The sequence below is a fragment of the Streptomyces sp. NPDC094448 genome (genome assembly GCF_044763775.1).
In the GTDB taxonomy this organism is placed as follows: Bacteria; Actinomycetota; Actinomycetes; order Streptomycetales; family Streptomycetaceae; genus Streptomyces.
In genome coordinates this window covers 1-230686 of the sequence record NZ_JBIWGU010000012.1, presented here as the reverse complement: position 1 = coordinate 230686, position 230686 = coordinate 1, and the positions used below count along the sequence as shown (strand labels likewise).

Here is a 230686-nt window from a genome sequence, read left to right as displayed (position 1 = left end):
CGTCGCCGTACAGCCGGATGTGCTGCTGGTCGGAGGGCGCGGGGCGGTCCGTCGCGGAGAGTTCGACGGCCCGTGCGGCATTCGGGGCGATCAGCACGGAGAGGTCGACGTGGAGCTGATCGCCGGAGCGCGGCAGCAGCAGTCCGTGGTTGACCTCGGTGTCGAGCAGGACGCGTACCCGCTCCCGGAGATCGTCGAGGTCGACCCCGGCGAGACCGGAGCCCGGGTGGATGGGCACCTCCAGCGAGAGGGAGCGTACCCAGCGGCCGTCGTCGGCCCGGACGCGCCGTACCTCGGTGTCGACGGTGGTGGGCTGCTCGTGCCGCAGCGGCCCGCTTCCGTCGGTGTCCTGCGCCGCGGGTATCTCGGTCTGTACGACGGTGGCGGGCTCCGCGTCCTGCCGGGGCCGCCACTGCTCGGGCCGGACCGGGTCCCCGGCCGGCGACGGACGGGTTGCGGGCGGGGCGGCCGCGGTACCGTCCGGCGGCGGTGTCCCGTGCGGGAAGCCGTCCGGTGTCCGCTGAGGGGCGGAGCCGGTGCGCCGAGCGGTGTCCGGCGCCTCGCCGGTCGGCCGGGCGGAGCCGGAGCCGCCGCGGTCGGCGCCGGGAGCGGTCGACGGGCCGGTGACAGAAGCGGTCGACGGGCCGGTGGCGGGGACCGTGTGCGGCAGCGGAAGACCGGTACCGGGCCGATAAGTGGCGGGCGCCGGGGCGGCCGGACCGAGGACGGGCAGATCACCGGGGCCGACGACGTTCGTCGTGGTACCGACAGAGTCCCCGCCGGTGCCGGAGCCGGGCCCGGTGCCGGTGCCGGTGTACGGGGACTCCCCGCCCGGCAGCGGGCCGTCCACACGGAACGGACCGAGTCCGCCGCCGGGCAGCGGCGGCAACGGCGGGGTGTTGACCGGCACCGGGGTACCGGAGACGAGGGGCGGGACCACCACCGGCGGTACCACATGGTGCACCGGCACGGGCGGCGGCAGGGAACGGCCCGTGGTGGCCCCAGCCCCGGGACCGCCGGACGAGGACGTGGTGGTGGTGCCCGGCGCCGGTTCCGGGGTGTGGACGACGACCTTGCTGCCGCCACCGCCGGGGAGGGCACCGGGGCCGAACGGCGGGTTGAATGTGCCGAACACGTTCCGGCCGTCGAAGAACTTGCTGTTGAGACCCTTCGCGATATGGTCCAGTGCCCCGCTGAGGATCATCTCGGTGACGGCACTGATGCTGCCGCCCGCCATCGACATCAGATCGAACTTCCAGCGGTTGTCGAACAGCCCGTTGACCAGGAACTCCGCGAAGGCCTCGCTGGGACCCTCGGCGGCCGCGTTGCGGAAGACGTTCCCCCCGACGACACCCCACTTGTTGTCACCGAAGTTGCGGAACTGGTTCTTGAAGATGTCACCGAAGTACTTGGAGACGGCGGAGCCGAAGAACCCGGCGAGACCGCCGACCGCCAGAGCCTTCAGGATGTCCCGCCCGTCGATGCCGTCGGGGCGGCGTTTGCCGTCGTTGAGGCTGAGCATGGCCAGCCGTACCGCGAGCGTGGTCAGGGCCTCCTGGAGTGCCTCGCTGAGCGCGGGCAGCAGATGAGCCTGGTTCAGCAGACGCTGCATGATGGTGAGGACTGCCACCGTGGTCCGCGCCTTGGCGACGGCTGCCTGACTGAACGACAGACCACCGGTGAAGACCGAGAGCGTCGCGATGACCGCCAGTTCGGCCAGCAGGACCAGTGCCTCGGCGATGATCTCGAACTTGGACTCCATGATCTTCTGCGACTGCTTGACCCGGTTGTCCGAAACCTGACGTATCTGTCCCGCCAGATCACCGAGCAGATCCGGCCCGCCCGCACCGGTCAGCGGCGCCAGCGCCTCCTTGAAGCTCGCCGCGACCTGCGGGGGCAGTGCCCCGTCGACCCTGCCGAGCAGATCGGTGATCTCGTTCCGCAGATCGAGAACCTGTGCCGATGTGTCGTCGTAGGGCATGGAGCTGGAGAACGCCATGTCCGATGAGGCCTGCAACGGCAGCTCGCCGAGCAGGACGAACAGGATGTAGCGGGCCGGATCGGGGAACTCGATGCTGTCGGGGATCAACGGTCAGTGTTTTCCGTTGCTCGTGCCGCCGTCGCCCCCACCGACCGAATCGGTGCTGCCGCGCAGCCCGCCGATGTCGTCCAGGTTCTGCGACTGCGTGGACCGGATCTTCTGGAGCGCCAGGAAGTGGCCCTCGACGGAGTTCTCGAAACCCTCCGCGACCAGGTTCAGACCGTCCTGGACGTAGGTGAACTCGCGATCCGCCTGGGGCCCCATCTCCAGGGCGTAGTCGTCGTTCACGCCGTACCACATCGACGTCGGCCCCACGGCCGCCGGAAAGTCGTTCGCGACCTGCCGCAACCGCTTGGTCAGCGACCTGGCCTCGGAGATGAACGCCGCCAGCTTGGCGGGGTCCCCCTCGAAGTACGATCCGTATCCGTAGCTCATCACTGCCCCCTCGGTCGGCTCGTCCGGCTCGTCCGGCTCGTCCGGTCCTCGGCACGTGTCACGGGGGCGGGATCCTCGCCGTCCTCGGTGATCTCGTCGCGCAGCCGGTCGCTCGCCCCGCCGCGGCCCGCGGAACCCCGCTCGACGGTGTCCAGCAGCGGGCCGAACACATCGCCCCAGTCCACTCCGGAGCCCTCGATATGCGGCCTGCCGCCGACCGTTTCGGACAGCGGCCGGAAGGTGTCCAGTACCGTGCGCGCCATCTCCGCCTGCGCCTGCCGGGCCGCTTCCAGCACGGCCGCCGTGAGCTGCGGGGCACCCATCGTGCGATACCTGCCGTCGAGGAAGCGCACATCGACCAGCTGCCCCTGGGCGTTGACGGTGACCTCCACACTGCGGTCGCCCGACCGCACGGTGACGCCTGCTCCGCGCAGCCGCTCCTCGGCGGCGGCGACCGCCTGCCGGGTCCGCTCCAGCCCGGCCACCGCCTTGGCCAGCCGCTCCTGAATCGGTTCGTTCATCTCTTCCGTCCCCTGCCGGTACCGGTGCTCAGCGGCCGATGACGGCCGGCGCGCCGCCCTCGTCGGTGCCCCACACGTCCTCTTCCTCCTCCACCCAGGACATCCGCTCGCGGTCGCCGCTCTCCGTCTGCCGGTCCGCACCGCCCATCGGCGGCATGTACGGCATACCGCCGGATGCCGTGGCGAGGGAGCCGCGGCCCGCGGCCGAGAACTCCTCCCGGCCCTGTCCCGTCCCGGCGCGGCGGGTCGTGACGGGCCTGCCGTCGTCGACCGTGCCGCGGACGCGTTCACCCTCCGCGCCACCGGTGGACGTGCCGTTGAGCCGCGTGCCCATGGGGAGCATCGGCATGCCCATTCCGGCGCCGCTGCCGGCGCCCATGCCGTAGTCGGCACCGCCGGGGGAATCCAGGACCCGGTCGTACAGCTCCTCCTCCCCACCGGCACCGGAGTAGGCGGGGTAGCCCCCGGCAGCCGAGCCGCCCGGAAGAAGCGCGGTGGAACCGGAACCGGTACCGGTACTGCTGCCGGGCCCGGAGCCCTCGGGCAGGCGCAGACCGTCGGGAACCGCGGCGTCGGGCCTTCCCGGCCACGAAGAGCCGGCACCCGGGCCGAGGTCCCGCAGCTGCCGCTCGGCACGCTGCTCCGCCTCGCCCTGCCTCTGCTCGGCTCGGCGCTCCATCTCCTCCCGCCTGGCCTCGGCCTCCGCCTGCTTCTGCTCCTGTCCGGCTTCCGCTTCGGCCTGCTTCTGCTCCTGCTCCGCCCGGAGCCGTTCCTGCCGGGCTTCCTGCTCGGCTTCCTTCCGCTCCTGCTTCGCCTCGGCCTCCGCCTGCTTCTGCTCGGCCTCCTGCTCCTTCTCCTCCTGCCGGGCCCGGTACTCGGACTCGGTCTGAATCCGCTTCTGCTCCTGCTCGGCCTGCTTGGCCTCCTGCTCGGCTTCCTTCTCCGCCTGCTTGCGCTCCGCCTCGCCCTGCTTCTGCTCGGCTTCGCGTTCTTTCTGTTCCTGTTTGGCTTCCTGCTCGGCCTGTTTCTGTTCCTGTTCTGCCTGGAGTCGTTCCTGCCGAGCTTCCTGCTCGGCCTCCTTCTCCTCCTGTTTCGCCTCGGCCTCCGCCTGCTTGCGCTCCTGCTCCTTGCGCTGCTGCTCCCGGTCGAAGCGGGCCTGGTTCATCAGCAGGGTCTGACGCTCCTGCGCCTCCCGCTCCTTCTGCTCCTGCTTCGCTTCCTGCTCTGCCTGCTTCTGCTCGGCACGCTGCTCGGCCTCTGCCTGCTTCTGCTCGGCTTCGCGTTCTTTCTGTTCCTGTTTGGCTTCCTGCTCGGCCTGTTTCTGTTCCTGTTCTGCCTGGAGTCGTTCCTGCCGGGCCTCCTGCTCGGCTTCCTTCTCCGCCTGCCTGCGCTCGGCCTCTGCCTGCTTCTGCTCGGCCTCGCGCTCCTTCGCCTCCTGCTTGGCCTCGGCGTCCGCCCGTACCTTCGCGGCCCGCGCCTCCGCCTCCGCCTGGGCCCTCGCCGCCCGTTCCTCCGCCTCGCGCTGCCTCTGCTCGGCCCGCGCCTCGGCCTCGGCCTGCTTGCGCTCCGCCTCTTCCTTCAGCAGACGTGCCTTCTCCTCCGCCTCCAGCGCCTTGCGCTCGGCCTCCTCCTTCGCCAGCCGGAGCTTCTCCTCGGCCTCGGCCTTCGCCCTCGCCGCCTCCGCCCGGTCCCGGAAGGCCTGGTCCTTGGCGAGCAGATTCCCGAGATTGACCGAGACGGTGGTCACCTTCTCGGGGAACTTCTGGTCGTTGAAGGCGTTCTCCACGTCGATGAGGGCCTGCTTGCCCGCGGCGGACAGCACATCCTGGACGCTCTTCTGCCAGCGCCGGATGGCCTCTTCGCCGATCCTCTTCCAGGTGTCCTTCTGCTCCAGCATCCCGTAAGGGCTGACGGCACCCGAGAAATTCTCGTACTTGACGTAGTGGTAACCACCGGAGGCGTAGCCCCGCGGACTGTAGGTGTGCTGATAGCGCACCTTGGTGATGTTGTTGCGCCAGACGTGGTCGGTGACGTCCAGCAGCACATCGTGCAGCCAGCGCAGCGGATTCCCGGTCAGGAGCTGCCAGGTGTCCCAGGCGCCGTGGAGCTTCCGGGCGGCGTTGGTGACATCCGTACGGTAGCCCCGCAGGTCGTTCCCGTACGTGGAGTGGACCGTGCCGGACACCGGGAACTGTTCGCTGTACGACTCATAGGTGCGCACCAGGCCGTGAACGAGGTCCTTGAAGACCCCGGCGGCCTGCCCCTTCCACGACGCCTCCTGCTTCCCGAGGTCGAACTCCCAGTCCTTCAGTTCGCGGGTACGGGCCGCGAAGAACTGCGCCACCCGGTCGAAGGCCTGCGCGTTGTGGTCGAAGGACCCCAGATCCACCGCGTCCGCATCGTGCACCGGCAGGTCGTTCCAGGTGAAGTGCAGGGTGCTGCCGTTGTACAGCAGCTGCTCCAGGGCCTTGCCGCCGCCGTAGCTGTACTGGGCCAGCGCCTTGTTGCTCCAGACCGTGTCCTTGGCCTGTCCCTGGAAGTCCTTGCCGAGCCCGCTCTTGAACTCGCCGCCCAGCACCACGCCGCCCGCGGGCGGATCGGCGGTGCCCGAGGTGCCGAGGAGGGTGATCCGGGCCTTCTTCATCTTGACCCGGGTGTTCACCGGGGCCTCGGCGACCGGCCCGTCCTTGCCCGAGTAGAACGGCACCACGAAATCGGTGTTCTCCACCCGCCAGCCCGAGTTCTCCGTACGCCAGTTCATGTCGTTCACGGCGTCGACCACGGCGTTGGACGGCTCCCCGTCGTGGTCGGAGAACTCCACCCGCATCAGCGGAATCGAATCGTTGCCCACCAGCGAACCGAAGAGCAGCTCGCGTTTGGGCATCACATAGCCGGTGAGCACCTGGACGGCGGTGTGCCAGTAGTCGTCGACGGAGTCGGCGGGGTAAACGACGTTCTCGGCCACGAGGGAACTCTCCGGGCTTCGGGGCGGGAAGGCGGCGGCGGAAGACGGCGGTCACTCGTCCTTGTCGTTGCCCCCGCCGCTCTGGCCACCGTTCAGACGGGCCTCCACATCCTCGAAGACGTCCAGGAAATCCTGGCCGTCGATGCCGGTCAGATTGCCCGACTGGGCGCTGAACAGCGTTTCGACACTGGCTTCGAGGTTGTCGACGATGTCCTTGAACAGCCCGCTCTGCTCCTCGTAGATCTCGGTGAGCCGCTCGGCCGACTTGCCGATCGCCTGGTTGAGCGCGAGACCCTTGCCGTGCAGATGGTTCTCCTTGAGCATCGGCCCGAGCATCAGCGGCCGCGAGGCGCCGTAGGTCGCGAAGTCGCGTTCACCCGAGAGGTCGGCGTCCCCGATGAGCTTGGCCATGGAGGGGCCGGACAACGGATCGTCCAGGGCGATCTTGCGCAGTTCCTCCTGGAACGGCTCGACACGGTCGCGCTGGAAGGCCTGCAGGCCCGCCTTGTCCATGCTGAGCTTGCCGGTCTTCGCGTTGGGGTCTTCCGCCACGGCGCGTCTCCTCGGGGTCGGGGTGGTGCACGGCGGGCCGCCGGGCCGCGGCCCGCGGACCGGATCAGCGGCCGATCTTCACCGAGTCCCACATCTGGGTCAGCGACCGCTCGCTGTACTGGTAGTTCTCGGAGACGCTGGTCAGCAGCACGGAGTGCTTGGTCAGCAGCTGCTCCATCGCCTCGACCGCGCTGTTCCAGACCTGCTGCTTCTGGGCGTACACATCCTTGTCGTCACCGATCCACGCGTTCTTCAGCTCGTTCAGCTCCGCGTCCAGCTGGGTGAGAATGCTGTCGATCGCCTTGGTCTGGCTGATCAGATCGTCCGCGGCGTTGCTCATCTGCGAGTAGTCGACGTAGATATAGCCGTCGGAGAAGTCCGTCATGTCCTGTCCTCATCTTTGCGGCTCGTGCGGCTCGTGCGGCCGGTGCGCTACGGGGGATGGGCGCCCGGGGCCCGTACCACGGCCCCGGAGGGAAACGGCTGCCGGGATCAGCCGCGCAGCGCGTCGAAGACGGCGTCCGACTGGGCGTACTCCTGGTTGATCGAGTCGACCGCGGCGCCCTGCTGCTTGCCGTGCTCGACGAGGGTGTGGTTCAGCGTTTCGATCATGTCCTGGACGTTGACCATGATGACGTCGGCCTTCTCCTCCCACGCGGTCACGAGGTCCGCGAAGGCCTTGCCGTCGCTGCCCTTGTAGTGGGCCATCAAGTTGTTCTTGGTGGTCTCCACGTCCTGGCGGCATTTGGTGATGCCGGTGAAGGCCATCTCCAGCGCCTGAACGCCGTTCCGGGTCGCGGACTCCTCGGACTGCTGCATTCCGTTGGCGGCCATGCGTCGCCTCTCCATCGTTCGGCCGGGGCCCCGATGCTAGGACGACGGGATTGCCGTCCGGTCTTGCTTTCTTGCCGTCACCTTGTTTTTCCGTTGTCGCCCGCCGGGGAGCCCGGACGGTCCGCCGCCGCGGCTGCGCCGGAGGCCCGTGAGGGGCATCGCGGGGCGGTGACCGAGGCCCGGCCCGCACCGGCGGCCTCGGGGGTCAGATCGGGTCCTGAGGGCAGCATGGCCGCGAGCAGTGCGGGCATCTCACCGGGGACGACGTCCTGATAGCCGAGGGCCTGCACCGCCGCCGCGGTCGCCAGGCGGTACTTCACCCCGGTCTCGGTGACCAGGTAGAGCGTGCCGCCGAGCCGGCCTCCGCCCGCTCCCACCAGCCGCACCAGGGAGCCGCGCCCCGGCCGTACGGTGACCCGGTCGACCGGCAGGCAGGCCGGGGCCGCGACGCCCGAGGCATGCTGGGCGACCGGTCCGAGATCGGCGGCGGGGGCCAGGGCGACACCGAACCGGGGGCCCTCGGCGTCCGGGGTGACCAGCGCGCAGGGGGTACGGTCCCGGGGCACGCTCACCGACTTCGGCGGGGTCTCCGGCAGCCGGCCGGGGCGCGCGGTCCGCCCGGCGTCCGGAACCGGCCGGCCCTGTAGGGCGTCGGAGGTCAGCGCCGCGGGGACCGGCACGGCACCGCCGTACGCCTTGGTACGGATCCCGGGATCGGCGAGCAGCAGGGCGAGTTCGGTGGCGGTCACCGGGGCCAGACCGTCGGCACGCAGCACGTAATGGCGCTCCCCGGCCCCCGGCACGGCCAGGGTGAAGAGCTGTCCGACCTTGGTGGGGCGGCCGCCGAGCCTCGGGCCGGCGCTGCCCGCACCCGGGACGGCGGGGGCCGCGAGATCGGGCCCGGCGGGCAGCGCGTTGAGGAAGGCCGCAGAGACCGGTACGGGCCGTACCGAGGCGTACCCCAGGGCCTCACCGGCGGTGGAGTCACGGTCGATGCGCAGCCGGCTGCCCTGCCAGATCAGATAGTCGCTGCCGTCGGGGCCGGCCACCAGCAGCCCCTGGTCACGGCCCGGACGGTCGCCGTCGCCCTCCCGGCCGACGGCCAGTGTCGTCACCAGTGCGGTGCCGCCGTTCCTCGGGACCTCGGAAACGCACACCTGCCAGGGCGCCTGCGACAGATCGCCCTTGGCGGGCAGTTCGTCGGGGGCGCCTTCGATGCCGACGGGCGTGCCGCGCGGGGTGCCCTTGAGCGAAGCGGTGCTCACGGTGGTGGTGGCGAGCTTCGCGCCGCCCAGCAGCCTGGCGGAGGTGTAGTTGCGCACCGGGCGCAGCCGGCCGTCCAGATACAGATAGCGGGCGCCGGTGCCCTTGTCGACGATCAGCCGGCCGGAGGTCTGCCACGTATTCTGCCGGCCGGGGCTGACCAGGCCGACGCCGAAGGCCCCGACCGAGACCAGGACGGCGATGATGACGCCGATGGCGATCCCGCGGTTGGTACGGCCCTGGGGGCTCTCCGGAGCGTCCGGGTCGGAGCGGAGAATGCCCGAGGTGAGGCGGCTCATCAGGAACATATGGGCCTGGACCTGGTCGCGTTTGTTCTGCATGGGGTTGATCGGTCCTTCGAGTCGGCGGTCCTTCGGTGGTCCGGGTTCGGTCAGCCGTTCATGGCCCGCAGCCATCCGTAGACGCCGAGCACCCACAGCGACAGGGGGAGCAGGCTGACGGCCGTGGCGGAGTGCAGGATCTCGGCCGCCCGGCCCCAGTACGGCACCAGACGCCGGCCCGGCACGGTCCACGAGGTGACGGCGAGGGCGGCGGCGACCGCCACCAGCGCGGCGACCAGCAGCAGCCGCTGGGCCGGGGCGGCCTGCCCGGCCGCGCCGTGGACCAGCAGCGCCACGCCCCAGACACCGGCCGCGACCAGGGACAGCCGTTGCAGGACGTTACCGAGGGCGCGGCTGTGGAGGAGCAGCAGCAGCGCCAGGGCGAGGGCCATGAACACGGTCGGCAGGGTGAAGCGGTGCGCCAGACCGGAGAGGCAGACCGCGCAGACGGCGGCGGTGGCGGCGTACAGGCCGGTCATCCAGCCGTCGGCGACCACCGTCCGGGCGGCCACCGACGAGGGGAGGTGCGGTTCGATGCCCTCCTGGAGCTGCTCGGCGTTGGACGGCAGCGGAGGCATCCGCAGACCGGACAGCCGGAACGACATCGACGGTACGAACGCCCCGAACACCACCGCGGTCAGGGCGACCACCCCGGCCGCGTGGCCCGGCCCCAGGTCCATGGTCATCATCAGGGCCCCGGCGAGTACCGCCGCGGCCGACACCACCACCAGGGCCAGGAACAGTGCGGCGAACGCGGCGACGGCGGCGACGGCGAGCATCGCTCCGCCGGCCGCCGCGGCCCCCGCCGCCAGCAGCCGCGCCCCCAGCACCTCCCACTGTCCGGGTCCGCTGAGCGCACCGCCGGGCAGCAGCCAGCCGGCCAGGGCGAAGTACGGCGCGGCGGCGAGGCCGAGGGCGGCACCCGCCCCGGCGTCGCCCACCGCCCGGCCCGCGGACGCCGCCCCGCCGAGGAGCAGCAGCCCGGTGGCCGCGGCGGCCAGGGCCCGCAGCCCGCCGGGGGGACCCGGCACGGCGAGGACGGCCAGCCCGGCGGCCAGGGCGAGCACCAGCAGGGTCAGCAGCACCCGGCGGGCGGCCTGCGCCGTCCAGGCGAAGGGCTGGGTCTCCATGGTCGTGGCCACGCCCTCGACCAGATCGTCCAGGAGGACCTCGGGCAGGGCGTCGGTATGCGGCCGCAGATGCAGGGTCTCGCCGTCGAGGACACCGTGCGACTCCAGGCTGGCGTCCTCGTCGAGCGGACGGCCGCCGAGCCGCTGGAGCACCCAGCCGCCGTGCTCCAGGCCCTGCTCGGACAGCTCGTCACCGGCGTACCGGACCAGGGCGGGCAGCAGATCGGCGACCGGTACGTCGGCGGGGACCGCGAGGTCGATGGACTTGGCCGGAGCGCGTACGGTGACGCGGCACAGTGCGGACGTGGTGCTGTCGGTCATGGAGAGAACTCACGCTTCGTCGGGAGACCCCGCCAGGTCTCCGGCGGGACGGGGACGGGTCGAAGAGGGGACGTGTGCGCGGTCGGAGGCGCACTGCGCGACTGAACCGGTTCCTCCGCCTCGCGCAGGTCCGTACGAGTGAACCGTGAGATGGATCGTAGACTGCCCGTGGCCGGTGGGTCCCTCCCCACCGGGCCGGGCGCGGCGATGCGCGCATCTCGCGGCGGTCTGCCCAACTCGCCGGGCCCGTAAGCCCGATCGGCCGCTTCCCCGGCCCCGGAAGGCATCGCCCCCACCCGAATCCCGCCTGTGCCGTTCCCGCGGCGCCCGGAAGGAGAGCGCTCGTTGAGTACCGTCCTTTTCCGCCGGCCCGCCCGCAGACACGGACCCGATATGCCGGACGGCGAACTGAGCCTCCAGGAGCCACCCGTACTGCCGGAGGTCACCCCGGACAGCTCGGCCGTGTGGAACTACCTTCCGATGGCCCTGATGTCGGTGTCGATGGTCCTGATGTACATGCGGCCCGGCGGTTCCCGCAGCGGCGTGTTCATCTATCTGGCGCTCGGCATCATGGTGGTCTCCGCGGCAGCGATGATTCTCGGCCAGTACGTGCGCCGCAGCAGCGAGCGGAAGCAGCGCCTCAACGGCGACCGGCGGGACTATCTGCGCTACCTCCGCCAGATGCGGCGCAAAGCGCGCGCCGCCGTCGCGGAACAGCAGCGGGCACTGGCCTGGCGGCATCCCGAACCGAGCACGCTCTGGTCCCTGGTCGGCACCAGCCGGCTCTGGGAACGGCGCCCCGCCGACGAGGACTTCGGGGAGGTGCGGGTCGCGGTCGGTGACCAGAAACTCGGCCTGAAACTGGCCCCGCTCGCCACCAAACCGGTGGAGGACCTGGAACCGCTGAGCGCCCACGCGCTCCGCAGCTTCACCCGCGCCTACTCCACGGTCCCCCGGCAGCCCATCGCGGTCTACCTCCGCACCTGGGCGCGGATCCTGTTCCGCGGTGAACCCGAGCGGATCCGCACCCTGGCGCGGGCGATGCTGGCGCAGCTCGCCGTGGTCCACTCGCCCGACGACCTGTGGATCGCGGTCTGCGCCGCCGACGACCGCCGAGCCGACTGGGAGTGGGTGAAGTGGCTGCCGCACAACCTGCACCGGGCGGAGTCGGACGGCGCGGGCGCCGTGCGCATGGTGGTCACCTCCGTCGGCGAGCTGGACGAACTGCTCGGCCCCGAGTTCGAGGAACGGCCCCCGTTCGATCCCGAGGCCCGGGCCGGCCGGGAAGAGCCGTACATCGTGGTCGTACTCGACGGGGTGGCGCTCCCCGGCGGCCACCGGGCGGACGGCCCCGGCTTCCGCAACGCCGTACTGCTCGACCTGGACTCCGCCCTGACCTGGCGGCCGGGCCGGGCGACGCTCCGCCTCGACCTCACCGGGGAGACCCTGCAACTGGTCCGCACCGACCGGGAGCGCAAGGAACAACTGGTATCCCTGGGGCAGCCCGACACCCTGGGCACGGCATCCGCCGTCGCGCTCGCCAAACTGCTCGCCCCGTACCGGATGGGCGTCGGCCGCGAGGCGAGCGAACCCATGGCCGCCGACACCGAACTCACCACCCTCCTCGGCATCGCCGACCTCTACCGCCATGAACCGGCGTCACTCTGGCAGCGGCGCACCCGCTCCGAGCGACTGCGCGTGCCGATCGCCGTCGGCCCCGGCGGCACACCGGTGGAACTCGACATCAAGGAGTCCGCCCAAGGCGGTACCGGCCCCCACGGCATGCTCATCGGCGCCACCGGCTCGGGCAAGAGCGAACTGCTGCGGACCCTGGTCCTCGCCCTGGCACTCACCAACTCCTCGGAGACACTGAACTTCGTCCTGGTCGACTTCAAGGGCGGTGCCACCTTCCTGGGCCTGGACGAACTCCCGCACACCTCAGCGGTCATCACCAACCTGGCCGACGAAGTCGAACTGGTCGCCCGGATGCAGGACGCCCTGCACGGCGAACTGATTCGCCGTCAGGAACTGCTGCGGGCCGCGGGCAACTACACCTCCGCGCTGGAGTACGAGAAGGCGCGCGCCGCCGGAACCCCGCTGGACCCCCTGCCCAGCCTGTTCGTGGTCGTCGACGAGTTCAGCGAACTCCTGGCCGCGCATCGCGAGTTCATGGAGCTGTTTGTGATGATCGGACGGCTCGGGCGCAGCCTCGGCGTCCATCTGCTGCTGGCCTCGCAGCGCCTCGACGAGGGCCGTATGCACCAGCTCGAATCGCATCTGTCGTACCGGATCGGCCTGCGGACCTTCTCCGCCATGGAGAGCCGCGGAGTGCTGGGCGTACCCGACGCCTACGAACTGCCGCCGACACCGGGCAGCGGCTTCGTCAAAACGGGAGTGGAGGCCCTGACCCGGTTCCGCGCCGCCTATGTCTCCGGGCCCTACCGGCGGCGCAGCGGCTCGGCCCACCAGGCCCGGATCGCCAGCCAGGTGGTGCCCTGGACCTCGGACTGGGTGGTCCCCCGGCAGCTCCCCGCCCCACCGCCCGAAACCGGGCCCGAACAGCCCGAGGAGGAGAGCCGGTCACTGCTGGCGGTCGCCGCCGAACGGCTCCGGGACGCCGGACCACCCGCCCACCAGGTATGGCTGCCGCCGCTGGACGAGCCGTCGGCACTCGACGAGCTGCTGGCCCCGCTGACCCCGCATCCCGAGTACGGGCTGACCGCCACCGCACTGCGCGGACAGCTCAGGGCGCCGGTCGGCATCGTGGACCGCCCCTTCGACCAGCGGCGTGAGCCCCTCGTCGTGGACCTGTCGGCCGCCGGGGGCCATGCGGGCATCGCCGGTGGGCCGCAGAGCGGCAAATCGACCCTGCTGCGCACCCTGATCTGCGCGCTGGCCCTCACCCACACCCCGCGCGAAGTGCAGTTCTACTGCCTCGACTTCGGCGGCGGCACCCTCGCCGCACTGGCCGGGCTGCCGCATGTCGGCGGAGTCGCCGCACGTATGGACAAGGAACGCGTCGGCCGGGTGATGTCCGAGGTCACCACGGTGCTCGCGCACCGCGAGAAGTTCTTCCTGGAACACGGCATCGACTCCATGGCGGCCTACCGGCGGCGCCGGGCCGCCGGGGAGTTCCCCGACGAACCGTACGGCGACGTGTTTCTGGCGGTCGACGGCTGGTCCACGGTCCGCCAGGACTACGACCACTACCTCGCCACCTTCAACGCCCTCGCCGCGCGCGGCCTGAACTACGGCATCCACCTGCTGATCACCACCTCCCGCTGGGTCGAGCTGACCGCCGCGGTCCGCGACCAGACCGGGACCCGGCTGGAGCTGAGGATGGGCGACCCCATGGACTCCACGATCGACGTCCGCAAGGCGGCCGCGGTGCCGCGGTCACCCGGCCGGGGCCTGACCCGCGACGCGAAACTGCACTATCTGGCGGCGCTGCCCCGGGTGGACGGCCGCACCGGTGCCGCAGACCTCTCCGACGGCGTGGCCGGTCTGGTCGCCCGGGTGACCGAACACTGGCCGGGACCGCCCGCGCCGCAGGTACGGATGCTGCCCACACTCCTGCCCGCCGCCGCACTGCCCCCCGCCCAGGACGACGGGGTGCGGATCCCGCTCGGCGTCGAGGAGGAGACCATGGGTACCCTGTGGCACGACTTCTCGGCCAGCCCCCACCTGATCGTCGTCGGTGACGCCGAGAGCGGCAAGACCAATCTGCTGCGGCTGACCGCCAAGGCGATCATCGACCGCTACACCCCCGCCGAAGCACGGATCATGGTGATCGACTACCGGCGCGAGCTGGTCGAGGCCGTACCCGACGCCTACCGCCTCGGGCACGCGGTCTCGCTGGACGCCCTGAAGGAACTGGTCGACGGCGCGGCCCGGGCGGTCAGGACCCGGCTGCCGGGCGCGGACATCGCACCCTCCCGGATGCGGCTCTGCGACTGGTGGACCGGTCCACGGCTGTTCGTCCTGGTCGACGACTACGACATGGTGGGCGGCGGCGGACCCCTGAACCAGCCCTTCGCCCCGCTGATGGACCATCTGGCACTCGGCTACGAGGTGGGAATGCACCTGGTGGTGGCCCGCTCGGCGGCGGGCGCGGGACGCGGTCTGAACGATCCGCTGCTCCGCCGCATGCTGGAGGTCAACACCCCCGGCATCCTGCTGTCCTGCCCGCCGGCCGAAGGCTATGTGTTCGGCAACGTCAAGGGCCGTAACCTGATCCCCGGCCGCGGCACCAGGATCACCCGCCGCAAGAACGTCGACATCCAGACGGCGCTGGTCGACCAGGGGACCCCGTGACACCCCCGGCGCGCCCGATCCGGGGGCCCGCCGAAAGAGACGGCCTAGCCCGCGGGGCGCCAGCCGCGCGCTCTGCCGAGCGGGACGACGACCATCGCGGCACCCACCAGCAGCACCAGCACCAGGGAGCCGCCGCCGATCAGCAGCGCACGGCTCCGGGGGCCCGCCGAAGCGGAGGCCGGAACCACCGCCGGATCGGGGCTCTTCCCGGCCGGCGCCCGCTCCGCCGCGAGCAGCGCCGTCAGTCCCGCGTAGACGTCGAGCCGGGGCGTGTGCTCGGGATAGGCGGCCTCGGTCAGGCGGCGCGCGGTCGCGACGGCGTTGAGATCCGGGTGGTAGGCGCGCAGCAACGCCGCCGCCCCCGCGACATGCGCGGCGGCCAACGACGAACCGGAACCGATGAAATGGCCCGGTCCGCGCACACCGATGCCGACGACTGCGTCGCCGGGGGCGGACAGGTCGGGGGCGAGTGCCAGGGGCGCGTGCTCCGGCCGCCTGCCGTCGGGCCCGTGGTCGACCACCGAAAGCACCCGGGGCTGCGCGGCCGGCCAGTAGGGGCGGGCCCGGGTGTCCGGCCTGCCGCCGGCACCCCTGGGGGCGGTGTCCGGCACGGCGGGTGCGACGACGAGGACGTCCTTACCGGCCGCGTACGCCACCGCGGCGGTGAGTTCCGCGCTGCCCGCGCCGAGCGCCTGCCCCACATAGACGACCTGCACGCCCTCGTCCACGACGGTACGGATGCCCTGCGCGATCAGCCCGGCATCCGGCACACCGCGGGTATCGGTGCCGCGGACGGCGAGGATACGGGCCGCGGGAGCGACCCCGGTGATCTGACCGCGGCCGGTGGGCGCCCCGGCGATCAGCCCGGCGGCGAAACTCCCGTGCCCCACACAGTCCTCACCCGCCCCGCCCACGGCGGTCACCCGCCCGTCCAGCGCGGGCACCCGGGCACCGACCCCGGTGTCCACCACCCCCACCGTGACACCGGCGCCCCGGCTGAGCTGCCAGGAGCGGGAGAGCTGCAGCGCCCGATGGGTCCAGGGGCCCATCTCCGCGATCTTCGCCGAGGCGGTCGCACACGGTTCCTCGGCGGCCAGGCGTTGCCGGAGCGGCGGCAGGGTCACCGGATCGCCGCTGTCGGCACCCGCGGACGGAGCCAGCAACAGGGCGGGTATCGCGGTGACCGCCGCGAGAGTCATGACACGACGACAACGGTCCAACGGCATAAGGCACATGCTAGGCGACCAGAAGACACCACCGGACGGGCCCGGAGCGGGGCCGGCACACAGGAGGGGCGAGCGTGTCACGGCAAGTACTGACGGTCGGTCAGGAGCAGTCGGACGATTTCCGGACCATCGGCGAGGCACTGGCCGCGGCGCGAACGGGCGCCGTGATCCGGGTCAAACCCGGCCGGTACGCGGAGAACCTCACCGTACGCACCCGGGTCACCGTCGTGGGCGAAGGCGACCCCGGATCGGTGGAGATCCGGCCCCGCCGCGGCACCGCCGTCACCCTGATCGCCGACGCCGTCCTCCTCACCGACCTGGTGCTCCGCGGCGGCAGCGAGGACGTCGCCGTGGTGGACGCGCCACGCGGCCAGATCGCCCTGGACCGCTGTACCGTGTCCGGCGCCGGCTGGACGGCACTCCTCGCCCGGGAGACCGGGTCACTCGCCATCCGCGGCTGCCGCATCACCAACCGGGAAGGCGCCGGCATCGTCGACACCTCCACCAAGCCCAGCATCGTCGAGGACTGCGTCCTGGAGAACCTCGGCTCCTCCGCCGTCGTCCTCAGCGAACAGGCCGACTCCACCATCCGCGACTGCCGGGTCCGCGACGCCCGCGGCAACGGCGTCCTGGCCAACGGCGAAGCCCGCGGCACCGTGGAGTCCTGCGACTTCAGCGGCACCGGCAAACCCGCCCTGGCACTGGAGGGCGAGAGCACCACCCGCGTCCTGCACACCACCGTCCGGGACTGCGCCGTCGGCATCCATCTGAGCAGCGCCGCCCGTCCGGTCCTCGATGACGTCACCGTCTCCGGCACCACGGGCCCCGGCATCGCCCTGTCCGAAGGCGCCGACCCGCTGCTCCGCCGGTGCACCACCACCCGTACCCGAGGACCGGGCCTCCTCGTCGCCGAACGCTCCCGGGGCACCTTCGAGGACTGCGCCTTCGACACGGCCGCCGCCGCCGCGATCCGGGTCGCCGACTCGGCATCGCCCACCTTCCTCCGGACAACCGTCCAGGACTGCGCCGACCCGGAAGCGGCCGTACAGCTCACCGACCACTCCACCGCCGAATTCGACCGGCTGGAGATCCTCGCCCCGCACGGCAGCGGCGTCTCCGTCCGCTCGCACGCCCGGCCCCTGCTGCGCCGGACCCTGGTCTCCGGCGCCGGACGGCACGGTGTGGAAGCGGGCGACGACGGCCGTGGCCGGCTGGAGTTCTGCGTGGTGGAACGGGCCGCCCGGGCCGGGGTGCGCATCGCCGACGGGGCGCAGACCGAGTTCGACGACTGCGCTCTGCGCGACTGCGGCGATGCGGGGATCTCGGTCGGCCGGGACGGCGTGGCCACCGTCCGCGACACCGACGTGGAGGGCCCCGGCTCCGCCGGAGTGCTGGTGGAGGACGGCGGGGAGGCCGCCCTGACCCGGGTCCGGATCTCCGGGGCCGGGGCGCACGGAGTACTGCTCGCCGCGGAGCCCGCGCCGAACTGAGATCCTGTGAGATCTCCGGCAGCGTCGGTGACGGCGTCCGCGTGGACACCGCGGAGCCGGTGACGGTCCACGGCTGTACGGTGCGCGACAACCGGGCCGCCGGACTGAACGGGACCCGGGCCGGGGAACGGCTCGAAGTGCTGGAGCTGACCAGCGCCGACAACGGGGCCCCGGACCTCTGGGGCCTCGACGCCGCGACCGCGGGCCCGCCCGGCGCGCCGGCCCGCCCCGACGGCGGCCCCCGCGACCCCCTGGAGGAACTGGAGGCGCTGACCGGACTGGACGGCGTCAAACACCAGGTGCGGACACTGGTCAACCTCAACCAGCTCGCCCAGCGCCGCAAACGCCTCGGCATGCCGGTGCCGTCGATGAGCCGCCATCTGGTCTTCGCCGGGCCCCCCGGCACCGGCAAGACTACCGTGGCCCGTCTCTACGGCTCGGTCCTGGCCCGGCTCGGAGTCCTGCCGGAAGGCCATCTGGTGGAGGTCTCCCGAGCCGATCTGGTCGCCCAGGTGATCGGCGGGACGGCCATCAAGACGACGGAGGCGTTCCGGAGGGCCATCGGCGGTGTCCTCTTCATCGACGAGGCCTACACCCTCACCACGGGCGGCCCGTCCAACGACTTCGGCCGGGAAGCGGTCGACACCCTGCTGAAGCTGATGGAGGACCACCGCGAGGACGTCGCGGTCATCGCCGCCGGCTACTCCTCCGAGATGGAAGGCTTCCTCTCCTCCAACCCGGGCCTGGCCTCCCGCTTCACCCGCACCATCGAGTTCGGCAACTACTCCGTCGACGAACTGGTCACCATCACCGAGAGCATGTGCCGCTCCAACCTCTACGAGCTGGGCCCCGGTACGTCCCGGGCGCTCGCCGCGCACTACACGGCCATGGAACGCGGCGCCGCCTTCGGCAACGGCCGGGCCGCGCGGCGGGTGTTCGAGGAGATGGTCGACCGGCAGGCCGTCCGGCTCTCGACGATGGACGAACCGGCCGAACGCGATCTGGCGCTGCTGCTGCCCGAGGACGTCGCCGATGCCGCGACGGCCCCCCGCACCGAGGCGGAGGACCGGGCGGCCATGCTGGCGAAACTGGACGGCATGGTCGGGCTGCGCGCGGTGAAACGCGAGGTCACCGATCTGGTCAGCCTCCTGGCCACCGCCGAACAGCGCGCGGCCGCGGGACTGCCCGTGCACCGCGTCAGCCGCCATCTGGTGTTCTCCGGCTCTCCCGGCACCGGCAAGACCACGGTGGCCCGGCTCTACGCGGGCCTGCTGGCTTCGCTGGGCGTCCTGTCCCGCGGCCAACTGGTCGAGGTGGCCAGGGCCGATCTGGTCGGCCGGTACGTCGGCCATACCGCGCAGCTCACCAAAGAGGTGTTCCAGAGCGCGCTGGGCGGTGTCCTCTTCATCGACGAGGCCTACACCCTCACCCCCGGGGGCGCGGGCTCCGACTTCGGCCGGGAAGCGGTCGACACCCTGCTGAAGCTGATGGAGGACCACCGGGACGAGATCGTGGTGATCGTCGCGGGCTACACCGCGGAGATGCGCGGCTTCCTGGCCTCCAACCCGGGCCTGGCCTCCCGCTTCTCCCGGTATGTGGAATTCGAGGACTATTCCACCGACGAACTGCTCACCATCATGGGACACCAGGCCGGGGAGAGCGGCTACACCTGCCCCGCCCCCACCCTCGACGCGCTGCGCGCCAGGATCGACGCGACCCCGCGCGGCCGTGCCTTCGGCAACGCCCGGCTGGCCCGCCAACTCCTGGAGACCATGATCACCCAACAGGCCCGCCGTCTGACGGCCGTCGACCGCCCCGGCATCGACGAGCTGCGCACCCTGCTGCCCGACGACCTGCCGGCGGCTTCGGACCCGCACGCCTGACACCCCCCGGTGACCCGGCCGGAGCGGAAGGCGGCTCCGGCCGGCCCGGGGCGACGGCGGGCGGGACTACTCGCCCGAGGCGCAGGGGTCGCAGCAGGAGGGGGCAGGTTCGACGCAGACGGTGACGGAGTCGGTGTTGTCCGCGGGGCCGGGGTCCTTCTCCACGGCGGTGACCGCGGCGGTGTTCTCGACCGGTCCGGTCCTGGTGGCCTTGGCGCGGAGCACGAGGGTCGCCCGGGCGCCCTCGGCCAGCGTGCCCACGGCCCACTGCCCGGCGGCCGGGTCGTAGGTTCCCGTCGAAGCCTTGGCCGAGAGGAAGGCGAGACCCTCGGGGAGGCGGTCGGCGACGGTGACCCCGGTCGCCCCGTTCGGGCCGTGGTTCTGGACGGTGATCCGGTAGGTCACGGTCTGTCCGACGGTGACGGTGGTCGCGTCGGCAGCTTTGGTCACGGCCAGATCGGCGGCCGGTTTCACCTGGGTGAGCTGTTCGCCGGAGGTGGCGGTCAGCGGCTCCGGCTCGTTCCCCAACCGGTTCTCGTACGCCGCGGTGGCGGTGTTGGCGATCTGCTTGCCACCGGAGGCCCGGTCGATGACGACCCGGTACTCCACCGTCGTCCCGGCCGGGAGGGCGAGCGTATTGGGCAGACTGCCGCCCTGCGCCGCGGAGGCGCCGTTGCCGAGACGGAAGACGACTCTATTGGTCCCGGCGTCGTAGGAGCCCTGGTCGTCGCCCTGCGCATCGGTCTTGACGCCGGTGTTGGGCCCGGTCACGACACGCAGGGAACCCGGCAGATACGTCGTCCCGTCCGGGACGGTGTCGGTCAGCACGAGGTTCTCGGCGTCGCCGCCGCCCTCGTTCTTCGCGGTGATGCGGTAGGTGAGGGTGTCGCCCACCTCCAGTGGGCCCATGGGTACGGCGGACTTCTCCAGGACCAGATACGGCGCCGTCCCGAAGAAGATGCCGTCCAGGAAGTTGCCGATGCCCCGGTTGCCTCCGGCCGCCGAGATGGAACGGAAGGCGAAGCGTGTCAGGGTCTGGCCCGCCGGGACGGTGTACACGCCGTTGTAGCGTCCCCAGGCGGTGTTGCCGTCGGTGAAGCGCTGCTGTTCGACCGTGGCGCCCGGGGCACCGATGTCCAGTGCCATGGTGTCCCTGCCCTGCCGGCCGCGATGGTACAGCCGCCAGTACAGCTTGGTGCCCGGCGAGGTGGGCAGGTCCTGGTAGAGCGTGGAGACCTCGTTGGCGTTGAGTTCGGCGAACTGGGCACCGTCGGCCGACGGAACGCCCTGGAAACCCGAATGCCAGATTTCGATCATGTGGTCGGAGGCCGTGGTGAGCCAGCCCGGGACCCGCCCGGACACCTGGGTCTGCGAGGCGTCCGGCAGAAACGCCATATCGGTGACGACGGGACTCTCGAAGCTGCCGTTGACCAGGGCGACACGGAGCGGAGCGGAAGGTGTGGTCATGGTTCTCCCCCTTCGATTCGGCGCTGTCGGAAGGCACCGCCGGCGGACCGCACCAGGGGTGCGCCACAACGGAGCCGCAACGGTGAGTAGCGAAACGCACCCGCGCCGGTACGTAAAGTGACGAAGAGTTGGCTTTGGTCAACCTTGAGCCAGAGGTTTGCCCCGGGTGGCACCGGAGACTCCGCCCCGGCTCCGCCCTTCGGGCCGGGCCCCGATCGCCTCGCTCGCCCCACGGGTACCCCCGCGCGCAGCGGACCCTCCCCGTCCCGGCCGAAAGCTTTCGGCGCCCTTCCGTCTCTCACCCCCTCCAGGGGTGAATCGGATGCGAACAGGTTGACGCCGCAAGGGTGTCCGGCAGCCGTCCCGGCCGGTCCCGCGCTGCTCCGCGCACACGGTGGCCGGGTCCGGCGCCACCGGATCGGGACGGGTGTACGAGTGTTCCCCGATCCGGTGGCGGGAATCCGGCTGTGAACCGGCTGTGAACCGGCTGTGAACCGGCTGTGATCCGGTGGCGATCCCGCGGCGATCCCGTGGTGATCCGGCCGTGCGGGCCCGGCCCGAGCCACATGTTTCCCGATGCTCACCCCCGGAAGAATCCGCTTTTGCCGCCCCCGGCCAGGGCTGAGGATGAAAGAGAGTCCGATCATGGGGAGGAACCATGTCAACCGCCGTCTCCCCGGACCTGCTGCCGCTCACCGCGACGGACGGCCCCTCCGGGCTGGCCGTCGGAGGTGTACCGCTCGTCGAGCTGGGACGCAGGTTCGGGACGCCGTTGTTCGTGTACGACGAGGAGCATCTGCGCCGGCGGTGCCGGGAGGCGGTCGCCGCTTTCGGTGCCGGGAACGTCGCCTACGCCTCCAAAGCCTTTCTCTGCACGGCGATGGCCCGCCTCGCCCATGAAGAGGGGCTGCTGCTGGACGTCGCCTCCGGAGGAGAGCTGCGGGTCGCCCTGCACGCGGGCGTACCCGGCGACCGCATCGTGCTCCACGGCAACAACAAGGACGACCGCGAACTCCTCGCCGCGGCCGCCGCCGGCGTCCGGCACACCGTCGTCGACAGCTTCGACGAGATGGACCGCATCGAACGCCTCCACGCGACCGCCGGGCTCGCCCCCCTCCCGGTCGTACTGCGGATCGCCCCGGGCGTCGCCGCGGGCGGCCACCGGTCGATCCGCACCGGCGGTACCGACTCCAAGTTCGGGTTCGGACTCGCCGGAGGCACCGCGGCAGCCGCCGTCGACCGCGCCCGGAACTCCGCGGCGATGGTCCTGGAAGGCATCCACGCCCATGTGGGCTCCCAGGTGCTGGACGCGGCCGAGCTGGCCGACGGCGCCGCGGCCACCGCCCGGTTCGCCGCCGAGACCGGGGTCCGCGGACTCACCGTCGGCGGCGGACTCGGCGTCGCCTACGAGGCCGGACAGCGGGTACCGGAGTTCGCCGACTGGGCCGCCCGGGTACGCACCGCCGCCCGGGACGCGGGCTGGCGGGGCGAACTCACCGTCGAACCCGGCCGGTCCATCACCGCCCGCGCCGGACTCACCCTCTACCGCGTCGGCACGGTCAAACGGATCGAAGGCGTCCGGACCTATGTGAGCGTCGACGGCGGAATGAGCGACAACCTCCGCCCCGCCCTGTACTCCAGCCGCTACGAGGCCTTCCTGCCCCGCACCCCTTACGCTCCGCGCCCGCTCCGGGCCCGCTTGGTGGGCAAGCACTGCGAGAGCGGCGACGTGATCATCGACGATGCGGCGCTCCCCGCCGATCTGCGGGTCTCCGATCTGCTCGCCACACCGGTCACCGGCGCCTACGGCTACGCCATGGCCTCCAACTACAACAAACTGCCCCGCCCCGCCGTCGTCTTCGTCCGCGACGGCGAGGCCCGGCTGGTGGTGCGCCGCGAGACCGAGGACGACCTGCTGCGCCTGGACGTCACCGAACCGGCCGTCACCGAACCGGCGGCGGAGACCCGGCGGGCGGACCTGGTCACGGCCCGCCGCCCGGCCACCGCCTGAACCGGAAGAAAGGGCTTAACCTGGCGCGATGCTGAACAGTGGCCGTCTGCTCGTCCTTCTGGAGATCGCCCGCCGGGGCACCATCGTGGCGGCCGCCGAGGCACTGCACCTCAGTCCGTCGGCGGTCTCCCACCAGCTCGCCAAGCTGGAGCAGGAGGTGGGGGTCGCGCTCGTGGAACGCGCCCCGCAGAGCCTCAGGCTGACCTCCGCCGGACGGAGACTGGCCGAGCACGCCCAGGCCGTCGCCGATCTGATGGCCGTGGCCCAGGACGATCTGCGCGGCCACTCCCTCGGCGAGGCCGGGATCCTGCGGGTCGGCTTCTTCGCCTCCGCGGGCCTGGACCTGCTGCCCCGGGCCCTCTCCGGGTTCGCCGGCGGCCGCCCCCATGTGGAGCTGGAGCTGATCCTCGGCCAGCCGCACGAACTGGTGCCCGATCTGGAGGCCGGACGGCTGGACGCCGTGGTCGTTTTCGAACACCCCCTCGACCCGTGGTGCCGGCAGGCACCGGTCGACGTGGAGATGTTCTTCGACGAACCCCAGTTGATCGTGGTGCCGCTGCGGCACCGCCTCGGACGGCGGTCCGCCGTCCGGCTGGCGGCGCTGGAGGGCGAGAGCTGGATCGGCACCCGGGGCGGCCGCAGCGGCGAACCCGTACTGGAACGGGCCTGCGCCGTCGAGGGCTTTCTGCCGCGGGTCCGCTGCCGCAGCGACCACTACCAGGTGACCATCAACCTCGCGCGGGCCGGTATGGGCATCGCCCTGGTGCCCGCACTGGGCCTCGGCGACACGGCCGGTGTCCACGTCCTGCGCCTCGACCACCCCCAGTTGCACCGCCGGATCGGCGTGGCGACCCGGCGGACCAACGAGAACCCCCTGCTGCGGGCTTTCCTGACGGATCTGCGATCGGCCGCCGAGGAGGTCGGGGCGCTGTTGGGCGCGCAGTGGACCTGACCGTCCCCACCGGCCGCCGACCCCCGTACACACCACGGCAGCGGCGGCCGCGTCCGACGTGGAGAGAGGGCCCCGGACCATCGTCCGGGGCCCTCTGCAAAGGCCGGTACCGGGTCAGCGCCCGCCCGGGCCCGCGGCATAGTCCGCGAGGGTGCGGCCGACGTCCCGGATGGCGCGTACCGCGGCCCGCTCCGTACTGGCGCCCAGCGCCGTGTCCCAGTGCGCCACCACCGCGTACGCCACCCGGCGCTCCCCGATGAAGACGCCCGCGTCGCTGCGGACCCCTGGGTCTGTACCGGTCTTGTTGGCCAGCAGCAGCCCACCGGGCAGCGGATCGGGGAAGCAGGCCGCGTACGGGTCGTGGGAGACCAGCGCGGGGGCCAGGGTGTGGTCCGTGTTCGACCGCATCCAGCTCAGCAGCCGCCGGGACGCGCCGGGGGAGACCAGGCTGCCCCGGGCGGCGTGGGCGACGAGTTCGGCGAGCGCGCGGGCGGTGCCGGTGGCGAAGACCGGCGGATCACCGGGTCCGCGGATGTCACGGACCCGGTCGTGGACGGTCAGCGCCCCCAGGGACAGGCTCCGGGCCAGCCGGGCCGTCGACTCCGGCCCCACCAGCCCCAGCAGGGCGTTCGTCGCGGTGTTGTCGCTGACGGAGGCGGTCAGCCAGCACAGGTCCTCGACCGTCCAGTCGCGTCGGCTCAGCCGGACCAGCAGCCCGGTGCCGTGCACCACGTCGTCCTCCGTCACGGCGACGGTCGCCGCGGGGTCCTGTTCGCCGGAGTCCAGCCTGCGGGCCACCTCCGCGAGGAGCAGCAGTTTGGCGGCGGACGCGACGGGCAGGACGGCCGTGTCGTCGACACCGGTGCTGCTGCCGTCGTCCACGTCGATCGCGGCGACGGCGAGGACCAGCGGAAGCGCGGCGGCGCTGCGGGCTGCCGCGGCCACTCGGGCCAGCGTCACGGCACCCTCACCACCCTTCCGGCGCGCTCGTCGGTCGGACGGCCCTCGCGGACCGCGATCCGGCCGTCGACCACGACCGTACCGATGCCCTCGGGCGCCAGCAGCGGCCGGTCGAACGTCGCCCGGTCCCGTACCGCTTCCGGGTCGAGGACGACCAGGTCCGCACGGGCCCCGTCGGCGATCGTGCCGCGCCCGGTGAGCCCGAACCGGCGGGCGGGCAGGCCGGTCATCTTGTGGACGGCGGCCTCCGGTGAAAGGAGGCCCTCGTCCCGCGCGTAATGCCCGAGGACCCGGGTGAAGCTGCCGGCCCAGCGCGGATGCGGGCGGCCCGGTTTGGGCACCCCGTCCGAACCGATCATGGACAGGGGACTGGTGAGCACCCGGCGGACGTCGTCCTCCCGCATGGAGTGGCTGATGATGGTCACTTCCCCCTGCTCGGCGAGGAGCAGATCGCAGACGAACTCCACCGCGTCGACGCCGTTCGCGGTCGCCAGATCGGCGATCCGGTGGCCCTCGGCCGCCGGATGGCGCCGGGCGGCGGCGACGGTGATCAGATCCCAGCCGCCGTTGCCGACGGTGTTCTCCCAGCCGTCGACGCCCCGCGCGATGGAGGTACGGATCCGGTCGCGCACCTCGGGACGGGGCAGCCGGTCCAGCAGGGCCCCGATCCCGCCCTCGTTCGCCCACGGGGGCAGCAGGGCGTGGAGGACGGTGCTGCCCGCCGTATAGGGGTAGACGTCGCACAGCACGTCCACCCCCTCGGCGCGGGCCCGCTCCAGTACCGGCAGGGTCCGCACGGTGGCGCCCCAGGCATGGCGCCCCGCCGTCTTGTGGTGCGAGATCTGGAGCGGCGCGCCGGAGCGGCGGGCGATCTCCAGGGCCTCCTCCAGCGCGGTCTCCACCTGCGCCATCTCATCGCGCAGATGGGTGACGTACGGTTTGCGGTGCCGGGCGGCGACCTCGGCGAGTGCCACGAGTTCACCGGTGGAGGCATAACCGCCGGGCGGATAGATCAGCCCGCTGGAGAGCCCGGCCGCGCCCCGGGCGAGGGCCCGGTCGAGGAGCCGGCACATGGCGCCCAGTTCGTCGGCGCGGGCCGGCCGGTCCTCGAAGCCCATGACCCCGGCGCGCAGGGTGCCGTGTCCCACGAGGGACGCGATATGGGTACGGCGCAGCGCGGGGTCCTGTCCGGCGGCGAAACCGTCGAAGTCCTCGGCGGGCGGTACGGCTCCGAGGCCGAAGACGACCCGTACATGGTCGGCGAGCCCGGCCAGCCGCTCCGGGAGCGCCGGGAAGAGGCTGCTGCCGCAGTTCCCGGCGATCTCGGTGGTGACGCCCTGGAGGAGCGGCGCGAGGCGCAGCTCCTCCACCGCGTCGCCGTCCCGGCCGGCGTCGCCGCAGGCGGCCAGCGCGTCGGAGTGGGTGTGCACGTCGATGAATCCGGGGGCGACGATCCGCCCGCCGGCGTCGACGGTTTCGGCGGCGCGGTGGCGTCCGTCCGGCGGCAGTACGGTGATCCGCCCGCCGTCGACGGCGATATCGGCCCGCCGGCGCGGTGCGCCGGTCCCGTCGACCACGGTGCCGCCGCGGATCAGCAGTTCGTAGGAGTGCCGCCCGGCGGTCGCCGGGGCGGGGCGCTCTGCCGGTACGGCTCCGGGGCCGCCCATCACAGCACCGTCGACAGGAAGGCCCGGGTACGGTCCTGCTGCGGGTCGCCGAAGAACCGGTCGGGGCTGCCCTCCTCGACGGCCGCACCCTGGTCCAGGAAGAGGACCCGGTCGGCGACTTCCCGCGCGAAGCCCATCTCGTGGGTCACCACGATCATGGTCATTCCGCTGCGGGCCAGATCACGCATGACGCCCAGGACTTCGCCGACGAGTTCGGGGTCGAGCGCCGATGTGGGTTCGTCGAAGAGCATCAGGGTGGGCTCCATGGCGAGGGCGCGGGCGATGGCGACGCGCTGCTGCTGCCCGCCCGACAGCTGCGCCGGATAGTGGTCGGCGCGGTCCGCGAGCCCGACCCGGTCGAGCAGCTCCCGGGCCCGGCGCTCGGCCTCCGCCCGGGGGCTGCCCTTGACCACCAGCGGGCCCTCCATGACGTTCTGCACCGCCGTGCGGTGCGGGAAGAGGTGGAAGCGCTGGAAGACCATGCCGATCCGCTCCCGCTGCTGCCGGATCTCCCGCGGCCGCCGCTCGCGCAGCACCTCGGTGGAGGTGCCGTGCGGTTCGTAGCCGACGAGTTCGCCGTCGACCCAGATCCGGCCGGCGTCGATTTTCTCCAGATGGTTGAAGCAGCGCAGCAGGGTCGACTTGCCGGAGCCGGAGGGGCCGATGACACAGAGCACCTCACCGGTCGTGACATCGAGGTCGATGCCCTTCAGCACCTCGGTGTCGCCGAACCGCTTCCGTACGCCGCGGGCCTTGAGGACGATGTCGTTCACGCGGGGGCTCCCTTGCCGGTGCGGCCGGGCACGAGCTGGGTCAGGACCCTCCGGCGCAGCGGTGCGGCGCCGGGGTTGTAGCGCCGTTCGACGAAGTGCTGGGCGACGCTGGCGACCGTGGTGAGGACGAGGTACCAGATGGACGCCACCATCAGCAGGGCGATGACCTCGAAGTTCGCCAGATACAGATGCTGGGAGACGGTCATCAGATCGGAACCGGCGATCACCGAGACCAGGGAGGTGGTCTTGAGCATGGAGATGAACTGGTTGCCGAAGGGCGGGATGATCACGCGCATCGCCTGGGGGAGGACGACCCGGGTGAGGATCTGCCGGTTCGACATGCCGATCGACTCGCCGGCCTCCCGCTGACCCGGGTCGACGCTCTGGATCCCGGCCCGCACGATCTCCGCCATATAGGCGCCCTCGTTGATGGAGAGACCGAGGAGGGCCGCGACGAAGCCCGTGATGACCGCATTGGTCTGCCATTCCACGAGCTTCGGGCCGTCGAAGGGGATACCGATGCCGATGACCGGGAACAGCAGCGCCAGATTGAACCAGAAGATGAGCTGGACCAGCAGCGGGGTACCCCGGAAGAACCAGGTGTAGGCGCCCGCGACGGTCCGGAGCACCGGGCTCTCGGAGAGCTGCATCACGGCGATGAGCACCCCGATGGCGATACCGACCACCATCGAGATCAGTGTGAGCTGGACCGTCACCCACAGGCCCTTGAGGACACGGTCGTCGAACTGGTAGTCGACGACGACGTCCCAGTGGAGATGGGGGTTGACGATGACGGTGTACGCCAGCCACACCGCGAAGAACACGGTGGCGAGTACGGCCAGCCAGCGCGCGGGCCGGGGCCGCCGGGTCACCCGGAGGGCGAGGCCGCCGGAGGTGCCGGCCGGGGTGCCGGGGTCTTCCGGACGTGGTGCCAACGGTATTGAAGAATCGTTTTTTCCGAGCTGGGTCATATCCGGTTTCCCCGTCTCACGTACCGTCGTTGACGGTCGCCTTCGGTACGGCGCTGCCGCCGACCCCGTAGGAGTCGAGGACCTTCCGGTAACCGCCGTCGTCGATCAGGTCCTGGAGCGCCCGCTGCACGGCGTCGCGCAGACCGGAGCGGTCCTTGCCGACCGCGATGCCCCAGGGAGCCGTGCCGTACTGCTCCGGGAGCGCCTCGTACACCCCCTTCTCCTTCACGAACATCGCGGCGACGGGGTAGTCGACGATGGTGGCGACGGCCCGGCCGCTGTCGATCTGGAGCAGCCCCGTCGGGGCGTCCTCGCTCTGCGAGATCCGCATCTTCTTGCCGCAACGGGTGTTCTGCTCCTGGCCGATGGCGAGGTTGGAACTGCCCTTGGCGAGGACCACGGCCTTGCCGCAGAGGTCCTCCAGCGTGGTGATGCCCTCCGGATTGCCCTTCTTCGTCATGATGACGCCGCCGGTGCGGAAGTAGTCGACGAAGTCCACCGCCTTGCGGCGCTCGGGACTGTCGGTCATCGACGACATCACCAGGTCGAAGCGGCCCGACTTCAGCCCGGGGATCAGCCCGTCGAAGGCGGCGTTCGTCAGTTCCAGCCGCAGACCGAGACGGTCCGCGACGGCACGCGCCAGATCGGGGTCGACCCCGGTCAGCTCGGTGGTGCCCGGCTTGTACATCTCCATGGGCGGATAGCCGACGGCGGTGGCGACCCGCAGCACGCCCTTCTTCTTCACATCGGACGGCAGCAGTTCGGTGGCGCTCTTGCCCGCCGCGGCCGGTGCCGGCCCGTCCGAGGTCCCGCCCTGGTCCGAACGTCCGCAGGAGACGGTCACCAGGGCGGCGAGGGCCAGGGCGACGAAGGAACCGGCACGTCTCCGGAACGGTCGTACCGGCTGCTCCGGCTGCCCGGTCCGTGCTCTCCGCGCTGTCAGTGCTGTCTGTGCTGCCATCGGGGGTTTCTCCTGTTTGTGCGTGTTTCTTCCTGAGGTGATGACGTGCGCAGATGCTGACAGCCGGACGGCGGGGAGCGGAAGATGATGAAGCCATTCGCGGCTGAGCATCGGATTTGGTACGGCTCGCGACCGTGCCCCGCGCCCGTCCGGCCGGGCGCCCGTCCGGGCACGACCGGCCTCCCGTCCGGGTCCGGCCCGGTCGCTCCGCGGGGCGGGCCGCTCGCCCCGGACGCGCTTCAGTCGTGCTGAAGCACTGGCCAAGTGGGGTACCCGGTGGTATTCCTGCCCCGCCGGACCCCGACCAGCGAACGAGGTGAGCGATGACCGGCAGACTCCGTCGCACCGCCCGCGGCTGCCTCGTCCCGCTGCGCTTCGTCTACCGTGCGCTGTCGCTCTACGGGCGCATCTGGGCACCCGTACCCCCGGTCCTCCCGGAGCACCCGGCGGACGGGCCCGCCGAACCGAGCACCCCTCCGGGACACCCGGAACGCGTCTGCGACCCCGCCCCGTGCACCGCCGTCGAGGCCGCCATCGCCCGGCAGCTCGACGAGATCTTCCGGGGGTACGCCGACTGACCACCCCGCCCGCCGCCGACTGCCGCCCCCGCCGCCCGCCCGCGCCGCCGGACCGTACCGTACGGCCGCGGTGAACGCCGCCCCGATCCCCGCCCCGATCCCCGCCCCCCGGGATCATCACCGCGAGAAGAGGGCGACAGCGTTCCCGGCTCTCGGCGATCATCGGGTATGACCAGACCATCGGGCCCTTCCCGCCGTTCGCTGATAGCCGCAGTCGGCGCCGGAACGCTGCTCACAAGTGCCGGTGCCCGGACCGCCGTCGCCGTACCGGCCCCGCAATCCGCCGCCGCGCCCGTCGAGGACACGGTTGGCAGTTCCCGTACCTCCGTCGCCGTCGCCGCCCACGACCCCGCGGTCTACACCCGGGCCGCCCTCGGCCCGCTCACCGTCACCCCCCTGAGCGGGACGCCCGGCCGGACCGAGGTCGCCTTCGGGGACGAACCGCTCGCCGTCCTCACCCATGGCTGCCGCACGGTCGTGCTCACCGGCCCCGAGCGGACCTTCCGCGAGGACAAGCGGGCCTTCGACGACACCTTCCGGCGGACCGTCGCACCGGGCAACTGGGGCCTGTCGCCCGGCGGCGGCGCCTGGGACACCGCCAACGGCACCACGGGCGACTACGAGGTCGCGCCCGGGGCCGGGATCGTCCGTATCCCGGCGACCAGTTCCGTGAGCCGCCACGCCACGCTCAAGGACGAACAGGTCGCCGACCTCGACGCCGTCATCACCGGGCGTTTCGCCCAGGACCCCTCCGACGCGGCCCGCTCCTTCGCCCTCACCTTCGGTTACACGGGCCCGGCCGACCACTGCCGGGCCCGGCTCTCCTTCGCCGTCGGCGGCGCCGTCACCCTCCATCTGGAGAAGGCCGTCAGCGCCACCTCCGTGACCCAGCTTGCTCCCTCCGCGCCCGTTGCGACCGGCAATCCGGCGGGCTCCTCGTGGTGCATCCGGGTCAGCCGCACCGGCGGACGCGTCCAGGCCCGTGCCTGGCGGGCCGACCTCACCGAAGGCACCGCCTGGCAGACCACCGCCGAGAACCAGCCGCCCGCCCCGGGCCGGATCGGGGTCCGCGCCGCCGCCGACAGCACGGCCCTCGCCGCCGAACTGCGCATCTCCCGGGTCCGGATCCACACCGCCACCTGGGCCGTACCGGTCACCGTGGTCCACCGGTCCTGGGTCCGGGTGCTCCCCGAACCCTTCAACGGGACCTGGACCGCGGCGGTGGAGCAGTGGATCCGCGGCTGGCTGGGGTCGACCGCACCCGACGCCCTCTCCTACGGCTTCCAGTTCCTGCCCGGCGCGCCCCGGGTCGCCTCGTACCGCTCCGGACCACCGGAGCACGGCGCCCCCGTGCTCGGCGAATCCGACTACGGGCCGCCCCTCGCCGGCGGCGCGCGCCAGGAAGGCGCCGACTTCCACGAATACATGGGCGTCGACTGGACCTTCGCCCGGGTTCCGACGGGCTCCCTGACGAAGACGGCCGAACCCCGCTTCCTCGGCGCCCTGGACTGCTCCGGCTACATCCGGATGGTCTACGGCTACCATCTGGGCGTCCCGCTCGCCCACGAGAGCGACGACACGTCGCCCGGGCTGCTGCCCCGGACCGCGAAGAACCAGGCCGCCAGGGCCCCGGGCACCCGGATCGCCCACTCCGCCTCGGCACCCCCGCCGCTGACCGCGCTCCAGGTCGGCGATCTCGTGTTCTTCGACGCGGAGGGCGACCCGGCGGACGATATCGACCACGTCGGGATCCATCTGGGCCGCGACACCGCCGGTGTACCGAGGTTCCTCTCCAGTCGCAAGACGCCCAACGGGCCGACCGCGGCGGATCTCGGCGGCGATTCCACGCTGACCGGCACCGGCACCTACGCGACGACGCTCCGGACGGTGCACCGCCTCTGAACGCCCGCTCCACGGTATCCGCGGGCGGCGGCCCCGGTCCGGTCGCCGCCGCCCGCGGATACGGGGGAGCGGGCTGGAGCCGTACGCAACGCGCTGCCCGGCTCCGGCGCGGGAGCGCGGGTGTCAGTCCGGGACGACGCCGCTGTGCACGGCGAGGATCGCGAGCCTGATGCGATTGGACCGGCCCGTCTTCGCCATCAGGCTCGCCACATGCGTCTTCACGGTGGTCACGCCGAGATGCAGCCGGTCGGCGATCTCCTTGTTGGACAGCCCCGCCCCGATCAGCCCGAGCACCTCCCGCTCCCGCCCGGTGACTCCCGCGAGCGGCCGGGACGAGGCCGGACCGGAGGACACCGGGGCCCTCACCGCCCGGTCGACGAGCCGGGCCAGGGCGTCCCGGCTGAACGGGGCCTCCCCGCGCGCCGCCCGGCGCACGGCGTCCAGGATCTCGCCCGGCGGGGTGTCCTTGACCAGGAAACCGCAGGCACCGGCCGCCAGCGCCGGATACAGATGCTCGTCGTCGTCGAAGGTGGTGAGCGCCACGATCCGCGCACCCGGACGGTCCGCGAGAATCCGGCGGGTGGCGGTGATGCCGTCCGTACCCGGCATCCGCAGGTCCATCAGGATCACGTCGGGCGCGAGCCCGGCGGCCAGCCGCACCGCTTCCGCACCGCCCGGCGCCTCCCCCGACAGCTCGATGTCGGGGGACTGTTCGAACAGCATCCGCAGCCCCATCCGCACCAACTGCTGGTCGTCGGCGACCAGGACCCGGATCACGGCCGGGGCTCCGGCACCGGTGCCGCGACGGGCAGTACGGCGGTGAGCCGCCAGCCCCGGTCCGTCCCGGGCCCCGCGTCCAGCGTGCCGCCGAGCAGCGCCACCCGCTCCCGCATACCGATCAGACCGTGACCGCCGCCCGCACCGCCCGGGTCCGGGGCCGCCGGTTCCGGCCGGCCGTCTCCGCCGTCGTCCCGGAGCGTCAGCCGCACGGTTCCCCCGTCCACCCGTACCGCCAGCTCGGCCTGCGCCGAAGGGCCCGCGTGCCGCGCGACGTTCGCCAGCCCCTCCTGGACCAGCCGCAGCACGGCCAGGGCCCGGACCGCGTCCAGCCCCGCCACGGCGGGATCCACCGACGCCGTCACGGCGGGACCCGCCCGCCCGGTCCGGGCCACGACCGCCGCCAGCACCGCGGGCAGGGCCCCGTCCGAGACCAGCGAAGCCGTCCCCGGCTCCGCCCCGCCGGGGGCCCGCAACACGGCTACGAGCCTCCGCAGATCGGCCAGCGCCGCCCGGCCGGAGCTGTGCAGATCATCGAGTACGCCGCTGATCCGCGGGTCCGTGACCGCATCGCCGCCGGGGCCCGCCGCCGTGGCCGTGACGACATGCCGCGCCACCCCCACGCGGAGCACCATCGACGACACATGATGGGCCACGAGATCGTGCAGCTCCCGGGCGATGGCCGCGCGCTCCGCCGCCCGGGCGGCCGCGGTCTCCTGCTCCGCCCGCAGCGCCCGCCGTGCCGCCTGCTCCCGCGCGTGCGCCGCGGCCTCCCGGGACATCCGGACGTAGGACCCCAGGAAGAGCGGCAGTCCGGCGACCAACGCGGCCTTGAAGAGCACCGGCGCCAGACCGCCCGGCAGATCCCCGAACCGGTTCAGTACGACGGCGAGCGCCAGCGCCCCGCAGCCCACCGAGGGTGCCCGCCCCCGCCCGCGTACCGCCACCTCGAACAGGGTGACCACGGCCAGCACCTTCAGCGAGGGGACGATTCCCGAACCCGCCGAGTGCGCCGCCACCAGCAGCGCCGACTGCGCCACCAGCACGGTCAGGGCCCACCGCCACCCGGCCAGGCAGAGCAGCAGCCCCACCGCCGCCAGTGCCCGGTCACCGGCCTCCGCCGGCTGTCGCACCAGCACGAAGTCGGTGGCCGAAGCGGCCGTGTACACCAGGGCGCGCACACCACGGCGGCGGTCGTCGAACACCAGGTCGGTCCAGGGCCGGTTCACCGCTCCACGATAGGGCCGTGACCGGGCGCCGCGGCTCCTGCCGCGGGAGGAGGCCGGATCCTCCTTCCGGCCGCAGGATCCGCCCCGGGGCAGGATCCGCGGACCGCGCCGCACCGCGAGGGTGGGCACCATGGAGAAGCACAGCAGCGCACATCCCGGCCGCCGAACCCTGCTCGGCACGGCCGCCGCCCTCGGTATCGCAGGGGTCACCGCAACCGGTGCCCATGCGGCCGGACCGGACCCGAAGCCCGCCCCGGACCGGCGGTTCCGCGGCAGTTCGGTCCTCATCACCGGAGGCACCTCGGGCATTGGCCGCGCGACGGCGATCGCCTTCGCCGCCGCCGGGGCGTCCGTCGGATTCTGCGGCCGCCGCACCGACGCCGGCCGCCGGGTCGAACGCGAGATCACCGATGCCGGGGGAGAGGCCTTCTACGTCCGGGCCGACGTCCGCAGCGCCGAGGAGACACAGGACTTCACGGACCGGGTCGCCGCCCGCTACGGCGGCATCGACATCGCTTTCAACAACGCGGGGATCGGTGGCAGCCGACTCCTCCACGAGCTGACCGTCCAGGAGTGGGACGACCTCCAGGACACCAATGTGCGAGGGGTGTTCCTCGCCCTCAAATACCAGATACCGCACATGCTCCGGGCGGGCCGCGGTGTGATCGTCTGCACCTCGTCGGTGGCCGCCGAACGCGGCCGCCCCGACGGCGCCGCCTACGCCGCGAGCAAACGGGCCATCGAGAGCCTGGTGAAGTGCGCGGCCCTGGCGTACGGGCCGAAGGGCATCAGGATCAACGCCCTGCTGCCCGGCCCCACCGATACCGCCATGGTCCGTCCGCCGGGCATTCCCGACGCCGAGTGGGCCCGTCTGAAGGCGGCCTTCGGTCCGCTGAACGTGGAGGGACTCCAGCGGATGGCGGAGCCCGAGGAGATCGCCCGCTCCGTACTCGGGCTGGCCTCCCCGGACTTCCCCTATATGACGGGCGCCTCGGTCGCGGTGGACGGCGGCGTCAGCGCGGGCCGCAAGCTGATCATCCCCACCGGGCCCTGACCCCACCGGGCCCTGACCCCACCGGGCCCTGACCCCACCGGGCCCTGACCCCACCGGGCCCTGACCCCACCGGGCCCTGACACGACCGGGCCCTGACACGACCGGGGAGTGCCGCCTCGGCACGGATACCGGCCGGGCCGGACCGCCGGCCCGGACACCACCGGTGCCGACCGGACGGCCGCTGCCCCGCCACGGGGGACGGGACGGCGGCCGCCGTCGCTCAGCTCGCCTTCGTCAGCGCGTCCGCGGCGACCGGCCGGTCCGCCGGACGGCCCCGCCCGTCCGACGTCAGCGCCGCCAGCCCCACCAGATCGTCCGCCTGGGCGTCCGGGACGTCCCGGTCGAAGCCCGACAGCGCCCGGAACCGCAGCGACACCGCCCCGAGGAGCAGGATCCCGGCGGCGAGCAGCAGATACAGCAGCCCGATACCCCGCCCGTCGCCCGTGCCGAGCACCGCGCCCACCGTTCCGGCGAGCGCGCCGTCGTCCGCCATCAGCGGCTCCAGATACGCGGTCCCCAGCGGGGCGATCAGCAGGAAGCCCACCGGCAGCGTCGACCAGGCCACCAGCTGGTTCAGGGCCATCACCCGGCCGTGGAACCGCTGCGGGACCTTCACCTGAACAATCGTCAGATAGATGCCGTTGAGCAGCGACAGCGACGCCGACATGCCGAACACCCCGGCGCCCACCACGAGCAGATCGGGCCGCAGCCCCGTCAGCGCGGAGAACAGCGCCAGGACCGGGATCACCAGCAGCATGCCGCGCATCCTGCGGTGCCGCGGACCGCCCCAGACACCCATCGCCAGACCGCCGACGACCGCACCGACCCCGCCCGCCAGCGAGACCGTCGCCACCGAACCCAGGCTGGAGAAGCCGAGGACGAGCGGCGACACGAGCTGGAACAGCACCGGCAGGAAGAGGTTGAGGACGGCGAAGAAGACCAGCATCGCCCGGAACCCGCGCTGCCCGGTCACCAGCCGGAATCCGGCCACGATCTCCTGCCGGAGCGTTTCGCGCCGCCGCGCGCCCAGCGTCCGCGGGAACCGTACGGTACCCAGGACCAGTGCCGCGATCGCATAGCTGACGACGTCGAGCAGCAGCACCCCGCCGAGTCCGATCGCGGCCAGCAGACCGACCGCCGCCAGCGGGGCGACGACCTGCGCGATGCCGCCGGAGATCTGGACGACGCCGTTGGCATGGCCCAGATACCGCTTGGGCACGAGCTGCGGGATCGCGGACTGGAACGCCAGCCGCTGTCCCGTCAGGGAGACCGACAGCAGGGCCATCAGCACCCCGACGTGCCAGGCCCGCAACTCGCCCAGCGCATAGAGCAGGGCGAGCACCGCCTCCGTCGTACCGGAGACCGCCGTGCACACCAGCATCACCCGGCGCCGGTCGATCCGGTCCACCAGACTGCCCAGGACCGGCGCGGCCAGCAGTCCGGGCACGATCCCCAGCACCGCGAAGAGCCCGAACCAGGCCACCGAGTCCGTCGACAGGAAGATCCACAGCGGCAGTGCGAACTCCGTCAGAGCCGAACCCGTCTGCGACACCATCTGCGACGCCGCGACCGCGACGAACCGCCGGGTGTCCCGACGGGTCCGGGACACCGCCCCGGACTCCGGCTCCGGGCCGGGCTCCGCCTGTTCGCGGTGCACCCCGTCCAGCCACCAGGTGGCGCCATCCGGCCGGTCCTGCCTGCCGAGGCGCGCCGGCTCCTCACCGGCGACCGCGGGATGGACGGAGGTGACGATCTCGGCCAGCTCGGCCGCCCGGTGCTTGAGGAAGTAGTGACCGCCCTCGTCCAGGACGGCCACGGCCGTCGTCGTCCCGAGGAAGCCCCACTCCCGGAACCGCTCCCGGTGGAACTCGGTCCCCGGGTCGGCGGATCCGATCACCGACACCACCGGCGTCGGCAGTCCGTCGGCCGGGGCCGCCAGCCGCTCCGTGAAGTACGCCTCCGCCGCCCGCGAGTCCGCGCGGACGTTCGCCACGATCGTCGCCAGCTGCTCGGGCTCCAGACCCTCCAGATCGGCGCCCATGGAGCGCAGCCAGTTCAGATGGAGCCGGCCGCTGCGCCGCCGGTCCAGCCAGGAGGACCGGGACAGCAGACCGAGCAGCCCCTCCGTAGGCCGGGCGAACGGGAAGATCCCGCCCAGATAGACGGCCGCGGGTTCCCGTCCCGCGGCGGCCAGCAGCCGGGCCAGCTCCACGGCGAGGGCCGCGCCCACTCCGCAGTGCCCGTACACCGCGACCGGCCCCGGCACCCCGGCCAGCACCTCCTCCGCGCATTTCCGGGCCACCTCCTCCAGTGGCAGCGACTCCTCCGACATGCCCAGATCGTGGCCGGGGACAGCGACCGCGTGCAGGGCGACACCGGGCGGCAGGGCGTCCGCGAGCGGCTGGTACACGACGGCACTGCCACCGCCGTACGGCAGACACACCAGCGACAGGGTGACCGCGTCCGCGGACTGCCGGGGGGTCAGTTCGTGCAGCAGCCTGCGCGGCCCCCGCTCCTCGTCCGACCGGTCCGCCAGAGCGGCGAGAGCGGCGGGCGTACGCTCCTGGAAGACGTCCATCAGCGTGATCTGCGCCTCGCCGCCGAGCGCCCGCCGCAGCGCCGCCACCATCCGCATCGCCAGCAGGGAGTGGCCGCCGAGATCGAAGAAGTCGTCGTGGACCCCGACCCGTTCCAGGCCGAGCAGCTCGGCCCAGACGGCGGTCACTGCCTCCTCCGCCGGGGTGCGGGGCGCCGTGTACTCAGCGCCCTCACCCGCTCCCGGCGCCCCCGGTTCGGGCAGCGCCCGCCGGTCCACCTTGCCGTGGGCCTGCCGCGGCAGCTCCGGCAGGACGACGAAGCGCGACGGGATCAGATAGTCCGGCAGCCGCCGCGCCAGCAGCGCCCGCAGCTCCGCGACCGGCGGCGGCGCGGTGCCGTCGGCGGGCACCAGATAGCCCACGAGCACCGGCTCACCGGCGGGTCCCCGGGCCGCCGCCACGGCCTCCGCGGTTCCGGGGAGCTGCCGGAGATGGGCCTCCACCTCGCCGAGTTCGACCCGGTAGCCCCGGATCTTGACCTGGTCGTCGCCGCGGCCGAGGAATTCGACGGTGCCGTCGGGCCGGTGCCGGGCGAGGTCCCCGGTCCGGTACATCCGGGGTTCCTCCCGGGACCCGTCGGCGAAGGGGTCGGGCCGGAACCGTTCGGCGGTCAGCTCCGGCAGCCCGAGATAGCCCCGGGCCAGCCGGTCGCCGCCGATCCACAGCTCCCCGGTCACCCCGGGCGGCACCGGCTCGCCGCAGGAGTCCAGCAGATACACCCGGGCCCCCGGCATCGGGCGCCCGATCGGCGTGGTGGGGCCTTCGGCGGGCTGCTCGGGATCGACCAGCAGGGTGGTGACGCCGACGGTCGCCTCGGTGGGCCCGTAGTGGTTGACCACCCGGCAGCCGGTCCGCGCCGCCGTCGCGGCCAGCGCACGGCTCCACTCCCAGCCCGACGCCTCCCCGCCGAGGATCAGCAGCCGGCGCGGCAGCAGCAGCCCCGGATCGTCCACCTCGGCCGTGAGCGCCGCCAGATGGGACGGCGTCAGCTTCACACAGTCGATCCGCTCGGCGGCGAGATACCCGGCCAGCTCGGGACCCGGGGTGCGCGGCGCCAGCAGATGCAGGGCGCCGCCCGTGGTCAGCGACAGATAGAGCGTCGTCAGACCGAAGTCGAAGGCCAGCGACTGGAGCAGGGCGTAGCGTGCCCCGTCCCCGAGACCCGCCTCGGCGAACCGCTGCCGCACACCGGCCAGATAGGTCAGCACCTGACGGTGCTGGACCGCGACCCCCTTGGGCCGGCCCGTGGACCCGGAGGTGTAGATGACATACGCCAGATCGTCCGGACCGGCTCCTCCCTCGGGCGGACCGGCGGCCGCGGCCGCCTGTTCCGCCGCCAGTTCGTCCAGAAGGAGTACGGGGGCGTCCGCCCCGGCCAGCAGCTCCCGGTGGGCCGTGGTCGTCAGCAGGACGACGGGCGCCGAATCGGTCAGCATGTGCCCGAGGCGTTCGGCGGGCTGCTCCGGGTCCAGCGGCACGTACGCCGCCCCCGACTTCAGCACGGCCAGCAGCGCGACGGCCTGGTCGAGCCCCTGGTCGAGACAGACGCCGACCAGGGCGCCGGGCCGCGCCCCGGCGGCCCGCAGCACCTGCGCCAGCCGGTTCGCGCGCCCGTCGAGCGCGGCATAGTCCAGCGTCCGGCCCAAGTGCACCAGCGCGGTCGCCCCGGGGGTACGGGCGGCCTGCGCGGCGACGGCATCGGCGAGGGTCGCCGCGACCGGGACCGCGCTGCCGCTGTCGTTCCACTCGTACAGCACCCGGTGGCGCTCCTCGGGCGACAGCATGCCGAGCGTGCCCGCGGGGGCGGACGGATCGGCCGCGGCCCCGGACAGGATCCGCTGCCAGTGCCCCGCGAGCCGGGCGACGGTGTCCGCGTCCCACAGATCGGTGCGGTAGGTGAGGAACGCTTCGAGGCCCTCCTCGGTCTCGGTGCAGTACAGACCCAGGTCCAGATGGACACCGCTGCCCTCGAAGGGGAACGTCCGCCACTGGACGTCCCGCGGCCGGACGGTCTGCGCCCGGTGGTTCTGGAGCGCGAAGGACACCTGGTAGAGGGGCGGCCTGCTGACGTCCCGCGGCAGGTCGAGGGCCTCCACCAGCTTCTCGAACGGCGTGTCCTGGTGCTGCTGGGCCCCGAGGGCCGCACTCCGGACCCGGGACAGGACGGTCGCGAAGTCCGGCAGGGCGTCCGGCCCCTCGCCCGAGGAGGCACTGGTCGCTTCCGCCGTACCGCTGCCGCTCAGCTCGGCCCGCATCGGCAGGACCGTGCTGAACAGGCCGATCAGCCCCTCCGTCTCCGCCGCCGGACGGCCCGCGAACGGAGTGCCCACGGCGAAGTCCCGCTGCCCCGACCACCGTCCGAGGACGATCTGGAAGGCGGCGAGCAGCGTCATGTAGAGCGTCGCCCCCCGGTCCCGGGACAGGGCCCGCGCCGCCTCGTGGACCGCAGGGTCGACCCGGAAGGCGTAGGTCGCCCCCCGCGGACCCGGTACCGCCGGGCGCGGCCGGTCCGTGGGCAGCTCCAGAGGCGCCACCCCGGTCATCGCCTCGCACCAGTAGCGCAGCCCCGCGGCGGCCCCGGGCCGCTCCTGCCGCTCCCGCTGCCAGTGCGCGTAGTCGCCGTACCCGACGGGCAGCGGCGGCAGCACGGGCCGCTGACCGGACGTCAGTGCCTGGTAGCCGGAGAGGAGTTCGTCGAGGAGGATCCCCGCGGACCAGCCGTCGCCGGTGAGATGGTGCTGGCACACCACCAGCACATGGTCGTCGTCGGCGAGCCGCAGCAGCAGGGCCCGGACCAGCGGCCCCTCCTCGACGGCGAACGGCCGGTCGACCTCCGCCTCCACCGCCGCCCGGGCGGCGGACTCCCGTTCCCCGGACGGCAGACCGCTCAGGTCCCGGGTCTCCCAGGGCACGGCGAACTCCTCCGCCGGGACGGTCGCCACCCGCGGCGTCCCGTCCTCGTCCGCCGGATAGGCGCTCCGCAGCACCGGATGCCGTACGGTCACCAGCCGCAGCGCCTCGGCCAGCGCCCCCGGCTCCAGCGGGCCGGTCAGCCGCCCGGCGGTGGGCAGCACATAGGCGGCGGTCCCGGGTGTGAGCTGCTCCACGAACCAGAGCCGCTCCTGAGCGGGCGAGAGCGGTACGGGCACACCGGCCGGCAGCGGGGCGACGGCCGGGGGCCGATCGGCCGCCGCGGGCCGCTCGCGCAGCTTCCGGGCGAGCAGGGCGCGCTGCTCGGGGCTGAGGACCCGGCGCGGCCGGTCCACGGTCAGCGGGGCGTTGTTCTCGCGTTCCATCACTGCTCCCCCGCGAGGAGTTCGACGGTGACGGCGTCGGCGATCGCGGCGACCGTCGGCTCCTCGTAGAACACGTGGAGCGGCACCTCGGCGCCGATCCGGTCACGGATCCTGGCGGCCACCCGGGTGATGGTCAGCGAGTGCGCGCCGAGGTCGAAGACATCGTCGTCGAGTCCGATCGACGGCAGCCCGAGCACCTCGCACCAGACGGCGGCGACCTCGGTGGTGATCTCGTCCCAGGGTTCGTCGGACCCGGCTCCGGCCGCCCCGTCCCCGGGTGTTTCGCGGACGGGTTCGGGCAGGGCCCGCCGGTCGGTCTTCCCGTTGGGCGTCAGCGGCAGCGCGGGCAGCGCGTGTACGGCCCCGGGCAGCATGGCGTCCGGCAGGGTGAGGGCGAGGAAGGCCCGCAGCTCCGACGGGGTGGGAACGGGAACACCCGGCCGCCACACCGGGTAGACGGCGAGCACCTGCCCGCCCGGGTCGTCGGCGGCGCCGCGGACGGCAGCGGCGGCCGCGGCCACCGCCGGATGCTCCTGGACCCTGGTCTCGACCTCGCCCAGCTCGATACGGTGGCCGCGCAGTTTGACCTGGTCGTCGATCCGGCCCAGGCAGAGCAGGGTGCCGTCCGGCCGGATCCGGGCCAGATCGCCCGTGCGGTACAGCCGCAGACCGGTGACCGGATCGGTGACGAAACGCGCGGCGGTCAGCTCCGGACGGCCGCGATAGCCGCGGGCCAGCCCCGCCCCGCCGATCGCCAGTTCGCCGGTGGTCCCGTGCGGTACGGGGTGTCCGCCCGGCCCCAGCACCAGCACGGCCGTCCCGGCGATGGGCTTCCCCACCGTCACCGCGGTGGGCCCGGCGGGTACTTCGGCGGCGGTGGACCAGATGGTGGTCTCGGTCGGCCCGTACACGTTCCACAGCCGTCCGACCCGCTCGCGCAGCGCGCGGGCGAGAGGCAGCGGCAGGGCCTCGCCTCCGCTGAGCGCGGTGAGCCCCGGCGCGGTGAGTCCGGCGTCGAGCATCAGCCGCCAGCTCGACGGGGTGGCCTGGAGATGGGTGACCCCGTACTGCCCGGCCAGTCCGGTCAGCGCCCGGCCGTCGCGGGTCTGCTCCTCGCCGGCGACCACCACCCGGCCGCCGGTGATCAGCGGCAGCAGCAGCTCCAGCGCCGAGATGTCGAAGGAGAGAGAGGTGACGGCGAGCCAGACGTCACCGGGGGCCGAATCCAGCAGATCGCGGAAGGCCAGCAGCAGATGGGCCAGCGCGCCGTGCGGCACCTCGACGCCCTTGGGGCGGCCGGTGGAGCCCGAGGTGTAGATGAGATAGGCGAGGTCGGCGGGGGCCGGGGCGGCGACCGGGGAGACCTCGGCCGCAGGCGTGGTGAAGAGGTCGTCGAGCAGCAGGGTCCGGCCGTGTCCGGCGACCCGGTCCGCCGTCCGCCGCTGTGCCAGGGCGAGGGGAGCGCCGGCGTCCCCGAGCACGAAGGCCACCCGGTCCGCCGGATACGACGGGTCGACCGGAAGATGGGCGCCCCCGGCCCACTGGACGGCGAGTACGGCGGCCACCGCCTCGGCCGACCGTTCGGCGCAGACGGCCACCACCGTGCCCGGCCCCACCCCGGCTGCCGTCAGCCGGGCGGCGAGCCCGCCGACCGCCGCCGCCAGCTCCGCATAGGTGATGTCGCGGCCGTCGGCGGAGAGCGCGATCCGGTCCCGGTGCGCGGCGAAGGCGCCGGCCAGCAGCGCGGGCAGGGTGGCCCCGGCCGCGTCGGCGGCGGGCACGGGGCCGTGCAGCGGCGCCGATTCGGACTCGTCCAGGAACGGCAGATCGGCCAGCGGGGTTCCGGGCGCCGCCGCGACCGCGGCGAGCAGCCTCCGCAGATGGTCCGCGATCCGCTCGGCGGCGGCGGGGGACAGCAGGTCCGTACGGTGCATCAGGAGGACCCCGAAGCGGTCGGGACCGTCCAGCAGATGGAGCCGGAAGGCGCCCCGGGCCGTGCCGGGGAACAGCACCCAGTCGATGGTGCTGCGCACCCCGGCGAAGCCGACCGGTGCGATCCGGCGGCGGTAGGTGACGGTGACCGGTGCGGCCGTCACCGCGGGCCGCGCCGACCGGACCGCGCGGGCCAGGGGTACGGCCCGGTGCGGAGAGCAGGCCCGTACCTCGGCCCGTACCGTACGGGCGAACTCACCGAACGGGAGGGCCGGGTCCGGGGCGGTGACCACCGGCAGCTCGTTGGCGTACATCCCGATCCGGCCGGTGTCGTCCGGACCCCGGGTGCCCAGGCCGACGGCGGTGGCCGGGCGCTCGTTGCCGTACCGCAGCAGCAGGGTCTGGACGGCCGTCAGCAGCAGTTCGAAGAAGGTGACGCCGAGCTTCTCGGCGGTGACGGCCAGTTCGGCGCGGAGCTGCGGGTCGAGGTCGAAGGCGGCCGCCGCGCCCGGCCCGACCCCGTCCTGGGAGCCGTCGCGGGCCCCTTCGGCCAGTCCGGGCAGGGCGACGGCCGGAGCGGGCAGCGGCCGGTCCGACCAGTGGGCGGTCGCCGCGGCGAGCTGCGCCTCACCGAGGCCGGCGGGGGCGGCGGCGGGCGCGGGCAGCGGTTCGGGTACCGGACCGGCGCCGGTGCGGTGGGCGTAGGCGGCGGACAGATCGCCGAGGAGGAGGTCCGTGGAGGTGCCGTCGAAGACCAGGTGATGCGCCACCACCAGCAGGGTCGCGCTCCGGTCGCCGGTGCGCAGCAGCACGAACCGGGCCGGGGGACCGGCCTGGAGGTCGAACGGCGCCGCGCACTCCGCGGCCAGCTCGGCCGCCGTCCGCCCCGGATCGCACCGGCGGACGGCGAGTTCGGGTATCGGTCCGGGCACCAGGACGGGCACCCCGTCCTCGTCGCGAACGGTCTGCGACAGCGCCGGATGCCGGGCCGTGAGATCGGCTACGGCGGCGGCGAGCGCCGGAATGTCGAGGGAGCCTTCGAAGCGCACGGCGAACGGCATGTGGTGGATGGCGCCGAGGGGCGCCAGCCGCTCGTTGATCCAGAGGCCGTGCTGGGCGGGTCTGACGGGAATGCTGGTCACGGGGGGTCCTTGGACTGGTCGGGAGAATCGGTCGGTGGGGGACGGTGCCTGGGCGGGGCGGGAGAGGCCCCTCGGCGGTCGGAGCCCGGCGCAGGCCGGGAGGACGGTCGGGAAAGGGCGGTCCGGCAGCGCGGAAGCGGCCGTGGAGCAGTACGGAACCGGACGGGGGTGCGGGAACGGAGCCCGGCCTTCCCGGGCGGGGGCGCCGGCGGCTGCCGGCCGGGTGGGTCCGGTCACCGGCACGGCGTGCCGCGGCCGGGGCCCGGCGGCGGGTTCGGGAGGACGGGCCGGATCCGGCGCCACTGGCGGATCCGGGACGTCGTGCGGGAGGTGCGCGGTGGAACGGAGGTGCGGTGCTGCCGGATGGCGGCGGAGTGCGGTGGTACCGGGTGCGGGTGTGAAAGGGGGGGTTACGCGCCCGCGTCGGACAGCGCGGTCGTGAACTCCTCGGCCAGGGCGGCGATCACGGTCGTGTCGAAGGCGAGCGCGTTGTACTGGATCCAGCAGTGCAGCGCGCCGTCCGGCTGCTCCACCGCCGTCAGTTCGGGTACGCCGAGGTCGCCGCCGGGCAGCGGCCACGGCACGGTGGTGCCGCGCGGCAGCTCCCAGGGCTCGCAGAGCAGGCCCGGGAGATGGGCGTCGGCGGCCCAGTTCTCGTACCGCAGCCAGGCGGGGAAGGCCACCACCGACGGTTTGAACTCGGCGTACGGATACATCTGGTGGTCCAGCGCGCCGGTCGCCGCCCGCCGGACCCGCTCCGCCAGCTCGGCGAAGCCGGGGCCGCCGGAACAGTCCACCCGCAGCAGCAGCGACTGCACCAGACAGCCCACGGCCCGCTCCGCCTCCGGGCGGATCCGGCCCGGCACCGGGGTCATCAGCACCAGATCGGACTGCCCGCTGCGGTCCGCCAGCAGCCCGCTCCAGAGCGCGGCGACGGCCATGAACGGGGTCACGCCCAGCTCCCCGGCCCGTTTGCGCAGCCGGTCGGCCGGACCGGCGCCGACGGTGAACGGGCGGGCGACGGTGTGCACCTGGTCGACCGCGCGGCGGCCCGGGAACGGGTCGACGGCGGACGGGGCGCCGGCCAGGGCGGCGGCGAAGTGCCGCCGCCCGGCGGCCCAGCGGTCGTTCGCCCAGCGCACCAGTTCCCCGTACGGCAGGGGCTGCTCGGGGAGCCTCGGGGCGCGGCCGCGGCGCAGGGCGTCGTAGACGAGCCCCAGCTCGTGCAGGAGCACACCGACCGACCAGCCGTCGGCGACCATGTGGTGGACCGCCAGCAGGACGATGTGGTCGTCCGGGGCGCGGGTCACCACCAGCAGCCGGGCCGTCGGATCGGCCGCCAGATCGGTGAGCCGGTCCCGCTCGGCGATCAGCAGCCCGTTCACCTCGTCGTCGCTCGCGCCCGGGACCGGACGGAATGTGATCCGCGCGTTCGGCTCCCGGTCCAGGACGGTCCGCACCAGCCCGGGTACGGGGCCGGGGACGGGTACGAAGCGGGTGCGCAGCGCCGGATGGCGCCGGACGAGTTCGGTGAGGGACCGGCCGAGGGCTTCGGTGTCCAGCCGGTCGGTGACCCGGAAGAGCGCGGTGACGGCTCCCACGTCCCGGCCGGACTCCTCCGCCGTCCAGTCGAGGAAGTTCTCCTGCTGGCTGGTGAGCGGGATCTCGTGGGCCTGCTCCCGCAGCGCGCGGAGATAGGCCGGGATCGCCGGCCCTTGCGCTCCCTCGCCACCGGCTGCTGCGGCGGGGGCGCCGGGGGTTGCGGCCGTCTCGTCCAGCCACGCGGCCTGCGCCCGCAGCGAAGGCCGCCCGAAGACCAGCGCCGCACCCGCCTCCACCCCGAACCGTCCGGAGACGGCCGCGGCGAGCTGCACGGCACGGAAGGAGTCGCCGCCGAGGGCGAAGAACTCGTCGGCGACGGTCCGCACCGGGCGGCCCAGCACCTCGTGCCAGAGCCCGGCGAGCCGGATCTCGGTCTCCGTACGCGGCTCCGGTGCGGACGGCTCCGTGTCCCCGGGGGCGCCGGGCGTCGCGAACAGCTCCCGGAGCCGGTACTTGACGACCTTGCCCGTGGCGTTGCGCGGCAGATCGTCCGCGAGCAGGATCCTCACCGGAAGCTCCGTACGGGCCAGTCTGCCGCTCAGGAACAGCCGCAGCCCGTCGAGGTCGACACCGTCCGCCGCGGGCACCACCACGGCCACCGGCACGGAGCCCATCACCGGGTGCGGCACACCGAGCGCCGCCGCGTCGGCGACGCCCGGGTGTTCGTGCAGGGCGTCTTCGATCCGGAGCGTGGAGACCTTCAGCGCACCCGACTTGATGACGTCGCTCTCGCGGTCGACGAGATGCAGATAGCCATCCGCGTCCAGCCGGCCGAGGTCTCCCATCCGTACCCAGCCGTCCCGGAACACCCCGGCCGAAGCGGCGGCGTCACCGACGTAGCCGCGCTGCGGACCGGGCTGCCGCAGCCATACCTCGCCGGTCCCCCCGGCCGCTGCCTCGGCGCCGTCCGCATCGAGGATCCGCAGCTCGCCGGGGCTCGCGGGGCGGCCCACCGAACCCGCCCTGGCCGGGTCGACCACCATGGACACCTGGGCGGGCGAGGACTCGGCCGAGGTGTAGACATTGACCACCGTTGCCCCGGGCAGCTCTTCGGTCAGCCGCCGGGCGACGGGCGCGGGCAGTGCCGCGGCCGACGAGCTGAACAGCAGCACACCGGAGAAGTCACGGCGGCGGATCACCCCGGAGTTCAGCAGTTCGATCGCCATCGACGGAACGGCGAAGACGGTGCCGGCGCGCAGCTCCTCGACCGCGCGGCCGAACTCCTCGGCGTCGAAACGCGGCAGCGCCACGACGGACGGAGCCCCGGTGAGGGCGGTCATCACCATCATCTGGCCCGCGTTGGTGCCGATCGGGAAGGCGTGCAGGGCATGCCGGGAGTGGGCGTACGGACGGGGGCGCGGATTCAGGAGCTGACCGGCCGTCAGGCTCGCATGGGGGGCCATAACGCCCTTGGAGCGACCGGTCGTTCCGGAGGTGCCCACGACCTGGGCGGGATCCCCGGGTGCCGGGCGGTGCGGAGCCTCCCCGGCGGATCCGGCGGCCTCGGCCGCGTCCAGGGTGTGGTCCGTGACCCCGGGCAGGGCGGGCAGAACGGACCCCCGCAGTAACGCGACGGCTCCGCACAGGCCGGTGAGCCGCAGCGCCTCGGAGTCGGTCGCGTCGGCGCGGAGCGGCAGCCCGGCAGCGCCTGCGTAGTGGAGCGCGAGGAACGCGACCGCGTACCGCTCCCACTCGTCCTCGGTGAACCGCAGGGCCACCAGATCACCGGGCCGCACCCCGGCGTCCGCCAGCCCCCGGGCGGCCCGAACGGCCCGATCGCGCCAGGAGCCGTAGCTCAGGATGCCCCCGCCGACGACCTGGATCGCGATCGCGTCGGGCTGTTTCGCGGCCCGGGCGTCGAGCAGATCCGGGACGGTGAGCGGAGCGGGCGGTGCGTTGATGATGCCCTCCAAGTTCGTTGACCTGCGCGGGAGTTCACTCGGCAGGTGCGGTGACACGGAGACGGTCATGGGCATAGCGCGCGGTTGTCGCCTTGGGTATGGTCTGGACCATTGGCGGGGTACGGCGAAGGATAGCGCGCCACTGTCGTACTTGTGTCGCAATGATGGAGAGTTCGTGGACATCGGTGGGGATCGGGTGCGGAGGCGGTGATCCCGCAAGCCTCGGTCCCTGAGAAGAAATCCCTCGTCAGAGTGGGTGCACCAAGAGCACACGCAGCAAGCCGGAGCGGCTGAAGTTTCTCCGGCCGCACCGCTTCCGCGTACCTGTCCTTTTTCGGACACCGGAACGTTTCATCGGGTCCGCCGACCCCGACTGCGCCGGATGCCGTACGTCCCGTATGCCCCCGGTATCGGCGGCCGGTACGCCTCCGGTGGGGTCCGGCCGTATCCGCCCCCTTCCGTCCGGCCCGCCCGGACCCCCGACCGACCCGACCCGGGGCGCACCGCCGTTCCCGGGCCAGCCAGGAGGAAGTACAGATGCAGTACGCGGGAATCGCCTGGACCGCCGACGGCTACGAGGTCGAGATCGTCGACGACTCGGGGGAGCGGTCCCAGGCCCCCACGCGCTGGGGCGCCGAGCGGGTGGCCGGGCTGACGGACTGGCTGGAGCGGACCGGCCGGGAGGCGGGGGAGCCGCTCGCGGTCGTGGTCGAAAGCACCAACGGGCTGGTCGACGGGTTGTTCACGGCCGCCGGTCTCGACGTCCACCGTGCCGACCCCTGGGAACTGCCCGAGCGGCCCGACTTCGGCTCCGTACCCGCGCTGTCCCTGGCCGACCGGGCGAGACGCGGCCTGACCGGGCTCTCCCCGCTGACCGCCGAGGGCGGCGGGCAGACGGGCCGGGACGACGACTACCACGACGGCATCCGGCGCAGCGCCGGCGCCGAGGCCGAACTGACCCGGGCGGGGCGCTGCTTCCGGCACGGTCCGCGCGACCGCCGGGAGATCGCCCTCACCTTCGACGACGGCCCGGACCCCGCGCACACCCGGGAGGTCCTCGGCCTCCTCGCCCGCTACGGCGTCCACGCCACCTTCTTCTGCGTCGGTCTGCATGTGAACGCCCTCCCCGACGAGGTGCGGCGGATCGTCGACGCCGGCCACAGCCTCGGCAACCACACCTGGTCCCACCCCTTCCTGCCGGATCTCACCGCCCGGCAGTTCCGGCTCCAGATCGACCGGACCGCCGATGCCTTCGACCGGGCGGTGGGCACCGTACCCACGGTCTTCCGCCCGCCCTACGGCTGCCGCACCCCCGAGATGCTGAGCGAACTCCTGGCCGGCGGACCCGCGCTGGCGCTCTGGGACGTCGACTCGTGGGACTGGGCCCGGCCGGGCCCCGAGAAGATCACCCGGACCGTGCTCGACCATGTGCGGCCCGGTTCCATGATCCTGATGCACGACGGCGGCGGCGACCGCCGCCAGAGCGTCCGCGCCCTGCCCGCGGTACTCGAAGGGCTGCTGGAGCGGGACTACCGCTTCGTCTCCGCCGGCACCCTCGCACCCCGGGCCGCTACCCGCTGACGACACCGGCAACGCACACGGTGCCGATCCGGCAATGCGGCGGGGGCGCCCGGCTCCGACCGGGCGCCCCCGCCGCCCGCCCGTATCACTGCTGCGGTGCCCGATAGGTACGGCCGCCCCGCCGCGGCAACCCCGACGGTACGTCGTCCGGACCCGCCACCGTCTCGACAGCCAGGTGCAGTTGCGTCCGTACGGTCACCGACGCCGGGTCGAGGCGCAGAAGTTCACCGCATTCGGCCAGCCAGTTGCCCAGCGTCGTGCGGTGCACCCCGAGTTCGGCGGCGGCGGGAGCCGTACGGCCGTGGTGCCCCAGCCAGTGGCGCAGGGCGATCCGGAGCCGGGCGTCGAGCGGAGCCAGCAGGGCCGCGGCCCAGTCGCGGGCCTCCTCGGCGGTCAGCAGGGCGGCGGGGAGCGCGGGCACCGCCACCGGCCGCAGCGCCGCGGACGGGGCCGGGCCGGCGGACGCCCTTACCGCCAGCAGCAGTTGGGCCGCGATCGTGGGGTGCCCGAGATCGGCCCCGAGCAGCGGACCGATCTCGCGCAGCCTGGCGCGGACCGTGCCCTCCGACAGACCGACGGCCGGGGCGGCTGCCTGGGCCGATCCCGTACGCAGCCGGGCGGCGAGGATCCTGCGCCGCTCCCGGTCGAGGGGCCGGAGGACCGCCGCCGACCAGACGGCGAGCCGGCCGGCGGGCACGACCCGGAGCAGATCGTGCTCGCCCAGGCCCGTCGCCGCCGCCAGCCGGCCGCCCGCCGGGGCGGGATGCGCCCGGCCGGCCTCGGCCCAGGCCGCCGGGACCAGGTCCAGCGCCACCGGCGGCGCCGCGCCGCCCGCCAGCCGGTACTGCTCCGCGATCCGGGTGACCACAGCGTGCGCGGGATGCGGGTCACCGGGAGTTTCGTGGAGCGCGAGGACCGTCAGCTCGGTGTCCTCCGCGCAGACCAGGACCCGGGTGCGCTCGACGCCCGGCCGGAGCGCGCGCCACAGCGCCTGGTGCGCGGTGCGGGCGGTGGTCCCGGTGAGACGGTAGACCGTGGCATGGGTGGCGTCCGTACCGCCGAGGACGTCGAGAGCCGCCCGGTGCCGGCCGTCCCGCAGCAGCCGCAGCACCGCACGGTGCAGCCGCTGTTCGGCCGCCCGGGTCTCGTCCGCCCGCCGGGCCTGGACCCGCAGCAGATCCGTGACGGTCGCGGCGATCAGCTCCGTACGCTCGGCCGGGGTACCGCGGCCGGGGCAGACCACCAGCACCGCCCCGGCCACCGGGCGGACCGTCAGATGCGGATGGGCGCGGGGGTGCGCCGCGCCCCGGACCCCCGAGGGCGCCGCACTGCCGGGTGTGCTGTGCACCGCGCCCGCCAGGGGATCCACCAGCACGGCCCAGCCGCCGGTCAGCGCCGCGGCCTCGGCGATCAGCAGCGCCGAGGAATGGGCGGCCGCATGGATCAGCCGCCGTACCGCCGTACGCTCCTGCGGTCCCTCGGCCGGGACCGGAGGGACGGGCCCCGGCCGCCCCGCACCGCCTGCGGTCATGGGATGCGCGCCACGCCGCCCCAGCCGGCGCGCTCGGTCAGCCGGCCGGTGGTGGCATCGGGCCGCCAGTCGGGCCAGCAGACGAATCCGGGGTCGACGGGCTCCAGCCCGTCGAAGAAGGCCCGGGTGACCTCCGGTTCGCGGAAGATGTACGGGATCGCCCCGGAGCTGTTGTACGCGTCCTGCACCCGGCGGTGCTCCTCGTCCGACGCGGTCGAGTGGCTGAGCGACAGATAGCTTCCCGCGGGCAGCCGGTCCACCAGCCGGCGCACCAGCCCCAGGGCGTCGGGCCACTCCACGATATGACCCAGGACATCGTTGATCACCAGGGCGACGGGCCGGGACAGATCCAGCGTCCGGGCGGCGCCCGCCAGGACGGCGTCCGTATCGCGCATATCCGCCAGGACGTAGTCCATCGCCCCCTCGCTGGTGCTCCGGCCCATCGCGTGGACGTGCAGCAGCACCAGCGGATCGTGGTCGACGTAGACCACCCGGGAATCGGGCGCGATCCGCTGGGCCACCTCGTGGGTGTTGTTGGCGGTCGGCAGCCCGGCGCCGACGTCGAGGAACTGCCGGATCCCGGCCTCGCGGGCCAGCCAGGTGACCGTACGGACCAGGAAGCCCCGCGACTCCTGGGCGAAGGGTTCGATCAGCGGGTACTTCTCCCGATAGGCGTCGCCCGCCGCCTTGTCCGCGTCGAACCAGTCCTTTCCGCCCAGCCAGTAGTTCCACACCCGGGCGCTGTGGGCGACGGATGTGTCGATCCGCGGGGGCTGTTCGGTCGGTTCGCTCATACCAGTGCCTCTTTCGACGTGTCGGGATGGAGCGCGGTGGCGCAGGAGTAGTCGAGCAGCCGACGGTAGGTCACCACGGCCGGATCGGCCTTCCAGACGTCGGCGGTGCCGGGGAGCCCGCCCTCGCGGACCACATGGTCGGGGATCCCCGGCACCTCGACCCGGAAGAACGTCAGCGCGGGAATCCCGGTCAGGGCGTGCGGCGGCCGGTCGAGCGGATGGACCTGGAGCGTCACGTCCGGCTGGTCGGCGGCGACCCGCAGGGCCGCGAGCTGTTCGGCCATCACCCCGGTGCCGCCGACCTGCGTCCGGAGCGCGGCGGCCGTCATCAGCACCCAGACCCGGGTCCGCTGCTCCCGCAGCCTCTCCCGGCGCTCGACCAGCAGCTCGGCCCGCCGGTCCCGCTGGGCGGGGGAGAGATCGGGGCGCAGGACGTCGTCGACGGCGCGCGCGTACGCCGGAGTGCGCAGCAGGGCGGGCACCAGCGCCGGATCCCAGCTCCGGACGATCCGGGCCGCCGACTCCACACTCATCAGATCCAACTGCCAGGGGTCCATGACGGCTCTCCAGGGATGCCACCATCCGGGCCGGTTGGCGGCGGACAGCTGTCCGAGGATCTCCCGGGTCTCGGCCGGGGTCGCGCCGTAGGCCGTCAGCAGGGTGCGGACCTGCCCGTCGTCCAGGGAGGTCTGCGCCTGCTCGATCCGGCGGACCGTCGCGGAATGGGCCCCGAGGGCTCGGGCCGCCTGCTCCCGGGAGAGCCCCGCGGCCTCGCGCAGCACCGTGAGCCGGGTGGCCAGCACCAGGTGCGCCACGGTCCGGCCGGAACGCTCCCGGGCCATCCGCACCTCCTTGTCGACACTTCCCGCAATCTGCGGCCAGTGCATACCTTGTCGCTTGCAATCTACGCGCACAAGGCTTTGTATGGCCACGTTCACGCTGTCGGGAAACGGGCCGCAGGCCCGGCCGTGAGCAGGTGAGCGGAGCCGAGGGGCCCTACGGGGGTGGGTCCCTCGGCTTGTTCCGTACCCGGACCGGCGGCGAGACGGCTGCACGCTGCCGGGGCCGATGCGCTCCGTCGGGTACGCCGGCCCCGTGCCGCGGGGTGCGGGCCGCGAGACGGGCCCCGAACACCCCCTAGGGGCATTCCGGACATGTCGCTGAATATTCCTCATATCGCCTGGGCGTTTTGTTCTGGGACGTACATCACATACGACGACTCTTAGTGGTTTTCGGCCGCTGTGGTCTCCCTGTGTTTCCCCGCGGCTGCGATGCGGCGCCCGGCGCCGGGGGTTCCTCCACTATCCGGGTTAGCAGTGAGCGCGTTGCTAGCGCTCCCCGTCACCGCTAAGAATCTGCCCACGCCGCCACCGGAGCGCTCCGCTCCCGTCCCCGTGTGCGGCCTCCCCATCCGAAGGGCTCCCCGGTATGTCCGTACTCAGCACGCGCACCACCCGGCCCCGCCGCCGGGCCCGGGCCGGAGGGCTCGCCGCCGCCGGTGCCCTGGCCGTCACGCTCGCCCTCGCCGTTCCCGGCACCGCCTCCGCCGCCTCCGCCCCCGCGGCGGCACCGCAGGCCGCTCCCGCCGCCTATGCCGGCACCCTCAACGGCTGGATCATCGAGGCGCTCGACGTGATGCGCCTCAACAGCATCCCCGGTACCTACGAGGGGCTGCACCGCAACATCATGCGCGAGTCCAGCGGCAACCCGCTGGCCGTCAACAACTGGGACATCAACGCGGTCAACGGCACCCCGTCCAAGGGGCTGCTCCAGGTGATCGACCCGACGTTCCGCGCCTACTGGGTCCCGGGCACCCCGAACGACCCCTTCCACCCGGTCGCCAACATCGTCGCCGCCGCCAACTACGCGGCCGACCGCTACGGCTCCATCGACAACGTCTTCGGCCCCTACTGAGCCGGAGGCCCGGACCGGCCGCCGCCGGGGGTGCGCACCGATGCGCGCCCCCGGCGACGGCCCGTCCGGCCCCGGAAGGGCCACGGCTCCGGACCGCGCCGCTCATCCGGCGCTCCGGACGCCGCACCCGGCCGCATGCTGCGCGGTTCCCGGCGCCGGGCCCGCCGTCTCCCCGGCCCCGACGCGTCCCCGGGGGGTGCGGTGTCCACCCCCGGCGCACGGGCCGGGCACCCCGGCGGAGCCGACGGCGGAGGCGCCGTACGAAAACGCCATACGCCTGTAACACTCCGCCACCGGCGGCCCCTCGTACGCCTGTCTGCCTGCGCCGATCGTCCGCGCGGCGCAGGTCCCGGCGCGCTCTTCCCGTGTGGTGCCCGGGAGTTCGGGGCGGTCCCCTCTTGTGCAATCGCCGTCGTCGCGTCAGGGTGTGGTGCTGACGGCAGGAGTTGACATGTTCCTGACCGTCTCTGGGTGTGTGACACATCCGTGGAGCCGCACAACGATCCACCCGCACCACCCCCCACCAGCGCACCACCGATGAGGAGGATCCCTCTGATGGCAGTGACGCAGTATCACGGCCGACGTGACAGCGGCCGTTCCCGGCGGACTTTCTCCCCCCTCGGCGCCGCCCTCGCGGCCGCCCTGACCCTCGGTTTCGTGACCGCGCTCCCCGCAACCGCGGCACCCGAACCGCGTGAGGGCAGGATCGTCGACGCCGGAGCGCCCACCGCGGTCAAGGACAGCTACATCGTCACCCTCCGCGACAGCCAGGTCCGTTCGGGCTCCGCCGAGGGCCGTGCGCTCGCGAAGCAGTACGGCGCGGTCGTCAAGCGCACCTACACCAAGGCCATCAACGGTTACGCGGTCAACCTCTCCGAACGGCAGGCGAAGAGACTGGCCGCCGACCCCCGGGTGGCGTCCGTCGCCCAGGACCAGACCGTCAGCATCCAGGCCACCCAGATCAACCCGCCCTCATGGGGTCTCGACCGGATCGACCAGCCGAGGCTGCCGCTCGACCAGCGCTACACCTATCCGGACTCGGCCGGCGCGGGCGTCAGCGCCTACATCATCGACACCGGGGTCCGGATCTCGCACAGCGACTTCGGCGGCCGGGCCGTCAACGGCTACGACGCCGTGGACAACGACAACGTCGCCCAGGACGGCAACGGCCACGGCACGCATGTCGCCGGTACGGTCGCAGGCACCTCCTACGGTGTCGCCAAGCGCGCCCGGATCGTCGCCGTACGGGTGCTCAACAACGCCGGGTCCGGCACCATCGCGGGCGTCGTCGCAGGCGTCGACTGGGTCGCCCGCAACGCCGTCAGGCCCGCCGTGGCGAACCTGAGCCTCGGCGGCGGGGCGAACACCACCATCGACAACGCCGTCCGCGGAGCCATCAACGCCGGAGTGACCGTCGCAGTCGCCGCGGGCAACAGCAACCTCGACGCGATCAACTTCTCCCCGGCACGCGTCGGCGAGGCGCTGACGGTCGGCTCGACGACCAACACGGACGCCCGCTCCGGCTTCTCCAACTACGGCGCGATACTCGACCTCTTCGCGCCCGGCACCAACATCACCTCCGCCTGGAACACCAGTGACACGGCGGTCAACACCATCTCGGGCACGTCGATGGCCGCGCCGCATGTCGCGGGCGCCGCTGCGCTCCACCTCGGCAACAACCCGACCGCGCCGCCCGCGCAGGTCGGCTCCGCCCTGGTGGCGGCGGCCACTCCCGGTGTGGTCGTCAACCCGGGTCCGGGCTCGCCCAACCGGCTGCTGCGGGTGAACTGACCCGGCGCAACCCGCGGGTGAACCGGCCCGCGACCACGGCCGCCCGCCGGTCCTCCGGGACCCCGGCCGGCCACCGCCCCACCCGAACGCGACGGCCGGAGGCACCCGCCTCCGGCCGTCGCCGTCCGGGCCGGGCCATCACGGGATACCTGTTGCTCTGCTCCGGCCGTATCGGATGATCATGCACGGGAGGCCGGCCGGTCCGGCGCGCGCCGCCCGCACGGGCCCGCCCACGGCCGGCCCGCGCACCGCCGACACGGACCCGGAGGAGAACGACAGATGTCTCAGCACCAACGGATGGACCCCCGCGGCCGGGACAGCGGGCTCAGCCGCCGAGCGGCACTGCTCGCCGGGACCGCCGCCGCTGCCGTCCCTGCGGTCGCCCTGGGCACGGGCACCGCACACGCCGCGAACTCCGCCGGGACGGCCGGGGCCCCCGGCAGCGGGCGCGGCTGGATCGACGTGACCGAGGCACCGTACAACGCACTGGGCAACGATGCCGCCGACGACGGGCCCGCGCTCCAGGCGGCCTTCGACGCCGCGGAGGAGGGCGACACGGTCTATCTGCCGCGCGGGAAGTACAAGACGAAGCAGACCCTGGTCCTCTCCACGGCCAATGTCACCGTCCGCGGCGCCCACGCGGGCCGGTGGCCCTACGAAACCGCGGCGCCCTCCTGCATCAAGCCCTTCTCCGGCCAGTTCACCGGCGATGTCCTGATTCACATACCGGACAAGGAGAAGGGCGTCCCCGGCCGCACCGCGCTCACCGCCGACCCCGACGGCATCCGGCTGGTCGACCTGGCGTTCAACGGAGTCTCCGCGCCGGGAGTCGGCGGACTCCTCGCCGAAGGCGTCGTCCGCGACCTGCGGATCGACCGCTGCACCTTCTGGCAGTTCTACGGGCACGCCGTCCACACCAGGCCCCATGTCCGCGCCGACGGCAACACCTACTTCGCCAAGGGCTGGCGGCTCAACGAGGTCACCTGCTGGAATATCAAGGACGCCGACGCGGCCACCCCCAGCCACGGCTTCCACCTGGACAGCCTCACCGACGCGCAGCTGACCGACTGTCTGGCCGGCGAGTGCAACACGGGCTACTACCATGTCGCCCCCGGCGACACCACGTACACCAACTGCCGCAGCGTCTTCAATCGTCTCCACGGCTTCCGCCTCCAGCGCTACAGCGACGGCATCGTCTACAACGCCTGCTCCACCGACCGCAACGGCGGCGACGGCTGGCACCTGACCGCCAAGGGCGCCGCCAACCGGCCCGTGCTCTTCTCCGGCTGCTACGCCCGCCGCGACGGACGTCACGGCAGCACCGCCGACAAGGCCGCCGGTCTGCGGGTCCTGGGCGAGGCGACCGCCCCCCACCCGCCGGTGATCATCAGCGGCTTCGTCGCCGTCACCGGAAAGAACGACCGCGGCAGCAGCGGGACCGACCGGGTCTCCCCGGACTACGGCATCCGCATCGGCCACGCACCCGTCGTCACCGTCAGCGGCGGCTTCCTGGAAGGGACCGTGGCGGGGTTCGTCAACGACACCCCCGCCACCGCCAACCCGGTCGTGCTCGACCCCTCCGTCGTCGTCCGGCGAGCCCAGGCCTGAGCCGGGAGCCCGGGGCCCGGGCCGGGGTCGCGGCACGGGCCCGGACCCCGGGCCCGGCGGCACTGCCGCCGGGCCCGGGGCGGTTCAGACCGGCACCCCGGCCGCCGCGAGCGCCGCCTCCGGGGCCAGCCGGGCGCCGCGCGCGAACGCCGCCGCGAACACCGCGCCCCCCAGCGCGGGCCGTACGGCCGCCGTCACCCGGTCGACATCCCCCCGCTCGGCGGACGCCAGCGGCGCACCCGTCGCCGTCCGGGCCGCGTCCGCGCAGCCCAGCAGCAGGGCCGCGGGCTCGCCCCGGCCCGCAGCCGCCAACGCGTCCGCGAACCCCTCCAGGGCCAGCGCCACCGCCCGCGGATCGCGCGTCGACACCGCCGCCGCATACCCCTCCGACTGGAGCCGGAGCGCTTTCCCGGCGTCGCCCGCCCCTGCCGCCAGAAACCCCAGCTCGGCCAGGATCAGGGCATTGCCCCCCTCAAGACCCACCTCACGGTGCCAGTCCAGGACCTCCCGCAAATGGCGCTCCGCTGCCTCCGTATCCCCCTCGCGGCGGGCCCCGAGCCCCAGCCCGATCAGCGCGTTGATCTCGCCCGAGCGGAAGTCCAGCGCCGTCGAAGCCCGCAGGGCCCGCTCGTGGTGGTCCCGGGCCGCCGCGAAGTCACCGGCGAGCAGGGCGATCCGGCCCAGCCCCGACAGCAGCTCCGGGATCTGCGTCGAAAGACCGAACCGCTCCGCCGTGGCCAGCCCTTCCTCACGCAGCCGCCGGGCCGTCGCATAGTCCCCGTGGATCTCGGCGACCGCCGTGAGAGGGAAGACCACCCACAGTTTTCCGCACGCGTCGCCCTCCCCGTCGAAGAGTTCCGCGGCCCGCTGCGCGTCCGCACGGGCGTCCGCCAGCCCGCCCCGCAGGAGTCTCTGGGCCGCCCGGTCGGCCAGCGCCGCTGCCTCGCCCCACCGGTCGCCCAACCGCCGGAAGCCGTCGATGGCCGGTCCGGTGAGAGCCTCACCGGCCGCGACATCACCCGTACCGTGCAGCGCATGTCCGAGCAGCCAGCGCGCTCGGGTCAGCTCCGCGCCCGGCGCGGCTGCACCGTCCGCCGCGGGCCCCGGGTCCGGGCCGCGGTCCGCCACGGCAGCCGCGGCCTCGGTCTCCGCCAGCGCCGCGGCGATCAGCGCCGCCCGGTTCCCGCTGTCCCCGGCCATCACGGTCACCGCGACCCCGGCGACCAGCGCCCGCGCCCGCAGCTTTGGCGCCCCGCCCGGCAGCTCCCGGACCGCTGCCAGTGTTCTGCGGGCCTCCGCGAGCCGGCCCCGCAGCACCCAGTACCAGGTCAGCGCGGTGGCGATGCGCAGCGCCCGGTCGCTGTCGCCGCACGCCCCCGCGGTCTCGACGGCCCAGCGGAGATTGGCGTGCTCCGCATCCAGCGCGGTCAGCTGCTCCCACTGTCCGGAGCCGCGCAGCCGGGGCGCGGCCGATTCGGCGAGCCGGACGTCGTAGTCCAGATGCCGGGTCCGTACGGCGGCCAGCTCACCTGCGTCCCGGAGACGTTCCAGGCAGTACGCGGCCACCGACTCCAGCAGCCGGTAACGCTCACCGTCGCCCACCACCTGCACCAGCGACCTGTCCACCAGTCCGGCCAGCAGGTCGAGGACGTCCTCCGCGTCGATCCCGTCGCCCGTGCACACCGCCTCGGCGGCCTCCAGCGTGTATCCGTCCGCATGCGGGGACAGCCGCCGCAGTACCACCCGCTCCGGTCCGCTCAGCAGCCCCCAGCTCCAGTCGATCATCGCCCGGAGGGTCTGCTGCCGGGCCGGGGCGTCCCGGCGGCCCGCGCGCAGTACCCGGAAGCGGTCGTCGAGCAGCGCCGGAAGCCGGTGTACTCCCAGCGCTGTGACCCGGGCCGCCGCCAGCTCCAGCGCCAGCGGCAGCCCGTCCAGCCTGCGGGCCACGGCGGCCACCGCTGCCCGGTTGCCGTCGTCGAGCCGGAAACCGGGACTCCGGGCCGCGGCCCGTTCCACGAACAGCCGTACCGCCGCGTCCGGGTCCAGCGGAGGGACCGGCCACAGCGTCTCCGGGGCCAGCGCCAGCGGTTCCTGACTCGTCGTGAGGACCACCAGCCCCGGGGCGCGCCGCAGCAGCAGTTCGACCAGTGCCGCCGCCCGGTCCACCACATGCTCGCAGTTGTCGAGCAGCAGCAGCATCCGCCTGCCGCTCAGCGCGGCCGCCAGTCTCCCGGCGGCGGGCCCCGGGCTCCGTACCCCCCACACTCCGTCGTCGCGCAGCCCCAGCCCCGCCGCCACCGCCTCCGCGAGTTCGCCGCCTGCGCCCGCCAGCTCCACCAGCCGCACCCCGTCGGGGAACCGGTCCGCGAGCCGGTCCGCCACGGCCAGCGCGAGCCGGGTCTTGCCGACCCCGCCCGGACCGGTGAGCGTCACCAGCCGCCGGGACGCCAGCAGTCCGGCCACCTCCGCCACCGCGGCCTCCCGCCCGACCAACTGCCCGACCGGGGCGAGCGCCCGGCCCGGGCCGGTGGCCGCCGCCGGTTCCGTCCGTACCTCCGGCACCGCGGTCCGGGGGGCGTCGAGCGCCGGATCCTGCCGCAGCATCGCGGTGTGCAGCGCGACCAGCCCGGGGCCCGGATCGACCCCCAGTCGGTCCGCGAGCACCCGGCGCAGTGACGCATAGCCGTCCAGCGCCTCCGCCTGCCGCCCGCTCGCGTACAGGGCCCGCAGCCGGACCGCGTGCAGCCGCTCGCGCAGCGGGTGGGCGGCCACCGGCCCGGCCAGTTCCGCCGCCAGCGCCGCATGGTCCCCGAGCGCCAGCCGCGCTTCCGCCCGGTCCTCCACGACGACCAGCCGCTCCTCCTCCCAGCGGGCCGCCGTGGCGCGCGCGAACGGCTCTTCGGCGAAGTCCGCGAAGGCCGGTCCGCGCCATACCGCGAGCGCCCGGGCCAGGAGCCCGGCGCGTACCGCGGGGTCGGGGGTGCGGCGGGCACGGGCCGCCAGGGTCCGGAACACCGAGGCGTCCAGGGCGCCTTCACCCGGGACGAGTTGATAGCCGGGGGCCCGGGAGACCAGCAGGGCGCGTCCGCCGGGCACGGCTTCCTCCAGCACGCGGCGCAGTTGCGAGGCCTTCGCCTGGAGCGCCCGCTGAGGATTGCCCGGGGTTTCGTCGCCCCACAGATCGTCGATCAGCCGATGGGCCGCGACGGGCCGCCCCGGTTCGACGAGCAGTGCGGCGAGGAGGGTGCGGACCTTCAGCTCGGGCACCCGTACGGCCCCGTCCCGGGTCCATACGGTGACCGCGCCGAGGATCCCGAAGCCGATGCCCTCGAACGCGATGCCCTCGGGACCGTTGCCCTCGAACGCGATGCCCTCGGAGCCGACGCCCTCGGGACCGCCGTCGAACCCCGTACCACCGGACGCGAGGCCCGGGGACGCCACGGCCCCCGGTCCGCCCGCCGCTTCGCCGTCCCGGCCGCCTTCCCCGTACACCTGCCGTCACCTTCTCCCGTATCGCCCGGACCCCGGCCACCGCCGCTGCCCTCGGCACCCTGCCACACGCCCCGCCATCACGCCCGCCCCGAACCCCCGGACAACTCCGCCGCGAACCCCGCCCGAACAGCCCCCGAACACTTCCCGAGCCGGACCCGAACACCCGCGGCGCACTCTCGTCATCAGCAGCCGGCCGCACCGGGCGGACGGCCCGCAGAACCTCGGCGAACCTCAGGGAAGAGGACGACATCATGCAGCGTTTCCACGGAAAGACCGCGCTCGTCACCGGTTCCGGCCGGGGCATCGGCCGGGCCATCGCCCTGCGCCTGGCCTCCGAAGGCGCCCGGGTCGGCATCCACTACGCGGCCGACGAGGTCTCCGCCGCGAAGACCCTCGCCGACGTCGAGGCGGCGGGCGGCAGCGGCTTCACCCTCCGCACCGAACTCGGCGTCCCCGGCGACGCGGACGCCCTGTGGGCCGCCTTCGACGAGCACGCCGACGGCGCCGACATCCTCGTCAACAACGCGGGCATCGCCGGGGCGGGCACCATCGACCAGGTCACCGAGGCCGACTACGACCGGGTCTTCGCCGTCAACGCCAAGGCCCCGTTCTTCATCGTCCAGAAGGGCCTGAGCAGGCTCCGCGACGGCGGCCGGATCATCAACATCTCCTCCGGTGTCACCAAGGTCGCCTTCCCCGGAATGACGGCCTACGCCGCCGCCAAGGGCGCCGTCGAGGTGCTCACACTCACCCTGGCGCAGACCCTCGGCTCCCGCGGTATCACGGTCAACGCCGTTTCCCCGGGCACCATCGAGACCGATATCCACCCGTGGATGGCCGACGCCGGGGCCAAGGCCGCGGCCGCCGCCTTCTCCGTCTTCAACCGGGTGGGGCAGCCCGAGGACGTCGCGGACGCGGTGGCCTTCCTGGCCTCCTCCGACGGCCGCTGGGTCACCGGCCAGAACCTCGACGTGAGCGGAGGTTCGGGCCTTGGCATCTGACCGCGGGGCCGGCGCGCCCCGGCACACCCTCCTCGTCGTCGCCCACCCGCGGGCGGACTCCCTCACCGCGCGCACCGCCGCCCGGCTGCGGGACCGGCTCACCGGGAACGGCGCCACCGTCGACCTCCTCGACCTCCGCGAGGAGGGCTTCGACCCCCGGCTCACCCCCGCCGACGAACCCGACTGGGAGAACCGCGACAAACGGTACTCGCCCGAGGTGCGGGCCCATATGGACCGGATCGCCGCCGCCGACGACATCGTGGTCGTCTTCCCGGTCTGGTGGTACTCGGTACCGGCCGTCCTCAAAGGATGGATCGACCGGGTGTGGAACTACGGCTTCGCGTACGGCCGGTCCAGGCCCCGGCTCGCCGGAAAGCGGATGGTCTGGCTGGGGCTCGCCGGAGCCGGGGCGGCGGACTACGCCGACAGCGGCCTGGGCGCCGCCCTCGACCTCCAGTTGCGGGTCGGGATCTCCCGCTTCTGCGGTATCGAGGACGCCACCGTCCGCCTCGTCCACGGCACCGAACTCTCCGGAATCCCGGCACACCAGCGCCCCGCGCGCGTCCTCGCCCTCCTCGCGCAGGCGGAGGCGGCCGTGATCCCCCCGTCCGGCCCGTATCCCCGACCCCGTCCCGACCACCACGGAACGAAGGCCTCCGTATGAGCCCCGCAACCGTGCCCGCCGGGGGCGTCCGCCGCCCCTGGCTGGGCCTCGCCGTCCTGCTGCTGCCCGTCACCCTGATGACCGCCGACCTCGGCGTCCTCTGGCTGGCCACGCCCTTCCTCGCGGGCGACCTCCGGCCGACCGGCGGCGAACTCCTCTGGATCACCGATGTCTACGGCTTCCTCACCGCCGGAACCCTCGTTGTGATGGGCACCCTGGGCGACCGCATCGGCCGCCGCAGACTGCTCCTGTACGGCTCCGCGGGATTCGCCGCCGCCTCCCTGCTCGCCGCCTATGCCACCAGCCCCCTGATGCTGATCCTGGCCCGGGCCCTGCTGGGTGTCGCCGGTGCCGCGGTCCTCCCCTCCACCCTCGCCCTGATCAGTCATATGTTCACCGACGCCCGGCAGCGGGCCACGGCCATCGCCATGTGGGTGACCGCGCTGTCGGTGGGCCTGGCCGCCGGGCCGGTCATCGGCGGTGTGCTGCTCGACCACTGGTGGTGGGGGTCCGTCTTCCTCATCGGGATACCCGTGATGGTGCCGGTCCTGCTGCTGGCCCGGGTGCTGCTGCCCGAGTACCGCGACCCGGACGCCGGACGGCTCGACCTGGTGAGCGTGGCCCTGTTCCTTCTTGCCGTCCTCCCGCTGATCTATGCCGTCAAGGATGCTGCCGGGCAGGGACCCGGCGCCGGAACGGCGTTCGCGTCGGCCGTCGGGGCCGCCTTCGCGGTGGCGTTCGCCCGCCGCCAGAACCGGCTCGCCCGTCCGCTCCTGGAACTGCGGCTGTTCCGCGACCGCGCCTTCGCCGGTGCGCTGCTGGCGCTGCTGCTGGGGATGACCGCCCTGAACGGCGTCGAGTACCTGGTGCCGCAGTACCTCCAGTCCGTCGGGGGACTCTCACCGCTCGCCGCCGGGCTCTGGCTGATCCCCGGGGCGGCCGGGCTGGTCCTGGGCTCCCAGCTCACCCCCGTACTGGCCGCCCGGTTCCGCCCGGCCCTGGTCATCGTCGGCGGACTGGTGGTGGCCCTCGGCGGCTACACCGTCCTCGCCGTCGCCGAGGGGGTCCTCCCGGTCTCCCTCGGTCTCACCGTCGTCATGTTCGGGGTGGCCCCGATCAGCGTCCTCGGCACCGGACTCGCCGTGGGCGCGGCGCCCCCGGAGAAGGCGGGCGCGGCGGCCGCCACCGGCCAGACGGCGTACGACCTCGGTCTCGCCCTGGGCATCGCGGTCACCGGCAGCGTGGCGACGGCCGTCTACCGGGCCCGGATGCCCGGGGGCGCCCCCGACGAGGCCCGCGACACCCTCGGCGCCGCGCTGGCCCTGGCCGAGCGGATGCCCGGCGGCGATGCCCTGGCCGCCACCGCCAAGGCGGCGTTCACCAGCGGCCTCCAGGGGGCTTCGGTCCTCAGCGCCGGATTCGCCCTGGTCACCGCGGGACTGGTCGCGGTGCTGCTACGGCATGTCCCGCCGGTCAGCGCCGGACGGCCCGATCCCGCGGAACCACCGGCTCGAAAGGATCCGCCGCTCCCGTCCAGCGATGCAGCACCGCGCGTCCCTTCTGGAGTGTGACGCCGTCCGAGCTTGCCGCGCTTTTCGCGCTTTCCGTCCCCGTCTCGGCGACGTAGTGGGTCCCGTCGCCGACGGGGACGAGGCCGTACTGGCCGCCGCCCCGCCGACCGTGGATCCCGCTGGGGGGATGGAGCAGCCCCGTCGGCTCCAGCCGCAGCAGATTGCCCGGCCTGGGAACGGCCTGACCGCGGATCAGCCCCGGACGGGCGGGGACGGCGCCGTCGACGACGAAGAGGGTGTAGTTCGGGAAGGCCGGCTTCTTCCCCTGGTAGACCGCCAGCAGCCAGTTCCGGGTCGCCGGGTCCCAGGCCAGGTTCTGCACCCCGTACGTGGTATTGCCGGTATGGACGAAATAGCGGCCGCTGTACGAGGCCGGACCGCTGCGATGCGGCTCGGCTCCGCCCGGCGGCCGCTCGTAGCGGGCCCAGTCGGCGGTGTCGTACTGGAGCAGGATCTGGTGGTCGTTGTCCGACCGGGCCGTGTTGGAGTAGATCCCGTAGGCCACGGTCAGCCGCAGGCCGTCGCCCGGTCCGAGGGCGGGACCGAAGGCGACCCCGTCGATACCGCTCGTCCCGTACCGGTGGTCGGGCGTATTGCCGGTATTGCCGTCGAAGACCCCGTCGCCGTTCATATCGGCGGTGTAGTCGTCGGCGACCTGCTGGAGATGGACGGTCGTCATCACCCCGGAGGTCCGGGCGTCCATATCCATCCGGGTGATCCGGTCGGGATCGAAGACGGCGATGTAGAACGCGTTCCCCGCCTTGTGCTCCAGGGACCCGTACACCCGCCCGTCGCCGGGGTGGAGGTCGAGATCCCCCAGATGGCCGGGGACACCGGTGACCGACCCGATCGGCCGCCCCCGGAGATCCGTTCTCACCAGCCGGTCGGTGTACGAGAAGTACATCGAGCCGCGGGCCCGGTCCAGGGCCATCCCCTGGAGATGACCGGACCGCCAGGCACCGCCGTCGATCACCGCGGGCAGCGGCTGCGCCCGCCCGGCCGGGACGGCGGCCGGTCCCAGGTCTCCCGCCGTACCCCGGCCGGTCAGCAGCGCCGAGGTGAGGACGGTGACGGCCAGCAGGGCGGGGAGCCGCAAGCGTACGGACAGCCGCATGAATCCTCCGGAATCGTGGCTCGGCAGCCGGACGGACCGGCAGAGGGACGAGAGGGCGGACCAGGGCGGACGGACCGGACTGCCCGTGTGACGAGGGTCCGTCACGGCTCCGGAACCCGCACCGGGTACTGGGCCGGGCCGGTGATCAGCGCCTCGGGGGACCGCCTTCGCTCCAGCGGGCCCTGACCCGGGCGAGTTCGGTCCGGTAGCGGGCGTACCCCTCCTCGTACCGTGCGGTGTTCCCGGCGCCGGGATCGACGGTCCGGTGAGCCGACGGCGGCGCGCCGGCGAAGACCGGAGACGGTGAGGAAGCGTTCAGCGCGCTGCGCGCGACCGCCGCCACGCCCAGCGCACCGACCTGTTCGGCCAGCGGGATCCGGACCGGTCTGCCGAGCACATCCGCGATCAGCCGGGCCCACATCACCGAACGGGCGCCCCCGCCGCACAGCGCCAGGGTGCCGCTGAGCCCCGCGGTCTCCAGACAGTGCCGGGCGGCGTACGCGATCGCCTCGCACACCGCGCGGACGGCGTCCGCCGGGCCGGTGGCCAGGCTCAGCCCGTCGAGCCTGCCGTGCGCCGCGGGCTCCACGAACGGGGCCCGCTCGCCCGCCTCGGACAGGAACGGCAGGGCGCGGACCCCCCGCGCCCCGGGCGGACTCGCGGCGAGCAGCGTGTCCACCGCGTCCGTATCCGCCCCGACCAGCGCGAGCACCCACTCCAGTGCCGCGGTGCCGACCATCGCGGGCATGGCCCGCAGCCAGCGCCCGGGGGCCGGAGTGCAGAGCCACATCCCGGCGGGCTCCGCCGCCGGGTCGAGGTCGACCCGGTCCGTCAGCACCTGGCAGGCCAGGGTCGTACCGAGGATCAGCAGCCCGTCGCCCGGCTCCCGTACCCCGCTGCCCACGGCACAGGCCGGCAGATCGTACGGGCCGGCGACCACGGGCAGGCCCTCGGCGAGCCCGAGCAGCGCGGCGCCCCGGGCGTCGAGACCGAGGACCGTCCCCGGGGCGGCGGGCTCCGGCAGCAGCCCGGCCCGCTCCGCCAGCCCGCAGGCGGCCAGCGCGTCGGGGGCGTACGACCGGGTGCGGGGGTCGAGGAACGGGAGCGTGGCGTCGGAAGCGTCCAGACAGACCCGGCCCGTCAGCCGCTCCGCGACGGTGTCCACGCAGTACCCGGCGGTGGCGGCACGGGCGAGGCTCTCCGGCTCGTGCTCCTGGAGCCAGTGCAGCAGGGGCCCGTGGCAGCCCGGGAACATCCCCGATCCGGTGTACGCGTACGCCCGGCGGATCGTGCCGTCCGCCAGCCAACGGGTCACCAGCTCCGCGGCCCGCGCGTCCAGCCAGGAGATCGCGGGCCGCACCGGCCGCCCCGCCCCGTCCCGCAGCCACAGCCCGTCGCCCTGCCCGGTCAGGGCCAGCGCCTCCGGGGGGCGTCCGGCCGCCGACACCACCCGGCGCACCACCGACCGGACGCTCGCCACGACATCGTCGGGGTCCTGCTCCACCCGCCCGCCGGGCAGCCGGTCCAGCCGGGACGGCCGGGCCGCCGATGCCAGCGGCACGCCCTCCTCGTCGAAGAGGACGGCCTTGGTGACCGATGTGCCGATATCGACTCCCAGGACCGTACTCACGGCCGGCCCCCTTCCCCGCCCGGTCGCGCGGGAGCACGGAACCGTTCCGTCCGCGGCCCCCGGGGCGCGCCCGGTCCGGCGGCCCCGGTCATGACCGGTCCGCCACGAGAACCTCGGGGTTGGCAGGATGCGCCAGCGGCTCGCCGCGGACGAAGCGCCCCACCTCGGCCGCGGTGATCGCCGCCGCCCGGTGGGCCGTCTGCCGGGTGGCGCCCGCCAGATGAGGGGTGGTGATGACGTTCGGGGCGTTCCGCAGCGGCCAGTCGGCGGGCGGCGGCTCGACGTCGTACACATCGAGGGCGAGGGCGCCGAGCGCACCGCTGCGCAGCAGTTCCGGCAGCGGGGCGTGGTCGAGCAGCCCGCCGCGCGCCGAGTTGACCAGGACCGCGCCGCGCGGCAGCAGACCGAGCCGCCGGGCGTCGATCAGACCGCGGGTCTCCTCGGTGAGCCGGGCGTGCAGGCTCACCACCGAGCTGCGGCGCAGCAGCGCGTCCAGCTCGACCGGCTCCACGCCGTCGGCCGCCGCGGCGACCGGGTCCGTGTACGGGTCGGCGACCAGCACCCGGGCGCCGAAGGCCAGCAGGACCCGGGCGACGATCCGGCCGATGGCGCCGTAGCCGACCAGACCGGCCGTGGCACCGGCGAGTTCGCTGCCGCCCTCCTCGTACGCGTACAGATCGCCGCGCCACCGGCCGGCCTTCAGCTCGGCGTCCGCCGTGCCGATCCGGCGCATCGCGGCGAGCATCAGCCCCACGGCGAACTCGGCCGCCGCGGCGGCGTTGCGGCCCGGGGCGAAGCTGACCGCGACACCGTGCCGGGTTGCGGCGGCGAGGTCGACGTTGACCGGGCCGCCCCGGGAGACCGCGACCAGCCGGAGCGCGGGCGCCGCCGCGAGCACCCGCCCGGTGAACGGCGCCATCTGCGTGACACAGACCGACACCCCGGACAGGGCCCCGATCAGCTCCTCCTCCGTACCGCTCGCCTCCTGGACGCCACCGACGGAGCCGAAGGGCTCATAAGGCCAGGGCAGGGTCAGCTCGGTGACCTCCGGACTCTCGCCGCCGGTCCCCGGCAGCTCCCGGGCGAGGGCGGTACGGATCAGATCGGGGCGGACGAAATGGTCACCGGCGGCGAGGATACGCATGAACACCGTTCCTTCTGCGGGGCAGGCGGAGCAGAACGAGAGCGGAGCAGCCATGGCCCCGGCCCGGCCGGGGCCCTCTTGAGGAGCGGACCGGCTCCGTCCGAAGGACCCGGGCCTGTTTGAGAGATCGTCTGTTAAATTTAACAGCGGTGATGTGGAGCGGCAACGACCCTCCGCCCGCCGCTGCCCGTGGCGGTCGCCGCCTCCTTCCCGCTGCCGTGCGTTCCCCGGCGAGTCCTCAGGTCTGCCGGGTTCCTTTGTTCTTGTTGTTCTTGCCGTGGCCGCCCGGATCCGGCCGCCGGTCCGTCCCTGGGTAAGGAGCCCCGATGACCTCCCGTCTCCTCCTCGTTCGCCACGGCGAGACCGAGTGGCATGCGGAGAACCGCTATGCCGGAACCTCGGACGTCGCCCTCACTCCGAAGGGCCGGGCCCAGGGGGCCGCCCTCGGCCGCTGGGCGGTACGGGCCGGGGTGGACGCCGTCGCCGCCTCCCCGCTCGGCCGTGCCCGCCTCACCGCGGAGCCCGCCGCCGATGCCCTCGGGCTCCGGACCGAAATCGTCGGAGAGCTGCGGGAGATCGACTTCGGCTGGGGCGAGGGACGGACCATCGCAGAGATGGCCGCCGAGAATCCGGAGGCGGTACGGCGCTTCCGCGAGGACGCCGGAACGGGCGGCTTCCCCGGTTCGGAACCCCTGCCCGCCGCGGCCGCCCGCGCCACCGCCGCGCTGCGCGCCCTGACGGAGCGCCACTCCGACGGCACGGTCCTGGTCGTGGCCCACAGCACCCTGCTGAGGATCGCCCTCTGCGCCCTGCTGGGACTGCCCCTCGGGCAGTACCGGCAGCTCTTCCCCCGGCTCGACAACGGCGCCGTCACCGAGGTCCGGTTCGCCGCCGCCGGCGCCGCGCTCTACTCGCTCAACGTCCCCACCACACCCTGAACGTCCCCGCCTGCCGGGCCGTGACCGGCCCCGGCCCCGCCACGACGGAGACCACCCACCCATGACCGGGAGACCCATGACCGAGAGACCCGCGGCCGGCAACTCCGCCGAAGCACGCCGGCGGTTCATCGCCGCCCATGTGACGGAGCACGGCACCGCGACCGGCATCGACCTCGCCGCGCTGGCCGGGGTGAGCCTGATGACCGTCCACCGTGACCTCGACGCCCTGGAACGCCGCGGGCTGCTGAGGCGCGTGCGGGGCGGCGCGTCGGCCCGGCCGGCCACGGTCGTCGCGGCCGGTCTCGGCTACCGGCTCGGGATCAACACGGCCGAGAAGGAGGCCGTGGCCAGGGCCGCGGCCGCCCGCGTCGAGCCGGGCATGTCGGTGATGCTCGACGATTCGACCACGGTCCTCGCGATGGCCGGGCTGCTGGCCGGCCGCGTACCGCTCACGGTGGTCACCAACGCCCGCCGGGTGGTGGACGTCTTCACCGAGGCGGAGGGCGTCCGGCTGATCGCCCTGGGCGGCGAGTACTCCCGTACCCATGACGCCTTCCTCGGCATACCGTGCGTGGAGGCGATAGAAGCCCTCGCGGTGGATCTGGTCGCGGTCTCCGCCTCGGCGCTGGACGCCCGGATGGCCTACCACCAGGAACAGGATGTGGTGCTGGTCAAACGCGCCATGCTCAACTCGGCCGCCCGGAAGCTGATGCTCGTCGACCACACCAAGACGGCGCGTACCGCGCTCCACCGGGTCGGCCCGGTGGCCGGTCTCGACGAGCTGATCGTCGACGACGGGGTCGACGGCGAGCTGTTGGCCGGGCTGCGCGAGCACACCGAGGTGACGGTCGTTCCCGTCGCGGGCTGAACCGCCCCGGCGGCACCCCTGCGATGTTCGGCCGGGTGTGAATTCCACCCGGCCGGGAACATGTTCTGGTCCGGGCGGGTCGCGGCACCGGACCGGCATCGGACCAGGACCAAGTTCGGGACCAAGTTCTGGACCTGGACCTGGACCCGGACCTGGACCTGGTCCAGGCCCGGGACCCGAACCGAGCAGGGCGGAGCAGAGCAGAGCCGTGGAGGTGCCGCGTTCCGCCGTTCCGCCGTGCGCCGAAAGGACCCCCTCACCCATGAGCAGTTGCCCGGTCGTGATCGGCGTCGACGTGGCCACCGCGGCGGTCCGGGCGCTCTGCGCCGACGGACGCGGCCGGGTGCACGGCGAGGCCCGGGAACCACTGCCACCGCCGGTGCGCGGCCCCGGCGGCACCAGCGAACAGGACGCCCGTGCCTGGTGGCCCGCCGTCGAGGCCGCGCTCCGCCGCATCACGGACGGACTGCCCGCGCACGGCCGGGAAGTGGTGGCGGTCGCGGTCTCCGCCACCTCCGGCACGATCGTCCCGACCGGCGCGGGCGGACGGCTCCTCGGCCCCGCCCTGATGTACGACGACCGGCGCGCCGCCGGGACCAACGCCGAGGCACAGCGGCTCGGGGCCGCCCGCTGGGACGCCCTGGGCCTGGCCGTGGGGCCGACCGCCGCCCTCGGCCGGGCCGTCGGATGTCTGCACACCCACGGTCCGGCCCTGCGCCGGGTGCTGCACACACCCGAGGTCATCGGCCGTGCCCTGACCGGCGGCTCCGTCCCGGCGGACTGGAGCCACGCCCTCAAGACCGGCTACGACCCGCGCTCCGGGCAGTGGGCCGAGGAGGTCTTCGCCGCCCTCGGCTTCCCCGTCGCCCTGCTGCCCGATGTGGGTGCGCCGGGGACCGAGGCGGGGACGGTCGGCCGGGCCGCGGCCGCGGCCACCGGACTGCCCGTGGGCTGCTCCGTACGGCTCGGGATGACCGACGGCTGCGCGGGGCAGCTCGCCACCGGGGCCGTCGCACCGGGGCAGTTCGTCGGCGTTCTGGGGACGACGTACGTCCTCAAGGGGGTGACCACCACTTTGGTCCGCGATCCGGCCGGTGCCCTCTACAGCCACCGCCACCCCGACGGCTGGTGGCTGCCCGGCGGGGCGTCGAACACCGGCGGTGAAGCCCTCGCCCCGCTGCCCGCGCCGCGGATCGCGGCCCTGGACCGGGCGGCCCGGAAGCGGGGCCCGGCCTCGTACCTCCGCTATCCGCTCCGCCGGGAAGGGGAGCGGTTCCCCTTTGTCGCGCCCGGCGCGCGAGGCTTCGCGCTGGGTGCGCCCGAGGACGGGGCCGACGCCCACCGGGCCGCGCTGGAAGGCGTCGCCTTCCTCGAACGGCTGGCAGTCGAACGGGTGCGGAGCCTGGGCGTCCCGGTCTCCGGTCCGCTCTTCGCGGCGGGCGGCGGCAGCCGCAGCCCGGTGTGGAACGCGATCCGGGCCACCGTCCTCGACCGGCCGGTTCAGGTCGCCGAGCGGGCGGAGACGGCGTTCGGCGCCGCGCTCCTCGCCGCATCGGGCACCCTCCACACCTCCCTCGCCGCCTGCGCCGCCGCCATGACCGGCGGCCCCGGGGCGGCGTCGGCCGTGACCGAACCGGTCCCGGCCGAACGGGCTGCCCTGGAGGACGCCTACGGCCGGTTCGTCGCCGAACTGGGCCGCCGCGGCTGGCTGGACGGCGCCTGACCTCCGTCCCGGACGGCTGCCGGGCGCCTCGGCAGGCGCCCGGCAGCCCCGGGTTCCGGAACGGCCGGAGCGGTCGGAACGGCCGGAACGGTGGGAACGGTGGGAACGGTCAGAACTGGACGTCGGAGCAGGTGTAGAAGGCGTTTTCGGTATCGGCGACGGTCCACACGCCGACGATCAGATGACGGCCCGACTTCTGGGGGAGTACGCCGGAGTGCGTGACCGTGGCTCCGGGACGTGCGCCTCCGAAGGGCACCGTCAGGAACGGCTGCGGCTCCAGATCGGCCCGGGCCAGCTTCTTCGCGGGGTTGTAGCCGTCTTTGGTGACGAAGTACCGGAAGTCCGTGGTGGCATGTTTGGCGGTGATCCGCCAGACGAAAGTGTGCTCCCGGCCGGCCGTCAGCCGGGTGGTGGGCCAGGCGCCGCCGCGAGGATCGTCCAGTTCGGAGAAGCGCCCGTTGCCGCCGGCGCAGATCGTGCCGTCGGCGGGCCCGCGCTGCGGGAAGCCCTTGAGGCCTTCGACGCTCCACGGCTCCCATTCGATCTGGCCGCAGTCGAGCACCGTACCGTTACCGCACAACTGCTGGCGGCTGACGGGGGAGTCGACATAGCCGTGGCCCTGGGCGCTGCCCGAGGCGGTGAACAGGGTGACGCCCGCCAGTCCGACGGCGAGCAGCGACGCGGTGAATCTGTTGCGCATGCTGTGCTCCATGAGTGGGGGGATGGAGTGGGTGGGGTGCCGCATGCGGTCGGGTCGTCCTCCGCGGGCCTTGCCGGGTTCGGGTGCCTCCGGCGCCGCAGCGGACTCCCCGGGGCGATGCCGGGCGCGCTGCCAGGTATCCCGGTCCCGCCGGGAACAGTGCGCGGGGCGATCGCGGAGAGAACTAGGTCTAGACCAACTCGGAGCGTAGCGCGCCCCGTTGGGCGTGTCCACCGTAGGGCGCTCGTATACCGGACGGCGCCCCCGGCGGCCGGCGAGGCGCCGTTGACGGCCCCCGGCACCCATGTCACCGTGCGCGGCACAGCCAACCGTACGGAGTCCCGTCGACACGACGGGCAACAGGGAGGGTCCGTCATGAGCACTCGTATCCGCAGACCGGGAATCGTTGCGGCGGTTGCGCTCACCGTCTCCGGGGCGCTCCTCGCCGCCGGTGCCGTCGGCCAGGCACAGGCCGCACCGTCCGGCGCACCGGCACCACAGATCACCGCGCTCGCGGCGCAGAGCGACCCCACGCCGGAGGAGCAGGAGAAGCTGCGGGAGATCGCGGCCTCCATCTGGACCCCCGAGCTGGCCGCCGGGTGGAACATGAACGCCGACGTGGCCGATGTCCTCTCGCAGGCGACGGACCGCATCATCCAGTGTTCCGCCGCCTACGCCCTGGTGCCCAAGCCCCCCGGCTTCCGCCCCGGCCGCGGCTATCTGATCTCGTACTGGCAGAACATCCGGGACTACTTCCTGGCCGTGCGCGGCGACCGCCAGTACAAGGCCTGCGTGGTCTCGACCGCGGCCTACTACCGCTCCATCATCGAGATGGCGTCGGCGGGTATCTGACGCCGGGGGGCGTACGGCGGGCCGCTGTACGCCCCTCCCGCCCGCCGCCCCTCCCGCCCGCCGCCCTTTCCGTCCCCGCTCGGGTTGACCCGACCGGTCGACACCGGGCGCGGACCCGGCCGCGGCCCCGGCGCGGCGCACGGCAATCCCGTCCCGGATTCCTAGAGTGACAGCGGCACTTCCCGTCACCCCGTGGCCGCGCACCCGAGAGACGACCCCGGCTCCGCGCGCCCCCGTCCCGGAAGCACGAGGGCGCACCATGCCGAAGCAGCGCGACGCCGCGCAGGCACCCGGCAATCCGGGGCTGCGCCGGGACATCGGACTGATCGGTCTGATCTGGACGTCCGAAGGGTCCATCATCGGCTCCGGCTGGCTGTTCGGCGCCCTGTTCGCGGCCCAGGCCGCCGGGACCGCGGCGCTGCTGTCCTGGGTGCTCGGCGCCGTCGCGATCATCATCCTGGCCTTCGTCCATGCCGAACTCGGCGCCGCCTACCCCGTCGCGGGCGGTACCGCACGCTTTCCGCACTACGCCTTCGGCAGCGCAGCGGGTGCCTCCTTCGGCTGGTTCTCCTGGCTCCAGGCGGTGGCCACCGCCCCCATCGAGGTGATGGCGTCCCTCAACTATCTGAGCGTCCACGCCGACTGGGTGCAGAAGGGCGAGCACCAGCTCACCCCTGCGGGCTACGGTCTGGCGGTCGCCTTCATGGCGTTCTTCGTCGTCGTCAACTTCTTCGGCATCCGCTGGCTCGCCCATACCAACAGCGTGGCGACCTGGTGGAAAGTGGCCATTCCGGTACTGACGATCGTGGCGCTGGCGGCGACCGCCTTCCACGGCGAGAACTTCGGCCACGGAGGCTTCGCCCCCTTCGGCGCCCAGGGCGTCCTCTCCGCCATCAGCACCAGCGGCATCATCTTCGCGTTCCTCGGCTTCGAGCAGGCCGACCAGCTGGCGGGGGAGAGCCGCAATCCGGCCCGGGACATCCCGCTGGCGGTCATCGGCTCCATCTTCCTCGGCGTACTGATCTATCTGGCGCTCCAGGTGGTGTTCATCGGCGCGCTGCCGCCGGACGCCTTCGTCCACGGCTGGGGGGATCTGGCCTTCGCCGAGAAGGCGGGCCCCTTCGCCGGGCTCGCCGCCTCCGTCGGGCTGAGCTGGCTGGCCGCGCTGATCTACATCGACGCGGTGATCTCCCCGACCGGTACGGGCCTGATCTACACGACCGCCGCCTCCCGGGTCTCGTACGGACTCTCCCGCAACGGCTATGTCCCGGTCCTCTTCGAGCGCACGACCCGGCGCGGGGTGCCCTGGTTCAGCCTGCTGTTCGCCTTCATCGTCGGGCTGATCGTCTTTCTGCCCTTTCCCACCTGGCAGAAGCTGGTCGGCTTCGTCACCTCGGCGAGCGTGCTGATGTACGCGGGCGCGCCGCTGGCCCTGGGGTGTCTGCGCAGACAGGATCCGGACCGGCACCGCCCCTACCGGCTGCCCGCGGGGCACTTCTGGTCCCCGGTCGCCTTCATCGTCGCCAATCTGATCATCTACTGGTCGGGCTGGGACACGCTGTGGCGGCTCGGCGTGGCGATCGTCATCGGCTATGTCCTGCTCGGCGCGTCGGCCGCGCTCCGGCTCAACCCCCGCCGCCCGCATCCGGACTGGCGTCCTGCCCAGTGGCTGCCGGTCTATCTGCTCGGTCTGGGGGTGATCTCCTGGCAGGGCGGCTTCTGCAGTACGGGACCGGCCTCCACGGCCGTCTGCGGTGCCACCGGCGCGATTCCGCTCTGGTGGGACATCGCCGTCGTGGCCGCCTTCAGTCTGGTGATCTACTACTGGGCCCAGGCCGTCAGGCTGCCCCCGGAGGAGACCCAGGAGTACATCGGCTCGGTCGAGGTGGTCCCGGAGCCCTGACCGGGACACCGCAGCCCGCGGCGGCCGGGGAGTTCAGTCGCCGACGAGATCGTCCGGCGCCGAACGGGCCAGCCGGGCGAGGGTCGCCAGGGCCCGGGGCAGCACCCGAGCCGGGGGCGAGGCGAGCCCGATGCGCACCGCGTTCACCGCACAGTGCCCGGCGACCGCGAACGCCGAAGCCGGGACCACTCCGATGCCCTGCCGTGCCGCGGCGGCGACGAAGGAGTCCGACCGCCAGCTGCCCGGCAGCTCCCACCAGCAGTGGTAGGAGTGCGGTTCGGTACGGAGGGTGAAGCCCGCCAGCTCGCGGCGGGCGATCTCCTGCCGCTCCACGGCCTGCCGCTGCTTCGCCAGCACCAGCGCCCGTACCGTACCGTCCCGCTGCCAGCGGGAAGCCGCCTCCAGGGCGAACCCCATGGGCAGGCTGCCGCCCGAGCGCAGCGCGACCGCCACATCGGCCTGGAGCGCGGGGGGCACCACCGCGTACCCCAGGTTGAGGCCCGGCGCGATCCGCTTGGAGAGACTGTCGACCAGAACGGTCACCTCGGGCGCGAGCGCGGCCAGCGGCGGGACGTCGTCGCGGAGAAAGGCCCAGACGGTGTCCTCCAGCACCGGGATCCCCAGCCGGACCACCACCTCGGCGAGTGCGGCGCGGCGCTGCGGCGGCATGGTCAGACTGAGCGGATTGTGCAGCGTCGGCTGGGTGTAGACGGCGTGCAGCGGCCCACTCCGCCGGGCCTGTTCGACCGCCTCCGGCACCAGCCCGTCCCCGTCGACGGCGAGCGGGACGACGGTGGCGCCGACCCGGGCCGCCAGGGCCTTCACGGCGGGATACGTCACCTCCTCCACCCCCAGCCGGCCACCCGGTGGCACCAGCGCGGCCAGTACGGCGGCGATCGCCTGGCGCCCGTTGCCCGCGAACAGCACCCGTGCCGGATCGGGCCGCCAGCCGCCCCGGACCAGCAGATCGGCGGCGGCCTCCCGGGCGGAATCGGTCCCGGCCGCACCGCACGGCCGCAGCGCGGAGTCCAGCGCCCCTGGCCGGACCATCGTCCCCAGCCCGCGCGCCAGCAGATCCGACTGCTCCGGCACCACCGGATAGTTCAGCCCCATGTCGACCGGGCTGCGCCCGCCGTCGGCCGGCGCGGGGGAGGCCGTATCGGGCGCGGCGCGTACGAAGGTCCCGCGGCCCACCTCGCCCACCGTCAGCCCCCGCCGGGCCAGTTCCCGGTAGACGCGGCCCGCGGTGGAGGCGGCGATACCGCGCTGGAGGGCGAAGTCCCGCAGCGGAGGGAGCCGGTCGCCCGGCCGCAGCCCGCCCGTCCTGATCTCCTCGGTCACCGTGTCCGCAACGCTCTGATAGTCCGTCAACGCCCGTTCCCTTCCGTGCGATGCGCACCGGGCCGGACGGGCGCGGGCAAGATGGTCTTTGCCCGCATCCAATCATGCGATTGCACCGAGGGCAATGTCGGAGATTGCACCGAATGGCTGTGCGTCCTAGACTCGGCTCCGTCCGGTGTCCCGTACACGGGGCGGCGGGACCTGCGACCGTGCCGGGTGGGGACCCGGCTGCGGGGCGGGCGGCGTGCCATGAGGAAGGAACCCGTGGTTTCGATGAGCGCGATCCCCCTGACGCGGACGATCCCGGACTCCCTGCCCCTCCCGCGCTGCCACCGCTGCGATTTCGCCGACCGGCCCTTCGAGCGGGAGACCGCCGGGGCGGTGCTGCGGACGTACGCGGCCCGCTGGCAGCGCGCACTGGCCGACCCGCGGACGACGTCGCGTCCCGTCGGGGCGCTCGCCTGGTCCCCGCTGGAACACGCCTGCCACGTACGGGACATGTGCCTGCTCTTCCACCAGCGGCTCGACCTGACGCTCGGGACCGGCCCCGGACCGCTGCCGGATCCGGCGGCCCCGGCCGGACAGCTGCCGGGGCTCTACCGCGACGAGGACCCGCGGCGGGTCGCCGGCGAACTGGGGCGGGCCGCCCGCGCACTGGCCCTGAGGTTTGCCGCGCTCACCGCCGCCGACTGGGACCACGACGATCCGCGGTTCCCCGGCGAGCGGCTCACCGTGGACTTCTTCACCCGCCATCTGCTCCACGACATCGCCCACGACCTCGGAGAGGTGCTGCGCGCGGGCGCCGCTCGGGACGTCCCGGCGCGGTAGCGGCTCCGCTCCCGGGGCGTCTCCACCGGTGTCCGCGAAGAGCCCGGTCCGCCGCCGGGGCGTGGGCCCGCCCCGGCGGCAGTCACCGCCCCGCATCCCCGCACCGTGCCGTACGGGTACGGGGCCCGGCTGTCATGCCTTGCGGCCGACCCCGCCCAGCGCGATGACATCGCCGTCGGTGACCGCGTCCGGCTCCGGGCGCCACCGCGCCAGCGGTACGACGCCCGGCTCCAGCAGCTCCAGCTCCTCGAAGAACCCGGCCACCTCCGCCGGGCTCCGCAGGAAGTACGGAGCGGCCCCGCTGGCGTTGTACTGCCGGGTGGCCTCGGCATTGCCCGCGTGGGTGTTCACACTGTCGTTGAAGACCAGGTAGCTCCCCGACGGCAGGGCGTCCATCAGCGTCCCCACGATGGACCGGGCCTCCTCGTACGTGGAGACATGGCCGATCACCTGCATCAGCGTCAGCGCCACCGGACGGCTGAGGTCCAGAATGTCCCGGGCCTTGCCGAGGATGGCCACCGGATCGTGCAGATCGGCGTCGATATAGTCCGTGGCGCCCTCGGGGGTGCTCACCAGCAGCGCCCGGGCGTGCGCCAGGACCAGCGGGTCGTTGTCCACGTAGACGATCCGGGACGAGGGCGCGGCCCGCTGGGCTATCTGATGGGTGTTGTCGGCCGTCGGCAGACCGGTACCGATGTCGAGGAACTGACGGATCCCCACCTCGCGCGCGAGATAGGTCACCGTACGGGCGAGGAACGCCCGGGAGTCCCGCGCCAGGTCGACGATCCCGGGGAACGACTGCCGGAACTCCTCGCCGACCTCCTGGTCGACGGGGTAGTTGTCCTTGCCGCCCAGCCAGTAGTTCCAGACCCGGGCCGAATGCGGGGCCCCGGTGTCGAACTCCGGATGCCGCGACCTGCCCGTCCCGCTGTCCGGCGTATCGGCTGTCATAGAGGTGAACCTCCCGGCTCGTCGTGCGATCTCGTTCTGCGCGGTTCAACCTAGTGCCGCTCCGGCCGGCCGCCGACAGCGGGTGGCGGTACGGCCCCGGGCCCCGCCCGGACGGCCCCGCCGGGTGCCCGGCGGGCCGCCGCACCACAGGGCCGCCCCGCCCCCGCGCCCCGGCCGGATCCCCCGCGGGCCGTATCGCCCGTTCGGCCCCGGCGGCGCGCGGCCCGGCCGCCCCCGCGCTCGAATGGGCAGACGACCGCGTTCAGGAGGTGGACCGTGCCCGGGACATGGACCGCGCCCGGCGCCGCGCCGGACGACTGCCTCGCCCGCAACGACTGGATCTGCGGCGCCTATCTCTCCACCCGCCGCGAGATCCTCCAGGACGCCGTACTCCAGCACCTCCAGCTCACCACCGTCTCCGTGGCGCTGGCCGTCGTGGTCGCCGTACCGCTGGCCGTCGCCGCCCGCACCGCGCGCTGGGCCGCCGGACCGGTCCTCGCCCTCACCACGATCCTCTACACCATCCCGTCCCTCGCCATGTTCTCCCTGCTGCTCCCGGTGTACGGGCTCTCCGCCTCCCTGGTCATCGCCGGGCTGGTGCTGTACTCGCTGACGCTGCTGGTCCGGAACATCCTCGCCGGACTGCGCGCCGTCCCCGAGGAGACCCGGCAGGCCGCCCGGGGCCTGGGCTACGGACCGCTCAGACTCCTGATCACCGTCGAACTCCCGCTCGCGCTGCCCGCCGCCATGGCCGGCCTGCGGATCGCCACGGTCTCCGCGGTCTCCCTGGTCACCATCGGCGCGATCGTCGGCTACGGAGGCCTCGGCAACCTCATCTACGCCGGGATGAACACCTACTTCAAGGCCCAGGTCCTCACCGCGTCCGTACTCTGCGTCGTCATCGCCGTCGCCGCCGATCTGCTGCTCCTCCTCGTCCAGCGGCTCGCCACCCCCTGGGCCCGGCACCAGGGCGGGGCCGGGTGAACACCCTCTCCCAGGCCTGGTCCTGGCTGACCAGCGCCGACCACTGGTCCGGCGACGGCGGCATCACCCAGCGGCTGACCGAACACATCGTCCTCACCGCCGTCTGCCTCGTCCTGAGCTGTCTGATCGCCCTCCCGGTCGCCCTCGTCCTCGGCCACCTCGGGCGCGGCGGCGCGCTCGCCGTCAACATCGCCAACGCCGGCCGGGCCGTGCCCACCTTCGCCGTCCTCGTCCTGCTGCTGCTCAGCCCGGTCGGCAACTACGGCGAAGGGCCCACGGTCATCGCCCTCGTCCTCTTCGCCGTACCACCGCTGCTCACCAACGCCTACGTCGGTATGCGCGGCGTCGACCGGGATGTCGTCGCGGCGGCCCGCGGTATGGGCATGACGGGCAGCCAGCTGCTGCGCGGCGTCGAGCTGCCCCTCGCGCTTCCGCTGATCCTCACCGGCGTACGGATCGCCGCCGTCCAGCTCGTCGCCACCGCGACCATCGCCGCGCTCGCGGGCGGCGGCGGACTGGGCCGGATCATCACCGCGGGCTTCAATCTGGCCTCCACCCCCCAGGTCGTCGCGGGCGCCGTGCTGGTCGCCGCGCTCGCCCTCCTGGTGGAGGGCGTCTGCGTGCTCGCCGAACGGCTCGCCCCGGCCGGAGCGCGACAGGCGGAGCACCGATGAACCGCCGCCCCCTCGCCGCCGCCCTCCTCGTCCTGACGGTGCTCACCGGCTGCACCACCGGACCCGCGCTGGAACAGCGGGGAGACATCACCGCACCCCCCGGCAACAGCCGCGATCTGACCGTCGGATCGGCCGGCTTCACCGAGAGCGACCTGCTCGCCCAGATGTACGCACTGCTCCTGCGGCACTCCGGCTACCGGGCCACCATCCTCTCCGTCACCAACCGGGAGCTGTACGAACCGGCGCTGGAGAGCGGCCGGATCGACGTCGTACCCGAATACGCGGCCACCTTCGCCGACTGGCTGAACGCCAAGGCCAACGGACCCGACGCACCCACCGTCGGCTCACCCGACCTGACGAAGACCATGACCGCGCTGCGCCGGCTGGCCGCCCCCCGCGGACTGACCGTCCTCGACCCCGGCCGCGCCGTCGACCAGAACGCCTTCGCCGTCACCCGCGCCTACGCCGCCGAGCACCAGCTCAGAACCCTCAGCGACCTGGGCCGCTCCAAACTCCCGGTACGGCTCGCCGCGGGCGACGAATGCGTCCAGCGCCCCTACTGCGAACCCGGACTGCGCAAGACGTACGGTATCGACATCGTCGCCGTCGACCCCAAAGGCGTCGGCACCACCCAGGCCAAACAGGCCGTCCAGAGCGGGCACGACCAGATGGTCCTGACCACGACCACCGACGCCACGCTCGGCCAGTTCGGACTGGTCCTCCTCGCCGACGACCGGCACCTCCAGAACGCCGACTACATCGTGCCCGTCGTCAACCGCTCCCGCGCGGGCGGCCCCGGCGTCGTCCGGGCCCTCGACACCCTCAACACCGTCCTCACCACCGCCGATCTGGCGTCGATGAACGAACAGGTCGACAGCTGGCGCCGGCTCCCCGAAGCCGTGGCCCGCACCTATCTGCAGTCCAAAGGCCTGCTCTGAGCCCGGCCCGCGCGCTCAGCCCGCGACCGGGGGACTCGCATGCAGCTGTTCGAGCCGTCGCCTGAGCACCCGCAGCGCGCCCCGCTGACGGCCCGGCACCCGCTGCCGCAGGGCGACCAGCCGCGGTGCGGCGGCCCGAGCCCGCTCCGGGTCCGCGATCTGCTCCCACTGGTGGTGCGCCCGGTCGACCGCGCCCTCCACATCGGGATCGTCCGCCGTCTGCTGCCGGGTCAGCCTGGTATCGGCGGCCGCCATCCACAGTTCGCAGCTCAGCGCCGGATCGCCCGCGAGCCGGGCCAGATCGGCGCGGACCTCCAGCCAGTGGACCGCCTGGAGCGAACCGGGGCCGTACGCGCGCAGCTCACGCTGCTCCCAGGCTGCGGCGACGGCCGCCGCCTCGCCGTGCCGTCCCGCCTGCGCCGCAGCCAGGATCGCCGGATGCGGATCCTCCACCGGAGCAGGCGCCGGAGCGGCGGCCCCCTGCGGCGGTACGGCCGCTGGGACGGGCATCGCCGCGGCCGGGGCCAGGAACAGGGCACCCGCCGAGTCCGACTGGAGCGCCGCCTGCTCGTGCAGCGCGGTGGGATCCGGCCGCGCGCCGCTGCGCCAGATCGCGGCACATGCCGCCAGATACGACGGTACGACGGCCTCCCGGCGGTCCGGCGGCGGTGCCACCCGCCCGTAGAGCCGGATCGCGGAACCCAGTGCCAGCAGCCGGGGCCCCTCGTCGGCCAGCCGCCGCCAGACCTCCGGGGCGGTGACGAGGTCGACGACGACGGTCGTCGTCCCGGGGCGGCGGATCGTCAGTTCGGAGGCCAGCCAGTGCCACGGCAGCGCCGTGTAGCGCAGGGTGGTGGGCGTCGTCCGGGCGAGCGCCAGATGCGGCAGACGCTGCCTTCGGTCGAGCTGGAGCTGCCCCGCGACGTACAGGAACAGCGGACCCTCCGCGGTCGCGGCGGCCCGGATGCGCGTCAGTACCGTCTGCGGGTCCAGCGGGTCGGCCAGTTCGACGACCGTGGCCGCCGGTGTCCCCGTCAGCGCGCTCGGCGGCACCGCGGCCAGCGCGGGCAGCACCGCCCCGGCGTCCACCAGACGCCCCTTCCCGACCGGCGCCGCCGCGATCAGCAGCGCGGTCCCCGGCGCGGTCGTTTCCCCACCCGTGATCAGCACACCAGCACGGTAGCCCAATCCGGTGACGCCCTTGTCCCCGTCCGGCGCCACCGGTGTCACGCCGCGCCGGGAACGGCCCGGCCGGATGTCAGGCGTCCGCCACCGAGTCGAAGTCGACGTCCTCCCGCGCCACGCCCTTCGCCTCCGCGTCCACCGAACGGCGCAGCGCCTCGTGGAGCTTGGCCGGGGTCAGCACACCGGCGAAGAGGTCGCCGTCGAGGACCGCGACCCAGCCCGCGTCGTGCTGGAGCATCTCCCCGAATGCCTTCTTGAGCGGGGCACCCAGCGGAACCCAGGCCTCCATCCGCCGGGTCAGTTCGCCGACCGTACCGCCGTCCCCGGCGATGGCGAGGGCGTCCGCGGCGACCCAGCCGCGCAGTTCACCGCCGGGCCCGAGCACCACGGCCCAGCGCGCGCCCTCGGCACGCAGCCGGGCGGCGGCCGTGTCCGCCCGCTCGCCGAGCCGGGCCACCGGAGGTTCTTCGAGGTCACCGGCTTCGATCCGGGTGACCGAGAGCCGCTTCAGTCCCCGGTCCGCGCCGACGAACCGGGCCACCTCGTCGGTGGCGGGAGCGCCGAGCACCGCCGCCGGGGTGTCGTACTGGGCGATATGCCCCTGCCCGTAGACCGCGATCCGGTCCCCCATCCGGACCGCCTCCTCGATATCGTGCGTGACCAGGAGGACCGTCTTGCGCACCGTCGCCTGGAGCGACAGGAACTCGTTCTGGAGGCGTTCGCGGACCACCGGGTCGACCGCGCCGAACGGTTCGTCCATCAGCAGCACCGGGGGATCGGCGGCGAGCGCGCGGGCCACCCCGACCCGCTGGCGCTGACCGCCGGAGAGCTGGGCCGGATAGCGGGAGCCGTAGACCTCGGGGTCGAGGCCGACCAGGTCGAGCAGTTCCGCCGCCCGGGCCCGGGCCTTCGGCTTCTTCCAGCCGAGGAGCGCGGGGACGGTGGCGGTGTTGTCGAGGACCGTTCGGTGGGGGAAGAGCCCGGCCTGCTGGATGACGTAGCCGATCCGGCGGCGCAGCCGTACCGGGTCGACGGTCGAAATATCCTCGCCGTCGACGGTGATCCGGCCGGACGTGGGCTCGATGAGCCGGTTCACCATCATCATCGTGGTCGTCTTGCCGCAGCCCGACGGGCCCACCAGGGTCACGAGTTCGCCCTCGGCCACCTCGAACGAGAGGTCGTCGACGGCGGTCGTGCCGTCCGGGTACACCTTGCCGACCTGCTCGAACCGGATCATGCCCTCACGCTAGAAGGGGCGCCGGGAGGCCGCACACGGTCGGCGACCGTCCGGGGCGGCCGCCGGTGGACGCGTGTACGGCCGGGCACCCCGGGCCACCGGTACCTCCGGGGCGGAGCCGTCACCGTTTTTGTCATGACCCTTGTAAGTGTGGCGCGGTGCTGCTTCCATCCGAGTTAGGAAACTTTCCTAACCATCCCGGGATCCCCACGAACCCCCACGAAGCAGGAACACGGGAGACACCATGAAACCCTCGGGCCACTCCTGGCGCAGTTCGGCCGGTATCGGGGCGGTCGCCGCCGCCCTGCTTCTCGGCCTCGCGGCCGTTCCGTCGGGCACCGCCGGCGGACCCGGCACCGCGGCGGCGGCCGAGGCCGGGAACGCCTCCTCCGCCGACCGCCGGCCGGACGGCGCCGGTGTCCATCGGCCCGCGAGCACCGGGACGGTGAGCACCGGCCGGGCGAAGGCCGCCGACCCGCCCGCGGGCACCCCCGCCGCGGTCAACGGACAGCTCAGGGTCTGCGGCACCAAGCTCTGCAACGAACGCGGCAGGCCGGTCCAGCTGCGCGGTATGTCCACCCACGGACTCCAGTGGTACCCCCGGTGCGCCACCGGCGGAGCCCTCGACGCCCTGGCCCGGGACTGGAAGGCCGACGTCGTACGCCTCTCGCTGTATGTCCAGGAAGGCGGCTACGAGACCGACCCGCGCCGCTTCACCGACCTGGTCAGCGGGCTGATCGAGCAGGCGTCGGAGCGCGGGATGTACGCGGTCGTCGACTGGCACATGCTCACCCCCGGGGACCCCCACCACAACCTCACCCGCGCGAAGACCTTCTTCACCGAGATCGCCCGCCGCCACGGCCACCGCAAGAACCTGCTCTACGAGATCGCGAACGAGCCCAGCGGAGTCTCCTGGTCCCGTGTCAAGAGCTACGCCGAGCAGCTGATCCCGGTCATCCGGCGAGTGGACGCCGAGACCCCCGTCCTCGTCGGCACCCGCGCCTGGTCGTCCCTCGGCGTCTCCGACGGCTCCGACGAGTCCGAGGTCGTCGCCGACCCCGTGAAGGCCGCCAACATCATGTACACCTTCCACTTCTACGCCGCCTCGCACCGGGAGGAGTACTACGCGGCCCTGTCGCGCGCCGCGAACCGGATCCCCCTGTTCGTCACCGAGTTCGGCACCCAGAACTACGCGGGCGAGGGCGCCGACGACTTCGCCATGGCGGGGCGCTACCTCGACCTGCTGGCCGAGAAGAAGATCAGCTGGATCAACTGGAACTACTCCGACGACCACCGCTCCGGAGCCGTGTTCAAACAGGGCACCTGCGACCGCGGCGGACCCTGGGCCGGAACGTCGTCCCTCAAAGAGGCCGGGAAGTGGATCCGCAGCCGGATGAGGACCCCGGACGATTTCGGCACCTCCTGACCTCCTGGCGGGCCGCCCGGCCCGCCGCAGGGGCCGCGGGCCGCCGGTGCTCCGCCGCGGGTGACCCGTGCCCGCCCAGGGGAGACCCGTGTGATCCCATGGGCGGGCGTGACCCCGGAAGAACACACGGCAGGAGCCCCAGTGACCCGCTACCACCAGCCCGGCGCCGTCCTCACCGACCACCGGTTCCTCGTCCCCCTGGACCACACGGACCCGGACGGGACGCAACTGGAGCTGTTCGGCCGGGAGATCGTCGCCCCCGGACGCGCCGGTGACGAACTGCCCTGGCTGGTCTATCTCGAAGGCGGGCCCGGTTTCGGCGCCCGCCGCCTCTGGGGCCGCCAGGCCTGGCTGGGCCGGGCTCTGGAGGAGTACCGCGTCCTCCTTCTCGACCAGCGCGGTACCGGCGCCTCCACCCCGCAGAACCGCCAGTCGCTCGCCGCTGTCGGCTCGGCTTCGGCCCAGGCCGACCGCCTCGCCCTCTTCCGCGCCGACAGCATCGTCCGCGACTGCGAGACGGTACGCCGCCGGCTCACCGGCGGCGCCCCCTGGAGCGTCCTCGGCCAGAGCTTCGGCGGCTTCTGCGCCACCACCTACCTCGGCACCGCCCCGGAAGGCCTCCGGGAGGTGTTCATCACCGGCGGACTGCCCTCCCTCCACCACCATGTGGACGAGGTCTACCGGGCCGCCTATCCGCGCGTTCAGCGCAAGGCGGAAGCCCACTACGACCGCTACCCGATGGATGTGGACCGGGTCCGCCGGATCGCCGCCCATCTGGCCGAGCACCGCACCGTACTGCCCGGCGGCTACGTCCTGACCCCGGAGGCCTTCCAGTCCCTCGGGCTGATGCTCGGCACGTCCGACGGCAGCCACCGCCTGCACTATCTGCTGGAGGACGCCTTCATCCGGGCCGGTGACCGGCTCGAACTCTCCGACGCCTTCCAGGAGTCGGTGCTCGCCGCCCTCTCCTTCGCCGGCCACCCCCTCTACGCACTGCTCCACGAGGCCTGCTACGGGGGCCACGGCGGCCGTCCCACCGCCTGGGGCGCCGAACGGGTCCGGGCCGAGTTCCCGCAGTTCGACGCCCGGGCGGCCCTCGAAGGCGATACGCCCCTGCTCTTCACCGGCGAGACCATCCACCCCTGGCACTTCGAGACCGACCCCGCCCTGAGCCCCCTGCGCGAGGCCGCCGAACTGCTCGCCCACCGCACCGACTGGCCCGCGCTCTTCGACCCCGCCCGCCTCGCCGCCAACGAGGTCCCCGTCGCGGCCGTCGTCTACCACGACGACATGTACGTCGACACCGCCCACTCCCTGGAGACCGCGCGTGCCGTCCGCGGGCTGCGCACCTGGGTGACCGACGAGTACGAGCACGACGGCCTGCGGACCGGACCGGCCGTACTCGACCGGCTGATCGGCCTGGCCCGCGGCGAGATCTGAGCCCTGTCCGGGCCCGGTCGGGACGGCTCCGCCGGAGCCCGGCATTCCGCCGGAGTGCCGGGACCCGCGACGTATCCTGCGATCATGACCGACGCCACGGACCACCCCCCACAGCTCGCGCCGATGCCCGACGACTGGCAGCGGGCCCTGGCGGTCGTCGCCCACCCCGACGACCTCGAATACGGATGCGCCGCCGCGATCGCCGGATGGACCGACGGCGGCAAGGAGATCGCCTACCTCCTCGCCACCCGCGGGGAGGCCGGCATCGACACCCTGCCTCCCGCGGAAGCCGCCCCGCTGCGCGAACGCGAGCAGCGGGCGAGTGCCGCGGTCGTCGGGGTGACGGCCGTCGAGTTCCTCGGCCACCGCGACGGCGTCATCGAGTACGGCACCGCGCTGCGCCGCGATATCGCCGCCGCCATCCGCCGCCACCGGCCCGAACTGGTCATCACCCTCAACCACCGGGACACCTGGGGCGGCACGGTGTGGAACACCCCCGACCACCGGGCGGTCGGCCGGGCCACCCTCGACGCCGCGGCCGATGCGGGCAATCGGTGGATCTTCCCCGAACTCGTCGAGGAGCAGGGCCTCGAACCGTGGGACGGCGTCCGCTGGGTCGCCGTCGCCGGCTCCACCGGTCCCACGCACGCGGTGGACGCGGGACCCGGCCTCGAACGCTCCGTCGCCTCCCTGCTGGAGCACCGCACCTATATCGAGGGGCTCACCGACCGGAACCCGGAGGAGTACTGCCGCGGTTTCCTCACCGGGATCGCCGAGACCACGGCCGCCCGCTTCGGCGGCCGTCCGGCCGTCGCCTTCGAACTCTTCCCCCGCTGACCCGGGCGGCGGCCGGGAGCCGGCACCGGTCAGGCGACGGTCACCGGATGCCGGACCACGGCGTCGAAGAGATATCCCTGGGTGTTGTGGACCGTCCGGCCGGGCTGGGTGTTCCCGGCCCGGTCGGTGGTCCGCGCCAGCACCGCTCCCGGGCCCGTTCGCTCCGGCCGCCAGGGAAACGTCCAGCGCGTCAGACCGCCCCGGGCGGGTGGATCGCAGAGCCGCGCCACCGCCCAGCTGGCTCCGGAGTCGGTGCTCACCTCCACCCGGTGCACCGGGGCATGGGCCGACCAGGCCCGCCCGGTGATCCGGTGCCGCCGCCCCGCCTCCAGAACCGCCCCGGACTCCAGTTCCACCATGCTCTTCACGGTCTGCCGGGACAACGGCGGCGACCCCTCCACCGGATGGGCCGCCCCGAACAGACGGTAGAAGCGGGTGTCCCACGGGGAGGACTGCGGCACCTCGGCGACCTCGATGTCACCGACCCATTTCACCGAGGCGATCCCGATCCACGACGGCACGATCAGCCGCACCGGGAACCCGTGGTCCCGGGGGAGCGGCTCCCCGTTCATCTCGTATGCGAGGATCACGTCGTCGACGGCCTTCGCGATCGGCAGCGGGCGCCGCACCCGGCCCAGATCCACCCCGTCGACGGCGAACGGATCGTCGAGTCCGCGCGGCATCACCGATACCGCCGAAGGCGAGACCCCGGCCAGTTCCAGCACGTCCCGCAGCCGTGCCCCGCGCCAGCGCGCCGCTCCCACCGCGCCGAGCGTCCACGGCGTACCGCTCACCTGCTCGCCCTGCTGGGTGGCGAAGAAGCTGCGGCCGTTGCCCGCGCACTCCACCACGGCGGTCCTGGTCACGGAGGGCAGGGAACGCAGCCGCCCGTAGTCGAAGTCCACCGGCCGCCCGCCGCGCAGCCCACTGCCCCAGACCGTCAGCTTCCAGTCCCGTTCGTCGATGAGGGGCGTGGAGGTATGGTTGCGGACGAAGAAGCGGTCGGCGGGGGTGAGCGTCCCGGTGCCGCGTAAGGCCTCCTGACGGGTTTCGGCGTTCGTTCCCCGAAGCGTGAACACTTCGGGAGGCAAAGGTTTGACGATCCCCGGCGCGGCGGCCGCCGCACCGGCGGATCCCAGGGCCAGCGGCCCGGAGAGCGGTGCGGCGGCGAGCAGCCTGAGGAGATCACGGCGGTGGAGAGCAGGGGACACGGAGGCCTCCGGACGGCGTTGGACGGCAGGGGACGGCGAAGAGCGCACGAAGGACACCACGGAAACGGGGCGGGTGCGCGGGAAGCGGCGGAGCCGGCTCTCGTCAGCGGCGACAACAGAGCCGCGAGCGGCACAGGGTGGTGTCCTGGGCTCTGGGGGGCTCCGGCGCGATGACCATGCCCGGATCCTAGCGGCGTACCGGGGTCGGCAACGGCGGGTTGCAGCCATCCTCCGGTGGTGGAGCTGCAAGCGTGGCGCCACTCACCGCGAACTGCACGCCGAAAGCGAGCCCACCGGCCCCGGGGCCGGTCCGGTGGTCGTCGTTCTGCGGAGGACGGCACACTGAGCCCTTGGCGCTTGGTTGCCCGTCATGGGGTTGCAGCCTGCATGAATGGTCGACAAGTCGGGGGTGCGACTCGGTTCCAAGGCCGCACGCCTGCTGGCCCGGCTGGGGCGCGCCGAGATCCGTCCGGGGCTGACGGAGCAGGAGTTGGCCCGTGTCGAAGCGCGTTTCGGGTTTGCGTTCGCCGACGATCACCGCGCGTTCCTCTCGGTCGGGTTGCCCACCGGAGGGGGGTGGCCCGACTGGCGCCACGGCGATGCCGCCTTGCTCCGTTCCTGGCTCGGCAGGCCGGTCGAGGACGTACTGTTCGCGGTGGCGGAGGCGGATTTCTGGCATCCGGGTTGGGGCGCTCGCCCTGCCCGGCGGACGGACGCCATGGCCGGCGCGAGGGCGCACTTGGCGTCAGTGCCGCAGCTCGTTCCGGTCTACTCCCATCGCTACCTGCCGGCCGGCCGGGAATCATATGCGCACCCGGTGCTGTCGATCCGCGGCGCCGACATCATCCCCTACGGATACGACCTCATCGATTACGTGCAGGAGGAGTTCGGCGGCCCGCGGGAGGGAACCGGGGAGCGGCCGGTCGTCGACGCCACAGCAGCCTTCTGGGCGGACTTCCTGTTCTGGTCGAACCAGGGAGGGTGAAAGGATCACTCGGCCGACCCGCACGTTCTCGCCGCGGTGTACCCCTTTCGGCGTTCAGCGGAGCGCGTCCGGCGCCGTACGGTCCCCCATCGGGACCCCCGCCCCCCCGGACCGGTCTGCCGGATTGACAAACGGCCTTGCTGCTTCTGCAATGGACTCATGGCAGGTGGACAGCGACACGAGGACCGGCACCCGGCGGCGGACGGCGGTGGCGGGACGGACGGGATCGGTGCCGTACTCGACGAGGTGGGCCCGCGGCTGCGGCGGATCCGGCGGGAGCGCGGCGCCACCCTCGAAGCGCTCTCCGAGGCCACCGGGATCTCCGTCTCCACCCTCTCGCGGCTGGAGTCCGGGCAGCGCCGGCCGAGCCTGGAGCTTCTGCTGCCGCTCGCCCGGGCCCATAAGCTGCCGCTGGACGAACTGGTCGGGGCGCCGCCCGTCGGCGACCCCCGGGTGCGTACGCAGCCGATCGTCCGCGACGGCCGGACCATGCTGCCCCTGACCCGCAGGCCCGGCGGCCTCCAGGCGTACAAACTGATCCAGCAGCCGGGCCCCGGCGAACCGGATCCCCGGACCCATGAGGGCTACGAGTGGCTGTACGTCCTCTCCGGCCGGCTCCGGCTCGTCCTCGGCGACCACGACATCGAACTGGGCCCGGGGGAGGCGGCGGAGTTCGACACCCGCGTCCCCCACTGGTTCGGCACGGCGGGCGACAAGCCGGTGGAGTTCCTGAGCCTCTTCGGCCCCCAGGGCGAACGCATGCACGTCCGCGCCCGGCCCCGCCGGGGGGACTGACCGCGCCCCCGCCGGGCCGGTCAGCGCACGGCCGGGGGCAGCTTCAGATCGGTGCAGCCGTGCCGTGCGGCCGCGCGCTCCGCGAACGCCCGGAAAGCGGGCAGCCCGAAACGATCGCCGGTCGCCCGGCCGTCCGGCGCCGTCCGTGCCTCCGGCGGCAGGTATCCGGTGAACGGGCTCCGCGCCGCGTCCCCGGGACACCGGGCGCTGCCCCACAGCCATGAACCGTCCGCCCCGGCATCCCCGGAGTGGCCGGTGGATTCCCCGCCGCTCCGCTGCGCCGCGGCGAGACCGAAGCGGGCCCGGAAGACATAGGCGCCGTCGAAGTCCGCTGATTCGACCGTGCACTTCTCCACCAGGCCGCCCCTGCCCGGTGGGGTCTCGTGGACGGTGTCCAGCCGTCGGTCGCGGGCGAACGGCAGCCCGGCGCACGCTCCGTTCGCCTGCCCGACCGGTTCCGCGGCGAGTACGGGGGGAAGTGCGGTGAGCGCCTCACCCGCGCGTGGTTCGCAGTTCCACCGCCCGGCGGCCTCGACGGCTGTCGCGGTCGCGAACCGGGCCCGGAACAGATCGGAATCCACCCAGCCGCCGACCCGGTGCTCGTCCTTCTCCTCTCGGGACCGGTAGGAGTTCACGGAGACCGCGATCCGGTCCGCGCTGTTCCGGCAGCCGACCACGATCACCGTGAGATGACCGTCCGACGACCCCTGCCGGCCGCCGCCGACCGGAGCCGGTGACCGCTCGCCGCGGAACTCCGGAACGACTCGCGCGACACGCTCCTTCTCGCCTTCGCGCAGTCGTGCCACGACCACCTGCAGACTCGGGGACTGCAGTCCGCAGGCCCAGGCGTCCTGACGCAGCCGACGCTCGTTCTCCAGCATGGTGCCCACCGGCAGTCCCTCGAACAGTGGGCCCTCCCGGTGGGCAAGCAGTCCACCGCAGAACGAGTCCATCGCGTCCTCGAACCGCCAGCGGGCGCCGGTATCGCTCTCCCGCCACCAGATCCAGCCCGCCACGAGCACCGGCACCAGCACCGCCACGGTCCACGGAACCACCTTGCCCCAGACCACCCGTGGCACCAGTTTCGCCCTTGTCACCTGTCCACCCCCTGTCGTACCCGGCCGGACCCTCCGCCCGTGCCCGTCCCGGAGCAGGGCCCCCGCCCGGGACCGGGACCGGGTACGGGCCACCCGTACCGGGTCCGAGGCGGCGCACGCCGGGCCCGCGAACCATGGGTGTGGCCTCCGTCACAACTCTGCCGGAGGGGTGCCCGGGTTCAGGAGGCCCCGGTGCCTCGTGGCCTGTACATGCTGTTTAATTGCGAGGAATTCGCAATAACGGTTGATCTTCATTAGGGGTGTGGGTACCGTGTCCGCTCCATCGGCCCGCGTGGCCCGTCCCGGCCGCCGGATACACCGGGCGGCGGCCGTCGCCCTGGCTGCTGCGCTCACCGCGGGAGCCACCGCCTGCTCGAATCCGGGCAGCAGCTCCGCGGGCGGCGCCAAGGACTCGGCCGTCGTCGGCATCGCGACCGAGCCCGAGAGCCTCAGCCCCCTCCTCGGCTTCGGCAAGGACGGCAACTCCAAGATCTTCGACGGGCTGCTCGCCATGGGCCCCGACATGCAGCTGAAGCCCGCACTCGCCGCCGCCCTCCCGAAGGTCAGCCCCGACGGGCTGACGTACACCTACACCCTCCGCAAGGGCGTCACCTTCAGCGACGGCAAGCCGTTCACCGCCGAGGACGTCGTCTTCACCTACAAGACCGTCCTCGACCCGAAGACCAACAACGCCTCCCGGTCCGAGCTGGACGCCGTCAAGGACGTCACGGCCCCCGGCGGCGACACGGTCGTCTTCACCCTCAAGTACCCCTACGCGCCCTTCGCCCAGCGCACCGTCCACCCGATCGTGCCCCGGCACGCACTCGCCGGACAGGACGTGAACACCGGCCCCTTCACCACCAGGCCCGTGGGCACCGGCCCGTACCTCCTCAGCTCCTGGTCCAAGGGCGAGAAGCTCACCTTCAAGGCGAACCCCTCCTACTGGGGCGGCGCGCCCGCGGTGAAGAAGTTCACCATGGCGGTCATCAAGGACGACGACGTCCGGGCGACCCGGCTGCGCGCCGGCGACCTCGACGGCGCCATCCTCCCGCCCAACCTGGCCGAGGGCTTCAAGGGCGACAAGTCCCGGAAGACGCACGCGGCGACCACGTACGACTACCGCACCGTGACCCTGCCCACCGGCAACAAGGTCACCGGCGACCTCGCCGTCCGCCGGGCGCTCGATGTCGCCGTCGACCGCAAGGCCATGGTCGACAAGATCCTCGAAGGGGCCGGGAAACCCGCCTACGGCCCCGTCCCCACCGACAGCGAATGGTTCGCCAAGGGCACCGAACGCACCCAGGACCTGGACCGGGCGAAGCAGATTCTCGACGCGGCGGGCTGGAAGCCGGGCGGCGACGGGATCCGGGTGAAGGACGGCGTCCGCGCCGAGTTCCCGCTCTGGTACCCCTCGGGCGACAAGCTCCGCCAGGACCACGCCCTCGCCTACGCCTCCGACGCGAAGAAGGCCGGTATCTCCGTCAAGACCCAGGCCGGCACCTGGGAGGTCATCGAACCGCGGATGAAGCAGGACGCGGTCCTGGCCGGCGGCGGCGCGCCCGGGGACCCCGACTTCGACCAGTATCTGCTGCTCACCTCCTCCCTCGCGGGCGACGGCTTCAACAACATGGCCTGGTACGACAACCCGGCGGTGGACCAGGCCCTGGTCAAGGGGCGGCAGAGCGGCGACAAGGCCGTCCGCAAGGCCGCGTACGAAACCGTCCAGCGCGAGCTGGTGAAGAACCCCGGCTACACCTTCCTCACCCATATCGACCATCTGTACGTCGTCAATGACAAGTGGGACGGGCTGAGCACCCAGGTCGAGGCGCACGAGCACGGTCTGGCCTCCGGCCCCTGGTGGAACGTCGAGGACTGGACGCCGAAGAAGTGACCGGCGCCCTCACCGAGGGGACCGGGGAGAAGGCGGCGCCCCGCACCGGGCGCCGCCTGCCCTGGGGCCCGATGGCCCGTATGGCGGGCCGCCGGGCCCTTTTCGCGTTCCCGGTCCTCCTGATCGTCACCTTCGGCGTGTTCGCCGTCGCCGCGGCATCGCCCTTCGACCCGGTCAAGGCGTACACCGGCACCGCGGGAATGACCGCGGCCCAGGAGGACCTCGACCGCATCCGCGCCAATCTCGGCGTCGACGAACCACTCGTCAGCCGCTGGTGGAACTGGCTGACCGCGGCGCTCCAGGGCGATCTCGGGGAATCCAGCGTGCTGCGCCAGCCGGTCGCCGACGCCATCGGTGAACGCGTCGGCTGGTCCGTCCTCCTCGCCGTGACCGCCTTCGCCCTCGCCGTCGTCCTCGGTACGGTGCTCGGCGTGCTCGCGGCCCGCAGCCGTGGCGGCCTGCTCGACCGCACGGTCAGCTCAGCCGCCTACACCCTGGAAGCCGCGCCCGCGTTCTGGCTGGGCCTCCTCGTCATCTGGGTCTTCGCCCTCCGGCTCGGCGTCCTGCCCGCGGGCGGGCTCACCGACACCGGAAGCGACACCGTCACCTTCGGCCAGGTCGCCACGCATCTCGTGCTGCCTGCCACGGTTCTCGGTACCACCCAGATGCCGTGGTTCTTCCTCTACGTACGCCAGGGGGTCGGCGACGCCCTCGACGAGGACCCGGTCCGCGGCGCCCGCGCCCGGGGCATCGGTGAACGGACCGTACTGCTGCATCACGCCCTGCGCTCCGGAATGCTGCCCATGCTGACCCTGATCGGCTCCCGGGTGCCCGAACTGATCACCGGGGCGCTGCTGGTGGAGACCGTCTTCAGCTGGCCCGGGATCGCCGCCGCCACCGTCGAGGCGGCCACCTCCGTCGACTTCCCGCTGCTGGCCGCGCTCACCGTGCTGGCGACGGCGGCGGTGCTGATCGGCAATCTCCTCTCCGATCTGCTGTACGGACTGGCCGACCCGAGAGTGGGCTTCGATGGCTGACGTCGTCTGGCGTTCCCGTGGACGCACCCGCCGCTCCACCCGTACCGTCCGGGTCACCGTATCGGCGGTGATCGTCGCGGCCGTCGTCCTGGCGGTCCTGATCGTGCCGCCGGTCGTCCAGCTCGACGAACAGGCGGTCGACCTCTCGCAGAAGCTCCAGCCGCCGTCCCTCGCGCATCCCTTCGGCACCGACGACGTCGGCCGGGACCTGCTGCTGCGCTCGGTGTACGGCCTGAGGATCTCCCTGCTCGTCGGGCTCGTCGCCGCGCTGGTGGCCACGGTCGTCGGCACCCTGGTGGGCGCCGCGGCGGCCACCTTCGGCGGCTGGGTGGACCGGGTCGTGATGCGTCTGGTCGACACCTTCTCGGCCGTACCGCATCTGCTGCTCGGTATCTTCGTCGTCGCCATGTTCCGGCCCGGGGTCTGGCCGGTCATCGCCTCGGTGGCCGTCACGCACTGGTTGTCGACGGCGCGTATCGTCCGCTCGGAGGTGCTGTCGCTGCGCTCGCGCCCGTACATCGACGCGGCGATCTCCGGCGGAGCCTCCCGGTGGCGGGTCACCGGCCGCCATCTGGTGCCCGCGGTGCTCCCGCAGGCGGGTCTGGCGGCGGTGCTGATGGTGCCGCACGCGATGTGGCACGAGTCCGCGCTCTCCTTCCTGGGCCTCGGTCTGCCGAGCCACCAGGCCAGCCTCGGCAATCTGATCCAGACCGCGCGGGGTTCGCTGCTGGCGGGCGACTGGTGGCCGACGCTCTTCCCCGGCCTGTTCCTGATCATCCCGACGCTGGCCATCGCCGGCCTCGCCGGAGCCTGGCGGGAACGGATCAACCCGCGCCGCCGATCGGAGTTGATGCTGTGAGCGACGCACGCGCGGCCGCCCGGGTATCCGTGGCCGCCGCCCGTACCGGCGGTGAGAGCACGGCGGCCCCGGTGCTGTCCGTACGCGATCTCTCCGTGCGGTTCCGGATGCGCGGCGGCCGTCATATCGCCGCCGTCAGCGGTGCGAGCTTCGACCTGGCGGCGGGGGAGTGCCTGGCCCTGGTGGGCGAGAGCGGCTGCGGCAAGTCCGTGCTGGCGTCGGCGCTGCTGGGGCTGCTGCCGGGCAATGCGCAGACCGCCGGTACGGCGACCGTCGCCGGGACCGAGCTGCTCGGCGCCGACGAGCAGACCCTGGCGCGTACCGTACGGGGGCGCCTGGTCGGTCTCGTACCGCAGTCGCCGGCCGCGCACCTCACCCCCGTCCGGACCGTGGGATCCCAGATCGAAGAGACCCTGCGGGAGCTGACCGGTCTCTCCCGCAAGGCGGCCCGTTCGGCCGCCGTCGCGGCGGCCGAACGCGCCGCGTTCCCCGCGGACCATCTGGACCGCTATCCCCATGAACTGTCCGGTGGCCTCGCGCAGCGCGCCGCCACCGCGCTCGCCCTGATCGGTGACGCCCCTCTGCTGCTCGCGGACGAGCCGACCACCGGTCTCGACCGTGATCTGGTGAACCGGACCGCGGACGAACTGCGCCGCCACACCGACGACGGCCGGGCCCTGCTGATGATCACCCACGATCTGGCGGCCGCCGAGCGGATCGCCGACCGGGTCGCCGTGATGTACGCGGGCCGCATCGTCGAACTGACCGGTGCCCGTGGTTTCTTCGGCGGGTCCGGGCCCCGCCATCCGTACGCCCGCGGACTGCTGAACGCCCTGCCCGAGCGCGATTTCACCGCGGTCCCGGGGCTGCCGCCCGAACTGGGGGACCTGCCCGACGGCTGCGCCTTCGCCGCCCGCTGCGGCCGGGCCGGTGAACGCTGCACCGTCCGGCCCGTGTTCACGGACGGTCTCGCCTGCCACCACCCGGTGACGCCGGAGGCCGCCGGGGCCGCCTCGACGAAGGACGTACACCGTGCTTGAACTGGCCTCGGTCACCGCGGGGTACGAGCGGGGCGCCCCGGTCGTCCGTGACGCGTCGCTCAACCTCGCGTCCGGCGAGGCGGTCGGGCTGCTGGGCCCGAGCGGCTGCGGGAAGTCCACCCTCGCGCGGGTCGCCGCGCTGCTGCACCGGCCCTGGTCCGGCGGGGTCTCCGTCGACGGTGTGCCCGTCCGGGGCTGGCGCTACGGCGCTCCGCGCGAACTGCGCACCGCGATCGGTGTCGTGTTCCAGCAGCCCCGGCTCTCCGCCGATCCCCGGCTGACCCTCCGGGACCTGATCGCGGAGCCGCTGCGGGCGACCGGCCGCCGGGCCGAGGCGGCGGACCGCACCGGGGAACTGGCCGCCGCGGTGGGGCTGACGGACGATCTGCTGCGCCGCCGTCCGCACGAGGTGAGCGACGGACAGTTGCAGCGGGCTTGTCTGGCCCGTGCGCTGGTGCTCCGCCCCCGGTGGCTGGTCTGCGACGAGATGACCGCGATGCTCGACGCGTCGACCACCGCCGCGCTGGTGGCGGTGGTCGAGTCGTACCGCCGTACGACCGGCGCCGGGTTGCTGGCCGTCGGGCACGACAAGGTGCTGCTGGATCGCTGGTGCGACCGGACCGTGCACTGGGACGAGGTGGCTCCGACCGGTGCCGCTCGCGGTGCAGAGCGTGCGCCCGGCGCCTGAACCCGCCCGCGGCCGGCCGTCCGTGGCCGTTCGGGCCGGCGCTCCGGGCCGGGGAGCGGCAGGGTTTCACCACAGGCCGTCCGCCGGTGCCCGAGCGCCGACCGCGGACCCGGGCAGCCGGCGTTCTCCGGCGGTAGCCCGTCTCCGGCCGCCCAACCACCCGTCCGGCGGACACGCCGGAAGGCTGTACGGCCCCTCCACTACGCCAGACTGGCCGACGAAAGCCGCAAATTGGGCGCGGCGGAGGAGGTTGGTGATGGTCGTCTCGATGTCGGTGCTGCTGCTTCTGGTGATCCTGGCAGTGGTCTTCCTGCGCAACGGCGGGTTGAAGTTCTCCCACGCCATCGTCTGCGCCCTGCTCGGCTTCTTCCTCGCGGGCACCAGCATGGCGCCCACGATCCACGAGGGTGTCGCCGCTACCGCGGAGGTCGTGAGCGGTCTTCAGCCGTAAGCCGGCCGGCAGGGCCCGGACCGGGTCCCGGAGCGGCGCCGACTCCGCTCCGGGACTCCGGCCCGGTGACGGCGGCCGCCCGGAGGTGGTGGGCGGCCGCCGACTCGCACCATCCCCTGGCGCTGTCCGCCCGGAGCGGAACTGCGCCCGCCGGGGCCGTGTTCCCTCCCCGACAGGACCGACTGCCGGACGAGCGGCCAGTGAACCCACCGGGAGGTTGCGACGACGTTGCGTCCGGTCGCCCGCCCCGCCCGCCGTCGACTGCCGGCCGTTGGGCCGCCGGTCCGGGGAGAGCCGGACGCCCGCGCCCCACCGGATTCGACGCGACCGGACCTGACGTCACCCGACCCGATGCCGCCGGACCCGATGTCACCCGACCCGATGTCACACCGGACCCGATGTCACCGGATTCGGCGTGACCGGACCCGGCCCCCGCAGAATCCGGCGCACCGGATCCTGCCGTCGGTGAAGCCGCGCCCCCGCACAAGGAATGATTACGGCCATGCGCGGCCGGATCGGGAAGTAAGAGTTGCGCTGGTCGACGGGGAAGCGGTTATGATCACGGCATGATTACGGAGCGGCCCGCCGCGGATATGCCGCGGTCCTCGGAATTACGGGGACCGTGGCATCTGGTGTGGCTCGCTCTGCTTGTCCTCGGGCTGGTGTTCGCCCATGGGGTGAACCAGGAAAGCCCCTTCGCGCATATCGCCGGTGCGGCCGCCACGGCGGAAAGCCCCGGCCACTTCCCATCCGCGGCTACAGCGGAACGCGCCGCCGCGGTGCCCCCGGCCCCCCGGGCGGCCGCGGCCTTCTTCGGCACACACGCGGGGCTCTCCGCGCACTCCGACGGCTCGGCGCACCCCGCCGAGCAGTGCATGCCCGGCCAGCCGCAGCTCAACAGCGGTACGGCCGGGCCCGGTTCGAGCCAGCTGCCGCCCGGCGCCGCAGCCGACCGGACCATGCGAGCCGTCGCAGGCGACACCATCGACGCCCGCGCCGCCGCGCCCCGCTGCCCTCCCGTGACGGGCATCCTGAGGATTTAGAGGCCGCCCCGGGCCACCGCTGCCCCGGCCCACCCCCTTTCCTCCTTCTCATCGCGCAGCCGGCGGCCTTGCGCCACCCGCCTCCTTTCCCTTTCGACCGTGATGGTCCGGCCCTGCCCGGAATCACCGGCGAACGGCGGAAATTGCGCTGCCGCAGTATCGAGCGGCCGACTGCCGATAAACCCCGACTGTCAGTGGAAAAGGCTTCTCCCTTTTCCTCCGTGGTTCCCTCTTTCGGTTCCCCCTGACAGTTCCCTCTGCCGGAAAGCGCTGCCCATGGCGGCCGCCGCGCAGCCCGTCCGTTTCGCGCGCCCCCGGCCCGTCTCCGCCTGCCGCTCCCGTATGCCCCTCACCGGTTTCCGCAACACCGGTGAGCACGTATCCGCGGCCGCCGGCCCGCCGGGGTGCCCGCAGCGCCCGTAACCCCCGTGGTACGACGAACGAGAGCACACAACGATGACCACCTCCCCGCCCTTCGGCACCATCCACCCCGCCGGTGCCGCTGCACCCTCCGGCCCCGCCTCCCGTACCGCACTCTCCGGACTGGTCGGCAACACCCCCCTCCTGCGCGTCACCGAACCCTTCACCACCGGCGACCGCGGCTTCTGGGCCAAGCTGGAGGGCTTCAACCCCGGCGGCATCAAGGACCGGCCGGGGCTCTACATGGTCGAACGCGCACATGCCCGGGGCGAGCTGCGCCCCGGCGGCCGGATCATCGAGTCCACCAGCGGCACCCTCGGCCTCGGACTCGCCCTCGCCGGTCTGGTCCACGGCCATCCGGTCACCCTGGTGACCGACCCCGGTCTGGAACCGTCCATGACCCGGCTGCTGACCGCCTACGGAGCCGAGGTCGACACGGTTCGCGAGCCGCACCCGACCGGCGGCTGGCAGCAGGCCCGCCGCGACCGCGTCGCGGAGCTGACCGGGAAGCAGCCCGGCTCCTGGTGCCCGGACCAGTACAACAACCCCGACAACACCACCGCCTACACCCCCCTCGCCCTGGAGATCGCCGCCGAACTCGGCCAGGTCGACGTGCTGGTCTGCAGCGTCGGCACCGGCGGTCACTCGGCCGGGATCTCCCGGGTGCTGCGCCAGCTCTACCCGGGGCTGCGGCTGGTCGGTGTGGACACCGTCGGCTCCACCATCTTCGGACAGCAGGCCGGACCCCGGCTGATGCGCGGACTGGGCTCCAGCATCTACCCCCGCAACGTCGCCTACGAGAGCTTCTCCGAGGTCCACTGGGTGAATCCCGCCGAGGCGGTATGGGCCTGCCGCACCCTGGCCGCCTCCCACTACGCCACCGGCGGCTGGAGCGTCGGCGCGGTCGCCCTGGTCGCCGGATGGCTGGCCCGCACCCTGTCGCCCCACACCCGGATCGCCGCCGTCTTCCCCGACGGGCCCCAGCGCTATCTGGGCACCGTCTACGACGACGACTACTGCGCCGCGAACGGGCTGCTCGGCGGTCCGCCCGCCGCCGAACCCGACGTCGTGGCACGGCCCGACGAACCGGTCACCCGCTGGACCCGCTGCGGCACGGTCGTCGACCCGCTCACCCTCGGCGGCGGGAGCGCGGACCGGTGACGGGCACCCTCGCCGCCTTCCGGAGCCACGAACGCGGCGTCCGGCTGCTGATGGTCAACCAGTTCACCATCAACCTCGGCTTCTACATGCTGATGCCCTATCTGGCCGTCCACCTCTCCGGCTCCCTCGGGCTCGCGGGCTGGGTCGTCGGACTGGTCCTCGGCGTCCGCAACTTCAGCCAGCAGGGCATGTTCCTCGTCGGCGGCGCCCTCGCCGACCGCTACGGCTGCAAACCGCTGATCGTCGCCGGCTGTCTGCTGCGGACCGTGGGCTTCGCCGCCCTCGGGGTCGTCGACTCGCTGCCCGCGCTGCTCGCGGCCTCCGCCGCGACCGGACTCGCCGGCGCCCTGTTCAACCCTGCCGTACGGGCCTATGTCGCGGCGGACGCGGGCGAGCGCAGGGTGGAGGCCTTCGCCCTCTTCAACGTCTTCTACCAGGCGGGCATTCTGCTCGGGCCCTTGGTAGGGATGGTTCTGACGGGTGTCGACTTCCAGCTGACCTGTCTGGTGGCGGCAGGGGTGTTCGCCGTGCTGAGCGCGGTACAGATCCGGTCGCTGCCCGCCCGGCGGGGGGCCGCGGCCGAGCCCGCCGGCCAGGAGGATGCGGGCGGCGGATGGCGCGCGATGCTCACCAACCGGCCCTTCCTGCTCTTCTCGGCCGCCATGACCGGCTCCTACGTCCTGACCTTCCAGGTCTATCTGGCGCTACCGCTGGAGGTACGGCGCCTCGGCGGCGACGGCACCTCCGGAACGGTGTCGGTGGCACTCCTCTTCGCCGTCTCCGGGCTCTCGACGATCCTGTTCCAGCGCCGGGTCACCGACTGGTGCCGGGCGCGTACGGAGCCGGGCCGGGCGCTCGTCCTGGGGCTGCTCGTCATGGGCGCGGCCTTCGTCCCCCTGGCGGCGGCCACCGCACTGCCCCTGCCCGACGGCGGCCCGGGGCGGACCGCGCTCGCCGTCGTCCCGCCCGCGCTGGCCGCACTGCTGCTGGCCCTGGGCACGATGATCGCGTACCCCTTCGAAATGGACACCGTCGTCCGGCTCGGCGGGGAGCGGCGCGTCGCCACCCACTACGGGCTCTACAACACCGTCTGCGGAATCGGGATCACCCTCGGGAACCTGCTGACCGGTGCCGCCCTGGACACGGCGCGCGAAGCGGGGCTCCCGGCCCTGCCGTGGACGGTGCTGACCGCGCTCGGCCTGCTCTGTGCCCTGGCCCTGCACACCCTGCACCGTACGGGACGCCTCACCGCCCCCGTACCGGCCGCTGCCCCCGGCTGACCGGCCCGGCATCGGACCGTGCGCTGCCCGTCGAAGGCCCGCCGGCCGGGCCCTGTCCGGGCGATCTTGTCGGGCCCACGACGACAGGTACGGATCCTCGAAGATCGCCCGGACCGGACCTAACCGTCGATCCCGAAGGCCGGCGGGTAGTGGACGGTTCCGGCCGGAGCGGGGCGGTCCGGGTCGAGGGTCAGGGCCATCATCGCCTCGTCCGGCACCTCGAACGGGGCACGGATGCCGAGCGTGGAGGCCGGGACGAAACCGAACCGCGGATAGTACGAGGGGTGTCCGAGGACCACGACGGTGTTCTCGCCGAGGTCCCGGGCGGCGTCCAGCGCGGCCCGGACGGCGGCCGCCCCCGCGCCCTGCCGCTGGTACGCGGGGCTGACCGCGCAGGGCGCGAGGGCGAGAGCGGGTTCCGTCCCGATCCGGCAGCGGGTGAGCAGGGCATGCCCGGCGGCCCGGCCGTCCTCCGTCACGGACAGCAGGGAGAGACCGTCGATCCACGCCTCCGGATCGGCCCGCAGGGCCTCGACGAGATCGGCCTCCAAAGCGGTCGGGAACGCGGCGAGGTTGATCTCACGGACGGCCGCGATATCGTCGGCGGTCTCCGGGCGGGTGGTCCATGCGGTCATGTAGGGGTTCCGTTCTCGGAGCGGACGGGCGGACGGGCGGCGACCAGTCGGCAGGCATTGGAAGAACCGGGTGGATTCGGGGCGGACCGGGCCGTCGCGGGCGGAAGCGCCGCCACGCTAACACGCTGCGCCGTCCGGTCCCGGCGGGCACCCACCCGCCCCGCCCGCGGCCCGTACCGCACCCGGGCCCGGCGGGATCACCCGTATGGCAGACTCCCGCCCATGCAGCCGGATTTCGCGCTCCTCCGGGAGCTGGTCGCCACGGTCCCCGGCATCGCGGTCGAAGCGGGCAGGGGCAAGACGGCGGACGCGATCCGTGCCGCCGAGTCCGTCGTCGGACCGCTCTGCCCCGCCTACCGCTGGTGGCTCGCCGAGTACGGCGAGGGCAGTCTCCACCGGGCCGGGGTCGGGACCGTGGCGCCGCTCCACGGCATCGGGGCGATCGACGTCGTCGACGGCTGGGACGGCGGGGACCGGCTCTGGTTCCATCGGGCGGGCGACGGCGGCGACACCTACGGCTTCGCGCTGGGCTCCGGCGACGGCCCGGAGCTGCCGGTCGTCCGGCGCGACCACTTCACCGGTGAGGAGGAACGGTACGCCGACTCCTTCGCCGGGTTCCTGACGGTGTGGACGGCGCTCGCCCTCGGTCTGAAGGACGGGCCGAACCCCTCGGTCGCCCGGCTCTGGCGGACGACCCCCGGCGCCGTCCTGCCCGACGGAACCGTCGTCTACGGGCCCGGTCTCCTGAAGGACCGGAACGAGGCTTACGAGACACGGCGCCGGGCGCCGCACTGGGTCCTCGTCGGTGACGACGGCCGCGGTACGGGGCTGTTCATGCGCCGGCACGGCCGGGACCGCACATCGGTCTACCGGCTCCCGGCCGACGACGCCGCGAACGACATCGGGGAGCGCGGCGACTTCGTCACGGACGATCTGTACGGCTGGATCCGAGCCGCCCGGGAGCCTTCCCGGCTCCCCGCCGGGGAGATCCGGCCGACGCCCCCGGACGGATCTCCGCCCAGCCCGGAAAATCCGAACAAATCATCATAAGGTGGTCAGATGAGCCCTCGTGCCCCCGGCCACCGGCCCGCTCCGCGGCACCGCCCCGGCTATCTCGCCGCAGCCGCGGTCTTCGCCGTGGGCATGGCCGGGACAACGCTGCCCACCCCGCTCTACGGCCTGTACCGAGAGGAGATCGGCTTCTCCGAACTGACGGTCACACTCGTCTTCGCCACCTACGCGGCCGGTGTGATCCTCACCCTCCTCCTGGCGGGCAACCACTCCGACCGGGCGGGCCGGCGGCCGGTCCTGCTTATCGCCCTGCTGTGCGGTGCCGCCAGCGCGGTCTGCTTCCTCCTGGAGAGCGGGCTGCCGCTGCTCTACACGGGCCGGGTGCTCTCCGGGCTCTCGGCCGGACTGCTGAGCGGCGCTGCCACCGTCACCGTCATGGAACTGGCCGCCCCCGAGGACCGCTCCCGGGCCGGATTCGCGGCGACCGCGGCCAATATGGGCGGTCTCGGCTGCGGTCCCCTGATCGCCGGTCTCCTCGCCGAGTACGCGCCCGCGCCGCTGACCCTGCCGTTCGTCGTCCATCTCGTCCTGCTGGCGCTCGCGGGCGCGGTCGTCCTCGCCCTGCCCGAGACCGTGGCGGATCCGCGGCCGTGGTCCCGGCTCCGACCGCAGGGGCTGTACGTCCCCGCGGAAGTGCGGGCCGTGTTCGTCCCCGCAGCGGTCGCCGCCTTCGCGGGCTTCTCCCTCCTCGGGCTGTTCACCGCCGTAGCGCCCAGCTTCCTCACCGAAACCCTGGGGGAGCGCAACCTCGCCGTCATCGGAACCGTCGTGTTCGGCGTGTTCCTGGCGTCCACCGCCGGGCAGTCGGTCACCGGCCGGTTCCCGGCGAGCACCGCACTGCCGCTGGGCTGCGCCGTGCTGGTGGCCGGACTCCTGCTGGTGGGCGCCTCGCTGGCGGTGCGCTCCCTCGCCCTGCTCGTCGCCGGAGGGCTGTGCGGAGGGTTCGGGCAGGGTCTCGCATTCCGCGCGGGCCTCGCGGCCGTCAGCGCCGCGGCCCCCGCCGCCCATCGCGCGGCGACCGTCTCCTCCTTCTTCGTCGTCGCCTACACGGGCATCTCGCTGCCCGTCATCGGAGTCGGGGCGCTGGCGGTCGCCCTCGGGGTACGGGACGCGGGCCTGATCTTCGCGGTCTGCGCGACGGCCGTCGCCCTCGGCACCGGACTCTGGCTGTACCGCAGGCGCGCCGAGATCGCAGCGTCCTGACGGATCGCCCGTACCGGACACCGCGCCACCGCGGCAGCGGGACTGCCGGTACGGGGAGACGGACATACGGAGCGGATACGGGTACGGACCACCCGCCGCCCTGAGTATCCGCACTCAGGCCGCGGCCCCGGCACACCGCGCATGATCGGGGGACACACCGCTCCACCGAGGCCGGAGGCCCCCGCCATGCTCAGTCCGCTGTCAGGTGCTCTGCTGCCCGCCGTGGGCCGGCTCTCGGTCACCGCCGACCCGGCCGCCGTCCTGGCCCCCGGCAGCATCGTCGTCGCCAACCACACCTCCCTCGCCGACCCCGCCGTGGTGCTCGCCGCACTGCGCCGCCACGGCGCGCAGCCCGTGGTGATGGCCGCCGCCGGACTGTGGCGGATACCCGTCCTGGGCAACCTCCTCGCCCGCGGGGGACATATCCGCGTCCACCGGCACGACCGCCGTGCCGCCCTGGCGCTCGACGAAGCGGCCGCCGCACTGGAGCGCGGCCGACTGGTCCTCGTCTACCCCGAGGGCGGTATCGCGGCCCGCCCCGGTGCCGGGGAGGAGCCGCCGGGCGCCTTCCGCACCGGCCCCGCCCGGCTCGCCGCGCTGACCGGGGCCGCCGTCGTCCCCGTCGGCCAGGCGGGCGCCCGCCGTATCACCTCGGGATCCCCGGCCCGGCAACTCGCGGGCCTCGCCACCGCCCCGCTGCGGCGCCCCCGGCTGCACGTCCACATCGGGGCACCGTTCGTACCGGACGGGAACCCCGCCCGGGGTACGGCGCAGACCCGCGCGGCCGTCACCGCCGCCTGGCGTACGGCCGCCGCCCGCCTCGGTGAACCGGCCGCCCTCACGGCGGACGCCCCCACCCCCGCCGAAGTGCGCTGACGGTTCCGTAACCCGACGAGTTCCGCGCGGTGCCCGTCGGGGCCCGCGGCGGCCGGGGGCCGAGGCAGCCCAATGCAGTTGCCTTTCAGTTGCGGGGATCGTTTCCCCGCGTGTGACGGGGTGTGGTGCGGGCCAGCGGGTGCGGATCGGGATTCTGACGAAGGTGTTCACCGCCGAGCTGGTGGATGCGGCGATAGCCAAGCACGACCGTGCCGAGCGGCGGCGCCGCCTCCTTCCGGCGCGGCTGGTCGTGTACTTCGTCCTGGCCCTGTGCCTGTTCGCCAGGGAGTCGTACGACGAGGTGCTGCGGGTGCTGACCAGCGGAATCCCGGGCAGCCGGGCTCTCGCGCGGGTGAACCGGTCGTCGTTGTGCCGGGCCCGCGCCCGCCTTGGCGAGGACGTGCTGGAGACCGTGTTCCGCCAGGTGGCCGGTCCGCTCGCCACCAGGGACACGCCCGGCCCATGGTGGCGAGGTCTGTGGCTCCTCGCCCTGGACGGCACCCAGTTCGATCTCCCTGATTCGACGAGCAACGGCGACACCTTCGACGGCCCCTCCACCACCGGGGGCGTCCCCTTCGGATTCCCCCAGGTCAGGGCGGTGGTCCTCGCCGAGATCGGAACGCACGGAGTCCTTGATGCCCGCCTCGGCGGCTACCGCGACGGCGAACGCAGTCCCGCCTACCCTCTGGCCGGCTCCACCGGCCCCGGCGACCTGGTGATCGCCGACCGCGGCTTCTGGTCGGTCGAGTTCGCTCACGTCTTCACCACGGCGGGCGCGGATCTGCTGGTCAGACTTCAGTCCAACCATCTCGGCACCGTCCAGGAAGAACTTCCGGACGGTTCGTACCTGTCGATGGCGCGACCAGGAAGGGACGTCCGGCTCCGAGCCGCGAGGGAAGGCCGGATGCTGCCCCGTCACGTGATCTACCGGGTCATCACCTTCACCAAGGGCGACAAGGTCGCCTACCTGGGCACGACACTGCCGGACCCCGAGCAGTACCCGGCCGCCGAGCTCGTCGCGCTCTACCGGGAACGCTGGGAGATCGAGCTCGCCTTCGACGAGATCAAGAACCACCATGGGCCAGGCGGCCCGATCCGGTCGCGGACACCGGAGGGCGAACGCCAGGAACTGTGGGCCTACCTCGCCGTCCACCACGCCATCCGTCAGTTCGCCCACACAGCCGCCCTCGCCCGCCCGGCCGTGGACGCTGACCGCTTCTCCTACCTGAAGTGCGTCCGCATCATCCGCCGCAGCATCCCGTCTCAGCTCGGTGTGACCACTACCAAGCTCGCCCGCTCTTTTACGGAGGCCGGGCGGGAAGCACGCAGCCGCTTGCTTCCCGCCCGGTGCCGCCGGGACTGCCCACGCGCGATCAAGAAACCGAACCGCTGGCCCGTCCTGAGAACCCGTGCCAGACGAAACACTGTCAAGCCCGGCCGTTGGGCCCACAACCCAAGCTCGAAGGCGAAGAGCAGTCGCAGGGCCGGTCGGCCGGCGTTGAAGGGAACACAAGCCCAGGCAACATCCTCACCTCTCCTTATTTCCCTGAGACCGGGCAGCGACCGTCTCCTATGCTCTGGCCGTGGATGGAAATCAGGGCCTGACTGCATTGATCGAATCGGCCTGGGAGGAGCTGAACAGCTCCGATGCGGGCCGCCGGGACCTCTGCATCGACGTCATCAGCGATGTCCTGGAGACAGGCCGTCTGGCGCAGAACGACGTCGAGCGGGCCGTCGAGCGTCTCGCCACCGTCGCGCTCTCCGGCGAGAGCTACGAAGTGCGGGAGTCCGCGCTGCACGCAGTCTGCACGGCCTCTACGCACTACGAACTTCCCTACCGAGTGGTGGAGTCGCTCGCAGCCGGGGCAGACGACTTCGAACCCTTGCTCCTCGCCTACGTCCTGGCCGCCCTCGGCTGCACTCACGACCGGGCAGCGCTGCCGATGGTCGAGCGGTTCCTCCACCACCCCCACTCCGAGGTCCGCCGGGAGGCCTCGGAGGCGGTGACGGAACTCCACTGGCACCGAGAGTCAGCCCAGGACAAGACAGCGTAGTTCCTGCGGCTCAGCGGCTCAGTCGTTACTGACTTCGGTTAGTCAGGGTGACATTGGGGTGTCGAGGGTGTCGGGCCGGCCGGCACTGCAGGCGTTTAAGCCGATTGCGTACTACGGCTTCGAGTCGGTCGAGGGCCATGACGGCGAGATTGGCGAGACTGCGCTTGACATGTACCTAGCCCCACTCATTGCCCATGTGCGCGGCGTCCGCGTGCCCGGGCAGCCTGGCTCAGCCATCCTCGACATCTTCAGGCTCGAAGACGGAAAGATCGTCGAACGTTGGGACGCCATCCAGCCCGCCCCGGAACGCTCCGCAAACCCGAACGGCATGCTCTGAATGGCCCTCCGGGCAGCCGCTGCACCAACTAGGCACTCTGGCAGGGGAGTCAGAGCGGTGGCATACTCCCCCGCGCAGGGATACGACCGCGACCGCAGAGGGACTCGACCGAATCCATGACAACGGAATCCGCCAGCGACCGCACCTCGCCCGTTGTCAACTCCGACGGACTCCATATGCGGCCCCGGAGCTACGACCAGCGCATCTGGGTGGAGAGCAGACAGTACCTGGCGATGGCCCCCCGGCCGTCCGACGTCCTCCTCGATGTGGGCGCCAACATCGGCACCGTCACCCACCGCTTCCTGACCGCCGGGATCTCCCGCGTGATCGCCTTCGAACCCGAGGCGCAGAACCACCGGCTGCTCCTTCTCAACACCGGCCGGTTCGGAGACCGCGCTGTCCTGCGCCCCGAGGCGATCGCCGCCACCGCCGGACCGCGACGGCTGTGGACGCACAACGGGCGCAACCACGGCCTGCATTCACTCGTCGCCCACCCGCGCCGCCGGTGCATGGTCGTGCCGGCCGTCCCACTCGCTGAGGTCCTCGATGAGTACCGACCGACCCTGCTGAAGATCGACATCGAGGGAGGCGAGTACGAGCTGCTCCCCGATCTTCGCCAACTCCCGTCACAGGTGAGGGCGGTGGCCATCGAGCTGCACCTCTGGCAGGACGGCTGGCGCCGGGAGCACGGCCCGGACCTCGTCGCCGCGATCCGCGCCCAGGGCTTCCGGGACGTCCGGCCGCCCCACATCGGCCCCGGGAACCCGTGCTCCTTGGCGATCTGGGCCCGATGACCGGACCCAGCCGTGCATCGCCGCTTCAGGAAGTGGACAGATTACGGCAGACCTCGACCCTGACGTCCCTCATGTCGAGCCCGGTCACTCTCCCCTCCACCGCCACGAACCCCTTGTCTCCGGATCTGATCAGACCGGCCAGATGTGATTTCGGCCTGGCCTCGCTCAGGGCGTCGACGGCCATCGCCGTACCGAATGCGAGAATTCCGCAGAGTACGAAGCAGGGTGCCTGCTGTGAAGTCTTAGTGACAAAGAGAAAGCCGTGGTCCTGGATCAGCTCACCGGCCGGGGAGAGCCTCGTCTCGAAGGTCATACCGGCCCAGCGGGCCCGCCTGGCCTCCGGGTACTCGATGCCGAATTCCGGGAATCCCGCACCGATCACACCGGCGGAATACGGATTGACACTCGGCCCGCCGATCGAGAACGTCGGCACCCGGGGGTCCTGAGACCCCGGGGCCACCAGTTCGATGACCGCCTTGTGGTTCACCTTCCGGAGCAGATCGATCAGTTGTCCGATGGCCCGCCCCTCGGCCAATGGCAGGAACAGGACATTCTTTGGGTTGGCGTGGGTGTGCTGCTGACCGTCGCCGACGAAGCTGAACTCGGCCACTTCCACGCTGGAGGTGACGATCTGGACCCGGTTGTACGGCGCGAGCAGCCTCCGCAGGAAGCCATAGCGCAGCAGCAGCTGCGCACGGGGCATAAATCTCGCCGTAAGAAACCCAATCACGGCAGGAACAGATCCGATCAGAACCTGCAGAAGAATTTCCATGCCACCCCCTGGAAAGACTCAAACACGCACTGCGCGCCGTAGGATAACTCCCCTGCCGCACGGCTGGCGATACCCTCGGTGCTGCATCCCGGACAACTTCACCAAAGTGAACCCTGACAGGAAGATCGCGGCAGAAGGAGGCGGAGATTTGACCATTCCAGGACAAGGTCGGAAGGTCGCCCTGGTCACCGGGGCGAACACGGGAATCGGCCGCACGGTCGCCCTCGGCGTCGCAGCCGCCGGGTGGCAGGTCGTCGGTCACTGGTTCGAAGCACCCGCAAAGGCCGCGAGCCTCCAGCAGAAGATCGGCGACGACTGTCGGCTCGTCCATGCGGACCTGCGCGAGGAATCCGGCCTGCAGGCCGTCTACGCCGTCGTCGATGAACTCGACGGGCCGCTCGACCTGGTCGTCAACAACGCCGGCTTCACCGGCTGGACCCCGGACGTGCTCGCCGTCGGCACCGCCGAGTGGGACTCCGTCTTCGGCGTCAACGTACGTGCAACCTTCTTCAGTTGCATCGAGGCCTACCGGCGGATGAAGGACCACCAGCGCGGTAGCATTGTCAATATCTCCAGCAACATCGCCGCCCTCGCCATCCCTCAACTCGCCGCCTACGGCACCAGCAAGGCTGCCGTAAACGCGCTCACCCGCCAACTTGCTGTGGAATTCGCCCCGCACGGCGTCCGGGTCAACGCCGTCGCCCCCGGGCCCACCGTCGTTGAGCGCACCCTGCGGGACGACCCGGACTACGCGACGACCTGGGGCCGCATGGTCCCGCTCGGCCGCGCCGCCGACCCCGACGACGTCCTCGGCCCCCTGCTCTTCCTCGCCTCCGACGCCGCCCGCTACGTCACCGGTCACGTCCTCTACGCCGACGGCGGCTGGAGCCAGGCCGGCACCACCCCACCCCCCGAGCACCTCCGACCCGGCACCGCCCCCGACCGACACGCCCACCCGGCCAAGCCCTGACCACCTGACGGGGTACCAGTTCCGCCCCGAGCCCGTGTCAGAGGCGCGTTACTGACTTCGAGTCGTCAGGGTGACGTTGGGGTGTCGAGGGTCAGGCCGGTGCCAGCTATGAAACCGTCGAGGGTGTCGGGCCGGTACTGCAGGCGTTTGAGCCGATTGCGTACGACGGCTTCGAGTCGGTCGAGGGCCATGACGCGAGATTGGCGAGACTGCGCTTGACATGTGCCCAGACCCACTCCACGGGGTTGAGGGCGGGCGAATAGGCGGCAAATAGGCATACCGTCAGCCAAGCACGCTGGGCGATCAACTCGCGCATGGCGCGGGAAACGTGGGTGTTCAGGCGGTCCCAGACCAGCACGATCGGCGCCTTGACCAGCTGGTGGACGCTGTCGATCAGGGCGATGAAGTCTCGCTCGCCCATGCTGCGGCGCTTGCCTCTGCCTGCGGGGTGGGCGATCACGCGATGGCACAGCCGGGTGCGGGAGCCGGGTCGCATGGCGATCATCCCGGCCACGGACATGCGTCCCGAGCGCCGGCCGCTGACTGTCACGACCGGCGTGTGGCCGCGCCGGCCCCAGGTGCGTCCTCTGGGCGGACGGCGGGTGAATCCTGCCTCGTCCTCGAAGCAGATGTAGCCCCCCCCAGGCCGCCCGGGTGCTTTTACCTCCGTCCAGGTCGCCTCCTTCCATACGGTGACGGCCTGGGCGTCGCGCTCGGCGGCTCGCCGCGCGGGAACTTGAGGGCTGAAGCCGAGCCGGTGCATCAGCCTCGTGGCACCCGAGACGCTGTAGGAGACGTGGAACTTCCTACCGATCAACGTGGCCACCCGCGCTGCGGTCCACACCTGGTCCTCCACCCAGCCGTGTTCGGCCGGGCCTTGATCCAGGTGCGCGGCAAGTTTCTCCAAGCAGCGCGGCGACAGGCGGCACCGAGATCCACTCGGGCCGCGGGAAGCCAGAGCCTGCACACCGCCATCGCGCCACAACTGGTGCCACTGGTAAGCTGACTTCGGGCTCACCCGCAGTCGTCGCGCGACCTCCGGCGGCTTGACTCTCTGCTCGAACAGCTCGCCCGCAAGCATCCGCACCGACTCTCGGCGCTCACGTCCTGTGGCGGTCAGTCCGCCCCCATCCGCATATCTCACAGGCCAAGGCCTACAGCTGCCGCTTCAGACCCATCAGAAACTTCGCGAAAATTCACCCTGACGAGCCGAAGTCAGTAAGGCAACTGCATGGGCCGAGGCAGCCCCCTGCGGATGACGGGCGCAGCAGGCCCGCACCCGGCGCCGTACCGCTCGACCACCGACGGGTCCCCGGTGCCGAACTGCGCGGCCGGGTGTTCGACCACCGGCCACGGGACCGCGAGCGGTCCCTCCGGCAACAGTCCGCTGTACCGCTGTACCGCTGTGCGGCGAGGACGCTTCCGCGCAACCCGACCGGCGACGCGCGGTCGAACGGTTCGGCTCCCGGCGCACGCCCGTTCTACGCTGCGGTCATGACGCGCTACGGGGGAGCGGGACGTGTCGGCCGGATCCGGGATGCCGCGGTGCGCGCGGCCGCCGCGGCGAACGGTGTGGACGAGTTCTTCGACGGGGTGATGCGGGCCGTCCACCCCGTGCTCAGGTCCGACGTCTGGGCCGGGATCACCGTCGACCCGGTCACTCTGATGAACACCGGCGGCCACTACCGGCAGGCCGTCCCGCTCCGCTATCTCCCGCGCATGCTGGACATCGAGTACCGCGAAGGCGATGTCAACGGGCTGCCCCAACTGGCCCGGGGCGCCGTGCCGGTGGGCGTACTCGGAGAGGCCGTCGGCGGGGTCCGGGACCGCAGTCCCCGCTACCGCGACATCATCCGGCCCCTGGGCCTCACGGACGAGGTACGGATCCTGCTCAGCGACCGGTACGGCGTCTGGGGCGCCCTGATCCTCGGCACCGGCCGGGACACCCCGCCGTACGGCCCCGAAGCGGCCGCCGTGGCACGGGCGATCGCCCGGCCGCTCGGGGAGAGCCTGCGCAGACTCCATCTGGCCCGGCGCGCCGGTGCCGGAGACGGCGCGGACGGCCCGGACGGCGGCGTCCCGGCCCCGGCGCTCGTCCTCCTCGACGACGCGTACGAACCGGTCCAGCTCAGCCCCACCGCCGGGCTCTGGCTGGACGAGCTGCCCGCACCCGGCGAGCCCCCTTCCCCGGCCGGACGCGCCGGAGGGCGGGGCCCCGTGGGGCGGTGGACGGAGGGCGGTCTGCCACCCGCGCTGTACGGAGTCGCGGCGGCGGTACGCGCGCCCCGCTCATCCGGGTCCCTCGCCTCCTGGGCGCATACCCGGACCCGGGGCCGGGTCCGGCTGCATGCCTGGCGTCTGGAGGGTCAGGGCCCCGCCCGGGTCGCGGTCGCCGTCGAAGCGGCCGGTCCCGGAGAGCACATCGCGCTGATCACGGCGGCCCACGGGCTCACCGCCCGGGAGGCCGAGATCACGGCCCTGGTGCTCCAGGGCCATGCCACGGCGGACATCGGCCGGCTGACCCGGCTCTCCCCGTACACCGTGCAGGCACATCTGACCTCGGTCTTCGACAAGACCGGAGTGCGCAGCCGCCGCGATCTGGTGGCCACCCTCTTCGCCCGGCACAGCATTCCGCGGCTCCTCGACGCGGCGCCCGCCGCCGACCAGTGACGTACCGGACCGGCCCGTTCCGCTCCGGAAAACCGGGGCGGTACGACAGCGGGCACCCCGGCCGGGCGGTCCCGGCGTGGATGCCCGCTGACGCGAGGGGAACCCGGCGGCGTCAGGAGCGGGACGGGCCGTCCCCGCCCTCCTGCTCCTTGCGGCGGTCCTTCAGACGAACCGCCTCCTTGCGGACCTCGGCCTGGGTGGCGCGCTCGCGCACCAGCCACTCCGGGGACTCCTGCTTCAGCGCGTCGATCTCCTCGGTCGTGAGCGGGTCGGTGATGCCACCGCGGGCGAGCCCGGAGATGGAGATCCCGAGCCGGGCGGCGACGACCGGCCGCGGATGCGGACCGTCCCGGCGCAGGTCCCGCAGCCAGGCGGGCGGGTCGGCCTGGAGCGCGTTCAGCTGGTCGCGGGAAACGACCCCCTCCCGGAACTCGGCGGGGGTGGCTTCGAGGTACACACCCAGCTTCTTCGCCGCTGTGGCGGGCTTCATGGTCTGGGCGCTCTGGTGCGACGTCATGGGGCCCAGGATATCGAGTGCGGCCCGGGGTCCTGACCACGCACGGTAATCTGGCCATGTGACAGCCTCGGAGACGCCTTCTGCATCCTCTGCTCCCCCCGCGTTCCGGCTCGCCTGTGTTCCGGGGGCGACGCCCGCCAAATGGGTGCGGATCTGGCAGGAGCGGCTGCCGGACGTTCCGCTGGAACTCGTCCAGGTGCCGACGGCGCAGGCGGCCGCCCTGCTGCGCGACGGGGGAGCGGACGCGGGTCTGGTCCGGCTGCCGGTAGACCGCACCGTCTTCAGCGCCATCCCGCTCTACACCGAGACCACGGTGGTCGTCGTCCCGAAGGATCACCTGGTCGCGTCGGTGGACGAGGTGTCCGCCGGCGAGCTGGCCGAGGACATCGTGCTGCATCCGCTCGACGACGCGCTCGACTGGGAGACCCGGCCCGGCCGCCCCGCGCTCGAACGGCCGGAGACGACGGCGGACGCCGTCGAACTGGTGGCGGCGGGCGTGGGCCTGCTGGTGGTCCCGCAGTCGCTGGCCCGGCTGCACCACCGCCGGGACCTGACGTACCGGCCCGTCGTGGACGCCCCGCAGTCCTCCGTCGCCCTCTGCTGGCGCGAGGACGCCACCACCGATCTGGTCGAGGATCTGATCGGGATCGTCCGCGGGCGCACGGTCAACAGCAGCCGGGGCCGCCGCCCGGCCCCCGAAGAGAAGAAGGCGGCCGGGAAGCCCGCCGCGAACGACAAGGGCGGCAGGGGCGCCAGGACCGGCGGGAGCGGCAAGTCCGCGGGCGGCGGCCAGGCACGCCGACCGGGCAGGCCCACCGCGAAGTCCCCGCGCGGCGGCACCGGAGGCCGCCCCCGCCGCCGCGGCTGACCGGCGCCGGTCCCGGAGCCGTACCACCCGCCCGCCCGGCTTTCTGGTCCAGACCATTGACAGCGGTGCGGAGCCGGGACATTCTGCGGTGCCATGCCGAGATCCCGTGCACTGACCGCCGTGTTCGTCTCCCTGCTGGCCGCCGTGGGGCTGAGCACCCCGGCCCAAGCGGCCCCGGCCCCATGGCCGCCGCCCGCGCCGGTCGTCGACCGGGTGGAGACCCGGGACCCGGTCTTCTTCGTGACCATCGACGACGGCTGGTACCACGATCCCGCCGCCGCCCGGATCCTCCTGGACCGCCGGATCCCCGCCTCCCTGTTCCTGCTGCCCGACGCCACCTCGTACGACACCGGCTACTTCCGCAATCTCGTCGACAACGGCCCGTCCCGGATCGAGAACCACAGCCTGACCCACCCCGACCTCACCGGCCTCGACGAGGCCGGACAGCGGGCCGAACTGTGCGGAGCGCGCAGCCGTCACCTGGCCGCCTTCGGTCAGGAGCCCCGGCTGACCCGTCCCCCGTACGGCACCTTCGACGAGCGGACCCGCACCGCAGCGCGGGCCTGCGGCTCCAAGGCCGTGGTCACCTGGACCCATGACCAGACGACCTGGAGCACCCCGCCGGCGCCGCCCGCGCTGAAGGCCGGTGACATCGTGCTCCTCCACTTCACGCCGTCCCTCGCCGCCGATCTGGCGCGGGTGATGGCGGCGGCCGACAGCGCGGGGCTGCGGGCCGGGCGGCTGCGGGACTACATCCCCGACTGAGCCCCGTTCCGTGTCCTCTGCGTCTGCGCCCGGGGCCGGTGCCCGGCCGGCCCCGGGGCGTCCGCCGCCCGTCCGTGGACGGATTCGCGGCGGGGCAGGAGGCGGAGGTGCCAGGCCGCCCCGTACAGCAGCAGTCCGCCGCCGAGTCCGGTGCCCGCGCCCTTCGCCGCGTGCGTGAGGATCTTCTCGGTGGCCTCCGGCCATGGCACCTCCGCCGTCCGGGTCGGGTAGCTGATGCCGGTCCCGTTGTCGGTGACGACGGGACGGCTGTAGTCGGCCACCTCTTCCCGGAAGTACGAACCGGGGCTCCCGGTCTGTGCGACGGCACCCGCCCCGGCCGCCAGCGCGAGGGCGGCGGCCGCCCCCCGGCGGACGGCCGGCGACGGCCGCCTACGGACAGCGGGGCCCTCGGTGCCGGTGCGGCGCCTGCGGCGGACGAGATGGACGCCCACCGCCACCAGACCGGCCGCCGTACTCAGATGCTGGAGCACCCGGGCCACCGTCAGCCCGCCCGGCACCGGGTCACGGAGGAGGTCCACCCGGCTGACGGCATAGCCGTCGAAGTGGGTGAAGGAGTCCCACGCCACATGGGTGGCGATACCGATCAGCGCCGACAGGACGAGCCACGCTCCGGTGCGCAGCCGTTCCCCGGCGCCGGACGGCGGGCGCTCGGGAGGCGCGGGTGCGCAGCGGGCCGGAAGCAGTGCGGCGACCGGTGCGCGCAGCAGGTAGTAGACCGCGACCAGGGCGAGGGCCAGCGGCAGGGCCACGGTCGGGGCGTCGGTGAGGGAGTGCGTCGCCGTCGCGTTGAAGTACGGCTCGTACCAGACGCTGGTGGTCGGCCGGAAGGGCAGGCTCTGGATGAAGTAGGCGATATCGGGCGCCATCGCGCCCGCGACCAGGGCCGGGGGCACGAACGGGCGCCGCATCAGCGGGAGGACGGCGGCCGGATGGGACAGGGTGAACGGCACCGAGGGGTACCCCTTCGCTCGGACGGACCCGGTGCGTCCGGCGGGCACGGAGGGGCGCGGACCTGCGTCGGCCACGGCTGCCCGGACGCACCGAAGGACGGTACGCCATCGAGAGTATTCCGTTGAAGTGACTATGTCGAATGTGGGCGGGGCCCCTCCCTGCTCATGGGGGAGAAGCGGATTCCGGTGCGGACAACCGCCGCCACCGGCGCCGGTGACCGGTCAGGCGGTGGCGGGCGCTCCGCCCAGACCCAACCGCCGCCGGGCCTCCCGTACGGCGACGGCCAGCCGCTCGGTCTCCAGCGCCAGCCGCTCCCGGCCGTCCGTGGTGAGCCCGAAGACGCGGCGCGCCCGGCCGTCGACGATCTCCTCCTGCCGTACTTCGATCAGACCGTCGGTGACCAGCCGGTCCAGCGCCCCGTAGAGCGCGCCGGTCCGCGGTACCACCCGCCCGTCGGTGATGCCTTTGATCTCCCGGGCGATCGCATACCCGTGCCGGGGTTCGTCCGCCAGGGCCGTCAGCACCAGCAGCGCCAGTTCCTGCATCGCCCGTTCGCTCATGCACCCCAGGGTATTCCGTGCCCCGGACCGGTGGAGCCGCCCGCTGCCGGGGCGGGATCCGAGGGGGCGGCGGATCAGCGGCCGACGGCCGTCTCCCGTGCCAGCCGCGTCAGTTTCTCCGGGTTGCGTACCGCGTACAGTTCGCTGACCCGGCCCTCGTCCATCCGGACCGCCAGAACCATGTCCACCACTCCGCACCGCCGCGCGAGCAGGGCAGGCCCGCCGTTGACCCAGACGGCTTCGAGGGTCAGGCCCTTGACGAAGGCCGCGAAACCGCCGGCCAGCAGCCGGCCCACCCGGTCGGCGCCCGCCACGGGCTGCGGCGCGGCCGATACGAGTCCGCCGCCGTCGCTGAGGGCGACGACGTCCGGTGCCAGCAGGTCGAGCAGGCCCTGGAGTTCACCTGTCTCCACGGCGTGCTGGAAGGCCGCGAGCGCGGCCCGGGTCTCGGCGGCGGAGACCGTGGCGCGCGGGCGGCGGGCGGCGACCCGGGCCCTGGCCCGGTGGGCGATCTGGCGGGCCGCCGCCGGGGACTTCCCGACGGCCTCGGCGATCTCCCCGTACGGCACATCGAACACCTCGCGCAGGACGAACACGGCCCGCTCGGTGGGCGTGAGCATCTCCAGCACCAGCAGCATCGCCATCGAGACGCTCTCCGCCAGCGCGGCGTCCTCGGCCACATCGGGCGCGGTGAGCAGCGGCTCGGGCAGCCAGGGGCCGGTGTACGACTCCCGGCGGCGGCGCAGCGTCCGCAGTCTGCCCAGAGCCTGACGGGCCGTGATACGGACCAGATAGGCGCGCTGGTCGCGGACGGTGGCGAGGTCGACGTCCGACCAGCGCAGCCAGGTCTCCTGGAGGGCGTCCTCCGCGTCCGCCGCCGATCCGAGGATCTCGTACGCGACGGTGAAGAGCAGCTTGCGATGGGCGACGAAGACCTCGGTCGCGGGGCCCGGACGAACGTCCTGCGTCATTCGGCGTCTCCTGATTCTGTGCGCTCGACGGGGGCGTCACGCACACGACGGTCGGGACCGCCGGAATGTGACACCCCGTCGTGTGATATGCGACACGCCGAAGCAGGTGGACGGGTACGGACCCGGGCGGACGCCGGCCGGCGTCCGCCCGGGGGAGCGGGGCCGGGTCAGTCCGAGGCGTCCGGTGAGCCGTCCCCGGTGAGGGAGAGCAGCAGCTCGTTGAGCCGGGTGACGAACGCGGTCGGCTCCTCGATCCGGGCGCCGGCCGTCAGCACGGACTGGTCGAACAGGACGTGCGCCCAATCGGCCAGCCGGGGATCGTCCCGGTCCTCGTTGAGCCGCCGTACCAGCGGGTGTCCGGGGTTGATCTCCAGAATCGGCTGGTTCGGCAGCCCCGAACCCCGCAGCCGCTGCGCGGTGGTGAAATCGGTCTCCACCCCGTCGGCGACGATGCAGGCAGGGGAGGTGGTCAGCCGGCTGGTGACACGTACGTCGTACGCCTTGCCCGCCAGCTGCGCCTTGAGCAGGCCGAGCAGGTCCGCATAGTCGGAGTCCGCCCGGTCGGCGGCCTCCTTCTCGGCCTCGTCCTCCAGGCTGCCGAAGTCCGGCGGGCCCTGGGCGACGGACTGGAGCCGCTTGCCCCGGTACTCGTGGAGCGGGCCGGAGACGACGAAACCGTCCACGGCCTCGCTCAGCAGCAGCACCTCGATGTCCTTGGCCCGGTACGCCTCCAGATGCGGGCTCGCCGCGGCCGAGGACTGCCCCGGCGCCAGCAGGTAGTAGATCTTGTCCTGGCCGTCCTTCATCCGGTCGACGTACTCCGCGAGGGAGACGTCGGCGTCCTGGGTGCCCGAACGTGTGGAGGTGAACCGCAGCAGCTCCGTGAGGTCCTCACGGTGGGCGGGGTCGTCGGCGACGCCCTGCTTCAGGACACTGCCGAACTCCTTCCAGAACTCGGCGTACTTCCCGGGCTCGTCGGCCGCCAGCCCGGCGAGGAGCTTCAGCACCCGCTTGACCGCGCTGGACCTGATGTGATCGACGGCATGACTGCTCTGGAGGATCTCCCGGGAGACGTTCAGCGGCAGATCGGCGGAGTCGACGACCCCGCGCACGAACCGCAGATAGTCCGGAAGCAGTTGGCCGGTGTCCTCCAGGATGAAGACCCGCCGCACATGCAGCCGGAGCCCCCCGCGCGTCTGCGGCAGCCACAGATCGTGCGGCGCCCGGGACGGGATGTACAGCAGAAGGGTGTACTCGTAGCGCCCCTCCACCTTCGTATGCACATGGGCGAGCGGATCGGCGTAGTCGTGCGTGAGACTCCGGTAGTACGAGTGGTAGTCCTGCTCGCCGAGTTCGCTCCTGGGACGGGTCCAGAGCGCCGAAGCCTGGTTGACGGCCGTGTCGTCGTCCGACAGCACGATCGGCTGTGTGATGTGGTCCGAGTACCGCTGGACGATCGACCGCAGCCGGTACTCGCTCAGCAGCTCGTCCTCGGTCTCCCGCAGCTCCAGCACGATCGTGGTGCCGTGCTCGGCGCGCTCCACCGACTCCAGCGCGTACTCCCCCTTGCCGTCGGACGACCAGCGCACCCCCTCGGACGCGGGCAGCCCCGCCCGGCGCGTGGTCAGCACCACCCGGTCGGCGACGACGAAGGCCGAGTAGAAACCGACACCGAACTGGCCGATCAGCTCGGCGTCACGGCGCTGGTCCCCGGTGAGCGAACGGAGGAAATCGGCGGTGCCCGAGCGGGCGATGGTGCCGATGTTGTCGATCACCTCCTGCCGGCTCATCCCGATGCCGTTGTCGGCGATCGTGACCGTACCCGCGTCCTTGTCGAACGAGATCCGGATCCGCGGCGCATCGTCCGATGCGCCGTCGGCCGGCGCGGGATCGGCGTACCGCTCGAAACGGAGCCGGTCGATCGCGTCGGAGGCATTCGAGATCAGCTCACGGAGGAAAATCTCCTTGTTGCTGTACAGAGAATGGGCCATGAGGTCCAGAATCTGGGCCGCCTCGGCCTGGAAACTCCGCGTCTCCGTATCCGACTGTAATGTCATCGCTTTCCCCCTTATCGTCGGCCATTGAAGAGTTCGATCAACGATAGGAAGCGTTGCCCGGCAGGTCAACCGGCCCCCTCCGGACGGTGGTTCGACCACAGCCCCCCGCCCGCTCACCGCCGTCAGCGGCCCGGACCGCCCCCTTCCGCCGACGCCGCTTCCGGCTCCCGGCCCAGCCCGCGGACGGCGGGCACACAGAGCATGGCCGCCATGCACACCACACCCATCACGGAGGAGAAGAGCAGCACACGATCCGCCCCGAAAGCGTCGGCCGCCGGACCGGACAGCGCCCTGCCCAGCGGAATGACCATGATGGAACCGGCGACGTCATAGGCGTAGACCCGGCTCAGCACCGCCAGCGGAACATGGGACTGGACACTGGTCGCCCACATCACCCCCCAGAAGGCGAAACCGCAGCCGGCCAGCACACCGGTGAGCGCGGTCGCCGTGAAGTTCCAGCCGAGCGCGGGCGCCAGCGGATTGAGGGCGAAACAGAACATCGCGCAGGCCCCCGCGACCAGCGGCCGACGGGGCCGTACCCGCATACCGAGCAGCCCGCCGACGATCGTGCCCGCACCGTCGGCCGAGGCGATCCAGCCGTAGCCCGCTGACCCGTGCTGCTCGGTGATCAGCGCCGCGCCCAGCGGAATCGCCGGACCGAACACGAACAGACCGTAGACCGCCCAGATGGCGATGGTTCCCCACAGCCAGGGGCGGGAGCTGAACTCGTACCATCCGGTGCGCAACCGCTTCAGCAGCGGGTCGTCGCCCTCTTCCCGTACGGTCCGCAGTCCGCGCAGCGGCAGCAGCCCGACCGCGCTCAGCGCGTAGGCCGCGGCAATGACCAGATAGGAGCCCGCCACATCCCAGTAGGCCACCACCAGGCCGGCGAGCCCCGGGCCGATCAGCGCGCTCATCGCCTCCGAGATCCGCAGCAGCGCGTTGGCGCGCTGGATGTCCTCGGCGACCTGCGGCACCATACTCGCCAGACCGGGCTGGAACATGGCGGTCGCGGCACCGCTGACGGCCATCAGCATCATGATCTGCCAGAGCCGTACATCGCCCGCGACCAGCAGCCCCGCGAGGACGAGCATGGCGAGCATCCGCACCGCATCGGCGCCGATCATCATCACCTGTGGCGTGAACCGGTCGGCGAGTACTCCGCCGAACAGCACCAGCAGCGCGATCGGCGCCATCCACGCGGCCAGCGCGTAACCCACTCCGCCCGCCCCGTACCCCGCCCCGAGGACGGCGGTGGTCAGCGAGACCATGAGCATGCCGTCGGCCAGCAGCGAGGCACTGCGGGCGGTGAAGAAGAGCCGGAAGTTCACCGATCTCCACGGACTGGGCAGCGGCTGCCGCTTCTCCTGGAGAGGTACGTCGTCAATGGTCATTCGCTATCGGCCGGTTCCGGCCGTCCCCTTCCGAGAGAATCCGCCGCCCGAGCCGTGCACCGCCGCCCCCGGCCCGCGGCGGCGGGCCGTCGACGATCACATAGCGGTGGGGAGCCAGCAGCCCGGGGCGCCCGGGAAGGGTCTCCATCAGCGCCGCATGGGCCTGTTCCGGTGTCGGCGGGACGGCGCCCGCGGTGATCCAGGCCGTCAGGACCTCCCCGGAGCCGTCCGGGGTGTCCGGATCCGGATCCTCCACGGTGACCTGCACGGGTACGCCGCCGAGGACCCGGCTCAGGGATTCGGCCACGGCGGGCGGCGAGACCCAGCAGTTGTCCACCCGCAGCCATCCGCCGCCCCGCTCCACCGGCCGGACGCCCGTGACCGCAGTGAGCGCGGTGAGGTCGGCGAGCGGCACATCGTCCGCCGCGGCCGCCTCCAGAAGGCGCACGAGACCGGTGAGGAAGGTCTCCGCCTCGGCACCGGGGAACAGCGAGGGGTCGGCCCATACCGCCATGCGGAGCAGGGGGTCCGTCTCGTACACGAAGGTCAGGGCCCGGGTCGGCAGCAGCTGGTCCGGACCCCGGGTCAGCTCCAGCTCGGGACCGGCGGACCCGGCGGACCCGGCCGGTGCGGCCGGTGCCGCGGGGAGCGCGGAGACATCGTTGAAGACGACGTCACGCGCGAAGTTGCTGCCGCGTTCGAAAGTGACCCGCCCGATCATGTCCCACAGGGCCAGCGAGTCGAACCTGCTGTGCCGGTACGCGTTGAGCGCGGCCCCCCACGCCCGGCGCAGCAGCGTGTCGAAGGACGGCTGCCGGACGTCGAGACGGAGCAGTGAATCCTGCGACAGCGTGTTCACCGAGCGGGCCAGCAGCGGCCGGAACCGGTTGGCCGTCGGTACCGCGACCACACAGGCGTCGTGGCCGGTGCGATGGGCGATCAGGACGCACCAGGCGGTCAGCAGTACGGTGGACGGAATGGCGCCGGTACGCTGCGCCACCCGGGCCAGCGCCGCGGCCCCGCGCCGCGAGCGGAGGGTGAGCTGCGGCGTCCGGACCTCGGTGCCCGCGGCGCCCGGCTCGGCGAACATCGCCTGCGGAGCGGTGCGGATGATCTCCTCCCAGTACCGCAGGGACGCCTCCGACCTGCGCAGTCCGGCCGGGGTCGCCTCCTCTTCGGCGAGGTCGAGCGGGGTGAGCGTGGCCGGGGGCGGCAGGGAGTCCCCGGCGAGCAGGGCGAGCCACTCCTCCCGCAGAACGGCGAGCGCACTGCCGTCGGTGACGGCATGACTGGCCGCCAGCGCCACGAAGTGGGGCTCCCCACGGCGGGCGATGAGCGTGATCCGCAGCGGGAAGTCCCGGTCGAGCCGGAACCGGCCGGAACGGGCGTCGCGCGCCACCGTTTCGGCGTACACGGTGGCGTCCCCGGGCAGGTGTTCGTGGTCGAGGACGGTGACCGTGAACGCTCCCGAGGCCGAGACCCGCTGTTCGCGGGGCGGCCCGCCCGGGGTCCCGGGGAAGGTGGTCCGCAGTCCTTCGTGACGTACCACCAGGGCGCGCAGTGCCTCGATCACCGGTTCGGGCCCGGTCTTCGGGGGTACCGGCCACACGGCGTGGATATTGATGTGCGTCGGGTCGTCCCGCAGGATGCAGCGGATCATATTGGCCTGCCCCATGGTGACGGGGCCGTGGCGCTGTTCGCCGCCCGAGTAGCGGACGGTGACGGTCCGTTCCACGGCCGGCAGAACCGGCCGGGGTTCGCTCACTGTCTGTCGGCTCACCGTCATGAGGCCGGTACCGGCCTGCACCGGGGTGAGGTTCCGGGTAATGCGTTCATGTGATGCCTTTCGAGGGTTTCGGTGAGCTGTTGCGGGCGGCCGAGGGGCGGGGCCGGTCATCCATCCGCGCGGAATCCCTCGTTCCGGCAGGCGCGGACCAGGGGCTCCCAGGCGTCGATGAGGAGGGCGAAGTCCGCCGTGTCCGCGCGGGCCTCGTCCAGCAGTCCGTTCCGGCGGGCCGCGAGACCGTCCGCCACCGCGGAGTAGCGGCCGCCCAGCTTCCGATACGAGCGGTCGAGCACGTCCAGGACCTCCGTGAGGCCGAGGCGTTCCGCGTCGGCGTCCCGGTCCGGTCCGTAGCTGTCCCTGACGCACGCGGCGACGGTGGCCGCGAGGATCCGGCCCCCGTCGTCGAGCAGCCTGCCGCCCGTTGCCACCAGCCGCGCGTACACGTCGTCGAAGTACCGGGCCGCGAGCAGGAACTTCGCGAAACGTGTCTGGTAGGCGAGGAATCCGGCGCCGGTACGGCGCTCTTCGGTGTGGTAGTTGACGATATGGCGGTTGTGCAGCACCCCGGGCAGGGCGGCGTCGTGAACGAGGTGCACGAGGAAGTAGTCGCTGCCGATGGTGTCGGTCGCGGGCGGCAGCGGCACCCGGCCGTAGACGTCCCGGTGGAGACCGATGTTGCACATGTCCACCCGGGCCGGGGCGACGCGGGTGAGCGTGGTGAGGTCGCCGGTGAACGGATCGGTCCCGGCGCCGCGGAACGCCTCGTCGACGAGGTTCGCGCGCCAGATCTCCGGATAGCCCGCCGGTACGGAGAGCCCGACCACGTCCCGGTAGACCGCGGGGTCGAGCCGGTGGATCTCCGCGACGTCCACCGACATCTCACCCACGAAGGAGCCGCCGACCAGCGCGACCGTCCGCTCCCGCAGAGCGGGGTCGAGCCTGCTCCGGGTCACCAGCCCCGCCGCCTCGGCCGCGGGGCGCCCGAGGGCCGTCAGCTCGTGGACAAGGGGGAACACGGGCTCCCCGCCGAAGGTCTGGTAGCCGCTGTCGGAGTCCCGGCGGTGCACCGATGCGCAGTCCAGGGCCTCGGCGAGCAGGAAGGCGCGGTTGGTGCAGGCACCGTAGGAGACCCCGGACGGCAGCATCAGACGGAGGATCCGCTCCGGTTCCGCCGCACCGGACCGGACGATCACCTTCCGGAGAAAGTCCCGCTGTTGTTCCTCGTCGAGGTGGTGGACGACCACCCCGGGGGCCTCGGGCAGGGCGGCGATCGCCGCCCGGTGCGCGGCCCGCTCCGGGGCGCCGGACGAGTCCAGGACCAGCAGATGCACCTCGGCGCCGAACCGTCGGGCGCCGTGGGCGGCCTCCCCGGCGACCGCCGTGATGGCCGCTGCACAGGCCCGGTTGGTGGGAAGGGTCAGACAGACGCGGCGCACGACGGCTCCCCGCTCTGCCCGCCGGCCGGAACGGACTCGTCCGTGTCGTGCCAGGAGCCGAGTCCCAGCAGTCTGCTGCCGAGTTCGGTGAGGGAAGCGGTGGGATAGCGCTGGGACTCGTGGAGCACGGGATCGCCGACCAGGGTGCGGTTCCAGCGCGGGGTGCGCAGATGCCGCCAGGAGTCGACCCGGGACTGACGCAGCCTGGTGTGCTCTTCGAGCGCGGGCATCATCGACAGGTACTGCACGGCCCGCACTCCGCCCTCGGAGGCGTTGCGGGCCACGCCGTGGGCGAGGAGGCCGTTCCAGATCAGCAGATCGCCGGGGTGCAGTTCGGGCCGGACGACCGGGAGTTCGGCCCGGTCGATCGCGGGGCGCAGCGGGTCCCGGTCCGCGGGCTGGCGGACCTTCCACTCGTCGAACCGCCGGAACAGTTCGGGGCAGCACTGGAAGCCGCCCGTCTCCGGGCGGGTGTCGTTGAGCGCGATGATCCCCTGCACCCGTTGCGGCGGCACTCCGAGCGTGGTGTCGATGTCCCAGTGGAGTTCGATGTCGAAGCCGCGGTCCGTCGGTTCGATCAGGGCGCGGTCACGGTTTCCGATGTTCGGGGGGTTGAGATTGAGCCGGTCCAGGGTGACCCACAGCTCCTCGCAGTCCCAGACGTCGGCGAAGGCGTCGTACACCCGCCTGGACTGGCGGCTGTCCCAGAGCAACTGATGGTGGTAGGCCTCCACGAACCCGTAGACGTGGAGCTGCTGGTCCAGCTCGGAGCGGAACGGCCGGTCCTCGTACCAGCTCTCCGGCCGCTCCGGGTCCAGGCCCTGGAAGTCCCAGGTGAAGTCCAGCAGCCGCCGGGCCGATTCAGCCGGAATCGCCTCCCTGACGACGACATAGCCGTACGTCTGCCAGTGGGCGAAGTCCTCCTCGGACAGTACGCGCAGTGGACGGTCCTTCGTGAGTTCGCGTAACGCCGTCTGCGCCAGATACGACTCGCCGTCCGCGCTGAAGTACGGACGGCCGGAGGCCGCCCGGTGGAGTCGGGGGCGCCGGGTGCGGCCGGGTGCGGTCGTTGCCATCATGCGGTTTCTCCAAGTCGGCGATCAGGGGAAACGGTTCGGCGGACGGGCGTGGACCGCAGCGCCGGGACAGGTCGGGCGGACGTCCGGCGAGCCGTTCGGGGGGCGGCGGGGCGGACGCCGGAGGGCAGCGCGAACCGGCCGTCGGCAGAGGGGTCCCACCACGGTGGCCGGGGTGGGACGGCGCCTTCGCGGCGGTGTGTCCGGTGCCGCGCTGCCCAGCAGAATTGGTCCAGACCACTATCCTTGTCAAGGGCCGGGCCGAATTTGGATCCGGGCCGCGCGCGCCGCCCGAAATCTCCAACTGGTCGCGTTCGCTGGTTCGGTCACTTTGGTCTAGACAACTAGCGAATGGTTGCCCTAGGGTCCCGTCCCAGCGTCGCAGCTCCGGCCCGTTCCGGTGAGGGACCGGTCAGGCCCCTCCGCTGCGCCGCGGTCAACGGCGACCACGCTCGTGGGACGTCCGCGCCGACGAGGTCCTGCCGCGAAGTCTCCGGCCGGAACCCGCCGGCCCACGATCCCGAACGGTTCGCCCATGCGAGAGGGAACGGTTTTCCGATGAGTACAGCCAGTGTCACCGCGTTACCCGACGGCGGGCTGAAGAACCCCGGCGCGGGTCTGCTCACGCTCGACCCCGTCCACACCGCCCTGCTGCACGGTCTGGACGATCTCCTCACGGGCCTCGCGGAACGGCTCGCCGCCCCCGAAGTGGTGGGACCGCCGCTGCTGTCGGTCGCGGGCCTCGCCCGTCTCGACTTCTTCCGCAACTTCCCCCATCTCGGCGTCTCCGCCGGGCGCTTCGCCCCGGACGCCCTCGACGGCCTGGCGGCCGGAGAGCCGCCGGGCGAGCTCCCGCTCCGGCCGACCGGCCATCTGCTGCCCTCCGCCACCTGCTACGGACTGCTCCTCTCGCTGGAGGGGGCCGACGTCGGCGAAGACGGTCTGCGGCTCTCCGCGACCGGCCGCTGCTTCCGCAACGAGACCCACTACGACGGTCTGCGCCGCCTCTGGGGCTTCCATATGCGCGAGGTCCTCTACCTCGGCACCAAGGACGGCGCGGTCGACCACCTCGAACGCGGCTCCGGGTTCGTCCTGGAGACCGCGGGCCGGCTCGGCCTGGACCTCACCCGGGCCACGGCCGACGACCCGTTCTACGACCGGGGCGGCTCCCGCGCCAAGCTGATGGCCCTGGACCCCGTCAAGCACGAGTTCAGCGCCCCCGACGGCACGGCCATCGCCTCCGTCAACCGGCACCGCAACTTCTTCGGCGAGCGCCTCGGCATCCGCGCGGGTGCCCACGGACCCGCCTACAGCGCCTGTGCGGCGTTCGGCGTCGAACGCTGGGTGCACGCGATGATCCTCGCCCACGGCACCGCCGAGCGGGCCCTGGACCGGCTCCGCGCCGTCCGGACCTGACCGCACGGTCCCGCCGGAATCCGGCGCCCCGCGGCCGTCCGCCCCACGGCCGCCCCCGCGCGGTCCCCTCCGCCCGCAACCGTGTCTTCCCGTCGACTCCGGAACCGGCCCCGACCGTTCCGGAACACCCAAGGAGCGGAACCACCCCATGGAACGCATCGCCGCCTGGCTCCACGAGAAGAACCCCGGCCTCGACGGACCCGTCGACAAGGACGAGGACCTCATCGAGGCCCGGCTCATCGACTCCATGGACTTCGTGGAGTTCGTCGAGCTGCTGGAGGACATCTCCGGCACCAGCATCGACCTCCAGGAAGTCACCATCGACGACTTCCGCACCCTCGGCCGGGTGGAACAGCGCTTCCTGACCCCGTCGGGAACGGCCGCCGCCGCGGCCGCGGCCGGATGAGAGCCCGCCCATGAACGGCGTGGGGGCACCGGCCCCCGACGAAGCCCGGCCCGCCGTCGCCGCGGTGGCGACCACCGCGGAGGTCCTCGCCCACCCCGAACTCCACGAGGGCCTCCTCGAACCCTGGGAGCTGCGCAGGCTGGCGCCGATCAGACTGCCGGGCCGCCGCGACGACGTCGTGGCCGCCCGGCTGCTGCTCCGGCTGTGCGTGGCCCGGTTCACCGGACGGCCCCCGCACGAGGCGGCACCGGCGCAGTACTGCGCCGGATGCGGCCGCTCCGGGCACGGCCGTCCCTACCTTCCGGGACACCCCGGGATCGGGGTGAGCCTCAGCCATACCGACGGGCTCGTGGCCGCGGCCGCCGGGCCCGGCGCCGTCGGTATCGACGTGGAGCCCGCGGCGCGCCGTCCCGGGCCCGTGGCGATGCTGCGACGGCTGCTGCCCGCGGCCGAACTGCATGCGGCCACGGCCGAACCGGACCCCGGCCCGGCGCTGCTGAGGCTCTGGGTGCGCAGGGAGGCCCTGCTGAAAGCAGGCCGGGAAGGGCTGCGGCTGCTGGAGTGGACGGATCGCGAACGGGGCGCCGTGGTGAGCGTCGCCAGCAGTACCCCGGCGATGACCTTCTCGGCGGCCCGCCGGGCCCCGGCGGTCTCGGGCCGCTGAGCCACCTCCCGCAGAGCGGGTATCCGGCGCCGGACCCGGCGGCGTGGCGAACCGTGGCGCCGGTCCCGGGAGCCGTGACCGGCGGTCCGGGGTGACGGATTCTGCGGGGTGCGCGGGCAGCGCAGGCGCCACGGCACACCGGGGACGCACGAACCGCAGGCGGCGACTTCCGGTCCGGCGTGCCCGCCCCGTGCACCGGCCCGGTGTGCTGCCCGCCGGCGGCCCACCGCCGTGGGGGTGGGCCCGCGTACCGGGGCGAGGGCTGGAGCGGCCGCTCCGGGGTGGACCGGCGCACCTGGGACACGGCTCTACCCACGGCCGTGGGGTGGACCGGCACACCCCGGAAGGGCCCGACGGGCCGTCGGGGGCAGCCCGGCACACCCCGGAAAGGGCCTGACCGTCCTGACCGTCCGCCGTGGTCCGGGGCCGTGCACCGGGCGATGCCGGCCGCCGACCCGTCGGGGGATCACGACCGCTGCCACCGGTCGATCTCCCGGACCCGGGCGAGGGCGGCCGCCCGCCGGGAACCGTCGAGGACCGACGCCAGCGTCTGCCAGACCGGCAGATCGTCCTCGCCCCAGGGGCTGTAGGCCCAGTCACCGAGCAGCCCCGGGTCGGCCCGCGCGATCAGCGCCGCCCGGACCTGGTCCCCGAGCCGCCGCCGCAGCCGTACCACCGCCGGCGCCTGCGAACCGGGCAGCAACGGACCGGTGTACGCGCCGACCGCGCCGGTCAGCGAGCCCGAAGCCAGCCACCGTGCCACCGCGGAGAAGTCGGCGTCGACCCGGGCCGCGAAACGGTACGGGCGCGAGCGCAGCAGCTCGCCGCCGAGAAGTCCGCGGAGCCTGGAGAGTTCCGCCCGCAGCGTCACGGGCGTCACCGACTCGTCCTCGTACAGCTCCGTCAGCAGCTCCTCCCCGCCGATTCCGTCGGGGCGGCAGGCCAGCAGGACGGCGATCTCGCTGTGCCGCCGGGTCAGCCGCAGCGTGCGCCCGTCCACCACCAGCCGGGCTTCGTCCTGCCCCAGCGCCGACAGCCGGACGCTGCCCGCGGGCGGCGGCGGGGCCAACAGGGCGAGCTGGGTCTCGGCGGCCCGCGCCACCGCCGAGACGAACGCGAGACTGTGCGGATGCGCCAGCCGGTCGCCGCCCGTGATGTCGATCGCCCCCAGCACCCGCCCGGTGGCCGGATCGTGGACCGGCGCGGCGGCACAGGTCCACGGATGAACGGGCCGGCAGTAGTGTTCGGCCGCGAAGACCTGCACTGGACGCCCCACCGTGAGCGCCGTGCCCGGCGCGTTCGTTCCGGCAGCCGACTCCGCCCAGCGGGCACCGGGCACGAAGTTCATCTCCCGTGCCCGGCGCCGGGTGGCGGGCGGCCCCTCCACCCACAGCAGCTTCCCCGAGGCGTCGCAGACGGCCACCAGATGGTCCCCGTCCCAGGCATATCCCCCGGTCAACTCCCGTACCAGCGGCATCACCCGGGCGAGCGGATGGCTCTCGCGGTAGGCCACGAGGTCGTCGTCCGCCAGCTCCACCCCCACCGTGGACTCCGGACTGACCCGGGCCCGGGCCGAGCGCCGCCACGAGTCGGCGACCACCGGCCGGACCCTCCGCCCGACCCGGCCCGCCGTCAGGTACGCGTCGTGCGCCCTGCGCAGTTCGGCGATCCGTGCCACAGGATCGGCGCCCGGTTGCAGGGCCACCCATACATCGCTCAACTCGGCCTCCCAGGGGACATCGTGGCCGAGGCCGCGGGGCGCGACAAGGAGCCGAAAGGTCGACCGAATCCGCGGTACGGGACGGGTGCGACCGGGTGGAGCCGGGTTTCAGACGAGATGGGTGAGGTTGACGAGACGGATGTAGCGCACCCAGTCCCAGTGCGGTCCCGGGTCGGTATGGTCGGCGCCCGGGACCTGGTGGTGGCCGATGATGTGCTCCCGGTCCTTGGGGATGCCGTACCGGTCGCAGACCGCCGCGGTCAGCGCGGCCGACCGGGCGTACAGCGCATGCGTGAAGTACTCGGGCCGGTCCACCCAGCCCTCGTGTTCGATGCCGATACTGCGGGTGTTGTACGACCAGTTCCCCGCGTGCCAGCCGATGTCCCGCTCCCGGAGGCACTGGGCGAGCCGGCCGTCGGACGAACCGACGACGTAGTGCGCCGATACGCGCCGCGCCGGATCCTGGAAGATCCGGACGGTGTCCTCGAAGGTCTCCTGCGCGACATGGATCACGACCCGGTCGATCCGATAGGCCGAGGGGCGGTTCGACGCGGTGTAGTTGGCGCCGGCGGCGGGCCGCCAGACGGCGCCGGGCTCGTCCACCACCGGCGACGGCGCGGCGGCCGCGGGGAACGCCCGGGCGGTGCCGGCCGGCAGCAGAATGCCGGCGGCGGACAGCGCGGCGGCCGACCGGAGCAGTTCACGACGGTCCATGGGCTCTCCTGGGGGCGGAAGCGGATGGCCCTCCGGACGGCGCGCAAGCGGGGGCCGCCACGAGGATCTCGCGCCGTGGGCCGTTCCGCGCGGATGTCGCCGTCTTCGGGTGCCATCCGTCACGAACTCGGCGGAACGGCCCGCTCACCCGACGGGCCGATGAGCGGACTGGTCCCGGGCCGGTCCGGCGGGAGGCACGAGCCGGTCCCGGCCGGTCCGGCCCGAGCGGATCCACGGTACGTCCGGCCGGGCGAAGGCGGAAGACGGGCGGCAGCCCCGGTCCGGACACTTCGGTACGGGCGGTACGGGAGCGCCGCCCGGGGCGTCCGTGGCGCCGGGCACGCGCCGCCGTGAAGCGCCACCCGTCCCGGAACTCCGCACCCCGCTTACGCGGTTCGGCCGCCGATGACCCCGATCCACGCTCTGCCGACTGCCGACTGCCGACTGCCGACTGCCGGAGCGACGCCGTGACGGCCGCAACCGGAATCGGGGGGCGTACGCCTTGACGGGCGCGCCCGGCCGCGACCCGACACCACCCCGGGCGGGCCGTCGCGCCGCTCATGCGCCGTGCGTCAGCCCGTCTCACCACCCGCGCCCGCCAGAGCGGCCTCCGGATCCGAGTCCGCCGGACCCGCCGGAACCCACTGCGAGCGTTCCTTGCGGTACGGCCACCAGCGCCCGTCCGGGCCGTACCGCAACTGGACATCGGCGCCGACGACCGTCCAGCGGCCGGGTGCCGCGGAGCGCAGCTTCGGCCGCGCGGACGCCGCCTCCCAGGCACCCTCCAGCGCCGCGGCGGCCCGCACCAGCGCCTCCGCATCCGGGGACCAGGCGTCGTCGAGGACCCGCAGCGCCACCGGACCCCCCGTCCGCCACGCCCGTACGGCCAGGTCGAGCCCGGCCCGGGACCGGCCGGTGACGGCGGCGAGCCGCCCGGAGATCACCGGACCCGGCACGCCGGCCGCCAGCCGTACCGCATCCTCGTCGAATGCCGGAACAGGCTCGGCCGGCCGGTTGCCATGTCCCGGTGCCAGCGCCTCGACCAGCAGTTGGTGCGCCCTGGCGGCCGCATCCGCGGCGAGGAACTCCAGAGCGTCCGGCCCGGCGCCGGGCACCGGATCCGTCTCGGCGTCCAGACACGGCGGCGGACCGGGCTCACCGGGCACCGCGGGCGGCGCGGGCAGCGGCGGCAGGATGTCGCGGGCGGCGAAGGCCTCCGCCGCCGGCACCCCCGCCACCGCGCCCCCGGACGACTGCGGACCACCCGGATCGGCCGCGGAGACCGCGGCCCGCGCCGCACTGCGCTCCTGGAGCTCGTCCAGCAGCCGCCGCTCGCCCCGGCCGCGCATCAGCAGCAGCACGAACGGATCCTGGTCCAGCAGCCGTGCCACCGTGTAGCAGAGGGCCGCGGCATGCGGACACAGATCCCAGGACTCGCATCCGCACTCCGGCTCCAGATCGCCCATGCCCGGCAGCAGGTCGACCCCCGCCGTTGCCGCGTCCTCGACGAGATGCGGCGGCATCTCCCGGTCGAGCAGGGCCGCGATATGCCCCGCCCGGTCGACGGCCATGTCCAGGAAGCGGTTCCAGTCGCCGTCGTCCAGCTCGGGGATCAGCACATCGACCCGGTGCCGGGTGCCGTCCCGGTCCCGTACCACCGCGGTGATCCGGCCCGGACGCACCGACACCGCGCCCACGGCGCCCTCCCTGGCGTGCCGCCGGCCCTTCTTCAGCTGCTGGGAGTCGAGTGCCGTGTCCTCCAGCGCCTTGATCCAGGAGCGCCCCCACCAGCTCTGTGCGAACCCCCGGCCGGTCACCGGCGGCAGGGCCGCGAACGTTCGCTCGGCACTCGCGTCGGGGTCTGCGGAGCCCTCCTCGCCGTACTCCTCGTCCGTATCGTCTGTGCTGCTGGGGTGGTAGTACGGGTCGAACCCGTCCTCGTGATCGTGCCCGCCGTTCCTCGTCAACGGTCCGCCCCTTCTCGCAGCTCCACCAGGTTCGCCAGTTCGGTGTCCGTCAGTTCCGTCAGCGCGGCCTCGCCGGAGCCCAGGACCGCGTCCGCCAGCTCCCGCTTGCGCAGGAGCATGTCGGCGATCCGGTCCTCCACCGTTCCCTCCGCGATCAGCCGGTGGACCTGGACGGGCTGGGTCTGGCCGATCCGGTAGGCCCGGTCCGTGGCCTGGGCCTCGACCGCCGGATTCCACCAGCGGTCGTAGTGCACGACGTGTTCGGCCCGGGTCAGGTTCAGCCCGGTCCCGGCGGCCTTCAGCGACAGCAGGAACACCGGCACTTCACCGTCCTGGAAGCGGGCCACCATCGCCTCCCGCTCCGCGACCGGTGTACCGCCGTGGAGCAGTTGCGTCCGGATGCCCCGGGCCGTCAGATGGTGCTCCAGCAGCCGTGCCATCTGCACGTACTGGGTGAACACCAGCACGCTCGCGCCCTCGGACAGAATGGTGTCCAGCAGCTCGTCCAGCAGCTCCAGCTTCCCGGAGCGGCCCGGCACCACCGGCCGGTCCTCCTTCAGATACTGCGCAGGGTGGTTGCAGATCTGCTTGAGCCCGGTGAGCAGTTTCACCACCAGACCGCGCCGTTCCATACCGTCCGCGTCCGCGATCGCGGCGAGCGTCTCGCGCACCACCGCCTCGTACAGACCCGCCTGTTCCGGGGTGAGCGGCACCGCACGGTCCGTCTCGGTCTTCGGCGGCAGCTCCGGCGCGATCCCCGGATCCGACTTGCGGCGCCGCAGCAGGAACGGCCCGACGAGGGCCGCCAGCCGCTGTGCCGCCAGCGGATCGCCGCCCTCGACCGCCCGCGCGTAGCGGGTACGGAAGGTGCCGAGCCGGCCCAGCAGCCCCGGCGTGGTCCAGTCGAGTACGGCCCACAGCTCGGAGAGGTTGTTCTCCACAGGGGTGCCGGTGAGGGCGACCCTCGCCCGGGCGCCGATCGTCCGCAGACTCCGCGCGGTCGCCGAGTAGGGGTTCTTGACGTGCTGCGCCTCGTCGGCCACGACCATGCCCCAGGGGACTTCGGCCAGCCGCTCGGCGTCCAGGCGCATCGTGCCGTACGTCGTCAGGACGAACTCCCCGCCGCCGAGGGCGTCGAGGTCCCGCCGGGAGCCGTGGAAACGGCGTACCGGAATGCCGGGCGCGAACTTCCCGATCTCGCGCTGCCAGTTGCCCATCAGCGACGTGGGGCAGACGACCAGGGTCGGACCGGCGGCGGCCGGGTCGGTCTGCCGGTGCAGATGGAGTGCGATCAGGGTGATGGTCTTGCCGAGGCCCATATCGTCGGCGAGACAGCCGCCGAGGCCCAGCGACACCATCCGGTTCAGCCAGTTCAGCCCGCGGAGCTGGTAGTCGCGGAGCGTGGCGGTGAGGGCCTCGGGCGGGCCGATCTCCTGCTCGCCGCCCTCCGGGTCGGCGAGCCGGTCGCGCAGCCGGGCCACCCAGCCGGACGCGTCCACGTCGATCCGGCGGCCGTCGACCTCCGCGGAGCCGGTGAGGACGGCGGCGAGGGCGTCGACGGGGGTCACCTTGCGGTCCTGCCCGAGGCGGGCCCGCCGCAGCTCCTCGGGGTCGACGAGAACCCACTGGTCCCGCAGGCGTACGAGCGGCCGGTTGGCCTCGGCCAGCCGGTCCAGCTCCTCCCGGGTGAGCGGGTGACCGCCGAGGCTGAAGCGCCAGTTGAAGGCGAGCAGCGCATCGGCGGACAGGAACGACGGCAGACCCGTCTCCTCGTCCCGGCGATGCCCGGAAAGCGCGCTGCCGTCGTCCCCGTCGTCTCCGCCGTTCCCGCCGCCTCCGTCGTTCGGGGGGCCGACCACGGCGCGTGCAGTGAGGCGGTACGCCATCTCGCGGGGCCAGTGGACGCCGACCCCGCTGGCGGCCAGTGCCCGGGTCGCGTCGCCGAGCAGCTCGGCGACCTCCTCGTCGGCCAGTTCGATGGCGTCGGGGACGGCCGCGTGGAGCAGCGGGGTGAGCGGCGCCCAGGAGCGGGCGGCCCTGCGGAGCGCGAGCAGCGCGTCCATCCGGGCGCGCGGGCCGAAGGCGGCGGCCGTGTCCCGGGCCGCACCGCCCGCCGCACCGCTGGCCGCACCGCCCGCCCAGACACAGACCGCGTCGAGGACGACCGCCGGATCGCTGACGCTGTGCATCTGGAGTACGGCCCGGAACCCCGGCTCGGCCCCGGCGTCCGCGGCCGGCTCCGGTGAGGTCAGCTCGATGCGGAGCGACAGCCGCACCCCGGCGTCGTGCCCGGCGGCGATATCGGCGGCCCAGGCGCGGGCGCCCGGCAGACGGCGGGGTGCGTCCGCGGCGAAAGCCGGGGTACCGATGGCCGCCGCGGCGGCCGGGGTACGGGGGAGGGTGTCCGCGACGGCGTCGGCGAACGACCGCAGCAGCCGCTCCGGTTCGGGCAGCAGCAGAACGCCGCCGTCCTCCGGCGCCGGGGGCAGCGGGACCGCGTGCGCGGCCGGGGGCATCGACGCGGCAAGGGTCCGTACGGCCTCCGTATCGGCGGGGGTGAGCGGGCCGACCCGCCAGGCGTCGTGGTCCTCGGGGCTCAGTCCGGGCAGCAGCAGTCCCCGGGAGACCAGGTGGAGGGCGAGTACGGCGGCGCTGCCCCAGAAGGCGGCGGAGGCGGACGCCTCCGGGGCGCTCCGGGCACGGGTCAGCACCGGGAGGGCGTCCCGTACGGACAGCGTCGAGGCGGTGACCGTACGGGTGCGGACATCGTCGCCGACGACCGTCAGGGATTCGACGGAGCCCGAGAGGTGCGGGGGAGGGGCCTCGCCGTCGGGGTGCCAGAACGCGAACCGGCCGGTCCGGGCGGGGTCGGCCGGCACGAACGTGACCTGGCAGAGGGCCAGGGGGGCGAGGGGCTGAGCAGGGGGAGAGGAGGCGGCTGGGGACGGCGTCAGGCGGGATCCGTCGGCCGGTGAGGGTGGTGCCGCGGAGGGTCTGTGCACAGTGATGACCGAATTCCTCAAATTTGACTACCCGGAGGCATGGAGTCGTTGATTGTACTGGGGACCGCGCCAAGGGGAAGCCCCGCAGAGGTGATGCTGATCACGGTGGTGAGCCCCCGGCGGGGGTGTCGTCAGCACCACCTGCCCAGGGGGGTGGCCCCCGGCCCGGTCCGGGGGAAGGCGCCATGGTCCCCGGACGGCCCGCGAACCTAGATTTTCGGGTGTCGGCGCGGTGCGGTTCCGAGGCTCCTCCGCCTCCTCTGCTTCTCCCTCTTCCGCCACTTCGACCTGATTCCGTGCCCGGCCCGGTGGCCGTCCGTGAGCTTTGCCGCCCGGAACCGCCGGGCCGTCCGCCGCCGTCCGCCGGCCCTTTTGGGCACCCTCGCACACCACAGACCCGGAGATCCCCATGGACCAGGCCACCGCAGTCCCCATCCCGCGACCGGTGCCGGAGCCGACTGTTCCGGTGCTGGTGGCGGCCGGACCGGGCAGGGAGTCCGGGGGCCACGGGCCGGGCCGCCAGGCGGGCAGTGAGTTCGCTCCGCTGCTGCGGACCGTACGGGAGCAGGGACTCCTGGAGTACCGCACGGGCTGGTACATACGGTGCATCGCATCCCATCTGCTCGGCATCGCCGCCGTGGTCACCGGTACGGCCCTGGCGGGAGGCTCGTGGTGGGGGCTCCTGCTCGCCCCGCTGCTGTCGCTGTTCTCCGCCCGTGCCGCCTTCGTCGCCCACGACGCCGGGCACTCCCAGATCAGCGGCAGCCGCAGGGCGAGCCGGATCATCCAGTTGCTGCACGCCAATGTGCTGCTGGGCATGAGCCAGGAGTGGTGGAACGACAAGCACAACCGTCACCACGCCAACCCCAATCACATCGACAAGGATCCGGACGTCGTCGCGGACATCCTGGTCTTCACCCGGCGGCAGGCCGTGGGCCGCAGGGGATTCCGCGGTCTGCTCACCCGCCATCAGGCCTGGCTGTTCTTCCCTCTGACCACTCTGGAGGGGATTGCCCTCAAGGCCTACGGAATCAGGGGCGTCCTCGGGAAGGCCGGACCGTTCAGGACGGCCCGGGCGCGGTGGACGGAAGGCGCCCTGCTCCTGACGCACCTGGTCCTCTACGCGACGCTGCTGCTCTCGACGATGCCGCTCGGCCGCGCTCTGCTCTTCGCCCTGATCCACCAGATGGTTCTGGGCCTCCACCTCGGTCTGGCCTTCGCCCCCAATCACAAGGGGATGACGATGGTGGACGAGGAGACCGGCAAGGGCTGGGGCCATCTGCGCCGACAGGTCCTGACCTCCCGCAACGTCCGTGGGGGACGTCTCACGGACTGGCTGCTGGGCGGATTGAACTACCAGATCGAACACCATCTCTTCCCGAGCATGCCGCGCCCGCATCTGAGGCTTGCGCAGCCGCTGGTCAGGGCCTACTGCCGAAAGCTGGGGCTGTCGTACACCGAGACCGGCGCCGTCGACTCGTACCGGCAGGCGCTCGCCCATCTGCACGATGTCGGCATACCGCTGCGGACCGGTGAGCTGCCCGCCGGTGACCTGCCGGCGGCCGAAGAGAAGTAGCAGAGGGTGAGCGGCGGGGGAACCGTGCCGCGGGTCGAGCGTTGTTCCGGACAGGAGCGGCTCATGCCGCGCGAGGAGGCACCGAAAGAGATGTCGACACGTACCAAGATTGTTGTCGGCGGCGTGGCCGTGGGCCTGCTGCTGATCCCCTTCATCGGGTTCTGGTGGGCCCTGCTCGTCGTGCTCGGCGTACCTGCGGCCGCCTATCTGGCGCTCGACCCGAGCCAGCGCCGCCGGCTCCGCCGGATCTCCCGCAAGGAGATCGGCCGCTGACCCCCGCCGCTGCCGCAGGCCCTTGTGGCCCCCGTCCATGCGCTCCGCGGAATAGCTCATGATCATGGAAAGGCGGCGGGGGAGCGGCACGTAGCGGAAAGTGCAATCCCATCGCGGCCCGGGCGGCGAGGCCGGCCGGGGAAGACGGCGGGGAATTCACATGTTGCCGACCGGGGCGGAGAACCGGCGCCCACCCGGAATCGCGGCGGGAGCCTTCCGTCCGGCGCGGGCGGAAAATTCCGGCGGCGATACCGCAGGCGCTCCCCGCCCCGGCGGGGAACGGCTGCGAGGTTCCCCGGTCTGCCGGGTCGAGCGCCGGGGCGGCCCGGCGGGGGATCTCGCCGGCAGCTCGCGAACGGCACCTCCGCAGTACCGCTGAACAGGGCCGACCGCACGGGCAGTGATGGCCCCGTGCCGGGGGAGACGACAGCGGCCCGGCCGTACGAGGACCGGCCCCCGGTCCCCTTTTCACCCCTGCGGACGGCATTCTGCCGCAGCGCGGACAATTTCCCGCCAACACGCATTCCCCGGCTTCCGGTTCGGACCCGGGAAGGAGCGGTGGACACCCCCGCGGCACCACCGGGAAGCCGGTAAACCAGTGCACTTCCACCGTGGTGAATATGCCGCACGGATACACGGGCGGCGACACTCCGATTCGACCCTTCGGCAACACCTTGCCCTGTGCTCCGGTGTGCGAAAGGCTGGCGTTCGACACGGGGAACGCGTGCACGGGAGGGGAACATCCATGCCGCTGGACAAGGGACTTGACTGGCTGCTCGACGATTTGACCCAGCGGGTGGGACACATCAGACACGCTCTGGTGCTGTCCAATGACGGCCTGGTGACCGGAGCGAGTACCGGGCTCGCCCGCGAAGACGCGGAGCACCTCGCGGCGGTCTCCTCCGGCCTGCATTCGCTGGCCCGGGGTTCGGGCCGGCACTTCCGGGCGGGCCGGGCCCGCCAGACGATGGTCGAGTTCGACGAGGCACTGCTGTTCGTGACCGCGGCGGGCGACGGCAGTTGCCTGTGCGTGTTCAGCGATGCCGACGCCGATATCGGCCAAGTCGCCTATGAGATGACCCTGATGGTCAACAGGGTCGGCGAGCATCTGAGCGTGGCAGCCAGGCAGCCCGGTGGACAACGGTCCTGACCAGGGACGACAGCACGGCCACCGGAGTGCGGTGGCGAGGGTTCGCCAGGTTTTCCACAGGCCCCGGCGGGGTGCGCGGCACCGGGCTACGGTGATTACTCACCGTATTCGTACGTGCAGGGGGAGTTGATTGCCATGACGGCTGCAGAGAGCGCGCCGCTCCGATCCGGCCGGGACACGGCGGACCGGCGGGGCAGGCCGCCGACAGCGGTCGGCGGAGCCGGACTTCTCGCGGACCGCGCTCCGGGGGACCGGGCCCGGGGCGGGCCGGCGGAGCGCGGTCTGCCCCCGGGGGCCGCGGCCCGTGCGCTCGGCCTGCGGCCCGGAGAGTTCGACCTCGCCGTGCACCTGGGATGCGTCCGCACCCTGCCCGGCCCCGCCGCGGATCCGCCCAGGGTCGCCCGGGACGAGATCCTCCGGCTGCGGGGCACGGACGACCGGGCGGAGGCACTGCGGCGCCGGGTGCACACGGTCGGCACCAGGACCGGTGCCGAACTGATCTCGGTCAGCCCCCAGCGGTTCACCCGCCTGGCCCGGACCGGCCATCTCGTTCCGGTCCGCTTCCATCTGAACCGCTACCGGGCGGTGGTATGGCGCTATCTCGCGGACGACGTCGAGGAGTTCGCCCGCGCCCGCCCGGAGCTGCTCACCGGCCGTACGGATCCGCAGCTGCGCGCCCTGCTCGACGCCGGAGCGGACCGGCGCCCGCGGAACTGGCGCGGCAAACGACTCGGCCTGGCCCTGCGGATCACCTCCGACCCCTGGGAGCGGTCCGCCGCCGTCGCCGCCTTCCTCACCCCCTCGGCCCTTGCCGAGCTGGTCCCCGACCCCGTCGAACGCTCCCGGCTGGACGGGCTGCGCCCCCGCCTCGGATGCCCCCGCCCGGTCTCGGCCCCGGCCCGGGATCTGGTCGACCGGCTTGCGCGGGCCGCCGACCCCGACGAGATCGCGTGGTACGGGACGCTGTTGGCACAGCAACTGGACGAAGCCCGAGCCCAACACCCGGCACCCGCCCCGGGCTGCCGCGGTCCGGGCCACTGCCCGCCGCCCGGATCAACCGCCGCCCGGCTCCCCGGGGTCCGTCCCCCGATCCCGGTACGAGCGGGCGTCGCACGGCCCGACGTCGCCGCCTCGGGGCCGCCCGGTCGACCGCCCGTTCCCGAGCGGCCGCTGCGGGCTCCCCGCTCCCGGGGGCTGCGGCTCCTGGAGCGGCTGCGCCGGGGCAGCCGGAAGGCCCCGGCATGACCCGGGGGAGCCCGGCCGGGCTCAGGCCCGGCCCTGGCCGGTGCGGATCAGGGTGCGGGAGTGCCGCGGGAGCCGCTCACGGCCGACGGCACGGTGGCCCCACCACCCTCCTGTACGGCTTGGACCACCGCCTGGTGCAGCGCACGGCTGTCGTCCTCGGAAAGACAGGGCGTGGGGCTGCCCGACAGGGTGAACCAGTCGGACGCGCCGCTGTACTGCACGGCGACGCGCGCCTCACCACCGGCCCAGGTGGTGTGCACAGTGAGATCCCCGGTCAGAACGCCGACTTCGTCGGTCAGTACACCTCCACGCCCGGAGTAAACCCCGGTGGTCGTCCACGATGCCCAGCTCATCCTCCCAGGCTCGCACCACGGACCCGGATACGCGACCGGCGTGACGGCCCCGCGGCCGGATCCCGGCGTTCCCGCCCCGCCTCGGCGCAGGGCGCGGTCGGCCGGACACCCTCCGTGTAGCGCAACTGAGGGGCCGCTTAAGAAATCCTCGATGGACGCCCGGGGCCCCTGCTGGGCAGATTGGTCCCGGCCTCCCGGCCCTCTGACCGGCTCTGTCACCGTTTGCGGCCTCTGCCCCGGCTGCCGCAGCCTGTCACTGACCCGTGCCGTGCCCGCCCTCCGTACCAGCCTGGAGCCGCCCGATGAAGGCCCTCGTCAAACAGCACGCCGAGCCCGGACTCTGGCTGGTCGACGTGCCCGAGCCCGAGCCCGGCCCCGGCGATGTGCTCATCAGGGTGCTTCGCACCGGAATCTGCGGGACCGATCTGCACATCCGCTCCTGGGACACCTGGGCGCGGGGCGCCGTCAGCACCCCTCGTATCCTCGGCCACGAGTTCGTCGGCGAGGTCGCGGCCCTCGGCGGCGGCGTCGAGGACATCGCCGTCGGCGATCTGGTGAGCGGTGAGGGCCATCTCGTCTGCGGCCGCTGCCGCAACTGTCTGGCCGGCCGGCGTCACCTCTGCCGGAGCACCGTCGGACTCGGCGTCGGCCGGGACGGAGCCTTCGCGGAGTACGTCGTCCTGCCCGCCGGCAACGTATGGGTCCACCGGACCCCCGTCGATCTCGATATCGCGGCCATCTTCGACCCCTTCGGCAACGCCGTGCACACCGCACTCTCCTTCCCGCTGGTCGGCGAGGACGTCCTGATCACCGGAGCCGGACCGATCGGCATCATGGCCGCGGCCGTCGCCCGCCACGCGGGCGCCCGCCATGTGGCCATCACCGATGTGAGCGACGCCCGGCTGGAAATCGCCCGCAAGGCCGGGGCGGACCTCACCCTCAATGTCTCCGAACACCCCGTCGCCGAGGCCCAGCACCGCCTCGGGCTCAAAGAGGGCTTCGATATCGGCCTGGAGATGTCCGGCCGCCCCGAGGCCCTGCGGGAGATGATCGACAATATGACTCACGGCGGCCGTATCGCCCTGCTCGGCCTGCCCGCCGAGGAGTTCGCCGTCGACTGGTCCCGCATCGTCACCTCGATGATCACCATCAAGGGGATCTACGGCCGTGAGATGTTCGAGACCTGGTACGCGATGACCGTTCTGCTGGAGGCCGGACTGGACCTCGGCCCCGTCATCACCGGGACCTACGGCTACCGCGACCACGCGGCCGCCTTCGACGAGGCGGCCACCGCCCGCAGTGGAAAGATCATCCTGGACTGGACCGGCTGAACCCGGCCCCCGGACCGCCCTTCCGGCCCCGGGCCGCCGCGATCCCGCCCCGCCGGACCACCCCGCCCCGACGACCCCCGTCGCCTGCTCGTCCGCTCGTCCGTTCCGACGGTGCCCCGACCGGGGCATCCCACCCAGCGACTCCCAGGGAGCAGCTTCCATGTACGCGTCCGTGCGCGACGAACTCCGTGCCACCCTCGACGAGATCCGCGACGCCGGGCTCCACAAGCCCGAGCGGGTCATCGGCAGCCCGCAGGGCGCCAGTGTCTCCGTCGCCTCCGGCGGCGAGCCGCTGGAGGTCCTGAACTTCTGCGCCAACAACTACCTCGGCCTCGCCGACCATCCCGACGTCGTGGCCGCCGCCAAGGACGCCCTGGAGCGCTGGGGCTACGGAATGGCGTCCGTACGCTTCATCTGCGGTACCCAGGACGTCCACAAGGAACTGGAGGCACGGCTCTCCGCCTTCCTCGGGCAGGAGGACACGATCCTCTACTCCTCCTGCTTCGACGCCAACGGCGGAGTCTTCGAGACCCTCCTCGGGCCCGAGGACGCCGTGATCTCCGACGCCCTCAACCATGCCTCCATCATCGACGGCATCCGGCTCTCCAAGGCCTCCCGCCACCGCTACGCCAACCGCGACCTGGACGAACTGGAGCAGCGGCTCAAGGAGACGCAGGACTCCCGCCGCAGGCTGATCGTCACCGACGGCGTGTTCTCCATGGACGGCCATATCGCCCCCCTGGCCGAGATCTGCGACCTCGCCGACCGCTACGACGCCATGGTGATGGTGGACGACTCCCATGCAGTCGGCTTCATCGGCCCCGGCGGCCGCGGCACACCGGAACTCGCCGGAGTCATGGACCGGGTCGATATCATCACCGGAACCCTCGGCAAGGCCCTCGGCGGAGCCTCCGGCGGCTATGTGGCCGCCCGGGCCGAAATCGTCGCCCTGCTCCGCCAGCGTTCCCGCCCCTATCTCTTCTCCAACTCCCTCGCCCCCGTGATCGCCGCCGCCTCCCTCACCGTGCTCGACCTGCTGGAGAGCGCCGGGGAGCTGCGGCAGCGGCTCGCCGAGAACACACGGCTCTTCCGCCGCGGCATGACCGAGGCCGGTTTCACCATCCTCCCCGGCGACCACCCCATCGTCCCGGTCATGATCGGCGACGCCGCCGAGGCGGCCCGGACGGCCGAACTCCTCCTCGAACAGGGGATCTACGTCATCGGATTCTCCTACCCCGTCGTCCCGCTGGGACAGGCCCGGATCCGGGTCCAGCTGTCCGCCGCGCACTCCCCGGACGACGTACGCCGTGCCGTGGCCGCCTTCACCGCCGCCAGGAAGGCGCTGAGCACCGGCTGAGGGCTGGCAGGATGGCGGGGTGATCGACCCCCGACGGCTGCGCATCCTGCGGGCCGTGGCGGACCACCGTACGGTGACCGCCGCGGCCGCCGCGCTCTACCTCACCCCGTCCGCCGTATCCCAGCAGCTCAGCGCCTTGGAGCAGGAGACCGGCCACGCCTTGCTGATCCGCGGCGGCAAAGGCGTCCGCCTGACACCTGCGGGCGAGATCCTGCTCACCCACACCCATGCGGTCCTGGCCCAGCTGGAGCGCGCGGAGTCGGAGCTGGCGGCCTATGCGGACGGCGCCGCCGGCGCCGTCACGGTCGCGGCCTTCGCCACCGGTATCGCCGAGATCGTCGCACCCGCGCTGCGCGGTCTCGCCGCGCACCACCCCGCCGTCGCGGTCCGGGTCCGGGACGCCGAGGGCGACCAGAGCCTGCCGCTCGTCCTCGACGGGGAGGCCGATATCGCGGTCGCCGTCGAATACCGGGGTGCGCCCGGCGCCGACGACCCCCGGCTCTCCCGCGTCCCCCTGCACGCCGAACCCTTCGACGCCGTACTGCCCGACGACCACCCCCTGGGCGCCCGGGACACCATTGAACTGGCCGCGCTCGCCGACAGTGACTGGATCGGTCCCTATCCGGGCAATCCCTGCCACGACATGGTGATACGCGCCTGCGAGCGGGCCGGATTCACCCCACGGCTGGTCCACTCCTCCGACGACTTCCGCGCCAATGTCGCCCTCGCCGCCGCGGGCGCGGGCGTCGCCCTGGTCCCCCGCTCGGCCCTGCGCGGCACCGATCTCAAGGGCACGGCCGTCCGGCCCGTCTCCGGACCCGCGGCGACCCGCCGTGTGTTCGCGGCGGTCCGCCGGGGAGCCGAAACGCATCCCTTGCTCCGGCCGGTGCTGGACGCGCTGTCCGCCGCCGCGGCCGGCCTCGACCGGATCTGACGACGTCCCCGGCCCGGCCGCGCCTCACGGCGACGAGGTACGCCCGGCCCGGACCAGGGGGCGCGGACTCAGCACGGGGGCCCCAGTGCTGCCTTCAGCCCCGCGTCCAGACCGTAGGAAGCCCCTTCCTGATAGGCCCGCTCGTAGACGTCGTCCCCGACGCCCTCCCGCGCGACCCGCTCGCACGCCTCCCGGACGGCCCGAAGCTCCGGCGTACCCTGCTGGGGATGGCCGACCGTGCTCCAGAACGCCTGCCCGGTGCCGTACACCTGGCCCACCCGCTCGCCGTCGCCCGCCGCGGCGATCGCCGCCGCCAGCGCGTCCAGACCCAGGGCGATACCGAAGTTGTCCCCTATGCCGTGCTTCCCCTCCAGCATGGCGCGGGCATGCCCCGCCGCGTCCAGCGAGTCGCCCCGGAAGAGCGCGATCAGACTGAGCTGATAGTCCAGATAGGCACGGGTCCACGACTCGCCCCGCTCCACACACCCCGCCCGCAGGCTCAGCGCCAGTTCTCTGGCCTCGTCGAGCCGTTCCAGATTGGTCAGCGCGAAGACCTTCACCAGGGAGCAGCGGAGCCGGGCGGCCGAGTCGAAGGGCTGTCCGCCCGCCGCATGCAGGGTCTGGACCGAGGTGGCCTCCGCGTCCAGCGGACTTCCCGTCAGCAGGTCGATCAGCCCGGAGAGGTAGGCCGCCGCCAGAATCCCCTCGGTCTCCTGATCGGCTGCGGCCGAAGCGGTGCATTCGTCGCTCACCCGCCGGGCCGTCTCGTAGTCCCCCTGAAGGGTGGTCGTCACCCCCAGCGCCCACAGCCCCCGTGTCCGGTCCGGCCCCGGGCGCGCATCGGCGTCCAGGGTCTGCTGGAGGTACTCGCGGGCCTCGTGGAGGTGGCCGCAGCAGCTCCAGAAGAAGCCGACGAACCCGGCCAGCCGCAGCGCCCGCTCGGGGGAGTGGCGCAGGAAGTGGTCCAGAGCCGCGCACAGCTCGTTGTACGCCGCGCTGATCCGCCGGTACCAGCGGGCCTGCTCGGGACCGAGCCACTCGCGGTCGGCGCGCAGGGCGAACCGTAAGAAGTACTCGGCGTGCCGCTGAGCCAGGACCGTGTCCTCTTCCAGCGCGCTCAGCCACAGCTCCCCGTACTCCCGGATGGTGTCCAGCATCCGGTAGCGGATGCCGTCGCCGTCCGGTGCCTTGACGACCCGCAGTACGGACATGCTGACCAGCCGCTCCAGCAGCGGGACCATCGTCGTCGAGTCGAGGGGGCCGCCCGCGCACACGGCGAGTGCGGACGCCTCGTCGAAATCGCCCCGGAAGACCGTGAGCCGGGCCCACAGCAGCCGTTCGACCGGGGCGCACAGCTCGTGGCTCCACCCGATCGTGGTACGCATCGTCCGGTGCCGCTCCGGCCGGACCGGGAGCCCCTCATCCGCCTCCAGCACGTCGAAGCGGGACGTCAGCCGCTCGGCCACCTCCGCCACGCTGGTCCGCCCGGCGTGCGCCGCGGCCAGTTCCAGGGCCAGTGGAATGCCGTCGAGCCGTCGGCAGATCCACCGCGCGGCCCGGGCTCCGTCATCCGACCAGGGGACGGGCACGTCATCGGATCCGGTGCCGGTGCCGGTGCCGTCGGCCGTCGGCGGCGGTGCCGTCGGCTCGGTCTCGGGGGGCACGAAGCCGCCCGCTGCCAGGACCCGCTGGGTGAAGAGTTCCAGCGCGTCCGGCCCGTCGACCGGCAGCGGTTCGAGGTCGAGCAGCCGCTCGTCCTCCAGCCCGAGCGGCTGACGGCTGGTGGCCAGCACGGTCAGCCCCGGGACCGCGGTCAGCAGATCCCCGATCAGCACCCGGACCGGGTCGACCAGATGCTCACAGGAGTCGAGCACCAGCAGCAGCCGCTTTCTGGCGAGCCACTCGCAGAGCGCGTCGACCGGCATCCGGGGGGTGTGATCCGCCAGATCGCAGGCGTCGGAGACGCTGGCCAGCAGCAGTCGGTCCCCGTAGAGCGGGGACAGCTCGGCCCAGGCCACACCGTCGGAGAAGCCCTCGGCTACCTGATGGGCGGCGCGCAGCGCCAGCCGTGTTTTGCCGACGCCGCCGGGACCGACGAGGGTGACGATGCGGTGCTTCCTCAATGCCCGGTCCAGCCGGAACAGTTCCCAGTTCCGTCCGACGAAACTGGTCGATTCCTCGGGAAGGTTGCCCAACACGGGCCCATTGTTGCGCACCTTCGACCCCCTTGGCCCAGCCACGGAATCGCTGAATCGGGCAGGAGGGCCGAATGCGGCGGGAAATCGCCGCCGGACGGCCGGGTCGCGGCGCGATTCCGGCCCCCGCCCGCGACAGCGGGCGAACAGCCGATACATGTGCTTGCCGGCAGAGCGCGTCTGCACGGAACGTCCGCCGGGGGTGCGACCGGATCGGCTGCCGGACCGCCCCGCCGTGCGGCGGGGCGGTGGAGCGGTGGAGCGGTCAGGGCAGCGTCGGCAGCGGCGGGACCGTGACGACGGGCACGGTCACCGGGGGCACGGTGACCGGCGGGACCGTCACCACGGGTACGGCCGGGATCGTCACCGGCGGAATCGTGATCGGCGGAACGGTGACGGGCGGAATGGTCACCGGCGGAATCGTGACCGGTGGAACGGTCGGGACGGTGATCCCGGACAGGGCTGCGGTGAGGGCGTTGACCAGCGCGGTCACCAACTGCCCCACGGCGGTGACCGTGCTCGACACACCCGCCGTCGCCGCCGCCACCAGATCGTCTACGGCCGTCTGCAGCGCGGCCACCAGATCGTCCACGGCCCCGGCGCGCACCGCGGAACTCCCGTCCGCCCCGCTCCCGGCCTCCTCCTTCACCTGTACGAGCGCCGCATCGACCCGATCCAGGTGCTCGGCCGCCACCGCCGGCGGCAACTGTCCGCCCCGCGCGCGGAGGGCGTCTTCCAGCAGGGCGGCCACCGTGGCCGGTGCCGCCCCGGCCCGGTCCGGTGCGGCGGGCTCCGCCGGATTCGTGGCGGCCGGCGGCGCGGACCCCGGTGGGGAGGCGGCCGCCGGGCCGGCCGCCGTGAGGACGAAGGCGGCGCACAGTGCCGGGGGGACGAGTGCGCGCGTCACCGGTGCGAGACGCATAGGGGGTTCCTTCCGGAGATGGGACGGTCTCTCGCACTCACCGTGTGAATGTGGTTTACGCAGCGCAATCGGTACGGGCTCCGCCGAACGAGCGAACCCCTCCCGATGCGTACCACGTGACCTGCGCACTCTTCCCCGGCCAGGGATGCCACTCCGGTAGGGCTTCCGAGTGAATCCGCTCGGTGGACCGACCCGGGGGCGGGGGACTCCCTGCGGAAGTTCTTGCCCCCTTTCGCTGTGCATAAGGAACATATAAGGGCAAAATGGAAGTGTGTGGCGAAGGAGCCGCGCAGTTCGGTCGACGTACAGACGCACCGTCGAAGGAGGCGAGTCGTATGGCCGACGTCTCACACAGGGGAGATCTGGCAGATCATCCCGACGTCACGGAAATGCGGGACCGCTATGCCCGCGTGCTCGGCGGGCGTGATGTCGCGCTCGTCGACGGACCGCTGTTCCTGGTCGGTCTGGCCTGCGCGATCTCTCCGTGGATAGTCCATTTCTCGGGCAGCCAGCCCGCTCTCGCGACGCACAACCTCATCATGGGTGTCGCGATCGTGGTGCTCGCGCTCGGATTCACGGTCATGCCCCAGCGGATGTACGGCCTGAGCTGGGCCATGTGCGTCATGGGCGCATGGATGATCATCGCGCCGTGGGTCGTGGGCTCCAGCCCCGACAAGGGGGTCATCTGGACCAATGCCGTTCTCGGCGGTCTGACCTTCCTGCTCGGACTGGCGTGTACGGCGGCGGCCATGCGCAGCGGCCGGACACGGCATACCTGACGCTGCGTCCGTTCCCGGACGCCCGCGCGGGATGCCCGTGGGCGCACGGCCGGACGGAGCGGGCCGGGCCTCCGCCGGTGACGGAGGCCCGGCCCGGGTCCGTGCGCGGCGGGGCGTGAGGGCGCGCTGTGGGGGGATACCGCCTCGGGTGGACCCCGGCGGCCCGAGCGCCCGCCGCCCTTCTCGTCTCCGTACGGCCTCCGGTTCGGCACCGCACCCGCTGTCCGAGGTCTCAGGAGTCCCGCAGCGACCGTCCCCGGAACCGGCCGTGGGCGGTGTCCATCAGAGCGCGGATCCGCTCACCGGCCTGATCGGGATCCCGGACCGGCGAGGAGAATCCGAGCCGGACGTCCTCGTGGGCTTCGGCGTACTCCAGACGGAGCGTGATGCCGTAGCGGTCGATCGCCAGCGGCAGCGCCCGCCGGACCGCGTCGGCCCGCCGCCGCTCCGCCAGCCCCAACAGGACGTCCACCACATCTCCGTGGTCGTCGGTCATATGCGTGAGCATGCCCGCCTCGCACATGGCCAGCGGGTCGGTCTCCGCCTCCATCAGCTCCAGCAGACCGACGCTCGTCCGCTCACCCGCCCGTTCGAGTACCGCGTGTTCGAACTCCATGCAGCGGCTGCCGTCCGTGCCCCGGTGTTCCCCTTCCGGCAGCAGCCACCCCGTGAGCAGGACCCGGGCGCGGACCCGGTCCCGCACCGGCGTGGGGGCGATATCGGTGAACTCCAGTACCGCCCGGGTGATCCCGGGGCCGTACGGTCCCTGCCCCTCGGTGCCGTGGTCGGCGGGGTGCAGATGGATGTGCTCGGTCACGCCCGCGCCGCCGAGCCGGGAGACCTCCGCGCGCCCCTCGTCCGTCACCACCGTCATCGAGTCGGCCGCCGTCAGGATCGTCCTGATCCGCTCCGCGCTCGTGGGCCGGGCGAGGGGGGCGTTGAACCAGCGCATGCGGAATCTCCACACCTTGGGAAACTTAGGTTTGCCTAACCTAAGCCCGAATGGGGTGTGGGGCCAACCCCGCCTCCCGGCGGCCCCCGGCCGGAGCCGGGACAAGGCGACCGCGGCGCTCACCCGGGGGAGTGAGAGCGGTGGGCGGCGTACCGGATTCAGACGGCGAGCGGCCTTACGGTCACCGGCATTCCCGGAGCCTGGTGCCCGCCGCTGGCCAGCATCCGCACCTCGCCGCCCGGGGTGATCTCCGCCCGGACGATGCCCGTGTCGTCCTCGTACACCGGATGGCCGCCCGCTCCCGCGCGGTCGGTGCGGCGCACCACGACGACGTCGTCCTCTGCCGCGGACGCGCGGAAGACGAGCTCGTATACCTCTGCGTACTCCATGGGGGCCTCCCGGGGGCGCCTTCCTCCATGGTCGCGCGGCGGCGCACACCGCGCAGCGGACACGGCCGGTTCCGGAGGGGCGTACGCCCGCGCGAAGAAGGGTGGTCCGGCAGCCCTGCGCCGTGGCCGGGCCTGCCGCCGCGGACGCCGCGGCGGCACGCTCACCAGGCCTCGGAACCCTCGCCCCGCAGCGCGGCCCGGGGAGCTTTGCCGCGCCCGGCCCGCAGCCGCAGCGCCGACTGCGGAAAGAGCAGGACGGAGACCATGGCCGCCCCGACGAGCGCCGCGGACTCGCCCGGTGTGACGGTTCCCCGGTCGAGTCCGATGGTGGTGATGGCCACCACCAGCGGCAGACAGGTGGCACAGAACAGGCCCAGCGCCCGGCGGTCGCCGCGCCCGAGGTCCCGGGGTGCCAGCAGCACGGCCGGCGCTCCCCGTACCAGCAGGAACAGCACCAGGAACAGCGGCAGCAGCGCCAGTGCCCGTCCGCCGGACAGCAGTGACGCCAGGTCGAATTCGATCCCCGTGACCACGAAGAACAACGGCACCAGAAATCCGAATCCGATCGCCTCGATCCGGCCGACCACCTCCCCGGAGCTCTCCGGCGCCGCACGGTCGAGGACGATCCGGGTCAGCACGCCCGCGGCGAACGCCCCGAGCAGCGTGTCCAGACCGAACACCGCCGACAGCGCCAGCATCGACACCAGCAGCAGCATCACGAACCGGACGGCGAACTGACCGCTGCTGTGCAGGGTCTCCCGCACCACCCGCGAGAACCAGGGCGGACGCGGGCGCAGCGCCCACAGCACCGCCACCGCCGTCACCACGGCGAACCCCGCGAGCAGGGCGACGGACTCGGCCGGCCTGCGGCCGCTCAGCAGCAGCGCCATGGCGATGATCGGCCCGAACTCGCCGACCGCGCCGAACGCCAGCATCACGGTTCCGAACCGGCCCTTGAGATCGCCGGAGTCCCGCAGCACCGGAAGGACCGTCCCCAGCGCCGTACTGGTGAGCGCGGTACCGATGACCACGGCGGTCGCCGTGTCACCGGCCGTCAGCGCGAGGGCGGCACCCAGCCCGAGCGCCAGCGCGGCCAGCCAGGCCCACAGCGCCCGGCTGAGCGTGTCACCGCGGACGGCGCCCCAGTCGATCTCGTACCCGGCCAGGAAGATCAGCATCGCCAGGCCCAGGTGCGAGAGAGTGTCGACGACGGCGTCCGGCCGTGCCCAGCCGAGGACGTCCGGTCCGATGAGGATGCCCAGCACGATCTCGAAGACGACCAGGGGGACCCGGATCCACCGCCCCGCGGCATGGGCCAGCAACGGGGCGAGCACGGCTGCGGCCATGATCAGAATGAGCGTTTCCGGATGCATGGGCCGTATGTACCAAAACCGCCGGTCGGCGGAGGGGGTTCCGGAGTGCGCGTCGCGCACTCCGGACCGCCGGGAGTCAGGAGGCGGTGCCCTCCAGCCGCCGCAACCGCTCCGCATCGCCCGTCCGCGGGCACGTTCCGCAGGCCTCGTCGGGCCGGATCGCGTAGTAGAGGCAGCAGCCCATCCGGGTGCGGGTCGGGTACGTCCGCCCGTCACGGCCCGTCAGCCGCCGGAAGCCGGCGCCGCCGAGGAAGGGGCCGACGGGTCCCGGCAGGAGTTCCCCCGCCTCGTACACGGCGCGCTCCTCCTCGCCCAGCATCCGGCCCGTGTACCAGACGGCGGACACCAGATCGTCGCCGACCATGCCCCACAGCGCCCGCGGACCGCGCCGCAGCCCCGGTCCCATCGCGGCCAGCAGCGGCCGGACCTGGTCGGCCACCGACTCCCGCAGCCGGTGGCGGAGGGCCTCCTCGTCCGCGGCCGTCTCCACTCCGGGACGGCCGGCCGCCGGATCCCCGGGCAGCGCGACGAAACGGCCGGGAACGACCGCCAGGATGCCGGGCGTCCGGCCGAACCGTACGTCCTCCGGCCGCAGCAGGGGCACCCGGCGCTCCAGGTACCAGGGCCCGGCGATCAGCAGACAGACGGCCCACAGGCAGGAGTGCAGCGCCCGGGAGGCCACCACGTCGGGGCGTGCGGTCCGCCCGTGCAGTTCTTCGATCCGTTCGGACTCCGCCGCCAGGAAGGCCTCCAGCAGGGCGGGCTCCCGGGCCAGCTCGGCGCCGCAGGTCCAGCCGCGGCCGGCGGGGGTGCGCGGCGGCGCCACGTCGATCCGGGGCGTCGCACAGACCGCGGCGAGCCTGCGGAAGGTGGCGTTCAGCGGGTTGGAGCGGCGAAGGGCAGCTCCGGCAGGTGCGGGCGCCGGGGCCAGAGGCACGGGTACTCCTCTTGGAGCGGGATTCGTTCGCGGTGGACGGTCCGGACCTCGTGGAGGAACCGGCGGACACGGAACGGCGGAACGGAGGAGGCCCGGCCGTGGCCGGGACAGCGGTCGAACAGCGGTGGGGCAGTCGAACGGGCAGGTGGAGGGGCGGTGCAGGGCAACGCAGAGGCGGCGCGGGCAAGGCGGGAGGGGCAGATGCAGATAAAGACAAGGAGAAAGGCGGAAAGAGGCAGGCGCGGAAGGCACTGCCCGGGAAAGCGAAAGGTAAGGCTCACCTTAACCACATCGTCCTCACGCGTGCGAACTGAGCCTCCGGCCCGCCCAATTGGCATGTTTAGGGATGCCTAACCTAAGCTCCGGCGCATGATCCAGAGCGACCGGACCGCCTCCTGTCGGAACGAACCACGGGACGGGCCGCCGGTCGCCCCCCTGCCTGTCACCGGGACTGCCGCACCCGCCGCCGAGCGGGCCGCCCCCCGGCCCGCCACGGGCCGCGGTACCCGCGCCGCCGCCGGCCGGCACCCCCTGACGGCTGTCCCCCGTCCCCTGCCCACCGACCGGGCGCGCGGAAGTATTTCACCCATGCAGACCATGCAGACCACACCGTCCACCGACCGTACGGACCCCCCTGGGGAGTCCCCACGGCCCACCGGCACCACCATCCGTACCACCCCGGCACCGCGATCCCCGTCCGATGCCCCGTCCGCTGCCCCGACCGATGCGCCGGCCCCCCGGCCCGGCCCGGAGTCCGGCCCGGTCTCAGGGCGCCACCTCTACCTCCTCGCCCTCAACCCCACCGACGCCGTCTCCGAGGGCTATCTGCCCGCCGCGGCACAGCTCGGCCTCGACCTCACCCTCCTCACCGACCAGCCCGAAGCCCACCGCGCCCGCCACCCCGGCCTCACCGTCCTGCAGTGCGACGTCCGCGACCACCACGCGGTCATCAGCACCATCTCCGCGCACCGCGCCCCCGACGCCGTCTTCAGCAACAGCGACCACCTCCAGACCGTCACCGCCCTCGCCGCCGACTACTTCGGCCTGCCCGCCAAGGACTGGCGCGCCACCCTCCGTGCCAAGGACAAGGCCCAGATGCGCCGCGCCCTCGCGGCCACCGGCGAACACCGCGTCCACAGCGTGGAACTCGCCCCGGACCAAGATCCCGCCGCGCTCACCGGTGTTCCCTACCCCTGCGTACTCAAACCCCGCGAAGGCGTCGCCAGCGAGGACGTCGTCCATATCGGCGACGAAGCCGCGTTCCTCCGCCACTGCGCCGAGATCAGGGCCCGGCGCCCCGGCGCCGCCCTCGTCGCGGAGGAGTACCTCCCCGGCGAACTCGGCACCCTGGAGACCCTCGGCGACGGACACCGCCTCCATATCGTCGGCGGCTTCCGCACCGACCTGTCACCGCTGCCCTACTTCATCGAAGAACGGCTGACCTACGTCCCCGCCCACCCCGCCCCCGTCGTCGCCCAGGTCCTGGCCGCCCTCGACACCCTCGGCGTCGGCTTCGGCGTCTGCCACACCGAATTCGTGGTCCACCAGGGCCGCGCCCGGATCATCGAGGTCAACTACCGCTCCATCGGCGACCAGGGCGATCTGATACTCCAGCGCCTCCTCGGCATCCCGCTCTTCGCCCATGTCCTCCTGGTCCACCTCGGCCGGCGCCTCCCCGCCGACCTCGGCGCCCGCACCGGCGGCGCCGCCCGGCTGGAGTATCCCGTCGCCGACCGCGCGGGCACCCTCACCGCCGCCCCGGGACCGGCCGATCTGACCCTGGGCGACGTCACCCTGACATACCGTCCGGCCCGTGCCGTCGGCGAACGGCATCCGCTGTACCGCACCAACCGCGACTATCTGGGCACCGTCCGCGCCACCGGACCCGACCAGTCCGCCGTGGACCGGGCCGTGACCGGCTTCCTCGCCCGGCAGAGCTGGGAGATCACCCCGTGACGGACGCCCCCGTACTCCTCGACGTCCTCAGCACCCTCCTGCGCGAGGACGCCGTCGGACTGCGGAGCCGCACCACCCGCGTCGACCTGCCCGACGGCACCTGGCTGCGGCTGCCCGCACAGGACGACGCCCTGCTGCTGCCCGTACGCACCGCGGCCCCCGCGTTCCAGTACGGCACCGAGGCCCGGCTCCCGCTGCTGCGCCGCGAGTCCGACGGCACCGAACTGACCACCACCGAAGCCGTACTGCGCGCCCTCGGCGCCCTCGCCGACCCCCGCGACCGGCCCGGCTACGCCGACTTCGAGGACGAATGCCGGCAGGCGGAGACCACCGTACGGCTCCACCGCGCCACCGACGCCGCCGTCCGCGGCCGCCTCTGCGAGCGCTACGGTGCCGACCCCGCCCACTGGACGGGACCGGTCGCCGCGCTGGCCTTCGACACCCTCGCCGCCCGGCTCGACCACCCCGTCCACCCGGCGGGCCGGGGACGGCGCGGCCTCACGGCGGCCGACCTCCGGGCCTACGCACCCGAATTCCACCCCACCTTCCCCCTGCGGTGGCTCGCCGTACCCGCCGAATCCCTCACCGCAACCGGACCCCTCGACGGCCTCTGCCCCCCGCCGTCCGCCGTGGGCCTGCCCGCCCGGCTCGACGACAGCCACCGCACCCTCCCCGTCCACCCCCTCACCGCGGGCACCCCCCTGGCGGACGCCCTGGCCGCCGCCGGACTCACCGGCCGCGCCCACCTCGCCCCCGAGCCCCACCACGACGTCGTCCCCACGCTCTCCATGCGGACCGTCGCCCTCACCGGCGACCCTGCCGTCCACCTCAAAACCCCCCTGGCCACCGCCACCCTCGGCCGCCTCAACCGGCGCACCATCAAACCGGGCACCCTCGCCGACGGCGCCGCCGTCCAGCACATCCTGACCGCCGTGGCCGCCCGCGAACCCCGCTTCCGCACCACCGTCCTGCACGCCGACGAAACCGTCTGGGCCCAGGCCGGCCACGAACTCCTCGCCGTCCTCGTCCGCCGCCAGCCCCCCGGACTCGACACCACCACCGCCGTTCCGCTGGCCGCCCTGCTCGCCCCCGCCCCCGGCGGCGGCCTCGTCGCCGACCGGCTCGCCGAACGCTTCCACGGCGGCGACACCGTCGCCCTCGTCGACGCCGTCCTGACCCGCCTCATCGACTGGGCGACCACCCTGCTGGGTTACGGCATCGCCCTCGAATCCCACCAGCAGAACATCACCCTCCTCTACAACGACGGCACCGACGAAGCCACACCTGGACCCCGCCTCCTCTTCAAGGACAACGACGGCCCCCGTATCCACCCCGCCCGGCTGCGCGCGGCCCTCGGCGAAACCCCCGGACTCGACTTCAGCGACCCGCGCATCGTCACCCGCGACGACCGCGCCCTGCTCGACCTGTTCACCACCATCACCGTCCACCTCTGCGCGGGCGCCTACGCCTTCGGCCTCGCCCGCCACGGCCACGCCCCCCTCCACCACCTGCTCGGGCTGATACGCGACCGGATCGCCGAAGGCGCACAGCGCCTCGGCACCGGACCCGGAGACATGGGCGCCCTGCTGCGCACCCATGTACTGGACGCGGCCCGACTGCCCGTCAAGGCCATGGTCACGGCGGGCACCCTGCTGGCCAAGGAGAGATCAGGCGCATTGGACATCAACAAGCACTACACCACCGGACCCAACTACCTGCTGCGGGGGAGTGACCCTCGATGACCAGCACCACATCCGACCGCCCCACCCCCTTCGCCGGCCCGCCGGCCGGACTCCCCACCCCCGGGGACGCCGTCTCCCACACGCTCCTCAACTGCCTCCTGCGCGAGGTCTCAGGACCCGAACGGCAGACCGCGGTCAGCGGCGGACGGCTGCTGCTTCGCCTGCCCCGCGCCGGAGTACTGCTCCGCGTCGCCCTGCGCCGTACGTCCCTCCTCGGCGCCCACCGCTTCTCCGGACCCGTCAGCGAAGAACGCGACGGCACCTGGACCGCCGTCGGCTGGCGGCGCCTCGCCGAGCACACCCACGCCGAACTGTCCCTGCGCACCGGAGTGCCCAACGACGAGTTCCTCGCCCAGATCAGCGCCAGCCACCGAGGCGTCTCCGCCGCCCTGAGCGCCCTCCCGCACCGCCGCCGCGCCACCGCGGGCGACGACCGCAGACTCGACGACTACCTCGCCTCCGAACAGTCCCTCGTCCTCGGCCACCGCTTCCACCCCACCCCCAAGGCCCACGGCGGCGACCCCGCCGCCTGGTCCAGCTACGCCCCCGACGCCGGAGTCTCCTTCCCGCTGCGCATGCTCGCCGTCCGCCACCACCTCGTCGCCGAAGAACACGCCGACCCGGAGCCCCCGCACGGCACCGCACCGCTCGACCGGCTCGCCCCCGTACCGCCCGGATACCGGCTGCTCCCCGCACACCCCTGGCAGTACGCCGAACTCGGCCCCGCACTGCGCCCGCTGCTGGCCGCCGGGGACGTCCTCGACCTCGGCACGGGACGGCGGCCCTTCACCCCCACGGCGTCCGTCCGCACCCTCTACGACGGCGAGACGTTCCTCAAATTCAGCCTGAACGTCCGCATCACCAACTGCCTGCGCAAGAACTCCGCCTACGAACTCTCCGGCGCCGTCGCCCTGACCAGGCTCCTCGGCCCCGCCCTCGACGACCTCGCGGCCCGTTTCCCCGGCAGCGGCGTCCTGCGGGAGCCCGCCTACCGCAGCCTCGCCGTCCCCGGGCCCGGCGGACGGCCCGACACCGCCCTCCTCGAAGGGTTCGGCGTCATCGTCCGCGAGGGACTGAAGGAACGGCTGAGGCCCGGCGTCACCCCGCTGCTCGCCGCCTCCGTCGCCGACGAGTACCCCACCGGCCCCGGACACATCTCGGCCCTCGGGCCCGCCGGAAACCCCGCCGCCGCCCTCGCCTGGTGGCGCGCCTATCTCGCCCTCCTCGTCCCGCCCGTCCTGGCCGCCTACTTCGACCACGGACTGGTACTCGAACCCCACCTCCAGAACGTCGTCGTCGGCGTCGGCGACGACGGCCGCCCGGCGCAGATCCTCTTCCGCGATCTGGAGGGCACCAAACTGCTGCCGGAACACCACGCAGCGGCCCTCGCCGCCCTGCCCCCGGCGGTCGCGGCGCCCATGACCTACGACGCCCGGCGCGGCTGGGACCGGGTCGTGTACTGCCTGTTCGTCAACCATGTCGCGGAACTGCTCGCCGCCCTCGCGGACCTCCATCCGCAGACCGAGGCCGCACTCTGGTCCGAGGTCCGCCGCACCGTCCGGCGGTACGCCGACGAACACGGCTGCCCGCCGCAGCTGAGCGCCCTGCTGGCGGGCGTACCCCTGCCCGCGAAGGCCAACCTCCTCACCCGCTGGGAGAGGGCCGCCGACCGGCACGCCGGATACGTCCGGCTGCCCTCCCCGCTCGCCGAGGACGTCCTGCGCCAGGCGACCCGCAACGACGCCGAACGGAGCACCTCATGACCCCAGGACCCGCCCCGGTCACGGTCCCCCGACCCGTCGAACGGCTCATCCGCTCCCTGAGCCCGGGCGAGCTGCCCGCGTACGTCTACGACCTCGCCGCCCTGCGCGACCACGCGGCCGCGATCCGCGCCGCCCTCGGCACCTGTACCGAGCTGTACTACGCGGCCAAGGCCAATCCGGAAGCGGACGTCCTGCGCGTCCTGTCCCCGTACGTCGACGGCTACGAGGTCTCCTCGGGCGGCGAGCTGGCCCATGTGGCCGCCGCGGTACCCGGCCGCCCCCTCGCCTTCGGCGGGCCCGGCAAGACACCCGAGGAGACCTCGGCCGCCCTGCGGGCCGGCGCCGCTCGCTTCCACGTCGAGAGCGCCCGCGACCTGAGGCAGCTCGCCCGGCTCGCCCGGGAGGCCGGGGCCGGAAGCGGCGGCAGGCCCCCCGCCGGTGTGCTCCTCAGGGTCAACCTTCCGGTACCCGGCGGACTGCCCGCGGGCAGCGCCCTGACCATGGGCGGCAGCCCGTCGCCCTTCGGTATCGACCCGGCCGAGGCGGAGGATCTGCTGCGGGAACTCACCGGAGCATGCGGCCCGGCCCTGCGGTGGCACGGCGTCCACGCCCATCTCGCCAGCGGGCTCACCGCCCCCCAGCACCTGGCGCTCGCCCGCTCCGTCGTCACCTGGTCCGCGGCGCTCGCCGCCCGCCACGGCCTGCCGCTGCCCGAAGTCAACGTCGGCGGCGGAATGACCGTCGACTACACGCGGCCCGCCGACCGCTTCGACTGGACGGCCCTCGGCGCCGGACTCGACCGGCTGGCCGGCGAACACCCGGGAACCGTGCTCCGGATCGAACCCGGCCGGGCCCTGACCGCCTACTGCGGCTGGTACGCCACCGAGGTACTCGACGTGAAGCGGAGCCACGGCGACTACTTCGCCGTGCTCCGCGGCGGCACCCACCATCTGCGCACACCGGCCACCAAGGGCCACGACCAGCCGTGTGCCGTCCTGCCCGTACGCGACCGGCCCCAAGACCGGGATCCCCACGAGGCCCGGGTGCCCGGCCGGCCGGACGGCGACCGGTCCGGCGGCCCGGACGCCCCCGCGGAGTCCGGCGGCACGGTCACGCTCACCGGCCAGCTCTGCACCCCCAAGGACGTCCTCGCGCGCGGCGTCCCGGCGCCGGGGCTGCGGCCCGGCGACCGGGTGGCGTTCGCCCTGGCGGGCGCGTACGCCTGGAACATCTCGCACCACGACTTCCTGATGCACCCACGGCCCGGGTTCCACTTCCTCGGCGCGTCTGCGGGCGACGTCCCCGGGCGCCCGTAAGGTCGGACCCGCCGCGACGGCCCGGTGCGGGCGATCCAGCCGGGCCGGAGACCGCCCGGACAGGACCACAGCGCACGGTGAGTGCGGAGCCCGGAGGTGCAGTGAATCGTGAAACCACCGGCCGGATCCGCCCTCACCGCCGCCCTGGTCGTCCTCACCCTCACCACCGGGATCGTCGAGGCCGTCAGCTTCCTGGTACTCGGCCCCGTCTTCACGGCCGTCCAGACCGGGAACCTCCTGCTCCTCGGCTTCGCGGTGGCCGGGGAGGGCGGACTCTCCCCGGCGGCCTCCGCCGCCTCCCTCGGCGGCTTCGTCGCGGGTGCCGTGCTCGGGGCCCGCTTCGAATCCGGTCTCGGCCGTCGCGGCCGCCACTGGTTCGGCCCCGCCCTGCTCACCGAGGCGGCCCTGCTGACCGCCGCCGCAGCCGTCGCCTGGCACACCGGCGCGCACCCGGCCGGGCCGCAACCCGCGCTCACCGCCCTGGTCGCGGTTGCCATGGGGATACGGAACATCACCACGCTCCGCGCCCGGGTGCCCGACTTCACCACCACGGTCGCCACCCGCTCGCTGACCGCGCTCCTCGCCCCCCTCGGGGCCGACACCCGCATCGACTCCGGTGCCGGGCGCCAGGCCCGCCGCCTGGCTACTGTCGGCGCCATGTTCACGGGCGGGCTGATCGGCGCCCTCCTGCTGCGCGCCGGCGCCTCCCCGGCCGTGCTGCTGCTGGTGGTCGCCGGGTCGGTCGTCGCGGGCGCCGCCGTCTACGAGACCGCCCGGCGCCGGAGCGCCGGATGATCCCATGCCCCGGAGGCAGCCCCCGGGCTACCGTTCCCCCCTGCGGCACCGGCCCGGCGGAATCGACGAATCCGGCGGCTGCCGGGCCCTGGCGGCCTGGAACACCGAGGCCACCGCCCTCGGCCGTGTACCCCTCGGCTTCGGGGACCGCCACCGGACCGCCGAGACCGGCGGGGGAGAGCCGTGGTTCGTCACCGTCTCGGACCTCGCGGCGAAGTATTACTGCGTCATAGGGGCGGCCAGCCGGCCCGACCCCGGTGCCCTCGCCCCCTACCGGCTGCGCCGGAGCCCGGAGGACCCCGACGACTTCCTCGTCAGGTTCCGTTCCCCGCATACCGCCGAACCCGGCACGGAAGAGGCCTGGCAGGGATTCACGGACACCGTGAAAGATCCGGGGACACAGCGGCCCTGAGAGCGGAACGACGCCCCCTGCGCCGTCCATGGGCCCGTTTCGCCCGCGCCGTACGCATTCGCACTTCCCGGAACTCCGCCAAATGGCCGGGAACGCTCGGTGCCCACCGGAAGTTCCCCGATATCGGGGCCGGCATCAGTTGTTGTCCGGCGGCGCTCTCAACCGCCCTGGGGAACGTATCTGAAATGCGCTGTTTGCCGTCCCTGTGTGACGCGAGAGTGACGATCCCTGCGCGAACAGTGGCGCGTACCCGCGAAAAATGCCTATGCGTGTGCGAGCCTGGTAGCGGCACACCGTAGCCCGCAGCCGCGGGACCGCCGCTGGTACGAGGGGGCGCGGTCCGTTCGCGGACGACCCGCGCCGTCTGCCGGGCGACGGATCCGCGCTCCACCCTTTTCGTGGCCAAGGCATCAGGTACGGGCAGAACTCACGGAAGAGAAACGCGCCATCACGCTCTGTTTCATAACGACGGAGGTGCGTGTGTGAATTGCGGAGTGATCGTGGCAGGTGTGGCTGGTGGGTCGGATGGTGACGGAGGTCACTCCACTTTCCAGTGCACGAAATTGCCGGTTCAAGCGTCTCCTTGGTTGTCAGGAAAACTTCAACGGCCCGTCTGCGCGGTCATGTTCACTGTGGCATATGCGATCGCGGGGCCGGGCGGGTGTCGACTGGCAAGCTTTATCCGCAATATGACGGACCGTGATGAACTGGCTACATCGCGGCCCCGTATTGCTCCTTACGCGGCCACGCGGTGGCCCGAGAACAGTCCCGAGCGGGGCAGGGAGAAAAGCATGAAACCGTTCGCGTGGAACTACGCACGTCCGGCCGAGCTGTCGCCCGTCGTCGATCAGTACTCGTACGACGCCACCCTTCAGATGAACGTCCTGCCCGACGGTCGTCCCGCCATCCTGGACCGGGCCCTGCTGGCGGCGGTCGGCACCACCACTTCGACGGCGGGCTCCGCCACCCACTTCGACGACTGACGCTTCCCTGAAATGACGGTACTGATCCTTACCAGCGAGGAGGACGTGACCGCGGACATGGTGGTGGCACAGCTCCACAAACGCGGTGTCCCCCTCGTCCGGTTCGACCCCGCCGACCTCCCGGGAGACGGCACGCTCTCCGCCGAGTACGTACGGGGCGAATTCCGCGGTTATCTGTCCACCGGAGGGCGGGTCGTCAGCATGGACGGCCTGCGCTCCATCTGGGTGCGCCGGCCCGGTGAGCCCGCCGCCCGTGCCCCCGAGCCTTCCGCCTGGCTGACCGCCGAAAGCGGACAGGCTCTCTACGGCATGCTCCACAGCACCACCGCGCGCTGGATGAACGAGCCCGGCGCGGCCGCCAGGGCACGGCTGAAGCCGTGGCAGCTGCGCCTCGCCCACCGCAGCGGCTTTCCGGTGCCCGCGACGGTCGTCACCACCTATCCGCAGGTGGCCCGGCAGTTCGCGGACCAGTACCGGCACGTCGTGGTCAAGGCCGTGTCGGGCAAGCCGCCGCACGACCCCCCGATGGCGCTGCCCACCACGCTCGTACCGGCGGACGCCGACTTCTCCGATGTGGCGGCGGGACCCACGCTGCTCCAGCGCTACATCGCGAAGGAAGCCGACGTCCGGCTGACCTGTGTGGGCGAGGAACTCTTCGCCGCCCGTAAGACGGCCGCCCCCGGCCAGGTGGACGGCCGCTACGGGGAGACCGGGCACATGTGGGAGCCGGTCCCGGTACCGGACCGGGTCCGGCGCGCGGTCACCCGCTACACGGAACTGGCCGGTCTGGCCTACGGAGCCTTCGACTTCGCCGAGGACGCCGAGGGGACGTGGTGGTTCCTGGAGTGCAACCAGGGGGGCCAGTTCGGCTTCATCGAGCTGGAGACGGAGCAGCCGGTGGCCGATGCCGTGGCCCAGTGGCTGAGCGCCCCGGCGGACTGACACCACGGTCGGCGCCGGTACCCGCCGGAGCCGGCGGGCCCGGGAGATCCCCGGGCCCGCCGCCCCGCCCCGCCCGTCAGCAGCAGCGTGACTGCGGAGACTCCTCCAGCTTCCGGGCCCGCTGCCGCTGGAACTCCCGCCGGGTCGGCACCGGCTCGCCGGGCCGGGCCCGGAGCCGGTGCTCGCAGTAGCGGTCGTACGCAGTGTCCCCGCTGACCTCCCGCAGATACCGGTACACGGCACGCAGCCGGTTCCCCACCGCCGCGGCGGTCATTCGTGCACCCCTGCCTTCGCCTCCGGCGCCGGGACGTCCAGGGCGGACGCCACATAGGGCGTCTCGGTGGTCGGTGGCAGGGTGGGGGCGCGCAGGGCGCGGACGCAGACCACGGCCGCGTTGACGACGACCACCGTCACCAGCAGCACGAAGAGGATGATCAGCACCCCGTCCACGGTGGAGTTGAGCACGATGGTGTCCATATCGTCGGCGTTCTTGGCGGGGGCCAGCACCTTCCCCGCGTCGGCGGCGTCGGCGAACCGGTCGCGCTGTGCGAAGAAGCCGACCCGGGGGTCGGGCGAGAACACCTTCTGCCAGCTCGCGGTGAACGTCACCGCCACGGTGAACGCGAGCGGCACACCGGTCACCCAGGCCCAGCGGAACCGCCCCGACTTCACCAGCAGCGTCGTCGCCACGGTCAGCGCCACGGCCGCGAGGAGCTGGTTGGCGATACCGAAGAGCGGGAAGAGCTGGTTGATCCCGCCGAGCGGATCGGTGGCACCCGCGTACAGGAAGTACCCCCAGCCGCCGACGACCAGCGCACTCGCCAGCCAGATACCGGGCTTCCAGTTGACCCGGCCCATCGGCTTCCACACATTGCCCAGCATGTCCTGAAGCATGAAACGGCCCACCCGGGTCCCCGCGTCGACGGTCGTCAGGATGAACAGCGCCTCGAACATGATGGCGAAGTGGTACCAGAACGCCTTCATGCCCTCGCCGCCGATGACATCGGAGAAGATCTGCGCCATCCCGACGGCGAGGGTCGGCGCGCCACCGGTCCGGGCGACCAGGGTGGACTCCTCCACCGCCTTCGCCGCCGCGGCCAGTTCGTCCGGTGTGATGGTGAAGCCCAGATTCGCCACCGCCGCGGAAGCCGATTCGACGGTGTTGCCCAGCAGTCCGGCCGGGGCGTTCATGGCGTAGTAGAGGCCCGGGTCGAGGACCGCGGCGGCGATCAGCGCCATCACGGCGACGAACGACTCCATCAGCATCGCCCCGTAGCCGATCATCCGGACCTGGGACTCCTTGGCGATCAGCTTCGGCGTGGTGCCGGAGGAGACCAGGGAGTGGAAGCCGGACAGGGCACCGCAGGCGATGGTGATGAACAGGAACGGGAAGAGCGAACCGGCGAAGACCGGCCCGTCCCCCGAGGAGGCGAAGTCCGTCACGGCGTCCGCCTGAAGCTTCGGGGCCGCGAACACCACCCCGAGCGCGAGCAGCGCGATCGTACCGATCTTCATAAAGGTGGAGAGGTAGTCCCGGGGCGCCAGCAGCATCCACACCGGGAGCACCGAGGCCACGAACCCGTACCCGACCAGACAGAACACGAGCGTCGTCGGGCTGAGGGTGAAGGTGCCGGCGAGGGACGACTCCTGGATCCAGCCGCCTCCCACGATCGCCAGCAGAAGCAGCGCCACCCCGATCAGACTGGTCTCCAGCACCCGGCCGGGCCGCATGATGTGCAGATAGAAGCCCATGAACAGGGCGATCGGGATGGTCATCGCCACCGAGAAGGTGCCCCAGGGCGAATGCGCCAGCGCATTGACCACGACCAGCGCCAGCACGGCCAACAGGATGATCATGATGGCGAAGACGGCGATCAGTGCCGCAGTACCGCCGACTCGGCCGATCTCCTCACGGGCCATCTGTCCGAGGCTCTTGCCGTCCCGCCGCATCGACAGGAACAGCACCACCATGTCCTGCACCGCCCCGGCGAAGATCACACCGAACACGATCCAGATGGTGCCCGGCAGATACCCCATCTGCACCGCCAGTACAGGACCCACGAGCGGACCCGCGCCCGCGATGGCGGCGAAGTGATGGCCGAGCAGCACCCGTTTGTCGGTGGGCTGGTAGTCGACCCCGTCCTCCAGCCGCTCGGCGGGAGTGGCACGGGTGTCGTCCGGCTTCAGCACCCGGGTGACGACGAAGCGCGAGTAGAAGCGGTAGGCGATGGCGTACGAGCCGAGCGCGGCGGCCACCAGCCAGACGGCGGAGATCTCCTCACCGCGGGAGAGCGCCAGCACGCCCCAGCAGAGCGCGCCGACGACGGCGACCGCCGCCCAGATCATGATCTTCACGGGATTCGCCCGGGACAGGGGCGAGGGGGACGGCAACACGGGGGCTCCTCGACAGGACGGGGACAGCGGAAGGGGAAGAACGGAAACAGGGGTGCGGGCGGAACGGCGATACGGGAGAGCGGGGGAGCGGTGACGCGGGGACGGGCGCCCCCCGGCCGGTCCCGCTCAGGTCTCCGGCCGCCGCGGACGGGTGAGCAGATAGGCGGCCAGCAGCCCGAGGCCGCAGCCGGGCACCCAGGCCAACTGGTACCAGTAGAAGAACGGGATGCCCGCGAGGCGGGGTCCGCCCGTCGCGTACGAGGGCACCCAGAGCAGTGCCACCACGGGGGCCAGCAGTGCGACGGCGGCCGACGCGCGCCGGAGCCGGGACACCGGACGGTCCTCGTCCCGCTCCGTCCGCTGCTCGCTTACCACCACTCCGACCTCAGCTTTCTGCGGTTACTGCGGTTACTGCGGTTTCTGCGGGGGCGCCGGGCTTCTGCGCCAGTTGTCCACAGGTCCGCTCGGTGTTCCGGCCGGACTGTGCAAGAGTTGCCGGTCACCGCCGTTTGGTTGACAGGGGACGGCCGTCGGATCCGCCCGGCCGCGGGGCGGGGCGGCGAGCGGGGGACCGGCAGGTCCGGACAGACAGCACTGGGGGGTGACCGATGAGCGGATCCGCCGTCACCACGGCGTTCCTCGCCGTCATCGGCGCCGCGTCCCTGCTGGCCGCCGCGGCCCGCCGGTTCCGTACCACCGACGCCCTGCCGTCCCTCGACGGCTGGGCCCTCGCGGACCGGAAGCTCGGCCCCGGCTGGACCTGGCTGCTGCTCGGCGGCACGGTGTTCACCGCCTACACCTTCACCGCGGTCCCCGGACTGGCCTACGGCAACGGCGCCCTGGCCTTCTTCGCCGTCCCCTACACGGTCATCGTCTGCCCCCTGGCCTTCGTCCTGCTGCCCAGACTCTGGTCGGCGGCCCGCGCGCACGGCTGTGTCACCGTCGCCGACCTCGTCCGGGCCCGATACGGCTCCGCGCCGCTCGAACTGGCCGTCGCTCTCACCGGCATCCTCGCCACGATGCCCTACCTGGCGCTCCAGTTGCTCGGGATCCGCGCCGTACTCGACGCCGCCGGGCCCGCCCCGGCCACGGCCGATCCGGTGATGGTCGCCCTCTTCGCCGGACTGGCCGTCGCCACCTACCGGCACGGGCTGCGCGCCCCTGCCGTCATCTCCGGCTTCAAGGGCGTGGCCGTCCTCGGTTCCGTCGCCGCCCTGGTCTGGCTCGTCCTGGACCGCTTCGGGGGACCCGGCGGGGTGTTCGGCGCGGCCGCCGGGGAACTGGCCGCCCGTGACAGCGGGCCTTCCCTGCTGCTGACGGATGGTCAGCAGCCGGCGTTCGCCACCCTCGCGCTCGGCTCGGCGCTCGCCCTGCTGATGTATCCGCACGTCCTCACCGTCGGCTTCGCCGCCTCCGGCCCCCGCGCCCTGCGCAAGGCCACGGTCGCCCTGCCGGTCTGGACCGCCGTCCTCGCCCTCTTCGGCCTGCTGGGCATCGCGGCCGTCGCCGCCGGGGTGCGCACCCCGCCGGGCGGCGCCGAGTCCGCGGTCCCGCTGCTCGTCACCGAGCTGATGCCGGCCCCGCTCGCCGGACTCGTCCTCGGCGCGATCACCGTCGGCGCCCTGGTGCCCGCGGCCGTGATGTCCGTCGCCGCCGCGGCACTGTTCGTCCGCAATGTGTACGTCCCCTTCCTCCAGCCCACCGCCACCCCCAAACGCCAGGTGCGCGTCGCCCGAGCGGTCTCCCTCACGGCCAAGGCCGGTGCCGTCGCCTTCGTCTTCGGACTGCGGGACCAGGCCGCCGTCCACCTCCAGCTCCTCGGGGGTGTGTGGATCCTGCAGATCCTCCCCGCGGTCGCCCTCGGCCTCTACGTCCGCGGGCTGCGCCCCGGGGCGCTGCTGGCGGGCTGGGCCGCCGGGATGGCCTTCGGCACCGCCGCGGTCGTCCGGGAGGGCTTCTCCTCCGTGGTCCCCCTCGGCCCGGGTGGTTCGTCCCTCCAGGTGTACGCGGGACTGGCGGCGCTCCTGCTCAATCTCGCGGTCGCCGGGGCGGGTACGGTGCTCTCCCGGCGGCGCCGGGGCCCCGGGCACCCGGCTGCTGCCCGTACCGGGGAAAGAGGCACCCCATGAGACGTGCCCCACGTGCCCCACGCGCCCCACGTCCCCCGAGCACCCTGACCGCGCCGCCCCCGCCGGCCGGAGGCGGTGGCGCGGACACCGAACGGGAGACCGCTCTCGCCGGGCTCTTCGAGGCGCACTACACATCCATGCTCCGCCTCGCCACGCTCCTGGGCGCCGACGACCCGGAGAACATCGTCGCCGAGGCGTACTACGAGCTGTACCGCAAGTGGCGCAGACTGCGGCGGACGGAGAGCGCGGAGGCGTATCTGCGTTCCGTCGTCTGCAATCTGACCAGGATGCGGATACGTCATCTCCAGGTCGTACGCCGCCATGTCCAGGCCCCCGGCGCGGACCGCATCCCCGAATCCGTCGCCTCCGCCGAACACACGGCCCTCCTCCGCGACGACCAGCAGGCACTGATCGGTGCGCTGCGGCAACTGCCGCCCCGCCAGCGGGAGGCCCTCGTCCTCCGGCACTGGCTGGGGCTGAAGGAGGCCGAGATTGCCGAGGCCATGGGGATCTCGCCCGGTTCGGTGAAGACCCACACCGCGCGCGGTATCGCCGCACTGACCCAGGTCATGGAGAACCGCCGATGAACGCACGCCCCACCGGCTCCCCGAACGGACCGGGCGTCCCCGAGACCGAGACCCGGCTGCGGGAGGCCCTGGCAGCCGTGGCCGACCAGGTCCGGCCCGACCCCGGTGCCTACCGCGCCGCCAGCGCCGGCTGGCGGCGCCGCGAACGCCGCCGGCGCCTCACGCTCGCCCTGCTGACGGCCGTGGTGTTCGCCCTCGCCGTGGTCGCCGGAGTGAAGGTCCTCAACGCGGCCCCCTCCGGCTCCGGTTTCCACCACGGCCCGCCGGCCCCGACCGCACCCGCCCGCTCCCCGGGAGGCTGACCGGCCCGGCACCCCTGAACCCGGCCCCGGCACCCCTGAACGGAAACGGGGCCACGGTACGAGCGGGCTGTTCGAGGAGATCGTCTACTCCCAAGAGTGTTATCTACTTCAACTGTCCCCCCATGCCTACGCCGATGTCCGGAGGCGTCTCCGCAGTCGCCCCGGAGACGCCGTGGCCGCCGACGAAGCCGCGGAGAACATCCGAACCGCCGGGACTGCGGGTACGGGGACGGCCCTGCACCGGAGCGGCAAGGACCACCGTGGCCGTCACTGCCCGTACTCCCCGAGGCCTGTGAGCCGGTGTGCTGAACTCCTGCGGGCGAAAAGCTTTCTGACGGCTTGTCGTATGGGAATCGAACAGGGCTATGCTGCCTGCGGCCCGGGACCCGACGACCTTCCGGGTCCTGTCCGGGCGATCGCGTACCGCGGGACGGAACCCTGCCGCGACGGGTGTCCGGACGACCGCACACTCCCGGCTTCGGAGGCCAACGGTGACCACCCCGCGCTCAGACGTAGTCCCTGACCGAGAAGCCCAGGCCCCACCGCCCAAGTGCCCCGCACACAACCTCGGGCAGGACCTCGGTCCCGAGGGCCTCGTGAGGATCTACGGCCCCGCGGCCGAGGCCAACCCCCAGGCGATGTACGAAAGGCTGCGGCGCGAGTACGGGCCCGTGGCCCCCGTCCTCCTCCACGGCAACCTCCCGGCCTGGCTGGTGCTGGGCCACCGGGAGAACCTGGAGGTCATGCGGACCCCCTCCCTCTACTCCCGTGACTCGCGCATCTGGACGATGTTCAAGGAGGGGCGGGTGCCGGCGGACTCGCCGCTCGCCCCGACGCTCGCCTGGCAGCCGCTCTGCCTCTTCGTCGACGGGGAGGAGCACGCCCGGCTGCGCGGGGCCGTCAACGACGGCCTCGGACAGTTCAACCGGCACGGCATCCGGCGCTATGTAGTGCGCTACACCCGGCAACTGGTGGACGCCTTCGAACCGAGGGGCGAAGCGGACCTCGTCAAGGAGTACGCCGAGCAGCTCCCCATGCTGGTGATGACCCAGCTGCTCGGCATGCCCGAGGAGAACGGGCCCGAGCTGGTGGCAGCCGCCCTCGACTTGATCAAGGGCACCGAGTCGGCGCTGGCCAGCAACGAGTATGTGGTGCAGACCCTCCGCAGACTGGTCGAGCGCAAGAAGGAGGAACCCGGACGTGATCTGGCGACCACTCTCCTCCAGCACGAATCCGGCCTGACGGACGACGAGGTCGTCGAACACCTCCGGCTCATCCTGGTCATGGCCAACGAGACCACCATGAACCTGATCATCAACACCCTGCGTCTGGTCCTGACCGACGGTTCCTTCCGCGCCAGTCTGTCGGGCGGTCAGATGACCCTGCCGAACGCCCTGGACCAGGTGCTGTGGGACGCGCCCCCGATGTCGGTGATCCCGGGGCGCTGGGCGACCGGCGACACGGTCCTCGCCGGGCAGCAGATCAAAGCCGGTGATCTGATGATGCTGGGCCTGGCCGCGGGCAATATCGACCCCGCGATCAGGCCGGACCCGTCGGCGTCCATGTACGGCAACCGCTCGCATCTGGCCTTCGGCAACGGACCCCACGGCTGCCCGGGGCAGGATATCGGCCGGGCCATCGCCGACACCGGCATCGACGCGATGCTCGCCATGCTGCCCGGCCTCGAACTCGCCGTCATGGACTCCGAGCTGCCCGTCAGCAGCGCCTGGCTGAGCCGGCGCATCCAGTCGCTCCCGGTGCGGTTCACCCCGCGTCACGCCCTGCGGGCCGACGACTTCCACGTCAGTACGGAGGCTCCCAAGGCCCAGCCCCTCCCAGGGGTCGCCGTCGACGCGGTCGCCCCCGCACAGGCACCCGAGCCGCCCGCCCCGCCCTCCTGGTGGCGACGGCTCATCGGCCGGGCCCGGCGCCGGAACTGACGACCTCCGGACCGGTCCGCCGCCGGAGCTGACACGACTCCCCGCAGGCCGAGCCGACCGGGCGGCGCGACCCGCCCGGTCCCGGGGACGAAGTCCCCGGAACCGGTGCCCGTTCTCTTGGAGCGGCCCCGTGATCCGCGTACGATACGATCCGCCGATTCCACCCCTTCTCCGACTTTTGTCCGTTCCTTTCGGCCTGTCCAGGGGCCTCCTTCCGCCGCACGCCGCCCACCGGGGCCGCTGCGCGGCCGGCCGGCCCGGGGGCGTTCCGGCACAAGGAGTTGCTCCGTGGCGTCCAACCGCTTGCAGCACATACCCCGCGCCCCCGGCGCACTCCCGCTGATCGGCCACACCATCCGGCTCGGCCGTGACCCCCTCGGCTTCCTCCGGACCCTGCGCAAGAGCGGTGAACTCGTGCGCATCGACCTCGGCACCCTGCCGATCTACGTCGCCACCAGCGCCCGCGTCATCCACCAGGTCACGGTGGAACACTCCCGATCGTTCGAGAAGGGGCGTCTCTACGACCGGGTCCGCACCCTCTTCGGCAATGGACTCGCGACCGCCAACGGGGACGTCCACCGCACCCATCGCAGGCTGATCCAGCCGATGTTCCACCGCTCCCGGATCGAGGGGTACGCAGCGGTGATGAGCCGTCGCGCCGTCGCCCTCGCCGACAGCTGGACCGACGGACAGCAGGTCGACATCGGGCACGTGATGAGCGAATACACCATCGAGACGCTCGCCGAAACCATGTTCTCCACGGACATGGGCCGCCCCGCGGTGGACGCGGCCCTGCGCGATCTGCCCGTCATCCTGCGCACCATGCTGTTGAGGGCGGCGTCCCCGAAGGTCCTCGAACGACTGCCCATCCGCATCCACCGGGACTTCGACCGGGCGGGGGCCAATCTGCGGCGCATCATCGACGACGTGGTCGTCACCACCCGGCAGCACCGGGACGAAGGCGGTACGGACCTGGTGTCCCTGCTGCTCGACGCCCGTGACGAGGCCACCGGGCTCGGCCTGACCGACGAGGAGGTCCGGGACGAACTCGTCACCTTCCTGTTCGCCGGAACCGACACCACCGCCTGCGTCCTCGGCTGGGCCGTCTCCGAGATCGCCCGCCACCCCCGGGTCGAGCGGGATGTCCTCGCCGAGATCGACGAGGTGACCGGTGACCGGCCCGTCACCGTCGACGACATCCCCCGCCTCGGCACGATCCGCCGCGTGCTCGACGAGTCGGTCCGGCTGCACGGCGCCACCCTGCTGATGCGCCGCACCACGGAACCGGTCGAGCTGGCCGGGCACCCGCTTCCGGCCGGGGTGGAAGTCGCCTTCAGCCTCTACGCCATGCACCGGGACCCGGCCCTCTACCCCGACCCCGACCGCTTCGACCCGGACCGGTGGCTCCCGGAGCGACGGGCAGCGGTACCGCGGGAGGCCTTCGTCCCCTTCGGGGCCGGAAACCGCAAGTGCATCGGCGACACCTTCGCGTGGACCGAGGCCACCATCGCCCTGGCCACGCTCCTCGCCCGCTGGCGGCTGCGCCCCGTCCCCGGGAGCGCCGAACCCCGCGAGTCGGCCGCGGTGATGGCGTACCCCGACCGTGTCCCCATGATCGTGGAGGCGCGCCGCCCCTGAGACCGCGGCCGTGGCACCCTCACCGCCCCGGTGATAATCGGGCAAACGGCTGGGAGGCAGCCCTTAGTGTGGTTTCCGTGAAGGGACAACTGGGAGAGCTGGAAGACGCGGTGATGACCCGGGTGTGGCGGCTGGACCGGCCGGTCACGGTCCGCGAGGTGCTGCTCGAACTCCGGCGGGAACGGACCATCGCCTACACGACCGTGATGACCGTCATGGACAAGGTCCACCGCAAGGGACTGCTCCGCCGCGAACTCGACGGCCGGGCCTACCGCTACACCGCGGTCGCGACCCGCGCCGAGTACGCGGCGGCCCTGATGAACGAGGCCTGGGCGCACGGCGACTGCCCGACCCGTGCCCTGGTGGCGTTCGTCGGCACGATGTCGCCGGAGCAGCGTGCCGCGCTCGACGAGGCGTTACGCATCCTGGACGCCCGGGGCGGACCGCCCCAGGTGCCTACCTGAGCCGGTCCGGGGTGCGCAGCGCCCGTACCCGGCAGGGCCTGAGGGAGCCGTTTCCGTCAGCCGCCGGCGGGCGCCGTCACCGGGGCGTTCACGGTCACCGTCGCCGTCATCACCGGCCCCGGCGCCGAGATCGCGGTCAGGGCGACCCCGCTGTCGCCGCCCGCGTTCGTCAGCGAGCCCGGTTTGCTCTCGCCGGTGAGCGCCGTATTGCCCGAACTGCCGGGGAAGGGGTCCCCCGCGTCGCCGCGGTTCCGTGCGCCCTCCAGATCGCCCAGCGCGTCGGCCTGGACGAGCGCGACCCGGTACCGGCCGTCGTCGGTGTTGTCTTCGCGGCTCTCGTCGATATGCCACACCAGCAGTCCGCCCGCGGGCAACGAGGCGTCGTAGCCGGTGGGCTGCCGGTTCTCCACCAGGAAGTACTCGTCCCCGACCGCCCCGCCGGTCCAGAGCCGGTGCACCGTACGCGCGGACTTCACGTCCTCGAAGGCGACGGGTCCGTCGGAGTCGACCAGCGCCGCCTCGGCCCAGCCCTGCCGCAGCTTGCACCAGGCCGACGGATGGACCGGGACGTCACCGCCGCCGCCCCAGGCGCCGCCTGCCATCAGACACCAGTCGCCGACCCCCTCCGACGATCCGTCGGTGTCGTAGAGATCGGGGAACCCGAAGACGAGATGCCCGATCTCGTGTGCCGCGACCCCGATCCGGGCGTCCTCGGGGATCGTCAGATAGGCGTAGACCTTCGTGCCGTCGGCCTCGTACGCGGACGGCAGCAGCCACTTGTGGGACCAGAGGTCACCGGTGCTGCCGCTGGTCTCGCCCCCGGTACCCGCGTGCACCACGATGAACGCGTCCACGAAGCCGTTGCCGTCGTTGTCGTACGGGCCGAAGTCCATCAGCGGGTCGGCGGCACGGGCCGTGTCCTCGGCCATCACCCGGGCCCGGGGCTCCCCCTCCGGATTGCCGACGCCCGAGTTTCCGCCCGCGTACCAGGCCATCGTCTGCGGCAGCCGCAGCGGTCCGACGACCTCGCCGACGATATCGACGAGACCGCCCGTGACCTCCCGGAAGTACTCGCGGACACTGCCGTGCGGCAGCTTCCCCAGGGAGAAGAACAGGTCTTCGAAATGCTGCTTGCCCGTGGTCATCGGGCGGTCGGCGAAATCCGCGAGGACGACCGCGACCCGCACCGCGCCCCGCAGCGGGGGGCGTTCGGCCGCCGCCGACATCACCGTGACGGCCGGGGTGCCCGGCGGGTAGGCCTCCGGCGGCATGATGGTCCCGTCGTCGAACCCGGCCCGGGTTCCTGCCGTCGTACGCGGCAGCAGTCCGCCCGTCCCGTCGGCGGCCAGCCGCTCCCGCACCTGCGGGCTCGGCGGTACGGCGCAGAAGTCGGACCAGGCGGCGTAACCCCCGCGGGCGGGCGGCCGGCCGTGAGGACGGTCCCTGTGCGGACGCTGCTGGTCGTACGGACGGCTGTGCTGGGACATGCGAACCCCCGGGAGGCACCGGGCGGCGACCCGGGCCGGCCGGTGGTGTGACGGCGAACGAGACGGAGCGGAACGGCGGTGCGGGCGGCCCGAACACGACGACCCGACCGAAAGGCATCGTAGAGACCGGGGCGTGTGCGAGTCGATGCGTTCGGCCGGAGTGTCCGGCACCGGTGCCCGGAGTGCCCGATACGGTGCTGGATATGACGGTACGGCCTCCGGGACCGACGGGTCCCGGAGGCCGTACCGGCGTGGTCTCAGGAATCGCTGCCGCGGACCACCGCCACCGGGCAGTGCCCGTGGTGCAGCAGTGCCTGACTCACCGACCCCAGCAGCAGTCCGGTGAAGCCGCCGCGGCCCCGTGCCCCCACGACGATCAACTGGGCCTGTTCGGTCGCTTCGATCAGCGCCTGCCGGATCCGGTTCTCCACCAGCCGGTGGTGCACGGTCACCTCGGGATAGCGGTCCTGCCGGCCCGCGAGCGCCTCGGCCAGCAGCCCCTCCTCCGCCGACCGCATCCGGTCGATGCCGTCGACCAGGTTCTGCGGGTGGCCCGGGTCGTCGCCGCCGCGCTCGGTCCAGGTGTTCCACGCGTGTACGGCCACCAGGTCCACTCCGCGTGCCGATGCCTCGGCGAACGCGAACCCGATCGCCGCGTCACCCCGGGGCGAACCGTCGACGGCGACCACGACGGGCCCGGTCGCCGCGGCGTCACCGCGGACCACCAGCACCGGGCACCGGCCGTGGGCGGCCAGATGGACCGCGGTGGACCCGATCAGCAGCCCGATGAAGCCGCCCATGCCCCGGCTGCCGACGACCACCAGCGACGCCTCGCGCGAACGGGCCTCCAGCACCGTCAGCGGCTCACCGGTCACCAGATGCTCCGTGACCTTCACACCGGGCTCGGTCTCCCGGGCCCGTGCGACGGCCTCGGAGAGCAGCTTGTCGGCGGCGTTGCGCAGCCCTCCGTCGGCGGGGCCGACGGGGGAGGGGCCGAGGGAGACATGCAGGGAAGGCCAGATGAAGGCGTGCACGACCTGGAGCCCCACCCCGCGCAGCTCGGCCTCCCGGGCCGCGATCTCCACGGCGGCGAGCGCCGACGCCGAGCCGTCCACCCCGACCACGACCGGACCGTTCATCACAGCACTTCCGTTCTTCCGTGTGCGCAGAACCGGCGGATCTGCCCGAACCGCCGTCTCCAGTCTCGACCCGCGAGCCGCACCCCGCACGGGCCGAACGTCCATGACCGGCGGGACGAACAGCCCTGATGGCGGAGGGTGAGCAGGACTTTCCGGACGGCGAGGGATTTTCCCGGCCCAGCGGAAGGAAAGTGGACGAGTCCCACTCGGTTGTTCCGGTGGGAAACCACCCGATATCAGGCTCCGGACCCGGCGGGGTCCGGTCGGCGCACACGAGGACGAACAGAAAGGGCAGGAGCATCCGGCGGCGGACAGGGGCGACGATGCCGAGGGCGACGCGGCGACCGGGGGGATCGTCGGACGGTTCCGCCCGCCGGCTCGCCCCCGTACCCCCACCGGCTCAGGTGTTGGCGGGCGACTCGTCCGGGAAGATCTTCGTCACCACGTCACCGTCCTCGGTGAGATAGCCGTGGAGCATTCCCGGGCTGCTGTGGGGCGCGTCGAACACCCCCTCCCGGGTCAGCGCGATCACCCCGCCCTGACCGCCGAGCCGGGGCAGGCGTTCGACGACCACGTCGTACGCCGCCGGAGCCACCCCCAGCCCCTTGAACTCCATCAGATCGGAGATCGTCGAGGTCGCCGCGCCGCGGATGAAGAACTCGCCCGCTCCGGTGGCGCTCACCGCGAGCGTGGAGTTCTTCGCGTACGTCCCCGCTCCGATCAGCGGTGAGTCCCCGATCCGGCCCGGCAGTTTATTGGTCATCCCGCCCGTCGACGTCGCGGCGGCGACATCGCCCCGGCCGTCGACGGCGACCGCGCCGACCGTGCCCTGCGACGAGAGGTCGGCGAGCGCCCCGGGTGAGCGGGCCGCCGTCTTCGAACCGCGCTCGGCCTCCTTGGCCCGTATCAGCGCGTCCCACCGGGTCTGGGTCCAGTAGTAGTCCTGGGTGACCGTGGCCAGTCCGCCGCGCGCCCCGAAATCGTCCGCTCCTTCGCCCGCGATGAGCACGTGCTTCGACTTCTCCATCACCAGCCGCGCCCCCTCCACGGGATTGCGCAGGCTGCGCACCCCCGCCACGGCACCCGCCGCGAGATCGGAGCCACGCATGACGGAGGCGTCCAGCTCGTGCTCGGCGTCCGCGTTGAAGACCGCCCCCTTGCCCGCGTTGAACAGTGGATCGTCCTCCAGTTTCTTCACCGCCTCCGCCACGGCGTCCACGCTCGACCCGCCCCGGTCCAGCGCCCGCTGCCCGGCCCGCAGGGCGGTCGCGAGCCCGTCGCGGTACGCCTTCTCCCGCTGCGGTGACGTGGTCTCCCGGTTCAGTGCGGCGCCCGCCCCGCCGTGCACGGCGAGCACCACGTCACGGGCGTCGGGCCGGGCCTTCCCGCCCGGCGGGGCCTCGGGCGGACCGGTGTCGGGACGGGTCTGTTCGGCCCGTACCGCCCGGACGGGACGGTCCGTACCGCCCGGTTCGGCCACCGGCCGCGACTGCGGTACGGCGGCGATCGCGACGACCGCCGCGACGCCGAGCAGGACGGGCGGCAACCAGGCGACAGGGGCTCGGCGGGACATGGGCGCTCCTCGGCACGGGGTGCGCACCCCGCCTCTCCGGTGTGCGCACCGGCTCAGTGGACTCGCCGGGACTCTACTGACGTGTCCATGTCCACTGCCAGATGGCCGTCAGATCTCGACCATCACCTGGTCCAGCGTCTTGCGGACCAGATCCGGGACCTGGCAGTCCGGAGCCGGATAGCCCACGGGCACCACCGCGAAGGCCTTCTCGTTGGCGGGCCGGTCCAGCACCTCGGAGAGGAAGCGCATCGGGCTCGGTGTGTGCACCAGCGCGGCCAGCCCGGAGAGATGAAGGGCCGTCAGCAGCATGCCGACCGCGATCCCGACGGACTCGTCGACGTAGTAGTGCTTGCGCTTGGTGCCGTCCTCGCCGAGCCAGTAGCGCTGCTGGAAGACGACGATCAGGGCGGGCGCGTCGGTGAGATGGGTCTTGACCTCGTCCGTGCCCAGGGGGCGCAGCGCGGCCAGCCACTCCTCGCCGAGCCGGCCGTCGTACGAGACCCGTTCCTCCTCCTCGGCCGCCTCCCGGATCCGCCGCCGGATCTCGGGATCCTGCACCAGGACGAAGGTCCACGGCTGCTGATGGGCGCCGGACGGCGCGGTCGCGGCGCAGGCGACGGCGGACCGGACGGCGTCCAGCGGTACGGGATCGGGGGCGAACTGCCGTACCGTCCGCCGCTCCTCCATCCGGGTCCGCAACTGCGCCGCCCGGGTCAGGGACTCGGCGGCCGGGATCCGCTCGGGCCGGTAGGGGACCGGCCGGTAGGGGTCGCCGTGGGTGGGTATCCAGCGCCGGGCGGGCTCACCGGGCGCGAGGGGAGCGGACGGCTCGGGGGGTGCGAGCGGCTCTGGGGACATGGAGGACGCGGCAGACGCAGACATGGCGCAGAGTCTGCCCGCTCTCCGCCCTCCCGGGGAGAGGGCGGACGCGGATATCCGCTCAGCGGACGCCCGATGGGCGCCCGGGGGCCATACGGCGGCCGGGGTCAGCGGCGGAGTCCGCCCAGCAGCCGGTCCAGCGCCGCCTCGGTCGCGGCGAGCGCGCCGGGGCCGTCCGAGCGTGCCAGCCAGACCGCCGCCTCGTTCATCGCGCCCGACAGCAGCCGGGCCAGCGGCTCCACGGGCTGCTCGGGTACGATCCCCGCCGCGATCACGGACTCCAGGGCCTCGCCGAGATGCCGGGCCGACGCATCGTCGTCCATATCCCGCCACTCGTCCCAGCCGAGCACGGTCGGAGCGTCCAGCAGCACGATCCGGCGCACCGCCGGATCCGCCCCGGCCGCGAGGAAGGCGCGGCAGCCCGCGCGCAGTTGCTCCCAGGGGTCGGTGTGCGCATCGGCGGCCGCCGCCACCGCCTCGCCCAACTCCTGCTGCACCTCGGCCACCACGGCCCGGAACAGCCCCGCCTTGCTGGCGAAGTGGTGGTACGCGGCCCCCTTGGTCACGCCTGCCGCCTCGGCCACCTCCGCGAGCACCACATCGTGGTACCCGGCGGCGGCGAACCGCCGACGCCCTTCGGCGAGCAGCGCCCGCCGGGTCGCCGCCCGCTGTTCCGCCCGGCTCGTCATCGCTCTCCCCGACCGCCCTTCCCATTTCGCATACCCAGGGTATGTTAACGTTCGATTCGCATACCCAGGGTATGCGAATGTCGGCTCCCCTCCAGGACCCCTCCCTCGAAAGGCCCACCGCCATGACCGGCAAGCTCAACGGCTTCTACCCGGTGCTCGGCACCCGCGACATCGCCGTGGCCCGCGACTTCTACACCGGCCGGCTCGGATTCGAGATCACCTTCGAAGCCGACTGGTACATCAGCCTCCGCCGCCCCGACGCGCCCCACTACGAACTCGCCCTGCTCGACCCGGCCCACCCCACCGTGCCCGCAGGCCACCGCACCCCGCTCGCCGGCGGCCTGCTGCTGAACTTCGAAGTCGAGGACGTCGACGCCGAACACCGGCGCCTCGTCGACGAGGGCGGACTGGCCGAACTGCTGACCCTGCGCACCGAGGAGTTCGGCCAGCGCCACTTCATCGTCGAAGGCCCCGACGGGGTGATGATCGACATCATCACGGTCGTTCCCCCGACGGGCGTCTACGCGGAGCAGTACGCGGAGGGGCACGTACCCCAATAGCACAACGAGCGCGCCTCACCGCGAAGGCCACGGCGTCACCCCCCCCTGCCGTGCCGTCACCCGTCCGGCCGTGCGGGGGCCGCGTGGTTGCCGCCGTACGGCGCGGACGGCCGCCGTCCCCCACGGCCGTCCCCTCACCCGCCGGACGGCGAGGCGCCCCGGAACCCCTGCGTACCGGCCCCCAAACCCGATGAGCCGTCGCCCCCGCAGCTCCGGACGCCGCCCCGCGAGGGGACCCCGCCGCCCGCCGCCCACCCGTCCGCCGCAGAGCCCCGCGGACCCGGGGGCACCGGCCGCCGCCCCGGCCGGACGCACCCGGACGAGCGTAGGCACCAGGACCCGGCAGACCCGTCCGGGGGAGCCCCGCGCCCCTTCGCGCGCCGCCGCGCTCCGGTCGGCCCCCGGTCCCGAGGGGTGCCGCGCGGCGGGCGGTGCCCCGACCGGAGCCGTTGCGCGTCCCATGAACGATCAGCAAGCGTTAACGTGTTCCTTGACCTTTCGTTGACCTAATTGGTCAACCTTTGACGTGTGCGTAGGGAAACCCCAACGAGTGCCGGAGGGAGACGCCGCCGTGCCGCACGGGACACCACGGACCCTGATACCGCTGCTCGCGGCCGTACTGCTCGCCCTGCCGGCCCTCGGCCTCCCGGCGGCCTCTGCGACCCCCCACCCGCCCGGCTCCGGAACCATCACCTCCGCCATGGAGCCCGGCACCGAACTCCACGGCCGGGCCGGTGAACCCACCCCCGGCCCGGGCGGACCCCAGGACCCCGGGAACCGGTCCCGCCCCGGCGAGACCGAGCCCCGAGCGGTCCGCGCCCCCGGCGCCGCACGGGCGACCGGAGCCCTCCCGCCTTCGGACCGGCCGGCCGGACACCGCGGGCGGCAGCCGAGAACCCCGGCCGGGCTCCAGGTCTTCCGCTGCTGAGAGCAGAGTTCCGCCACCACGCTCGGTTTCGTCAGCCCGACGCGCCCCCACAGCGCGCCAGGAGGATTCACCGCACATGCGCACCCTCACCGCCACGCCCCGCGCCCCCGGGCGCCCCGACCCCCACCCGCTGCCCCCCGAGGTGCACACCGGCACCGTCCGGGCACACCACACGGGCGCCCGCGCCCGCACGGCCCGGTGAACGCCGCCGTGGCCAGGACGTCCTTCCCCGACCTGCGGCGGGACTTCGCCGCCTCCCTCGTCGTCTTCCTCGTCGCCCTGCCCCTGTGCGTGGGCGTGGCCGTCGCCTCCGGCGTCCCCGCCGAACTCGGCCTGGTCACCGGCATCGTCGGCGGACTCGTCACCGGCATGATGCGCGGCAGCAGCCTCCAGGTCTCCGGACCGGCCGCCGGACTGACCGTCCTCGTCCTCGAAGCCGTCACCACCTTCGGACTCTCCGTCCTCGGCGCCATCGTCCTCGCCGCCGGAGCCCTCCAGATCCTCCTCGGCCTCCTGCGCCTCGGCCGCTGCTTCCGCGCCGTATCGGTCTCCGTCGTCGAAGGCATGCTCGCCGGCATCGGACTCGTCCTCATCGCCGGACAGCTCTACGCCATGGCGGGCCTCGACGCACCCACCGCCGGCCTCGACAAGATCGCCGGACTGCCGGGGGCCCTGCTCCGCGCCGCCGGAGACACCGAAGCACTGCTGTCGCTCGCCCTCGGCGCCGGAACCGTCGCCGTCCTCGTCCTCTGGCGCCGACTGCCCGGCCGGGTCCGCGCGGTCCCCGCCCCCCTGGCGGCCGTCGGCCTGGCGACCCTCACCGTCCTGCTCACGAACCTGCCCGTCGCCACCGTCGAGGTCCGCGGACTCCTGGACTCCGTCCGGCCCCCGTCCGCCGAGGCCTTCGGCGAACTCGCCTCCCTCGCCGCCATCGGCACCGTCCTCGCCTTCACCCTGATCGCCTCCGCCGAATCCCTCTTCTGCGCGGCGGCCGTCGACCGGCTCCACGACGGGCCGCGCACCGACTACGACAAGGAACTCGTCGCCCAGGGAACCGGCAACGCGGTCTGCGGCGCCCTCGGCGCCCTCCCCATGACGGCCGTCATCGTGCGCAGCGCCGCCAATGTCCAGGCCGGAGCCCGGACCAAGGCATCCCGGGTGCTGCACGGCCTCTGGCTGCTCCTTTTCGCCGCCCTCTTCCCGTCCGCCCTCGCCTGTATCCCCGTCCCCGCCCTGGCCGCCGTCCTGGTCCACGCCGGTGTGAAGCTCGTGCCCGCCGCGGAACTCGCCCACCTCTGGCGCCGCCAGCGCGGCGAGGCGCTCGTCCTCGGCGTCACCGCCCTTGCGATCGTCGCCATCGGCATGTTCGAAGGCGTCGTCGCGGGCCTCGCTCTCGCCGTGGCCAAAACCGCCTGGGAGGCCTCCCACCTGCGGCTCGACATCGTCGACCACGGCACAGGACCGATCCGGGTCCGCCTCATCGGCAACGCCACCTTCCTGCGCCTGCCGAACCTCCTCGACAGCCTCGAAGCCCTGCCGCCCGACCGTCCCGTCGCCCTCGACCTCACCGAGGTCCACCACCTCGACCACGCCTGCCGCACCGCCCTCGACACCTGGTCCGAACGGCACCGCGGCACCGTCACCGGCCATACGAAGGCCCTCTCGACCTGACCCGCCACCGGGTACGGCACGCGCCCCTCGCGCCGTACCGCCACCCGCCCACCCGGGATCCGCGCGGCGCTGCCCGCGCACTTCCGCGCGCCGCCCGCTCCCCGCGCGGTACGGCACGCCCCGCGCCGTACCCCCGCCGCCCCGCCACACCGCGTAACCGGCACCCGCCGCCCGGCGTTGGCCCAACATGCACACCCGTCGTCCTCCGTCGGCCGGGACCGCCCGCGACGGAGCCCCCTCCATGCTGCGGCTCGCCTTCGCGACCCTCGCCGGCACCGCCATCGAGTTCTACGACTTCTTCGTCTACGGAACAGCCGCCGCGCTCGTCCTCGGCCCGCTCTTCTTCCCCTCCTTCTCCCCGCTCGCCGGGAGCCTCGCCGCCTTCGCCACCTTCGGCGCCGGATTCATCGCCCGGCCCCTCGGCTCCCTGCTCTTCGGCCATATCGGCGACCGCATCGGACGCCGCCCCGTCCTGTTCATCTCCCTCCTCACCACCGGGGTCGCCACCGTCCTGGTCGGCTGCCTGCCGACGTACGACTCCATCGGCGCCGCCGCCCCCGTCCTCCTGGTCGTCCTCCGCTTCGTCCAGGGCATCGGACTCGGCGGCGAATGGGGCGGCGCCGTCCTGCTGACCGCCGAACACGCCCCCGCCGACCGGCGCGCCCTGTGGGGCGCCTTCCCCCAGATGGGGCCTCCGCTCGGCTTCCTGCTCGCCAACGGTCTGACCCTCACCCTCTCCACCACCCTCTCCGACGACCAGTTCCTCGCCTGGGGCTGGCGGGTGCCCTTCTGGGCGGCCGGAATCCTCGCCGCGGGCGGACTCCTGCTCCGCGCCTCCCTCGCCGAAACCCCCGACTTCCACGAGCTGAGCCGCACCGGAGGGCAGGCGGACGCCCCGGCGGTGGAGGTCGTACGCCGCCACTGGCGCACCCTGCTGCTGACCGCCGGCGCCCTGTCCTGCGGTTACGCCGTCTTCTACACCGTCACCACCTGGGGTCTCGCCTACGGAACGGAGGAGGCGGGCATCAGCCGTACGGTGATGCTGGCTCTGGTCATGGGGGCCGTCGCCGTCATGGGCACGGTCACGCCGTTCGTCGCGGTCCTCGCCGACCGGGTCGGCCGCCGCCCCATGTGCCTGCTGGGCAGCGTCCTCTCCGCGCTCTGGATGTTCCCCTTCGCGGCCCTGCTGGGCACCGGGAAAACCGCCCTGGTCTTCCTGGCTTTCGTCGTCGCCCTGCTGGCCTTCGTCTCGGTGTTCGCCGTGACGGCCGCCTACCTGCCCGAGCTGTACGAACCACGGGTGCGCTGCACCGGGGCGGCCGTCGGCTACAACCTGGCCGGAGTGCTGGGCGGGGCCCTCACTCCGCTCGTGACGACGGCCCTCTCCGAAGACGGGGGGCCGCCGTGGGGCGTCGCGGCCTGGCTCACCGGGATCGCGCTGCTCAGCCTCTGCTGCTTCGCGGCCCTTCCCGAAACCCGCCCGGCCGCACTCGCCGCAGCCGGTACCGTGCCCGCCGTGCCCGGCCAGCCGGGTGCCGGCGACCGCCCGGGAGACCGGCGCACCCCGGCCTGAGCAGCCTCAACGGCACGGGGAGCCGGCCCTGTCGGGAGCCGGCCGGCCGGAGCACGGCTCCCCGTTCCGGTGCCCGGGCACTCAGACCGGGTTCCACACGGAACGCTTCCAGCCGGCGTCCACATGGTGCCGGGGCACCTTCCCGCACGGTGCGGAGACCCGCACCAGCATGTCCCCCGTCGCCCGGTACCAGATGACGTCCACCTGCTCGTCCGATGCGGGATCCCGGAAGCGGAACCCCATATCGCCGAAGATGCCGCCCTTGGCCGTCCAGCTCCGCCGCTCCAGCCGCTCCCGGATCCGGTCCTGCGCCGCGCGGGCGGCGCCGGTGTCGAGTCCGGGCACGGACCATTCCAGCCGGAGCTGCCAGACGTCCGGCCGACCGCTGTCGTCGAGGTGGGCGATACCGCGCAGCCCCCGGTACGCGCATTCGTCCTTCTGCACCCGGTCCGCCCGCGGTGGCCCGGAGAGCCCCGAGTCCGCGTACAACATACGGGCCCGATCCTCCAGTTCCGCCGCGACCAGATCAGGATCCGAAGAGGGATACGGTTCCCCGTTCCACAGCCGCACGCCCAGAAACCCCGCTCCGACGACCACCAGGACGAACACCGCCCACAGGATCCGGGCCCGGGTCAGCACGCGCCGCCCCCGCCGGACAGGGCACCCGGCACCGCAGACCCGTACCACCGTCGCATCTCGTTCATGCGGCGCAGCGTAGAAGACCGGCCCCCGCGGCCGCCTGGGCATCCCTACTCAGCCGCGCCTGAGTACTCCGGGGCCGCAGCCCGCCCTCGGCGGTCTGACGCCTGAGGGACACGGCGGAAGCCGGGGGAAGAGCAGCCGCCGCGGAATGCCGGTCCCGCACTCGTCCGCCACCAGGTCCAGCGTCTCGAACGCGAGGTCCCGGTCGGCGCCGCCACGGCATCGCGGGTGAACCGCCCGGTGATTCCCCGCCGGGATCACCGTCCGGCCGCGCCGCTCCGGCCGCGCGATGACCTCCCGGGTAAGCAATCCCGGCCGGGTGGAACTCGGCGGCGGCCGCGGACGTTTCCCGGATGACGTGTCTCCGACGCGTCACCGACAGATGTACGACAGCCCAGACCGAGGTGGCATTCAGTGGCGATGTGGGACCGGATCAAGGACCAGGCCAAGGCCCTCCAGCAGCAGAACCAGGGATCGGGCGGCTCCGCGGCCCGGAGCCACCACGCCCCGGCCGGTGGAACCGGAAGCGTCGCGGGCGGCCCGGGCGGCTCCAAGGCCCAGCTGGTGGGTCTGCTGAAGACGCAGCTCACCTCCCTCAAGACCGAGCTGAAGAGCGGCGCCTACCGCGATGCCAGCATGGCCGTATGCGCCCTGGTCGCCGCTGCCGACGGCCATGTCGACCACGCCGAGCGGCAGCACGTCGAATCGCTGATCCTCTCCAACGACGTACTGCAGAACTTCCCGGCCGATCAGCTCCGCACCCGGTTCAACAAGCATGTCGACCAGCTGATCTCCAACCCGATCCGGGGCCGGGCCGAGGCCTTCCAGGAAGTCGCCAAGGCGGCGAAGAAGCCGGCCGAGGCCAAGGCCGTCATCCAGACCGGCATCGTGGTGGCGGGCGCCGACGGCTATATCTCGCCCGCAGAGGAGCAGATCCTGCGGGAGGCCTGCACCACCCTCGGTCTCTCCTCCGCGGAGTTCGGCATCTGACACCCCGCCGAGGCGCCGCGGTCCGGCCGCGGCGCACGGCGGGGCGCCCGCCTCACCAGGTGTGGGCCACGTCCACGACGACCCGGTCACCGTACTGGAGCACCCGGAACGGCAGCTTCGCGCGCACGCCCACCGCCACCTGGGTCCGCCCTTCGTAACTGGCACCGTACTTGGTGTCCTGGAAGGTGCTGTATCCGGCGATGTCCACGCCCGGCAGCGGCTGCCCCGGGCGGCCCGGATAGACCACCGTGCCGGTGGAGGGCTGGTAGCTGGGGGCGTTGACGTGGATCTGCAGGACGGCACCGCCGGTGACGGGTATCCGCCGCCCGGTGCCGTCCTGGTGGAAGGCGCTGACATAGCCGACCTGGTAGCCGGTCTCCGCGGTGGCGCCCGTGATGTCGAAGACGATGCGGTCGTAGCACTCGTGCCGGCCGGTGCGGATGTTCTTCAGCGGTTCGCCGACGGACTCGGCCGAAACCTCGGTGCCGCTTCCCCACGGCGTGGAGCAGACGGCCGTTGCGACGGGATGGTCCACCTGGCCGCACGAGGCCCAGGCGGCCCCGGCCGAGCCCACAAGAGTGACGCCGGCCAGCGCCAGGGCGGCGGCGGCCTTTCCCACAGTTCTCATGACATGCCTCCAGTGAGGTGTTTCCGACGGTCGTAGGGACACATCGGCGGACACACGGTCCGGGACGGACCGCGGAAGCGGGACGGTGCGGTACGGAACCGGGGGACGGCCCAGGTCCCTTCTCCATCAGGACATCATCGGGACGAACGCCACCCGGTCGGCGGATTCCCCGCGGCGAGCAAACCCCACCGCGACGCGTGCCACCGGACCGGCGCGGTCCGCCGACGCCGCCTCGCGCGGCAACACCCCCCACTCCCCTCCCGGTCCAGCGACATCATGCGCCCCTCCCGCATTTCTCCGGATCCGTCCCTTTCCCCGCAGGGACGACGGCAGGGGCCCGCCCGGTTCTCGACCGGTGGAATCGGTCTCCGGAACGGCCACGCGGCCTTCACCGCCCGGTGCCGGCACAAGCACGGCCTCTCAGGGCAGCAGCTGCCGTACGAGAGCGTCCCCCGCCCACCGCTCCCAGCGGTCCGGGCTCCAGCCGCGCCGGACGACCAGCAGCTCGTACGTCTCAGGACCCAGCACGGTCATGGCCACATCAGCGGCCGAACCGGCATCGTGCCCGTCCCGCAGCGCCCCGCCCGTCTTGACCGTCAGCGCCTCGGCAAACCGGAGCTGGACCGTATGCCGTTGCTCCGTATTGGTACGCCACAGCCCGGCCAGCTCCGGATCGGAGGCGGCTGCCGAGCGGACGACCTCCAGCACCGGAGCCGCACGGTCCAGTATCCGCCGCGCACCTGCCGCCTGAAGGGCGAGCTGGACCGCGGGGTCCGGCTCGGCGAGTACCTCGTTCGCCCAGGACCGGTCGAGCGTGGCCACCGGATCCGTGTCCCCGGCGATCGCGATGTCCAGGACTTCCTTCAGCAGCGCCCGCTTGGTGCCGAAGGTGAAGTACACCGTCTGCACCCCGACTTCCGCGGTCCGCGCGATGTCCTCGACCGTCGTACGGGACCAGCCGCGCTCCGGGAAGAGACGGAGGGCGGCTTCCAGCATGCGCCGCCTTGTTCGGAGGGCCTTCTCGGCGCGGCTGACGGGCACGGTCCCGACCTCCCAAGATTGACTGTAGTGACACTACAGTGTATTTCACTGGAGTATGACTACAGCGAAATCGCGGGGCGGTGACCCGCCCGGGCGGGTACTCGTCGTCGGCGGCTACGGCGCCGTCGGGAGCGCCGTGACCGCGGCGCTGGACGCCTGGTTCCCCGACCGCGCGATCCCCGCGAGCCGTAACGCCGCGAAAGCCCACCGGCTCGACGGCGTCCGCACGGACATCGCCGACCCCGACGGCTTCGCCCGGACCCTCGACCGGCTGCCCGATGTGACCGTCGTCGTGTTCTGCGCCGAACCACCCGACACCACCGCCGCCGGACTCTGCCTGGAGCGCGGTATCCACATCGTCGACGTCGGCGCCACCGCACACCTCCTCGACGCCCTCACCGGCCTCGGCCCCCTCGCACGGCGGACCGGCGCCGCCGCCGTCCTCAGCACCGGCGTCGCACCCGGCCTCACCAACCTGCTGGCCCGCCGCGCCCATGAAGCCGTCGGCGGCGCCGAACGGATCGATCTCACCCTGCTCCTCGGCACCGGCGACCACCACGGCGCCGACGCGGTCCGCTGGACCCTCACCTCGCTCACCACCCCCGTGCCCGCCGCACCCCTGCGGATCGGCCTGCCCGGCTACGGGACCAGAACCGCCCACCCCTTCCCCTTCTCCGACCAGTACACCCTGCCCCGCACCCTCGGCGTCCCCCGCGTCACCACCCGCCTCTGCCTGGACTCCCGAGCCCTGACCGCCGCCCTGTTCGCCCTGCGCGACGGCCCGGCCCGGCTCGCGGAACGCCCCGCCGTACGGCGGCTGCTGACCGGCCTCCTGAACCGCGTCCACCTCGGCGGCGAAGGATTCGTGGTCCGCGCCGACGCCCACGGCCACGGCCGGCACACCGCGTACGCCCTCACCGGAGCCCGGCAGAGCCGTATCACCGGACTGGTCGCCGCCCACGCCGCCCGCGCGGTGCTCACCGGCGCCGTCACCCCCGGCGTCCACCACATCGAAGAGGTACCCGGACTGGCCCGGCTGCCGGAGAGCATCACCGGACACGGAATCGGACTGCTCCACCACACGGGAGGAACCACCCGATGAGGAACAACGACTGGCACGGCGGCAACTACACGGCCGCGGGTGACGCCTGGGCCCATGCCGCCGACGACGTCACCGCCGCCGCGCTGGCCGCACTGACCCCGCCCGCTCTGCCCGCAGTGGACAGGGAGACCAGGGCGGACGCCGACCGGACCACCGTCACCGCACGGCGTACCACCCGGGTACTCGACGTGGGCACCGGTTCCGGCCCCGCCGCCCTCGCGGCCGCCCGCGCCGGAGCCCGCGTCGTCGGCCTCGACCGGGAACCCGGCCTGCTGCGTACCGCCGCATCGCGGGCCCGCGGACTCGCCCCTGCCGGCGGCACGGTCCGGTTCGTCGCCGGAGACGCCCTGGCGCTCCCCTTCCCCGCCGGCACCTTCGACCTCGCCCTGTCCACCTTCGGCGTCATGTTCGCACCCGAACCGGCCAGGGTCTGCGCCGAACTGGTCCGCGTCACCCGCCCGGGAGGACTGATCGCGGTCGCGTCCTGGACCCCCTCCGGCATCATGGGCCGCATCGCCCCGACCGTATGCCGCCACCTCGGCCCCGAACCGGACGGAACCCCCGCACCCACCGACTGGGGCGACCCGGCCAGGGTGAACTCCTGGTTCGCCGGACTTCCGGTCACCCTCGACACCCGGGTGGAACGAGTCCGCGTACGGTACCCCTCCCTGTCCCACGCCGTCGCCGCGTTCGAGAACAAACCCGGACCCCTGCGCCGGCACCGCGCGGCCCTGGAAGCCGCCCGCCGCTGGCAGCACGCCCGCGCCGACCTCGCCGCCCTGTTCGCCCTCCACAACCGGGCCGATGACGACGCCCTCGCCTTCGACGCCCCCTACCTCCTGCTCCTGGCCCGCGTCGGCGCACCTTCGAGGACCCCGGCCGCCCCGCTCACCGGCCGGCCGGAGCCTGCGGGCCTCCCAGCCGTACGGGCACCCCGGGGGAGTACAGCACACTGACCGGAGCCTCCCGTGGGGCCGGGAGACCCGCCGCGGCCACCAGGCTCTCCTCGCAGTCGACCAGCTCGGCACGGAACAACGGCCAGCGGGGATGGTCGTTGGGCAGATACGACGCCGCCCGGAAGAACGTGTTGTGCATGCCCCACCGCGCGGTGAGGAAATGCTCCAGTTCCGTGGGCTCCGCCACCGGCTCGCCCCGGCGCACGACGATCCGGCTGTCCGCACCCCGCGGCCCCGGCCAGCGCCGGGAACTGGAGTACGTGACGGTATCGCCCGAGGCCCGTACCCCCATCCGGGACCAGAGGTAGGGCAGCCGGAACCCGGCCCGCCCGATCAGCACCGGGAGCAGCCGGGACGCGTCCATGGAGCGGAAGACCACACCACGCCGGCCGTGCCCGTCGACCGAGTACAGCCGGACGTTGGTCTCCGGGAACGACCCGAAATACGGCAGCCCCGGCAGCCGCAGCCAGCCCACCCGATGCATCCGGAACGCCACCAGCCCCACATAGGTGACCCCGTCGAACACATCCGGAGAAGTACCGCGCGGCAGAAGCGGAGCCACCGCCTCGGGCGGCACCGCCCAGTGGACGAAGCACAGGTCCAGCCAGTGCTGCGTCAGCAGCGGCGAGGCTATCGTGTGCGGGGCATCGGGAGTCACGGGCGCAGGTTCGTACACCGCGTCAGAATGCCAGACACCGCCCCCGCAGAGGAGGCCTCCCGGGATGTCTAGCATGGGCGGATGACCTTGAAAACCCTTCAGGTGGACGCCGTCTGGGTACGCCGCCTCGCCGCCCTCACGGAACACCCCTGGGACAGGCCGGGACTCGAAGAAACCATGCTGCGGTACGGCTGGGCCCGCCCCGGCCAGGACGGCCGTCCGGCCGTCGGGTGGGGCGGCGGCGCGGCCGAACCCCACCGTGCCGACGACTCCGCGGCGGAGGAGGACGGCGGGATCGGATGGCGTCTGGAGTTGGGGGATGCGCCGGGGGAGGGGGCCGTTGAGACGTTCGTCCGTCTGCCGTGCGCCCTGTACTGGCCGGCGTTCGGCGACGAACCGGACGAGGCCGAGGGCGGGGCCGACGACGACGAGGACGACGACGAGGACGACCTCGACGACGACTACGGGCCGGCGTGGATACGGCAGCCGGGCGCGACCCGCGCCGACCTTCACGCCGAGTACGAGCGCCTGGGCAGGCTGATCCGTACCGAACTCGGTGCACCGGACGAATCCGGATCCGGGGAACTGGACGAACGCCGGGAGGAGTGGAACCGGAGAGCGGGCCGGATCGTCCTGGAACTCACCGACGACATCAACTCCTACTCCCACTACGACGTGGTCGCCCTTCGGATCGAACTCTTCCCCGGGCAGGGCTGACCCGGGGCGCTCCGAACCAGCCGCGGCCTATCGCCCGTTGCGCAGCCGGAGGATGTACCCCGCCGTCAGCGCAACGGCGCGATCCTCGTCGTACGACAGATCCGTCAGGGCACGGGACGCCGTGGGCCCCGGCACCTCCGCGAGTGCCTGCGCCAGCCGGAGGCGCAGGGACGGTTCCGCTCCGCCGCGGGCGGGACCGCCGACCGGACCGTCGGTGAGCCCGTCGGTGAGCCCGGCGGCGATCCGTTCCGCCGATCCGGGATCACTCGCCAGCGCACTGAGCGCATCGGCCGCTTCGGTGTCGTTCACCCCTTCGACGACCATGCCGATGAGTACCGGGACCGCGTCGTCGACCCCCCGCTCCCCGAGCGCCAGCGCCGCATACCTGCGTACCACGATGTCGTCATGGGCGAGTGCGCTCCGGAGCGACGCGGTCGCCGCCCGGCCCGGGATCTCGGCCAGCGCCCGCACGGCCCGTTCCCGTACCGCGGCCTCCGCCGAGCCGAGCCCCGCCGCAAGAGGCGCCGCCCCGTCGCCCCCGGCATGGGTCAGAGCCCACCGCAGCGCCCCGGCAACATGGGGGTCCGCCTCGCCCAGCGCCGCCTCGACCAGGACCTCCACCGGAACCTCGTCGACCGCGGACAGGGCCGCCTGCTGTCGCTTCCCGGCACTCGTCGAGCCGAGACCCCGGAGGAGTGCCACGACCTGGAGGACATCGTCCCAGCCGGACGGCTCCGCCGCACCGATCCGCCGCAGCCTGGTGAGCAGCTCCGTCTCCTGGGCGATGCGCTCCCGGGTCCGCCGTGTCAGCTCTTCGACCAGCAGGGACGGTTCGAAACCGGGATCGTCCAGCGCCCGCCCCACTTCGTGCAGCGACAGCCCCAGCGACCGCAGGCTCTCGATATGGAAGATCCGCCGGATGTCCTCCTCCGAGTACTCCCGATAACCCGCCCCCGTCCGGGCCGCCGGCCGCACCAGGCCGAGGGACTCGTAATGGCGGAGCATCCGGGCGCTCACCCCGGCCTGCCGGGCCACCTCACCGATCAGCACGAGCCGTCGCCCTCCGGCGCAACGGAACCGAGTGCCACCACACGCTTCGCCTCCTCGACCGCGACCGCGAACCCGGCATCCGGGTCGCGCGACAAGTGTTCCGTGGCGATCGCATGCCGACGCACCCGCGGTACGGAATCCACCGCGGCGCCTCGCAACAGGGGGACAGCCGCCTCGCCGAGCGCGACCAGCGCCCGGCTGAGACTCCGCTGCATCTCATGCCCGCCTCGCCCCAGCTGCGACACCAGCACTCCGGCCAGCTCGGCCCCCTCATTTTCGGGGACGAGTACGACGGCGGCTCGCCAGGCGGTCCGCGCCACCTCCTCGTCGGGGTCGGTCAGCAGCCCCCGGGTGACGGCGGGCCACGCCCGCCGGTCCCCGATCTTGGAGAGCGTATGCAGGGCCTGGCTCCGTGCCTGCGGATTCTCCGAGCGCAGCTCGCCGACCAGCAGGGGAACCGTCACCTCTGCCGGATAGCGGGTCAGCGCCCAGGTCAGCGCCTCGCGGACGGAGAAGTCGGGCTCCCTCGCGCACCGCTCGACCAGGGTGGTGACGAACCGCTCGTCCGCCGCCGTGCCGACCGCCATCACCACCCGCAGCCGCACGGAGGAGCTGTCGCTCTCCAGCCCCTGGAGCACCCTTGTGGCGCTCGTCCCCTGCTCCGGTGTCGCCACGGCGACCACCTCCCTCTCTCGCCACCAGGGAAGCGCCTGCCACAGTGTCAAGGTCAAGAGGCTCGGGACCTTGGTGTGCATGGCGGTCAGTGGGGGAGTGGTGGTTGTGCGGGGCGGAAGGTGTGGGTGGGCCGGGGGTAGTGGTAGCCGGAGAGGATGCCCGAGCGGGTCTGCCCGGTCAGGGTTGCGGCAAGGAACTCCGTGCAGGTCATGGAGTGGGTCTCCCAGTACTCCCCGCCACCGTCGTTGATCATGGTTGCCCAGTTGTCGGGTGCCTGGCCCGGGCGGGCGAGCCAGAAGAGGTACTCGGCGTTGTCGGTGGCGCCCCATGCGATCAGCCTGCTGCCCGGTTCCTCCAGCTCCGGTGGACGGTCGGTGTACTGCCACAGTTCCTCATTGGCTTCGGTTCGCCGAGCGACGATGCGGATGAGGTCGTAGCCGGGATGTACGCACGACGGCTCGAGGACGGTGAGATATCCGTCGACCAGCCCGCCGCCGTAGACGGAGATGAATTCCTTGTAGTCCGTGGGCAGCGTCGTGCCCAGCGCCGACTCCACGGCGTCCCAGTCCTTGCCGGCGGGTGGTGCCGGAGGGAGCGGAAGGATTTCGGTGAGGCGTGCCAGATGATTGTTCACGCTGCCGGACCCTATCTCTCTGTGCGGGGCAGCCTCAGGGGACGTTGGGGAGAACGAAGCTGTTGACAGCCTGAGTGTGGCCGCGGGGTGTGAAGGCGAAACCGTTGCTTCCGTGGGCTTCGATCCTTACGGCGTACGGGATCACGCTGGTGTCGTCCTCGTAGAGGGGGGTGACCTGGTACTGGATGGTTTCGGTCCGGGCGGCGTTTCTGACCTGCATCTCGATCGACCGCATTTCCGGAGTGTTGGCGTATGCGTGCATGGTGACGAAGTTCCGCGGATCCTTGTTGGAGCCGCCGATCATGGCTGCCAGGAGATGGGCGCGGTTGTAACCCTGCCCGGAGACCCAGCCGGCCGGGTCGACGCCGGGGTTGGTCCGCCCGCCCAGCATGCCGGAGGTGATGGTCGCGGACATGGAGGTGGCCCGCCCGCCCGGTCCGAGCGGCCCGTACTGAACTCGGCCGCCCCAGGAGACGTCGCTCTCGTCGCAGGGAGTGAGGCCGAGCGGATCCGAGAGGGTGAGCGGATTGCCGACATAGGCGAGGGGATTGGGAGAGGGCGCCAGCCCGAGGGGGTCGGGGCTCACATAGCGCGCCGCCAGCGGGTCGTAGTGGCGGAAATAGTTGTGGTGGAGCCCGGTCTCGGGGTCGGCGTACTGGCCGGGGAACCGTAGCGGGGTGTACGCGGTTGCGGCACGGTTCCACACCGTGCCGCCCCACAGCACGGTCCGGGTATGCCAGGCGATGTGGCCCCTCTCGTCGACCAGTTCGGTGGGGGTGCCGATCTGGTCGGTGACGATGGCGAAGAACCGCTGGTCGATGACGTCCTGGGGGGCGCTGGCCAGAGACTTGGTCTCGATCTGGGTCAGCGGAACCGTTCCGCTGTGATCCCAGGTGAGGGTGATCTCGTGCGGATTACCGGTCGTGCGGGTGGTCTGCTCGGCGAGTGTGGTGCCGTCCCAGACGAAGCAGGTCTCCTCGGCGACGGTTTCACCGTCTTCGGCCAGGCGCTGTTTGGCGATACGCCGGCCCAGGGGGTCGTACAGATAGCACCAGCGCCGGCCGTCGGGTGTGACGACGCCCGTCATGCGGTCTTCGGCATCCCAGGTATAGCGCCACGTGTCGGGCTTGCGGGACAGCCTGGTCTGCTGCCGGAGCACCACCCGGCCCTGAGCGTCGTACTCGTACCGGACGTTGCCGGCACGTATGAGACGGGCGCCGTCGTACTGCCTCGCACCCCGTGCCTCGCCGCCCGGATAGGCTGCCGGCCAGTCGGCGAAGGTCTGGTTGCCCGACCGGTCGTAGGTGTAGTTCTCCTGCCGGCCCGGGGCGCTGACCGCGATGACGCGCCCGGAGGCGTCCAGGGTGAAGTCGCGATGGCCGTTGCGGCTGTCGGCAGCGGACGTCATGCGCCCGTCGGGCCGGTAGGCGTAGCTGCGCACGTGTTCGGCGAAGCCCGGTGCCGGAGAGCGGAGCGTCTGCCGTGAGAGCATGCCGTCGGTGCCCCAGCTCCGGGTCAGGGAGCAGATGCCGGCGAGATCGCGGTGGATCTCGCGGCCCATGGCATCCCGCTCGAAGACCACTCGCCGGTCCGCAGTGGTGAGTGCGGCCAGGTGCCCCGTGCCGTCGTACCCATAGGTGGTCACCGCACGCGCGGGAGTGACCCGCCGTGTCCGCTGTCCCGCCGCATCGAACTGCGTCACCACCGAACGGCCATTGACCCCCTCGGCGACCAGGCGCCCGGCCCGGTCGTAGGAACAGTCGAAGACGACGCCCTGCCCCGTCGCCCGTACGAGCCGTCCACCCAGGTCGTACTCGTAGACCAGCGGCGAGCCGTCGACGTCCTTCCGGATCAGATTACCGACGGCGTCGTACCGGTACCTGCAGGTCTGCCCCGCAGCGTTCGTCCGAGCGGCGAGCTGCCCGGCCGCGTCGTAGGAGTACGTGACGGTGTGGCCGTCATAGTCGGTCTCGGAGACGAGCCGTCCCGTCGCGTCGTAGCCGTAGTTCCACGACAGGCCCTGCGGATTGGTCACACGGGTCAGGCGCCGCTCGGTGTCGTGAACGAAGGAGTGACGGGTCCCATCGGGAGACACCATGGCGCAGAGAAGGTCGAAGTGGGTGTATTCGTGCGACGTCACCTGTCCCAGCGGATCTGCGTAGGAGACGCAGTTCCCCTCACCGTCGTAGTCCCACCGTTCCGTGTGGCCGCCGGTACTGGTGCGCTCCACCAGGCGCCCTTCCGGTGACCAGCTGAGACGCACAGAGTCGCCGAGAGCAGTAGTGATGGTGGTCGGCCGGCCGAAGGCGTCGTAGCCGTAGCGGGTCACCGCCCCCGCGGGGTCGGTGACCGTGAGAGGCAGGCCTGCGGCACTGCAGTCGGCCCGGGAAGTCCGGCCCAGGGCGTCGGTCACCGAGGCAAGCGCTCCCCGAGCGCTATAGGCGAAGGATGTTGTCGCACCCGCGGGATCGGTCACCGAAGTCCGGTTTCCCTGCCCGTCGTAGGCGTGCCGCCACACCGACCCGTCCGGTTCGGTCACCGTCTCGGACAGGCCGAGGTCGTTGTACATCACCGCAGCACGACGGCCGTCCGCCCGGATCATCCCCGTGAGGCGGCCCCTGGCGTCGTACTCGAACCGGGCCGTCCGGCCCAGCGAATCCGTCGTTGCCACCACCCGGTCGCCGCGATCGTGCTCGGTGACAGTGGTGCGGCCCAGAGAGTCCGTGACCGCAACGACCTGAAACAGATCGTTGACGCGATAGACCGTGGTGAACCCCTGCGAGTCGGTATAGCGGGTGACACCGCCGGCGATGTCAGCGCTCGTCTCGTACACGAACGCGGAGGACAGGAAGCCGTCGGGGCCGATGGTCCGTACGGTGCGGCCCGCGGTGTCGTAGACGTACCGGTAGGTGGAGTCGTTGCGGTCGGTCCAGGAGGTGATGCGGCCTTCGGTGTCGTAGGTGAAGCGGAGGGGGAGGTTCGAGGAGTTGGTGACGGCGTCGAGGTTGCCGTCGCCGTCGTAGCCGTACGTCATGACGGTGACGGGCCCGTCGGGGGTGCGCAGGGCGATGCGGTCGACGCGGGCGTCGCGGACGGTGACGGCGATGCGGTAGCCGCCGTTGTGGACAACCTCGGTGGGGGAGCCGTCGGGGCCGCGGTGGAAGGCGATGGTGTTGCCGTGCCGGTCTTCGATCTCGGTGAGCCAGAACGCGGACGAGGTCCGGTAGGGGCTGCCGGCGAAGGAACGTATCAGCCCCGTGTGCGGATCCATCACGGTGTACGTGGTGACGTCCTCGTCGGTACGGTCGAAGGTGAGCGGCAGCCGGTCGCCTTCGAGGGGCAGCACACCCTCGGTATCCCCCGGCGCGGGGAGGGCGGGGTAGACCAGGACGGTGCCGTCCTCGCGGGCCCACAGCGCGCCCAGCCCGCGGGCGTCGAACTCGATGCGCTCGTCGAGGGTGGAGGCCCAGCTCCGGCCGAACCAGTGTCCGTAGCGGTAGCCCGACAGATGGATCCGTCGCAGGACCAGTGGCAGGGTCCCGGGGAGGGCGAGATCGGTCTGCGGCAGCAGCATCTCACCCGTCGCCACATCGACGGGGTCGGTCGCGCAGGTGCGCTGCGCGGGCGAGATGCTGTTGGGCCGGGCGTTGAGCTGCGCACCGTTGAGGGAGTTGGGCTTGGTCCGGGTGTCGTCGGGGCTTTTGCGGGCGGGTCCGCCGGAGTCGCCGCGGCGCCCGCCGAGGCCGTCGGCGTCGCCGGATCCGCTGCTGTTGACCTTGTTGATGCTGTCGCGGGCGTCCTGGTCCTTGCCCCGGTGGATCTTCGACCCCTGGCCGATGGCGTCGGGCAGGTCCTTGCCCACATGCTTGCCGATGTGGTCGTGGCCCTTGGTGAGCTTTTCGAAGACGCCGTCGAGGACACCGTCGAGCGCGGCGGTGAGGGAGTCCCGGCCCTTGGCCCGGCCGTGGTGCCCCTTGGCCTTTCCGATCTTCCCGGCCGCCCGGGTCTGCATCGACACCTGGACGTTCGCGAGCTTGCCGCCCGTGTTGGAGTGGGCGTCGTGGTCGATGACCGGACCGCCGCCGGGCCCGGGGGCGGTGGGCCCGCCCGCCGCGTTGAGCCGCAGACCGTCCTGGCCCGCCTGCATCGCCCGGTCGGCGTCGATGCCGTCCTGCTGCCCGGTGACGTTCATCGTCGTCTGGATGACGAGATCGGTGACGATGCTCTCCAGGGCCGCGACCGCGGGCTGGGTCAGCACCGCGGTGATCTCCGCGACCGCCGCCTCCGCCATCTCCTTCATGATGGCCTTGAACGCCGCCCGGGTGATCGCGATCTTCCCGCCCGCCAGCAGCGTGGTCAGCCCGAAGGTCAAGGGCGCCGCGGCCAGCGCGATACCCACCGTCGCGCAGAGATCGGCCAGCTCCCCGACCGCCGCGATCTTCCGGGCCACGATGATGTCCGCGATCCGGTCCAGCGCACCGGCGATGATGCGCGCCGCCTGCGCCAGGTCCTTGTTCTTGCGGAGCACCTTCTGCCAGTGCTTCTCCAGCGCGGTCAGCGACTCGCTCGACCCCGACGACAGCAACTGCTGGATATGCCCGTGTGCCGCGTGTGCGTCGTCGTCCGCGTCCTCCGCGAACTCCCGCAGCTCCTTGGCCATGTCCCGGTAGGCGTCCTCGTCGACATTCGGCCACCCGACGCCCACCACGTCCAGCATGGTGTCGACACCTTCGGGAATCGTGTACCCCATAACACCAGCCCCCGCCGATTGAGCAAGAAATCAAAGAATCATCAGCATGCCACGCACCCTCCGAGCGGCCCACGCCGTTCCCGCCGCCGACGCCCTCCACCGCGCGCCGGACCGCCGGAACAACGGCGGCTCGGCAGGCTGACGGAAGCCCGCCGGGTGCGGCCGGGACGCCCAAGGGGCCGTACCCGCCACGAGTACCCGGCGGGTGCGGCCCCGGAGTGACCGGTGACCCGGTCCGGAACCAGTGGGTGGCGGCTCCGTAGACGACCACTGAGGCCGCACCGGTGACCAGCAGAAGGAGCCGTGCCGCGGCGGCCCGCCGGGCGAGCCCGCGCCGACGGTCCTTGAGAGTGATGGATGACCAGTTCAGGCGGGCTTCCGAATTCTTTGAACCAGCGACTGCGGGAACCTGTCCGGCCGACCGCTGCTGCATCAGCCGAGGAACAACCGCCGGCGGCGCGGTGAATTCCTGTGGTAGGAGTGGGGACATGGCCAGAAGTGCCCACCACATGCGCCGCAACGCTGCCCTGTCCGGACAGGAAGGTTCGCGTCCCTGGCGACCGTGGAGGTCCGTCCTGGTGCGCGACCTCCGCTACAGCTCCGCGCGCTTGCGCTCAGCCGCGCTGGAGGGGCGGCGACCGTCGCCGCAGGAGGTACGGCGGTCCGTTGCCGTGTACTACTTCGCCCGCAGTGATACGCGAGGAGGGGCGGTGGCCGCTCTCGCCGGCATTGAGGAGCGGCGCGCCCGTCAAATGATGCGACGTCAGCTGGGTCTGCTGCGAACGGGACTGGTGTCGGACATCGAGATCGAGCCCGGGCGCCACCGGCACAGCGCCCGTTGGCTTGCCTAGACTCCGGTTGACCGGCACGGCTGCCTTGGTCGGGTCATGGCCGGAGTTGCGCCTGTGACGGCGAGCCGGGACCGGTGGCCGAAGACCGAGCAGGACAACGGCACGTTCGGCCTCTGGTGGGTGCCGACGGGGCCTTCGGCGATCGCGGGCCGTATTTCGCGAGCCGTACGCGAACCCCGCCCCTACGATCAGCTGGTACGACTGCTGGAGGGGTGGGAATGCTTGACGACATCGAGGACGGGAAAGCGGCAGCAACTTCGAGTCCGTGGTCGCGGCGGCCACCCCGCTCGGCGCCCGGCTCACAGAGCAGGGCCACCTCGACGGCGGGAGGGGGTGGCGGTCAGGTGCTGGTGGGCTGGAAGTCGGTGTGGTGTTCGGCAAGGTAGGAGTGGAGGGTGCGAGGGGTGAGGCCGGTGAGTTTCTCGTAGTCGGAGGTGGCTTCTCCAACAGTCCCGGTGTTGATCTCCCGGAAAAGGGCCTGAATGTGGTCGGTGAGGAAGGTTGGCAGGCCACAGGCCTGCAGCGCGTGCTGTTCCTCTTCCTCGCTGCAGCGGGCGGCGATGATCCGGCGGCCGGTGGCGGTGGTGAGGAGCGCGGCGGTTTCGGCGGGGGTGAATGCCTGGGGGCCGGTGATCCGGTACCGGGTGTACTCGTGTCCGTCCTGGGTGAGGGCGGTGGCTGCCGCGGCGGCGAGGTCGCGGCTGTCGAGGAACGCGACGGGACCGGTCAGGGCCGTGGACAGGACCGAGTGGCGGCGGATGCCGGGGCCGTGGAGCAGGGCGATGTCGTACATGGCCAGGCTCGGGCGCAGAAAGCAGTAGGCGAGGCCACTGGCGGTGATGTATTCCTCGACGGCGGCGTGGACGCGGTCCACGCCGCCGGGGGACTCGGGGGCCGGGCTGAAGCCGGATACTTTCACGATCCTTGGTACGCGGGCCCGGACGGCGGCCTGGACGATGTTGCGTTCCCAGATGAACTGCTCGGGCGAGTTGCCCATCAGCAGGAAGAGCGCGTGGCTGCCGTCGAGCGTGGCCGTGATGCCCGCGGGGTCGGCGGTGTCGATCCGGCGGAGGTCGTGGTGGGTACCGAGCAGGTGTCCGGCGGCGGCGGTGTCGCGTACCAGCAGGCGTTGGGGGACCTGCCGGTTCTCCAGAAGCGATACCAGGGCCCTGCCCGTGTGCCCGGTCGCGCCGACGATGCTGATCATGTTTCTGATGCTCCCTGTGCGGTGGTCGGTGCGCGGGCACCACGGGTTCCTGGTGGCCGGCGGGTCCTCAGACCGTGAGCCGGACCATCTCATCGCATTCAGCGGTCGAGACGCGGGGCTCGCCGGACAGGCCCGCCGTGGCCAGGAGTTCGGTGCGGCCCGCGTGGTCGAGGAAGGTGAGGGGATGGTTCCTGCGGCCTTCCATGAGGCGGCGCAGGACCTGCTCGACGATCCCGGTGGTGCCGGCCTGGTGGGAGACCAGAACGCCGTCGGCGAGCCCGGCCTCCTCACGGGCTCGATGGGGTTTGAACAGGTACTTCGTGGTGAGTATGAAGTGCGAGGCGGAGACCCTGCTGTTCGTGTGCAGGAGGAAGTAGCAGGCGGCCACCGCGGGCACGGACCTCGGGTCGCTGCCGGCGTCGCGGGCAGCCCGCAGGATCCTGGACGGAAGGCTGGGCACTGCCTCCAGGGCCAGGAGGTCCTCGCGTTCCCGTGTCAGGAGTGCGGGAAACTGGCGGCGCACGCTCTCGAAGTAGCCGGGGAAGTCGATGCCCAGGATGAGGTCGCGTTTGAGGTACTCCACGTCCTGCGCTCCACTGGGCGGGATGTCCCCAGGAGCCCAGTGTGTGGCGAACTGCCGGAACACGTCCAGGAAATGGCCGGTGCGGAGCCCCTGGCCGGCGGGAAGCCCGGGGAAGTCCAGGTTCAGACGGTGCACCGCGGCCAGAAAGCGGCTCGCCGTGTTCAGCCGCTGAGCCGTCCGGTGCCCCAGGAGGTCGCAGTCCTCGTCCTCCAGTTCTCGCAGCACCGTGTTCGCCGCGAGTTCGAGGCACTCGGCCTTCTTCAGGAGCACCAGGAACGCAGCTTCTCCCGGCTCTCCGGTGTAGGTGCGGATGGCCCCGTCACCGAAGACCCCCTCCAGCCGGCACACCGTCTCCCCCTGCCGGCGCACGACAGCGGTCGGAGTGTTCCACCGCACCAGAGCGGCGTAGGAGTCGCGCTGAGGGTGGCCGATGTCCCGGCGGGCGGCCAGTTCTGCGAAGTAGTCCCGAAAGAGCCCGGCACCCGTGCCCACAGGGATCATCGAGAGGGGCAGCGCGAGATCCTCAGGCGGTGCCAGGCCCTGCTCCTGGTAGTGCCGCACGACCGAGGCGCCGCACAGACCCAGGTGAACCAGCATCTGCCGGGCCTGCACGGTGTTCCACTCCAGCGGACCCGGCAGATCTGCCAGCGCCTCCGCCATCTCCTTGGCCAGGGCTTCGGGCCGCCGGCCCCCTGCGAGAACCTCACGGTTCAGCTGCGGCAGCCGTTGCGTCGTCCACGCGTTCACACCCGCCGCGACCATGCCGAAGGGACCTGGCACCGGCAGCCTCCCAGACAGTGCAGTACGCCATCACGCACCGCAGACACCGAACGCTTCCTGCCACCGTGCACGATCCGTGCTGTGACCTGCGGCCGCCGACTGATCTTCCGTCTTCACACACTGATGATCACCGGTGACCGCACGATTTCCCGGGCAGGCCCCGGCAGGCAAGGTCAGGATCGCGCCGGTGGAATGCCGCCCGATCGAGCCGGTAGCAGCGGCCACCACTTCACGCGCGATGCCGAAGGACAGGCCGCCCGTCGGTCACCACACGCACCGCGTCCGCGGGTGCCCGCTCATACAGGAGCCACGCCTTGCGGGCTCCTTCTCCGGCTCCGAACCGAGTTCCCGGCCCGCCGGCCGCTCGCCGGTGGTGGCGCCTGCGCACCACGCCCGCAGCCGCGGCACCGCAGGCGCCCTCGGTGACCACCCCACCGGCTCCGACGGCGTACCCGCCGAACTGCATCACCTCCAGATCCGGCCCGCCCCCAGGCTCCGGAAACCTGCCACCGCTTCAACCGGCCACCAGCTCTCCGGCCTCGCTGAGCTTGCTGACTGCAGCCTCGGCGCAGAAGTACCGCTGTGATCCGTATCGGCCGTAGGTGTTCTACGGGTGGAAGCAGCCCGCGGCCGGAAGCGGCCCGCCCCGAACCCCGGCTCGTTCCTGTCGCGGCCGGGCCGGGGCCCGTCGGCCTCCGGCCCGGTCGCCCGGTCGGGTGGTCGTTATACGGTGGAGGCGATCCAGCCGATGGTCTCGGTGGTGTGGGGTCCGTCGGACAGGGCGCGGCCGGTGCCGACGAGTTCGTTGATGCGGATCTTGAAGCCGGTGGTGGTGACGTCGGCGATGCGCAGGCCGGGCGTGTCGGGGCCGTTGAAGGTCTGGACGAACGGTACGACGATCACCGCGGCACCGTCCGGAAACGGTGAGGGGAACGTGACCTGGGTGAAGGTCGAGGTGTCTCTGCCGGTCAGTTCCGTGGCGCTGTTGGAGTTCAGTTGCAGTCTGCCGGTCTGGATCAGACTCATGACTTCCGCCTTTCACTCGACGGCCACGGCCCCGGTCCGGCCGGCTTGTCCGTACTCGGCGGTGGGACCGTGTCCGTGTGAAGCAACTGAGTTTGGGCTGCCCGTTCCGGCCCGCGTTTAGTGTGCAAGTCGCTCATGTGGGGCAATTCCTGGCAAGGGTCTTGTCGGGGGTGGGGAAACCGGGAGCGCGGCGCTCGACCACCCCGGCACGCCGGACCTCCATCGCACGGCCCGCGGCCGGCTCGGCTTCGGCCACGGCATCCACCAGTGCCTCGGCGCCCAACTGGCCTGTGTTGGTTTCTGGTCGGGTTTGGTTGGGCTGCTGTGCTGTTCTTGGCGGTTTGATTTTTGTGGTCTGTGTGGGGGGTGTGTTTGGTGGTCGGTGTGAACGTCTATGGGGTGTGTGGAGTGCCGGTTGTCCGGGCCGGGGCGGCCGGGTAACTCCTGGGCTGGCTGTGCTGCCGGGAGGTGATCCGCCTGCGGGTATGTTCAGCTGGTGCCCGCAGCGGGAGGATCCGCCGGGTGCCGGCCAGCGGGAGCGGGGTGCCGGTTGTCCGGTCCGGTGGAACGCGCCCGCGATTGTGCCTGTACGCGCGGTCGGTCCGGACCCCGGAGGGACCTTGGTCAGCGGCCCATCCGGCGCTGTTTGTCGAACCGCCGCAGGACCCGTACCAGACGCCGCAGTCCGGCGGCTGCTCCGAGCAGTGCACCTCCTGCGAGCAGGCCTGTCCTGCCCGGATCCGGGATGCCGGAGACCAGTGCGACGGTCCAGACGGCGGCGTAGATGCCCGCGGCCGCCGCGAGGGCGGTCACCAGCGCGAAAACGATCTCCACCGTCATGGCGTCTTTCTCCCACCGCGATTCGCGCCCCGTGTCCATCCCGTAAGTGTCGCACCACGTCCGGGCCGGGGGGCCCTGAGGGAGGATGGGTCACCGCCGATACCGGACGATCAAGGGGAGACAGCTGATGGACGAAGAGGAGAGCCTGCGCCGTTTCGGGCTCCGCCCCGCTCGCGCGCACCTCGACGGGATCCGCGGGCTGCTGGGCGAGCACACGGAGCGCGAGCGGCGCGCTCAGGGCGGAGGCGACACCGAACTGATGAGGCTCTGCTGCGTTCAGTTGTTCAACAGCGGTGACCTTGACGATGTGCTCCTTGTCTGGAGCGCGAAGGAAGCCGGCTTCGACGCGGCGTGCTCGATCGATGCCGAGCTTCTCCTCGGCCGTGGCATGGAGGCGACGAAGGCCCACCTCGCGGCCCACCCCTCACCGTCCGCTCGGGCGGCGCTGGACCGGCTCCGCGAACTCGAAGCGGAGGGCGCGTTCGAGGGTTTCTCGGTGGAGGAGCAGTCCGCCGCCTACGACAGGTACTACGAGCAGGAGTGAGCCCGCCGGACGGCCCGGCGGGCCGGTGGGCGGCCTGCCGGCCGGCTGCCCAGGAGTCTCCCAGGTACGGCGCTGGTCGGACTCCCGGCGATGTACGTCCCCGAGAACACCACCCTGGTTTGCCATGCGCCGGGCCGCACAGGGCCACGGAGCGGTCCCGTGGGCCGCAGAACTCCGCCGAGAGACCCGGCAGTCGGCAGGGAGAGCAGTGCCTCCCGCTACTCCGCCGCCCACGGGACACCCCGCCCTCCCGCCCGGCGATGACCGGAGCCTGCCGGGAACCACGGCATGGGCGAACCCGGCCACATCCCCACCGCCCCCCGGCACTGCATACCGTCCCGCGGACCGGGCCGTGCCGCGCGCTCCACCGAACACACCCCCTTGTAACGCCGGCCCGGCGCCCGGACTGTCGGGGGCTCCGTATCCGGCCTCCGCGGACACCCGGGTCGAGCACGCCCCGGTCCGCGGAACGGATCCCCCGGTGGCGGGAACCGGACCCCCGCGGCACACAGCACTGCCATCCTGGCCCGGCGGCGGTGCCCACCGCCCCCTGAACACTGCTCCGGAGGAGGCAACCGGATGACCAACAGCACACGCCCGGCGGACGGGACGCCGGAAGAACGGCGGAGCAACGCCCTGATCGTGGCGCAGGCCCTGGAGTTCCTCTACCCGGCCGCACTGCGCGCCGCCGCGGCCGTCGGCGTCGCGGACCATCTCGCCGACGGCCCCCGCACCCCGGCCGAACTCGCGGCAGCCACCGGCACCGACGAGCAGAGCCTCCACCGGGTCCTGCGGCTGCTGGCCACCCGGGGCCTGTTCGAGCAGGACGGCACGGGACGCTTCGGCCTCACCGCGGACGGCGACATGCTGCGCACCGGGGCGCAGGTGTCCGCCCGCGCCGCGGTACTCATGCTCACGGATCCGACGATGTGGCGCCCCGCCGGCGAGATGACGCGATGCCTGACCGACGGCGGCTCAGCCTTCGACGCCATCTTCGGTACCGACTTCTTCACGTACTTCGCCCGGGACCCGCAGATCGCCGCCGTTTTCCACACCGGCATGGCGTCCATGTCGGACGCGGAGGACCGGCCCATCGCGCGGAGCTGGGACTTCCCCGAGGACGCCACCGTGGTCGACGTGGGCGGCGGTTACGGCGGTCTGCTGCGCCAGGTGCTGGCGACCGGGCCCGCACTGCGCGGTGTCCTCTACGACCAGGGCCATGTCCTGGTGGGCCACGGACTCGCGGACCCCGTGCCCGGCGGCGCCGACCCGGCCGGCCGCTGGCAGACCGCCGAGGGAGACTTCTTCCACTCGGTACCGGCCGGGGACGTTCTCCTGCTCAAGCGGATCCTGCACGACTGGGACGACCACCAGTGCGTGACTATCCTGAGCAACTGCCGTACCGCGCTGGCCCCGGGCGGCCGCGTCCTCGTCATCGACGCGGTGGTCCCGGAGGGCGACGCACCGCATCAGGGCAAGACACTGGACCTGATGATGATGGCGTCGCTGGTCGGCCGGGAGCGTACCGAGGCCGACTTCTCCCGCCTTTTCGCCGCGGCCGGACTCCGTCTCGACCGGGTGGTCCCCACCCCGGCGGTGCTGTCCGTCGTGGTGGCCACCGTCTCGGACACCGCAACCCCCTGACAGTCCGCCCGCCGGCCGGGTGCCGGCCGCCCGCAGCACTCCGTTCACACGGCGAGCAGGCCCCACGGCGCCGTCCTTGTCGGTCTACGCCTGCACCACACACGTCACTTCCGGCACATCGGGAGAGAACCCGGCGATCCGCCGCCTCCGAACTGCTTCAGGCTCGCGCCACCACTGACGGGAGGGTTCCGGGCCCTTCCCTCCATCGGCGGAGGGGGATCGTTCCTGCGTGCGGCGAACGAGCGACATCGCGGATGACGAGCGGGGGGCGGGGGCATGCCGGACCCATCTGACACACGGACGGATGGAGATCGACATGAAACGCATCAGGGTCCCCGCCCTGACGGCCGCCGCGCTGCTCACCGCCGGGGCGGGAGTGGCGGTCGCTCAGAGCGCCGGCTCCGGCGCACCGCCGCACGGGGACCGGGCCGCTTCGAAGGCCGCAGCCCCGTTTCAGCGCACCTTCGGTGACCTGGTGACGGTGCCCGCGGGACAGATCGGCAACGCAACCGTGACCTGTCCCGCGGGCACCGTCAGCACCGGCGGTGGAGGCGTCAACATTGGCCTCGTCGCCGGCGCCGACACCGGGCGGTCCTTCGTCATCGCCTCCTTCGGGGGCACTACGGGCTGGCAGGTGACCGTCCGGAACACCAATACCGTGCAGGAGGGCATCCGGGCCTTCGTGGTTTGCACGACCCCCTGACCGCAACGGCCGGTCATCTCCCATCAGCCAGGCGTATACGCAGCAACCCGTGCGTCCGCCGGGACGCTCACATGCACCGCTGTGAGGTCTGAATCCGCAGCACGGCCGCCAAGCCGGACCTGCCCTGCCCTGCCCGGCCGAGGCCCTGACCCAGTACGCACAGCGGGCCGACGAGGCCAGGAAGGACTCCTTCGACTTCATCGACCGGGTCCTGACCGAGGAACCGGCTGTCCGGGACGACCGGTGACGACAGGCATACCCGCGCGGCGGGAAGCGCAGCGCCGCACCGTGACCGCGGACTGCTGCGCCGTCGCCGCGTCCGGGCCGACGATGTGCAGGGACACCTCGAGGGACAGGGAGTGTCGGATCCTCTTGGAACCGGAGGCAACGAAAGGAAACAACCATCTCGCCGTCGTCGGTACCGATGACGGGCTCATTCCGTCACCACCGCGCCCGGCGGACCACCTCGGCTCACCGCGTGGAGAGCATCGTCGTCCGGCAACCGTCGGCTGACGAAGGTGGTGCCGCCGTCGGTGAAGATCAGGTTGCATTCCTGGCGAGGTAGGCCTTGGTGCCCGCGAGAGCCATGGTGGCGGTGAAGGCGACGAGGGCCGTGGCTCCGGCTCCCGGGGAGATGCTGCTCCCGACGAGGGCCTCGGTCATGGCCCGGTTGGTCTCCGACTGGGTGTCCGAGTCCGCCGCCATGGCCGCCCGGCCTGCGGCGAAAGGGCGGGCGCCCCCCTGGATGACGGTCGACCGGAATGCCCGGCGTTCGGAGGTCAACTGTCTTCGTGACAGGGGCCAGTGACGGTGCATCGACGTGTCACTCGCACCCCTGGGGCAGCGTCGATCCTCTTGCCCGGCCCGCCTCTTCGGGCCGGATCGGAGTCGCGTGTGAGCAGAGGGTTCCGTTCGCGGGAGTCTTGCGCACAAAAAGTGGGGGGTATATGAAGATTCTCTGAAGATCGAACTTTCGGGGGTTTGCGTGCGTGCCGCGCGTTCTTTTGCTGTGTCCATGACTCTGCTGCTGACCGTGCTGGTCGGCACCGAGCAGGGCGTCCTCGCTGCCGCATCGTGGTCGCCGGACGCCCCGAAGGCTGGGGCGGCGGACACGCCGGACCAGAAGTGGGGCTCGGCCGACGGACGCGGCCACAGCGCTCTGCCGGGCGCTACGGACGCCGCAGTGGCAGGCGGGCGCCCCGGCCACACCAAGGCACCCGGCGAACTCCCCCCGGAGCCGCCCGCCCCGCCACCCGGCGGCACCGGTCCGGCTACCCCGCCCAAGCCGACGCAGGGCACCCCGGTGACGATTCCGGTGGCTGCGGCCAAGGGATACTCGGCCTCGACGAGCCAGGAACAGGTCGCAGAACGGGACGAGCGGTCGCGCACGTACCGCAACACCGACGGCACGTTCACGACGCGGTTCTACACGGAGCCGGTCAATTTCCGTTCCGGCGACGGCTGGAAGGCGATCGACACGACCCTGGTACGTCCCCAGGGCGCGCGGACCATGTCGGCATCCGACGAGGGATGGGTGCCCCGCCAGACCGAAGAACCGATCCTGCTGGCCGAGTACGCCGATGCCGACCCCCTGGTCCGGCTTTCGGTGGAAGACACGATGTCCGTGGCCTACTCGCTGGAGGGAGCGAACCGGGCCCGCGGCGTCACCGACGGCAGCGTCATCACCTACCCCGAGGTACGCCCCGCCGCCGACCTGGAACTCATCGCGGGCAGCCAGTCCGTGAAGGAAACGATCGTCCTCAAGAACCGAACCGCGCAGACCCAGTGGCGTTTTCCCCTCACGCTCCAGGGACTGACCGCCCAGCTGGACGGACTGGGCGGCGTGGTCTTCACCGACGCGGCAGGCGTACGAAAGGCCTGGATCCCGCCCGGCTGGATGGAGGATTCCGACCACGCGGACAACTCGGCGCAGGGCAGTGTCTCCTCCGGAGTCACCTACAGCCTGACCGAAGAAGGCGGCCGCCAGATTCTGGTCGTGAGCCTCGACCAGGACTGGCTCCAGGCACCGGAACGCGTCTTCCCCGTCCGTGTCGACCCCTCGGTCACCCGGTTCGGGGCCTCATCGGGCACCTACGTCCAGCACCCGTACAACCAGAACTTCTCCACCGACACCGTCCTCAAGACGGGCACCTACGACGGTGGCGCCCACAAGGCGGCGGCCTTCCTCCGTTTCAACGGTGTGGAGACGACACTGAAGAACGCCTGGGTCCTCGGTACCAGCCTTGCCCTCTACAACACCTGGTCGTACTCCTGCACCGCCCGGCCGGTCACCGTTCATGCGGTGACGTCGAACTGGGCGGAGAACACCACGACCAAGTACCCCGGGCCCGCGACCGGTCCCTCCCTCGCTTCCAAGAGCTTTGCCCACGGCTGGCGGCCCGAAGGCGCAAGCAGCTGGAACTGCGGCCCCGCCTGGGAATCCATTCCCCTGGGAAGCGCCGGCCGCCAGCTCGTCGACGACTGGACGCACGGCCGGAAGAAGAACTACGGGCTCGCCGTGAAGGCGTCGACCACGGACTCCAAGGCATGGAAGCAGTTCGGATCCGACGACTACCCCAACGGCAAACCGAGCCTCGACATCACCTGGACGAAATACGGAGCCACCTACACGCTGGGACAGTTCACCCAGGCGGTGACCGGAGTAACCGAGGGCGCCATGCAGGTCACGGTCACCAACCGCGGCCAGCAGACCTGGCCGCGTAACGGCGCCGTCAAGCTCGGCTACAACCTCTTCAATGCCGCAGGACAGCCGATCACGGACGCGGCCAAACTGCGCTGGACGACGCTGCCCAGCGATGTCGCGCCGGGCGCGAGCGTGACACTGAGCGCGAAGGTCGCCCCTCTTCCCGCGGCGACGTACACCCTGCAGTGGACGATGGCGGACGGCGCCACCACCTTCACCGCGGAAGGCGTCCCGGGCCCCGCCGTGCGATTCTCCTCGGTCAACATCCCACCGCAGCTGACCGCAGCCGCTCCGCCCAGCGGGATGGTCGCGGACAGCCTGACGCCCCTGCTGTGGGCGAACGGCACCGACCAGGACCGCTACCCGAGCGCCCTGCAGTACCAGTTCGAGGTCTGCGAAGTCGCCGGCCGGGACACCCGCAAGAACTGCCGCCTGGGTCCGCGCAGCGCTTCCCAGCGGTGGACCGTGCCCAGTGGCTGGCTGAGCTGGGGCAAGACGTATGCCTGGTACGCCTACGCCTACGACGGCGCCGCCACATCGGCCCGCCCCGGCCCCTCACTGATCACGCCGGAGGTGCCGCAGCCCGGCATCACCAGCCACCTCGGCGCCTCTGATCCCGGCAGCGAGTTCGGTACCCGGGCGGGCAACTACACCACCGCGGCCACGGACGCCGCCATACCGACCGTGGGTCCCGACCTGGCGGTGACCCGTACCTACAACTCCCTCGACCCCCGCACGACCGGCATTTTCGGCGCGGGCTGGAGCACCCGCTGGGAAGTGACCCTGCAGGAGCAGAGCTATCCGTCGTCGTCCGTGCTGATCACCGCCGCCGACGGCTCGCAGACCCGCTACGGCCTGAACAGCGACGGCACCTACACCGGACCACCGGGATCGACCAGCCAGCTCTACCGCAAGATGGACGGCTGGGTGCTGCGCGAGCAGTCCGGCCTGACGTACGGCTTCGGCCATTCCCAGTTCCTCGGCGCGATCACCGACAGCGCAGGCCGCAGCCAGCGGCTGATCCGGGAGGCGGAGGACGGCGGCCGCATCATGAAGGTCCTGGACGTACTGTCCGGGCGGACCATCTCCCTCGGCTGGACCGGCGAACGCGTCACCTCAGTGACCACCAGCCCCGTCGACGCCCCCGACTCCAAGCTCACCTGGACCTACACCTACACCGGCGACCGGCTGACGAAGGTCTGCCCGCCCACCTCCGACACCGCCTGTACCAACTACACGTACGAGGACGGATCGCTGTACCGCGCGAGCGTCCTCGACTCCAACCCCCGCTCGTACTGGCGTCTCGGAGAAGAGGAAGGCTCCACCGCCCGCAGTGAGGCAGCATCCGCCACAGGGCTGAACGAAGCCACCTACCGCGATGTCGGCTTCGGAGCCACGCCCGCCGTGGCCGCCACCACGGACAAGGCCGCGACTTTCGACGGCACCGACTCGCATCTGGAACTCCCCGACGGCACCCTCAGCCCGGTGATGTCCGTCGAGGTGTGGTTCAAGACCACCCAGCCCGGAGTGATCGCGTCCCTGCAGGAAGCCGAGGCCACCGAGCAGCCCAGCCGCTACAGTCCCTTCCTCAACGTCGATGCCGCAGGCAAGCTCCGCGGCCAGTTCTTCACCTCCGAGTACGCCGGTAACCAGCCCATCATCTCGCCCCAGGCAGTCAACGACGGCCAATGGCACCACGCCGTACTGACCAGTGAAGGCACAAGGCAGACGCTCTATCTCGACGGCGAGATCGTCGGCAGCCTCACCGGAACCGTCCAGGTGCGGGAGAACCAGTACGCCTTCCTCGGCATGGGCTGGGGCAACCAGGGCTGGATGGGCGTGCCCGCAGGCGTACACCCCTTCAAGGGCAACCTCGACGACGTGGCCGTCTACAGCCATCCCCTGGATTTCGAACGGGTACGTGAGCACTACGCCGCGCGTACGGCGGTCGGCCGGATGACCCAGGTCACTCTTCCCTCCGGCCGCACTCATTCGACCGCCGTCTACGACTCGGGCACCGGCCGCCTGACCAGCAGCACCGACGAGGATGGTGGTGTCTGGAAGATCTCGGACGAGCAGTACGCCAACGGTTCCGCGGCCTACCAGGACGCCGTGATGCGCCAGGCACCCGCCGGTTACTGGCGGCTGGGCGAGCGCACCGGAAGCCAGGCCGTGAGCATCGCGGGCACCGGCATGGACGGCTCCTACGGCCGCAATGTCGGCCTCGGCGCACCCGGAGTCTTCGCCGACGGCGACAACAGCGCGGCCGACTTCGACGGCACCGGCGCCGTTGTGTCCGTCCCGACCGACCCCCTGGAGACCGCCGACGCCACCAGCCTGGAGCTCTGGTTCCGCACCGCGACCCCGGGAGGAGTGCTCTTCGGATTCCAGAACACGGAAGCGGGAAGCACCGCCACCTCCACCGTCCCGGCACTGCTGATCGACGGGGCCGGCAAACTCCGCGGCCAGCTCGACCGCAACCGCGCCGGAACCAGCATCGTCACCCCCTCCGCCGTCACCGACAACGAGTGGCATCATGTGGTCCTGACCGGGGGCTCGACCGGCCAGACCATGTACCTGGACGGAACCCGGGTGGGAACCCTCACCGGAGCAGTCCCGCCCATCACTCTGCCCCACGGATACCTGGGCGGTGGCTACACCACCACCGCCTGGAACGGAACTGCCGCCGGCACCCAGTACTTCCGCGGGCAGATCGACGAAGCCGCCTTCTACACCACAGCCCTCACCCCTGCAGCCGTCACCGACCACCACCGGGCCCGCACCGCGCTGGTGACCGGCGACGGCCCGCACTACCGCGGAGTCGTGGTCGGGGACGGACCGGCCGGATTCTGGCGGATGGACGAACCCGAGGGAGCCACCACCGCCATCAACGAGATGGCCGCACACGACGCCGACGGCACCCACACCAACGTCACCCTCGGTACCAGGGGGGTCTTCGGGCTCCAGGACGGCAGCGCCGCCCAGCTCTCCGGGACCGGCCAGACAGAGGTTCCGAGCGACCTGATCACCGCATCCACCGATGTCACCGTCGAACTCTGGTTCCGCACCACTACGCGAGGGGTACTGCTCGGGCTGCAGAACGCCGCCATCGGCAGCACCCCCACCGACTACCGTCCGGTACTGAACGTCGGCGCGGACGGCAAGCTGCGCGGACAGTTCTGGACCGCATCCCAGCCGAACGGTGCCACCCCGCTCACCTCCGCGGACACGGTCACCGACGACCAGTGGCACCACGCCGTCCTCACCGCATCCGGCACGACCCAGAGCCTCTACCTCGACGGTATCAAGGTCGGCAGCCTCGCCCGCGCGGCCCAGCACACCACCGGGGTACGCGCCTACCTGGGCGGCGGCTACGCCAACACCGCATGGATGGGCGTCACCACTCCGGGCACCTACCGCTTCACCGGACAGCTCGACGAATTCGCCGTCTACCAGCGCGGACTGACCCAGGACGAGGTCGAGAACCACTACGAGGCCCGCACCCGCAGCACGGCCTCCGGGCTGACTTCGGCCGTCACGGTCACCGACCCGGCCGGCCACCGGACCACCGCCGTCTACGACGCCCTCCGCGCCAAGCGCCTCCTCGCCACCACCGATGCGGAAGGCGGCGTGACCAGCTACGCCTACGACACCGGCGGCTTCCTCACCACGGTCACCGACCCCAACGGACACACGACCGTCACCGGGCACAACGAGCGCGGCAACACGATCTCCCAGACCACCTGCCGCGACACGAACTCCTGCTGGACCTCCTACATCGACTACTACAACAACCCGGCCGACCCCTTCGACCCGCGCAACGACCGGCCCACAGCCACCCGCGACGCACGCTCCAGCGGCCCGGCCGACAACCGCTACCGCACGGCCTTCGCCTACAACCTCCTCGGCCTGCCGACCACCACCACCCTGCCCGACGGTCGCAGCAGCAGCATCAGCTACACGGACGGAACCGAGCCCGCAGACGGCGGCGGTACCACCCCGGCCGGACTGCGCAAAACCGAAACCACAACCGGCGGGGCTATCACCGCATACGCCTACCGCGCCAACGGCGACCTGGCCCGCGTCACCACACCCTCCGGACTCGTCACCGAGTTCACCTACGACGGCCTCGGCCGCAAGACCACCGAGAAGCAGATATCCGACACCTTCCCCGCAGGCGTCACCACGGCCTACACCTACAACGCCCTCTCCCAGGTGACCTCCGAAACCGGAGCAGCCGTCCGCAACGAGATCACCGACACCACCCACACCACCCGGGTGACCCGCACCTACAACGACGACGGAGCCATCCTCACCGAGACCGCCTCCGACACCACCGGCGGCGACACCCCCCGCACCACCACCTACACCTACGACCCCTTCGGCCGCCAGAACAAGATCACCGACGCAGAGGGCAACACCACCACCCTCGTCCACGACAGCCTGGGACGGGTCGTACACGAGACAGACACCCTCGGCACCACCTACAGCCACACCTACACCCCACAGGGCTTCCCCGCCGAAACAACCCTGAAGGACTGGAAGGGCGCCCCGGACGGAACCGTGCGTGACCTGGTCGTCGCCTCCTATGCCTACGACCCGGCGGGCCGGCTCGCCTCCAGCACCGACGCCATGGGCGCGACCACCGCATACACCTACTTCAACGACGGACTCCCGGCCACCACGACAGCCCGTCAGGTCACCCAGTCCGACGGCACCCGCCGCGACATCGTCCTGGAGAGCAACACCTACGACGGCGCCGGCCACCTCACCCGTGAAGTCACCGGGGGAGGCGCGACGGTCGTCACCCAGACCGTGGACGCCACCGGACGCATCACCAAGAACACCCTCGACCCCACCGGGCTCAACCGCATCACCACGTTTGCCTACGACGCCGATGACCGGATCACCGAAGAAACCCGGAACATCGACACCAACCGCACCCTGACCGCGACCCTCGCATACGACACCGCCGGCAACCCCGTACGCGAGACCATCGGCGACGGTACGGGAACCCCGCGGACCACCACCGCCACCTACGACCGTCGCGGACTGCCGCTCACCACGGTCTCCCCGCGGGGCAACACCACAGGCGCCGACCCGGCGAACCACACCACCACCTTCCGCTACGACGCCCTCGGACGCCTCGTCGAAACCCAGGCACCGTCCGCCCCGGTCGAACAGAACGGTGGCACACCCACCACCACCAGGCCCGCCACCCTCACCGGCTACAACGCCCACGGCGACGCCACCGCCGTCCGTGACGCACGCGGCAACACCACCCGCACCGAAGTCGACCGCCTCTCCCGCCCCATCGCTGTCACCCTGCCCCCCTACACCCCGGCGGGTGCAGTCACCCCGATCACCTCCACCACCCGGACCTCCTACGACGCAGCCGGCCGGCCCGTCACGGTCACCGACCCGCTCGGCCGGATCACCCGCTACGCCTACGACCAGATCGGCCACCTCATCCAGGTGACCGACCCGGCCGTCACCGATCCGGTCACCACACTCAACGAACAGCGGTTTGCCTCGCCCCTCACCAACAGCGTCGACGGCGCGGGCGTCACCCGCTATACCTGGACGCCCACCGGGCTGGCCCTCTCCGCCACCGACCCCGTCGGCGTACGGACCGAAGCCACCTACGACGAACTGGGCCGCGAGCTGACCTCGACAACCGTGGAACGCCGTCCTACCCTGCAAAACCTCACCACCCGCAGCGTCTGGAACGACGCCGGTGACCTGACCGGCACCACCACCCCGGAAGGCCGCACCAGCACAGCTCTCTACAACACGGCCGGTGAGATCATCTCCGCCACCGACCCGCTCGGTGCGACCTCCCGAATCTCCTACGACGGCCTGGGCCGGCCCATCGAGTCCACCGACCCCACCAACCGCAGGAGCATCACCGAGTACGACGCCCTGGACAATGTCGTCAAGGCGACCGACTACGGCACCGGTACCACAGCACTGCGCTCCACGACCGCCGAGTTCGATGCCGACGGCAACCAGACGGCCGTCACCTCCGCGACAGGCGCCCGGACCAACTACACCTACGATGCCCTCGGCCGGGTCACCGGCCAGACGGAGACCGTCTCGGCAACCAAGAGCATCAGCATGTCCTTCGGCTACGACGCCGAAGGCAACCGCACCCGCATGACCGACGGCCGCGGCAACGCCACCGTCTACACCTACACTCCGTGGAATCTTCCGGAGTCCACCGTCGAACCGTCGACCGCTGCCCATCCCGCGGCCGCCGACCGCACCTGGAGCACCGTCTACGACGCAGCCGCCCAGAACATCGCCGAGCACCTGCCCGGCGGAGTCAAGCGCGAACGCACCTACGACGCCCTCGGCCGCGTCACCGCCGAGACCGGAACGGGATCCGAAGCACCGACAGCGGCCCGCACCTTCAGCTACGACGCGGCCGGAAGACTGACCGCCGCCGGAGGCGCAGGCGCCCTCGAACGCAACACCTTCACCTACAACGACCGCGGCCAACTGCTCACCAGCACCGGCCCCGCAGGCAACACCACCTACAGCTACGACCCCGACGGCACCATGGCCAGCCGCCGCACCGCCGCCGGCCTCGCCACCTACGGATACGACGGCGCGGGCCATCCCTGGTGGACCGACGACCCCGTCACCAAGAGCCAGATCTGGTACGACGTCGACCCGGCGGGCCGCCCCACAGCCGAGTGGTACGCCGTCCGAGCGGACAACACCACACCCTGGAACTCGACAGCCGTACGCAAGTTCACCTACGACTCCCTCGGCCGCCTCACCGGCGACCGCACCACCGACATCGCAGGCACCACCGAGACCGCTTCCACCACTTACGGATACGACCTCGACGACCGCGTCACCGCCAAGACCACCACCGGAACAACCGGAGCCTCGGCCAACACCTACGGCTACGACGACGCCGGCCGCATGACCTCCTGGACCAACGGCACCACCACAACCCCCTACGGCTGGGACGACTCCAGCAACCGGATCCAGGCCGGCACCAGCACCACCACCTACGACGAACGCAACCGCCCCCTCACCGACGGCACCACCACCTACACCCACACCCCCAGAGGAACCCTCTCCACCGCCACCCCCGCAGGGAACACCCCCCGCGCCCTGACCTTCGACGCCTTCGAACGCAAGACCAGCGACGGAACCACCACCTTCACCTACGACTCCCTCGACCGCGTCGCACAGCAGGGAGCGAACGCCTTCACCTACGACGGCGGCTCGAACAACCTCACCAGCGACGGAACGAACACCTACACCCGCACACTCTCCGGCGCCCTCCAGGCCATGACGGACGGCACCACCCCGCAGTGGGCGATCACCGACCGCCACACCGACCTCGTCGCCGGATTCTCACCCGACGGACTCACGGTCACCAGCTCCAGCGCCTACGACCCCTTCGGCCGCACCACAGCCGCCACCGGCCCCCGGACCTCCCTCGGCTACCAGTCAGGATGGACCGACCCCGGCTCCGGCGATGTGAACATGGCCTCCCGCTGGTACCAGCCCGGAACAGGCGCCTTCGCCTCCCGCGACACCTGGCTCCTCGACCCCAACCCCTCGGCCCAGGCCAACCGCTACACCTACGGCAACGCCGGCCCCCTCAACGGCATCGACCCCGACGGCCACAAACTCAAGCACCCCGGAAGCGGATGCAGCACCTGCGGAGGCGGCAGTTCCGCCACCGTATCCGCGAACAGCGGCCACTACGGAATGCTCACGCGAATCAAGAACGCGATCAAGGGAAAGCCCAAGAAGAAGCCCAAGTCCTCCAAAGGCGGTTCCGGACACTCCGTTACCAGCAACGCCCAGGCACGGAAGAACTCCGTGGAGATCGGCCGCCTCGACAGGGTGTCCAAGCGCGCCCCGGCCAAGCCCCGGGCCACGACCTCCAGCAGAGGCGGTGGCGGCCACGCATGGAAGACCACCCGCTCGCCCCACCGCGGCACTGCACAAACCAGCACCCAGAGCAGCGGCAGCCGCAGCTACAGCAGTGGCGGCGGCACAGCCACCCTGGTGCGCCCAACCGTCACCAAGCCACCAGCTCCACGAGTCCCCCAGAACCCGAACGCAGGCCCGCGCCCGACGCCCGCGCCCACTCAACCTCCGCCCACACCGACGGCACAGGCACCGTCGATCTGGGTTCCGAAGGAAGGCGTCCACGTCACGGCTTCGACTTGGGACCTAATCAAACTGGTGGCCCATGTTGTGTTTCATGCGCAAACGGCCTCGGGCTCGGACGGAGGACAGCAGGGCGACACGCAGCAAAACGGAGCCTCTGATTGCCGCGTCGGAGGCGCGAGCTGGGTGGACTATGGTGAGCTTGATTTCAGAAACGGAGCAAGGGCCACTTGGATGGATTCCTGCTTGGATTCTGATTATCTTGCCCGCAACAAGGGGACCTCGCCCGATAGAAGGCCGCCCGGCTATGTGTGGGCTATATCGAATGCCGCCCACCATTATGGCGGCGGTGGATTTAATCCGCGTTATTGGGTCAACTCCTGTCATCTTCTGGCCGCCCAGTTGGGTGGCAGTGGTCGCGAACTGAGGAATTTGACAGCCTGTGCCAGGTCGGCGAATCAGCATAGGCAAGATAAGCTGGATCCTGGGAACGACAAGAATATGTATGAATTCGAGGAGAAGGTGCGGATTGCGGTCGATGGTGGCCAGGTTGTAAGATACTCTGTTGTGCCGATATATAGCGGGCCAAGAGTGGTTCCGACCGGGTGGCAAATGACTGCAGTGGGCTACTCCGCGACCGGGGGTCGCGGGATAAATGAGGATGATTTTATCCCCAATGAAATGTATAGCAACAGGCTGGGGAGGCATGTGAACATTGGGACTGTTTATGATCCCCGTACGGGGGTGCCGATTCCTGTTGGCTAACTAGTTCGGCGAATGAGACTAATTGCATGGGAGTAGAGGTGGCGACTCAGGCGCACCCCGGCCGTCCGATTGCCGGGCCGAGAACGGCAGCACATTTGGAGAAGCTTTTTGTTCGAGATGCTCGATTGGGTGTTCGTTTCGATGATCCTGGCACGCCAGTTCTGGTGAGCCATGTGGTACCTCTTGGTTTGGTGAGAATTCCCAGCGGTCGCCTAGTTGTTGGCTCACCATGGGCGGGCGAGGAATGGATCGAACTGGGTGAGCGGATTCCACCGGGCTCCTACCAGATGGAGATCTCATGGGTTAGGGCGCCGTACGAGTTCATGGGTGAACCCCTTGAAGGGGCGGAATGCTCCGGCGGGCGAATGACGATCCTGGATGATCCCGTAGACCGTTGGGAAGCAGCTCTCGGGATAGATCAGCAGGTGGGCCAAAACCCGATGGGGTGTTTTCCTGGATTCTGGGGGGAGTCGGCTCAGGTCGCCTTTTCGGACGCTGCATCATGGAGCATCCTGGCTGAGTTTTTTCGCCACTCCTATGAAGAATCGATGGAAGGCCGGATTGAGTCGGGGACGCTGTCGGCCGAGATGATTGGTTCCAGTGCTCACGTGGTTCGAGAGGAAGGGAGTCGGGCCGACCTCATCGCGTTCCCGGGGGATGATATGCATACCGTGGTTTGGCTGGGGAGAACACTGGCGGGTGATGTTGCATCGGTTATTATCGCACCACGTCTTATTGCAATGGATTCAAATTTCCCTCAACCCTTGGAATGAATTGAGGCAGAGAACGTCGTGGAGGGGAAGCTTGTCTGCATGCGAGATTCGTGATGCGGCGCGTGCTCGGACCTGCTTGTGGGACCGGTTGTGTTCTTCCTTCTACTGATCTTTTCGTAGGTTCGGTGGGTGTGGTGGGTGGATGGTGAGTCCGGTGTGGGTGAGGAAGGACCATGGCAGTTGTGGGTTGTGGTTGATGCGGTGGATGCCTTGTTCGGTGGCATCGGCGAGGTGGTCGCCGGCGAGGTTGGCGAGTTCGCGTTTCTTGAGTGAGGACCACAGCAGTTCCACCGGGTTCAGCTCGGGAGCGTGGGCGGGCAGCTGTTCCAGGGTGAGCCAGTCCTCCCCGGCGACCCAGGCCCGCATCGCCCGGCTCCAGTGGGCGGACAGCCCATCCAGACCGGGACCACGCTCTCGCCGCCGTAGAACACCTTCATCCGCTCCAGAATCTCGATCAGCCCGGCGGTGTCGTAGCTGCCGGGCCTGAGGTCGAAGCACTGACGGGCTCCGCGATCGGGGTCGGTGGAGTGGTAGCCCAGCGCGGCGGCCATCGACGCGCGCTTCCAGTTCAGCCGGTGCCTCAGCAGCGGGGTCCGACCCCGGGGAGCGTAGGTGGGGCGGACCTGCGGCAGCAGGGAGACACCTGATTCGTCGAGGAAAACGATCCAGGCACGTGTGTTCACGGCCCTTTTTTGATGCGCGGCCACTCGTGCGCGATCCAGCGGGCGATCTCCGACTCGTCCCGCTCGACCGCCCGCCGTTCGGGCCGCTGCAGACTCCACCCGAGCCGGCCGGTCAGCAGCCGCCACACCGACGCCCTCGACAGAACCACCCCCGTCCCCCGCTCCACGACGGCGCCGACACTCTTCCTCCAGCCGTTCCCGCCAATTGGAGGGGTGTACTGAGCACCATGGGGCACCAACTGCGTGCCGTCCTCACCCGGCACCCCGGCCTCCTTCCCAGCCTCATGGACTACGTCCCCGTCGGCCCCAACGCCCTCGCCCAGCGTGAACGTGTCCTCGCCGCCCTGCTCCGCCACGGTCTGCCGCCCGCTCTGGCGGCCCGCGCTTTCACCGCCGTCGGCCACTACGTCATCGGTTTCGCCGTCCAGCAGCGCGAACCCGACGGCCCACCCCTCGCCGACTACTACGGTGAACTCGACCCCACCACCCACCCCGCCATCGCCGCCACGGCCGAGAGCCTCACCGCAGTCAACCCCGACGACGAGTTCGCCTTCGGTCTCGACCTTCTCCTCGACGGGCTCGCACAGCAGGCGGACCACTGAGCCCCACGACTTGTCCGGCCGGTCATATTCGGAGCCAGATGGTGAGGGCTGCGGCGGGTTACGGTGCCGAGGACGTCGTCAGCGGCGTGACCGGGCGCCTCGAGCCCCACGGGCCAGGGACGGCCACACAGCCGCATCGTACGCAGGCCGGGCTTGCCGGCTTCCTGGCCCGTGCACGCCTGCTTCAGCCACCACCCGAGGCATCTGTGCGGGACACCCGGGTCCGCGCCTTCCGTAACCCGCTACCCGGGTCCGGCGAACGCCTCCTTCTCACCAGCGGCGGAGTTTACGGCCCCTTGCACCTGCGACGGCCTGCCGGCGATAGAGGCCCCCTGTTCCTGGCGCTCCCACCCTCCTGGCCCGGACGCTGGGGCATGCGGGTCCGCAGGCTCGCCCCACCTCAGGAGCACCCTGCGGCACCGCAGACGAGCCTGAGCGGTACCTTGACCGGACCGGAGCCCCCTTTCCGCACCCGGTCACCGCAGAAACGCCTGAGGGCAGGACGCGCAGGCGTCCGCTCCACCGCCACTGCGTCTTCCTGGACGCCCACCACCGCCACCGCTGCGCGGACGGGTCGAACCAGTCACCGAGACGAGGTCGTCAAGCGGCGCGCCGTAGGCTGCGGCCCATGGAGTCTTTGATCGCTGCCGTCCGCGAGCAGGAGGAAGCAGCCCGTTTCCTCGCCTGGCCCGGTGACTTCGACCTGGACCGTGGTGACCATGTTGAGGACGTACACCTCGCCTCGGGCGCCGCGCTTGAGGGGTTCGCCGGCGACGGTTCGGGCGGTACGTACTTCTTCTGCGGTGAAGGCGGCGAGGAACGTCCCGTCCTCTATGCCGACTCCGAAGGAAGCGCGGCTCTGGTCGCCACCGGCCTGTCCGAACTGGTCCGGCTGCTACTGGTCGCCCCCTGGTGGCGTGACTGCCGGGCATTCACGGACGAGGAGAGCCGCGAACTCGTGGCCGAGTACCTGGAGGACGAGCCGGGCCTCACGGCCCGCAGAGACCGCGCCGCCGCAGCCCTCGGCCTCAGCCTTCCGAGCCCGGCAGACGCCTTGGCCCGTTTGCGGGAAGTCGCCACCCGGCCGGGAGAGGAATTCGTCCTGATCTTCACGCCGGAGGGCCGCACCTACGAGCCGCTCATCACCCCCTGAGACAGGTCACGGAACCAGGCGCGACGAGACCCCTCCAGGGGCAGAGCACCGATGCGCACCGGGCGCGGATCGAGCCATTGCAGCCGGACCGGACGCCGAGGCGGGACGGACGATGGCGTGACCACCGGGAGGTGATCGACGCGATCGCGTTCAAGTACCGGACCGGAACACCGTGGGCGGAGCTGCCCGACCGGCTCGGGGCGCCGAGCCGGTCCTCCATCCCGTTGCGGTACCCCTGGTGAACGGTGCCGCGCTTGCCGTGGCGCACGTCCCTCGCCAGCTTGTGGCGGAACTCCTGCACAATGAGCTGCCGGTTCATCTGTCGGCGGCAGGTGCCGTCCACCGCGTCGCCCCCCCCGCAGCAAGTGCTCAGTCTTGGAGATCCCCCGTACCTCCGCGAACGCAGCCCCGAGCAGGCGCGGGCGCCCCTCCCGGCCGCTGTGACGGCCGCCGAGGATCCCGGCTACCGAACAGGGAGCCGAACACCGCTCTCTACGCGCGCACCCGCGTAAGGGCAGCTCACTTGTTCCTGAACATCCGGCGGTCACTCTTTGGAGTGATTGCAGGGTGTGAGGCGACCTTTCTCGTGATCCTGAACTCTGCGACGAGACACAGGAGTTCGCGAGGAAGGTCGTGGGATGAGTGTGCCGGCGCCGGTCCGCGATGGGGAGACGTTCGCGGAACTATCACGCTTTCGGACGGCCTTCTACGGCTGTCTGTCCGTCCGGGCGGACGCGTTCTTCGACCTGACCGACGCGCTGCTGTGCGCGGACGGCCCGGCCCCGGACGCCGGTCGAGCTGTCTCTGCTGGCCGAGCACCAGCGCGGCTACGGCTCGCTGTACGGGGCCCTGAACCACGGCCGGCTCGACATCGACGCTCTGCGTGACCTGCTGATATCGCTGCCGCTTCCACGGTTCGCCGGGCGGATCGTGCTCACGGTGGACGTATCGCCGTGGCTGCGGTCGGACGCCGCCTGCTCGCCGGATCGGCTGTTCTGCCCGGTCCACGGCCGCAACGGCCGTTCATCGGACCACGTGGTGCCGGACTGGCCGTACTCCTTCGTCGCCGCGCTCACCCCGGACCGCACGTCGTGGACACAGGTCCTGGACGCGGTCCGGCTGGGCGCGACAGACGGTGCCGCCGCGGTCACCGCCGACCAGCTGCGGGCCGTGGTCGAGCGCCTGGTCTCGGTCGGTCAGTGGCAGCGCGGCGACAGCGACGTCCTGGTCGTGATGGACGCGGGCTACGACGTGATGCGTCTGGCCTGGGTCCTGCGGGACCTCCCCGTTGAACTGGTCGGACGTCTGCGCTCGGACCGCGTCCTGCAGCTGCCGAAACCGCCGCGCGTCTACGACCGCAAGGGCGGCCGGCCGCCCAAGCACGGCAAGGAGTTCAGCCTCGCCAGGCCCGAGTCGTGGCCCGGGCCGTCCGGCCTGCACGGTTCACGGCGCCCGCGTATGTAGGGCGGTCTCAAAAGTCTCAAAATCCCGGTGGCCGGGCCGTGGGGCGGCAGTGTCGGCTCAGCCCGGCACAGGAGGCCACATCAAGATCATTTCATGCGGCGGCCCAGCAGCTCGACTCGCCTCTCAGCTTCCGCTGAGTGGAGACTCCCACGCGGGATCGTGCAGGGATCTTCTCGTGAGGTGGGCCAGCAAGTGCTCCGCCGCGTTGGAGGCAGTATCTTGCGGCCCGCCGACCACCGTCAGGGCGGAGGTGAGCCTGGCCGACGTCTCTTCTGGCACGTCCGGGTCGGTAAGGAGCGGAAGTACCAGCAGGAGGCGAGCTGCCGTGTCCTGGACACCTTCGGCACCGGAGGAGGGGTTGTCAGCGATGCGGACCAGTTCGCCCCACGTCAGCCCAGTACCCCTGAAATCTCCGTCCCAACTCGCGATCTGCTGGACGTAGCTCCTGCCGGGATGGGTGAGGAGATAGTCGGTGCCGTAGTCGCCGTCCAGGTTGCGGTAGACCACCACGGCTCCGGGGCCGGTTTCGGCCGGCACCCGAAACACTGGCCAGCGTTCGGGATCGAAGAGGACCTCGGACAGGGCATCGGCATCGGCGCCGTCGTCGCCGAACCACTCAGGAACCGGCCGCTCGGCACACCCCCCGTCGCTGCACATCGCCAGAAGGTAGTTCGACCAGAAGCCCGGGCGGGCAAGCAGCGACTCACCCGCCACCAACGTGTCGACGTCATATCCCTTGATCAGCACCCGTCGATCCTGTCACCAGCCACTGACACGGCCCGCTCCGGGATCGGCGAGGGGGCACCGCCCAGTTACGGAACAGGTCTTAAACTTGACGTTTTTGGTCCGCCGTCGAACGTGGCTCGAACTTGTTCAGGGTTTCCCCTATTCACGGCGTGTCCACGGGGCCGGGGCCTGATCCTGCCGGCAGAGGTCGGCGCGGCGCGTGGAGGCCGGATCGTGGGACAGGTCGAGCACTGGGTTCAACCAGACGCGTTCACCGCGGTGACGGCGTTCCGCACCGAGTTGTACGCCTCCCTGCTCGCCCGGGGCGATGCCCACTTCGAGCTGTGTGACGCGTTGTTGTGCACCGACGGTCCGGTTCGCACGCTCGTGGACTTGGCCCTCGCGCCCGAGCACCGGCGCGGGCACGGCGCCCTCTACGCCGGACTGAACCAAGGCCGGATCGACGTGGCCCGGTTCCGCCGTGCCCTGGTCGGGGTGCCGCTGCCCCGCGCTGCCGACGGGCCTCTGGTGCCGGCGGTCGATGTCTCGCCGTGGCTACGGCCGGACGCCGGCACGAGCTCGGACCGTTCCATCTGCCACACCTTCGGCCGGGGCCTAGGCAAGCATCAGATGGTGCCGGGCTGGCCGTACTCGATCGTTGCCGCGCTGGAGACCGGCCGCACCTCCTTGACCGCCCTGCTGGACGCGATCCGGCTGGAGCCCGGCACCGACCTCGCGGCCGTCACCGCCATCCAGGTCCGCGAGGTCATCGAACGCCTCATCACGGCCGGCCAGTGGCGGCAGGGTCAACCGAACGTCCTCGTCGTCCTCGATGCCGGATACGACGCACCTCGGATCGCGCACCTCCTGGCCGACATGCCGATCGAGGTTTTGGGCCGGCTCCGCTCGGACCGGGTGATGCGCAAGCCTGTCCCCGTCCCGTGGATCTGCCCGCCGCAGGGCGGGCGCCCGCCCAAGCATGGCGGCGAGTTCGTGTCCGGCGACCCGCTCACCTGGGGCGAGGCGGCGGCGGTCACCTCCACGACCACGGAGCGGTACGGGACCGCGACCGCTCAGGCGTGGGACCGGCTCCATCCCCGATTGACACGCAGGGCCGCGTGGGGGGATCACGTGGGGCCGTTGCCGATCATCGAGGGCACGGTCATCCGGTTGACCGTGGCGAAGCTGCCCAGCGGCGGGGTCAACAAGCCGGTCTGGCTGTGGTGGTCGGGCACCAGGGGCGCCCCCGAGGACGTCGACCGATGTTGGCAGGCGTTCCTACGAAGGTTCGACGTCGAGCACACGTTCCGCCTGCTCAAGCAGACCCTCGGCTGGACCCGGCCCAAGCTCCGAGACTCCGCCGCGGCCGACCGCTGGACCTGGCTCGTCCTGGCCGCCCACGCACAACTCCGCCTCGCCCGCCCGCTCACCGCGGATCTCCGCCGACCGTGGGAACGGCCAGCGGAACCGAACAAGCTCACCCCCGCCCGGGTCCGCCGAGGGTTCAGGAACCTGCACGCGCGGACGGGCACGCCGGCCCGTGCACCGAAACCCACCCGACCCGGCCCCGGCCGCCCACTCGGCTCGAAAAACCAGCAGCCGGCCACCCGCTACGGCGTCGGACGCGTCCTCGCCACCGGCGAGCCCTGCACTCGGCCCTCACACCACAAGGTCGGCACCAAGCCCCGGCGCATTGGATGAACGTCAGGCCTAGACTCTGACGATGATCGAGATCCTCGACAACCTGGACGTGCTGTCCCGGCCACACCTTGACCTCACGACCGTCGAGATGGGCGGCACGGCGCTGGGAGCACCAGCCACCAGCATTCCACGCCGGATCATCATCCAGGCGCAGTCCTCCGTAGTCGCCCGGTACCGCGGCGGGACCAACATCGACAGCGAGTACTACGACGCCGACGGGCGGCGGCTGACCCTCGACGAGGTCGTCGACCACGCTGCCCAGTCAGACGGGTTCTTGTACTGCGCCGACAAGCTCACCTACAAGATTCGGGCCGGAGCCGTCGTCGGCTTCGCGATCTACGGACCTCATCTCTCCCATTTCGCCCACCTGACCTCGTACGAGGGTCTCCTGGCCGTGTTCGGCACACCCGACAGGGCAAACGAAGACGAGGCATACGGCGACCTCATGGGCTACGACAACTACTACTGGGGTGCGCAGAAGCATGTGCGGTGGGATGCCTGGGACGACCGAATAAGCCTGATCAACCTGGGCGCTTTCGAGGGCAACGCCGGTCCGTGAGCTGCCGGATCCAGGCACGAGAGTGTGCTCCGGCTTGGCCTTGATGCTGGCTGCCCGTCGTGGAACTGTCGAGCTGAGGTTAAACGTCAAGATGAGCTTGTCTTTTAACCTTGGAGCCCAGTCAGGAGGCGGGCGACATCCAGGCCCGTTGTCAGGTAGTTTCTGAAGGTCGCATTGTTCAACGCCCACGGGGATCGTTTCTCTTGAACGAGATCGATTGCCGCAGTGGCTTCCTGGCCCAGTTGAATGAGGGCCTGCGCCACAACAAGGCCTGAGCGGTTGTAGCCGGAGTGACAGCGAACAAGGGTTGTGCGCCCGTTCTGGACAGCGTGTGCGGTGGTGTGTGCGAGTCGCTGCACCGCGCCGATCTGATCCGCGCTGAGCGGGTCATCGGGAATCTCTGCGACAAGGTGCTCGGTGCCGGGCTGGGGCCCATGACCGGAACGAGTGAACAGGCTGACTACGAGGTCGAACTCGCCACCGACGATGACTGGTTGGAGTTCACCGGCTGGATCGGTCCAGTAGTGACCGCCCATCCACAACCCTGGAATGATTTCGTCCCAGGGAGCCTGGGGCCCTGGCATGTCACGGTCACGCTGACGTGTTTTCTTCACCCGGATCTCCCCTTTCCCCCCTGGAAAGACCAACGTGACGTCAGGGCGGCGAAGTTCCCGCACCGCCCTCCGGTGGAACGGGAAAAAGCATGTCAGTCATGATGTGACCTCGTGTGCCGCTGAGCCAGTTTTCAAGATCCGGTATCGAAATGCGCCTCGAACTGAGCAGCTCACGTGGGCATTCGCCGGACATGGGGGCGGCGTTCGTCTGATCATGTGCTCCGACCAAGGATGCACGTGACCACGACGAAGGCCGTGAGGGTGAGTCTGCTGCCTGGTGCTGTCCGGAGAGAAGCGTTCGCGGAAGCGTCACGCTTCCGGGACGACCTGTTCGACTGCCTGACCGCCGCGCGGGGACGAGCTGTTCGAGCTGGTGGACGCCTTCCTGTGTGCGGACGGTCCGGTGAGGACGCCGGTGGACCTGACGCTGGTGGCCGAGCACCGGCGCGGGCACGGCGCCCTGTACGACGCGCTGAACAACGGGAATATCGATGTGCCCCGGCTGCGGCAGGTCCTGGCCGGCCTGCCCATGCCGCAGGCCGCCGACGGGCGTCTGGTCCTCGCGGTCGACGTCAGCCACTGGCTCCGCCCCGACGCCCCCACCAGCGCGGACCGCCTCTTCTGCCACGTCTACGGCCGCAGCGGACGGACCTCGGACCAGCTCATACCCGGCTGGCCCTACTCCTTCGTCGCCGCCCTCGAATCCGGCCGGACCTCTTGGTGCCAGCTCCTGGACGCCGTCCGTCTCGGCCCTGCCGACGACGCCGCCGAGGTCACCGCCGCCCAAGTCCGCCGGGTAGTCACCGACCTCATTGAGATGGGCCGCTGGCACACCGGCGACCGCGACATCCTCGTCGTCTTCGACGCCGGATACGACGCGCCGCGCATGGCCCACCTCCTGCACGGCCTGCCGGTCGAGATCCTCGGTCGCATGCGCGCGGACCGGGTCATGCGCCGCCCGGCGCCCTCCCGCGAAGAGTACTACCGGGCCCACCCCCGCGGCGGCCACCCGCCCAAGCACGGCAAGGAGTTCCACTTCGCCAAGCCCGGGACCTGAGGCGAACCCGACGCGGCGACCGCGCAGGTCACCGACCGATACGGCACCACCCAAGCGGCATCCTGGGACCGCATCCACCCGAGGCTCACCACCCGCTCCGCGTGGATCGACCACACAGGACCCCTGCCGGTCATCGAGGGCACCCTCATCCGCCTCCAGGTCGACCGCCTCCCCGGCGGCGGAGACCCGCTGCCCCTCTGGCTGCGGTCGTCCGCCACCGGCCTGACCGGCGAGGACGTCGATGTCCGCTGGCAGGCTTTCCTGAGGCGCTTCGACCTGGAACACACCTTCCGGCTGATGAAACAGACCCTGGGCTGGACCCGGCCCAAGCTCCGCACTCCCCAGGCCGGCGACCGCTGGACATGGATCGTCATCGTCGCCCACACCCAGCTCCGCCTCGCCCGGCCGTTGGCCGCCGACCTCCGCCGCCCCTGGGAGAAACCGACCAAACCCGAACGCCTCACCCCAGCCCGGGTCCGCCGGGGGTTCAGGAACATCCGAGTCCACCTGCTCTGCCCGGCTCGTGTTCCCCAACCTCGCGGCACCGGTCCCGGACGACCTCCAGGCTCGAAGAACCGCCGCCCCGCACCCCGCTACGACGTCGGCAAGACCGTCAAACGCCCTGAGACCCTCAAGGCCATCGGCAGACCCGGTAGGTCCTGGTAGATAAAAGACAAGCTGAGTACCTGTTCCCGAACCTCAACTGTGTGGCCTGACGTAGGGAGCGCGGGCCTTGGTGAGCACTGCAGGTGGCCCGCAGGGTAGTGCGCTTGTCGACAGGCCGGCGGACCCGAGTAGCTGGCTGTTGGACGCACTCCACCCCAACCACCCCTGCCTGCGCTCCTGCCGGTTCCCGGGAGGAGCGCAGGCAGGGGTGGTCCGCGGCTGTCTAGTCCTGGCGGGCGCCCTGGATGATCCGGCCGACGATGGCCGAGGCCTGCTCCGGGTGCCTCTCCAGCCATGTGCCGAGGTGTTCCCGTACGGCATCGGCGACGCTGGTGCGCACTGCGGCGCCCTCCAGTACGCCGCGCGTGGAGCCCGAGAACTCGGGCCGGTCCAGCTTCACCGATACGACCGCCGTCAGCCCGTGGCCGATCTGGTCGATGCTGAGTTCGGGGGCTGCCTCCGCCAGGAGTCCCCGCTCCCGCACATACGCGTTGACTGCGGCCGCCGCCCCGTCGCGGAATCCTGTCATGTGCGTGCCGCCGTGGGGTGTGGGCTCGCTGTTGGCGTAGCCCTGGAGCCGCTCCCCGGGGGACTCATGCCACCGCAGGGCCACCTCGACGGTCCCGGCGATCTGCGGGTCTTCGTGCTCGAAGCCGATGATGTCCGGGTGAACGGATGCTCCTGCCTGCGCGTCGAGGAAGGCGACGAAGTCCCGAGCCCCGCCCGGGAACCGGTACCGCACCGATCGGGATCGGCCCGGGGGGCGTTCGTCGGTCAGCGAGATGTCCAGGTCCCGGTTGAGGAAGGCCAGTTCCCTGAAGCGCTCTGCCAGCACAGCGAACGAGCACTCCGTCGTCTCGAAGATGCCGGTGTCGGGCCAGAACGTGATGCTGGTCCCGCTTCTGGTCGTCGGTCCTGCACTGGTGGGTGGGGCGAGCGCGACGCCCCGTGCGTACTCCTGGACCCAGTGGACTCCATCGCGCCGCACCTCGGCTGTCAGGCGGCTCGACAAGGCGTTGGTGACACAGGGCCCGATGCCGAAGAGGCTCATGGCCACAGCGTGGCGGCCGCGCGGCTCCGCCACCCCGGGGTGCATGCGGGTGAGCAGCGCTTCGAGGCCGGGACCGCTGGTGTCCCCGGCGGCCTCGACGGGGACACCGGGCCCGTCGTCGGCGACACGTACGCCGCCGTCGGACGTGAGGGTGACCTCGACGGCGCTGGCACGGCCGGCCAGGACTTCGGTCACCGCCCGTTCGGCGACATCGAACACGATCTGGTGCAGGCCACGCTGACTGGTCGAGCCGACGTACATTCCAGGCCGCTTCCGAACGGCTTCCAATCCCTCCAGCACCTCGATCCGGCTGGCGTCGTACGGGTTGTCGTTGTCACTCATCAAGTCCCCCCAATGGCGTCTCCAGCGGAGACCCCAGCCTAGGCGGACCTCTGAAAAACACCAGTTCAGAGCCTGTTTGGCGACGGCGTGAGCGGGCGGGTGAGCACCTGCTTGGAGAAGGTCGGCCCAAGGATCGCGCACCACTGTCGGAGGGCAGCCGGGGGCATGCGGAGACCGCGCCAGACCCAATTTCCGGCGACCCCGAGGCCCCCGATTTGAGAGGCTGACGAGCCGTGAAGCTCCGTGCGAGGGTGCGCGAGTCGGAACGCGCGGTTGGCGTGCGCGGTAGTGACCGCGGTCAGTCCCGGTGGGCCTCGCGTGAGGCGGGCTGGCCGGTCCGGCGGGACGTGCGGCGGGTGATGCGCCTGGTCATGAGGGTGATCGCAGCCCAGGTGATCAGTGATTCAGAGTTTTGGACTAGGCGTTCGTAGTCTCGGGCGTGTCTGCGGGCGTGCATAACCCAGGCGAGTGACCTTTCGACCACCCAGCGGAGGGGCAAGACGACGAACCCGACGGCGTTCTTCGGTCGGCTGACGGTCTTCACCGTCAGGTTCAGGTACTTCTTCGCCCAGTTCACGAGTTGTCCGGCGTAGGCGGAGTCGGCCCAGACGATCGTGATCTCGGGGTGCATGAGCCTCAGCCGGAACAGGACCTCCTTGGCCGCATCGCGGTCGGTCATGTCGGCTGAGGTGACCATGACGAACAGCGGCAGGCCTTTCGTGTCCACGACGAGATGCCGCTTCCTGCCGTTGATCTTTTTGGCGGCGTCGTAGCCCCGCGAGTCCTTGCCGACGGTCTCGGCGGCCTTGACGGACTGCGAGTCGATGATGGTGGCAACCGCTCCGGGTGAACGCCCCATGTCCCGGCGGACGCGCTTGCGGAGCTGGTCGCGGATCTGGCCGATCACCCCGGCCGCGGCCCAGCGGGCCATGAAGTTGTAGCAGGTTCGCCATGGCGGATAGTCCTTGGGCAGGGCCCGCCACTTGCAGCCCGTGTCGACGACGTACCGAATTGCGTCCACGATCTCGCGCCGCGGGTGCTTCTCAGGCCGCCCGCCGCGAGGAGTCTCGCAGGCCGGGATCGGAAGGAGCGGTTCGATCAGGGCCCACTCGTCGTCGTAGGTGTCCGAGGGGTAGCAGCGGCGCCGGGCCAACGCCCCCTCCCTTCATGGGGGTGGGGGCCGGCCGCAAGACGGCCGGCCCCCACCGGGTCACGCGTCGATGTAGTCGGCGATCACGTCGAGCGTGGACTCGACGGAGCTGAGCTGGGTGTTCAGGTGCCGGACCCAGCGGCCCTTGGGCTGCAGGGCGGCGTGCGGGGCGACGACGCCCGTGATGAACTGGCGGATCTCGGTGAGCTTCTCGCGGATGACCGCGACCTCGTAGGCCTGAAGCTCGGTCGGGTCGGAGCAGAATTTGTAGCCGTCCGGCCTCGTCCAGATCAGCGGCGGCCAGCCCTGTTCGGCGATGGTGTCCCGCAGACAGGCCAGGCCCGCTCGGGCCTGATGCGGCGAGAGCTCACTCGACCTGACCAGCTGCTTGAAGGCCAGACCTGCCGGCCGTGCTTCGAAGAGCACGAACCGGACCGTGTCGGCGTGCCGCTGCGCGGCAGGCGACCGGCGCGTTGAACCGCGCGGCATCCCACTACTCACCCTGCAGCAGGCGGGCGAGCGCGCCGTCGACGTCGACCTTCCCGGTGTCCACCGCCGTTTCAACCCAGTCGAGCGTCGCCCGTGAACGGGCGATGTTCTCGTGGATGATCACCTTTTCGTCGTCGGACAGCTGCCGGTCCCGCAGTCCCGGGACGGCGCGGCCGCAGGCCGCGACGAAGGCGTGGCAGGCGGTGACCAGGTCCAGGAACTCCACCGTCCGGTCGATCCGCTTCACCGTCGGCGCGACGGGGCTGGTCCGCTCGAAGTCCTCACGGGCCTGACGGCCGCGTTCGACCTGGGCGTGGTTAACCTCGTGGCGGGCCCGGTCATCCGACATCGCTCGGAAGGCAACATCCGGACGGCGCAGCAGACCAGCGGTCACCCTGGCTGCGACCTGGTCATCGCGGGTTAGCTCCTCGACGACGCGCGTCCTCTGCTCCGGGGTGACCTGGGAGACCACGGACGGACGCCGCAGAACGTCCGGGACCACGGCCGCGGCGACCTGGTCGTCTCGGATCAGCTCCTCCGCCGCCCTGATCCTTTCCTGCTCGGTGACCTGGGAGACCACCGACGGCCTGCGCAGGAAGTCCGAGGTCACCGTCGCCGCGACCGCCTCGTCCCGGGCCAGGTCATGGATCGCGGACACCTTCTCCTCCGGCGTGACCGGATTCTCCACCCTCCAACCGACCCTCCGCCTCGCGTCGTCGACCGACCACCGGGCCTTGCCCTCAGGCGGTGTGCGGACGGCTGCGAACCTCTCCTCCTCGTCCTCGATACTGCCCATAATCCGATGGATCGTGAACGACACCTCCGGCCGGCGCTGGTCCTTGGGCCACTTCGACGCCGCCCACCGGGCGTTCTTCACGACCGCGTAGGACAGGCCGATGTCCTCGGCAAGCCGGAGCAACGAGTCCCGAACCGTGAACATCTCCTCACTCGGCTCCGGCTGCCGGAACGCGCGCATCGGCTCGATCTCCAACGCGTAGTCCCCGACGGCAAACTGAGCCTGGCCGATGGCCTCCACGAGCTTCCGCAGCTCGGTAACGATCTCGGTGTATCGGTCGAACCCGACACTCCCGATCTTCTCGATTTCCTGGGTCATGGCAACGATCACCACCCACGGCGGGCCGGGGTACAGCCCCTCGACCGCGACAGAACACGGCCCGCTCTCACAACCGAGGCTCGGACCCGCCCGGGAAAGATCGCAACGATCGACCACAAGAGCCAGAATCTGACTGAAAATCCGATTCAGATGCGTTCGCCCAGCGGTCACTGTGGCCGTTCGTCGAACGATTCGCTTCGGGAGCGCCAATCCCTCATCAGGCACCGCCGCGAGCAGAACACGGCGTCCGAACGCCGATCCACCCCAGCCACCCAGGCCGTCCCGCACACGGGACACACAACCCGGCCGGACCCGTTCAACTCCGACTGCACCCGCCGCCGCAACCGACGCTCCCGCCGCCATGACCTGGCACGACACGTCGTCGAGCAGAACATGGCGTCCGAACGCGAGGCTGGCCCCAGCCAGTCACCGCAACCCCTACAAGCAGGCTCCCCGAGCCGATCGGATCCCTCGGACACCTCTCCAGCCTAGAACCCCACGCCCACCAAAAGCGGGGATATGGATCAGGTACTGAGCGATCTCTGACATTGCACCCCCCGTACGGTTCTCGAACGACCGTCGAACTTGATCGCAGGCCCGGCAATCACCGGATGCAGGAACGGCCTTCGTCTGATCATGTGCTCCGACCAAGGTGCACGTGATCACGACGAAGGCCGTGTGGTGCGTCTGCTGCCTGATACCGCACGGGGGAAGCATTCGCGGAAGCGTCACGCTTCCGGGGCGAGTTCTACGAGTGCCTGACCGCTCGGCGCGATGAAATGGTCGAGCCGGCGGACGCAGTGCTGCGCGCGGAGGGTGCGGTGAAGTCCCCGGTGGACCTGACTTTTCTGCCCGAGCCCCGTCATGGGCACGATGTACGGCGGCCTGAACCACGGTCGGATCGACGTCGACCGGCTGCGGACGGTGCTGGCCGGACTGCCGCTGCCGCGTTTCGACGGCGGGCGCCTGGTCCTGGCCGCCGATGTGTCGGCGTGGCTCCGCTCGGACGCGCTGTGCTCGGCGGAGTGGCTGTTCTGCCGTGTCTACGGTCGTGTGAAGACGGCATCGGCTCTTGGGTACCACGACAAGACCACCACCCGGCTGTGCAACGAGACCGGCGGGATATGGAGCTGATACGCCCCTGGAGATCACGCCAGGTCACCGGCAGGCTGGGTTCCTGGGGGAGCCGGAGACAGTTGAGGTGAGAGCCGACCGGTACCGATCGGCCGCCACGGATGGTTCGGTCGGGCTACAACGAGTTGGTGACGAGGAAGGCACCGGTGTGGGCGGCCGCCTCCTCAGAGCTTGTGCATTCCGCCCCGGTCCGGTGCTCGCCGTTCGCCGCGGTGGCGCTCCAGCACCAACCGTCGTCCTCCAGCTCCCACTGGATGTTCGCAGTGCCTCGGCGAGCCGAACCCGCATGTCAATCTCCAGGAGGGACTTCTGTATGCGAATATTGACTACCGAAAGGGTAGGGTTGTAGTCGTGATGAGTACGGAGGCCACTCTCAGGCTCACGGTGGCTGCGATTATGCAGCTCACCCGTGAGCGGCAGGTCGACGTCGGTGCCGGAACCGGCCTGAGTCAGCTGCAGATCAGTCGCAAGCAAGCGGGGAAGACCGCCTGGACTCTCGGGGACGTCGATGCCCTGGCCGCGCACTGGCGAGTCCCCGTCCTCGACCTGCTGGCCGGGCCCACCCGGGCCACAGCCGCGCTCCCTGCCGACCGCATCGCGACCCCCCCGACACAAACCCTCATCCCCCTGACCGACTGCACCGAACCCGCAGACGGACGGCCGTCACCGCCTCCCAGGACACCCGCGTCCGGTCACCACGGCAACCGGACCGCCGAACCCGCCCGCCGGACCGCCGAACCCGCCGCGCACCCCCCTCAACTGCCCACAACAGCACCTGCAGCGCCATCCCCACCGCCCCAGCCCGACCGGGACCCGGCACCTTCGGCAGACCAGCCCCGTAATCCGGTACCGCGCCGCGCCACCCCCGCACTGCCACCGACCGACCGGATCCGGGCCGCCGTCAACCACCGCCTCCAAGAAGCCGACGGGGACATCGACACGGCCCGCGCCGCGCTGATCAAACACGCAATCCCCGACGTCATGGCCCTGTTCTCCGCCTCCCGGGTCGGTGGACGATACGAGCACACCGAATTCCCCCCGACCCAGGAAATCCTGCAGAAACGCTCCCAGAAAGGCGCGGACCAGATCTGGGAGGGCCGGCCGAAGTGGCGCTCCGTCGAACTGCACCAAGCCGCCCGGGCCGGCCACATCCACCTCGATGTGACAGCCCTCGACATCAACGGCGCCTACCTCGCCGCCCTCAAAACCTGGCTGCCCATCGGGCGACTCACACACACCAAAACCACCACACACGACCCGAAACGGGCCGGAGTCCACCGCATCACCCCACCCGACTGGACTCACAGAGATCTCCCCTCACCTCTCGGCGCCCGCCAGGAACCCGGACCCCTCTGGGTCACCGAACCCACCCTCCGCCTCTTCCTCCGGTGCGCCGGCCAAGGCCTGTGCAAGATGCCGGTGATCCACGAATCGTGGACCTCCGGGGCCAGTGAAGGGCTACTGGAGAAAATGCGGCGCGCCCTGGCGGATACTCGCGAGAGGGCGATCCAGGCCGGCGATGATCTGACACTCGATTACATCAAGGCCATGTATTCGAAATTTGTCTCCACGATCGGCGAATCGACAGCGAATCGCGAGATCCGCCGGCCTGACTGGATGCACATCATCCGTTCCCAGGCATTTGCTAACCTGTGGATGAAGGCTCATAAGGCGCATGTGGCAGGGCTCACGGTGGTAGAGATTTCGGGAACCGACGAGTTGCACATTGCTGGTGAGTGGCAGTCAGTTTTTGCATATGGTCGTGGCCTCTCGCAGGTCAAGCCAAAATACACCTACACTCTTGGAGAGGGTGAATCGTGAGCGGTGCATCCGATGTGTGGGGAGAGTGGCAGAAACACAGGGCCCGCGGAATGCGCGGAGCCGAGGCTCTTCACCGCGAGATCGACCGCATCGCCCGGGCCGGAGGCATCACCTCGCCGGTTACCACCCGCCGCGGCTTGAAGGCTCGTCTTCGCTATCTGTCCGGACCGGCCGGCCTGGCGGAACTCGCCGCTCATGGTGTCAGCCGTCGCCTGCTGCGTTCATGGGAACGGGGAGCGAAACCGTCCGCCGCCAAATTGAAAGCGGTCGACGACGCCTACTGGAGCAGGCGACGCCAAAACCTTGTGCGATCCGGTGCATTGAAACGAATCCTTGACAATAATGGACACGGGCGCCGGATGGAGATTTTTCCGGTCGACCAGAGTGCTGTTCCGGACAAATATCGACGGCCTCTGTCCGATCGCTCCGTCCAGGCCCGCTACATCTGGGGAGACGCTGTCAAGGCATGGGCGACGAACGACATCGGCATCCTTGATGAAATCTGGGACGACGTCATCTCCGATTTGGATTCCGACTTCGCTGCCTACGCCTATGTCAGTGGAATCGGAATCGGAGCCTGAGGGGAGCGGTCGGCCGCCCCCGAAGCCGGCAGGTGACGAGATGTCAGATATAGGGGTTTCGACCCTTCAACTTGTCTAGACCTTTGTACTGAATGAGTGTTCAGTACAAAGCCGCGTCGGTCGAGCAGGCACGAGCACAGCAGCACGAAAGCGTGATCAAGCCAGCAAACGGCAGCGGCCGGCTCCAGCCCCTGCAAGAGATACCCGACACACCAAACCCCCCTTCTCAGCTGCGCACTTGGTCGCCCGGAGGGCGACTAAAGGGCCGGAGGCCCTTTGCCGTCGCCGAAGGCGACGGCAACCGAGG

The 230686-nt window shown here is 72.1% G+C and carries 177 protein-coding genes and 9 pseudogenes (1 of these 186 cut by a window edge); 98 read left to right on the top strand and 88 right to left on the bottom strand.

Going from position 1 to position 230686, the window contains the following annotated elements:
* The 9 genes from ACIQ9E_RS24050 to eccD all read right to left on the bottom strand — a co-directional run.
* Positions 1–2089, bottom strand: partial view of a hypothetical protein gene (locus ACIQ9E_RS24050; protein ID WP_403710189.1) — the beginning only. Its footprint begins 11645 nt before the window's first position; the window shows 2089 of its 13734 coding nt (coding positions 1–2089); its start codon is at positions 2087–2089; its stop codon lies off the left edge, out of view.
* Positions 2090–2092: 3 nt separating this feature from the next.
* Positions 2093–2476, bottom strand: a complete 384-nt coding sequence (locus ACIQ9E_RS24045; RefSeq protein WP_366262719.1) for a hypothetical protein — start codon at positions 2474–2476, stop codon at positions 2093–2095.
* The gene (locus ACIQ9E_RS24040; protein WP_403710187.1) at positions 2476–2997 is read right to left on the bottom strand and encodes a YbaB/EbfC family nucleoid-associated protein; all 522 of its coding nucleotides are present in this window, start codon (positions 2995–2997) and stop codon (positions 2476–2478) included. Before ACIQ9E_RS24040 ends, ACIQ9E_RS24045 begins: the two co-directional genes overlap by 1 nt.
* 28 nt (positions 2998–3025) lie before the next feature.
* Complete coding sequence (locus ACIQ9E_RS24035; RefSeq protein ID WP_403710185.1) at positions 3026–5962, bottom strand: AAWKG family protein; 2937 nt, start codon at positions 5960–5962, stop codon at positions 3026–3028.
* A gap of 51 nt (positions 5963–6013) precedes the next feature.
* Positions 6014–6514: a type VII secretion system-associated protein gene (locus tag ACIQ9E_RS24030; protein ID WP_403710183.1), complete on the bottom strand. Its 501-nt coding sequence runs from the start codon at positions 6512–6514 to the stop codon at positions 6014–6016.
* A gap of 64 nt (positions 6515–6578) precedes the next feature.
* Positions 6579–6899 carry a WXG100 family type VII secretion target gene (locus ACIQ9E_RS24025; protein WP_403710181.1) on the bottom strand — a complete coding sequence of 107 codons (321 nt, stop codon included), beginning with the start codon at positions 6897–6899 and terminating at the stop codon, positions 6579–6581.
* 107 nt (positions 6900–7006) lie between these two features.
* Positions 7007–7348 carry a hypothetical protein gene (locus ACIQ9E_RS24020; protein ID WP_006350877.1) on the bottom strand — a complete coding sequence of 114 codons (342 nt, stop codon included), beginning with the start codon at positions 7346–7348 and terminating at the stop codon, positions 7007–7009.
* A gap of 77 nt (positions 7349–7425) precedes the next feature.
* A complete protein-coding gene (gene eccB, locus ACIQ9E_RS24015) occupies positions 7426–8952 on the bottom strand; it encodes a type VII secretion protein EccB (RefSeq protein WP_403710179.1) in 1527 nt (508 codons plus the stop codon).
* A 50-nt stretch (positions 8953–9002) separates the two neighbouring features.
* Positions 9003–10403, bottom strand: coding sequence for a type VII secretion integral membrane protein EccD (eccD, locus tag ACIQ9E_RS24010; protein WP_403710178.1), 1401 nt, complete (start codon positions 10401–10403; stop codon positions 9003–9005).
* 345 nt (positions 10404–10748) lie between these two features.
* Here eccD and eccCa point away from each other — a divergent pair, with 345 nt between their 5' ends.
* Positions 10749–14717, top strand: coding sequence for a type VII secretion protein EccCa (gene eccCa / locus ACIQ9E_RS24005; protein WP_403710177.1), 3969 nt, complete (start codon positions 10749–10751; stop codon positions 14715–14717).
* A 44-nt stretch (positions 14718–14761) separates the two neighbouring features.
* On the opposite strand, the gene ACIQ9E_RS24000 is transcribed toward eccCa, so the two are convergent.
* A complete protein-coding gene (locus ACIQ9E_RS24000) occupies positions 14762–15916 on the bottom strand; it encodes a S8 family serine peptidase (RefSeq protein ID WP_403710176.1) in 1155 nt (384 codons plus the stop codon).
* A 101-nt stretch (positions 15917–16017) separates the two neighbouring features.
* Between ACIQ9E_RS24000 and ACIQ9E_RS23995 the strand changes: the two are divergent.
* Positions 16018–19316: pseudogene (locus ACIQ9E_RS23995) on the top strand (right-handed parallel beta-helix repeat-containing protein).
* Positions 19317–19382: 66 nt separating this feature from the next.
* On the opposite strand, the gene ACIQ9E_RS23990 reads toward ACIQ9E_RS23995, so the two are convergent.
* Positions 19383–20783: an isopeptide-forming domain-containing fimbrial protein gene (locus tag ACIQ9E_RS23990; RefSeq protein ID WP_403710175.1), complete on the bottom strand. Its 1401-nt coding sequence runs from the start codon at positions 20781–20783 to the stop codon at positions 19383–19385.
* Positions 20784–21441: 658 nt separating this feature from the next.
* Here ACIQ9E_RS23990 and lysA point away from each other — a divergent pair.
* On the top strand, positions 21442–22794 hold the full coding sequence (gene lysA, locus ACIQ9E_RS23985; RefSeq protein ID WP_403710173.1) for a diaminopimelate decarboxylase: 1353 nt from the start codon (positions 21442–21444) through the stop codon (positions 22792–22794).
* Between the two features lie 28 nt (positions 22795–22822).
* Positions 22823–23746, top strand: a complete 924-nt coding sequence (locus ACIQ9E_RS23980; protein ID WP_403710171.1) for a LysR family transcriptional regulator — start codon at positions 22823–22825, stop codon at positions 23744–23746.
* A gap of 114 nt (positions 23747–23860) precedes the next feature.
* On the opposite strand, the gene ACIQ9E_RS23975 is transcribed toward ACIQ9E_RS23980, so the two are convergent.
* From ACIQ9E_RS23975 to ACIQ9E_RS23955, 5 genes are read right to left on the bottom strand one after another with little or no spacing between them, the layout of a single operon-like run.
* On the bottom strand, positions 23861–24706 hold the full coding sequence (locus ACIQ9E_RS23975; RefSeq protein ID WP_403710169.1) for a serine hydrolase: 846 nt from the start codon (positions 24704–24706) through the stop codon (positions 23861–23863).
* Positions 24703–26373, bottom strand: a complete 1671-nt coding sequence (locus tag ACIQ9E_RS23970) for an amidohydrolase family protein (RefSeq protein WP_403710167.1) — start codon at positions 26371–26373, stop codon at positions 24703–24705. Before ACIQ9E_RS23970 ends, ACIQ9E_RS23975 begins: the two co-directional genes overlap by 4 nt.
* Positions 26373–27146: an amino acid ABC transporter ATP-binding protein gene (locus tag ACIQ9E_RS23965; RefSeq protein WP_403710165.1), complete on the bottom strand. Its 774-nt coding sequence runs from the start codon at positions 27144–27146 to the stop codon at positions 26373–26375. Before ACIQ9E_RS23965 ends, ACIQ9E_RS23970 begins: the two co-directional genes overlap by 1 nt.
* A complete protein-coding gene (locus tag ACIQ9E_RS23960) occupies positions 27143–28081 on the bottom strand; it encodes an amino acid ABC transporter permease (RefSeq protein WP_403710163.1) in 939 nt (312 codons plus the stop codon). The genes ACIQ9E_RS23965 and ACIQ9E_RS23960 overlap by 4 nt, the downstream gene beginning before the upstream one ends.
* Positions 28082–28133: 52 nt before the next feature.
* A complete protein-coding gene (locus tag ACIQ9E_RS23955; RefSeq protein WP_403710161.1) occupies positions 28134–29078 on the bottom strand; it encodes an ABC transporter substrate-binding protein in 945 nt (314 codons plus the stop codon).
* 323 nt (positions 29079–29401) lie between these two features.
* Between ACIQ9E_RS23955 and ACIQ9E_RS23950 the strand changes: the two genes are divergently transcribed.
* Positions 29402–29656, top strand: coding sequence for a DUF6059 family protein (locus tag ACIQ9E_RS23950; RefSeq protein WP_403710159.1), 255 nt, complete (start codon positions 29402–29404; stop codon positions 29654–29656).
* 168 nt (positions 29657–29824) lie between these two features.
* Entirely contained in the window at positions 29825–31558 is a 1734-nt protein-coding gene (locus tag ACIQ9E_RS23945) for an NlpC/P60 family protein (protein ID WP_403710157.1), read from the top strand.
* A gap of 123 nt (positions 31559–31681) precedes the next feature.
* On the opposite strand, the gene ACIQ9E_RS23940 is transcribed toward ACIQ9E_RS23945, so the two are convergent.
* Together ACIQ9E_RS23940 and ACIQ9E_RS23935 are read right to left on the bottom strand one after the other, a co-directional pair.
* The gene (locus tag ACIQ9E_RS23940) at positions 31682–32335 is read right to left on the bottom strand and encodes a response regulator (protein ID WP_403710155.1); all 654 of its coding nucleotides are present in this window, start codon (positions 32333–32335) and stop codon (positions 31682–31684) included.
* Positions 32332–33564, bottom strand: coding sequence for a sensor histidine kinase (locus ACIQ9E_RS23935; RefSeq protein ID WP_403710153.1), 1233 nt, complete (start codon positions 33562–33564; stop codon positions 32332–32334). The genes ACIQ9E_RS23940 and ACIQ9E_RS23935 overlap by 4 nt, the downstream gene beginning before the upstream one ends.
* Positions 33565–33694: 130 nt before the next feature.
* Here ACIQ9E_RS23935 and ACIQ9E_RS23930 point away from each other — a divergent pair, with 130 nt between their 5' ends.
* The gene (locus ACIQ9E_RS23930; RefSeq protein ID WP_403710151.1) at positions 33695–34618 is read left to right on the top strand and encodes an SDR family NAD(P)-dependent oxidoreductase; all 924 of its coding nucleotides are present in this window, start codon (positions 33695–33697) and stop codon (positions 34616–34618) included.
* A gap of 220 nt (positions 34619–34838) precedes the next feature.
* On the opposite strand, the gene ACIQ9E_RS23925 is transcribed toward ACIQ9E_RS23930, so the two are convergent.
* From ACIQ9E_RS23925 to ACIQ9E_RS23915, 3 genes are all read right to left on the bottom strand, one after another.
* The gene (locus tag ACIQ9E_RS23925; RefSeq protein WP_403710149.1) at positions 34839–40511 is read right to left on the bottom strand and encodes an amino acid adenylation domain-containing protein; all 5673 of its coding nucleotides are present in this window, start codon (positions 40509–40511) and stop codon (positions 34839–34841) included.
* Entirely contained in the window at positions 40511–43585 is a 3075-nt protein-coding gene (locus ACIQ9E_RS23920) for an amino acid adenylation domain-containing protein (RefSeq protein ID WP_403710147.1), read from the bottom strand. The genes ACIQ9E_RS23925 and ACIQ9E_RS23920 overlap by 1 nt, the downstream gene beginning before the upstream one ends.
* A gap of 410 nt (positions 43586–43995) precedes the next feature.
* The gene (locus ACIQ9E_RS23915) at positions 43996–47157 is read right to left on the bottom strand and encodes an AMP-binding protein (protein ID WP_403710145.1); all 3162 of its coding nucleotides are present in this window, start codon (positions 47155–47157) and stop codon (positions 43996–43998) included.
* Positions 47158–47625: 468 nt separating this feature from the next.
* Between ACIQ9E_RS23915 and ACIQ9E_RS23910 the strand changes: the two genes are divergently transcribed.
* Positions 47626–48669 carry a polysaccharide deacetylase family protein gene (locus ACIQ9E_RS23910; RefSeq protein ID WP_403710143.1) on the top strand — a complete coding sequence of 348 codons (1044 nt, stop codon included), beginning with the start codon at positions 47626–47628 and terminating at the stop codon, positions 48667–48669.
* An 85-nt stretch (positions 48670–48754) separates the two neighbouring features.
* Here ACIQ9E_RS23910 and ACIQ9E_RS23905 read toward each other — a convergent pair whose 3' ends face one another.
* The 3 genes from ACIQ9E_RS23905 to ACIQ9E_RS23895 are packed head-to-tail and all read right to left on the bottom strand — an operon-like array spanning position 48755 to position 51836.
* Positions 48755–50200 (bottom strand): helix-turn-helix domain-containing protein, encoded by a 1446-nt coding sequence (locus ACIQ9E_RS23905; RefSeq protein ID WP_403710141.1) that lies wholly within the window; start codon positions 50198–50200, stop codon positions 48755–48757.
* Entirely contained in the window at positions 50197–50994 is a 798-nt protein-coding gene (locus tag ACIQ9E_RS23900) for an SAM-dependent methyltransferase (RefSeq protein WP_403710139.1), read from the bottom strand. Before ACIQ9E_RS23900 ends, ACIQ9E_RS23905 begins: the two co-directional genes overlap by 4 nt.
* Positions 50991–51836: a helix-turn-helix domain-containing protein gene (locus ACIQ9E_RS23895; RefSeq protein WP_403710137.1), complete on the bottom strand. Its 846-nt coding sequence runs from the start codon at positions 51834–51836 to the stop codon at positions 50991–50993. Before ACIQ9E_RS23895 ends, ACIQ9E_RS23900 begins: the two co-directional genes overlap by 4 nt.
* Before the next feature lie 586 nt (positions 51837–52422).
* Here ACIQ9E_RS23895 and ACIQ9E_RS23890 point away from each other — a divergent pair.
* From ACIQ9E_RS23890 to ACIQ9E_RS23880, 3 genes are all read left to right on the top strand, one after another.
* Positions 52423–52908 carry a transglycosylase SLT domain-containing protein gene (locus ACIQ9E_RS23890; RefSeq protein WP_403710135.1) on the top strand — a complete coding sequence of 162 codons (486 nt, stop codon included), beginning with the start codon at positions 52423–52425 and terminating at the stop codon, positions 52906–52908.
* 555 nt (positions 52909–53463) lie between these two features.
* The gene (locus ACIQ9E_RS23885; protein ID WP_403710133.1) at positions 53464–54699 is read left to right on the top strand and encodes a S8 family peptidase; all 1236 of its coding nucleotides are present in this window, start codon (positions 53464–53466) and stop codon (positions 54697–54699) included.
* A 279-nt stretch (positions 54700–54978) separates the two neighbouring features.
* Positions 54979–56307, top strand: a complete 1329-nt coding sequence (locus ACIQ9E_RS23880; protein WP_403710131.1) for a glycosyl hydrolase family 28-related protein — start codon at positions 54979–54981, stop codon at positions 56305–56307.
* 84 nt (positions 56308–56391) lie between these two features.
* Here the strand turns inward: ACIQ9E_RS23880 and ACIQ9E_RS23875 are convergent, their stop codons facing one another.
* Positions 56392–59799, bottom strand: coding sequence for a BTAD domain-containing putative transcriptional regulator (locus ACIQ9E_RS23875; RefSeq protein ID WP_403710129.1), 3408 nt, complete (start codon positions 59797–59799; stop codon positions 56392–56394).
* A 251-nt stretch (positions 59800–60050) separates the two neighbouring features.
* Between ACIQ9E_RS23875 and ACIQ9E_RS23870 the strand changes: the two genes are divergently transcribed.
* From ACIQ9E_RS23870 to ACIQ9E_RS23860, 3 genes are read left to right on the top strand one after another with little or no spacing between them, the layout of a single operon-like run.
* The gene (locus ACIQ9E_RS23870) at positions 60051–60800 is read left to right on the top strand and encodes an SDR family NAD(P)-dependent oxidoreductase (RefSeq protein WP_403710127.1); all 750 of its coding nucleotides are present in this window, start codon (positions 60051–60053) and stop codon (positions 60798–60800) included.
* Positions 60790–61464 (top strand): NAD(P)H oxidoreductase, encoded by a 675-nt coding sequence (locus ACIQ9E_RS23865; RefSeq protein WP_403710125.1) that lies wholly within the window; start codon positions 60790–60792, stop codon positions 61462–61464. Before ACIQ9E_RS23870 ends, ACIQ9E_RS23865 begins: the two co-directional genes overlap by 11 nt.
* Positions 61461–63035 (top strand): MFS transporter, encoded by a 1575-nt coding sequence (locus ACIQ9E_RS23860; RefSeq protein ID WP_403710123.1) that lies wholly within the window; start codon positions 61461–61463, stop codon positions 63033–63035. Before ACIQ9E_RS23865 ends, ACIQ9E_RS23860 begins: the two co-directional genes overlap by 4 nt.
* Here the strand turns inward: ACIQ9E_RS23860 and ACIQ9E_RS23855 are convergent.
* The 3 genes from ACIQ9E_RS23855 to ACIQ9E_RS23845 all read right to left on the bottom strand — a co-directional run bounded on the left by ACIQ9E_RS23855 (position 62938) and on the right by ACIQ9E_RS23845 (position 66923).
* Positions 62938–64149: a hypothetical protein gene (locus ACIQ9E_RS23855; RefSeq protein WP_403710121.1), complete on the bottom strand. Its 1212-nt coding sequence runs from the start codon at positions 64147–64149 to the stop codon at positions 62938–62940. The two genes, ACIQ9E_RS23860 and ACIQ9E_RS23855, sit on opposite strands and share 98 nt — an antisense overlap.
* A gap of 145 nt (positions 64150–64294) precedes the next feature.
* The gene (locus ACIQ9E_RS23850; RefSeq protein ID WP_403710119.1) at positions 64295–65779 is read right to left on the bottom strand and encodes an FGGY family carbohydrate kinase; all 1485 of its coding nucleotides are present in this window, start codon (positions 65777–65779) and stop codon (positions 64295–64297) included.
* An 88-nt stretch (positions 65780–65867) separates the two neighbouring features.
* Complete coding sequence (locus ACIQ9E_RS23845) at positions 65868–66923, bottom strand: 2-hydroxyacid dehydrogenase (protein WP_403710117.1); 1056 nt, start codon at positions 66921–66923, stop codon at positions 65868–65870.
* 326 nt (positions 66924–67249) lie between these two features.
* Here ACIQ9E_RS23845 and ACIQ9E_RS23840 point away from each other — a divergent pair, with 326 nt between their 5' ends.
* The 3 genes from ACIQ9E_RS23840 to ACIQ9E_RS23830 all read left to right on the top strand — a co-directional run bounded on the left by ACIQ9E_RS23840 (position 67250) and on the right by ACIQ9E_RS23830 (position 70452).
* Positions 67250–67861, top strand: coding sequence for a histidine phosphatase family protein (locus ACIQ9E_RS23840; RefSeq protein ID WP_403710115.1), 612 nt, complete (start codon positions 67250–67252; stop codon positions 67859–67861).
* 76 nt (positions 67862–67937) lie between these two features.
* Positions 67938–68729 (top strand): DeoR/GlpR family DNA-binding transcription regulator, encoded by a 792-nt coding sequence (locus tag ACIQ9E_RS23835; protein WP_403710113.1) that lies wholly within the window; start codon positions 67938–67940, stop codon positions 68727–68729.
* Positions 68730–68991: 262 nt separating this feature from the next.
* Positions 68992–70452: an FGGY-family carbohydrate kinase gene (locus ACIQ9E_RS23830; RefSeq protein WP_403710111.1), complete on the top strand. Its 1461-nt coding sequence runs from the start codon at positions 68992–68994 to the stop codon at positions 70450–70452.
* Positions 70453–70561: 109 nt separating this feature from the next.
* Here ACIQ9E_RS23830 and ACIQ9E_RS23825 read toward each other — a convergent pair whose 3' ends face one another.
* Positions 70562–71152, bottom strand: a complete 591-nt coding sequence (locus ACIQ9E_RS23825; RefSeq protein WP_403710109.1) for a lytic polysaccharide monooxygenase — start codon at positions 71150–71152, stop codon at positions 70562–70564.
* Between the two features lie 375 nt (positions 71153–71527).
* Here ACIQ9E_RS23825 and ACIQ9E_RS23820 point away from each other — a divergent pair, with 375 nt between their 5' ends.
* Together ACIQ9E_RS23820 and ACIQ9E_RS23815 are read left to right on the top strand one after the other, a co-directional pair.
* On the top strand, positions 71528–72004 hold the full coding sequence (locus ACIQ9E_RS23820; protein ID WP_403710107.1) for a hypothetical protein: 477 nt from the start codon (positions 71528–71530) through the stop codon (positions 72002–72004).
* 259 nt (positions 72005–72263) lie between these two features.
* A complete protein-coding gene (locus ACIQ9E_RS23815) occupies positions 72264–73907 on the top strand; it encodes an APC family permease (protein WP_403710105.1) in 1644 nt (547 codons plus the stop codon).
* A 33-nt stretch (positions 73908–73940) separates the two neighbouring features.
* Here ACIQ9E_RS23815 and ACIQ9E_RS23810 read toward each other — a convergent pair whose 3' ends face one another.
* Positions 73941–75278, bottom strand: a complete 1338-nt coding sequence (locus ACIQ9E_RS23810) for a PLP-dependent aminotransferase family protein (RefSeq protein WP_403710103.1) — start codon at positions 75276–75278, stop codon at positions 73941–73943.
* Between the two features lie 243 nt (positions 75279–75521).
* Between ACIQ9E_RS23810 and ACIQ9E_RS23805 the strand changes: the two genes are divergently transcribed.
* Positions 75522–76076, top strand: coding sequence for a DinB family protein (locus ACIQ9E_RS23805; RefSeq protein ID WP_403710101.1), 555 nt, complete (start codon positions 75522–75524; stop codon positions 76074–76076).
* A gap of 132 nt (positions 76077–76208) precedes the next feature.
* Here ACIQ9E_RS23805 and ACIQ9E_RS23800 read toward each other — a convergent pair whose 3' ends face one another.
* On the bottom strand, positions 76209–77027 hold the full coding sequence (locus ACIQ9E_RS23800; protein ID WP_403710099.1) for an SAM-dependent methyltransferase: 819 nt from the start codon (positions 77025–77027) through the stop codon (positions 76209–76211).
* Positions 77028–77303: 276 nt separating this feature from the next.
* Here ACIQ9E_RS23800 and ACIQ9E_RS23795 point away from each other — a divergent pair, with 276 nt between their 5' ends.
* The 3 genes from ACIQ9E_RS23795 to ACIQ9E_RS23785 are packed head-to-tail and all read left to right on the top strand — an operon-like array spanning position 77304 to position 79623.
* Positions 77304–78011, top strand: a complete 708-nt coding sequence (locus ACIQ9E_RS23795) for an ABC transporter permease (RefSeq protein ID WP_403710097.1) — start codon at positions 77304–77306, stop codon at positions 78009–78011.
* Positions 78008–78685, top strand: a complete 678-nt coding sequence (locus ACIQ9E_RS23790) for an ABC transporter permease (protein WP_403710095.1) — start codon at positions 78008–78010, stop codon at positions 78683–78685. The genes ACIQ9E_RS23795 and ACIQ9E_RS23790 overlap by 4 nt, the downstream gene beginning before the upstream one ends.
* A complete protein-coding gene (locus tag ACIQ9E_RS23785; RefSeq protein WP_403710093.1) occupies positions 78682–79623 on the top strand; it encodes an ABC transporter substrate-binding protein in 942 nt (313 codons plus the stop codon). The genes ACIQ9E_RS23790 and ACIQ9E_RS23785 overlap by 4 nt, the downstream gene beginning before the upstream one ends.
* A gap of 15 nt (positions 79624–79638) precedes the next feature.
* Here the strand turns inward: ACIQ9E_RS23785 and ACIQ9E_RS23780 are convergent, their stop codons facing one another.
* Positions 79639–80793, bottom strand: coding sequence for a hypothetical protein (locus ACIQ9E_RS23780; protein WP_403710091.1), 1155 nt, complete (start codon positions 80791–80793; stop codon positions 79639–79641).
* A gap of 88 nt (positions 80794–80881) precedes the next feature.
* Positions 80882–82045, bottom strand: coding sequence for an ABC transporter ATP-binding protein (locus tag ACIQ9E_RS23775; RefSeq protein ID WP_403710089.1), 1164 nt, complete (start codon positions 82043–82045; stop codon positions 80882–80884).
* 244 nt (positions 82046–82289) lie between these two features.
* On the opposite strand from ACIQ9E_RS23775, the gene ACIQ9E_RS23770 reads away from it, so the two are divergent.
* The 3 genes from ACIQ9E_RS23770 (at position 82290) to ACIQ9E_RS23760 (ending at position 85748) form a co-directional block, all read left to right on the top strand.
* The gene (locus ACIQ9E_RS23770; protein ID WP_403710087.1) at positions 82290–83471 is read left to right on the top strand and encodes a glycoside hydrolase family 5 protein; all 1182 of its coding nucleotides are present in this window, start codon (positions 82290–82292) and stop codon (positions 83469–83471) included.
* Positions 83472–83612: 141 nt separating this feature from the next.
* Positions 83613–84911 (top strand): alpha/beta fold hydrolase, encoded by a 1299-nt coding sequence (locus ACIQ9E_RS23765; RefSeq protein WP_403710085.1) that lies wholly within the window; start codon positions 83613–83615, stop codon positions 84909–84911.
* Between the two features lie 84 nt (positions 84912–84995).
* The gene (locus ACIQ9E_RS23760) at positions 84996–85748 is read left to right on the top strand and encodes a PIG-L deacetylase family protein (protein ID WP_403710083.1); all 753 of its coding nucleotides are present in this window, start codon (positions 84996–84998) and stop codon (positions 85746–85748) included.
* 29 nt (positions 85749–85777) lie between these two features.
* Here ACIQ9E_RS23760 and ACIQ9E_RS23755 read toward each other — a convergent pair whose 3' ends face one another.
* The gene (locus tag ACIQ9E_RS23755) at positions 85778–86959 is read right to left on the bottom strand and encodes a sulfite oxidase (protein ID WP_403710081.1); all 1182 of its coding nucleotides are present in this window, start codon (positions 86957–86959) and stop codon (positions 85778–85780) included.
* A 391-nt stretch (positions 86960–87350) separates the two neighbouring features.
* On the opposite strand from ACIQ9E_RS23755, the gene ACIQ9E_RS23750 reads away from it, so the two are divergent.
* Positions 87351–87944 (top strand): hypothetical protein, encoded by a 594-nt coding sequence (locus ACIQ9E_RS23750; protein ID WP_403710079.1) that lies wholly within the window; start codon positions 87351–87353, stop codon positions 87942–87944.
* A gap of 159 nt (positions 87945–88103) precedes the next feature.
* On the top strand, positions 88104–88739 hold the full coding sequence (locus ACIQ9E_RS23745; RefSeq protein WP_403710077.1) for a helix-turn-helix domain-containing protein: 636 nt from the start codon (positions 88104–88106) through the stop codon (positions 88737–88739).
* Positions 88740–88759: 20 nt separating this feature from the next.
* On the opposite strand, the gene ACIQ9E_RS23740 is transcribed toward ACIQ9E_RS23745, so the two are convergent.
* Positions 88760–89836 (bottom strand): hypothetical protein, encoded by a 1077-nt coding sequence (locus ACIQ9E_RS23740; protein ID WP_403710075.1) that lies wholly within the window; start codon positions 89834–89836, stop codon positions 88760–88762.
* A 292-nt stretch (positions 89837–90128) separates the two neighbouring features.
* Here ACIQ9E_RS23740 and ACIQ9E_RS23735 point away from each other — a divergent pair, with 292 nt between their 5' ends.
* The 9 genes from ACIQ9E_RS23735 (at position 90129) to ACIQ9E_RS23695 (ending at position 99706) form a co-directional block, all read left to right on the top strand.
* The gene (locus ACIQ9E_RS23735; RefSeq protein ID WP_403710254.1) at positions 90129–91727 is read left to right on the top strand and encodes an ABC transporter substrate-binding protein; all 1599 of its coding nucleotides are present in this window, start codon (positions 90129–90131) and stop codon (positions 91725–91727) included.
* A gap of 71 nt (positions 91728–91798) precedes the next feature.
* Positions 91799–92764 carry an ABC transporter permease gene (locus ACIQ9E_RS23730; protein ID WP_403710252.1) on the top strand — a complete coding sequence of 322 codons (966 nt, stop codon included), beginning with the start codon at positions 91799–91801 and terminating at the stop codon, positions 92762–92764.
* Complete coding sequence (locus ACIQ9E_RS23725) at positions 92757–93623, top strand: ABC transporter permease (protein WP_403710072.1); 867 nt, start codon at positions 92757–92759, stop codon at positions 93621–93623. Before ACIQ9E_RS23730 ends, ACIQ9E_RS23725 begins: the two co-directional genes overlap by 8 nt.
* 107 nt (positions 93624–93730) lie before the next feature.
* Complete coding sequence (locus ACIQ9E_RS23720; protein WP_403710250.1) at positions 93731–94663, top strand: ABC transporter ATP-binding protein; 933 nt, start codon at positions 93731–93733, stop codon at positions 94661–94663.
* Positions 94656–95351, top strand: coding sequence for an ABC transporter ATP-binding protein (locus ACIQ9E_RS23715; protein WP_403710070.1), 696 nt, complete (start codon positions 94656–94658; stop codon positions 95349–95351). Before ACIQ9E_RS23720 ends, ACIQ9E_RS23715 begins: the two co-directional genes overlap by 8 nt.
* A gap of 256 nt (positions 95352–95607) precedes the next feature.
* A complete protein-coding gene (locus ACIQ9E_RS23710) occupies positions 95608–95802 on the top strand; it encodes a hypothetical protein (protein WP_006350979.1) in 195 nt (64 codons plus the stop codon).
* Between the two features lie 566 nt (positions 95803–96368).
* The gene (locus tag ACIQ9E_RS23705; RefSeq protein ID WP_403710068.1) at positions 96369–96845 is read left to right on the top strand and encodes a hypothetical protein; all 477 of its coding nucleotides are present in this window, start codon (positions 96369–96371) and stop codon (positions 96843–96845) included.
* A gap of 456 nt (positions 96846–97301) precedes the next feature.
* The gene (locus tag ACIQ9E_RS23700) at positions 97302–98426 is read left to right on the top strand and encodes a PLP-dependent cysteine synthase family protein (RefSeq protein ID WP_403710066.1); all 1125 of its coding nucleotides are present in this window, start codon (positions 97302–97304) and stop codon (positions 98424–98426) included.
* 50 nt (positions 98427–98476) lie between these two features.
* The gene (locus tag ACIQ9E_RS23695; RefSeq protein WP_403710248.1) at positions 98477–99706 is read left to right on the top strand and encodes an MFS transporter; all 1230 of its coding nucleotides are present in this window, start codon (positions 98477–98479) and stop codon (positions 99704–99706) included.
* A 119-nt stretch (positions 99707–99825) separates the two neighbouring features.
* Here the strand turns inward: ACIQ9E_RS23695 and ACIQ9E_RS23690 are convergent, their stop codons facing one another.
* Complete coding sequence (locus ACIQ9E_RS23690; RefSeq protein WP_403710064.1) at positions 99826–100341, bottom strand: GNAT family N-acetyltransferase; 516 nt, start codon at positions 100339–100341, stop codon at positions 99826–99828.
* Positions 100342–100563: 222 nt separating this feature from the next.
* Here ACIQ9E_RS23690 and ACIQ9E_RS23685 point away from each other — a divergent pair, with 222 nt between their 5' ends.
* From ACIQ9E_RS23685 to ACIQ9E_RS23655, 7 genes and pseudogenes are all read left to right on the top strand, one after another.
* Positions 100564–101391 carry a hypothetical protein gene (locus tag ACIQ9E_RS23685; protein WP_403710062.1) on the top strand — a complete coding sequence of 276 codons (828 nt, stop codon included), beginning with the start codon at positions 100564–100566 and terminating at the stop codon, positions 101389–101391.
* Positions 101392–101400: 9 nt separating this feature from the next.
* On the top strand, positions 101401–102615 hold the full coding sequence (locus tag ACIQ9E_RS23680; protein WP_403710060.1) for an MFS transporter: 1215 nt from the start codon (positions 101401–101403) through the stop codon (positions 102613–102615).
* Positions 102616–102801: 186 nt separating this feature from the next.
* Entirely contained in the window at positions 102802–103491 is a 690-nt protein-coding gene (locus tag ACIQ9E_RS23675) for a lysophospholipid acyltransferase family protein (RefSeq protein ID WP_403710058.1), read from the top strand.
* Positions 103439–104599 (top strand): annotated as a pseudogene (locus ACIQ9E_RS23670) (IS4 family transposase); the annotation flags it as partial. The gene ACIQ9E_RS23675 and the pseudogene ACIQ9E_RS23670, both read left to right, overlap by 53 nt.
* 475 nt (positions 104600–105074) lie before the next feature.
* Positions 105075–105545, top strand: a complete 471-nt coding sequence (locus ACIQ9E_RS23665; RefSeq protein WP_403710056.1) for a hypothetical protein — start codon at positions 105075–105077, stop codon at positions 105543–105545.
* Between the two features lie 58 nt (positions 105546–105603).
* Positions 105604–105882, top strand: coding sequence for a hypothetical protein (locus ACIQ9E_RS23660; RefSeq protein ID WP_403710054.1), 279 nt, complete (start codon positions 105604–105606; stop codon positions 105880–105882).
* Between the two features lie 116 nt (positions 105883–105998).
* Positions 105999–106676 carry an FkbM family methyltransferase gene (locus tag ACIQ9E_RS23655; protein ID WP_403710052.1) on the top strand — a complete coding sequence of 226 codons (678 nt, stop codon included), beginning with the start codon at positions 105999–106001 and terminating at the stop codon, positions 106674–106676.
* 25 nt (positions 106677–106701) lie between these two features.
* Here ACIQ9E_RS23655 and ACIQ9E_RS23650 read toward each other — a convergent pair whose 3' ends face one another.
* Positions 106702–107448 carry a hypothetical protein gene (locus ACIQ9E_RS23650; protein WP_403710050.1) on the bottom strand — a complete coding sequence of 249 codons (747 nt, stop codon included), beginning with the start codon at positions 107446–107448 and terminating at the stop codon, positions 106702–106704.
* A 148-nt stretch (positions 107449–107596) separates the two neighbouring features.
* Here ACIQ9E_RS23650 and ACIQ9E_RS23645 point away from each other — a divergent pair, with 148 nt between their 5' ends.
* The gene (locus ACIQ9E_RS23645; protein ID WP_403710048.1) at positions 107597–108418 is read left to right on the top strand and encodes an SDR family NAD(P)-dependent oxidoreductase; all 822 of its coding nucleotides are present in this window, start codon (positions 107597–107599) and stop codon (positions 108416–108418) included.
* A 65-nt stretch (positions 108419–108483) separates the two neighbouring features.
* Here ACIQ9E_RS23645 and ACIQ9E_RS23640 read toward each other — a convergent pair.
* A pseudogene (locus tag ACIQ9E_RS23640) lies at positions 108484–109499 on the bottom strand (IS630 family transposase).
* Positions 109500–109912: 413 nt separating this feature from the next.
* Between ACIQ9E_RS23640 and ACIQ9E_RS23635 the strand changes: the two are divergent.
* Positions 109913–111088, top strand: a complete 1176-nt coding sequence (locus ACIQ9E_RS23635) for a LuxR C-terminal-related transcriptional regulator (protein ID WP_403710046.1) — start codon at positions 109913–109915, stop codon at positions 111086–111088.
* A 112-nt stretch (positions 111089–111200) separates the two neighbouring features.
* On the opposite strand, the gene ACIQ9E_RS23630 is transcribed toward ACIQ9E_RS23635, so the two are convergent.
* Positions 111201–111605 (bottom strand): DUF5997 family protein, encoded by a 405-nt coding sequence (locus tag ACIQ9E_RS23630; protein ID WP_403710044.1) that lies wholly within the window; start codon positions 111603–111605, stop codon positions 111201–111203.
* A 58-nt stretch (positions 111606–111663) separates the two neighbouring features.
* On the opposite strand from ACIQ9E_RS23630, the gene ACIQ9E_RS23625 reads away from it, so the two are divergent.
* Together ACIQ9E_RS23625 and ACIQ9E_RS23620 are read left to right on the top strand one after the other, a co-directional pair.
* Positions 111664–112473 (top strand): LysR family substrate-binding domain-containing protein, encoded by an 810-nt coding sequence (locus ACIQ9E_RS23625; RefSeq protein WP_403710042.1) that lies wholly within the window; start codon positions 111664–111666, stop codon positions 112471–112473.
* A gap of 93 nt (positions 112474–112566) precedes the next feature.
* Positions 112567–113238: a polysaccharide deacetylase family protein gene (locus ACIQ9E_RS23620; RefSeq protein ID WP_403710040.1), complete on the top strand. Its 672-nt coding sequence runs from the start codon at positions 112567–112569 to the stop codon at positions 113236–113238.
* Here the strand turns inward: ACIQ9E_RS23620 and ACIQ9E_RS23615 are convergent.
* The 8 genes from ACIQ9E_RS23615 to ACIQ9E_RS23580 all read right to left on the bottom strand — a co-directional run bounded on the left by ACIQ9E_RS23615 (position 113223) and on the right by ACIQ9E_RS23580 (position 123493).
* A complete protein-coding gene (locus ACIQ9E_RS23615; RefSeq protein WP_403710038.1) occupies positions 113223–114209 on the bottom strand; it encodes a DUF4184 family protein in 987 nt (328 codons plus the stop codon). The genes ACIQ9E_RS23620 and ACIQ9E_RS23615 overlap by 16 nt on opposite strands.
* A 222-nt stretch (positions 114210–114431) precedes the next feature.
* Positions 114432–114770 carry a PadR family transcriptional regulator gene (locus tag ACIQ9E_RS23610; RefSeq protein WP_403710036.1) on the bottom strand — a complete coding sequence of 113 codons (339 nt, stop codon included), beginning with the start codon at positions 114768–114770 and terminating at the stop codon, positions 114432–114434.
* 74 nt (positions 114771–114844) lie between these two features.
* A complete protein-coding gene (locus ACIQ9E_RS23605; protein ID WP_403710034.1) occupies positions 114845–115741 on the bottom strand; it encodes an RNA polymerase sigma-70 factor in 897 nt (298 codons plus the stop codon).
* Positions 115742–115908: 167 nt separating this feature from the next.
* Positions 115909–117798 (bottom strand): molecular chaperone HtpG, encoded by a 1890-nt coding sequence (htpG, locus tag ACIQ9E_RS23600; RefSeq protein WP_403710032.1) that lies wholly within the window; start codon positions 117796–117798, stop codon positions 115909–115911.
* 122 nt (positions 117799–117920) lie between these two features.
* Complete coding sequence (locus ACIQ9E_RS23595) at positions 117921–119192, bottom strand: MFS transporter (protein WP_403710030.1); 1272 nt, start codon at positions 119190–119192, stop codon at positions 117921–117923.
* On the bottom strand, positions 119182–120978 hold the full coding sequence (locus tag ACIQ9E_RS23590; protein ID WP_403710028.1) for a condensation domain-containing protein: 1797 nt from the start codon (positions 120976–120978) through the stop codon (positions 119182–119184). Before ACIQ9E_RS23590 ends, ACIQ9E_RS23595 begins: the two co-directional genes overlap by 11 nt.
* Before the next feature lie 107 nt (positions 120979–121085).
* Complete coding sequence (locus ACIQ9E_RS23585; protein WP_403710026.1) at positions 121086–122414, bottom strand: DUF6271 family protein; 1329 nt, start codon at positions 122412–122414, stop codon at positions 121086–121088.
* Positions 122396–123493 carry a phytanoyl-CoA dioxygenase family protein gene (locus tag ACIQ9E_RS23580; RefSeq protein ID WP_403710024.1) on the bottom strand — a complete coding sequence of 366 codons (1098 nt, stop codon included), beginning with the start codon at positions 123491–123493 and terminating at the stop codon, positions 122396–122398. The genes ACIQ9E_RS23585 and ACIQ9E_RS23580 overlap by 19 nt, the downstream gene beginning before the upstream one ends.
* 555 nt (positions 123494–124048) lie before the next feature.
* Here ACIQ9E_RS23580 and ACIQ9E_RS23575 point away from each other — a divergent pair.
* The 3 genes from ACIQ9E_RS23575 to ACIQ9E_RS23565 all read left to right on the top strand — a co-directional run bounded on the left by ACIQ9E_RS23575 (position 124049) and on the right by ACIQ9E_RS23565 (position 125976).
* Positions 124049–124906 carry a hypothetical protein gene (locus ACIQ9E_RS23575; RefSeq protein WP_403710022.1) on the top strand — a complete coding sequence of 286 codons (858 nt, stop codon included), beginning with the start codon at positions 124049–124051 and terminating at the stop codon, positions 124904–124906.
* A gap of 148 nt (positions 124907–125054) precedes the next feature.
* Positions 125055–125312: an acyl carrier protein gene (locus ACIQ9E_RS23570; RefSeq protein ID WP_403710020.1), complete on the top strand. Its 258-nt coding sequence runs from the start codon at positions 125055–125057 to the stop codon at positions 125310–125312.
* A gap of 10 nt (positions 125313–125322) precedes the next feature.
* On the top strand, positions 125323–125976 hold the full coding sequence (locus ACIQ9E_RS23565; RefSeq protein ID WP_403710018.1) for a 4'-phosphopantetheinyl transferase family protein: 654 nt from the start codon (positions 125323–125325) through the stop codon (positions 125974–125976).
* Positions 125977–126442: 466 nt separating this feature from the next.
* Here ACIQ9E_RS23565 and ACIQ9E_RS23560 read toward each other — a convergent pair whose 3' ends face one another.
* From ACIQ9E_RS23560 to ACIQ9E_RS23545, 4 genes are all read right to left on the bottom strand, one after another.
* On the bottom strand, positions 126443–127696 hold the full coding sequence (locus ACIQ9E_RS23560) for a GAF domain-containing protein (RefSeq protein WP_403710016.1): 1254 nt from the start codon (positions 127694–127696) through the stop codon (positions 126443–126445).
* A 108-nt stretch (positions 127697–127804) separates the two neighbouring features.
* On the bottom strand, positions 127805–128410 hold the full coding sequence (locus ACIQ9E_RS23555) for an N-acetylmuramoyl-L-alanine amidase (protein WP_403710014.1): 606 nt from the start codon (positions 128408–128410) through the stop codon (positions 127805–127807).
* A gap of 572 nt (positions 128411–128982) precedes the next feature.
* The gene (locus tag ACIQ9E_RS23550) at positions 128983–130377 is read right to left on the bottom strand and encodes an SWF or SNF family helicase (protein ID WP_403710012.1); all 1395 of its coding nucleotides are present in this window, start codon (positions 130375–130377) and stop codon (positions 128983–128985) included.
* Positions 130374–133256 carry a DEAD/DEAH box helicase gene (locus ACIQ9E_RS23545; protein WP_403710010.1) on the bottom strand — a complete coding sequence of 961 codons (2883 nt, stop codon included), beginning with the start codon at positions 133254–133256 and terminating at the stop codon, positions 130374–130376. The genes ACIQ9E_RS23550 and ACIQ9E_RS23545 overlap by 4 nt, the downstream gene beginning before the upstream one ends.
* 532 nt (positions 133257–133788) lie before the next feature.
* On the opposite strand from ACIQ9E_RS23545, the gene ACIQ9E_RS23540 reads away from it, so the two are divergent.
* The 4 genes from ACIQ9E_RS23540 (at position 133789) to ACIQ9E_RS23525 (ending at position 137623) form a co-directional block, all read left to right on the top strand.
* The gene (locus ACIQ9E_RS23540) at positions 133789–134955 is read left to right on the top strand and encodes an acyl-CoA desaturase (protein ID WP_403710008.1); all 1167 of its coding nucleotides are present in this window, start codon (positions 133789–133791) and stop codon (positions 134953–134955) included.
* 90 nt (positions 134956–135045) lie between these two features.
* Positions 135046–135228: a hypothetical protein gene (locus ACIQ9E_RS23535; RefSeq protein WP_403710006.1), complete on the top strand. Its 183-nt coding sequence runs from the start codon at positions 135046–135048 to the stop codon at positions 135226–135228.
* Between the two features lie 745 nt (positions 135229–135973).
* Positions 135974–136378: a roadblock/LC7 domain-containing protein gene (locus ACIQ9E_RS23530; RefSeq protein ID WP_006351043.1), complete on the top strand. Its 405-nt coding sequence runs from the start codon at positions 135974–135976 to the stop codon at positions 136376–136378.
* Between the two features lie 135 nt (positions 136379–136513).
* Entirely contained in the window at positions 136514–137623 is a 1110-nt protein-coding gene (locus ACIQ9E_RS23525) for a DUF6397 family protein (protein ID WP_403710005.1), read from the top strand.
* A 47-nt stretch (positions 137624–137670) separates the two neighbouring features.
* Here ACIQ9E_RS23525 and ACIQ9E_RS23520 read toward each other — a convergent pair whose 3' ends face one another.
* Complete coding sequence (locus ACIQ9E_RS23520) at positions 137671–137976, bottom strand: hypothetical protein (protein WP_366260194.1); 306 nt, start codon at positions 137974–137976, stop codon at positions 137671–137673.
* A gap of 302 nt (positions 137977–138278) precedes the next feature.
* On the opposite strand from ACIQ9E_RS23520, the gene tdh reads away from it, so the two are divergent.
* The 3 genes from tdh to ACIQ9E_RS23505 all read left to right on the top strand — a co-directional run bounded on the left by tdh (position 138279) and on the right by ACIQ9E_RS23505 (position 141598).
* Entirely contained in the window at positions 138279–139307 is a 1029-nt protein-coding gene (gene tdh, locus ACIQ9E_RS23515; protein ID WP_403710003.1) for an L-threonine 3-dehydrogenase, read from the top strand.
* 160 nt (positions 139308–139467) lie between these two features.
* The gene (locus ACIQ9E_RS23510) at positions 139468–140664 is read left to right on the top strand and encodes a glycine C-acetyltransferase (RefSeq protein WP_403710001.1); all 1197 of its coding nucleotides are present in this window, start codon (positions 139468–139470) and stop codon (positions 140662–140664) included.
* Between the two features lie 19 nt (positions 140665–140683).
* On the top strand, positions 140684–141598 hold the full coding sequence (locus tag ACIQ9E_RS23505; protein ID WP_403709999.1) for a LysR substrate-binding domain-containing protein: 915 nt from the start codon (positions 140684–140686) through the stop codon (positions 141596–141598).
* Between the two features lie 68 nt (positions 141599–141666).
* Here ACIQ9E_RS23505 and ACIQ9E_RS23500 read toward each other — a convergent pair whose 3' ends face one another.
* On the bottom strand, positions 141667–143796 hold the full coding sequence (locus tag ACIQ9E_RS23500) for an ATP-binding protein (protein WP_403709997.1): 2130 nt from the start codon (positions 143794–143796) through the stop codon (positions 141667–141669).
* Between the two features lie 262 nt (positions 143797–144058).
* The gene (locus tag ACIQ9E_RS23495) at positions 144059–144715 is read right to left on the bottom strand and encodes a hypothetical protein (RefSeq protein ID WP_403709995.1); all 657 of its coding nucleotides are present in this window, start codon (positions 144713–144715) and stop codon (positions 144059–144061) included.
* A 335-nt stretch (positions 144716–145050) separates the two neighbouring features.
* Between ACIQ9E_RS23495 and ACIQ9E_RS23490 the strand changes: the two genes are divergently transcribed.
* Positions 145051–145494 (top strand): SPW repeat protein, encoded by a 444-nt coding sequence (locus ACIQ9E_RS23490; protein ID WP_403709993.1) that lies wholly within the window; start codon positions 145051–145053, stop codon positions 145492–145494.
* A gap of 232 nt (positions 145495–145726) precedes the next feature.
* Here ACIQ9E_RS23490 and ACIQ9E_RS23485 read toward each other — a convergent pair whose 3' ends face one another.
* The 4 genes from ACIQ9E_RS23485 to ACIQ9E_RS23470 form a co-directional block, all read right to left on the bottom strand.
* Positions 145727–146446 (bottom strand): DUF2470 domain-containing protein, encoded by a 720-nt coding sequence (locus ACIQ9E_RS23485; RefSeq protein WP_403709991.1) that lies wholly within the window; start codon positions 146444–146446, stop codon positions 145727–145729.
* 158 nt (positions 146447–146604) lie between these two features.
* Positions 146605–146835, bottom strand: coding sequence for a DUF6296 family protein (locus tag ACIQ9E_RS23480; RefSeq protein ID WP_403709989.1), 231 nt, complete (start codon positions 146833–146835; stop codon positions 146605–146607).
* Between the two features lie 161 nt (positions 146836–146996).
* Positions 146997–148208: a cation:proton antiporter gene (locus ACIQ9E_RS23475; RefSeq protein ID WP_403709987.1), complete on the bottom strand. Its 1212-nt coding sequence runs from the start codon at positions 148206–148208 to the stop codon at positions 146997–146999.
* Between the two features lie 76 nt (positions 148209–148284).
* On the bottom strand, positions 148285–149145 hold the full coding sequence (locus tag ACIQ9E_RS23470; protein WP_403709985.1) for a (2Fe-2S)-binding protein: 861 nt from the start codon (positions 149143–149145) through the stop codon (positions 148285–148287).
* Between the two features lie 588 nt (positions 149146–149733).
* Between ACIQ9E_RS23470 and ACIQ9E_RS23465 the strand changes: the two genes are divergently transcribed.
* The 8 genes from ACIQ9E_RS23465 (at position 149734) to tgmB (ending at position 159054) form a co-directional block, all read left to right on the top strand.
* The gene (locus tag ACIQ9E_RS23465) at positions 149734–151101 is read left to right on the top strand and encodes an acetyl-CoA carboxylase biotin carboxylase subunit family protein (RefSeq protein ID WP_403709983.1); all 1368 of its coding nucleotides are present in this window, start codon (positions 149734–149736) and stop codon (positions 151099–151101) included.
* Positions 151098–152843 (top strand): IucA/IucC family protein, encoded by a 1746-nt coding sequence (locus ACIQ9E_RS23460; RefSeq protein WP_403709981.1) that lies wholly within the window; start codon positions 151098–151100, stop codon positions 152841–152843. The genes ACIQ9E_RS23465 and ACIQ9E_RS23460 overlap by 4 nt, the downstream gene beginning before the upstream one ends.
* Complete coding sequence (locus ACIQ9E_RS23455) at positions 152840–154606, top strand: IucA/IucC family protein (RefSeq protein ID WP_403709979.1); 1767 nt, start codon at positions 152840–152842, stop codon at positions 154604–154606. Before ACIQ9E_RS23460 ends, ACIQ9E_RS23455 begins: the two co-directional genes overlap by 4 nt.
* Positions 154603–155922 (top strand): type III PLP-dependent enzyme, encoded by a 1320-nt coding sequence (locus ACIQ9E_RS23450; RefSeq protein ID WP_403709977.1) that lies wholly within the window; start codon positions 154603–154605, stop codon positions 155920–155922. Before ACIQ9E_RS23455 ends, ACIQ9E_RS23450 begins: the two co-directional genes overlap by 4 nt.
* Positions 155923–156030: 108 nt before the next feature.
* The gene (locus ACIQ9E_RS23445; protein WP_403709975.1) at positions 156031–156717 is read left to right on the top strand and encodes a YoaK family protein; all 687 of its coding nucleotides are present in this window, start codon (positions 156031–156033) and stop codon (positions 156715–156717) included.
* Positions 156718–156721: 4 nt separating this feature from the next.
* Positions 156722–157129: a hypothetical protein gene (locus tag ACIQ9E_RS23440; protein ID WP_403709973.1), complete on the top strand. Its 408-nt coding sequence runs from the start codon at positions 156722–156724 to the stop codon at positions 157127–157129.
* 791 nt (positions 157130–157920) lie between these two features.
* The gene (gene tgmA / locus ACIQ9E_RS23435) at positions 157921–158112 is read left to right on the top strand and encodes a putative ATP-grasp-modified RiPP (RefSeq protein WP_006351063.1); all 192 of its coding nucleotides are present in this window, start codon (positions 157921–157923) and stop codon (positions 158110–158112) included.
* A 12-nt stretch (positions 158113–158124) separates the two neighbouring features.
* On the top strand, positions 158125–159054 hold the full coding sequence (gene tgmB / locus ACIQ9E_RS23430) for an ATP-grasp ribosomal peptide maturase (protein ID WP_403709970.1): 930 nt from the start codon (positions 158125–158127) through the stop codon (positions 159052–159054).
* A 76-nt stretch (positions 159055–159130) separates the two neighbouring features.
* On the opposite strand, the gene ACIQ9E_RS23425 is transcribed toward tgmB, so the two are convergent.
* The 3 genes from ACIQ9E_RS23425 to ACIQ9E_RS23415 form a co-directional block, all read right to left on the bottom strand.
* Positions 159131–159328 (bottom strand): CstA-like transporter-associated (seleno)protein, encoded by a 198-nt coding sequence (locus tag ACIQ9E_RS23425; RefSeq protein WP_403709968.1) that lies wholly within the window; start codon positions 159326–159328, stop codon positions 159131–159133.
* Complete coding sequence (locus ACIQ9E_RS23420) at positions 159325–161400, bottom strand: carbon starvation CstA family protein (RefSeq protein WP_403710246.1); 2076 nt, start codon at positions 161398–161400, stop codon at positions 159325–159327. The genes ACIQ9E_RS23425 and ACIQ9E_RS23420 overlap by 4 nt, the downstream gene beginning before the upstream one ends.
* 174 nt (positions 161401–161574) lie before the next feature.
* The gene (locus ACIQ9E_RS23415) at positions 161575–161826 is read right to left on the bottom strand and encodes a DUF3311 domain-containing protein (RefSeq protein WP_403709966.1); all 252 of its coding nucleotides are present in this window, start codon (positions 161824–161826) and stop codon (positions 161575–161577) included.
* A 230-nt stretch (positions 161827–162056) separates the two neighbouring features.
* On the opposite strand from ACIQ9E_RS23415, the gene ACIQ9E_RS23410 reads away from it, so the two are divergent.
* The 6 genes from ACIQ9E_RS23410 to ACIQ9E_RS23385 all read left to right on the top strand — a co-directional run bounded on the left by ACIQ9E_RS23410 (position 162057) and on the right by ACIQ9E_RS23385 (position 168508).
* Positions 162057–163577 carry a sodium:solute symporter gene (locus tag ACIQ9E_RS23410; protein ID WP_403709964.1) on the top strand — a complete coding sequence of 507 codons (1521 nt, stop codon included), beginning with the start codon at positions 162057–162059 and terminating at the stop codon, positions 163575–163577.
* A complete protein-coding gene (locus ACIQ9E_RS23405) occupies positions 163574–164164 on the top strand; it encodes an RNA polymerase sigma factor (protein WP_403709962.1) in 591 nt (196 codons plus the stop codon). Before ACIQ9E_RS23410 ends, ACIQ9E_RS23405 begins: the two co-directional genes overlap by 4 nt.
* Positions 164161–164466: a hypothetical protein gene (locus ACIQ9E_RS23400; RefSeq protein WP_403709960.1), complete on the top strand. Its 306-nt coding sequence runs from the start codon at positions 164161–164163 to the stop codon at positions 164464–164466. Before ACIQ9E_RS23405 ends, ACIQ9E_RS23400 begins: the two co-directional genes overlap by 4 nt.
* 491 nt (positions 164467–164957) lie before the next feature.
* The gene (locus ACIQ9E_RS23395; RefSeq protein ID WP_403709958.1) at positions 164958–166406 is read left to right on the top strand and encodes a cytochrome P450; all 1449 of its coding nucleotides are present in this window, start codon (positions 164958–164960) and stop codon (positions 166404–166406) included.
* 288 nt (positions 166407–166694) lie between these two features.
* A complete protein-coding gene (locus ACIQ9E_RS23390; RefSeq protein ID WP_403709957.1) occupies positions 166695–168044 on the top strand; it encodes a cytochrome P450 in 1350 nt (449 codons plus the stop codon).
* 77 nt (positions 168045–168121) lie between these two features.
* Entirely contained in the window at positions 168122–168508 is a 387-nt protein-coding gene (locus ACIQ9E_RS23385; protein WP_403709955.1) for a BlaI/MecI/CopY family transcriptional regulator, read from the top strand.
* Positions 168509–168564: 56 nt separating this feature from the next.
* On the opposite strand, the gene ACIQ9E_RS23380 is transcribed toward ACIQ9E_RS23385, so the two are convergent.
* From ACIQ9E_RS23380 to ACIQ9E_RS23360, 5 genes are all read right to left on the bottom strand, one after another.
* Entirely contained in the window at positions 168565–169995 is a 1431-nt protein-coding gene (locus ACIQ9E_RS23380) for a M6 family metalloprotease domain-containing protein (RefSeq protein WP_403709953.1), read from the bottom strand.
* A gap of 257 nt (positions 169996–170252) precedes the next feature.
* On the bottom strand, positions 170253–171134 hold the full coding sequence (locus ACIQ9E_RS23375; RefSeq protein WP_403709951.1) for a universal stress protein: 882 nt from the start codon (positions 171132–171134) through the stop codon (positions 170253–170255).
* 400 nt (positions 171135–171534) lie between these two features.
* Positions 171535–172707, bottom strand: coding sequence for an isoaspartyl peptidase/L-asparaginase family protein (locus tag ACIQ9E_RS23370; RefSeq protein WP_403709949.1), 1173 nt, complete (start codon positions 172705–172707; stop codon positions 171535–171537).
* A gap of 108 nt (positions 172708–172815) precedes the next feature.
* Complete coding sequence (locus ACIQ9E_RS23365) at positions 172816–173565, bottom strand: nitroreductase family protein (RefSeq protein WP_403710244.1); 750 nt, start codon at positions 173563–173565, stop codon at positions 172816–172818.
* Between the two features lie 128 nt (positions 173566–173693).
* Positions 173694–174275, bottom strand: coding sequence for a TetR/AcrR family transcriptional regulator (locus tag ACIQ9E_RS23360; RefSeq protein ID WP_403709947.1), 582 nt, complete (start codon positions 174273–174275; stop codon positions 173694–173696).
* A gap of 77 nt (positions 174276–174352) precedes the next feature.
* Here ACIQ9E_RS23360 and ACIQ9E_RS23355 point away from each other — a divergent pair, with 77 nt between their 5' ends.
* The 5 genes from ACIQ9E_RS23355 (at position 174353) to ACIQ9E_RS23335 (ending at position 179007) form a co-directional block, all read left to right on the top strand.
* Positions 174353–174835 carry a VOC family protein gene (locus ACIQ9E_RS23355; RefSeq protein WP_403709946.1) on the top strand — a complete coding sequence of 161 codons (483 nt, stop codon included), beginning with the start codon at positions 174353–174355 and terminating at the stop codon, positions 174833–174835.
* 550 nt (positions 174836–175385) lie between these two features.
* On the top strand, positions 175386–175763 hold the full coding sequence (locus ACIQ9E_RS23350) for a hypothetical protein (RefSeq protein WP_403709944.1): 378 nt from the start codon (positions 175386–175388) through the stop codon (positions 175761–175763).
* A gap of 76 nt (positions 175764–175839) precedes the next feature.
* Positions 175840–175965 carry a hypothetical protein gene (locus tag ACIQ9E_RS23345; RefSeq protein WP_403709942.1) on the top strand — a complete coding sequence of 42 codons (126 nt, stop codon included), beginning with the start codon at positions 175840–175842 and terminating at the stop codon, positions 175963–175965.
* Positions 175962–177434: a SulP family inorganic anion transporter gene (locus ACIQ9E_RS23340; RefSeq protein ID WP_403709941.1), complete on the top strand. Its 1473-nt coding sequence runs from the start codon at positions 175962–175964 to the stop codon at positions 177432–177434. The genes ACIQ9E_RS23345 and ACIQ9E_RS23340 overlap by 4 nt, the downstream gene beginning before the upstream one ends.
* A 241-nt stretch (positions 177435–177675) precedes the next feature.
* Positions 177676–179007: an MFS transporter gene (locus ACIQ9E_RS23335; RefSeq protein WP_403709939.1), complete on the top strand. Its 1332-nt coding sequence runs from the start codon at positions 177676–177678 to the stop codon at positions 179005–179007.
* 81 nt (positions 179008–179088) lie between these two features.
* Here the strand turns inward: ACIQ9E_RS23335 and ACIQ9E_RS23330 are convergent, their stop codons facing one another.
* Positions 179089–179646, bottom strand: coding sequence for a hypothetical protein (locus tag ACIQ9E_RS23330; protein ID WP_403709937.1), 558 nt, complete (start codon positions 179644–179646; stop codon positions 179089–179091).
* Positions 179647–180123: 477 nt separating this feature from the next.
* Between ACIQ9E_RS23330 and ACIQ9E_RS23325 the strand changes: the two genes are divergently transcribed.
* On the top strand, positions 180124–180699 hold the full coding sequence (locus tag ACIQ9E_RS23325; protein ID WP_403709935.1) for a tellurite resistance TerB family protein: 576 nt from the start codon (positions 180124–180126) through the stop codon (positions 180697–180699).
* 52 nt (positions 180700–180751) lie between these two features.
* On the opposite strand, the gene ACIQ9E_RS23320 is transcribed toward ACIQ9E_RS23325, so the two are convergent.
* The gene (locus tag ACIQ9E_RS23320; RefSeq protein ID WP_403709933.1) at positions 180752–181327 is read right to left on the bottom strand and encodes a hypothetical protein; all 576 of its coding nucleotides are present in this window, start codon (positions 181325–181327) and stop codon (positions 180752–180754) included.
* Between the two features lie 420 nt (positions 181328–181747).
* Positions 181748–182323 carry a TetR/AcrR family transcriptional regulator gene (locus tag ACIQ9E_RS23315; protein ID WP_403709931.1) on the bottom strand — a complete coding sequence of 192 codons (576 nt, stop codon included), beginning with the start codon at positions 182321–182323 and terminating at the stop codon, positions 181748–181750.
* A gap of 100 nt (positions 182324–182423) precedes the next feature.
* Between ACIQ9E_RS23315 and ACIQ9E_RS23310 the strand changes: the two genes are divergently transcribed.
* Positions 182424–183470 (top strand): saccharopine dehydrogenase family protein, encoded by a 1047-nt coding sequence (locus ACIQ9E_RS23310; RefSeq protein ID WP_403709929.1) that lies wholly within the window; start codon positions 182424–182426, stop codon positions 183468–183470.
* Complete coding sequence (locus ACIQ9E_RS23305) at positions 183467–184426, top strand: class I SAM-dependent methyltransferase (RefSeq protein ID WP_403709927.1); 960 nt, start codon at positions 183467–183469, stop codon at positions 184424–184426. Before ACIQ9E_RS23310 ends, ACIQ9E_RS23305 begins: the two co-directional genes overlap by 4 nt.
* On the opposite strand, the gene ACIQ9E_RS23300 is transcribed toward ACIQ9E_RS23305, so the two are convergent.
* Positions 184359–185102, bottom strand: a complete 744-nt coding sequence (locus ACIQ9E_RS23300) for a YqjF family protein (protein ID WP_403709925.1) — start codon at positions 185100–185102, stop codon at positions 184359–184361. The genes ACIQ9E_RS23305 and ACIQ9E_RS23300 overlap by 68 nt on opposite strands.
* 63 nt (positions 185103–185165) lie before the next feature.
* Between ACIQ9E_RS23300 and ACIQ9E_RS23295 the strand changes: the two genes are divergently transcribed.
* Positions 185166–185801, top strand: coding sequence for a hypothetical protein (locus tag ACIQ9E_RS23295; protein ID WP_403709923.1), 636 nt, complete (start codon positions 185166–185168; stop codon positions 185799–185801).
* A 27-nt stretch (positions 185802–185828) separates the two neighbouring features.
* On the opposite strand, the gene ACIQ9E_RS23290 is transcribed toward ACIQ9E_RS23295, so the two are convergent.
* The 8 genes from ACIQ9E_RS23290 to ACIQ9E_RS23255 form a co-directional block, all read right to left on the bottom strand.
* Entirely contained in the window at positions 185829–186851 is a 1023-nt protein-coding gene (locus ACIQ9E_RS23290) for a MerR family transcriptional regulator (RefSeq protein WP_403709921.1), read from the bottom strand.
* Positions 186845–187525, bottom strand: coding sequence for a HEAT repeat domain-containing protein (locus ACIQ9E_RS23285; RefSeq protein WP_403710242.1), 681 nt, complete (start codon positions 187523–187525; stop codon positions 186845–186847). The genes ACIQ9E_RS23290 and ACIQ9E_RS23285 overlap by 7 nt, the downstream gene beginning before the upstream one ends.
* Before the next feature lie 86 nt (positions 187526–187611).
* Entirely contained in the window at positions 187612–188160 is a 549-nt protein-coding gene (locus ACIQ9E_RS23280) for an SMI1/KNR4 family protein (protein WP_403709919.1), read from the bottom strand.
* 34 nt (positions 188161–188194) lie between these two features.
* On the bottom strand, positions 188195–192910 hold the full coding sequence (locus ACIQ9E_RS23275) for a DUF6531 domain-containing protein (RefSeq protein WP_403709917.1): 4716 nt from the start codon (positions 192908–192910) through the stop codon (positions 188195–188197).
* Positions 192911–194101: 1191 nt separating this feature from the next.
* Positions 194102–194968, bottom strand: coding sequence for an NAD(P)H-binding protein (locus ACIQ9E_RS23270; protein WP_403709915.1), 867 nt, complete (start codon positions 194966–194968; stop codon positions 194102–194104).
* 67 nt (positions 194969–195035) lie between these two features.
* Positions 195036–196331, bottom strand: a complete 1296-nt coding sequence (locus ACIQ9E_RS23265; protein ID WP_403709913.1) for a hypothetical protein — start codon at positions 196329–196331, stop codon at positions 195036–195038.
* Positions 196332–197054: 723 nt separating this feature from the next.
* Positions 197055–197357: a hypothetical protein gene (locus tag ACIQ9E_RS23260; RefSeq protein WP_403709911.1), complete on the bottom strand. Its 303-nt coding sequence runs from the start codon at positions 197355–197357 to the stop codon at positions 197055–197057.
* 624 nt (positions 197358–197981) lie between these two features.
* Positions 197982–198236 (bottom strand): DUF6332 family protein, encoded by a 255-nt coding sequence (locus tag ACIQ9E_RS23255; RefSeq protein WP_403709909.1) that lies wholly within the window; start codon positions 198234–198236, stop codon positions 197982–197984.
* Between the two features lie 88 nt (positions 198237–198324).
* Here ACIQ9E_RS23255 and ACIQ9E_RS23250 point away from each other — a divergent pair, with 88 nt between their 5' ends.
* The 3 genes from ACIQ9E_RS23250 to ACIQ9E_RS23240 all read left to right on the top strand — a co-directional run bounded on the left by ACIQ9E_RS23250 (position 198325) and on the right by ACIQ9E_RS23240 (position 201088).
* Complete coding sequence (locus ACIQ9E_RS23250; RefSeq protein WP_403709907.1) at positions 198325–198741, top strand: hypothetical protein; 417 nt, start codon at positions 198325–198327, stop codon at positions 198739–198741.
* Between the two features lie 579 nt (positions 198742–199320).
* A complete protein-coding gene (locus ACIQ9E_RS23245; RefSeq protein WP_403709905.1) occupies positions 199321–200385 on the top strand; it encodes a methyltransferase in 1065 nt (354 codons plus the stop codon).
* Positions 200386–200701: 316 nt separating this feature from the next.
* Entirely contained in the window at positions 200702–201088 is a 387-nt protein-coding gene (locus tag ACIQ9E_RS23240; RefSeq protein WP_403709903.1) for a hypothetical protein, read from the top strand.
* A gap of 540 nt (positions 201089–201628) precedes the next feature.
* On the opposite strand, the gene ACIQ9E_RS23235 is transcribed toward ACIQ9E_RS23240, so the two are convergent.
* The gene (locus tag ACIQ9E_RS23235) at positions 201629–201793 is read right to left on the bottom strand and encodes a hypothetical protein (RefSeq protein ID WP_403709901.1); all 165 of its coding nucleotides are present in this window, start codon (positions 201791–201793) and stop codon (positions 201629–201631) included.
* Positions 201794–202103: 310 nt separating this feature from the next.
* Here ACIQ9E_RS23235 and ACIQ9E_RS23230 point away from each other — a divergent pair, with 310 nt between their 5' ends.
* Complete coding sequence (locus ACIQ9E_RS23230) at positions 202104–212699, top strand: LamG-like jellyroll fold domain-containing protein (protein WP_403709899.1); 10596 nt, start codon at positions 202104–202106, stop codon at positions 212697–212699.
* Positions 212700–212725: 26 nt separating this feature from the next.
* Entirely contained in the window at positions 212726–213472 is a 747-nt protein-coding gene (locus ACIQ9E_RS23225; RefSeq protein ID WP_403709897.1) for a DUF4241 domain-containing protein, read from the top strand.
* A 102-nt stretch (positions 213473–213574) separates the two neighbouring features.
* Here the strand turns inward: ACIQ9E_RS23225 and ACIQ9E_RS23220 are convergent, their stop codons facing one another.
* Complete coding sequence (locus ACIQ9E_RS23220; protein WP_403709895.1) at positions 213575–213838, bottom strand: transposase; 264 nt, start codon at positions 213836–213838, stop codon at positions 213575–213577.
* 313 nt (positions 213839–214151) lie between these two features.
* Positions 214152–214391, bottom strand: coding sequence for a winged helix-turn-helix domain-containing protein (locus ACIQ9E_RS23215; RefSeq protein ID WP_403710241.1), 240 nt, complete (start codon positions 214389–214391; stop codon positions 214152–214154).
* Between ACIQ9E_RS23215 and ACIQ9E_RS23210 the strand changes: the two are divergent.
* The 3 genes and pseudogenes from ACIQ9E_RS23210 to ACIQ9E_RS23200 form a co-directional block, all read left to right on the top strand.
* Positions 214356–214757: pseudogene (locus tag ACIQ9E_RS23210) on the top strand (TetR/AcrR family transcriptional regulator C-terminal domain-containing protein); the annotation flags it as partial. The gene ACIQ9E_RS23215 and the pseudogene ACIQ9E_RS23210 sit on opposite strands and share 36 nt — an antisense overlap.
* Positions 214758–215385: 628 nt before the next feature.
* Positions 215386–215910, top strand: coding sequence for a hypothetical protein (locus ACIQ9E_RS23205; RefSeq protein ID WP_403709893.1), 525 nt, complete (start codon positions 215386–215388; stop codon positions 215908–215910).
* A gap of 77 nt (positions 215911–215987) precedes the next feature.
* Positions 215988–216152 carry a transposase gene (locus ACIQ9E_RS23200; RefSeq protein ID WP_403709891.1) on the top strand — a complete coding sequence of 55 codons (165 nt, stop codon included), beginning with the start codon at positions 215988–215990 and terminating at the stop codon, positions 216150–216152.
* Here the strand turns inward: ACIQ9E_RS23200 and ACIQ9E_RS23195 are convergent.
* A pseudogene (locus ACIQ9E_RS23195) lies at positions 216110–216356 on the bottom strand (Tn3 family transposase); the annotation flags it as partial. The gene ACIQ9E_RS23200 and the pseudogene ACIQ9E_RS23195 overlap by 43 nt on opposite strands.
* Before the next feature lie 192 nt (positions 216357–216548).
* Here ACIQ9E_RS23195 and ACIQ9E_RS23190 point away from each other — a divergent pair.
* Positions 216549–217332, top strand: a pseudogene (locus tag ACIQ9E_RS23190) (transposase); the annotation flags it as partial.
* Between the two features lie 165 nt (positions 217333–217497).
* Here ACIQ9E_RS23190 and ACIQ9E_RS23185 read toward each other — a convergent pair.
* Positions 217498–218121, bottom strand: coding sequence for a hypothetical protein (locus tag ACIQ9E_RS23185; RefSeq protein WP_403709889.1), 624 nt, complete (start codon positions 218119–218121; stop codon positions 217498–217500).
* 213 nt (positions 218122–218334) lie between these two features.
* Between ACIQ9E_RS23185 and ACIQ9E_RS23180 the strand changes: the two genes are divergently transcribed.
* Together ACIQ9E_RS23180 and ACIQ9E_RS23175 are read left to right on the top strand one after the other, a co-directional pair.
* Positions 218335–219801 (top strand): NF041680 family putative transposase, encoded by a 1467-nt coding sequence (locus ACIQ9E_RS23180; protein ID WP_403709887.1) that lies wholly within the window; start codon positions 218335–218337, stop codon positions 219799–219801.
* Between the two features lie 22 nt (positions 219802–219823).
* On the top strand, positions 219824–220360 hold the full coding sequence (locus tag ACIQ9E_RS23175; protein ID WP_403709884.1) for a hypothetical protein: 537 nt from the start codon (positions 219824–219826) through the stop codon (positions 220358–220360).
* Between the two features lie 104 nt (positions 220361–220464).
* Here the strand turns inward: ACIQ9E_RS23175 and ACIQ9E_RS23170 are convergent, their stop codons facing one another.
* On the bottom strand, positions 220465–220974 hold the full coding sequence (locus ACIQ9E_RS23170) for a protein phosphatase (protein WP_403709882.1): 510 nt from the start codon (positions 220972–220974) through the stop codon (positions 220465–220467).
* Positions 220975–221235: 261 nt separating this feature from the next.
* Here ACIQ9E_RS23170 and ACIQ9E_RS23165 point away from each other — a divergent pair.
* Positions 221236–222697 (top strand): annotated as a pseudogene (locus ACIQ9E_RS23165) (NF041680 family putative transposase).
* Positions 222698–222920: 223 nt separating this feature from the next.
* Here the strand turns inward: ACIQ9E_RS23165 and ACIQ9E_RS23160 are convergent.
* The 4 genes and pseudogenes from ACIQ9E_RS23160 to ACIQ9E_RS23145 all read right to left on the bottom strand — a co-directional run bounded on the left by ACIQ9E_RS23160 (position 222921) and on the right by ACIQ9E_RS23145 (position 226843).
* Positions 222921–224090 (bottom strand): DNA gyrase subunit B, encoded by a 1170-nt coding sequence (locus ACIQ9E_RS23160; protein ID WP_403710240.1) that lies wholly within the window; start codon positions 224088–224090, stop codon positions 222921–222923.
* 341 nt (positions 224091–224431) lie between these two features.
* Positions 224432–225243 (bottom strand): annotated as a pseudogene (locus ACIQ9E_RS23155) (IS5 family transposase); the annotation flags it as partial.
* 57 nt (positions 225244–225300) lie between these two features.
* On the bottom strand, positions 225301–225729 hold the full coding sequence (locus ACIQ9E_RS23150; RefSeq protein WP_403709880.1) for a RacP protein: 429 nt from the start codon (positions 225727–225729) through the stop codon (positions 225301–225303).
* A gap of 4 nt (positions 225730–225733) precedes the next feature.
* Complete coding sequence (locus ACIQ9E_RS23145) at positions 225734–226843, bottom strand: DUF6192 family protein (RefSeq protein ID WP_403709878.1); 1110 nt, start codon at positions 226841–226843, stop codon at positions 225734–225736.
* 681 nt (positions 226844–227524) lie between these two features.
* Here ACIQ9E_RS23145 and ACIQ9E_RS23140 point away from each other — a divergent pair.
* From ACIQ9E_RS23140 to ACIQ9E_RS23125, 4 genes and pseudogenes are all read left to right on the top strand, one after another.
* Positions 227525–227911, top strand: a pseudogene (locus tag ACIQ9E_RS23140) (transposase); the annotation flags it as partial.
* A 420-nt stretch (positions 227912–228331) separates the two neighbouring features.
* Complete coding sequence (locus ACIQ9E_RS23135; RefSeq protein WP_403710239.1) at positions 228332–229798, top strand: acyltransferase; 1467 nt, start codon at positions 228332–228334, stop codon at positions 229796–229798.
* Positions 229795–230379 carry a hypothetical protein gene (locus ACIQ9E_RS23130; protein ID WP_403709876.1) on the top strand — a complete coding sequence of 195 codons (585 nt, stop codon included), beginning with the start codon at positions 229795–229797 and terminating at the stop codon, positions 230377–230379. Before ACIQ9E_RS23135 ends, ACIQ9E_RS23130 begins: the two co-directional genes overlap by 4 nt.
* A gap of 92 nt (positions 230380–230471) precedes the next feature.
* The coding region (locus tag ACIQ9E_RS23125; RefSeq protein ID WP_403709874.1) for a hypothetical protein at positions 230472–230686 on the top strand (215 nt) is incomplete at its 3' end.

Coding starts and splice junctions, on each gene's coding strand:
- ACIQ9E_RS23595 (WP_403710030.1), bottom strand. CDS start 119,192: ATGACCATTGACGACGTACCTCTCCAGGAGAAGCGGCAGCCGCTGCCC.
- ACIQ9E_RS23450 (WP_403709977.1), top strand. CDS start 154,603: ATGACCCCAGGACCCGCCCCGGTCACGGTCCCCCGACCCGTCGAACGG.
- ACIQ9E_RS23980 (WP_403710171.1), top strand. CDS start 22,823: ATGCTGAACAGTGGCCGTCTGCTCGTCCTTCTGGAGATCGCCCGCCGG.
- ACIQ9E_RS23925 (WP_403710149.1), bottom strand. CDS start 40,511: ATGGAACGCGAGAACAACGCCCCGCTGACCGTGGACCGGCCGCGCCGG.
- ACIQ9E_RS23520 (WP_366260194.1), bottom strand. CDS start 137,976: ATGAGCTGGGCATCGTGGACGACCACCGGGGTTTACTCCGGGCGTGGA.
- ACIQ9E_RS23950 (WP_403710159.1), top strand. CDS start 29,402: ATGACCGGCAGACTCCGTCGCACCGCCCGCGGCTGCCTCGTCCCGCTG.
- tgmA (WP_006351063.1), top strand. CDS start 157,921: ATGAAACCGTTCGCGTGGAACTACGCACGTCCGGCCGAGCTGTCGCCC.
- ACIQ9E_RS23335 (WP_403709939.1), top strand. CDS start 177,676: ATGCTGCGGCTCGCCTTCGCGACCCTCGCCGGCACCGCCATCGAGTTC.
- ACIQ9E_RS23555 (WP_403710014.1), bottom strand. CDS start 128,410: ATGGACCGTCGTGAACTGCTCCGGTCGGCCGCCGCGCTGTCCGCCGCC.
- ACIQ9E_RS23605 (WP_403710034.1), bottom strand. CDS start 115,741: ATGACGCAGGACGTTCGTCCGGGCCCCGCGACCGAGGTCTTCGTCGCC.
- ACIQ9E_RS23410 (WP_403709964.1), top strand. CDS start 162,057: ATGAGCGGATCCGCCGTCACCACGGCGTTCCTCGCCGTCATCGGCGCC.
- ACIQ9E_RS23455 (WP_403709979.1), top strand. CDS start 152,840: ATGACCAGCACCACATCCGACCGCCCCACCCCCTTCGCCGGCCCGCCG.
- ACIQ9E_RS23270 (WP_403709915.1), bottom strand. CDS start 194,968: ATGATCAGCATCGTCGGCGCGACCGGGCACACGGGCAGGGCCCTGGTA.
- ACIQ9E_RS24020 (WP_006350877.1), bottom strand. CDS start 7,348: ATGGCCGCCAACGGAATGCAGCAGTCCGAGGAGTCCGCGACCCGGAAC.
- ACIQ9E_RS23355 (WP_403709946.1), top strand. CDS start 174,353: ATGTCGGCTCCCCTCCAGGACCCCTCCCTCGAAAGGCCCACCGCCATG.
- ACIQ9E_RS23710 (WP_006350979.1), top strand. CDS start 95,608: ATGGTCGTCTCGATGTCGGTGCTGCTGCTTCTGGTGATCCTGGCAGTG.
- ACIQ9E_RS23535 (WP_403710006.1), top strand. CDS start 135,046: ATGTCGACACGTACCAAGATTGTTGTCGGCGGCGTGGCCGTGGGCCTG.
- ACIQ9E_RS23495 (WP_403709995.1), bottom strand. CDS start 144,715: ATGCGTCTCGCACCGGTGACGCGCGCACTCGTCCCCCCGGCACTGTGC.
- ACIQ9E_RS23775 (WP_403710089.1), bottom strand. CDS start 82,045: ATGATCCGGTTCGAGCAGGTCGGCAAGGTGTACCCGGACGGCACGACC.
- ACIQ9E_RS23465 (WP_403709983.1), top strand. CDS start 149,734: ATGCAGACCATGCAGACCACACCGTCCACCGACCGTACGGACCCCCCT.
- ACIQ9E_RS23845 (WP_403710117.1), bottom strand. CDS start 66,923: ATGCGTATCCTCGCCGCCGGTGACCATTTCGTCCGCCCCGATCTGATC.
- ACIQ9E_RS23720 (WP_403710250.1), top strand. CDS start 93,731: ATGCGCGGCGGCCGTCATATCGCCGCCGTCAGCGGTGCGAGCTTCGAC.
- ACIQ9E_RS23675 (WP_403710058.1), top strand. CDS start 102,802: ATGCTCAGTCCGCTGTCAGGTGCTCTGCTGCCCGCCGTGGGCCGGCTC.
- ACIQ9E_RS23380 (WP_403709953.1), bottom strand. CDS start 169,995: ATGTCCCAGCACAGCCGTCCGTACGACCAGCAGCGTCCGCACAGGGAC.
- ACIQ9E_RS23440 (WP_403709973.1), top strand. CDS start 156,722: ATGCCCCGGAGGCAGCCCCCGGGCTACCGTTCCCCCCTGCGGCACCGG.
- ACIQ9E_RS23990 (WP_403710175.1), bottom strand. CDS start 20,783: ATGACCACACCTTCCGCTCCGCTCCGTGTCGCCCTGGTCAACGGCAGC.
- ACIQ9E_RS23885 (WP_403710133.1), top strand. CDS start 53,464: ATGGCAGTGACGCAGTATCACGGCCGACGTGACAGCGGCCGTTCCCGG.
- ACIQ9E_RS23690 (WP_403710064.1), bottom strand. CDS start 100,341: ATGACCGCATGGACCACCCGCCCGGAGACCGCCGACGATATCGCGGCC.
- ACIQ9E_RS23895 (WP_403710137.1), bottom strand. CDS start 51,836: ATGGCCCGGGAGCGTTCCGGCCGGACCGTGGCGCACCTGGTGCTGGCC.
- ACIQ9E_RS23575 (WP_403710022.1), top strand. CDS start 124,049: ATGAGTACAGCCAGTGTCACCGCGTTACCCGACGGCGGGCTGAAGAAC.
- ACIQ9E_RS23235 (WP_403709901.1), bottom strand. CDS start 201,793: ATGGCGGCGGACTCGGACACCCAGTCGGAGACCAACCGGGCCATGACC.
- ACIQ9E_RS23570 (WP_403710020.1), top strand. CDS start 125,055: ATGGAACGCATCGCCGCCTGGCTCCACGAGAAGAACCCCGGCCTCGAC.
- lysA (WP_403710173.1), top strand. CDS start 21,442: ATGTCAACCGCCGTCTCCCCGGACCTGCTGCCGCTCACCGCGACGGAC.
- ACIQ9E_RS23610 (WP_403710036.1), bottom strand. CDS start 114,770: ATGAGCGAACGGGCGATGCAGGAACTGGCGCTGCTGGTGCTGACGGCC.
- ACIQ9E_RS23360 (WP_403709947.1), bottom strand. CDS start 174,275: ATGACGAGCCGGGCGGAACAGCGGGCGGCGACCCGGCGGGCGCTGCTC.
- eccB (WP_403710179.1), bottom strand. CDS start 8,952: ATGCAGAACAAACGCGACCAGGTCCAGGCCCATATGTTCCTGATGAGC.
- ACIQ9E_RS23295 (WP_403709923.1), top strand. CDS start 185,166: ATGACCTTGAAAACCCTTCAGGTGGACGCCGTCTGGGTACGCCGCCTC.
- ACIQ9E_RS23685 (WP_403710062.1), top strand. CDS start 100,564: ATGCAGCCGGATTTCGCGCTCCTCCGGGAGCTGGTCGCCACGGTCCCC.
- ACIQ9E_RS23870 (WP_403710127.1), top strand. CDS start 60,051: ATGCAGCGTTTCCACGGAAAGACCGCGCTCGTCACCGGTTCCGGCCGG.
- ACIQ9E_RS23770 (WP_403710087.1), top strand. CDS start 82,290: ATGAAACCCTCGGGCCACTCCTGGCGCAGTTCGGCCGGTATCGGGGCG.
- ACIQ9E_RS23825 (WP_403710109.1), bottom strand. CDS start 71,152: ATGCGCAACAGATTCACCGCGTCGCTGCTCGCCGTCGGACTGGCGGGC.
- ACIQ9E_RS23320 (WP_403709933.1), bottom strand. CDS start 181,327: ATGAGAACTGTGGGAAAGGCCGCCGCCGCCCTGGCGCTGGCCGGCGTC.
- ACIQ9E_RS23620 (WP_403710040.1), top strand. CDS start 112,567: ATGCCGAGATCCCGTGCACTGACCGCCGTGTTCGTCTCCCTGCTGGCC.
- ACIQ9E_RS23820 (WP_403710107.1), top strand. CDS start 71,528: ATGAGCACTCGTATCCGCAGACCGGGAATCGTTGCGGCGGTTGCGCTC.
- ACIQ9E_RS23420 (WP_403710246.1), bottom strand. CDS start 161,400: ATGATCTGGGCGGCGGTCGCCGTCGTCGGCGCGCTCTGCTGGGGCGTG.
- tgmB (WP_403709970.1), top strand. CDS start 158,125: ATGACGGTACTGATCCTTACCAGCGAGGAGGACGTGACCGCGGACATG.
- ACIQ9E_RS23725 (WP_403710072.1), top strand. CDS start 92,757: ATGGCTGACGTCGTCTGGCGTTCCCGTGGACGCACCCGCCGCTCCACC.
- ACIQ9E_RS23225 (WP_403709897.1), top strand. CDS start 212,726: ATGGGAGTAGAGGTGGCGACTCAGGCGCACCCCGGCCGTCCGATTGCC.
- ACIQ9E_RS23475 (WP_403709987.1), bottom strand. CDS start 148,208: ATGCATCCGGAAACGCTCATTCTGATCATGGCCGCAGCCGTGCTCGCC.
- ACIQ9E_RS23745 (WP_403710077.1), top strand. CDS start 88,104: ATGGCAGGTGGACAGCGACACGAGGACCGGCACCCGGCGGCGGACGGC.
- ACIQ9E_RS23580 (WP_403710024.1), bottom strand. CDS start 123,493: ATGATGGCAACGACCGCACCCGGCCGCACCCGGCGCCCCCGACTCCAC.
- ACIQ9E_RS23750 (WP_403710079.1), top strand. CDS start 87,351: ATGGTCGACAAGTCGGGGGTGCGACTCGGTTCCAAGGCCGCACGCCTG.
- ACIQ9E_RS23930 (WP_403710151.1), top strand. CDS start 33,695: ATGGAGAAGCACAGCAGCGCACATCCCGGCCGCCGAACCCTGCTCGGC.
- ACIQ9E_RS23160 (WP_403710240.1), bottom strand. CDS start 224,090: ATGAGTGACAACGACAACCCGTACGACGCCAGCCGGATCGAGGTGCTG.
- ACIQ9E_RS23400 (WP_403709960.1), top strand. CDS start 164,161: ATGAACGCACGCCCCACCGGCTCCCCGAACGGACCGGGCGTCCCCGAG.
- ACIQ9E_RS23220 (WP_403709895.1), bottom strand. CDS start 213,838: ATGCGGGCCTGGGTCGCCGGGGAGGACTGGCTCACCCTGGAACAGCTG.
- ACIQ9E_RS23915 (WP_403710145.1), bottom strand. CDS start 47,157: ATGACCGTCTCCGTGTCACCGCACCTGCCGAGTGAACTCCCGCGCAGG.
- ACIQ9E_RS23880 (WP_403710131.1), top strand. CDS start 54,979: ATGTCTCAGCACCAACGGATGGACCCCCGCGGCCGGGACAGCGGGCTC.
- ACIQ9E_RS23540 (WP_403710008.1), top strand. CDS start 133,789: ATGGACCAGGCCACCGCAGTCCCCATCCCGCGACCGGTGCCGGAGCCG.
- ACIQ9E_RS23785 (WP_403710093.1), top strand. CDS start 78,682: ATGAACCGCCGCCCCCTCGCCGCCGCCCTCCTCGTCCTGACGGTGCTC.
- eccD (WP_403710178.1), bottom strand. CDS start 10,403: ATGACCGACAGCACCACGTCCGCACTGTGCCGCGTCACCGTACGCGCT.
- ACIQ9E_RS23245 (WP_403709905.1), top strand. CDS start 199,321: ATGACCAACAGCACACGCCCGGCGGACGGGACGCCGGAAGAACGGCGG.
- ACIQ9E_RS23860 (WP_403710123.1), top strand. CDS start 61,461: ATGAGCCCCGCAACCGTGCCCGCCGGGGGCGTCCGCCGCCCCTGGCTG.
- tdh (WP_403710003.1), top strand. CDS start 138,279: ATGAAGGCCCTCGTCAAACAGCACGCCGAGCCCGGACTCTGGCTGGTC.
- ACIQ9E_RS23315 (WP_403709931.1), bottom strand. CDS start 182,323: ATGCTGGAAGCCGCCCTCCGTCTCTTCCCGGAGCGCGGCTGGTCCCGT.
- ACIQ9E_RS23705 (WP_403710068.1), top strand. CDS start 96,369: ATGATTACGGAGCGGCCCGCCGCGGATATGCCGCGGTCCTCGGAATTA.
- htpG (WP_403710032.1), bottom strand. CDS start 117,798: ATGACATTACAGTCGGATACGGAGACGCGGAGTTTCCAGGCCGAGGCG.
- ACIQ9E_RS23375 (WP_403709951.1), bottom strand. CDS start 171,134: ATGAACGGTCCGGTCGTGGTCGGGGTGGACGGCTCGGCGTCGGCGCTC.
- ACIQ9E_RS23635 (WP_403710046.1), top strand. CDS start 109,913: ATGACGCGCTACGGGGGAGCGGGACGTGTCGGCCGGATCCGGGATGCC.
- ACIQ9E_RS23955 (WP_403710161.1), bottom strand. CDS start 29,078: ATGGCAGCACAGACAGCACTGACAGCGCGGAGAGCACGGACCGGGCAG.
- ACIQ9E_RS23510 (WP_403710001.1), top strand. CDS start 139,468: ATGTACGCGTCCGTGCGCGACGAACTCCGTGCCACCCTCGACGAGATC.
- ACIQ9E_RS23805 (WP_403710101.1), top strand. CDS start 75,522: ATGAGCGCGATCCCCCTGACGCGGACGATCCCGGACTCCCTGCCCCTC.
- ACIQ9E_RS23175 (WP_403709884.1), top strand. CDS start 219,824: ATGATCGAGATCCTCGACAACCTGGACGTGCTGTCCCGGCCACACCTT.
- ACIQ9E_RS23485 (WP_403709991.1), bottom strand. CDS start 146,446: ATGCGCTGGTTCAACGCCCCCCTCGCCCGGCCCACGAGCGCGGAGCGG.
- ACIQ9E_RS23145 (WP_403709878.1), bottom strand. CDS start 226,843: ATGACCCAGGAAATCGAGAAGATCGGGAGTGTCGGGTTCGACCGATAC.
- ACIQ9E_RS23905 (WP_403710141.1), bottom strand. CDS start 50,200: ATGACCGCAGGCGGTGCGGGGCGGCCGGGGCCCGTCCCTCCGGTCCCG.
- ACIQ9E_RS23970 (WP_403710167.1), bottom strand. CDS start 26,373: ATGGGCGGCCCCGGAGCCGTACCGGCAGAGCGCCCCGCCCCGGCGACC.
- ACIQ9E_RS23900 (WP_403710139.1), bottom strand. CDS start 50,994: ATGAGCGAACCGACCGAACAGCCCCCGCGGATCGACACATCCGTCGCC.
- ACIQ9E_RS23590 (WP_403710028.1), bottom strand. CDS start 120,978: ATGACGGTGAGCCGACAGACAGTGAGCGAACCCCGGCCGGTTCTGCCG.
- ACIQ9E_RS23910 (WP_403710143.1), top strand. CDS start 47,626: ATGCAGTACGCGGGAATCGCCTGGACCGCCGACGGCTACGAGGTCGAG.
- ACIQ9E_RS23240 (WP_403709903.1), top strand. CDS start 200,702: ATGAAACGCATCAGGGTCCCCGCCCTGACGGCCGCCGCGCTGCTCACC.
- ACIQ9E_RS23655 (WP_403710052.1), top strand. CDS start 105,999: ATGACAACGGAATCCGCCAGCGACCGCACCTCGCCCGTTGTCAACTCC.
- ACIQ9E_RS24040 (WP_403710187.1), bottom strand. CDS start 2,997: ATGAACGAACCGATTCAGGAGCGGCTGGCCAAGGCGGTGGCCGGGCTG.
- ACIQ9E_RS23835 (WP_403710113.1), top strand. CDS start 67,938: ATGACCGAGAGACCCGCGGCCGGCAACTCCGCCGAAGCACGCCGGCGG.
- ACIQ9E_RS23650 (WP_403710050.1), bottom strand. CDS start 107,448: ATGGAAATTCTTCTGCAGGTTCTGATCGGATCTGTTCCTGCCGTGATT.
- ACIQ9E_RS23305 (WP_403709927.1), top strand. CDS start 183,467: ATGAGGAACAACGACTGGCACGGCGGCAACTACACGGCCGCGGGTGAC.
- ACIQ9E_RS24025 (WP_403710181.1), bottom strand. CDS start 6,899: ATGACGGACTTCTCCGACGGCTATATCTACGTCGACTACTCGCAGATG.
- ACIQ9E_RS23695 (WP_403710248.1), top strand. CDS start 98,477: ATGGTCAACCAGTTCACCATCAACCTCGGCTTCTACATGCTGATGCCC.
- ACIQ9E_RS23800 (WP_403710099.1), bottom strand. CDS start 77,027: ATGACAGCCGATACGCCGGACAGCGGGACGGGCAGGTCGCGGCATCCG.
- ACIQ9E_RS24000 (WP_403710176.1), bottom strand. CDS start 15,916: ATGACTCTCGCGGCGGTCACCGCGATACCCGCCCTGTTGCTGGCTCCG.
- ACIQ9E_RS23255 (WP_403709909.1), bottom strand. CDS start 198,236: ATGGACACGGGGCGCGAATCGCGGTGGGAGAAAGACGCCATGACGGTG.
- ACIQ9E_RS23840 (WP_403710115.1), top strand. CDS start 67,250: ATGACCTCCCGTCTCCTCCTCGTTCGCCACGGCGAGACCGAGTGGCAT.
- ACIQ9E_RS23480 (WP_403709989.1), bottom strand. CDS start 146,835: ATGGAGTACGCAGAGGTATACGAGCTCGTCTTCCGCGCGTCCGCGGCA.
- ACIQ9E_RS23310 (WP_403709929.1), top strand. CDS start 182,424: ATGACTACAGCGAAATCGCGGGGCGGTGACCCGCCCGGGCGGGTACTC.
- ACIQ9E_RS23855 (WP_403710121.1), bottom strand. CDS start 64,149: ATGCGGCTGTCCGTACGCTTGCGGCTCCCCGCCCTGCTGGCCGTCACC.
- ACIQ9E_RS23365 (WP_403710244.1), bottom strand. CDS start 173,565: ATGTCCCCAGAGCCGCTCGCACCCCCCGAGCCGTCCGCTCCCCTCGCG.
- ACIQ9E_RS23260 (WP_403709911.1), bottom strand. CDS start 197,357: ATGAGTCTGATCCAGACCGGCAGACTGCAACTGAACTCCAACAGCGCC.
- ACIQ9E_RS23730 (WP_403710252.1), top strand. CDS start 91,799: ATGGCCCGTATGGCGGGCCGCCGGGCCCTTTTCGCGTTCCCGGTCCTC.
- ACIQ9E_RS23205 (WP_403709893.1), top strand. CDS start 215,386: ATGGAGTCTTTGATCGCTGCCGTCCGCGAGCAGGAGGAAGCAGCCCGT.
- ACIQ9E_RS23565 (WP_403710018.1), top strand. CDS start 125,323: ATGAACGGCGTGGGGGCACCGGCCCCCGACGAAGCCCGGCCCGCCGTC.
- ACIQ9E_RS23830 (WP_403710111.1), top strand. CDS start 68,992: ATGAGCAGTTGCCCGGTCGTGATCGGCGTCGACGTGGCCACCGCGGCG.
- ACIQ9E_RS23760 (WP_403710083.1), top strand. CDS start 84,996: ATGACCGACGCCACGGACCACCCCCCACAGCTCGCGCCGATGCCCGAC.
- ACIQ9E_RS23890 (WP_403710135.1), top strand. CDS start 52,423: ATGTCCGTACTCAGCACGCGCACCACCCGGCCCCGCCGCCGGGCCCGG.
- ACIQ9E_RS24045 (WP_366262719.1), bottom strand. CDS start 2,476: ATGAGCTACGGATACGGATCGTACTTCGAGGGGGACCCCGCCAAGCTG.
- ACIQ9E_RS23425 (WP_403709968.1), bottom strand. CDS start 159,328: ATGACCGCCGCGGCGGTGGGGAACCGGCTGCGTGCCGTGTACCGGTAT.
- ACIQ9E_RS23135 (WP_403710239.1), top strand. CDS start 228,332: ATGAGTACGGAGGCCACTCTCAGGCTCACGGTGGCTGCGATTATGCAG.
- ACIQ9E_RS23525 (WP_403710005.1), top strand. CDS start 136,514: ATGACGGCTGCAGAGAGCGCGCCGCTCCGATCCGGCCGGGACACGGCG.
- ACIQ9E_RS23700 (WP_403710066.1), top strand. CDS start 97,302: ATGACCACCTCCCCGCCCTTCGGCACCATCCACCCCGCCGGTGCCGCT.
- ACIQ9E_RS23530 (WP_006351043.1), top strand. CDS start 135,974: ATGCCGCTGGACAAGGGACTTGACTGGCTGCTCGACGATTTGACCCAG.
- ACIQ9E_RS23345 (WP_403709942.1), top strand. CDS start 175,840: ATGCGCACCCTCACCGCCACGCCCCGCGCCCCCGGGCGCCCCGACCCC.
- ACIQ9E_RS23230 (WP_403709899.1), top strand. CDS start 202,104: ATGACTCTGCTGCTGACCGTGCTGGTCGGCACCGAGCAGGGCGTCCTC.
- ACIQ9E_RS23815 (WP_403710105.1), top strand. CDS start 72,264: ATGCCGAAGCAGCGCGACGCCGCGCAGGCACCCGGCAATCCGGGGCTG.
- ACIQ9E_RS23490 (WP_403709993.1), top strand. CDS start 145,051: ATGGCCGACGTCTCACACAGGGGAGATCTGGCAGATCATCCCGACGTC.
- ACIQ9E_RS23405 (WP_403709962.1), top strand. CDS start 163,574: ATGAGACGTGCCCCACGTGCCCCACGCGCCCCACGTCCCCCGAGCACC.
- ACIQ9E_RS23150 (WP_403709880.1), bottom strand. CDS start 225,729: ATGCCGCGCGGTTCAACGCGCCGGTCGCCTGCCGCGCAGCGGCACGCC.
- ACIQ9E_RS23630 (WP_403710044.1), bottom strand. CDS start 111,605: ATGACGTCGCACCAGAGCGCCCAGACCATGAAGCCCGCCACAGCGGCG.
- ACIQ9E_RS23370 (WP_403709949.1), bottom strand. CDS start 172,707: ATGTCCCGCCGAGCCCCTGTCGCCTGGTTGCCGCCCGTCCTGCTCGGC.
- ACIQ9E_RS23945 (WP_403710157.1), top strand. CDS start 29,825: ATGACCAGACCATCGGGCCCTTCCCGCCGTTCGCTGATAGCCGCAGTC.
- ACIQ9E_RS23275 (WP_403709917.1), bottom strand. CDS start 192,910: ATGGGGTACACGATTCCCGAAGGTGTCGACACCATGCTGGACGTGGTG.
- ACIQ9E_RS23680 (WP_403710060.1), top strand. CDS start 101,401: ATGAGCCCTCGTGCCCCCGGCCACCGGCCCGCTCCGCGGCACCGCCCC.
- ACIQ9E_RS23250 (WP_403709907.1), top strand. CDS start 198,325: ATGGACGAAGAGGAGAGCCTGCGCCGTTTCGGGCTCCGCCCCGCTCGC.